General features: G+C 56.6%; 159 protein-coding genes and 2 tRNA genes (2 of these 161 cut by a window edge). 73 read left to right on the forward strand and 88 right to left on the reverse strand.

Features of this window, described 5'->3' with window-relative positions:
• From THTE_RS14130 to THTE_RS14155, 6 genes are all read right to left on the reverse strand, one after another.
• Positions 1–312 carry the 5' portion of a hypothetical protein gene (locus THTE_RS14130; protein ID WP_095416033.1) on the reverse strand. Its footprint begins 117 nt before the window's first position, so the window shows 312 of its 429 coding nt (coding positions 1–312); it begins with the start codon at positions 310–312; the stop codon falls past the left edge of the window.
• Entirely contained in the window at positions 309–791 is a 483-nt protein-coding gene (locus THTE_RS14135; RefSeq protein WP_095416034.1) for a hypothetical protein, read from the reverse strand. The genes THTE_RS14130 and THTE_RS14135 overlap by 4 nt, the downstream gene beginning before the upstream one ends.
• Before the next feature lie 12 nt (positions 792–803).
• Positions 804–2,786, reverse strand: coding sequence for a YfjI family protein (locus tag THTE_RS14140; protein ID WP_095416035.1), 1,983 nt, complete (start codon positions 2,784–2,786; stop codon positions 804–806).
• Positions 2,779–3,141, reverse strand: a complete 363-nt coding sequence (locus THTE_RS14145) for a hypothetical protein (protein WP_095416036.1) — start codon at positions 3,139–3,141, stop codon at positions 2,779–2,781. Before THTE_RS14145 ends, THTE_RS14140 begins: the two co-directional genes overlap by 8 nt.
• Positions 3,134–3,346 (reverse strand): helix-turn-helix transcriptional regulator, encoded by a 213-nt coding sequence (locus tag THTE_RS14150; protein ID WP_095416037.1) that lies wholly within the window; start codon positions 3,344–3,346, stop codon positions 3,134–3,136. Before THTE_RS14150 ends, THTE_RS14145 begins: the two co-directional genes overlap by 8 nt.
• Positions 3,347–3,553: 207 nt before the next feature.
• A complete protein-coding gene (locus THTE_RS14155; RefSeq protein ID WP_157732119.1) occupies positions 3,554–4,297 on the reverse strand; it encodes a hypothetical protein in 744 nt (247 codons plus the stop codon).
• Positions 4,298–4,729: 432 nt separating this feature from the next.
• Here THTE_RS14155 and THTE_RS18060 point away from each other — a divergent pair.
• Positions 4,730–4,827: transfer RNA gene (locus THTE_RS18060), tRNA-Cys, on the forward strand.
• A gap of 75 nt (positions 4,828–4,902) precedes the next feature.
• Here the strand turns inward: THTE_RS18060 and THTE_RS14160 are convergent.
• Positions 4,903–4,975, reverse strand: a tRNA-Arg gene (locus THTE_RS14160).
• A 569-nt stretch (positions 4,976–5,544) separates the two neighbouring features.
• On the opposite strand from THTE_RS14160, the gene THTE_RS14170 reads away from it, so the two are divergent.
• A complete protein-coding gene (locus tag THTE_RS14170; protein ID WP_095416040.1) occupies positions 5,545–6,459 on the forward strand; it encodes a DUF1559 domain-containing protein in 915 nt (304 codons plus the stop codon).
• 178 nt (positions 6,460–6,637) lie between these two features.
• Here the strand turns inward: THTE_RS14170 and THTE_RS14175 are convergent, their stop codons facing one another.
• Positions 6,638–8,026: a Gfo/Idh/MocA family protein gene (locus THTE_RS14175; protein WP_095416041.1), complete on the reverse strand. Its 1,389-nt coding sequence runs from the start codon at positions 8,024–8,026 to the stop codon at positions 6,638–6,640.
• 324 nt (positions 8,027–8,350) lie between these two features.
• Positions 8,351–8,869, reverse strand: coding sequence for a pantetheine-phosphate adenylyltransferase (gene coaD / locus THTE_RS14180; protein ID WP_095416042.1), 519 nt, complete (start codon positions 8,867–8,869; stop codon positions 8,351–8,353).
• A gap of 129 nt (positions 8,870–8,998) precedes the next feature.
• Between coaD and THTE_RS14185 the strand changes: the two genes are divergently transcribed.
• From THTE_RS14185 to THTE_RS14195, 3 genes are all read left to right on the forward strand, one after another.
• Positions 8,999–10,765 (forward strand): rhamnogalacturonan lyase family protein, encoded by a 1,767-nt coding sequence (locus tag THTE_RS14185; protein WP_095416043.1) that lies wholly within the window; start codon positions 8,999–9,001, stop codon positions 10,763–10,765.
• Between the two features lie 247 nt (positions 10,766–11,012).
• On the forward strand, positions 11,013–11,813 hold the full coding sequence (gene larB / locus THTE_RS14190) for a nickel pincer cofactor biosynthesis protein LarB (protein ID WP_237260153.1): 801 nt from the start codon (positions 11,013–11,015) through the stop codon (positions 11,811–11,813).
• Positions 11,810–12,721, forward strand: a complete 912-nt coding sequence (locus tag THTE_RS14195) for an NAD(P)H-hydrate dehydratase (protein WP_095416044.1) — start codon at positions 11,810–11,812, stop codon at positions 12,719–12,721. Before larB ends, THTE_RS14195 begins: the two co-directional genes overlap by 4 nt.
• Here THTE_RS14195 and THTE_RS14200 read toward each other — a convergent pair.
• The 5 genes from THTE_RS14200 to def form a co-directional block, all read right to left on the reverse strand.
• A complete protein-coding gene (locus THTE_RS14200; RefSeq protein ID WP_095416045.1) occupies positions 12,703–13,521 on the reverse strand; it encodes a type III pantothenate kinase in 819 nt (272 codons plus the stop codon). The two genes, THTE_RS14195 and THTE_RS14200, sit on opposite strands and share 19 nt — an antisense overlap.
• 92 nt (positions 13,522–13,613) lie before the next feature.
• Positions 13,614–14,645: a GTPase ObgE gene (obgE, locus tag THTE_RS14205; protein ID WP_095416046.1), complete on the reverse strand. Its 1,032-nt coding sequence runs from the start codon at positions 14,643–14,645 to the stop codon at positions 13,614–13,616.
• Positions 14,646–14,868: 223 nt separating this feature from the next.
• Entirely contained in the window at positions 14,869–15,120 is a 252-nt protein-coding gene (gene rpmA / locus THTE_RS14210; protein ID WP_095416047.1) for a 50S ribosomal protein L27, read from the reverse strand.
• Between the two features lie 77 nt (positions 15,121–15,197).
• On the reverse strand, positions 15,198–16,190 hold the full coding sequence (locus tag THTE_RS14215) for a hypothetical protein (protein ID WP_095416048.1): 993 nt from the start codon (positions 16,188–16,190) through the stop codon (positions 15,198–15,200).
• A 259-nt stretch (positions 16,191–16,449) separates the two neighbouring features.
• Entirely contained in the window at positions 16,450–17,052 is a 603-nt protein-coding gene (gene def / locus THTE_RS14220) for a peptide deformylase (RefSeq protein ID WP_095416911.1), read from the reverse strand.
• Positions 17,053–17,283: 231 nt separating this feature from the next.
• On the opposite strand from def, the gene THTE_RS14225 reads away from it, so the two are divergent.
• The 4 genes from THTE_RS14225 (at position 17,284) to THTE_RS14240 (ending at position 21,345) form a co-directional block, all read left to right on the forward strand.
• Entirely contained in the window at positions 17,284–18,315 is a 1,032-nt protein-coding gene (locus tag THTE_RS14225) for a vWA domain-containing protein (RefSeq protein ID WP_095416049.1), read from the forward strand.
• A 279-nt stretch (positions 18,316–18,594) separates the two neighbouring features.
• The gene (locus tag THTE_RS14230) at positions 18,595–19,641 is read left to right on the forward strand and encodes a hypothetical protein (protein WP_157732120.1); all 1,047 of its coding nucleotides are present in this window, start codon (positions 18,595–18,597) and stop codon (positions 19,639–19,641) included.
• Positions 19,642–20,200: 559 nt separating this feature from the next.
• The gene (locus THTE_RS14235) at positions 20,201–20,695 is read left to right on the forward strand and encodes a hypothetical protein (protein ID WP_095416051.1); all 495 of its coding nucleotides are present in this window, start codon (positions 20,201–20,203) and stop codon (positions 20,693–20,695) included.
• An 83-nt stretch (positions 20,696–20,778) separates the two neighbouring features.
• Positions 20,779–21,345, forward strand: coding sequence for an elongation factor P (locus THTE_RS14240; RefSeq protein WP_095416052.1), 567 nt, complete (start codon positions 20,779–20,781; stop codon positions 21,343–21,345).
• 139 nt (positions 21,346–21,484) lie between these two features.
• Here the strand turns inward: THTE_RS14240 and THTE_RS14245 are convergent, their stop codons facing one another.
• The 4 genes from THTE_RS14245 to THTE_RS14260 form a co-directional block, all read right to left on the reverse strand.
• On the reverse strand, positions 21,485–25,972 hold the full coding sequence (locus THTE_RS14245; protein ID WP_095416053.1) for a secretin N-terminal domain-containing protein: 4,488 nt from the start codon (positions 25,970–25,972) through the stop codon (positions 21,485–21,487).
• A 326-nt stretch (positions 25,973–26,298) separates the two neighbouring features.
• Positions 26,299–28,122, reverse strand: coding sequence for a putative ABC transporter permease subunit (locus THTE_RS14250; protein WP_095416054.1), 1,824 nt, complete (start codon positions 28,120–28,122; stop codon positions 26,299–26,301).
• 12 nt (positions 28,123–28,134) lie between these two features.
• A complete protein-coding gene (locus THTE_RS14255; protein WP_095416055.1) occupies positions 28,135–29,067 on the reverse strand; it encodes an ABC transporter ATP-binding protein in 933 nt (310 codons plus the stop codon).
• Positions 29,060–29,998: a hypothetical protein gene (locus tag THTE_RS14260; protein ID WP_095416056.1), complete on the reverse strand. Its 939-nt coding sequence runs from the start codon at positions 29,996–29,998 to the stop codon at positions 29,060–29,062. Before THTE_RS14260 ends, THTE_RS14255 begins: the two co-directional genes overlap by 8 nt.
• A 702-nt stretch (positions 29,999–30,700) precedes the next feature.
• Between THTE_RS14260 and THTE_RS14265 the strand changes: the two genes are divergently transcribed.
• Together THTE_RS14265 and THTE_RS14270 are read left to right on the forward strand one after the other, a co-directional pair.
• Positions 30,701–31,435: an SDR family oxidoreductase gene (locus THTE_RS14265; protein WP_095416057.1), complete on the forward strand. Its 735-nt coding sequence runs from the start codon at positions 30,701–30,703 to the stop codon at positions 31,433–31,435.
• Positions 31,436–31,501: 66 nt separating this feature from the next.
• Complete coding sequence (locus THTE_RS14270; protein WP_095416058.1) at positions 31,502–31,696, forward strand: DNA gyrase inhibitor YacG; 195 nt, start codon at positions 31,502–31,504, stop codon at positions 31,694–31,696.
• Positions 31,697–31,749: 53 nt separating this feature from the next.
• Here the strand turns inward: THTE_RS14270 and THTE_RS14275 are convergent, their stop codons facing one another.
• The 3 genes from THTE_RS14275 to nth all read right to left on the reverse strand — a co-directional run bounded on the left by THTE_RS14275 (position 31,750) and on the right by nth (position 34,893).
• Positions 31,750–33,423, reverse strand: a complete 1,674-nt coding sequence (locus THTE_RS14275; RefSeq protein ID WP_095416059.1) for an ArnT family glycosyltransferase — start codon at positions 33,421–33,423, stop codon at positions 31,750–31,752.
• 43 nt (positions 33,424–33,466) lie between these two features.
• The gene (dcd, locus tag THTE_RS14280; protein ID WP_095416060.1) at positions 33,467–34,045 is read right to left on the reverse strand and encodes a dCTP deaminase; all 579 of its coding nucleotides are present in this window, start codon (positions 34,043–34,045) and stop codon (positions 33,467–33,469) included.
• A gap of 119 nt (positions 34,046–34,164) precedes the next feature.
• Complete coding sequence (nth, locus tag THTE_RS14285) at positions 34,165–34,893, reverse strand: endonuclease III (protein ID WP_095416061.1); 729 nt, start codon at positions 34,891–34,893, stop codon at positions 34,165–34,167.
• 288 nt (positions 34,894–35,181) lie between these two features.
• Here nth and THTE_RS14290 point away from each other — a divergent pair, with 288 nt between their 5' ends.
• Together THTE_RS14290 and THTE_RS14295 are read left to right on the forward strand one after the other, a co-directional pair.
• Positions 35,182–35,631, forward strand: a complete 450-nt coding sequence (locus tag THTE_RS14290) for a DUF309 domain-containing protein (RefSeq protein WP_095416062.1) — start codon at positions 35,182–35,184, stop codon at positions 35,629–35,631.
• Positions 35,632–36,401: 770 nt separating this feature from the next.
• On the forward strand, positions 36,402–36,617 hold the full coding sequence (locus THTE_RS14295; RefSeq protein ID WP_095416063.1) for a hypothetical protein: 216 nt from the start codon (positions 36,402–36,404) through the stop codon (positions 36,615–36,617).
• A gap of 171 nt (positions 36,618–36,788) precedes the next feature.
• Here the strand turns inward: THTE_RS14295 and THTE_RS14300 are convergent, their stop codons facing one another.
• The 5 genes from THTE_RS14300 to THTE_RS14320 all read right to left on the reverse strand — a co-directional run bounded on the left by THTE_RS14300 (position 36,789) and on the right by THTE_RS14320 (position 45,461).
• A complete protein-coding gene (locus THTE_RS14300; protein WP_095416064.1) occupies positions 36,789–37,088 on the reverse strand; it encodes a hypothetical protein in 300 nt (99 codons plus the stop codon).
• Between the two features lie 246 nt (positions 37,089–37,334).
• The gene (locus THTE_RS14305; protein WP_095416065.1) at positions 37,335–41,705 is read right to left on the reverse strand and encodes a tetratricopeptide repeat protein; all 4,371 of its coding nucleotides are present in this window, start codon (positions 41,703–41,705) and stop codon (positions 37,335–37,337) included.
• Positions 41,706–41,958: 253 nt separating this feature from the next.
• The gene (gene dnaB, locus THTE_RS14310; RefSeq protein ID WP_095416066.1) at positions 41,959–43,389 is read right to left on the reverse strand and encodes a replicative DNA helicase; all 1,431 of its coding nucleotides are present in this window, start codon (positions 43,387–43,389) and stop codon (positions 41,959–41,961) included.
• A gap of 305 nt (positions 43,390–43,694) precedes the next feature.
• Positions 43,695–44,606 carry an SAM-dependent methyltransferase gene (locus tag THTE_RS14315; RefSeq protein ID WP_095416067.1) on the reverse strand — a complete coding sequence of 304 codons (912 nt, stop codon included), beginning with the start codon at positions 44,604–44,606 and terminating at the stop codon, positions 43,695–43,697.
• 249 nt (positions 44,607–44,855) lie between these two features.
• Positions 44,856–45,461 (reverse strand): hydrolase, encoded by a 606-nt coding sequence (locus THTE_RS14320; protein WP_095416068.1) that lies wholly within the window; start codon positions 45,459–45,461, stop codon positions 44,856–44,858.
• Between the two features lie 282 nt (positions 45,462–45,743).
• Between THTE_RS14320 and THTE_RS14325 the strand changes: the two genes are divergently transcribed.
• A complete protein-coding gene (locus THTE_RS14325; protein ID WP_168175865.1) occupies positions 45,744–48,470 on the forward strand; it encodes a M16 family metallopeptidase in 2,727 nt (908 codons plus the stop codon).
• A gap of 150 nt (positions 48,471–48,620) precedes the next feature.
• Here the strand turns inward: THTE_RS14325 and THTE_RS14330 are convergent, their stop codons facing one another.
• From THTE_RS14330 to waaF, 3 genes are all read right to left on the reverse strand, one after another.
• On the reverse strand, positions 48,621–50,000 hold the full coding sequence (locus THTE_RS14330; protein ID WP_095416070.1) for a hypothetical protein: 1,380 nt from the start codon (positions 49,998–50,000) through the stop codon (positions 48,621–48,623).
• Positions 50,001–50,451: 451 nt separating this feature from the next.
• Positions 50,452–51,360: a glycosyltransferase family 2 protein gene (locus THTE_RS14335; protein WP_095416071.1), complete on the reverse strand. Its 909-nt coding sequence runs from the start codon at positions 51,358–51,360 to the stop codon at positions 50,452–50,454.
• Positions 51,361–51,378: 18 nt separating this feature from the next.
• On the reverse strand, positions 51,379–52,434 hold the full coding sequence (waaF, locus tag THTE_RS14340) for a lipopolysaccharide heptosyltransferase II (RefSeq protein WP_095416072.1): 1,056 nt from the start codon (positions 52,432–52,434) through the stop codon (positions 51,379–51,381).
• Between the two features lie 291 nt (positions 52,435–52,725).
• Between waaF and THTE_RS14345 the strand changes: the two genes are divergently transcribed.
• Entirely contained in the window at positions 52,726–53,694 is a 969-nt protein-coding gene (locus tag THTE_RS14345; protein ID WP_095416073.1) for a lysophospholipid acyltransferase family protein, read from the forward strand.
• A 225-nt stretch (positions 53,695–53,919) separates the two neighbouring features.
• Complete coding sequence (locus THTE_RS14355) at positions 53,920–55,200, forward strand: uroporphyrinogen decarboxylase family protein (RefSeq protein ID WP_095416075.1); 1,281 nt, start codon at positions 53,920–53,922, stop codon at positions 55,198–55,200.
• Positions 55,201–55,476: 276 nt separating this feature from the next.
• On the opposite strand, the gene THTE_RS14360 is transcribed toward THTE_RS14355, so the two are convergent.
• The 3 genes from THTE_RS14360 to THTE_RS14370 form a co-directional block, all read right to left on the reverse strand.
• Positions 55,477–57,759 (reverse strand): nitric-oxide reductase large subunit, encoded by a 2,283-nt coding sequence (locus THTE_RS14360; RefSeq protein ID WP_095416076.1) that lies wholly within the window; start codon positions 57,757–57,759, stop codon positions 55,477–55,479.
• Between the two features lie 93 nt (positions 57,760–57,852).
• Positions 57,853–58,467 (reverse strand): hemerythrin domain-containing protein, encoded by a 615-nt coding sequence (locus THTE_RS14365; protein ID WP_095416077.1) that lies wholly within the window; start codon positions 58,465–58,467, stop codon positions 57,853–57,855.
• Between the two features lie 110 nt (positions 58,468–58,577).
• The gene (locus THTE_RS14370; RefSeq protein WP_095416078.1) at positions 58,578–59,003 is read right to left on the reverse strand and encodes an RrF2 family transcriptional regulator; all 426 of its coding nucleotides are present in this window, start codon (positions 59,001–59,003) and stop codon (positions 58,578–58,580) included.
• A 276-nt stretch (positions 59,004–59,279) separates the two neighbouring features.
• Between THTE_RS14370 and THTE_RS14375 the strand changes: the two genes are divergently transcribed.
• A complete protein-coding gene (locus THTE_RS14375; RefSeq protein ID WP_095416079.1) occupies positions 59,280–59,852 on the forward strand; it encodes a hypothetical protein in 573 nt (190 codons plus the stop codon).
• Positions 59,853–59,926: 74 nt separating this feature from the next.
• Here THTE_RS14375 and THTE_RS14380 read toward each other — a convergent pair whose 3' ends face one another.
• Positions 59,927–61,489 carry a glycoside hydrolase family 172 protein gene (locus THTE_RS14380; protein WP_157732121.1) on the reverse strand — a complete coding sequence of 521 codons (1,563 nt, stop codon included), beginning with the start codon at positions 61,487–61,489 and terminating at the stop codon, positions 59,927–59,929.
• 297 nt (positions 61,490–61,786) lie between these two features.
• Between THTE_RS14380 and THTE_RS14385 the strand changes: the two genes are divergently transcribed.
• Positions 61,787–63,346 (forward strand): divalent metal cation transporter, encoded by a 1,560-nt coding sequence (locus tag THTE_RS14385; protein ID WP_157732122.1) that lies wholly within the window; start codon positions 61,787–61,789, stop codon positions 63,344–63,346.
• Positions 63,347–63,403: 57 nt separating this feature from the next.
• Here THTE_RS14385 and THTE_RS14390 read toward each other — a convergent pair whose 3' ends face one another.
• Entirely contained in the window at positions 63,404–64,606 is a 1,203-nt protein-coding gene (locus THTE_RS14390) for a pyridoxal phosphate-dependent aminotransferase (RefSeq protein WP_095416082.1), read from the reverse strand.
• 745 nt (positions 64,607–65,351) lie between these two features.
• Here THTE_RS14390 and THTE_RS14395 point away from each other — a divergent pair.
• Complete coding sequence (locus THTE_RS14395; protein WP_237260154.1) at positions 65,352–66,578, forward strand: inositol-3-phosphate synthase; 1,227 nt, start codon at positions 65,352–65,354, stop codon at positions 66,576–66,578.
• Between the two features lie 206 nt (positions 66,579–66,784).
• Complete coding sequence (locus tag THTE_RS14400; protein ID WP_095415223.1) at positions 66,785–67,885, forward strand: IS630 family transposase; 1,101 nt, start codon at positions 66,785–66,787, stop codon at positions 67,883–67,885.
• 39 nt (positions 67,886–67,924) lie between these two features.
• On the opposite strand, the gene lptB is transcribed toward THTE_RS14400, so the two are convergent.
• From lptB to THTE_RS14415, 3 genes are all read right to left on the reverse strand, one after another.
• Positions 67,925–68,722 (reverse strand): LPS export ABC transporter ATP-binding protein, encoded by a 798-nt coding sequence (lptB, locus tag THTE_RS14405; protein WP_095416083.1) that lies wholly within the window; start codon positions 68,720–68,722, stop codon positions 67,925–67,927.
• 254 nt (positions 68,723–68,976) lie between these two features.
• Positions 68,977–70,776, reverse strand: coding sequence for a signal peptidase I (gene lepB / locus THTE_RS14410; RefSeq protein ID WP_095416084.1), 1,800 nt, complete (start codon positions 70,774–70,776; stop codon positions 68,977–68,979).
• A gap of 389 nt (positions 70,777–71,165) precedes the next feature.
• On the reverse strand, positions 71,166–72,737 hold the full coding sequence (locus tag THTE_RS14415; RefSeq protein WP_157732123.1) for a twin-arginine translocation signal domain-containing protein: 1,572 nt from the start codon (positions 72,735–72,737) through the stop codon (positions 71,166–71,168).
• A gap of 190 nt (positions 72,738–72,927) precedes the next feature.
• Between THTE_RS14415 and THTE_RS14420 the strand changes: the two genes are divergently transcribed.
• On the forward strand, positions 72,928–75,846 hold the full coding sequence (locus THTE_RS14420) for an outer membrane protein assembly factor BamB family protein (RefSeq protein ID WP_095416086.1): 2,919 nt from the start codon (positions 72,928–72,930) through the stop codon (positions 75,844–75,846).
• Between the two features lie 94 nt (positions 75,847–75,940).
• Here the strand turns inward: THTE_RS14420 and THTE_RS14425 are convergent, their stop codons facing one another.
• Both THTE_RS14425 and THTE_RS14430 read right to left on the reverse strand, forming a co-directional pair.
• Positions 75,941–76,525, reverse strand: a complete 585-nt coding sequence (locus THTE_RS14425; protein WP_095416087.1) for a thermonuclease family protein — start codon at positions 76,523–76,525, stop codon at positions 75,941–75,943.
• 186 nt (positions 76,526–76,711) lie between these two features.
• Entirely contained in the window at positions 76,712–77,014 is a 303-nt protein-coding gene (locus tag THTE_RS14430; RefSeq protein WP_095416088.1) for a hypothetical protein, read from the reverse strand.
• Positions 77,015–77,337: 323 nt separating this feature from the next.
• Between THTE_RS14430 and THTE_RS14435 the strand changes: the two genes are divergently transcribed.
• Both THTE_RS14435 and THTE_RS14440 read left to right on the forward strand, forming a co-directional pair.
• Positions 77,338–78,159 (forward strand): ParA family protein, encoded by an 822-nt coding sequence (locus THTE_RS14435; protein ID WP_095416089.1) that lies wholly within the window; start codon positions 77,338–77,340, stop codon positions 78,157–78,159.
• Between the two features lie 565 nt (positions 78,160–78,724).
• On the forward strand, positions 78,725–80,266 hold the full coding sequence (locus THTE_RS14440) for a BBP7 family outer membrane beta-barrel protein (protein ID WP_157732124.1): 1,542 nt from the start codon (positions 78,725–78,727) through the stop codon (positions 80,264–80,266).
• 306 nt (positions 80,267–80,572) lie between these two features.
• Here THTE_RS14440 and THTE_RS18065 read toward each other — a convergent pair whose 3' ends face one another.
• On the reverse strand, positions 80,573–81,025 hold the full coding sequence (locus tag THTE_RS18065) for a cupin domain-containing protein (protein WP_157732125.1): 453 nt from the start codon (positions 81,023–81,025) through the stop codon (positions 80,573–80,575).
• A 636-nt stretch (positions 81,026–81,661) separates the two neighbouring features.
• Between THTE_RS18065 and THTE_RS14455 the strand changes: the two genes are divergently transcribed.
• Entirely contained in the window at positions 81,662–82,795 is a 1,134-nt protein-coding gene (locus THTE_RS14455) for a sugar-binding transcriptional regulator (RefSeq protein ID WP_095416093.1), read from the forward strand.
• A gap of 101 nt (positions 82,796–82,896) precedes the next feature.
• Here the strand turns inward: THTE_RS14455 and THTE_RS14460 are convergent, their stop codons facing one another.
• The 5 genes from THTE_RS14460 to pilM all read right to left on the reverse strand — a co-directional run bounded on the left by THTE_RS14460 (position 82,897) and on the right by pilM (position 95,449).
• Positions 82,897–86,325: an efflux RND transporter permease subunit gene (locus THTE_RS14460; protein WP_237260155.1), complete on the reverse strand. Its 3,429-nt coding sequence runs from the start codon at positions 86,323–86,325 to the stop codon at positions 82,897–82,899.
• A 150-nt stretch (positions 86,326–86,475) separates the two neighbouring features.
• Complete coding sequence (locus THTE_RS14465; RefSeq protein ID WP_207651725.1) at positions 86,476–87,660, reverse strand: efflux RND transporter periplasmic adaptor subunit; 1,185 nt, start codon at positions 87,658–87,660, stop codon at positions 86,476–86,478.
• A 409-nt stretch (positions 87,661–88,069) separates the two neighbouring features.
• A complete protein-coding gene (locus THTE_RS14470) occupies positions 88,070–90,616 on the reverse strand; it encodes a hypothetical protein (RefSeq protein WP_095416094.1) in 2,547 nt (848 codons plus the stop codon).
• Positions 90,617–90,714: 98 nt separating this feature from the next.
• Positions 90,715–92,625, reverse strand: a complete 1,911-nt coding sequence (locus tag THTE_RS14475; protein WP_095416095.1) for a hypothetical protein — start codon at positions 92,623–92,625, stop codon at positions 90,715–90,717.
• A gap of 52 nt (positions 92,626–92,677) precedes the next feature.
• Positions 92,678–95,449, reverse strand: coding sequence for a type IV pilus assembly protein PilM (pilM, locus tag THTE_RS14480; protein WP_095416096.1), 2,772 nt, complete (start codon positions 95,447–95,449; stop codon positions 92,678–92,680).
• 386 nt (positions 95,450–95,835) lie between these two features.
• On the opposite strand from pilM, the gene THTE_RS14485 reads away from it, so the two are divergent.
• On the forward strand, positions 95,836–97,515 hold the full coding sequence (locus THTE_RS14485; RefSeq protein ID WP_095416097.1) for an FAD-binding oxidoreductase: 1,680 nt from the start codon (positions 95,836–95,838) through the stop codon (positions 97,513–97,515).
• 118 nt (positions 97,516–97,633) lie between these two features.
• Here THTE_RS14485 and THTE_RS14490 read toward each other — a convergent pair whose 3' ends face one another.
• Positions 97,634–98,347 (reverse strand): zinc ribbon domain-containing protein, encoded by a 714-nt coding sequence (locus tag THTE_RS14490; RefSeq protein WP_095416098.1) that lies wholly within the window; start codon positions 98,345–98,347, stop codon positions 97,634–97,636.
• A gap of 667 nt (positions 98,348–99,014) precedes the next feature.
• Here THTE_RS14490 and THTE_RS14495 point away from each other — a divergent pair.
• The gene (locus THTE_RS14495) at positions 99,015–99,218 is read left to right on the forward strand and encodes a Sec-independent protein translocase subunit TatA/TatB (RefSeq protein ID WP_095416099.1); all 204 of its coding nucleotides are present in this window, start codon (positions 99,015–99,017) and stop codon (positions 99,216–99,218) included.
• Between the two features lie 78 nt (positions 99,219–99,296).
• Positions 99,297–99,623 carry a Sec-independent protein translocase subunit TatA/TatB gene (locus THTE_RS14500; protein WP_095416100.1) on the forward strand — a complete coding sequence of 109 codons (327 nt, stop codon included), beginning with the start codon at positions 99,297–99,299 and terminating at the stop codon, positions 99,621–99,623.
• A 49-nt stretch (positions 99,624–99,672) separates the two neighbouring features.
• On the opposite strand, the gene THTE_RS14505 is transcribed toward THTE_RS14500, so the two are convergent.
• From THTE_RS14505 to THTE_RS14520, 3 genes are all read right to left on the reverse strand, one after another.
• A complete protein-coding gene (locus THTE_RS14505; protein WP_095416101.1) occupies positions 99,673–101,412 on the reverse strand; it encodes an ATP-binding protein in 1,740 nt (579 codons plus the stop codon).
• Positions 101,413–102,070: 658 nt separating this feature from the next.
• Complete coding sequence (locus tag THTE_RS14515; protein ID WP_095416103.1) at positions 102,071–104,431, reverse strand: dienelactone hydrolase family protein; 2,361 nt, start codon at positions 104,429–104,431, stop codon at positions 102,071–102,073.
• Positions 104,432–104,722: 291 nt separating this feature from the next.
• Positions 104,723–105,394, reverse strand: a complete 672-nt coding sequence (locus THTE_RS14520) for a CPBP family intramembrane glutamic endopeptidase (RefSeq protein WP_095416104.1) — start codon at positions 105,392–105,394, stop codon at positions 104,723–104,725.
• A gap of 302 nt (positions 105,395–105,696) precedes the next feature.
• Between THTE_RS14520 and THTE_RS14525 the strand changes: the two genes are divergently transcribed.
• Complete coding sequence (locus tag THTE_RS14525; protein ID WP_095416105.1) at positions 105,697–107,805, forward strand: serine hydrolase; 2,109 nt, start codon at positions 105,697–105,699, stop codon at positions 107,803–107,805.
• A gap of 287 nt (positions 107,806–108,092) precedes the next feature.
• Positions 108,093–110,828 (forward strand): pyruvate, phosphate dikinase, encoded by a 2,736-nt coding sequence (gene ppdK / locus THTE_RS14530; protein ID WP_095416106.1) that lies wholly within the window; start codon positions 108,093–108,095, stop codon positions 110,826–110,828.
• 153 nt (positions 110,829–110,981) lie between these two features.
• On the opposite strand, the gene THTE_RS14535 is transcribed toward ppdK, so the two are convergent.
• Positions 110,982–115,391: a tetratricopeptide repeat protein gene (locus tag THTE_RS14535; protein WP_095416107.1), complete on the reverse strand. Its 4,410-nt coding sequence runs from the start codon at positions 115,389–115,391 to the stop codon at positions 110,982–110,984.
• Between the two features lie 331 nt (positions 115,392–115,722).
• On the opposite strand from THTE_RS14535, the gene THTE_RS14540 reads away from it, so the two are divergent.
• Positions 115,723–116,757 carry a hypothetical protein gene (locus tag THTE_RS14540; RefSeq protein WP_095416108.1) on the forward strand — a complete coding sequence of 345 codons (1,035 nt, stop codon included), beginning with the start codon at positions 115,723–115,725 and terminating at the stop codon, positions 116,755–116,757.
• A gap of 96 nt (positions 116,758–116,853) precedes the next feature.
• Here the strand turns inward: THTE_RS14540 and THTE_RS14545 are convergent, their stop codons facing one another.
• Complete coding sequence (locus THTE_RS14545) at positions 116,854–117,237, reverse strand: hypothetical protein (protein ID WP_095416109.1); 384 nt, start codon at positions 117,235–117,237, stop codon at positions 116,854–116,856.
• 417 nt (positions 117,238–117,654) lie between these two features.
• Here THTE_RS14545 and THTE_RS14555 point away from each other — a divergent pair, with 417 nt between their 5' ends.
• The 11 genes from THTE_RS14555 (at position 117,655) to THTE_RS14605 (ending at position 133,976) form a co-directional block, all read left to right on the forward strand.
• Positions 117,655–118,452, forward strand: coding sequence for a hypothetical protein (locus THTE_RS14555; RefSeq protein WP_095416111.1), 798 nt, complete (start codon positions 117,655–117,657; stop codon positions 118,450–118,452).
• A gap of 107 nt (positions 118,453–118,559) precedes the next feature.
• A complete protein-coding gene (locus tag THTE_RS14560) occupies positions 118,560–122,138 on the forward strand; it encodes a right-handed parallel beta-helix repeat-containing protein (protein ID WP_095416112.1) in 3,579 nt (1,192 codons plus the stop codon).
• Between the two features lie 64 nt (positions 122,139–122,202).
• Positions 122,203–123,372, forward strand: a complete 1,170-nt coding sequence (locus tag THTE_RS14565) for a cellulase family glycosylhydrolase (protein ID WP_168175907.1) — start codon at positions 122,203–122,205, stop codon at positions 123,370–123,372.
• 301 nt (positions 123,373–123,673) lie between these two features.
• Positions 123,674–124,201: a chemotaxis protein CheX gene (locus THTE_RS14570; RefSeq protein ID WP_095416114.1), complete on the forward strand. Its 528-nt coding sequence runs from the start codon at positions 123,674–123,676 to the stop codon at positions 124,199–124,201.
• 631 nt (positions 124,202–124,832) lie between these two features.
• Positions 124,833–125,048 (forward strand): hypothetical protein, encoded by a 216-nt coding sequence (locus THTE_RS14575; RefSeq protein WP_095416115.1) that lies wholly within the window; start codon positions 124,833–124,835, stop codon positions 125,046–125,048.
• A 181-nt stretch (positions 125,049–125,229) separates the two neighbouring features.
• Positions 125,230–126,675, forward strand: coding sequence for a tRNA (N6-isopentenyl adenosine(37)-C2)-methylthiotransferase MiaB (miaB, locus tag THTE_RS14580; RefSeq protein WP_095416116.1), 1,446 nt, complete (start codon positions 125,230–125,232; stop codon positions 126,673–126,675).
• 23 nt (positions 126,676–126,698) lie between these two features.
• Complete coding sequence (gene glnE, locus THTE_RS14585) at positions 126,699–129,833, forward strand: bifunctional [glutamate--ammonia ligase]-adenylyl-L-tyrosine phosphorylase/[glutamate--ammonia-ligase] adenylyltransferase (protein WP_095416117.1); 3,135 nt, start codon at positions 126,699–126,701, stop codon at positions 129,831–129,833.
• A gap of 182 nt (positions 129,834–130,015) precedes the next feature.
• A complete protein-coding gene (gene ybeY / locus THTE_RS14590; RefSeq protein WP_095416118.1) occupies positions 130,016–130,534 on the forward strand; it encodes an rRNA maturation RNase YbeY in 519 nt (172 codons plus the stop codon).
• 39 nt (positions 130,535–130,573) lie between these two features.
• Positions 130,574–131,914 (forward strand): hemolysin family protein, encoded by a 1,341-nt coding sequence (locus THTE_RS14595; protein WP_095416119.1) that lies wholly within the window; start codon positions 130,574–130,576, stop codon positions 131,912–131,914.
• A 188-nt stretch (positions 131,915–132,102) separates the two neighbouring features.
• A complete protein-coding gene (locus THTE_RS14600; RefSeq protein ID WP_157732128.1) occupies positions 132,103–133,161 on the forward strand; it encodes a nitrilase-related carbon-nitrogen hydrolase in 1,059 nt (352 codons plus the stop codon).
• Between the two features lie 107 nt (positions 133,162–133,268).
• Positions 133,269–133,976 carry a TlpA family protein disulfide reductase gene (locus THTE_RS14605; RefSeq protein WP_157732129.1) on the forward strand — a complete coding sequence of 236 codons (708 nt, stop codon included), beginning with the start codon at positions 133,269–133,271 and terminating at the stop codon, positions 133,974–133,976.
• On the opposite strand, the gene THTE_RS14610 is transcribed toward THTE_RS14605, so the two are convergent.
• Positions 133,968–134,759, reverse strand: coding sequence for an SOS response-associated peptidase (locus THTE_RS14610; RefSeq protein ID WP_095416121.1), 792 nt, complete (start codon positions 134,757–134,759; stop codon positions 133,968–133,970). The genes THTE_RS14605 and THTE_RS14610 overlap by 9 nt on opposite strands.
• 183 nt (positions 134,760–134,942) lie before the next feature.
• On the opposite strand from THTE_RS14610, the gene THTE_RS14615 reads away from it, so the two are divergent.
• The 6 genes from THTE_RS14615 to THTE_RS14640 all read left to right on the forward strand — a co-directional run bounded on the left by THTE_RS14615 (position 134,943) and on the right by THTE_RS14640 (position 141,650).
• The gene (locus THTE_RS14615; RefSeq protein WP_095416122.1) at positions 134,943–135,815 is read left to right on the forward strand and encodes a dihydropteroate synthase; all 873 of its coding nucleotides are present in this window, start codon (positions 134,943–134,945) and stop codon (positions 135,813–135,815) included.
• A 97-nt stretch (positions 135,816–135,912) separates the two neighbouring features.
• Positions 135,913–136,794 (forward strand): homocysteine S-methyltransferase family protein, encoded by an 882-nt coding sequence (locus THTE_RS14620; RefSeq protein WP_095416123.1) that lies wholly within the window; start codon positions 135,913–135,915, stop codon positions 136,792–136,794.
• 54 nt (positions 136,795–136,848) lie between these two features.
• Entirely contained in the window at positions 136,849–138,060 is a 1,212-nt protein-coding gene (locus THTE_RS14625; RefSeq protein ID WP_095416124.1) for a uroporphyrinogen decarboxylase family protein, read from the forward strand.
• A 55-nt stretch (positions 138,061–138,115) separates the two neighbouring features.
• Entirely contained in the window at positions 138,116–138,880 is a 765-nt protein-coding gene (locus tag THTE_RS14630) for a DUF1638 domain-containing protein (RefSeq protein WP_095416125.1), read from the forward strand.
• 446 nt (positions 138,881–139,326) lie between these two features.
• Positions 139,327–140,352 carry a uroporphyrinogen decarboxylase family protein gene (locus THTE_RS14635; protein ID WP_157732130.1) on the forward strand — a complete coding sequence of 342 codons (1,026 nt, stop codon included), beginning with the start codon at positions 139,327–139,329 and terminating at the stop codon, positions 140,350–140,352.
• Between the two features lie 104 nt (positions 140,353–140,456).
• A complete protein-coding gene (locus THTE_RS14640; RefSeq protein WP_095416127.1) occupies positions 140,457–141,650 on the forward strand; it encodes an iron-containing alcohol dehydrogenase family protein in 1,194 nt (397 codons plus the stop codon).
• Positions 141,651–141,714: 64 nt separating this feature from the next.
• Here the strand turns inward: THTE_RS14640 and THTE_RS14645 are convergent, their stop codons facing one another.
• Entirely contained in the window at positions 141,715–142,347 is a 633-nt protein-coding gene (locus THTE_RS14645; RefSeq protein WP_157732131.1) for an NUDIX hydrolase, read from the reverse strand.
• Between the two features lie 205 nt (positions 142,348–142,552).
• Positions 142,553–143,488 (reverse strand): sugar phosphate isomerase family, encoded by a 936-nt coding sequence (locus THTE_RS14650; protein WP_095416005.1) that lies wholly within the window; start codon positions 143,486–143,488, stop codon positions 142,553–142,555.
• Between the two features lie 552 nt (positions 143,489–144,040).
• Here THTE_RS14650 and truB point away from each other — a divergent pair.
• The 4 genes from truB (at position 144,041) to THTE_RS14675 (ending at position 148,967) form a co-directional block, all read left to right on the forward strand.
• Positions 144,041–144,928 (forward strand): tRNA pseudouridine(55) synthase TruB, encoded by an 888-nt coding sequence (truB, locus tag THTE_RS14655; RefSeq protein WP_168175866.1) that lies wholly within the window; start codon positions 144,041–144,043, stop codon positions 144,926–144,928.
• 607 nt (positions 144,929–145,535) lie between these two features.
• On the forward strand, positions 145,536–147,077 hold the full coding sequence (locus THTE_RS14665; protein WP_095416131.1) for a trypsin-like peptidase domain-containing protein: 1,542 nt from the start codon (positions 145,536–145,538) through the stop codon (positions 147,075–147,077).
• Positions 147,078–147,151: 74 nt separating this feature from the next.
• Positions 147,152–148,111, forward strand: a complete 960-nt coding sequence (locus THTE_RS14670) for a phosphatidate cytidylyltransferase (RefSeq protein WP_095416132.1) — start codon at positions 147,152–147,154, stop codon at positions 148,109–148,111.
• Positions 148,112–148,286: 175 nt separating this feature from the next.
• Positions 148,287–148,967 (forward strand): metallophosphoesterase family protein, encoded by a 681-nt coding sequence (locus THTE_RS14675; RefSeq protein WP_095416133.1) that lies wholly within the window; start codon positions 148,287–148,289, stop codon positions 148,965–148,967.
• 78 nt (positions 148,968–149,045) lie between these two features.
• On the opposite strand, the gene THTE_RS14680 is transcribed toward THTE_RS14675, so the two are convergent.
• The 7 genes from THTE_RS14680 to THTE_RS14710 all read right to left on the reverse strand — a co-directional run bounded on the left by THTE_RS14680 (position 149,046) and on the right by THTE_RS14710 (position 155,623).
• A complete protein-coding gene (locus THTE_RS14680) occupies positions 149,046–150,164 on the reverse strand; it encodes a tRNA dihydrouridine synthase (protein WP_237260156.1) in 1,119 nt (372 codons plus the stop codon).
• Between the two features lie 68 nt (positions 150,165–150,232).
• Positions 150,233–152,176 carry a hypothetical protein gene (locus THTE_RS14685; RefSeq protein WP_095416134.1) on the reverse strand — a complete coding sequence of 648 codons (1,944 nt, stop codon included), beginning with the start codon at positions 152,174–152,176 and terminating at the stop codon, positions 150,233–150,235.
• A gap of 723 nt (positions 152,177–152,899) precedes the next feature.
• Positions 152,900–153,223 (reverse strand): DUF6793 family protein, encoded by a 324-nt coding sequence (locus THTE_RS14690; RefSeq protein WP_095416135.1) that lies wholly within the window; start codon positions 153,221–153,223, stop codon positions 152,900–152,902.
• Between the two features lie 64 nt (positions 153,224–153,287).
• On the reverse strand, positions 153,288–154,175 hold the full coding sequence (locus tag THTE_RS14695; RefSeq protein ID WP_095416136.1) for a phosphoribosylaminoimidazolesuccinocarboxamide synthase: 888 nt from the start codon (positions 154,173–154,175) through the stop codon (positions 153,288–153,290).
• Between the two features lie 245 nt (positions 154,176–154,420).
• Positions 154,421–154,642 carry a carbon storage regulator CsrA gene (gene csrA / locus THTE_RS14700; protein WP_095416137.1) on the reverse strand — a complete coding sequence of 74 codons (222 nt, stop codon included), beginning with the start codon at positions 154,640–154,642 and terminating at the stop codon, positions 154,421–154,423.
• A gap of 158 nt (positions 154,643–154,800) precedes the next feature.
• The gene (locus tag THTE_RS14705) at positions 154,801–155,220 is read right to left on the reverse strand and encodes a secondary thiamine-phosphate synthase enzyme YjbQ (protein ID WP_095416138.1); all 420 of its coding nucleotides are present in this window, start codon (positions 155,218–155,220) and stop codon (positions 154,801–154,803) included.
• A gap of 157 nt (positions 155,221–155,377) precedes the next feature.
• The gene (locus THTE_RS14710; RefSeq protein WP_095416139.1) at positions 155,378–155,623 is read right to left on the reverse strand and encodes a hypothetical protein; all 246 of its coding nucleotides are present in this window, start codon (positions 155,621–155,623) and stop codon (positions 155,378–155,380) included.
• Between the two features lie 600 nt (positions 155,624–156,223).
• On the opposite strand from THTE_RS14710, the gene THTE_RS14715 reads away from it, so the two are divergent.
• From THTE_RS14715 to THTE_RS14725, 3 genes are all read left to right on the forward strand, one after another.
• Complete coding sequence (locus THTE_RS14715) at positions 156,224–157,810, forward strand: hybrid sensor histidine kinase/response regulator (RefSeq protein ID WP_168175867.1); 1,587 nt, start codon at positions 156,224–156,226, stop codon at positions 157,808–157,810.
• Positions 157,811–157,961: 151 nt separating this feature from the next.
• Positions 157,962–160,088: a U32 family peptidase gene (locus tag THTE_RS14720; RefSeq protein WP_095416141.1), complete on the forward strand. Its 2,127-nt coding sequence runs from the start codon at positions 157,962–157,964 to the stop codon at positions 160,086–160,088.
• Positions 160,089–160,248: 160 nt separating this feature from the next.
• Entirely contained in the window at positions 160,249–162,057 is a 1,809-nt protein-coding gene (locus THTE_RS14725; RefSeq protein ID WP_095416142.1) for an arylsulfatase, read from the forward strand.
• Positions 162,058–162,441: 384 nt separating this feature from the next.
• Here the strand turns inward: THTE_RS14725 and THTE_RS14730 are convergent, their stop codons facing one another.
• Positions 162,442–163,833 (reverse strand): hypothetical protein, encoded by a 1,392-nt coding sequence (locus THTE_RS14730; RefSeq protein ID WP_095416143.1) that lies wholly within the window; start codon positions 163,831–163,833, stop codon positions 162,442–162,444.
• A 580-nt stretch (positions 163,834–164,413) separates the two neighbouring features.
• Between THTE_RS14730 and THTE_RS14735 the strand changes: the two genes are divergently transcribed.
• The 4 genes from THTE_RS14735 (at position 164,414) to THTE_RS14750 (ending at position 171,201) form a co-directional block, all read left to right on the forward strand.
• Positions 164,414–164,770, forward strand: a complete 357-nt coding sequence (locus THTE_RS14735) for a hypothetical protein (RefSeq protein ID WP_095416144.1) — start codon at positions 164,414–164,416, stop codon at positions 164,768–164,770.
• Between the two features lie 206 nt (positions 164,771–164,976).
• Positions 164,977–165,825: a purine-nucleoside phosphorylase gene (locus THTE_RS14740; protein ID WP_095416145.1), complete on the forward strand. Its 849-nt coding sequence runs from the start codon at positions 164,977–164,979 to the stop codon at positions 165,823–165,825.
• Positions 165,826–166,005: 180 nt separating this feature from the next.
• Positions 166,006–169,434, forward strand: a complete 3,429-nt coding sequence (gene ileS, locus THTE_RS14745; RefSeq protein ID WP_095416146.1) for an isoleucine--tRNA ligase — start codon at positions 166,006–166,008, stop codon at positions 169,432–169,434.
• A 231-nt stretch (positions 169,435–169,665) separates the two neighbouring features.
• The gene (locus tag THTE_RS14750; RefSeq protein WP_095416147.1) at positions 169,666–171,201 is read left to right on the forward strand and encodes a LysM peptidoglycan-binding domain-containing protein; all 1,536 of its coding nucleotides are present in this window, start codon (positions 169,666–169,668) and stop codon (positions 171,199–171,201) included.
• A 9-nt stretch (positions 171,202–171,210) separates the two neighbouring features.
• Here THTE_RS14750 and THTE_RS14755 read toward each other — a convergent pair whose 3' ends face one another.
• Together THTE_RS14755 and THTE_RS18075 are read right to left on the reverse strand one after the other, a co-directional pair.
• Positions 171,211–172,608 (reverse strand): glycerate kinase type-2 family protein, encoded by a 1,398-nt coding sequence (locus tag THTE_RS14755; RefSeq protein WP_095416148.1) that lies wholly within the window; start codon positions 172,606–172,608, stop codon positions 171,211–171,213.
• A 72-nt stretch (positions 172,609–172,680) separates the two neighbouring features.
• Complete coding sequence (locus THTE_RS18075) at positions 172,681–172,824, reverse strand: hypothetical protein (protein ID WP_157732132.1); 144 nt, start codon at positions 172,822–172,824, stop codon at positions 172,681–172,683.
• Positions 172,825–172,955: 131 nt separating this feature from the next.
• On the opposite strand from THTE_RS18075, the gene THTE_RS14760 reads away from it, so the two are divergent.
• On the forward strand, positions 172,956–174,404 hold the full coding sequence (locus tag THTE_RS14760; RefSeq protein ID WP_095416149.1) for a DUF4832 domain-containing protein: 1,449 nt from the start codon (positions 172,956–172,958) through the stop codon (positions 174,402–174,404).
• A gap of 14 nt (positions 174,405–174,418) precedes the next feature.
• Here THTE_RS14760 and THTE_RS14765 read toward each other — a convergent pair whose 3' ends face one another.
• From THTE_RS14765 to THTE_RS14780, 4 genes are all read right to left on the reverse strand, one after another.
• Positions 174,419–175,582: a cysteine desulfurase family protein gene (locus THTE_RS14765; protein WP_095416150.1), complete on the reverse strand. Its 1,164-nt coding sequence runs from the start codon at positions 175,580–175,582 to the stop codon at positions 174,419–174,421.
• A gap of 148 nt (positions 175,583–175,730) precedes the next feature.
• On the reverse strand, positions 175,731–177,326 hold the full coding sequence (locus tag THTE_RS14770) for a sulfatase-like hydrolase/transferase (RefSeq protein WP_095416151.1): 1,596 nt from the start codon (positions 177,324–177,326) through the stop codon (positions 175,731–175,733).
• Positions 177,327–177,367: 41 nt separating this feature from the next.
• Positions 177,368–178,810: a class I SAM-dependent methyltransferase gene (locus tag THTE_RS14775; protein WP_095416152.1), complete on the reverse strand. Its 1,443-nt coding sequence runs from the start codon at positions 178,808–178,810 to the stop codon at positions 177,368–177,370.
• Positions 178,811–178,875: 65 nt separating this feature from the next.
• Entirely contained in the window at positions 178,876–179,097 is a 222-nt protein-coding gene (locus THTE_RS14780) for a hypothetical protein (protein WP_095416153.1), read from the reverse strand.
• Between the two features lie 393 nt (positions 179,098–179,490).
• Between THTE_RS14780 and THTE_RS14785 the strand changes: the two genes are divergently transcribed.
• Positions 179,491–180,039: an EF-hand domain-containing protein gene (locus THTE_RS14785; protein ID WP_095416154.1), complete on the forward strand. Its 549-nt coding sequence runs from the start codon at positions 179,491–179,493 to the stop codon at positions 180,037–180,039.
• A gap of 268 nt (positions 180,040–180,307) precedes the next feature.
• On the opposite strand, the gene THTE_RS14790 is transcribed toward THTE_RS14785, so the two are convergent.
• The gene (locus tag THTE_RS14790; RefSeq protein WP_095416155.1) at positions 180,308–180,901 is read right to left on the reverse strand and encodes a hypothetical protein; all 594 of its coding nucleotides are present in this window, start codon (positions 180,899–180,901) and stop codon (positions 180,308–180,310) included.
• A 206-nt stretch (positions 180,902–181,107) separates the two neighbouring features.
• The gene (locus THTE_RS14795) at positions 181,108–181,461 is read right to left on the reverse strand and encodes a Flp family type IVb pilin (RefSeq protein ID WP_157732133.1); all 354 of its coding nucleotides are present in this window, start codon (positions 181,459–181,461) and stop codon (positions 181,108–181,110) included.
• A gap of 839 nt (positions 181,462–182,300) precedes the next feature.
• On the opposite strand from THTE_RS14795, the gene THTE_RS14800 reads away from it, so the two are divergent.
• The gene (locus tag THTE_RS14800; protein WP_095416157.1) at positions 182,301–184,085 is read left to right on the forward strand and encodes a chemotaxis protein; all 1,785 of its coding nucleotides are present in this window, start codon (positions 182,301–182,303) and stop codon (positions 184,083–184,085) included.
• Here the strand turns inward: THTE_RS14800 and THTE_RS14805 are convergent.
• Positions 184,076–185,029 carry a serine/threonine protein kinase gene (locus tag THTE_RS14805; RefSeq protein WP_157732134.1) on the reverse strand — a complete coding sequence of 318 codons (954 nt, stop codon included), beginning with the start codon at positions 185,027–185,029 and terminating at the stop codon, positions 184,076–184,078. The two genes, THTE_RS14800 and THTE_RS14805, sit on opposite strands and share 10 nt — an antisense overlap.
• A gap of 306 nt (positions 185,030–185,335) precedes the next feature.
• Between THTE_RS14805 and THTE_RS14810 the strand changes: the two genes are divergently transcribed.
• The 4 genes from THTE_RS14810 to tatC all read left to right on the forward strand — a co-directional run bounded on the left by THTE_RS14810 (position 185,336) and on the right by tatC (position 191,749).
• Positions 185,336–186,103, forward strand: coding sequence for an ABC transporter ATP-binding protein (locus tag THTE_RS14810; protein ID WP_237260157.1), 768 nt, complete (start codon positions 185,336–185,338; stop codon positions 186,101–186,103).
• A 52-nt stretch (positions 186,104–186,155) separates the two neighbouring features.
• Entirely contained in the window at positions 186,156–188,537 is a 2,382-nt protein-coding gene (locus THTE_RS14815) for an ABC transporter permease (RefSeq protein WP_095416159.1), read from the forward strand.
• A gap of 12 nt (positions 188,538–188,549) precedes the next feature.
• Positions 188,550–189,902: an efflux RND transporter periplasmic adaptor subunit gene (locus THTE_RS14820; RefSeq protein WP_095416160.1), complete on the forward strand. Its 1,353-nt coding sequence runs from the start codon at positions 188,550–188,552 to the stop codon at positions 189,900–189,902.
• Between the two features lie 491 nt (positions 189,903–190,393).
• A complete protein-coding gene (gene tatC, locus THTE_RS14825; protein WP_168175868.1) occupies positions 190,394–191,749 on the forward strand; it encodes a twin-arginine translocase subunit TatC in 1,356 nt (451 codons plus the stop codon).
• Positions 191,750–192,171: 422 nt separating this feature from the next.
• On the opposite strand, the gene THTE_RS14830 is transcribed toward tatC, so the two are convergent.
• The 7 genes from THTE_RS14830 to THTE_RS14860 form a co-directional block, all read right to left on the reverse strand.
• Positions 192,172–193,563 carry a phospholipase C/P1 nuclease family protein gene (locus THTE_RS14830; protein WP_095416162.1) on the reverse strand — a complete coding sequence of 464 codons (1,392 nt, stop codon included), beginning with the start codon at positions 193,561–193,563 and terminating at the stop codon, positions 192,172–192,174.
• A gap of 77 nt (positions 193,564–193,640) precedes the next feature.
• Positions 193,641–194,597 (reverse strand): NAD(P)-dependent oxidoreductase, encoded by a 957-nt coding sequence (locus tag THTE_RS14835; RefSeq protein WP_420823850.1) that lies wholly within the window; start codon positions 194,595–194,597, stop codon positions 193,641–193,643.
• A gap of 153 nt (positions 194,598–194,750) precedes the next feature.
• Positions 194,751–195,434, reverse strand: a complete 684-nt coding sequence (locus THTE_RS14840) for a hypothetical protein (RefSeq protein ID WP_095416164.1) — start codon at positions 195,432–195,434, stop codon at positions 194,751–194,753.
• Positions 195,435–195,482: 48 nt separating this feature from the next.
• Positions 195,483–196,553: a flotillin-like protein FloA gene (floA, locus tag THTE_RS14845; RefSeq protein ID WP_095416165.1), complete on the reverse strand. Its 1,071-nt coding sequence runs from the start codon at positions 196,551–196,553 to the stop codon at positions 195,483–195,485.
• Positions 196,554–196,738: 185 nt separating this feature from the next.
• Positions 196,739–197,329 (reverse strand): NfeD family protein, encoded by a 591-nt coding sequence (locus THTE_RS14850; RefSeq protein WP_095416166.1) that lies wholly within the window; start codon positions 197,327–197,329, stop codon positions 196,739–196,741.
• Between the two features lie 259 nt (positions 197,330–197,588).
• Positions 197,589–199,865: an NfeD family protein gene (locus THTE_RS14855; protein ID WP_157732135.1), complete on the reverse strand. Its 2,277-nt coding sequence runs from the start codon at positions 199,863–199,865 to the stop codon at positions 197,589–197,591.
• A 290-nt stretch (positions 199,866–200,155) separates the two neighbouring features.
• Positions 200,156–201,832 carry a right-handed parallel beta-helix repeat-containing protein gene (locus THTE_RS14860; protein ID WP_157732136.1) on the reverse strand — a complete coding sequence of 559 codons (1,677 nt, stop codon included), beginning with the start codon at positions 201,830–201,832 and terminating at the stop codon, positions 200,156–200,158.
• A gap of 262 nt (positions 201,833–202,094) precedes the next feature.
• Between THTE_RS14860 and THTE_RS14865 the strand changes: the two genes are divergently transcribed.
• Positions 202,095–203,123: a zinc-dependent alcohol dehydrogenase family protein gene (locus THTE_RS14865; RefSeq protein ID WP_095416169.1), complete on the forward strand. Its 1,029-nt coding sequence runs from the start codon at positions 202,095–202,097 to the stop codon at positions 203,121–203,123.
• Between the two features lie 21 nt (positions 203,124–203,144).
• Here THTE_RS14865 and THTE_RS14870 read toward each other — a convergent pair whose 3' ends face one another.
• On the reverse strand, positions 203,145–204,749 hold the full coding sequence (locus THTE_RS14870; RefSeq protein WP_095416170.1) for a cation:proton antiporter domain-containing protein: 1,605 nt from the start codon (positions 204,747–204,749) through the stop codon (positions 203,145–203,147).
• 324 nt (positions 204,750–205,073) lie between these two features.
• Here THTE_RS14870 and THTE_RS14880 point away from each other — a divergent pair, with 324 nt between their 5' ends.
• The 3 genes from THTE_RS14880 to THTE_RS14890 all read left to right on the forward strand — a co-directional run bounded on the left by THTE_RS14880 (position 205,074) and on the right by THTE_RS14890 (position 212,096).
• On the forward strand, positions 205,074–205,550 hold the full coding sequence (locus tag THTE_RS14880) for a hypothetical protein (protein ID WP_095416172.1): 477 nt from the start codon (positions 205,074–205,076) through the stop codon (positions 205,548–205,550).
• Between the two features lie 432 nt (positions 205,551–205,982).
• Positions 205,983–208,106, forward strand: a complete 2,124-nt coding sequence (locus THTE_RS14885) for a heavy metal-binding domain-containing protein (RefSeq protein WP_095416173.1) — start codon at positions 205,983–205,985, stop codon at positions 208,104–208,106.
• Positions 208,107–208,199: 93 nt separating this feature from the next.
• Positions 208,200–212,096 carry an efflux RND transporter permease subunit gene (locus THTE_RS14890; RefSeq protein ID WP_095416174.1) on the forward strand — a complete coding sequence of 1,299 codons (3,897 nt, stop codon included), beginning with the start codon at positions 208,200–208,202 and terminating at the stop codon, positions 212,094–212,096.
• A gap of 11 nt (positions 212,097–212,107) precedes the next feature.
• Here the strand turns inward: THTE_RS14890 and THTE_RS14895 are convergent, their stop codons facing one another.
• The 3 genes from THTE_RS14895 to THTE_RS14905 all read right to left on the reverse strand — a co-directional run bounded on the left by THTE_RS14895 (position 212,108) and on the right by THTE_RS14905 (position 214,936).
• On the reverse strand, positions 212,108–213,253 hold the full coding sequence (locus THTE_RS14895; RefSeq protein ID WP_095416175.1) for a rhomboid family intramembrane serine protease: 1,146 nt from the start codon (positions 213,251–213,253) through the stop codon (positions 212,108–212,110).
• Between the two features lie 89 nt (positions 213,254–213,342).
• Positions 213,343–214,197: a sugar phosphate isomerase/epimerase family protein gene (locus tag THTE_RS14900; RefSeq protein WP_095416176.1), complete on the reverse strand. Its 855-nt coding sequence runs from the start codon at positions 214,195–214,197 to the stop codon at positions 213,343–213,345.
• Between the two features lie 82 nt (positions 214,198–214,279).
• Positions 214,280–214,936: a hypothetical protein gene (locus THTE_RS14905; protein WP_095416177.1), complete on the reverse strand. Its 657-nt coding sequence runs from the start codon at positions 214,934–214,936 to the stop codon at positions 214,280–214,282.
• Positions 214,937–215,111: 175 nt separating this feature from the next.
• On the opposite strand from THTE_RS14905, the gene THTE_RS14910 reads away from it, so the two are divergent.
• Positions 215,112–216,650: a sulfatase family protein gene (locus THTE_RS14910; protein WP_157732137.1), complete on the forward strand. Its 1,539-nt coding sequence runs from the start codon at positions 215,112–215,114 to the stop codon at positions 216,648–216,650.
• Positions 216,651–216,717: 67 nt separating this feature from the next.
• On the opposite strand, the gene THTE_RS14915 is transcribed toward THTE_RS14910, so the two are convergent.
• Positions 216,718–217,977, reverse strand: coding sequence for a S1C family serine protease (locus THTE_RS14915; RefSeq protein ID WP_095416179.1), 1,260 nt, complete (start codon positions 217,975–217,977; stop codon positions 216,718–216,720).
• A gap of 820 nt (positions 217,978–218,797) precedes the next feature.
• On the opposite strand from THTE_RS14915, the gene THTE_RS14920 reads away from it, so the two are divergent.
• Positions 218,798–219,550: a gamma-glutamyl-gamma-aminobutyrate hydrolase family protein gene (locus tag THTE_RS14920; protein ID WP_095416180.1), complete on the forward strand. Its 753-nt coding sequence runs from the start codon at positions 218,798–218,800 to the stop codon at positions 219,548–219,550.
• A 73-nt stretch (positions 219,551–219,623) separates the two neighbouring features.
• Here the strand turns inward: THTE_RS14920 and THTE_RS14925 are convergent, their stop codons facing one another.
• Together THTE_RS14925 and THTE_RS14930 are read right to left on the reverse strand one after the other, a co-directional pair.
• Positions 219,624–221,816, reverse strand: coding sequence for an alpha-amylase/4-alpha-glucanotransferase domain-containing protein (locus THTE_RS14925; RefSeq protein WP_095416181.1), 2,193 nt, complete (start codon positions 221,814–221,816; stop codon positions 219,624–219,626).
• 231 nt (positions 221,817–222,047) lie between these two features.
• On the reverse strand, positions 222,048–223,058 hold the full coding sequence (locus tag THTE_RS14930) for a galactose-1-phosphate uridylyltransferase (protein ID WP_095416182.1): 1,011 nt from the start codon (positions 223,056–223,058) through the stop codon (positions 222,048–222,050).
• Between the two features lie 225 nt (positions 223,059–223,283).
• Here THTE_RS14930 and THTE_RS14935 point away from each other — a divergent pair, with 225 nt between their 5' ends.
• Both THTE_RS14935 and THTE_RS14940 read left to right on the forward strand, forming a co-directional pair.
• Positions 223,284–224,396 carry a DUF6807 domain-containing protein gene (locus THTE_RS14935; protein WP_095416183.1) on the forward strand — a complete coding sequence of 371 codons (1,113 nt, stop codon included), beginning with the start codon at positions 223,284–223,286 and terminating at the stop codon, positions 224,394–224,396.
• A gap of 235 nt (positions 224,397–224,631) precedes the next feature.
• Positions 224,632–225,996 (forward strand): dicarboxylate/amino acid:cation symporter, encoded by a 1,365-nt coding sequence (locus THTE_RS14940; RefSeq protein WP_157732138.1) that lies wholly within the window; start codon positions 224,632–224,634, stop codon positions 225,994–225,996.
• A 67-nt stretch (positions 225,997–226,063) separates the two neighbouring features.
• On the opposite strand, the gene THTE_RS14945 is transcribed toward THTE_RS14940, so the two are convergent.
• From THTE_RS14945 to THTE_RS14955, 3 genes are all read right to left on the reverse strand, one after another.
• Positions 226,064–227,509 carry a DUF6298 domain-containing protein gene (locus tag THTE_RS14945; RefSeq protein WP_095416185.1) on the reverse strand — a complete coding sequence of 482 codons (1,446 nt, stop codon included), beginning with the start codon at positions 227,507–227,509 and terminating at the stop codon, positions 226,064–226,066.
• A 169-nt stretch (positions 227,510–227,678) separates the two neighbouring features.
• Positions 227,679–229,019, reverse strand: a complete 1,341-nt coding sequence (locus THTE_RS14950; protein WP_157732139.1) for a Gfo/Idh/MocA family protein — start codon at positions 229,017–229,019, stop codon at positions 227,679–227,681.
• A gap of 264 nt (positions 229,020–229,283) precedes the next feature.
• Positions 229,284–230,686, reverse strand: partial view of a GEVED domain-containing protein gene (locus THTE_RS14955; protein WP_095416187.1) — the final stretch only. 18,874 nt of this gene lie beyond the right edge of the window; 1,403 of the gene's 20,277 nt are visible here — the last part of the coding sequence; its start codon lies off the right edge, out of view; the stop codon is at positions 229,284–229,286.

Genomic DNA, 230,686 nt, shown 5'->3' on the forward strand with positions numbered 1-230,686 from the left:
CGGGCACTCTGACGCTCTTGCCCGGGTGATCTTGAAACCGAGGGCCATATCTGCCCACCAGGGCGGCAATTCAACGCCTTTCGGCCAACCGCGGGGCTTCGTCAGCCGGCGCTTGAATTCCCGGTAGAAGGGCGTTAGGGCGTCCAGAACCTCTTGAGTGACCGGCCTTTCACCGGGGAGTGAATGCCACACTTCCACCACGCCATCCGGGCGGAGCCGGAGCCGGTAGCCGCCCCGGAGTAGCCAGCTCACCGCTTCCTGGAAATCTTTGAACGTGAGCGGGGAAGTCTCTGTCCGTGCGGATATTCTCATGGCGTCAACTCTCCGTCATGAGCGTACTGGATCGCTTCCCTAACGAATCGCTCCGCGGCCTTGGGCCAATCCACGGGATCGATCTTGAGCAACCGGCAGGCGTCCAGTAGCAGGGCAACCGCGGAGTCGTGGAAAGTGTCGTAGAGTTCGAAGAGAGCCGGGAAGTCCACGGGCTGCGCCGGCGTCCCCGTTGGCATGAGAACGTATCCCGGGCCGTATTCGCTTGGTTGCAACCGGATGGAATATCCCGCGTCCCAGAGTTTGTGAAGTAACAGCCAACCGCCCACTTCCTCTTTGTGGCCCAGCAGGATGGCCACTTCCTCCGCCGTTAACGCCCCGGGCTTCACGCCAAGCCGAAGTTTGCCGTTTTCCCATACCACCTTAACACCAGGACGATTCAGCCAGTGAAGGAAGTACGGGGGGCTTTCCGTTTTGATCACCGGGACAGGGTCCAGGGCTTGATGTCGTCTAACACTCATGCGCCCTCCCAATCAATAATCCAGCCAAACTTCAGCGTCCTCTTCAGCCGCTTCCGCCAGTCGGCGATTCAGTTCGTCGATATCCACCACGGGATGTTGGGGCTGTCCAGAGTGCCCGGAATTCGTCCCGCCACTTTCGGGGGGTATAGGATTCAAAGCGTCCTGCTGATCAACCCCGTTTTTCGGCGCATCACCAACATCACCATCACCACAACCTCGTAAAAGCCGGGTTTTGGAAGGTTTTGGTGATGTGGTGATGTGGTGATGGAGTATAAACACGCTTTTAGGCCTACCCCCCCTTTGGCCAGCGGGTGGCTCTTCCCAGTGACCTAAGCCGGCCTTGACCAGTTCATTGAGTGCCTCTTCAGCTTCCAGTCGCTTTCCGCGGAATCGCCAAAGCCCATGCGTTAGGTCCCGCACCGTCACTTTGCCGCCATGCCTGGCAATCCACTCGACCAGCTCTTCCTGCTGGTTCCCCTCAGCTCCACGCGCCAGGATGTCATAAATCCGGGCAGTCTCGGCCTTGTGCCATTCGGTCAGCGTGATCGCCCGGGCCATGGATTCCGCATCAATGACGTTGGGATTCACGCTCTCACCCGCCGCCCAGCGCACAAGATGAAGAATCAATCCCAGCCGGAGCGGAATTTCTTCCAGTTTTGAGAATGCCGCGGCCAAATCACCGGTTAAGTCGATCAACTCTTGGTTGTGTTGGTTGTAAAAGCACTCATAAGCGGCTTTCGCTTGTGGGCCAAGCCTCACAATCTTCGGGCATGGTTCGCCGTCGGGGTCATAGTCAAAGTCGAGGTTAAGTAACCGGTCGAATACACGACCGACGTCCGCTCGTACACTTTCTGGCACTGTTTGTTCGTTCCATATCCTCAGCCGTTGCGGGGGCCACGTTAAAAGGAAACGGGCCAAAAGTCCGTTCTCACGTAAGGCCAACGTAAACACGCGTTGCAATGTGCCGGGCTGAATACCGCCGGTAATCGACACCGCCGAGTAAGGGACGTAGATTGTTTCCCTTGTTCGGCGGTCTACGATGTGGGGTGTTGCGTTGTAACACGACAGCCAAAAGGGGGCATCCCCGCCTCGGGTGTTAGTGTACCGATCGAAACTGGCGATCCATCCGGCCAACTCGTCACGGGCCAGCAGAAGGCCACGTGGGTTGGCTTGTAAGATCGGCGCGATCGCCTCCACGGTGGTATCTTTGACGAGAATGCGCCGCGCCATCGGTTCCTTGGGTTCCTCTGGTGGTTCGCCGGAATCTTTCGCTCTCTTCCACTCGGCCAGTGCCTTTTCATAGGCCAACAGGTTCACCTTGTACTGTTGCCGTTGTGCCTTGTATTCCTTTGACCAGGTCTTTTCTCGGGCGTGCAACCACTGGAGGGCGAAATTTAAGGACGGGCTCTTCAGTGAACCGGATTTGCACATGAAGGCCGTCCAAAGAATGGGCGGAACGCGCCAGTTTTCAGCGTCGCCACCTTTGGCTTCAAGCATCCGCGTCAGGCCAATGGCAGCTCCGCAAGCGGTCAAGAGGGGTAGGGCCACGAAGGATGGATCAGCGCACATGCTTTCCGCTGCCAGCTTCACGAAGTCGGACAGCGGGCGGGGTAGGGTATCGACGGGGTAGGGTTGCCACGTGGGGGCTGGCGGTAATGCGTCGCCGTCCAATTCTGATTGTGTAGCGGTGGGTAACCGTTCCGGTGGTGTTTCCACCGGCGCACTTGCGGGCTTGGTTACCGGGGCCTCCGCTGGCCGGGAGTCTCGCTCTTTGGTCTTCGCTTCATTAACCGCTTCCTGGATCACGTTCAACGTGTCCCCCCGAGCGATGCCAAATTCCTGGTAGAAACGCTCGGCCAGCTCCCGCCAAGCTTTGCGATCCTTTGCTGGAACAGAATGGGTGATCGGTTTGGGAAGAGGACCGCCTTTGAGTGTTACCACAATTTCGCCGTTGCTTGCTGTGGCACTTAGTGTTGCTGAATCGTGATCAGGCATTTACTAGGCTCCGTATTAAGGTTGCGTAGTCCTCAGCGTCTATAAACTCACTCGGTCTAACCGGGCGGAGGTTTTCTGATGCGAGAACCGCCCCGGGAAGCAATAAATCGCGCATGGTCTTGGGAATCTGCTGCGCGATGAAATCCTCCCCTAGTAGCTCCGCTTGCGGATCGTCAAGGAATGCGATGGGCGGAACGACAATCCGGGCGGTGACGACCTCCCGGGGTGCCCGCACCTCCAGAGTCCAAGGGCCGTTCTCGCGAACCGGCGGCCACGCTACCACTAACACCGGGATGCGTTGATTACCCCGCGGTTTTGGCGGTGTACGGCGAAGCGTAACCTGTCGCTCAGCCATTGCCCCCTCCCTGCCGTTTTCGGCGATTGTCTTTGGCGGAAAGCCACTGCTGGACGGCTGCCCATTCCCATCGGACGGTGCGTTTCGTCAACCGCACTGGCTCCGGCAACCGGCCGGCGCTGACCAGCCGGAACAGCGTCCGCCGGGAGATGCCAAGACATCGTGCCAGCTCTGTGGGGGACATAAACGCGCTGTGTTCATTCATGGACTAACTCCCTTTGAACAAGTGATGTTGCACACCTCTATAAGAAAGTCCCCCGGCGCGCACCAAAAGCGCGCACCAGATCGAAAATGAAAACGCGTAAGTTGCGGTGGGATAAGAAGATACGATTTCGGTTATTTCAGAATGTGCGCACCGCGCGCGCACCGCGCACTCGGTAACAGTTGGGAGAGAAGGTGCTTCGTGAAGAGGTTAGTCGTCGCGGTCGTAATGTTCGCCCCGTGCTACCAGCCGGCAGCGACGCTCTTCAATTTCCACTTCCTTCTGGTGGGTGCGATGTTCTTTCCACCATCGTGTCTTGCGAATCGCCGACGCCGAGACCCCCAACGCCTGTGCTAACGAGCGTAAGGAAGCGCTTATCGGAATTGGTAAGATAGCGTTAAGCTTCCGCAGCTTGTCATCTACGTTTAAGGTTGAGTCGTTGATGATGTCCGCCAACTGCCGCATGCACTCTTTGCCTTTATCGGGGGCGTAAATGCGCATGAGTCGCATAGCGTCGGGTTCCGCCGTCGCGTCGCCCGTGACCGCGGCCAGATTTCCGGGTCGTGATCCAACTTTCTTACCAGCGTCGGCTTCAAGTTGAGTGACGATCCCCAGAATCCGCGCGGCATAGCCGTCAAATTCCTGTGCAACCGCGATTTCCCCGTTGGCTTTTAACCATGCCTGCCAGTCCAACAGCGTGCATTTGATGGCGTCCAACACGGGTGGCGACACTTGCGTGTACAAGCCAACGTAACCGCCGATAGGACTCCACTCAGCATCCTCAGCTCTGGATACAAGACCTGTCAGAGGGCCCGGCGGTTGCAACGAGAGCGACCAGGTCTTGCCCATCCGCCGGATCGTCCAGGGCGTGATGCCATAAGCCCGTAGCGTCTCAGCGGCATCTTCCAGAAGCCCGACGAGATAACAAACAGCCTCGGACACCACTTCGGACACGTGCGCCACCCCACGTGACATGAGACACCACAACGCAACAAAGTGGGCGGGCAGCCCGTGTGGCGGCGGGGGTTCGGGCCATGGTTCCCTAGCCCGCCCATATCCCTTCTGTATTTTCCGCGCCGTTTTCGGGACGTCAACATACTGGAGATATTCCATTAACCCACACATCATATTGGGGACCCCCCTATAGGCTGAATTTGCGTGCGCGCGGCTGCCGCTGCGGTTTGGCGGCACGTCGCTAGATTTTTCACCCCCTACCCCCCGCCATCGCCAAAGGGTTAGCCAGTCGGCTTACGTTAGGTGGTTAGTGGGAACCAGGGCAAGTGTGTCGGTAGGTCTTGGATGCGAAACCTAACATGCAAACACGTTAGGTGAGAGTCACCATCCCCGCTGAAAAAGCGGTGCAACCATAAGTGCAACCACGCCGATGGGGCATCGTACATTGCGTTCCTAACGTCACTTACGTAATCGTACAGCGGATTGCAAATCCGCCATTCGCCGGTTCGAATCCGGCCGGCGCCTCTCCACAGTGGAAAACGAAAACCCCGTGATTTCCCACGTAAGTGATGGATTTCACGGGGTTTTCTGGCTTACTGTGTCAGCACGCCCGGAGGGATTCGAACCCCCAACCGGCGGATTAGAAATCCGCTGCTCTATCCCTTGAGCTACGGGCGCTTTGCCTCTCGAATCCTGGAGCCTTCAGTAATTCTACGCGATAACGCTCCGACACTACGTTTGAGGCTGTGCGAAACGCGATTTGCGCTGTGTTTTCTCGGGCGAATTGGTGCTTCCGTCTCTTCCTTTTCCTTGATGGCCAACGGGTGTGTGCCGGGTAAACAACGCGTTCCCAGACGCCACACCGAGCGGTTTTTTGGAAATCCCATGCTGACGCCCCCGCCTGATAACCGCCGCTGCCAGGCCGCCGTGCTCGAAATGGCCCATCCCGTCCGTCCCGCCACAAATCGTGCGCGATGGTGATTGCTTTCCCGACTGAGCATCGCGGCTGGCCGAAGACTCGCCGCAATCACGCCACTCATTGCACGGTAGGTCCCTGTTGTTGCTGTGTGGCGGTAGGAAAGCCGTCGGCAAGGACGTGGTCAACACTGTGTTTCAAATTATCGAGCGCCGCCATGCTTGACAAGGGTGGTGCGTGCTTGTTCGACCGGTATTCGTAAGGTATTATGCACCGACAAAACTCGACATTGACGAGCTATGCGGCGAAACAAGTTTCCAGGACTGAAAGCATGAAAGTGGGCTTCACGCTGGTGGAACTTCTTGTTGTGCTGACGATTGTGGCGCTCCTCACGGCACTGCTTCTGCCAGCAGTTCAAAGTGCCCGAGAGGCGGCCAGGCGGGCCCAGTGTGGCAATAATCTCAAACAATTGACGCTGGGCATGCACCACTATCACGATCAGATCGGGGCATTTCCTTTTGGATTCAGCACCCTGGAGCAATCCTGGCACGCGATGTTGTTGCCCTACATTGAGCAGGAGGCACTGTATCGCACGCTCATTTTTCAGGAGTCGGGTCCAGGGAACTGGGACTCAGGATCGGCCAACACGAAAGCGTGTCAGACAGTGATTCCAGTTTTTCGATGTCCCAGCTTGCCGCTCCCGGAGCATGTGGATCACGATATCCCCCAGCGGGTGCCCAATAGCTACAACGGAATTGCTTCGTCCTCGGCGGCATCGGATGATCTGAGCACCGTACCTGCTGGCTATCCGCGAGTCGCGTTGGAGCAAATCGATCTAGATGGCATGCTGTATGGAAACAGTGCAATTCGGATGGCAGACGTGACGGATGGAACCAGCCACACCGTGCTTTTCGGCGAAATGCACACCAATCCGGATTTCCAGAAAGACGGGCAGTCAATGGATTACTGGCAGATTGGCTTGCCTCACACCGCGACGTGGTTGCCCGGTGGAATCGGTGGGACAGAATACTCCGAAGCGCTCGCTTCTACCTTGGTGCCTGTCAATGGCTGGAAAGACTCGACGCTACCGGGCATGGTGATGGAACTGGGATGTGGAAGCTACCATCCTGGCGGAGCGATGTTCGGCTTCGTCGACGGCTCTGTAAGATTCTTGAGCGAAACAGTGGATCATCAACTTTATCGCAGTCTGGGCTCTCGTAACGGGCAAGAGACAACCTGGCCGTGACAGCGACCGGACCTCGACCGGGTACCGCGTTAGGCTTGCAGACACGAGAGTTAACCAGCAGCAAGGGTGACGGTGTACAGAAAAAGTCACCGTCACCCTTGTTCGATGGTGAATGAATCTGACTTGTCCCGGGGCTTTGGGATACTAGCCGCTTGGTAAGTTCGGTCGTATCACGGGATCAATATTCGCGATCTGTTTTGAGTCCCGGCATCGGGACTGGATAGCGTCCGTCGGGACCCAATTGGAGGGGGGCCGGCGAATCCATCGTCAATTGGTCAAGGCCCGGCGCCATCTCATGCGGACAGTTGAGCATTTCTTCGTAGGTAATTTCGCGACCGGTGTGGGCAGACATTCGACCCATCGACGTGACAAGACTCGCTTTCACGCCGCGTTCGGCTTCGTTATGGGGCTTGTCATCGAGGATGGCGTCGATGAGGGCGTTCCATTCGTTCTGATAGGGGTCGCGTTCTTCTGGTGGAACTTTGGATTCCCACTCCAAAACGGACATATCGGGCGACTGTCCCTTAAAGATGCGGGAGGGCAGGCCGCAGTCTCCGTTGGCGGACACGAGCGCCGAGCCTTTGGACCCGTGGATATAGCTGTAGTAGACGTTGTCCGCTCCCGCCATGCAGCGGCCATCGAAGCAGAATTTTGTTCCATCCGCGTAGGTGTACTCCACAGCGTAGACGTCAAAGTTCTGATCGATGTAGGGTACACCCTCAGGGCTCGTCTTGTAATGTCGGCCACCCAGCCCCATGGCTTTGACGGGCCAATCGTTTTTCATCCAGGCAAGGTGATCGATAATGTGGATGTAGAAATCACTGTAGCAACCACCGCTGGCCCAGAGGAAACTGTGGAATCGTCTCACCTGGTAAAGCAATTCGCTGATGCCCTCGGGCTTGGGCGTGGAGGCGAAATATCCGATCGGGCCGTGCATGCGGTAGCCCCGCTCGAAGATAATGTCGCCGATGGCACCATCCTGAAGACGTTTGTATAGTTCTTGCAGAGCGCGACTGTGGCGGGACATCAATCCCACGCCGACTTTGAGGTTTTTCTCCACGGACTTCTTAGCCAGCTCTAACATGCGCTTGCTGGTTGGACCGTCGACAGTCACCGGCTTTTCCATGAAAACATGGAGGTTCTTCTCGATCGCGTAGGTAAAGTGCACCCAGCGGAATGCAGGGGGCGTGGCGAAGATGGCCACATCGCCGGGGCGCAGGCAATCCATGGCCTTTCGGTAGGCGTCAAATCCGATGAATTTGCGATCATCCGGAACGTCCACCTGGTCCCCGAATTGCTTCTTGAGGTTTTCGTAACTTGAATTGAGACGGTCCTGGAAAACATCCGCCATGGCGACGAGCTTAATCGGGACTCGCTTGACCGACATGGCATTCGCCGCTGCACCAGTACCACGGCCGCCACACCCGATGAGTGCGATCCGAATGGTGTTATCCTCCGCAGCATGGACGTGGGGCACAATTGCGGCACTGACGGCCGTGGCCGCAGCCAGTTGGCCTGTGGTTTTGAGAAATTCACGCCGTGACGACTTTGAGACGTGGTCTGACATTGCGAGCAACCTCCACATGTGAGTTAGACGAACATTTAGTGAAAGAAAAACTTTAAGCCTTCCCAAAAGGGGTGCTACAGCTGTTCTGCCTTCTCGTATTTTGGGGCCGACGTTATAGCAGCACAGAAACCTGCCTGCCGCCTTGTATTGTCGTCGGCCGATCGTGGCTGTCAACCTGGTGATTTGTATCCTTCGGCAAAGATTTTCACCATTTCGGCTGGTCTATCGAAACCCACATCAAACGTGGCCCACCAAGAAAAGATTCCTTGGGCCGGGATGAGCACGAGCCGCGAAGCCAAGCGCGGTGGGGACTGGCGAATTTCCTCACCGCGGCGTGCGGGCAGAGGCTGCCAATTTGGCCCGCAGGGCCGTGACAACCGGCGGCGGCAGAAAACGGGAAAGTTCCTCATCGGAGGCAATCGGGGCAATTTCCTTGATAAGAGAGCTGGAAACATGGGCGAGTTCGCCGTCGGCAATCATGAAAAGTGTTTCCACATCCGGGGCGAGGCGGCGGTTGGCCATCATCATGGTGATTTCTGCGGCTATATCGGTGATGGGACGGACTCCCCGGATCATGATTTTCGCGCCACACTCGCGAACAAAATTGACAGCCAAACCGCGGAACGTGCGAATCTCGATGTTGGTCAAATGGGGCGTGGATTGCCGTATAAGCTCTTCGCGTTCTCTAGCATCAAACATGGGAAATTTATGGATATTCACCCCGATACCCACGATGAGCCGGTCGAACAACCGGCTGGCTCGTTCCATCACATTGAGGTGTCCAAGAGTGATGGGGTCGAAAGACCCGGGGTAGACCGCGATCCGAGGATCGAGTTGCGACATGGCTGGGACTCCGATCAGACGATGGCGAGTTGACTTCCAACCGATTATATTACGAAAAAACTTGCGTCCACGCACCCACGGTGCGGAGACTGAAGGTCCGAATTGGTCACTTTCTGCGGAGGACTAACCATGGCAGCTTCGCGATGCTCAGGTGGCCGTCGCCAGGTCATTGTGCGCTGGTGGAATATCGCGTTAGGCGCTTTTGTTCTTGTCACAGGTGCTGGACCCGCCCATGGCGAGCGCCAAATGGAGAAGCTGGACCGAGGATTTGTCGCCGTGCAGGCCGGGCCCCGTGCTGTTTATCTTACCTGGCGTTTGCTCCGCGAGGACCCGCACGACATCGCTTTCAATCTCTATCGTCAGAATCAGGAGGGTGCAGCGGTCGTTCGGCTCAATAAGGAACCCATCATCCGGACGTGTGACTTTGTGGATGACGGCGTCGCAGCGGGGACTTATCGCTATATTTTGCGGGCTGTAAAACAGGGGCAGGAGAGGCGGGAAGAAAGTTCCTCGTCCTTGACGGTTGGGGAAAAAGCCCGGCCTTACTTGTCCATCAAGCTCGACGGCAATTACACGTTCCAAAAGGTTGGAATCGCTGATTTGGATGGAGACGGCAGTCTGGATGTTGTCATCAAACAACCAAATCAGAACATCGATCCCTACGAAGCTTACTGGAAGCCAAGTCCCGGCACTTACAAACTGGAGGCCTACACTTTGGCTGGCAAGATGTTGTGGCGATATGATCTTGGCTGGGCCATTGAACAGGGGATCTGGTACTCGCCCTATATCGTGTACGACCTGGATGGCGATGGAAAGGCCGAAGTGGCCGTGAAAACAGGCGAGGGAGACCCACGGGGTCCCGATGGCCGCGTGCAGGGTGGGCCGGAGTATCTGACCATTCTCGACGGAGCGACAGGAAAACCCGTCACCCGTGTTGCCTGGCCGCCCCGGGAGATGTTCCCCAGCTACAACTATGCTTCGCGCAATCAACTGGCGGTGGCGTACCTCGATGGCAAAAGACCAGCGCTTATTGTCCTGCGCGGTACATACAACGTCATGGTGGCGATCGCATATCGGTATGAAAAGGGGCAACTTTCGGAAATCTGGCGATGGGATAATCGAGGACTGGAAAGAAAGTTCCAAGGACAGGGAGCCCACTGCACGCAAGCCGCCGATGTCGATGGGGATGGCAGGGACGAAATCATCTTGGGATCACTCGTGCTGGATGACGACGGAAAACCGTTATGGAGCACAGGGCTTGGCCATCCTGACCACGCGTACGTCGGCGATCTGAATCCCGAACGCCCCGGAATGGAAATTTACTATGGAATAGAAACCCGCCAGCAGAAAAATGGCATGTGCATGGTGGATGCAAAGACGGGCGAGATTCTATGGGGATACGATGGTCCGACACGCCACGTTCACAGTCACGGGATGTGCAGCGACATTGATCCCCGCTATCCGGGGGCGGAGTGCTACAGTGCCGACACCGACCCGAACAAGGACTTCGCCTGGGCGAAGCTGTGGAGTGCTCAGGGCAAGGTGATCAGCGAGGAAAACCTGGCTGGATTCGGCCCCTGGGTGGCATATTGGGACGCCGACCCCTATCGAGAACTCATCATTGGGTCTCGCATCCGGAAGTACTATCCGTCTCAGGAACTTGAGCCGCGACTGGAAGGAAGTTACGTCGCCACAGTGGATCTGGTGGGCGACTGGCGAGAAGAGATTATCACAACAATACCGGGCGAAATCAGAATCTATGTGACGACTATTCCGGCTGTGGACAGACGCCCAAGTCTGTTCCAGGATCCACTCTACCGATTGGATGTGGCAATGGCGGCGATGGGCTACTATCAACCACCGTTGACCAGTTACGACCTTGCGTCCCAGAAGTGATCACTGCCCGCATGTCCTCACCGGCCGATCCTCCGGCGCACCTGTTACCCACAAAGATTCGTCGTCCTGGGGTGACGCACCTGATACAATTCACCAGGCTCCGAGCAGCGGGAGTATCCAGGGTGATCAGGCTTTCTTCCGGGGCCTGTTGAGGTAGTACCGTTCGGGCGAAGACGAGCCGAGGCGAACAGATGAAGTCGGGACCAGGGTCGGGTCCTTCCGTTTGATGCGTCAGGAGTGAGTGCAGATGATGCTTCCTGTTAACGAGCTGCGTCACCTCGCCGAGCAATTGAAGAGCGGTCAGCTCGATGTCGATCGTTTCGTCGAGGCATGCCAAAAGTGGGGAATTGCCGATGTTGGTGAGGCCCAGGTTGATTTGGATCGGCAGCGTAGATGCGGTTTCCCCGAAGTGGTATACGGACAGGGCAAAACAGTGGAGGCGTTGCGAAAGATTTTTCACGCCCTTCTCGAAAACGGCGTGGATGTTTTCGCAACGCGGATTTCGCCAGAAAAGGCCGAGGTCCTGCTTCGGGAATTTCCTGCTGGCCGGTATAACGCGGTGGCAGGTACTTTCCGCATTCCGAAACAGGAGCCGCCAACCGACGCCGAGCCCCGAGGAATTGTAACCGTGGTTACTGCCGGAACCAGCGATCTACCCGTGGCCGAGGAAGCGCGGGAAACAGCTCTCTGGACAGGTGCCGAAGTTCGTCTGGTCCAGGACGTGGGAGTCGCAGGGCCTCACCGGCTGCGGGCCAATCTTCATCTCCTTGAGGATGCTGACGCCGTGGTGGTTGTGGCGGGAATGGAGGGAGCACTTCCCAGTGTGGTTGGGGGCTTCGTGTCCTGTCCGGTGATTGGCGTACCCACCAGCGTTGGATATGGCGCCAGCTTTGGAGGCGTCTCGGCCTTGTTGAGTATGCTCAATAGTTGTGCCGCAAATGTGGTGGTGGTGAACATCGACGCGGGTTTCAAAGGTGGCTATGTGGCAGGGTTGATCGCTAAGAACAGTGCGCGGCGGCGCGCTTTGTTGAAGTCTGCGGAAAAATGAACGAAAAAGGCTTTGGCGAGAATCTCCCCTTACCCGTGCTCCCGGTGCGACCTCGGGATGCCCATAAAGGCCGGTTTGGGACGGTCCTTATTGTAGGTGGCAGTTTGGGAATGTCGGGGGCGGCAGGGCTTGCTGGTTTGGCGGCTCTACGCGGAGGCGCGGGCCTCGTAAGAGTTGCAACGCCGGCACCGGTGCTCGCGATTGTTGCCTCCTACGAGCGCTCATACACCACAATACCGCTTGAAGCAGACAAGCACGGGCGGATCTCGCTGCGGGCTTGCGAGGGGGTTATGGAGGCTGCCGCTGAGGCGGACTGGATTGCGTTGGGACCGGGACTGGGACGGTCCCTCGGACTTTCCCGGCTTGTGACCCGCGTGTATTCGGAACTGAGCAAACCGCTTGTGCTGGATGCGGATGGTCTGAATGCCCTTGCCCGGGAAAACGGCCAACTACCACGGCCGGGCGGTCCGCGGGTGTTGACGCCCCATCCGGGAGAATTCCGTCGGCTGGTCGGACCCTCCGGAGATACGCGCCGACCTATTGAGGAACGCTGGCAGCTCGCCCGACAACAAGCGGCCAACTGGGGGGTGGTTCTGGTTTACAAGGGGCACCCCACGCTGGTTACGGATGGAACGCGCTGCTACGTCAACACAACCGGCAACCCGGGCATGGCCACCGGCGGTTCAGGAGATGTTCTCACGGGGTTAATTGCGGCCTTGGGGGCGCAGGGGCTGGAGCCGTTCGCGGCTGCCCAACTTGCTGTGTACCTTCACGGTCTGGCGGGGGATCTGGCGGCAGCGGAGCTCTCGGAAGAGGCTATGATCGCTTCGGATTTGATCGATTACCTGCCCCGGGCTTTTCAGGAATATCGCAAAGTGCTCTCCGGCGGTCAGGAGTCGTCGCGTTGAGTGTGGTGTGCCAGGTAGTGGTAGACTGTCAGCGCGATCCCTGAAAGGGTCAGGTGCTCCACGTATTGGGCCGAACCGCCCAGCAGGCTGGCCAGGAGTGCCCCGCCCCCGCCGGTCACGAACACATCCGGCTGATCAGAAAAGTTACTGGCTTGCCGGGAAATCAGCTCGCGAACGGTGCCCACCATACCCCAGAACACTCCCGCAGCCATGGCCTCTTGGGTGTTTCGGCCAATCGGCGGCGGAGGTGAGGTCCAGAGGGTATCGATCTGCGGAAGCAGGTCTGTAAATTCATAGAGGGCTCGCGCGGCAATGCCCGGTCCGCAGGCGATGGCGCCGCCCTCGAAACTGCCTTGCGGGCTGAGCACGTCCACCGTAATCGCCGTGCCCACGTCCACAACAATCGCGGGATACCCAGGTCGGCGCAAAGCCTCTGCCGCCACCGCCGCCGCGAGTCGGTCGATTCCCACCCGATCGGGATGGGGAAGCGACACAGGGATCGGAATCTCCTGAGAGGTGAGGAGAAATACCTTTTCGGACGCGCGACGGAGACGCAAAAATTCTACGAGCTCGGTGGTCGCTGAGCGGTTAACGCTGGCAATCCACCAGGTGATCGTACCTGGTTGCTCGGGGACCGACTTCAGGCCCTCTTCGAGAGCGCTCCACTGCCCCGTTGCTGGTAGGATGGAAATAACCTGCTCAGGAACGGGCAACCGGGCAGATGATGGCTGCCACGGAAAGCGACCACACTTGATTCGGGTATTGCCGATATCCACGGCAAAGAAGTAGTGTCGATCCATCGATGGTGCAATCCCCACTCAGGTGCCACAACAACTCGGTGTAAACTTATGAGAATTATGATTGATGCTGAGATGCTTGTGCAAGCGCCTGCCTAACCGATGGGGATCTTGGGAAAAGTGGCGGACTGTGCGGACCGCTGATCCGTTAAAGTTTGCCAAATCGTTTCCGCCAAAACGTTGAGGTTTTCGCCGGTCACCGCTGAGATTTTGAGCACGGGTTTTTGCAGGATGTTCTGGAGCTCCTGCCGCACACGCTCCGCGCTTGGCAGATCGGCCTTCGTCACAACGACGATTTCCGGTCTGGTAATGAGCCCAGGGTCGAATTTTTCCAGTTCAAACCGAATATTGCGGTAAGTTGTGATAGGGTCGGTGCCGTCATAGGGTTCCGGCTCCACCAAGTGAACAAGAATTCCTGAGCGCTGAATGTGGCGAAGAAACTCGTGGCCCAACCCGGCACCCCGATGGGCTCCCTCGATCAGCCCGGGGATATCCGCCATGACGAAGCTCCGCTCCATGTCGAGCACGACGCGTCCCAAGTGCGGATGCTTGGTGGTGAACGGATAATTGGCGACTTTGGGCCTGGCCCGCGTCATCCGGCTCAGCAAAGTGCTTTTGCCGGCATTTGGCTTGCCGACCAATCCCACGTCAGCAATCAGACGCAGCTCCAGTCGCAAATGGCGGGCTTCGCCTTCAGTTCCCGGGGTAGCCTCGCGCGGTGCACGGTTGGTGGGGGATTTGAAAGCCGCGTTTCCTTTGCCGCCTTTTCCGCCCCGGGCCACCACCACGCGATCTCCCGGCCGAGAAAGGTCTTTCAAAAGCAGATTGTGGGTCTTGTCAAAAACCAGTGTGCCGGGCGGAACAGTGAGGATCAGGTCGTTACCCGAGCGCCCGTGGCACAGAGCCGGTCCCCCGCGCTCGCCGTCTTCGGCGATCCAATGTTTCCGATGAGCCAGCGCTGCCAGACTATCGACGCCCTCCTGGGCAACCAGAATGACGCTTCCCCCGTCCCCGCCGTCACCTCCATCGGGCCCCCCTTTCGGGACATATTTTTCCCGGCGGAAGCTGACGCAGCCGTCTCCTCCGCGACCTCCTTTTACGAAAATTTCCACTTCATCCACAAACATTGTTCCGGCTTGTCATTCTTCGAGAAGAGAGCAACGCCCAAGTGGAGATTCCGACCAGACTGATCTGTATCTTCAAACGTGGGCGCACAAAAAAGGGACCACAATGCGGTCCCGGGGGTACACTTGGGAATCTGAATGACAGGTGGGCACAGCGCAATAAGGCCGCCTTTTACCTGGCTTGCTTATTTTTGCCTCAAACCCGAGGCCAAGGCCAATCGACCGGTCAGTTCAACGCGGTCACGACGTTGACCCGGCGGCCGCCACGGTCAAACTTGACGTACCCATCTACTAGGGCGTAGAGCGTATAGTCGCGCCCAACCCCCACATTATTGCCGGGATGAAACTTGGTACCAAGTTGTCGCACCAGGATCGTCCCGGCTTTGACGAACTGTCCCCCGAAAAATTTCACCCCGCGGTATTGGGGGTTTGAATCCCGCCCGTTACGGCTTGATCCTTGGCCTTTCTTGTGCGCCATGTCGTGCCTGCTTCCTTGATACGCATCACCCGTGAAAATATGTTAGAAAACCCTCAAGACCCATCGTTCCTTCATTGTTAACGATAGATCCACGCGTAGTCAACCGTCCCGGGCTGACCAAATCTGATCGCGTCTTCCCGAAGGATGAACTCGTCCCCGGGGCGCCAAAAGTTGAGCTGGAGGATCTTCCGCTCAAACCGGCGGCCTTGGCCGATTGGGTCTCCCGCTTTGTAAGCACCCGGTGGGTCTTGCCAACGGTAGGCGTTCGACAGTCCGACTACTAATATCGAAAACTTGTCGATGGACGGATCCACGTCCTCCCAGGTGGCCACCCCCCAAATTGACTGGCCTACCGCCAGCTCTCGCGTGGATACCTGGGTCGAATCGTAGAAGTTGATGTTGGAGTCTTCCCGCATCTGGATAGGTTGCTTGGCAAGCGGAATGACTCGGTCGGGATACCTCTTGATGCCAGAGGGCGTCTCTGCTTCCAAATAAAAAGTGGGCACGAATCTGACCGGGATGTCCACTGAATCAACGCGGTAGGTGCCGTCGTCTTCAGGCACCGGGCGGAGAGCTCCCCCGCGATTCGTCACCTTATAGATCAAATACCAGATTGTCTTTCGCTGAAGCTTGCCACTGGGCTGCGGAAGATCGACCTGAATCAGACGCGGGAGCTTGAACTGAAATTCCAGACAGTACACCTCGCGTCGAAAGTCCACCCCTTTGGCCCACTCCAATTGTGGATCGGCGGTGACCAACTCAACGATATCCTGGCGGTTGTGGGTCTCATCCACTTGAACATCGGGCGGGATTGTGATCAACACGCCAGGCGCCAGGCGACGCGGCGGACCGAGGATCTGCTCCGGAATCGGCATGGCTTCAGGCTGCTTCTCGGCCGGGGAGGGTGTCACGGGTTGCGCGGGCTGATTCTCGGCAGCCTGTGCACCGTTTTGCGGATTGGCGTTGTCCTCAGCCAGGGCAACCACGCCCAGTACGGCAATTAAGAGCGCGCTCAAGAGGAGACCAAACAAACGCCCAATACGCCAACGCTGTCGATCATGCCAGCACATGCCAGACGCCTCGTCAGACATACCAGCGGGTGGAGCCACCCGCCATTCCGGAAAATAACCACACTCCCACAACTCACCAACCAGCAAGAATCCGCCGCGGACCTCAGCCGCCGGCCTGGGTAAATTCCGTAGAGCTTTCTTTTACCTAGTGTAATCAACACTGAAGACGGTGCCAAATTGCGGCCCGAAATGGATTCCTAAGCCATTAACAACGGCGGTGCAAGGAGGGCGACGAACTTCTCAGAACTCCTTTTTAGCTTCAGGTCCGGAGGGCTTCCAGTTCCCGGAGACGACTGAGCACCTTGTCTTCCGGTTCCTCGGTCCCTTGCGAGACTGCCGACATGTACTCATCTTCCCATTTTTCCACATAACCTCGCAGATCGAGTAATTCCGAGGGTTCGAGATGATCAATGAAGAGAATTCCATCAAGGTGGTCGAGCTCGTGCTGGAACGCCCGTGCGAGAAGGCCGGTGACTCGCCAGCAGATTTCCTCCCCCTGCAGGTTGTACGCGAGAATATCGATTTCTTTCGATCGTCGCACGGTCCCCCTCAAATCAGGGAGACTGAGGCACCCCTCCTCGCCTTGCTCGAATCCTTTTCGACGAAGGATGACTGGATTTAAGAATACAAGCTCTTCCTTCTTTTCGTTCGGGTCCGCCGTCAAATTGATGACAAAAAGACGGTAAGGAAGGTTAACCTGGTTGGCAGCTAGTCCAATTCCGTTCGCCTCGTACATAAGGTCGAACATTCTTCGGACAATATCGCCCAGTTCTCGATCCACCCGCTTGACTGGTTTTGACTTGTACCGCAGGGCAGGGTGGGGATATTTCACGATTTTGAGTTGATTGACGAGTTCGCTCATCTTGACCATTCACCTGGACTTGTAAGGCTTGCGATCCCGGCTTCGTTTTTTCGCAACCGTCTTTTACAAGAATCGCCACGGGGCTTTGGCAAAATCACGTTCAATGCCGTTGGCGTTTCGCGTCAGATTTTGCAATTATATCTTTTCGCCGTTACGTCTGGGCAGATTTTTCCAGTGGGAGGCCGAATCGCGTTATAATAGCAGGGAAAACCTTAACAACGTTTCGCGGACATGTTCACGCACAGTCCAGGCGCAGCAGAGGAGTCTGAAACCCTGAAATTCCGGGAGGGGAAGCAGGGTAATCCGCGATTCTGGTATTCGTTCGCAATTTCCACGGCCTTCCACGCGATCCTTTTCGCTCTACTTTTCCTCTGGTTCCGGCCTTCCGCGACCCATGGTTTGACAGAGGAAAGCGTCCGCGAGGTTGGTATAGCGCTCAAATACCAGGACGGACCACGGGATTATTACGTTGACGAGTCTGGACAGATCGGCCAGGACCAGGCAGCAGAGGGGGGTTCGGAAGCCGGTTCCGGGCGTCCGACCCTGGAGGAAATTTTGCCATCGGTTCAGGAGGTCGCCACCGCGGAGGTCCTACCGCGAAAGGGTTTTCAGATTTTGGGACCATCGAGCCTTCCAGAGACAGGGGCCGGGCAGGCAGGGGGCGAAGGAGGCCTCTTTGCCGGAGGCGGCGGCTTCGGTCGGCAACCGGGGCCTCCGGGAACAGCTTCGTTATTTGGAATTCGCTCACCGGGTTACAAATTCGTGTACGTGTTTGACCGCTCAGGCAGCATGGGAGGGTCGGGAAGAACAGCCCTTAGCTTCGCCAAACGCGAGCTCGTCGCCAGCATTCAGTCACTCGACAAGACGCAACAGTTCGAGATCATTTTTTACAACGAGCGGCCCACGCTGTTCAACCCTTCTGGCCAGCCTGGGCGGCTCGCCTTCGCCACAGATGAAAACAAAGCCCGAGCGATTCGTTTCATTCAGTCCATCACGGCGGGTGGGGGGACGCAGCACGACGCGGCTCTCCTGGCCGCCATTCAGCTCCGACCGGACGTGATCTTCTTTCTGACAGATGCCGACGAGCCGCGGCTATCCGAAGCGAAGCTGGCACAGATTCATCGATGGGCAAATGGAATTGTCATTCACGCCGTTGAATTCGGGACCGGTCCGGAGAGCACGTCCGACAACTTTCTTAAGCGGATCGCCAGACAGAATGGTGGCCAGTACGTGTACATCGACATTACTCAGGCGATCCGCTGAGCACTGCGTTTTCTGGGACGTGAGGAAAGTTTTTAGGAATCTGCCCCGCGTGCAAAAACGTTCTCTGGTGCGCAAATAAATTGTGTTCGATTTCTCGATTTGTGTGAATGGTTTGTAAGGACCACCATGCAACGTCGGATATGTAAAAGAAACGCTTTTCTTGGGTGTGTGATCCTTGTCTTGTTGTGCGAACCGGGAGCCGGGGCGGACGGAACGGGTTCACTTTCGGGCTTGCAGAGTTTATCTGCGGTTTCGGCACGGGACCGTCGTGTTTCGCCCGTGAAAATTGAGACAGATCAAAGTGCGGTGGAAAAAGCGGTTGAGGAATTCGTCGAGATCAGAGCTGGAGAGGGGCGAGTTCAACGCTGGCGTGGGGAGATTGTCAATTTCTCGGGAACGGGGTTGATTCTCAGGCTCAGTGATGGAACGGAAAAGCACTTTCCGGTGGAGAGAGTGGTGTCTTATTCGCCTAACAGCTCGTCGCTGTACCGTGAGGCGAACAAGCGATTAGCGGAAGGTGCTGTCACAGAAGCGCTGGGCCTGTTTGTGCGTGCACGGACAGCGGAATCCCGAGAGTGGCGGCGGCGTGAAATCACCGCGGATATCGTACGATGTTACCACGCGCTGGGAGACTACGTCCGTGCGGGTGAAGAGTTTGTGGATCGATTGGTCGTGCTTGATCCCCAGTCGCCGTTTGTCTGGTGTGTGCCGCTGGCATGGTTTCCCGAGGAGACTTTGGCCTTGGCGGAACCGCGGGCCAGAAACTGGTTGAACTCGGATCTGGCATGGGTTCAGCTCCTCGCAGCGAGTTACCTTCTCGATTCGCCGGCGGCCTCTCAAGCGGTGACAGTTCTTGACAGACTGCGATCTTCGACCGATGAAACTATGGCGATCCTTGCTTCAGCTCAGTTGTGGCGAAGGGGGTGGCAATCGGTTCAGCCCAATCAATTATCCCAATGGGAGAATGTAATCGAGAGGCTCCCCGGCCGGTTGAAGTCGGGCCCCTGCTATCTTCTGGGATTGGCTTGGAAGCAGCAGGGAGCTTTTGATAGGGCAATGGTGTGGTTGCTGAGACCGCCGTTTTTGTGGCCGGAGAACCGTCGCGTGGCGGCACGATCTCTGTGGGAAGCAGCCGAACTTGCCGGTAAGTCACCACCGTCCAGTAGCCCCGATTCGGCTGCTGGGTCTGACCATCAGCACGAATATCAGGCGATCGTAAAGGAACTTGTTGAGAGATTTCCGGAATCACCGTGGGCTGCGCAAGTGCGTGCGGCAATCAGGTCAAACTCTTTGGAAAGTGGGTCTCCGGTACGTGACGGCCCATGAGAGCTCGCGGGCCGATTCAAAACCTCGAACGGTTCGCACCTGGAAACTTTGTAGCAGGGGCATTTTTCCCGTGCCGCTGGGACAAAAGCATTTGCGGTTCGAGACGCCGTGTCTCCTCCACTGTGGTCATTCAAATTCCGTGAGCGCATGATATGTTATGGCCAACATTTGGAAGTTATAACCGCACGCCTGGTCTATTTCCTCTTTCTTTACCGAATCCGTAAGAGTCTGAAGGCCTAATCTGGGGTAGGGGCGATTCATGAATGGCCCTTACAACACGTCGTGCCCATGCCATCGCGGCGGTTTTTGGAAAAGTGGGGATGAACCAAGACCGCACCCGATTTGGCAAGATCCGAAATATTTCCTAAAATGGAAACCTCGGAGAGAGGAACGCTTTCTGACGCTTGTTGTGAAAGACAGGTTCCGCGCGGGGATGGCAATTTGCTGTGGCATCTCAGCGCGAGCAAACGCGCGGCGAACCTCTTCACGGGAAATGTGATGGGCGGAAAGGTCGGGGGAATGGTAGGGATTGCAGTGCATAGGCAGCGGGGGTGGTGCCATGTCCATGTTTGAGGATAGTCGCTATCAATGGCGGGAGACATGCTTTGTGTACTTTGCCCGACAGCGTCGGCCAACACTGCAAAGCGTGGTCAAAGCCCTTCAAGAGGTGGGCCCGCAATATCAAATTCTCAATCCCCAGGCGGATGAGAAGGGGAGGTTTGAGTCAATTACCGTGGTGGCCCCGGATGCTTATTCTGCCATGGATATCTGCTACGTGGAGGGCCCAGAGGTTCAGGAAGACGTTGAAAAGCAGATCAAGGAATTGAATTCTCCTGATCTGACGCCGGAAGAAAAACAGCGGCTGGGAGCGCTGCGACATTGTGACGCCCGCTTCGATATCCTCCATTTCGAACAGTTGGATGAAGAGTGGGGAGAAGATGAGGACGAGCCGGGCGACCTCTTCGATCCGAGTGCCCTCATCGTCGTCCTGGAGTTGCTCACCCGCATGACCTCCGGGGTTGCTATCGACCCACAATCGGGGATGGTCATTTAATGGATTTTGATGGGGCAAATTGAGACAAAAACGGTACAGGATTGGTGGTCGAACCTCAAAACGCAAGGAAATCAGTGCTGCCTATGCCACTGGCCAAAGACATTAAACGCGGGATGATTGTTACTTATCAGGATGCCCCGTGCTTAATTGAATCGGTGCAGGTTCAAACGCCCAGTGCACGGGGAGCGGCCACGCTCTACAAGTTTCGGGCGCGGAATTTGATCACCAAGCAAAAGGTGGATATTTCGCTGAAGGGCACGGAAGGGCTGGAAGAAGCGAATTTCGAGCGACGACCGGTCACCTACATGTATGCGGACGCTCAGGAGGTGCACTTTCTCGATTCGCAAGATTTCAACGAGTACGTGCTCCCACGCGAGGCCCTGGAAGAGGAATTAAAGTATCTCAAGGAAGGGCTGGAAGGGCTTTTTGTTTTGATTTACGAAGGACAGTGGGTGGGAATCCAGTTGCCTGTAGCGGTTGAACTAAAGGTGGTCCAATGCGATCCTTACGTCCGGGGGGCATCGGCCACGGGGCGCACCAAACCGGCGGTTTTGGAAACCGGTTTGGTCATTCAAGTGCCCGAGTACATTTCGGAAGGAGAGACCGTGAAGGTAGACACGCGAAGCGGCGAATTCCTCTCTCGCGTGTAAGACTTCGCAGAATGTTACAGATTTGCTGCGAGAAGTCCGTTTTTTTGTGATGAATACGGTTTCCCTGTGAGGCCCTCATTGATCCCACCGAATTACACCACACCTACCAAAAGGGGCCTGTCAAGTTATAAATATCGCACTACCGGCCCCGACTACTTCCGGTCCTTGGAGTGAATCCACGATTGCCCGACGACGGCGACGATGAGAATCCACGGCTGCCAAATGGTGAGAAACCACCAAAGGAGGTGCCTCCAAATCCTCGAAATCCCCCAAAGCCGCCCTGGAACGGGAATCCACCTTGGGGCCCACGATTGGAAGAGGAGGAACTCGATGTGCTTGTCGTAGTCGTTGTTCCGCGACTGGAGCTTGCTCCCCTGATTTGGACGCCGCTCCCGAGCAAAGCGGAAAGGGCAGCACTGACCGATTCCGCACTCGCTTTGTGAAGGGTCACCACCTCGGTGGTTTCCTCCGAGTCGGTTATCGCCTTTTGATCGAGTTGTTCGACGAGTTGGCGGACTTCGTTGAGAAGTCTCTCAGGTGCGGACACAATGAGCGAGTTGGTTCGCGTATCCACTCCGATCGACATTTTTTCCTGCTCTTGCTGCGGCTGACTCCGTCCCCCCGGTCCACCTCGACCGCCACGGAGGAGTTGGATGATTTCCTGGGGGCTGGGTGGACGATTGGCGCCTCCCGCCGTCACCAGTCGGTCCTGGTATACAGTCCGTAAGATTTGTGCGATCTCTTCCGCCTGAGTATTCTTGACCGGGATGATAACCGTTTTGGGTTGGACGGCGACATCCTGCGGACTGTCAGGTTGATCCAGGACACGCAGAATCTCTTCGATGAGTTGCAGGTCCTGCGGGTAGGCCTGCACAATCAGGGCGTTGAGTCTGGAATCTGGGGTGATTTGAACCCGAGTGGTGGTCCGCGAGCTGGTTGTTGAGGAACTGCTGGAACCACCGGTATCCGCCCCGAGAAGGCTCCCCACCAAACCACCGCCTACTTCTCCAAATGCAGCCCGGGCAATTTCACTGATGAGTGAGCCACCGGTGGAACCACTCGTGGTGAGCGTTCCTCCACCGAGGATCTGATCAAGGGTGGAAGCCACCACTTCCGCCTTCGAATGTTTGAGATAGTAAACCACGAGTTCAGGGGTCGTCTGTTGCGCGGCGGCTGTCTGGTTACTTACCATCCTCCGGACCAAGTCTTCGAACTGATTCAGAGCTTCGGGATCCTGACTCGCGATCACCAGTCCTTCAGGCGTCACCGCCACGATGATCGGCGGTGCACCGCCGGTCGGTTGCGAACCGGGCGCCGTAGCACCGGAAGGCCCGACTGGTGTTGTGGAGGAGGCTTGCGGCGGGGAACCCGCCGGCGGGTTGCTGGCCGGGACTGGGGCTTGATCCCCAGTCGAAACGGGTGACTGGCCTCCTCCGCTGGCCGGCTGTTCCGCGGAGGGAGGAGAGGCCGGTGTTGCCGATTGTTGTGAGGCCTGAGAGGTCGGCTCTGGCTGGCTGGCGGGTTCTGTGGAAGGGGCGTTCCCCGTTTCTTCAACAAGGGCCACTAATTGCGTTTTGACCCACGGCGTTGACCGATACGACCCGGTAACGGTCAGATCCTCCGTCATATCGATTTCATCCTGATCTTGTTCCGGACCTTCCCAGAAAGTGGAACGAGACCACTCCCGTCCTCTGTCCCGTTCGCCTCCATGATCGTGCCGTTCGCTGCCCTCACGATTCCAATCACCTCGTCGGTCGAAGAAGCCACCTGGCGGACCCCAGCCCCAGGGACGGAAGAAGGGCGGTTGACCACTAGGTTGGCCCGGAGGCGCACTCCCCGGTTGGGGCTGAGATGATGGTGTGCTGCTTCCGGAGGGACTGGATGCAGAGGACGTTGTAGAACTGCTCGAGCCGGAGCTCTTGCCGCTACTCAATCCGAGCACGAGCCGCCTGGCCGGTACCGCCGCGAGGGGGAGCGGTATCCGCGTCGACTCGATACCGTTAGAAGATTGGTTTCCCTCGCCACCAGCGTTCGCACCCGGCGATGAACCCTGAGACGGGTTGCTGTTCGATTCCGAAGGAACCACCGACCGAATGATCTGAAGCCGATTTCCGCGAAATTGCGGCCAAACATTTTGCAACTGCTCCAGGACGGCCTGAGCTGTGGCAGCGTCCATCGGAATTGTCCGCATCAGATTCACCGTGCCCGGCGGACCATCCGCGCTCGGTTCGCCCATCTTGACCAACAGTTGCTTAATCTGCTCAATTTGAGTCTTTGTACCCCTCACCAGGAGCATTCTTGTGGTAATGTCGGCGTCCACAGTCGGCGCGTTCGAGGCGGGAGAGTCGCCACTGCCCCCGAAAAGCTTATTAATCGCCAGAACGGCCAGTTGCGGATCGACGACGCGCAGCGGTATCACCTCCACCTGGCCCACTTCGCCCTGCATTTGCTGAAGCGTTGCCCGAATTGTCGCGTGTTGCGCCGGTCGCGCCCAGGCTACGAGCGCTCCCGTTTTTGGGTCGATGGCAATTCGCACATCCGGCATCCCGGCGAGAAGGGTTTGCAGCACCTGGAGAACCATTTGCGGATCGGCGGAGGTGATCGGGTAAACTTCCAACTGTGGCGTGCTTTCCAGCCGACTTGCCGGACTTTCGGAGCTCGGATCCAGCGCTTTGAGCACCTCTGCGAACCGATCCAGCATTTCGGGAGTACCTGTCACCAGAATCCTGCTGCCACTGGGATCAAGGGCAAATCGGAGAGAACCGTCGGGCGCAGCGGTCTGATCGGGGGGAATCTGAAACATCTGGCGGATGATGCTCAACACCTGATCAACCGTATACGGGTTGATCTTGAAGGTTCGTACCGTTCCGGTGGCTGCGTCCGGGTTCTCAATGGCCTCGATCATCCGCCGGATCGTTTTCAGTCGGCCGGCAGTCTCCGTAACGAGAATTTGCCGGGCTTTTGCCAGAACAACGACCGACCCCTGTGGTCCAAGCAGTTTCTTGACCTCTTGCTCGGCTTCTTCGGGCGTCATCTTGCGAAGCTGGAACAGGCAGCTTACCATCTCGTAATCGCCGCGGGAGTCCAGGTCTTCCGGCATCACGCGATCAACAAGATTGGAGGGAACGCCGTCTTCGATATTGAGGAGCATGAGCATCCGCTCGCGCCGGATGAGAACGTAGCCTTTCGTCAAAAGCACACTATTCAGCAAATCGATGGCCTCCGCCGGGGTGAATTCGTGATCGTCCACATAGTTGAAAGTTCCCGGCGGCGGAGCATCCATGACGAGGGACAGGCCAGCCTGCTGGGCAAGCCACTCCAGGACATCTTTCCATGGCTGGTAACGGAAATTGAATCGCAACTTCACGTCCCGCGGGGGCAGCTGCGGAAATTGAGTCTGCGAGGCGGTCGGGGTCGGCTGACTTGGTGGAGTGGCCAACCCTGTCTGAGCACCCATCTGTGGTGAGCTTGCCACCCCGGGCGACGGTGCGGACGAGGCCGGCACCGGGGAAGATAACGCTCCAGTTGTCTCCGCGCCGGGCGAAGCAGGACTCGGGGAATGCCCATCAGCTTGGGGCGTTATTTCACTCGATTGTGGGGGAGCAGGTTGACCGGATGGTGTCGCACCCACAGCCGATGGAGGTAGACTGGGGGAGCCGCCCTGGGACGGAGCAACCGGAGTCGCCGAAGAGGCTCCTGCTTTTTCTGGAGTCGGAGGGCTCGGAGGCATCTCGGGTGCGACGGGTGGGGTCACTCCACCTTCCGCGGGAACCACTGCCGCTGTGCCAGTTGTTGGAGCTGGCCCACTTTGCGGTGGAGCAATGGGGGCCTCGGGGTGGGGTTCCTTACCGGCTGGCCGCACTTCCGAAGCGGGACTTTCAGCGGGCGTATGGCTCCGGTGTTCCCCTGGGCTTGACGCTGGTGGTGGACCCTCTGCCGGGGACGCAACCGGGGGCTGTTCTGGGGATTGGCTACCGGGTTGACCTTCTGTCGGTCTGGGCGCGGCTTCCGAGGCTCCCGGTTCGGACTTCACAAGTTCTCCCATCAAAATCGCGCGAAGCGTTTTACGCTGGTTCTCGTTTAGCACCCCGACGGCCGAACTTTCCGAGGTTTCTCCCGACGCTGGACTGGCCGATCGTTCCGCCAGGGCCTTTGTCAGGGCTGCCCTTTGCTCTTCGGTCAGGCCAAGTCTGTCTGCGATAACGGGGTCCGCAAAGAATTTCTCGCCCAATCGCTTCAGACGGATCTGCTCCAGCTTTGCCCGCTGTTGTGTGCTCAGCACAGCGAGTCCCTCATTCTCGATTTTGCGACGGAACTGGGCAAGCTTAGCGCTTCGTTCCTGTGGAGGTAGATCTTTCAAATCAGAAAGCGTGGTTAGGATTTCGGCTTCTGCATTGTTGATGAGTTCGTTCAATTGCTTGAGCTGATTTTCGGTGAGCCCGATTTCCTTACCCACCTCGGGCTCCACCGCATAAGCAAGTACCCCCACCACCTCGTATTCCGCCGCTGAGGTAGCAGAAAACTGGTTGCCCACAAGCGCGAGGAGGAAACCGATGGCCAGCGCCATTCGCTTTGCGGCGACCCCACCGCACACCAGCCGTAACATGTCAGCGATCTGCATCGCCATTTTCCCCGATCCTACCGAAAATGCCAGCCGAAAGTCCGGCCAATTTCCGACGTGGGCAGCTTACCGTTTGCTCGCTGCCTCCCTTTCCATGATACACAGCTTGTCGCGAATATTTGCCACGAAAAACTCTTGATAGGCGCGCAGTAACCCTTGTCATGACATCCCAAAACTGTAAACATCTTCGCGCCGGGAAAGTTCCGAAAATGTGGTCAGGCCGCGAGGGCACCCCCAAGCTTGTACCCCTCAGCACCCAATTTATGCCCCAAAGTATGGGGGTATCGGGTTTCGGGGCCTCGCGACCTTTTTGGGTGGCCCGTGTGATGGAATCAGAATTCGAGGCGTTCGAAATGCCGCATGCCCACGTAAAGCGAGACAACCATCGTTAGCAACGTCGTCAACCCCGCCAGCACCGGGCCATAAGTGAGCCATGCCACTACGAGCGGGCTGAGTGAAATTCTAGCGGTTACCGTGGGCAGGAGGAATGAACTTTCGGCAATCATGCGGATATGCACCGGCAGGGCCGCCAGCACAAGGATCACGAGGATAAAGAACGTACTGAGCACGAGATTCACCGTCCCACCAAAGCCAGAGGCAATGCGGGCGGCGGAAAATGCACGAAAATTGGGGAACCGGGCCCCCAGCCCCACGGCAATGCCCGTCAGGCCAAGACAGCACAAAAACATGGCCCACTGGTGAGCGAGGAACACGTACGGTTCCACGTTGAGCATGGCATCGCTGAGAAAGACCAGCACCGCGCAGGGCAGAGGACAGAGCACAAGCGCGAATCCAAGTTTGCTCCACAGGATAGCCCGCCGCGAAATGGGCATCAGGCCCAGCACCCAAAAACGCGGCCCTTCGAGACTGATCAGGGGGAAAACAAATCGCGTAGTGAACGTGGTCAGAAGTAGGGCCACTACTGCCACATTGAGAAAGCTCACAAGATTGACCCATGCAAAGTAAAACTGCTCGTAGTAAAAACGGCGTAAGTTCAGGAAGTAAAACACCAGAAGCCCCACGAACACGAGCAATTGGGACCATTGCACTGGATCACGGCGGAAAAGCCGGATGTCCTTCAGGATGAGCTGCCGGGCGAACAAGGGAATGCCTCGGAATTCCTCAAGGACCAATCGGTCGAACAAATTTTGTCGCCGGATGGCACGCTTTTCCAACCGAGATGCCAGAGCCAGGTAGGCAGGCTGATAGATCTTCCCCGCCAACTGGACACAACACCACTGAAGAAAAAGCGCATTGGCCAGGATCAGGAGGAAAAACATCACGCCATCTTTATAATTACCGGCCGCCATGGCCAGCAGACCGGACGCCAACCACCAACTGGGGAGCAGTCGAAATTGCGTGATGCTCAGCCGGTCAAGAGTTCTTTCGAGCCACTGAACATTCAAAAACTGGTTGCGGGGAAGCCGACTGATCCACTGAAAGAGGACGAAAAGCCCAACAACCGCAACCACAATGGTCACGACAATCAGCATCCTTCGCAACTTGGGGATAAACCGAGCAAGCAGCAAACAGACGAAGGCTCCCCCGGCTGCCGGAATATAGACAAAGCTCACAAGATAAGGAACCATCGCCACATAGAAGGGCCAGTCTGCCTTCACAACCTGGGCATATCCTAAAAGGAGGGGAGTGGACAGAATGATGAACGCCCAACTGCTAAGCAGTACAGTCTCCGCATATTTGGTGAGGAAAATTCGTTCAAAGCGCACAGGCTGCGTCATGAGGAAGGCGGTGTCCGGAGCACGAAATAATCCGCTGTGCAACAGGATTGCCCCGGAAATCATGAGCATGATCGTGAGGGCCATGAAAAAGGTGCCGAACACATAGCGGACTGTCTGTTCGACCAGATCCGCGTAAGGGATCGTGGTTTCCAGGAATTGAAACCCCTCCGCGAAAAGTGCCAACAACCCCAGCCACAGTCCACCGCCCAAAATGACAACCAGCCATACTCGAAACCACGCCTGACTTAACGTCTGTCTGACCAGCGTGCGTGCTGTCAGTAGCAGCACCTTGCGGAACAAGGCCGCTTCCAATCGCGGCGAGATAAGGGCTATCGCGTTTTCCCGGGTAGGTTCCGTGAAGCGGCTTCTCTCGGCCATCGCTGCGAATTGATTCTCGGACATACTCACGTCATTCATCGGGAGTAAGCCTCACTGCTGGTTCGGACGTGTTTCGGTCGCGAGAACGCCGTTCTGACTTGATGATTCAAGAAACTCCCGAGTCACTTCGCATGCGGAATAGTCGCTCTCCTTTTGCGAGGACGTGCCCCGCTCGCGGTTGCCGATCAACGAGGATGTCATACCGACATCACCCACAGACGTTCCGATCGCCGGCGAGGAAAAAGAATTGGTTTCCTGCCGCTCCTCGGCCGTGAGCTGGAGAAATATCTCTTCCAGCGAAGCGTGATCGCTAGCCCGGGCTGATCGCAACTCCTCCACGGTTCCCACAAAAATCAGTTTGCCGTGATGTATGATTCCGATGCGATCGGCAATTTCTTCGGCGATGCTCAATGTGTGGGTGGACATGAACACAGCCGTGCCCGCCGCCGCTCGTTCGCGGAGCAGATCTTTCACCAGTTTGGTACTTCGCGGATCGAGCCCCACTGTGGGTTCGTCCAGAACGATCACTTTGGGATCATGGAGGACGGCGGCCGCAAACACGACTCTTTGCCGCATACCATGGGAATAAGTCTCGGTAAGTTCGTCGAGAAAATCACCAATTTCAAAACGCGCCACTTCGCGCTCAATTCGGGCGGCTAGTTCGCGACGGGATAATCCGCGGAGCTGCCCTACAAACTCAAGGAATTCTCGGCCGGTCAGTTTGTCGTACAGGTAGGGCTGGTCCGGCACGTAACCGATGCATTGGGCCGCCAGTCGATCGCGCCCGGTTGCGTCGTATCCGCATACCGAGACCCGTCCCTCGGTGGGCCGGAGAAGTCCCACCAGCATGCGGATGGTCGTGGTTTTGCCCGCGCCATTCGGCCCTAGAAAGGCAAACACTTCGCCCGGGGGAATATGGAGATCAAGTTGAGAGACAGCGAGTTTTTCGCCGTACCGCTTACTGACATTCCAGAAGTCAATCATGTGATCTGCCTTCCTCCGCAGGTTGTGCTTTCTCCAGTCGCTGGGCCAGAGTTTTGGCCTGAGCGTCACTCAGTCGGACGAGAACGAGGTAACCATCGCCCACCTTCGCTTCTTGTCGAAGGACCCTTCCGGAGGGCTCCACCCACAACCGGCCCCGCGGTGAAGAATGAGCACTCACAGTCTGGGCAGGGTCATTACGATAAACCACCACCCAGCAGGGACGGCGGCTGCCTTCCCACAAGATCATGTCGCGCCCCTCCACCTTGGCGTGGATGACATCGATGGGGTTTCCCGAAACAGCCTGATGAGGCAACGGAACGGGGCTGTAAATCTCAACCGTCCACTGCTGCCCTTCCCGTAAACCCGGTAGGCTTGCCTGGGGTGAGAACGAATCGGTGAGGATCGCGTCATTCCGAAAGGGGAGTTCTGTGGAATACATGAAGCTGCCACTTTGCAGCACCAGTTGAATCTGGCCTTTATCCACCGTACCACGAACAATCGCCAGCGATTCGGATACCCCCGGAGTTCGCAAGCGTGTCTGGAACGAGGAGAGTCTTTTGAGGGGGTCGAAGAAAAGGGTGGTCTCTACCTCTAAGCGCATCTTGAGGCCGGTGTCCGGCCCCCCCAATGCCTGCCACACGACCGGGAAAATCTCATGAACGGGTAATTCCCGGAATCGCACGAGATGACGCAGTTCGGTCACCTGTTCGTCAGAAACGGTCGTCTTGCTGACGGCCCAGCCGATTTCCCGCTCTCTCCAGAGAATCTTCCATCCCACCAGGCGATCCTGCTGATAGGCGTCGACGATCTCCTGCGACTTGGGTGGCGACCCCAGGAGAAAAGTCGGGAGGATCTTATCACGGATAAGCCAGCCCATGGTGGCCAGCCAGAAGCCGACCACCATGACTGCGTACCACCGACTGAAAATCATAAGCGCCAACGCTCCCGCAGAATAAGTTTTACCGGCTTACCATCCCTCTATGATTTTACCAGTGCAGAATGGCAAAGCATACGCGAGAACCCCGTCAACCCCCCGGAGTATACGGCGCGTCACTCAGGCAAGATGCTGAGCCATCCCCATTTTGGCAAGGAACCATGCTATGCCCCGGGCAAACTGTTGTAGGGGCAATTCATGAATTGCCCGCACCAGTGGCGTGGCTCGGGTGGAACCGGCCTTCCACTCCCTCGCATGATTCACGTGCAACCGGGACGCTCAATCCGCGTGGAACCCGGGTCTATTGGAAGGACACCTTCCACGCCGTGCGGTAAACCTCGGAGGGGCACGCCTGTCGTGCCCGATGAGGAGGGATGGGCATTCGATCGGTGGTGATCGGACCTGACAAGCAGGTCCCTCCGGACCGTCGAATTGGCGCGAACCGGCGTGGACGTCCGCGCCCTCATCGCCAAAGGAAAAGGTGGAATGTCTTACGGGAACATGGTGAAGCCACCGAAAACTGCCAGGCATGCTCCGGTAGTCCTTGGAGCAAGAAACTGCCCGTACTGTTCAGAATTCAGACGGCTCCGAATTGGCGCGGGGGTTGATCTCGGCGTAAATGGGAAATAGGAAAGCTGACGCGACGGCAGCAGGGCATGACAGCGACGTTGGTGAGTTCTATTGACGAAGAGCGATCTCATGGCAAACAACATCGATCCGGTGGCCGTGGTAACAGGTGGTGGAAGCGGAATTGGGCTGGCGGTGGCGGAATCGCTCGCCGGGGAGGGCTTTCGAGTAGCGATCTTGGGCCGTAATCCTGCTCGGTTGGAAAGTGCCGTCAAGAATTCCCGGTACGCGGATCGCCTTCGGGCATTTCCGTGCGACGTGGTGGATCGACAAAGGGTCAACACGACGTTTTCCGCCATCCGCGAGCAACTGGGCGTTCCCAAGGTTTTGGTCAATTCAGCGGGGATCAACGTCGCCAATCGCAGTATGGCGGTCCTTTCCCCGGACGATTGGGATCGCATTCTCGCCGTTCATGCAACCGGGACATTTAACTGCATGCAGGCCGTTCTGCCGATGATGCGCGAGCAGCGCGACGGCCTGATCATCAATATTTCGTCTATCGCCGGAAAGCGGGCCCTGGAACTGGCTGGCCCGGCGTATTGTGCGGGAAAATTTGCGATGACGGCCCTGGGCATGGCCGCGGGACTGGAGGAACGCCACAACGGCATTCGGATCACGAATATCTATCCGGGCGAAGTGAACACGCCCATTTTGGAGCAGCGCCCAACCCCTGTTCCCGAGGAGCAGCGCCGTCGCATGTTGCAGCCTGAAGATGTGGCCCAGGTGGTTCTCACCATTGTTCGTCTTCCGCCGCGTGCCCATGTTTGGGAGGTGGTCCTGACCCCGCTGTACCAGGCCTATGCCTAGTTGGGGCTGTTTCGTGAAACAAAACAAAGCGGATGGACTTTCTGAACCGGTTCGCACTGAAACACGATGGCTAAGTTAAGGTGCCCCATTTGCGGCAAACAATTCGATCCGGAGACCACGGACGCGATGCCGTTTTGCAGCCGCCGCTGCAAACTCATCGACCTTCGCCGCTGGCTCGATGAGGAGTACGGATTGCCGATGCCACGCGATGCTGACGAAGACGAGGAAGATGAGTGGAAGGTGCCGGAGGACGAGGAATAGGTCAAGCGTTGAGGTCTCTGGTCGTCCGTTTCCGACATCCGCGCCGCCATGGTTTAAGGCGAGTTCTCGCTGGCGGACGCCGGAAGTTGAATGAGTCTGGCCAGCCAAACGCCCTGGCAAGAAAACTCGCTGACGACCGGCTGTTGCCGAATTTCCTCGGGAATTTGATCAAGGTCTGCTCGGCGATGGTACATAACCATCCACCTGGCGTTTTTGGGAGGTGTTTTTGCGCCCGCTGGCCATCCTACTACCACCATTTCTTTCTCCGCCAGGGCAGGCGAGCCAAGCAAGATGCCGGCCGCCTGATAGGGGGCCAAACTCGGCCCAAAGACCAGCGTCTCTCCTTTATTGGCACGTTGAGCGGCAGCTGCCAATAGGGGTTCTGTGAGCGCATCGCCCCAGTAATTCACTTCGAATCCCAGCCGCTCGGCGCCGGCCAGTCCACCCACCAGCAGATTGTAGTAGCTCAACCAAGCTGGTCTGAACGCCACCACACCGACCGCCTGGAGCGCAAACAAACTGCCCAGCACGAAGTGCGGGCCGTAACGGAAACAGTGCCATGTCATCCGCGATATCCATTCCCAGATCAATTGGGTGCCCCTCCCCACAAGCAATGACCACATGGAATACACCGGAAGAAACAGTCGAACGCCATCGTACACGGGCACCCTGGGTGCTGTGAAAATCGCCAGGAAGAACACGATCGTGCCCAAAAAAAGGAAATCCGCGGCATCCATCTGGGGAACAAATGTTGAAACCCTGCCTTGAGGCGAGCGAGGCAACCAGTTTGAGAAGATGGCGATGCTACCCGCGATGAGCAAACCAACCGGCACTGTGACGAGAAACATGACCCAGGCGTAATGTCTGGGAACAAGGGTATCGTCCCATACGCGGCCGAGGTAGAAAACGTGGATGGGGGTTCGCTGCGTGCTTGTTGAGAGGTACAGCCTGAGGTGCTCGAATGTGTCAAACCAAAGCCACGGCCAGCCGATGTAGAAGATCAAAAGCCCGCTGGCCAGCCAGCAAAAGGCGGGAACAACCCCTTTTGAACGTCGTTGCCAGACAATCCAGACCAGAATGGGTAGTCCGCACAGCAATCCGTGAAAACGTGTCAGCAGGGCCAGTCCCCACACGGAACCCGCCAGCGCGAATGCCCACCACCGCCCGCTTCGCTCTGCCACAACCACAGCCAGGACCGCAGCCGTGCACATCAGTACCGTGATGGCGTCAAGCGCGGCGAGATGGGAGTGTCCAAACAATCGAGGCATGAAAACGAGAGAACAACCCGCCGCAAGCCCCCCAATAAGCCCATACCGATGGACGCCCGCCCAACATATGAGAAACACCAACACTCCGAAACACACAGCGGTGCCGAACCGGGCCGGGGTGATGGCCAGTTGGGAGAGCTCCTGGGGGGCTGGATCAAACAGCCAGTGGAACCATCCAAGGATCCAGTTTCCCAGAGGTGGATGGACCGGTGGGCCCTCCGGCGACCAGGCGAAGGTTTCTTTGACACACTCCCGGGTAAAAAACCGTGATCCATGACGCAGCAGCGAGGCCACCAGCCGCTTGCCGTAACCCACGTGATAAAGTTCATCGCAGGTGACGCCTGGTCCTCCTCGTTCTATCGCCACATCATGGATCGTCAGTGCGGTGATGCCGATAGCCACCGCCAGTGCGGCAGCCAGCCTGGCGTACGGCGGAACAGGAGAAGAGGGCTCAGACATAAACGACCTGCGCCTGCGAAAAATTCAATTGCCCAGGAGCCCGTCAACCGTGAATCTCTTCGATGCCAAACGGCAAATTGGATCGCGGCTTGTTGCACAAATCGGGATTTAATTCTTTGAACAGGAGGCTCGGCTGAATGTCTTGATTGTCCTGGTACTTGTCGCTCTTGTACTCCTCGTACTCGCCCTTAATCTCATGATAAAAGATTTGACAGATCGGAACGCCGGGATATATGCGAACCGGCTGAATCGCGAACATTTCAAGGGTCCAGTAACCACGAAAACCCACGTCCCCAAAACCAGCAGTCACGTGGACGAAAAGCCCCAGACGGCCGACTGAGGAGCGGCCTTCAATCATCGGCACGTAGCCATATGTTTCGGTTCGCTCCACCGTCCGACCGAGATAAAGCTGGTGGGGGGTCAACACGAGACCTTCTTCCGGGATGATAAGCCGTCGCACGCGATTGGGTTTTCGCATGTCGAGGACCACTTCCTCGTAGATCATCAGCTCGTTGTGGAGGGTCAAATCGTAACTGTTGGAGTTCAACCTCGCGGGATTAAACGGTTCGATGATGATCTTCTTACCCAGTTGTGCCAGAATCTCTTTTCCAGAAAGGATCATGGTCTCTCCTCAGTCAGTCTGCGCTCCACAATAAACTGCCTTGTTTTGTTCAGCAACCTGGGCAGCGAATCAAACAGGTCCGCACAGCCCATGCAAACGCAAACGCAGAACACTGATTTTCAGCTCTCGCGACGACTTCGGGAAGTAGCCCGCTTCCCTCTCTTGGACTCAGACGAGCTGTCGGTCTTCCCCGGACTCTTCGTGTTTCCTTCCACCCCGATTTTTGGGCAAAAACTGTTCATGGGACATTCGCTGCAGCGGGGCTTTTTCGCGGTGCAATATTTCCGACCATGCTTGATCATCCGATGACCGAAAGGGATCCACTGATCCTGGGGAACGAGCCGCATGAGGTCCTGTTCAATCTTCTCCGGGTCTTTCTCAGTGGTGAGGCCCAACCGCTGACTGATGCGTGCGACGTGGGTGTCCACAACCACTCCCGAAGGGATTCCATAAGCGGTTCCCAGGACGACGTTGGCTGTTTTTCTTCCCACGCCGGGGAGCGTGACCAGATCGTCCATCGAGGGAGGAACCTTCCCGCCATATTTTTCATCCAGAATTCGGCAGCATTCCTGAATATTTCGGGCCTTGTTCCGATAAAAACCGGTACTCTGAATGTCCTTTTCCAATTCAGTCAATGGCACGGTCGCGTAGTCCCGGGCGGTGCGATACTTTCTGAAGAGGTCTTTTGTCACCTGATTGACGCGTTCATCCGTGCACTGGGCGGAAAGTATTGTCGCCACCAAAAGCTCCAAGGGATTGGTAAAATTGAGCGAGCAGGATGCGTCAGGAAACTCTTTCTCGAGTACTTCCAGGACTCGCCGAATGCGTTGCGTGGGACCAGCAGCCATTGCTATCCAGGATCTCCTTGGTGTGGACACCGTAATTCTGGGAGCACTCCCGACCCAGTGCCTTGGGTGTGCAAGAAAGCCCTCGCTGAATTTTGACATTGTCCCCTGGAGTTTACCGTTGTCAAGCGAGTTTGGGCGCGAAATTCGCTTCTCGTGCTGCCTGAGAGCAGTCAGACGGTAACCAGGACGCCTGTTATTCTCGGGCAGCGGCAAGACGCGGTCAGGAGTCGACAAAACGGTCAGGTGGTGGTTGGGACCCCTGTGGACCAGTCTGAAGGGCAATGACACATGGATCATCAAGCCCTCTTCTTGATGGGAGTGAAGCTTTTCAACGCAGGAGAGTTTTTCGAGGCCCACGAAGTTTGGGAGGAAGTTTGGAGGGAAAGCGAGGAGCCGGATCGGTCTTTTTATCAGGGATTGATTCAGTTTGCGGTGGCCCTCGCGCACCTGGAACGGGGGAACCAGGTGGGATTTGAGCGCCTGGTTCAGCGGGCAGAAGAGCACTTGGCGGGATTTCCAGCCTCATTTGGGGGCATTCGCCTGGGCGAGCTGCGACGGCAGGTTGCGGAGCTGGTTCAATGGGTGGCAGACCTAAAACCCGGCCATCAGCCATATCCGAGGGGGGATTCTTGCCATACGCTTAGGGAAAACGAAACTTCCCTTGCTAACATGTCGATTCTCGCGTTGATTTCCGGGGTGAAAATAACGCTTGACGGTGAGGCCACACCTCAAAGCTGATCGGGTCGGCATTTCTAAGCTTGATCGTCTTATAACACGTAATAAGCATAATGTGTGAATCTTTGGTTGGAATTGTGCTCATCCGTGGTATGTCTTCTTGTGTGCAGTAAGACCCCGCATCACATACGGCCGGGAGCTGCTTGAGGTGCGTCCGCGGCACTCGGAAAGGATCACTGGGATTGCCTTGGTTACCGACGGGCTTTCCGGGAATTCTCAGATCGGCCGTTCCCTGAACCGGGGCTTGCAAAGGTTATCGGTTTTGGAGATACTGAAAAGCGTGAGGTCGAAAAGACCGGCGCTCAGGTTATTGACAAATCCCGCCGATACTTCATACAATGAGGCTTAGACTGGGCGGGGAGGGAGTACGGTCTACGCCCTAGTTGGGCCCGCTTTGCCTGTGATCGGCTGGGGTCGCTCAATCGGGCTTGCCAAGGCGGCACGTTTCGAAATTGTCCTACCGTAGTTATCCGCCTTGTCTGTAGTTCCGTCGGTGCAAGTCAACTCCGCACAGGCGAACATTGCTTGCGTTCAGAGACTCGGCAGGCAGACCGTTTTGTCCAGCTAAGGTCTGCTCTACCGATGTCGATCACACGGTAGTAAAGCCTGCTGAGAAAGTCCCCACTGGGGGACCACTGCCAAAAGTTGGCAGGGCAACTGTGTTTTGGGGCGATGGCGAACCATTTCGTCGCCAAGAATATTGTGGTCGGTAGTGTTGGTGTCAGGTGTCTGTTTGTGGTTCTTGCGAGTGAACCTAGAAAGAGAGGTGTCCCATGCGAAACGTCTTCGATGCCATTAGCGAATTCGGTCACGATGAGGATTTCGATCCTGTTCCCACTGAAGAGTTTGTTCCCACCGATGCTCCTGCGGGTTCTCGGGCTAAATTGGAAGTGCTGGCGGAGCGTGTCCGGAAAGGCCTTCCGCTTTGGCATCCATTGGATCGAAGTGACTACAGCGGCCTGACCGGCGCTGTCGAGCCGCGCGACTGAGGCTTGTTTTTCGCGAACCGCCCGAGAGCCCGCCGAGTTCTCCTCTGTCCCTGGTGTCGTTCTTCGAACCGACCGGACAGACGTTGCTCGGCGGGTTTGTCTTTTCTTGGCAGGTTAAACAGGTCGGAAAGGTTAGATTGGAAATGGCGAAGACGCCGCTCCCGCGGAAAGCTAGGGGAGAGATGGCGGTTCCACCGGTGCGCGGGCTACGAGATACCGCTCTCCTGCCGCGTTGTAAAAAAGTACATCCTGCCTCTCCAGGTCCCAAATGGCCATAACTTTCATGAGCCGGGGACCCTGCACACAAAAAAGGGCTGCACAAGGAGCCCCCTTGCGAAAGAAGTAGCTCTCCTGCATCGGAAAAATCCCCGGCTCCAGTTGATTGGTTTCACAGAGGGTCTGATACACAAATTGCCGAACTTGTTCAGGAATGTCCGGCACATGCTGGAGAGGTTGACGCGGTGCAATCATGGGATGCTCATCTGGATGCTGCTGGGCAGGCTTGTGCAGGAAGCTCGGCTCCGGTGCCAAAAGGTTGGAAGCCAGGATATGTCACTTATCGACCATCCTGCCGAACCATCTTTCGCCCAACCGGGATGAGACGCTCTGCGGGAGTTACGGGAAATAAATGAACAATTCCCGTCGCGCAAATTCGACCAACCAGGAAAAACCAGGTTGGTCAGCGGGTAGGCGGTTATGTCCTGACGGGGCGATTCCTCACGAGGCGGCCACCAGCGGTCCGAGCTTTCGGGCCAGTTCGTCAAAATGGGATCGTTCCAGGGGATGGAGAGATTCTTTTTTCAGTCCCAATTTGACACCTGCCTGAAAAGCCTCAGCCGCCTCTTTGTTTTTCCCAAGTTGGGCCAGTGCTTGGGCGGCGTGGAAATAAAGAATTCCTGAAGGCTGGTCGTCCAGCGCTTCCTGAAGGATGGCGGTTGCCTGTTGCGGTTTGCCCTGCGCCATCAAAACCATGGCATAAGTATCGAGAAGATTGGCACCTGGGCCCGCTATGTTGATGGCTGTTTTGATGAGCTTTTCAGCCTCGTCGACGCTTGCCTTGCGAAGCGCCAAAATGGCGGCAAGGTTATTGAGGGCGATGATGTTTTTGGGATCTCGTTTGAGGACTTCGCGATATGCTTGTTCGCTTTCCGGAATGCGCTCCTGCAATCCATAAAAGTCGCCGAGAAGCAAAAGAAGAGATAGCGGTCGGTCGTGTTTTTGAAGGGCAGCGAGAACAATCCTTTCCACGCGGTCAGCAGCCGTCCGGTCTTGGTACACACGCCCCATGATGACCGTGGTGGCCACCCGCACGAGCGCCAAGTCGGCACTCTCCCAATTTTTTTCCAGCAGATCGAGCGACTCAGCCAGGCGGTCATGGCGGGCGAGGAAGGCAGCCAAAAGTACCGCTGCCTCGGGGTTCTTGTCCACGAACCGACGATAGATCGCTTCTGCAGTGGCGACGAAGCGCTTGGCCTCGTCGGGCTTGCCGATACGGGCGAGATAACCTGCGAGATATTCTGCCGTATCTCCTGCCAAAGCCCAACGAATCTGCTGGAGCCGTTCTTCCTCAGAAAGGGTTTGGGAATTGGCTTCCCCGGACGGCGTGCCGGTTGCAACCGTTTTTTCGCTATGCTGTTGGGAAGATGACGCATCAGACAGTTGTCCCGGCGACTTTTCGTCTGTCTGGTTGGCAAAGTCTTCGAGTAACTTGAGTGCCTCGTCGGAGCGGCCCTGCATCGTCCATAATCGAGCGCGGAGCGCCACCACGTTCATGTCGTCCGGGACCAGTTTTTCGAGCTGGCCAAGCCAGATCTCGGCCTCCGATGTTTGCGACTGATCAAGGAGGAATGTAACGTAGCGACGGACATACCGGGGTTCGTTGCCGTGTGACGCCAGGAGTGTCCGCATATGTCGGGCAGCGTTGGAGATGTCTCCGTCGGCCATGTAGAGCTGGGCCAAAATAAATCGATCTTCGGGCGTCGCGGCACTGTACTCGTTGACGACTTTTTCCAGAAGTTGGCGACCCTCGATTCGCTTTTTACGCTGTGGGTGAGCACTTAACAGAAGGGCCTCCGCACGAAGGTCCTGAATCGAGGGCTGCTGACCAGCCGTCCGGTTCTGCCGAATAAGTTCCAGTCCTTTTTGAAGGTTCTCGTATCCTCCCTGCGCTGCAAGCAGGAGAGCCATGCTCCGCCGTCCCCAGACGACGTCCGTTTCGGGAGCCTGAACCTGTCCACTTGTGATTCTTTCCAACTGGGCGCGGGCCGAGTCAGCACGGCCGGTCCGCAGGTAGAATTCCGCCACCTGCCGAATGATTGCGGGGTTGTCGGGTGCGATGGCGAGCGCCTCCTGGTACTGCTTTTCCGCCTCGTCGATCTGGCCGAGCACTTCGAAGACCTGGGCCATCACAAGCGGCGCGATCCCGCCTTCAATTCTCTGCCGTGCTTCATCGACAGTCTGCTTGGCTTTGATTTGATCGCCGATCCTTGCGTAGAACTGTACCAGTGCCACCCATGCATCAGTGGATTGGGGTGCCAGCTCGACCCCTTTGCGAAATTCTTTTTCAGCTTCCGCAAGAGCCGCGTCTGCCTCAGCGGTGCGCCCTTCTGCTCGATAACGCAGCCCCAGGACAGCCTGTACTGTGGCGTACCAGACGTGATCACGGTAATCCTGGGAGGTTGACGCTGCCCGTCTTGCCAGCTCGAGCGCCCGCTCGTAATCTTCCAATCGCAGAGAGACCGTGGAGGCCAGGCGTTCCAGATCCGACGAGAAGGGTGCCTGCTGCTCTTCCAGGGTGCGGATGATCTTATCGGCCTCCAGGAAACGCTGCTCCCCATAAAGTAACTGCACAAGTCGCCGCGCCGTCACAATGCTGCGATCCCCCAAGCTGATGGCTCGGCTGTAGGCATTGATGGCAGCGGTGGTATCTCCGAGCAGATCGTAGATTTGTCCCTGAAGGGCGGGTACCCGCATCCAGTTCGGCCGGAGCACGCTCGCCCTTGCCAGATGGTCCAGGGCCTGTCGGAGTTGATCGCGGTTTTCACCTTTGGACTCGAGAAACAGCCGAACGGCTTCACCGTAATGCCAGATAGGCCCGCGTCCTTCGATCCGCGCGATCTCGTCGAGAACGGGCTTCAAACTGGCCACATCCTGGGCCCGAATGGCCAAGTCGAAAAGGAGCAACCGCACTTTCAGATTGTTCGGCGCCAGACGGCTCAGTTCATCGCACCACTGTCGGGCGGCATCAAAATCAGAGAACTGGATTGAATAGCCCACCAGAACGCTCAAGACTCGCTGGCGATCTTGGTCGGGGAGCTTCTCGGCAGCCCTGGCGATGTCGCGAAATACTTTTTTGGCTTGTTCTTCGCCGGCGCGGGCAGCAAGCCGAGCCCGGGTGACCAGAATGTCGGCCGATTCTCCGAACTTTGCGGTTAGCTCCTGAAGCAGTTTTTCGGCTTCTGTGAACTGCCCTCGATGCTGGTCCAGTGCCACTCTGGCTAGCCCAACTTCCACGCGGTCCGGATTATCTTTTTGAGCCTGTTGAAGAATTTTTTCGGCTTCCTGGGGTTGATTGTCGGCAACAGCGATTTCCGCTCGCAGCACAGCAGCCTGGGCCCGAACTTGCGGATCTTTTTCCAGCACGCTTAGAAGTTGGGTGACCTCTTGCCAGTTTCGCTGAGTCCGGGGTTGGCCCAAATTCTTCAGGATAAGCAGCCGGCAAAGGTCAAGTACAACAGCCGACGTCGCTTTCCCCATCGTCACCAGAGCGCGATAATCTTCAATCGCGTCGTCCACGCGCCCCAATTCGAGAAACGCCGCCGCCCGCCCCAGCCGGGCCTGTGGCCAAAGGGGGTCTTGGGTGGCAGCTTTTGAGTACGACGCCAGACTCTGGTCCATGTTGCCCATCTGGGCATAACACAGCCCCAGGTAAAAATCCACTTGTTTAAGCAGGTCGGGCACATTGGTCAGGTCCGGCCGGATGACTTCCAATTTGCGCGCGGCCTCAAACCATTGACCGCGGGCCAGAAGCAATCGGGCTCTCAACCATTCCAGCCGCGAGAGCGGGTACCGAGTTTGACTCAGCTCTTCGATGGCTTTTTCGGCGTTTTTTTCATCTCCCTGATTGAGACTCATCTCGGCCAGGTTGGCCAAGACCGCTGCCTTGTCGCTCACTTTGGTCAATGCATTCTGAAGAGTGGCCAGGCCCTCATTCGGCTGTCCCTGCGCTGCCTGAATTGCGGCGAGCAACGTGTAACCGTCCGCTCGCTGGGGATCCAACGCGATGGCTTTCTCCGCCCAAGCGCGAGCAAGATCGAGCTGCTCGAGCCGCCGAGCGCAGTCCGCGCCAAGAATAAGAAAATCCACATCATCGCTCTTCTTGGCCAAAATTTCCTTGGTATATTGCAGAGCCTGATCGTATCGATCGGACTGGTAGTAGTAAACGGCCGCTGTTCGCAGCGCTTCCTCATTCTTTACCGCGGCCAGCATCTTGCTGATCCACTCGTCGGCCTTCTGCGGATCCTTGAGCTCGGGATCATAACGATAGATTCCCGCGAGTTGGGCATAAGCCTCCGCCAGCTCCGGTCGTAAACTGATGGCTTTGTCAAGAGTTCGCACCGCTTCTCTCGATTGGCCGAGGCCACGCTGGCACCGGGCGAGCTTCGTTAATAACTCGGCATCATCGGGATTCACTTTAAGCAGATATTGGTTGAGATGTTCCTCCGCATCGCGAAAACGTCCTATGTTGAGAAGCACATCCACGAGCATCCTGCGGGCTTCGGTACGCTCCGGGTCCTGCCGCAAAACCGTTTCCAACCGAAAATAGGCAGGCCCGTATGCGCGAAGCTCAATAAGCAGTTCCGCGAATTGCTGCTGAGCATCCAGGTCCTGTGGCACGAGTTCCGTGTACCACTGGAAGTTTTTCGCCGCGACGTCACGGCGACCCTCTTTCAAGGCGGCTTGTGCCCGTTCAAGAAAGACCCGGGCATTTCTTCGCAGTTGGTAACCGTGCAGGAAATACGTGCCCGTTCCCAGCAGAATGACCACTGCAACGAGAATGACGACGAAGCGCTTGTTGATCTTTCTCATGCGATGGAGGCCCCATCAAACCTTCGCAGCTTTACCTACCTGGCATATGACGATCGATTGCACCACCGCACCCAATCCGCCCGGCTTATTTTGACCCGATCTGTGGCATGGCAGGCGCCATACGTGTATTCCCGGCGGCAATGCAGTCTTCGTCCATTATAGCTTGCCGGGACATCGCAAGCATCTTGTAACCGTCCGCTGCGTTCCTGAGCGCCGCGGCTTACCAGGTGGGTCTCGCACCCTTCAAAATCCCCTAAAATGGGGCATCCTCCGCAAAGTCGCCGTAGGCAACTTCGCTATACTCAGCAGGGGCTGCATTTTCGAATCGCGTGAATTCCTCACGCCAGACAAGTTTCACATCCCCGACCGGACCATTACGCTGCTTGGCCACAATCACCTCAGCCAACCCGCACAATCCCCGAGCTTGGGCTTCCTCTCGGGTGTGGTAATACTCTTCGCGATGGACAAACATCACCACGTCGGCGTCCTGCTCGATGGCGCCCGACTCGCGAAGATGACTCAATCGGGGCCGGTTGTCTTTGACAACTTCCGTCTGACGATTGAGCTGGGCGAGGCACAAAATAGGAATTTTCAGTTCCCGGGCGAGAGTTTTGAGACGCCGCGTGATTTTTGCCACCTGTTCCTGACGGGGATCCTTGGGGTTATCTGGCTCGATCAATTGCAAATAGTCGATGACAATGAGTCGCAAGCCCTCGCGTCGTTTGAGGCGTCTGGCTACCGCAGCGATTTCGGTTACCGTACGGCTTGGCGAGTCATCGATGAGCAACTTTCCGCGGCTCAGTTCACCGGCGGCTCGGACAAGTTTTTCCCTGTCTTCCGCGGAAAGAAAACCACTGCGAAACTTATGCCCGTTTATTTTTCCCCGCGAGCAAAGCATTCGCTGAATCAATTCCAAGCGAGACATTTCCAGGCTGACGAAAAGCGTTGTCAAGCCCGCGTCCACCGACACATGCTCCGCAATATTCGTGGCGAGGGCTGTTTTCCCCATACTTGGCCGGGCAGCCAGAATGATGAGCTCGGAATCGTGCAGGCCCCCGGTCAGTTTGTCGAGATCGGTGAAGCCCGTCGGCACCCCGGTAGCCTCACCCTGCATGCGCCGGTCGATCATTTGAAACGCCTCAAAGAGCACGTCGCTCACCGGCACGACATCCCCTGTGGATCGGCGGTCACGAACTGCCAGGATCCGCTCTTCGGCACGATTGAGGATTTCCCGCGGCTCGAGACTCAAATCGAATGCGTCACGCACGATGTCCGTACCGGCTTGAATCAATGCTCGCAGAAACGCGTGGTTGCGCACTATTTCTGCGTAGTAGACAGCATGGCTAGCCACCGCTACGGACTGGGCAATTTCTGCGAGATATGGGGCCCCGCCAACTGTTTCGAATTCCCCGTGCCGCCGCAACTCTTCGACCAGGAGCATCAGGTCGATTGTGCGGTTCGCCGCGTGCATCTCGAGGAGCCGAGCATAAATCCGCCGATGGGCGTCCACATAAAAGTCTTCTGGCACGAGCACTGTGGCCACATCGTCCAGCGTCCGCGGGTCAAGCAAGACGCTCCCCAGCACAGCCCTTTCCGCCTCAACACTATGAGGGGGAACACGCCCCGCCAGCTCCCCCAGCGGGCCTTGTGTGCCTCGTTCCTGCCGTGAAGCCTCAGTCGCCACGGTTCCCTCCGTTATGGTGTGCCATTATTTTCAAGGAAAATAAAGAATAGGTTTATGCGGTTCGAATTGTCGTTTACCGGATCATCTCCTTCCGTCACTCTATTCGTCCCCGGGCGAATCGACAAGCAGGCAACCGGAGACACGCGAGGCTTGTCGTCTCATTGACCACATTTCCAAAAAGAACGGGCAGGACCGCTGGGGGGAAACGGCCTGCCCAATGGGAGCACGCAGCGTCGCGCCACATGCTCACGTCAATTGTTCTAACGCGTCGCTTTCTCCAAGCCGATGCTCAAAAACTGCATCCATCAGTGCGTTGATACACTCGCCCCACTGCTCACCGATTGCATTGCCGGTGCATTTGACACCGACGTGGTGGCAGGAGACTTCTGCCGATAGGTGAGAAAATCACCAACGTAGATTAAATACTCAAAGGGCAGAGATTTCGGATCCACTTTGTCCCGGATCGTGGCGAGTGTGCCCTCGATCACGTCCTCCTTCTCCTGATAGCCAGCGTATTTGACGATAGCCACAGGCGTGTCCGGCGGATAATGGGTTTTGAGCTTCTCAATGAAGTAGTCGAACTCCGCACGCATCGTGAAAATGACCATGGTGGCTCGATGGACGGAGAGACTTTCCACCGTATCTGTTTTTCCTGGCCAATCGTTAGCGGTGAGGATCACCGATTTGGTTTTCGGGGCGTTCGTGACGCCTCGGCGAAGCGCGGCATTACCAGCGTTGAAACAACTCACTCCCGGTACAACCACCGGGTTTAGATCGGTAAACTCTTCCAGACACCAGGCCCATGGCCCGTAAATGAGAGGGTCCCCACTATCGAGAATGGCCACCACTTTTCCCTGGCCGACGGCCTGCCGCACCTGCGAGATGAACGCGTTCCTTTTCTCCGCCAGAGCCCGGGCGCGCGGTTGCTCCGCCTCGGGAAGTGAGTTGATGTCCTGCCCATAGTACTCAAAAAGTCGCCAGTAACCCGTGATAACCTGCTTTCCGGTCAAATAATCGGAGAATTTCTTTTCCAATCCGTCGGTGCAGTAGATTACGTCGGCATGGCGGATGGCTTCCACTGCCCGCAGCGTGATGAGATCCGGATCACCAGGCCCAACTCCGACCAGGTAAAGGGAACTTCGGGGAAGCTCGGCGAAAACGCTCCAGCTCCAACCGATCCAGCACACCCACAACAAAATTGTCAGCGGTCTTTTCATAACTCACCCTCGCACTTTCTCAGGAGATTTCAGGAAGCGTCGTGTGCATCAAACTGGTGCGGCTGCTGTTCCACCTTTTGCACGCGACACTTCCTCACTTCGGGAAGAAACACTTTAGCCAACTGTCCAATGGTGCTCGCTTGCTCTGGGTCAGGATCCTGCCAGTGTTACTTCTTGTGAAAAGATAACACCAATGCGCAAGAGCGACAAGGGGGCAATCTCACTAACAGAAATGTATCGCGGCAAAGCTCAGGATACTGCGGCAGATTCGCCTGGCGGAAATTCGCGCGCCAGCTGGCTGATCTGTTTGAATTCGGCAGTCCCCGCGCGAATGCACCATTCAAACAGCGCGGCCTCCGTAGTTGTGATGACGGCGCCCGCCAACTCCATCCGGCGCAGAGCGATCTCGTAATCTATTCGGTGCCGCGATCCCACCGCATCTGCCGCGACGTACACCCGCCAGCCTGACGCAAGAAAGTCCAGCACCGTTTGCTGAACGCACACATGCGTCTCGATGCCGCAGACGAGGAGACGGCTCAGCCCCGCTTGTTCTGCTTCTTCGAAGAGTGACCAGCATTCCCGGCAACTGAACATGAGTTTTTCCGGAATTGGCCCGAGTCGTTCCCGCAGCGGCGATACCGTTGGCCCCAGGCCCTTGGGGTACTGTTCCGTTGCCAGGATGCGAATACCAAGAATCCTCGCGGCATCGAGAAGCCGCCTGATGTTCCAGACCACCTTTTGATGATCGTGGATATGGGGGACGAGCTTTTCCTGGACATCAATGACCAGGAGACCAGTGTCCTGGGGAGACATCAACTCCGGGCTTCGAGGAGGAATTCTCGTCGGTTCTGACATGCGGCACTCGGTGTCATGCTCATTGGTAGCACTGACAAATCAGCAGGAAATTATGGCTTATAATATCAAACACACCGGCCTGCGGACAAGAAGTGGGGCCGAACGACACCCCAAACCGCAAAAATCCCGGTTCGCGGGCCCTTGTTTGAGGTGGCGGCGATTCACGACCATGATCACAGCCCGCCGTGGGTGGACGTTGAAACCCCGAGCGTAATAATGAACAGGTTAAACTCGAACGGGCTCAGGCCCACCGGAAGAGCTTGTAACGAGGGAGATCACCCGATGACGATGAAAACACTGGGTCAATTGAACGTGGTGCGGCACGGACGGTTTTGGTTGTTTCTCGGTCTCAGCGTGATCGCAATGGTGAGTATGAACACTCTTGGAATGTCCCAATCTCCATCGGAAACTGACGACGGTGTCCCCACAATCACAAAGCGTCAGGTTTACCCGCAGGGTGTGACAGTGGCGGAACTCTCTAATGGGCTGACCATCATCGTCCAGGAGAACCACACGGTACAGGCAGCGACCGTGCGGTGTTATGTCAGGTACACCGGAAGCGTTTACGAAGCCGAACATATGGGGGCGGGACTCAGCCACGTTCTGGAACATGTTGTGGCCGGTGGAACCACAACTAAGCGGACGGAGAAGGAGATCGCCGCGATCATCGACCGATTTGGGGGCAAGACCAACGCGTATACCACCACGAATTTCACCTGCTATTACATCGATTGTCCAGCACGCCACGTCAAGGAAGTCATCGAATTGCTGGCTGATTCCATGCAGCGGGTGGCATTCGAACCCAAGGAATTTGAGCGAGAACTGAAGGTCGTCAAGCAAGAGCTGGCCGACGGGGAAGTCAGCCGCTCCCGCGTGCTCTGGAAATTGCTCAATCAAACACTCTATTTGGTGCACCCAGCCCGACATCCGGTTATCGGATATCTGGACGTTCTCAATCACACGAGCAACGAGGCCATCATCCAGTTCTATCGGGCCCGTTACACCCCCAATAATCAGGTCTTTGTCGTGGTGGGCGATGTTCAGACGGATGCCGTCATTCAGCAGATCGCAGAACAGTATCGCGGAATTCCCCGTGCCGCGGAGACATACATCCCGTTGGAAGAGGAACCGGCGCAACTGAGTCCGCGGCGAGCTGTTCGGGAGATGGAAGGAGACGCCACGGACATTGCCATCGCCTGGCCCACTGTGAAGTTGACCGATCCCGACCTTTATCCCCTCGATGTTCTGGCGGATATCCTGGCCCGCGGCGAATCGTCACGCCTGGTTCGGCGGTTGCAACGAGAGAAGCCCCTCGCTCTCCGCGTCGATGCAGCCAGTGCGACGCCGGAGTATGTCCGAGGATGGTTTGGAATCCTGGCGACCTGTCCGCCAGAAAATTATGAGGAAGTCCGACGCATCATTCTCGAAGAAGTGTATCGTCTTCGCGATGAACTGGTTCCCGAGAATGAACTTGCCCGGGCCAAAAAGAAAAAAGTTTCCGATTGGATCTTCGAAAGAGAGAGTCTGCAGGCCACCGCGGAAAGTCTTGCACGAAGCTATCTCGCCACCGGCGATCCGCTCTTCGACAAGCTCTATACAGAACGCATTCAATCGGTCACCAGTGAGCAACTTCGGGAAGTGGCACGCAAGTATTTCGTTCCGGATCGGCTCAACGAAGTCGTCATTGCGCCATTGGGACGCGCACCCAAAACCGCATCCGAGGGCATGCAAAGCGAAGAATCAGACATACGACTCGTTCGTTTGCCGAATGGATTGCGCGTGCTGGTCAAGCGGCAGGCCCGATTGCCGATCGTCACCATGCAGGTGGCCATTCTTGGCGGCAATCTCCTGGATACGCCCGAAACGGCAGGCAGAACGGCACTGCTTGCGGGAATGCTCGACAAGGGGACTCGCCACTACACGGCGGACCAGATTGCCGAACTGTTCGACGACCTGGATGCCCGCGTGGGCTTTCTCCCTAGTCGCAACACGGTTGTCGCCAGTCTGAACATTTTGAAAGAGAATTTCGCGAAGGCGGGAGACCTGGTGACGGAATGTTTGCTGGAACCCCGATTTGATGAGGGTGAATTTGCCAAAGTCAAGAAACTGGTCTTGGATGCGATCGCTCAGCGAAGTGCGATTCCACAGGCGGAAGCGCAGGAGCTTTTCGCGGACTTACTTCCAGCAGATTCACCTTATCACATTCTGATCGGTGGAAAGCGGGAAACTGTGGAGCGACTCTCGCTGGATGACATCAAGCAGTACCATCGAGTGCTGCTCAATCCAGCGAACATGGTCGTCGCGGTGTTCGGTGATATCAATCCCGACGAAGCGGTGCGCCTGGTAGAGAAGTGGTACGGTCAGCTCTCACCGCCCGCAGATGCCCCCAAGATCAGTTTCGATCGCAATAACGCCATACCCCAGGTTGTTACCGGACACAAGCAAGTCCAGAAACCGACGGCCGTGCTGGTGATGGGGTATCCCGGGCCGAGCATTCGCGATGAGGCAGACTACACCGCGATGATGGTCCTCGACACGATCATGTCGGGATATGATTACCCGGGCGGCTGGTTGCATGAGGAACTTCGCGGGGCAGGGCTGGTTTACGGAGTCCATGCCCTTCAATTGACCGGGCCGGCACCGGGTTACTTCGTGATCATGGCTCAAACGAGACCGGAGACACTGGCTGAGGTGGTTCAGCGGGTGCTGAAGAATGTGGAGAAGGCCAAACAGGGCGAGATCACTGAGGAGGAGTTCGAGCGGGCGAAAGAATTGCTCATCTCCTACCATGCTCAGCAGAACATCACCATCGCAGCGCGGGCCACCCAGGCTGCGCTCGATGAACTGTACGGGCTTGGATATGACTACGACAAGAAATTTGATGAGCGGGTCAAGGCGGTGACGCTGGAGGATGTCAAACGAGTCGCCAGGAAATACTTTGGCCCATTCGTGCTGGCAACCGTTTCACCCGCACAGTCATTTGAGCTTCCCACCTCGCAAAACCGGTAGCAGTTTCTTCTCCGGCGTGCTGGAGAAGCGGACTTTCAGGACCGAGCCGCTCCGGAGACGTGAAGTCAACAATTTCCACCATGTAAAAAAACGCCGGCCAACCGAGGCCCTCGGTTGGCCGGTGGAAACCGTCTGAGGAGTACTCGGGAATCAGAACCCGTAGCGGACCATCACCTCAAATCGAGTGCTGTCGGCAGGGTCCTTGGCTACCCAGTTTGTTTTCCATTGCTGCACCTCGAAACCCAGGATGAATTGCTTCGTCACATCATAGGTGACATTCGCAAAATAGAATTGGTTGTAACTCCGCTGTCCGGGGCTGAGGTCCTGATTGAACGGATCGTCGATCGAATAACCCGCATGGCTGTGAAGTCGCTCTGTCCAGTCGTACCACACGTCCACCCAACCGCCAGTGGCCCGGATGGTATTTCCCCGTGCGAGATTGACACCCTGAACAATTCCACCTAAGTAAGCACCGAGGTTTTCCCCGGTAAAGAACTCGCCCTGGACCCCAAATCGCGGTGTGATGGGATATTTCACATCCACATTGAAGGACCAAGTTCGGAAGTCTTCCTCGGTGACTGGTGGGCCGGGAAGGTAGAACATCTGCTCACCGATGTGACCCGAAATGCCAAACTCCAGGGGGCGGTAGCCGGGGCCCCGTGGCCCGACGGTAAAACCTAATCGACCTTCAACGACGGGCCACTCGGCGTGCTCGGCCACCACATTACCGCCAATCTCGGATGCGATGTCGGCATTGATGGATGCCTGTGCTGTGACGAGCAGTACGTCAGAGAAATGGTAGTAGCGCTCAGCGCGAAACTGGGCGCGCCGATATCCGATGTTTCCAGCCCCCCAGCCTACTGAATACATGATCGTGCCCGGAAGCAGAGGTGAAATGACGTCCCAGGTCTGACCCGCCAACAGGCGGAAGTACTCGTTTTTCACCTCGACATAGGCGTGACGAAGCAGAACGCTCCCACGGTTTTCCGTCTGAAACGCTCCTTGAAAGTCGAATTCCACTTTTCCGCCGGTCTGGGCACATCCAAACCGCGGCAGCATCGGTCCAACAAAGTCAATACCCAGCCGGGTTGACTTGCCGTCCACGTGCCAGGCTCCTTCCGGACGATCGTCTGGCGAAAATACATAGAGCGTATAATCCCCCATATTGGAGTGAAGTGTCTCATAGGAAGTACTCGCCCAAAGGTACCCATACGGAATGATCTGGATGTCCCCTTTGGTCCAGGCGAGCTTTTTCATTTCCGCCCGAATCTCATCCATCGAGGGAGCCGCGGGCTGAGCTGCTTCCGTTTCAAATGCCACCGGATCACCGGTCACCCGCGGCAGGGCTACTGGTTGAGTCGCCTGAAGCGCTTCCAATTCCGCACGCAGACGCTGGGTTTCTTCTTCGAGCTGGCGAAGACGGGCCTCTGTCAGATCGTCAAACTCGCCAGCCAACGCTGCTGGAGGAGAAGCCAGCCCTCCTGCAATAAGCAGCAGAAGTAAAAGCTTAATCCCGGAAGCTCGACACATGGGGAACTCCTTTTCCCAAAAACTGGTGAGGTGTTAACCATCCCTGAACACCGCTGAGAGCCGCGGATCTGCTCGACGAAGACGGGACTGGGCCAATTCCCTGAAACCCTTTCCCGGTGCGCAAAACCAAACCCGCTGCAAAGGCCGCCGCGGAGCGTCGTCGCCCGCAATCGCGACAGAACCGTTAACTCATCCAATTCCGTCGCGTTTCGCATTGTTCTTACAGGAGTAATCGTCAGTAAAAAGCGCGCCTTGGATTCAGGCGGGAGAAGTTCTGTCAGAATCGAATCGCGAAAAGGCAGCATCGGGGTAAATTTTGTCGAAAAATGCGAAAACTTACGCCGGCGGGTTTAAAGTTTCGCTGGAACTCTCTAATGCCGGTTACAATGCGCCGCCTATGACTAGGAAAACTGCGCAGAGCGGGCAACTTGGTGGGAATGAAAGACCCAACTCAAGAATGGGCCAATTCAACACGCGAGGATGAATCCGCACCGATTCCTGTATCGAAAGTGACGTCAGACCGTTTCGGAAGGTGTGCGAAGGCATCGTTCTCGGCTGCCGAACTTCCGCGTGTTAGTTCTGCTGTACGCGGATGTGCGATCGCCCAAAGTTTCAGGTAAGTTTGAAAAGTGGTGACGGCATTATCAACAGCGACAAGAAAACCGCCCATCCCATCCAGAAACCCCATTTTGACTATGAACGACTTGACAAAGGCCGTGATCGGACGCAACGTCAAGTCCCACAATCGCGCACGTTTGCCCCGCTTCCACTTTTCCAAAGCCCCTACAGTGGAGTATCGGTTCTTCTTTTGATACCACCTGTCCAAACAGGTGCATGTCCAGTGCTCAAGGCGCCCTTGCAAGATGCCAACTCTGCCTGTCGAAACCACAACTTTTTCGTGGATGGCCCCTGCGTCGTAATTGGCGACGGATTTTCGAAACAGGCGGACAACCTTGTGATTCCAAGCTCCGTGCCTGATGCGATAGCCGAGGTAATAGTGGTCAAATCCTACGAGAAATGCGTCTGGACAATCGCTTTTTGAAAGCACTTTGTCAATTTCCCGACGCAACGCCGGTGTCATCCGTTCATCGGCGTCCAGGACAAGAACCCAATCGTGCCGACACTGGTTGACCGCCCAGCCTTTGAACGAGCCAAAGCTGATGAATTCGCGCTGGATTAACCGACACAATCGGGGATGCGCAGTGCAGAAATCGTGAGCGATGGCCAGTGTTTTGTCAGTCGAACCGCTGTCCGCGATCAGGATTTCATCTGCCCAGCCGAGTACAGATTGGACGCACGCCGCTAAGTGGTGCTCCTCGTCTTTACAGGGGATGACCACGCTGATCGGTGGCCGATGCATTCTCCTCTCCCGACGGTATCACGCCACGCTTCGAAATTGTGTCCGGCTGATGTATGGCAAAACAGCCTGGAACACCATATCCGGTGATAACTCCTCCATACAACGGTGATGGCCTAACGGGCAACGCGGCTGCCCGCAGGGGACGCAGTCCAGCGAGACTTGGAGGTCGATCGATTCCACGGTCGGATTTGCCGTTACCACCGGCCAGGTCGGACCAAAGAGGGTGACGACCGGCTTGCCCAACGCAGCCGCCATATGGCGGGGACCGCTATCGGTAGAAACCATTGCCGTACAACGGTGAAGACACGATTTGAGCGTCTGCAAATCCAGAGGTTGATCTGCCATTGAAACGACTTTGGGGTGGGACACTTCCCTGGCGATGCGGCGAACGACTTCGCGTTCGCGGTGACCACAAACAAAGAGCACCCACGCGGGCGTACTGGTCACGATGCGGCGGGCAAGCTCGACGAAATGAGCGGGCGGCCAGCATTTGGATGCTCCAAACGCGCCCCCCACGTGCATGGCGATCACAGGCCCGTGAGTGGGCAGGTTCAGGTCTTTCCAAACTCGATCGGCGCACACTTCCCCCCAGAGGCTCAATGGAAGTTCCAGGCGCCGATCGTCGCTGTCCGCGCCAATTGCCCGGGCCAGTCCGAGATAATAGTCCACCATCGGTACCCGCCGGATTTGTCCCCCATCCCGCGGCACCGGCAACGCGTGCGTCAAAAGTGCAGCGCGACCATCCCGAGCATAACCGATTCGTTCTGGAATTCCTCCAGCCACGGCCAGCAGAGCCGTTCTCAGGCTGTTCGTGAATAGGATCGCTTGGTCCCAACGAACAGTTCGCAGTCTTTGGATGGTGGCGAAGGTATCAAAACGAGGATCATCTGTTCGTGGATCGTAATACCAGAATTCGTTGATCCAGTTAGATCCCGAGAGTAGCCCAGCCAGATTGGGACGCGTAATACCGACGATTCTTGCCCCGGGGCCAAATCTGGCGCGAATGGCCCGAATGGCGGGCACAGCCATGACCAAATCACCCAGCCAATTGGGAAGAAACAGGCAAATGTTCATGGGGACCTCCCTGTCCTCGGCTGCCGGCCGACACAGCAGCGCCGTGTTAGACCATGCAGCCGTCCATTTTTGCAATTCCCTCCCTTTTTCGGAAGGCTAATTTTTCAGATTCCTTGCGGGCATACCCAGAACCAGTCAATTTCTCTTGCCTGGTTTCCATTCGGAGTGGTATCTTTCAGGCCAATGCGCAGCAGGTGGGAAGATGGACAATTTGACCGGTCTTCCCACCGCTCCCGAATTGTTTTTTTGCAACACACATCGCAGAGAGCCTCTTGCCTGATTGCCGCCCCGATGAGTCATTTGACACGTTTTGGTCATTATCTTGTGTGTGTGATTGTGCGATGGCTGATCATTCTGGCCCAGGCTGTGCCGCTGCAGGTGGGAAACGCTCTTGCCCGTGCACTCGCCTGGCTGTTTACGCGGGTGCTTCGCGTGCGCTACCAGGTGGCCGATGATAACCTCCGCCACGCGTTTCCATCGCTTTCGCCCGAAGCGAGAAGAGACTTAATCGAGCGAATGTGGCACCATCTTTTTTTGATGGTGATGGAAGTGGCTCATACTCCGCGTGTGCTTCACGAGGAGAACTGGCGCCGGTTTGTGGATCTCAAGAACGTCCGGGAATTGGTGAAAAGACTTCTCGAGGATCGGCCTGTCATTCTCGTCACCGGTCATTTTGGCAATTTTGAATTCGGCGGGTATATGCTGGGTTTGCTCGGCTTTCCCACGCACACGGTGGCAAGAACCCTCGACAACCCTTTCTTGGACCGATTCGTTAACGCCTTCCGTTCGGCCAGGGGACAGCACATCATTCCGCGAGTCGGTGGGGCAGAGCAAATCGAGGCTGTTCTGCAGGCCGGCGGCACAATGGCCTTTTTGGCCGACCAGAGCGCTGGGCGAAAAGGATGCTTCGTCCAATTCTTCGGTCGGCCCGCGTCTACTTATAAGGCTATCGGGCTGCTCTCCCTACAGTACGACGCACCCATTGCGGTCGTGTACGTGAAAAGGCTGGGTCAGCCGATGCGTTTTGAGATGGGAGTCAAAGCGATTCTGGATCCGCGGGAGGTCACAGTCCGGGACCCTGTCACTTTCATCACCCAGTGGTACACGACGCAGCTCGAAGAGATTATTCGGGAATCTCCCGAGCAATACTGGTGGATTCACCGACGGTGGAAGGAACAGCCTCGGGTTAAGAGATGCGCTGCTCCCGAGGACGTCACTGAAAACGAAGTTGATGGTGAATTGGCCCGCAACGTGGCCTGACTCGTGCCGCGTTTTCCTGATGGATCTGCTTTGGGGCCGCCGCGTCAGCGATGCCCCGTCCTGTGTTTCTCGTCTCGCAATAATCATTTCAAAGGGTCTCCTGGAGGGGGCTTTTTTTGAGGGAACTGGACTGACTAAAATGGCACCAGTTTTCCTGGTCGCTGGTATGCCCCGAAATTCCCATCTGCTAGAAGAGCCGGAAGTGGACTAAGGGAGGCTCTATTCATGACACCTCGACAACGCGTGCTCACGGCCCTGGAACATAAGGAACCGGATCGGGTACCGATTGACTTTGGGGGACATCGTTCTTCGGGCATTGCCGCGATTGCCTATGCCCGCCTGCGAAAATTCCTGGGACTTCCGGATCGCCCCATCCGGGTCTATGACCCTATTCAGCAACTTGCGGTTATCGATGAGGATATTCTCGACCTCTTTCACGTGGACACCATCGAGCTGGGGCGAGCCTTTGCGCAGGAACCCGAGTACTGGGTGGACTGGGTGTTGCCCGATGGAACCCCCTGTCAGATGCCCAGTTGGGCAGTGCCCGAACGGCGTGACAACGAGTGGGTCCTGCGTGGGCCGAGGGGACGTATTCTCGGCCGAATGCCCGATGGGGCCCTTTACTTCGAGCAGTGTTACTGGCCGTTTGCCGAGAAAGACAATCCTGATATGGCGGCAGAGGCCCTGAAAGACACAATCTGGTGTGGAATCCCTTCGCCTCCCGGTCCCATTGTGGAAGGACCGGGCGGGCTGGAGCGCCTGCAAAAAGGGGCGAGAAGCCTTCGGCAGAAAACGGATCGGGCGATCCTCTATCTGTTCGGCGGAAACCTCCTGGAATGTGGGCAATTTCTGTATCGAAACGACAATTTTTACATGCTCCTGGCGGGAGACCGATCCCGGGCAGAACGGGTTCTGGATCGGCTCACCGAGGCACATCTGGCCAATCTGGAACGGGTTCTGCCCGTGCTCGACGGCTTGATCGACATTATTGTTTTCGGAGACGATCTCGGGATGCAGACGGGACCGCAGATCTCCCCGAAAATGTATCGGGAACTGTTCAAACCCCGTCACGCCGCGATGTGGAAGCGTGCCGAAGAACTGGCCGACGTTAAGGTGATGCTGCACTGTTGTGGAGGGGTTCGCGAACTCCTCGATGATCTGATCGACGCCGGTCTGGATGCCATCAACCCGGTCCAGATTTCATGCAAGGGTATGGATCCGGAAGGATTAAAACGCGATTTCGGGCGAAGAATCACATTCTGGGGGGGAGGATGCGACACGCATCAAACACTGGCGTTTGGCACACCGGCGCAGATCAAAGAACATGTAAGGCAACTCATTCAGATTCTTGCGCCCGGTGGTGGTTTCGTTTTTCAACAGGTCCACAATATTCTGGCAGACGTTCCACCCGAGAACATCGTGGCCATGTTTGAAGCTGCCTACGAGTTCGGGGCCTACGAATCGTTAAAGAATGCTCAATCGAAAGTCGTCTCGCGGTCGGCATAGGTAGATGGGCGAACTTGGCAGGCTTTTGTAATAAATGATTCGCGGTTTCGGGGTTCGCCTCTGGTTCGGCGCGGGACCACTTGCCCAGTCCGCGCTCGCAACGATTTCGCATCGGGAGCAACTGCATCGCCTGGCCTGAGCAAAAACCCGCTGCAACAGGGTACGTCTTGCACAAGCGTGCCCCTGCAAAACGACCGCCGAGCAGACTGGTGCCCGCCCGGCGGCCATCGCCAAGTCTTACCCCTGGTCGGTCAGGGTTCGTTCTGCCGCTATATGTCAGCCCTCGACTTTCCGCAAGCGTGGGTAGGTGGTGATCAGGAAATACAGAAGCGGCAGCGCCCCCACCACGATGATGATCGTGTCCGGAATGATGCGCAGGTTGCCCAGCGTCTGAATGATGGGGAGTTCATAGAAGGCGGCGCTGCGTCCCCACCAGAAACCGTTATCATAGGCATGCCACACCTGCATGACGCCGATGGGCAACAATCCCGTGAGGAACATCAGGAACAATCCGCCGTTCAGGCCCCAGAAGCTTATTTGCAGGATGCGGTCGTTCCACGCCTTGTTTTCCGTCAGACCTCTCCACGAGAAGAGAATGACAGCGATGGCCAGCATTCCATAAACCCCAAATAGGGCGGTGTGGCCGTGATTGCTCGTGAGATAAGTGGCGTGCTCATAGTAGTTAATAATGGGGAGGTTGATGATGAAACCGAACACGCCCGCACCGAGGAAATTCCAAAAGCTGGACGCGGTCAGGAAATACAGCGGCCACCGATAGGGGAATTCCTGTCCCGCTTCGCGAATGGACTTGTATTCCATCCACGCTCGAACGACGAGCAGAATGAGCGGCACGGGCTCCAGGGAGCTGAACACTCCCCCAATGGCCAGCCAGAAGCTCGGCCCACCATACCAGAAATAGTGATGGGCGGTGCCCGGGATGCCACTCAGAAAGACCAGGATGGCCGTCAGATAGGCAACTCGCAAAGCTGAACTGGCTGTCACCAGTCCGAGCGTCACCAGGAACAAGGAAATGACGCCCACACCGAAGAATTCAAAGATACTTTCCACCCAGATGTGCACAACAAACCATCGCCAGTAGTCGGCGATCGTGATGTGGGTACCGCGTCCGTAGGCCAGTCCAAAGCCGAAAAAGAGCACCACGAAGACCGCGCTGAGGACGTAAAACGTAATCAGGGCGCGGCGATCTTTCTCTTCAGGGTCGGAAGAAGTGCCATTGGACCTGGGCAGAAGCCCTGGGGCGATGCCCCGATACACGACGATAAGCCAGAAAATCAGTCCCGCAAACAGCAAGATCTGCCAGAGTCGGCCTAACTCAAGGTACTCCCAGCCCTGGTGACCCAGCCAAAACCAAAGATTTCCGCCCAGCCGGGAAAGGTATCCCTTGATGCCCAGCACCTCCCCCACCAGGCTTCCTACCGCGACGACAAGTGCCGCCACGAAGAGAACATTGACCAGGGCTCGCTGTCCCGGAGGTTCTCGCCCGCCCACCAAGGGCGCCAGGTAAATGGCGGTTCCCATCCAGGACAGAGCAATCCAAAGGATCGCCAGTTGCAGGTGCCAGGTTTTGGCCCAGCTATAAGGATACATCTGCCCGACAAGCTCGATATAAAATCTGCCGGGATGAACAGTGTAGTGCGCAAGCAGGCCTCCGTTGAGAATTTGCACAATGAAGAGTAGTCCCGCCACCAAGAAAAACTTGGCGGCCGCCCGCTGACTCGGTGTTACGGGTTGCTCGAGCAATCGGTAAGCGGCCTGGACAGCCTGCGATTCACCATAGAAAAACTGATAGCGGTGCACAATGTAGACTACCAGGCCGAGAACAACGAAGAGCGCGAGAACAGAGAAGATCGAGTAAACCAGGGCTTCTGTCGAAGCCCGGTTGCCAACGGTGATATCCGAAGGCCAGTTGTTCGTGTAACTGTAGTTCAAACCAGGCCGATTGGTAACGGCCGCCCAGGCGGTCCAGAAGAAAAACGTTGCCAGGTCCTTGCGCTCTTCGGCCGTAGGAATCGCATTGGGCAGAAAACCGTAGTGAGGATCCCCTTCGGCAAACGTCCGATCCCAGAAGTGAAGTAACTGTTCAAACGCGTATGCTTGAGCCGGCGTGAGGACCAGCGTTCCGGTGTCTGGCTGGTAGCGATTTTCTTTCAGCTCCCGGATGACTGTCATGTCCACCTCGTCGAGTTCCTTCCGTGGCGATGGTGGGAGCTGTTTCCAAAGGTCCTGGGAAGGCTCTCCCTTGGCAAGGTGGTAATTGCGGACCAGGTACCCCATCAGGTGCAGGGTATAGGCTGAGAAATCCATCCCGCGAAGCGAGCCGTGTCCCCAGATACTTCCGTGATCCATCAACCCATACCGCTGGTAAACGTCTTGACCGCGAAGGATCGCGTCTTTGTCCGCAAGAATCTTTTCGCCGACCACGACTTTCGTTGGGATGGGCGGAACATGGTCTTTGGCGAAGTATCCCCCTACAAAGAGGATCGCCATGCTCACAACGAAGCTCACGATCGCCGCGTTGCGCAACCCTTTCGTGCTCATGGTGGCACTCCTTTTTAGCTGCGACTATTGAAATCTCGACCCCGCAATGCGTTTCCCCACAAATCTTCGCTGAGTCCTCCAAGCCTTGCGCATTTAATGGCAGCAGAAAAAGCCGCTCGCTTTCGGCACAGATTCTTTCGCGATGCCCATTTTGGCGAGCAGTTCGTCAGCCAGGGCCGCGTACTTTTCGTGGACGCCTTCGCCCACGTGCTCTTTTTCCGTGGTCTCAAATTTGGCAAGCATTTCAGCCTGTTCGCTGGCATTCAGCGTTCGCTCGGCAAGAACGAAAAGGATGTTGTCCTCTTTGGAAATGTGCTGGCGGAGGAGGGTGACATATTGCCGGGCAGCCTCGGCGAATTTTCGAGCGGCCGCCCGCGAATCGGTTTCGGCTGCTTGGATTGCTTCAACCATTTGCCGAATGAGGGCCCGACCTTGTTCGTGCTCGTAGAGCATGACGCCGGTCGGACCGCCTTCCCGGGGAAATCCCTTGGCCTCAAGGGCGGGAAAGAGGAGGTCTTCCTCCTTGGCGTGGTGGCAATGGTCGGCGAAATGCCTGAAGAAATCCAGCGCCTGGGATGCGAGTTCCGCATCGATTTTTCCGTTATTCGCCGCATGATCGGCGAGCTTCTCCAGAACAGCGAGCACCTGCTCAATGACGCGGTGCTCATGGCGGAGAATTTCGGTTGGTGATTGACCGTGGGACGTCATATTCGCGCCTCCTATCAAAAAGTGGAACCTAAACCAAGCGTCAGAGGGTCCAAGAGTAACGCGTTAATCACATATGCATATCGTATTTTCAACCAAAAAATTTTGGATTGCTATCCGCCCATGCAGCACAACGCGCGCTGGTTTTTTACCAACTCGGAAAGTTTCGTTTCCCGCAGAAACCTGAGATACACTTCCCTCACCGTTGCCCAGCGTGCATGGACCGGGCAAGGAGCCGAATCCGTGCATCGTTCCTGCCCCAGTAGGCACCCCTCCCACCGACTGATTTTGTCGATCGGCTCGACAATGTCGTACAGGGAAATGTCGCTCGCCGGTCTGGCCAGCCTGAACCCGCCCCCCTTTCCCTTTTGGGACTCAAGGAGCCCCTCCTCCGCAAGCTTCTGGAGAATCTTTCCCAGATAGTTGCGGGGGGCCTTGACCCGGCGCGCAATCTCGTCCGCCCCGAGAAAACTCCCGGGAGGCAGTTCGGCGAGAATCATCAGGGCTGTCGTTGCGTGAACCGCGGTTTTTGACATCATAGGCAAAGCTCGATTTTAGATATCCACATGTGATTATAGCCGTTGAAAACGTCCTGTCAAGGCTCGCGCTCAGGCGAACCAGGAAAATTCTTGATCAAACCGCTTCCCGTCCCCCGGTGCCACGCCATCTGCCGATCCTACCCACGGTGCTTTCAAAGGCATTTGAATTTCCATTATTTCCGGCGTACATTGGCTTACGGATGGTGTGGTTCTCATTAACATGGGGCGTCCGTTCAAGGTCTTCTTTGGCCCGAACTGAAAACAGGAGGAACGGCGATGTTCACGCGAGCTCTTTGTCAGTGGAGCGTCACGGTTGTCGGACTGCTTATGCTGCTATCGTCCGGCGGCTGCAAGGTGGCTTTTTCGACGGGACCGATGGGGCTGGAGCCGGTTTCACTCAAAGCCGAGGAATGGAACGGAGTATGGACAGTGCCCGGCACAGCGGGCCACGCCGTTGCACGGGTGGTGGATGCGGAAAAAGGAATCCTTGAAGTGGGCTTCATTCAATCCAACGACCAGGGATTGAGCCTGAAAACGATGAAGCTGTACCTCCGCCAGGCCGGCGATTGGACGTTTCTCTCCACGGAAGCGGAAGACAGGCCCGGAAAGTTCATCTGGTGGAAGGTGAAACGTTCGCAAAACACGTTGGTGATGTGGCCGCCACGATGGGACAAGCTGGCTGCGCTGGTCAAGGCAGGTAAGCTGCCCGGCAAACAGGAAAGTGACACTGTTTTGGTTCTTGACCCGTTGGATAAGGCCCATTACGAGCTTTTCACGTCCGAAAAAGAAGGTGTACTCGTGGACTGGGAAAATCCTGTGGTCACTGTTTTTGCCCCCTCGCCACAGTGAAACAGAGGCGATCTCTGGTCACCCAGCACAGCCCAGTCTGACAAAGCATTATCGTTGTTGATGGGATGGTGGGCTTACTCCTTTGGCTCAGCCCATTCGACAATCGACACAACGGCATTGGATTGCGGATTAAGATTCTTGATCCGCAGGGTGATCTCGCCAGATTGGGTGAAAGATTCATCCAGAGGCAAATCGAGCCATTTCCCGTTATCAAATCCCTGCACTTCCCCAAATGATTTGTTATTGATGAGGATCTCCTGGTGACGACCTCCCTGGAAGTGATCGGGGTCGATGACGTACAGGCGGAGGATTCCTCGTCGTTTGGGTGGAACCGTCAGAGCAATCTGCACTTCCTGTTCGTCGGCTCGGGTGTGAAAGATCGGAAACGGCCAGCCGGTGTAAGCGAATCCACGTACGACCTTTGCGGAGTAGCCCTCTTGGGCGAAGATAAGTTCTTTTTCCGGTCGGCCACATCGGAGGTGGAGTTTCACCCCTCGTTGTTCCAGGTCTTGGGGGTCTGGAAGTTCTTCTCGGTCTTTCCAGTTGACCTCTGTCGGAGAGCGTTTCTCCACCGGTGGGAGTGGGGGGAACGCTTCATGAGGCTCGGTCTGGTACCAATAGACTGTGGAAGATATTTCCAGTTCATTTCCCGGCCTGCTGAATTGCTCGCGAAACATGGGGTGCTCGTTCTTTCCAAAGCCTATGGATACCACGAGCGACTTTTGAAATACGATTGCGTCCTGAAGGAAGAAACGATAGGCGGCCGCTCCCTCTTTGTGGAAGGGAAACCACCCTGTCAGAAGAAAGGTGTTCTCCTCGGGAGGGAAACCCCAACTGAACCCGAATGAGTCTTCGATTCCCTGGAACTCGATTGAGGGCTCAGACTCGCCGTCGATGTAGAATTTCTCGTTTTCATCCACAGGATAACCTGGTCGTCCCGGTGACCTGACGGTCACGTTCCAACCCATGAACTTGCCCTGACCCTTTGCCACCAGGGCGATATAGTCCTGCTTTCCCAGATTGATCAATTCTTGCCGCCAAAAGGCATGGAAGTAACCGAAGTCGTTCGGCAGGGACTCGAGCTTCTGGGCCAGAACATAACTGTAGCAGGGCATCAAGGACCAGAGTTCCTTTCCCGGTTCGACTGGACCGTCATAACGTAGCTCGATGCGTGCCGACTTCCGAAACGGCATCGTGAAATAAGCGTTCCACCCTCGCTTCTTGTTCACAAGGGCCGTTTCTAATCGCTCACGCTCGCCGGCTGGGTCGCAGAAAAAGTCCACCAACGGACACTGCACACTGGGGGATTTTTCGTCATCCCAAAACATTTGCAGGATTAGCTCCCGACCCAGATGATACTTGTTGGGTTGGGCGGCCATGCGCTCCGGCAATGCAAAATGGATCATCGTGATGATTCCGGGACCCTTCAAATCCGCCACCACGACTCGCTTGCTTTGCATGAACTGCCTGTCGAGAGGGGTCTCGATCCAGAGGGCATTCTCGCAGACGGTGCTGCCCGAGGAAATCCGCGGTAGATCGGCAAACGTTCCCTGGGAGTGCGCTTCTGGCATGAACAACAGCGACATCAGCAAACTGGAGAGCGGGACCCAAATTCGCAACAGAGCTTTTTTCTTCATAGTGCATTCTCCTCCCGGTAAGTGCCACGCACGCTTTCTGACCCTCAAAACGTCCCATTTTGAGGCTGCCGTGAAAACGCATCCATCATAGGAAGGACGCGTTCCAGCGACAACCAACTCGGAATTCACAGCCCACCATTGACGACGGGCTTTGATCCCAGCCGGACCTTGCATGGGTACAAACGGCTGGTTAAACTCGGCCTAACGTCCAGCGTGGTCACCCGTTCAACGTTCATCTGCGGCTGGTTGTATCACGGGAAGGTTACCACTGAAGCCACTTGCTGCCGGGAGATGCCCATGACTGCTCGGACACCCACGATCCCCGAGGAATCCAAAGGCCTTCCGATGACGGCCAAATGGGATCCAGAAAAGCTTGCGCAGGAGGAAAGATTCCTGCAAGAACTGGAGAAAAAAAGCCTCTGGGAACGGATCCGCGGATACGCCAAACTCACAGGCCCGGCGTGGCTTCAGAGCGCGATGACGCTGGGGGCCGGTAGTGCGACGGCCTCGGTAATGGCGGGAGCCTCTTTCGGATACAAGCTTCTCTGGGTTCAGCCGCTGGCGATGTTTCTGGGCGTGATGATCTTCGCCGCTCTGGCGAAGGTGGTTCTCACTACAGGGGAACGGCCGTACCGAGCCTTTGGCCGGGAACTCCACCCGATTATTCCGCTCTTCTGGGCGGTCGGCACGATCGTGGCGTCAATTATCTGGCACTTTCCGCAGTATACTCTGGCCGGGGCGGCAGCCTGGGACCTGGCTCAGGTGGCCCAATCGGCGATTGTTGGAAAACCCGACCCCGGAAAAACCGCGCCCGTCGAAAACAATCAGGCGAAGCAACCTCTTCCCAGCGTTTCAAGCACGGGCAACGCTCCGAAATGGCTGGAATATGTGGTCAAATACGGGATCGCCCTGTGTATTCTGGCCATCAACATTTTCACCGTGTGGAACTACGGTAGTCATACCAGGGGCATCAAACTCTACGAAGGGTTTCTCCGCTGGGTGATCCGCATTGTGATTCTGGCCTTCCTGGCTGTGGTCATTTGGACGGGCATTCGCTGGGGAGAGCTGGTGCGAGGTTTCTTCGGATTCTACGTGCCCGACACTCCGGACGGAGTAACCGTGGTCCTTGGTGCTTTGGGGGCCGCTGTGGGGATCAATATGACGTTTCTTTATCCCTATTCCATCCTGGCCAAAGGGTGGGGTAAGTACCACAAGGGACTTGCCAAATGGGACCTGTTCAGCTCAATGTTTTTGCCCTATACGATCGTCACGTCGCTGATCATCATTGCCATGGCCAACACGATTTACGACGGCAAGGACGTGGTTCGCACGGGGCTTCAGCCCGTTCAGGCGGCGGCAGCGTTCAGCACGCTCCTTCACTCGGACCTTGGCCGCGTGATTCTGGACCTGGGTTTCCTGGCCATGACGTGTGGTGCAATCAGCACTCACATGGTGGTGTGCGGGTTTACGTGGTGTGAGATGCTGGGGCTGGAATACACCCGGCAGAGATTCCGCCTTTTCTCTCTGACACCTGCAATTGGCATCCTGGGCGCGGGCATGGGTTATCCGTTCTGGATGCCAATTCTGGCCTCCGCCATTTGTCTGACCATGCTGCCGCTAGTGTATTTGGCGATCTTTTTAATGGCGAACAAGAAAAGTTACCTCGGTGACGCCGTCGGATCAGGACCGGCTCGGTGGATTTTCAACCTGCTCCTGCTAGCCGCAATCACCGTCACGACAATCGGAACCGCCGTTCAAATTAAAGTTCGCGTGGTGGATCCCGTTCGGAAGTTGTTGAATCCACCGGCCGCGGCGAATCAGGCAGCCCCGTCTCAGGAAAAACCGAAGTCGCCGTAGTGTGAGAGGATGATTTGACGTTCCGCTCGGACCTGCGGCAACCAGTTCAAGAAGGACTCACTTTGCCTCACGGATGAATTCTTCCATCAGATCGAGGGCCCGTGCGAGCTCTTCCGTGGCTGCGGCAAAGGAGAGTCTCACATAACCTTCTGCGCCGAAGGCGGAGCCCATCACGGTGGCAACACCTTTCTGAGAGAGAAGTTCCAGACACCACTGGCTGGAATTGTCCACAACTGTGCCGTTGTACCTTTTGCCCAGGTGTCGCGAAATGTTGACGAATGCGTAAAATGCGCCTTCCATTGGTGCGCAGGAAACCCCGGGGATTTTAGCCAGGCGCTCGGCCACGAAATTTTTTCGCCGCTCGAATTCGCGCCGCATCGTCTCCACGCAATCCTGGGGACCGGTGATCGCGGCCAAAGCGGCATACTGGCTGATGCTGCACGGGTTGGAAGTTTCCTGGCTCTGTAACGAAGCCATAGCTTCCGCGATGTCTTTGTTTGGGGCGATGGCCCATCCGATTCGCCACCCCGTCATGGCATACGTCTTGCTAACCCCATTAATCAGGATTGTTCGCTCCTGGAGCCCAGGACAGACTGTGGGGAAGCTGGCGAAAGGTTCCGATGTGTACGTCAAACGGTCGTAGATCTCGTCGGCCAGGACGACAAGATCGGTGTCCAGAACGACCCGCGCGAGCCCTTCCAGCTCTTGCCGACTGTACATTGTTCCCGTCGGATTGGAAGGGGTGCATAGAAGGAGCATCCGCGTTTTGGGAGTGATGGCCGCCCGCAGGGCCTCCGGCGTCAGTTTGAAGCCATTCGATTCTTCCGTGGGCACGATGACCGGTACCGCCCCCGTCAGTTTGACGAGTTCTGAATAACTCACCCAGTAAGGGGCGGGAATAATCACTTCGTCTCCCGGATTGAGCACCGCTACCAGGGCATTGTGAATCGCGTGTTTTGCCCCGTTGGAGATGACGACATACTGGGGCGGGTAGGATAATCCGTATCGGCCCCTGTACTGCTCCACCACCGCCCGTTTCAGTTCTGGAATACCGCTGGCCACCGTATAGTGAGTGTGGCCGGCCTTCATAGCCTCGATGGCCGCCTGACAAATGTGCTCAGGGGTGGGAAAGTCGGGTTCGCCCAGGCTGAGGTCATAGACCGTTCGCCCGCTCGCCTTCAGTTCCTTGGCCTTCGCGGCCATCGCCATTGTGGCCGAGGGTTCCAGTGCCTGAATGAGTTTTGAAACGGACAGGGCCATAGCTGAGGATACTTCTCTACCGAGGGTTTTCGACTGAATAAGACCGCGTTCTCCGACCAGAGCGGGGCACTTGCCCACTGTACTAGAGCGGCGAGGGAAAAGTTTCCGCCTGCCACACGCCGGACCGGGAACGCATTCCCATACATTTGGAAACTCTACATTATCATCAGATTGCGGTTCCCCCGCAACGGGACCGTTCGCTGAATCGTTCCCGGTTTTACACTGGTGCTGAAGAGGCATGTGGACCCGGAGACGCCTGTGCGCAGGAATCCAACTCGACACGTTAGGGAACGCTTGGAGTGGCGGGTAACATAAAGAATTTCGAATCGGGGCTGCGAGTTGGGGTTTTGGGCAACCGATCATCGCGCACTGGAGTTTTGTGACGGGATGTCGGAAAGCCAGCAGTTGCCGTGTCGAATGGCGCGACATTCCCGTCGCGCGGCGCGACGCGCGTTGATCCATCCGGCGAGTCTCTGTTCATTTGTTTGGCCCGTTAAGCCTTTTTCCATAATGGCGAGGTGGTATCCGGTTTGCTTAAAGAGTTGCGCACGCCATTCAGTCAGCACGCGAAATGAAAGGTGACACTCCAGGCGGACGCCCGTGTTTTTCTTGGAGGAGGAAGGCGGGTTGCCAGCTCTTGCTGGCCGTGAAGTACAAGAGTGGAAAGAATGTTAGAATCACAGTTGATAGGCAGGAAACTGGAAACCGAAAAGAAGTACGGATCATCTCGGAGTAAAAACCGCGCATGAACAATATGGTGACTGGCCGGCGAAAAGTTGGTCTGTGGCTGATTGGGGCCAGAGGGGGAATTGCCACGTGCGTGGCCCTGGGGTTGTCGGCGTTACGCAGAGGTCTAATCGACTCTACAGGCCTGGTTACCGCTCTCCCGGAGTTTCAGAAGCTGGGGCTTGTGCCGTGGGGCGACTGGGTGCTCGGTGGGCACGAAATCCGCTCGACTCATCTTCTGGACGAAGCCCAGGATTTTGCCCGAACAAACCGCACCTTCGATAGCGAGTTTGTAGAATCACTGCGATCAGAGCTTGAGGATGTGGAAACGCGGATCAGGCCGGGGACCGTTTCCGGTGCCTCGCCCATAATCACCGGGCTCACTGGACCCGAGGTACCAAAAAACGAATCTCCGGGGGAAGCTGTTACCCGCATACGCGATGATCTCGAGTCATTTCGCCGCAAGAACGAGTTGGACCACGTCGTGGTCGTCAATGTGGCCTCGACAGAACCGCCTGTGGATGCGGAGAAGTTTCCGACAAGGTATGACGAATTTGAGGCCCAATTGCAGCGTAGCCCGGAGGGCTGGCTTCCTCCCAGCGCCCTCTACGCCATCGCAGCGATGCAGGCAGGATGTTCATACGTGAATTTCACGCCCTCACTCGGTTGTAACCTGCCGGCGCTGGACGAACTGGCCAGGCTACAGAAAGTGGCCTACATGGGCTGCGACGGAAAAACCGGTGAAACCCTGCTCAAAACGGTGCTTGCACCGATGTTCCGGGCGAGAAATCTCCGCGTGCTGAGCTGGGTGGGGCACAATATTTTCGGGAATCTGGATGGAAAGATTTTGGACACACCCAGTCACAAGCAAAGCAAAGTCGCTACCAAAGATCGGGTTCTAGCGGAAATTCTCGGCTACAAACCAGCCACGGTCGTGACGATCGAGTATCTGGAAGACCTGGGTGACTGGAAAACAGCCTGGGATCATGTTCACTTTTCCGGTTTTCTGGGCGTGCCGATGGTCCTCCAGGTGATTTGGCAGGGCTGCGATTCGATTCTCGCCGCACCTCTTGTTCTCGACCTCGCCCGCCTGACCGAAAGAGCTGTCCGCAGCGGCCATGTAGGGCTCATGCCGTTCCTTGCGTGTTTCTTCAAGAGCCCTCACGGTACGAAGGAACACGACTTCGGCAAGCAATTTGCTCAACTTATGTCGTGGGTGGATGGACTGATAGCGGGCGGGGGTTAGGCTTTCCTTGCCCGGAAAAGGGATTATCCAACGAACGATCTGGCTCGCGGCCCACCTTGCGGGAGTGCTAGTGCCCCTTCCGGTTCGGGAGTTTCGCGTTTTTGGTAGGGGCAAGAATTGGTCTTGGAGAATTCGGGGAGTTTAGACAAAAAGGGTCTCCACGTCGCGTGGTTCAAAAAGACTCTCAATGACGTGGAGACCGGAAAATGGACAAGGTTCATGTTCGCCCGATCACCTGCTACGAGCGACAAGAGCTCCATAGAATGAAACGACAATTGTCTAATCATGTCAATAGCCGTCATGCGCGGATTGTGCTGCTCTCCGCCGGCGGGGTTCGCAACCGCGAAATTGCCCAGCGGGTCGACTGCACGCCGCAGTGGGTGCGACGGATCATTCACCGCTTTAACCAAGGCGGGCTGGAGGCGATCAGTTGGCATCCGTACTACCAGGCTGGTGGCAGCCCACGCAAATTCCTCGCCGAGGTGGTCGAGCAGATCGTCGAGGTGGCCCTTTCCTCGCCGAAGGCCTTGATCGGGATGACACAATGGTCGCTGAGCAAGTTGCGGGAGTATCTGGTGAGCCAGAAGATCGTTGCGTACATCAGCTTGGAGTGGCTGCGCACGTTGCTGAAGCGTTGTGGCATTCGCTGGCGGCGGACCAAGACGTGGAAGGAGTCAACGGACCCGGAGTTTTGGCCTAAATACCGGCGAATTCGCCGACTTTACCAGCGTCGGCCGGCGGTGGGTCGGCGGATTTGCGTCGATGAGTTTGGCCCCCTGAATCTCCAGCCACGCCATGGCCGTTGCCTGGCCAAAGCGGGGACCAAGCGGGTCGAGCGTTTGCGAGCCACCTACCGCCGCACCAGTGGAGTTCGCCATTTCCTGGCGGCCTACGACCTGGAAACGGGCACGTTGTTGGGCCGGTTCTACAGCCGGAAAACCTGGATCGAGTTCTTGCGATTTCTCCGGTGGCTCCGGCGGCGTTACCCGCAGAGCGAAACGTTACACATCGTGATGGACAACTACAGTCCCCATCTGAAGGAAGAGGTCTGGGCATGGGCCCGGGCGAACAATGTGAAGTTTTACCTTACCCCGTCCAATGCGTCATGGCTGAATCGGATCGAGTGCCAGTTCACGGGACTGAAGAAGTTTGCCCTGGACAATAGCGACTATCGGAGTCATGAAGAACAGGAGCAAGCTATCCGGAGGTATTTGGCTTGGCGCAACGGCCGCCGTGCGATAGCCGTCGAGCCTTGGCGATCCTCCCTCCGAAGAAACGCCCCATCCACCTGCCGCGCAGCAGCCTAACACGCGCGAAACTGTTCGACCGGAAAGGGCACTAGCCAGTTACGTCAGGTGCATGTCGTCGCCGAAGTAGTGTTTGCGGGCTTCGGGATTGGCTAGGACCTCCTGCGGTGTTCCATGACACAGGACCTTCCCCGCCCGGATGACATAGCTTCGATCTGTCACCTGGAGCGTTTCCCGCACCTGATGATCTGTGATAAGAATGGAGATGCCCTGCGCGCGGAGCGAACGGATAATCTCCTGGATTGCGTCCACTGTTACCGGGTCGATACCCGTGAACGGCTCATCCAGAAGAATTATCCGTGGGTTGGCGATGAGCGCCCTTGCAATCTCCAGGCGTCGGCGTTCACCGCCTGACAATCCAGCGGCTTTGGCCTTTGCCAGGTGAGTGATGCCGAACTGCTCGAGCAATTCGGCACAGCGGCGGGTTCGGGTTCGGCGATCGAAACCCAGAAGCTCCATCACCCCCAAGAGATTCTCCTCCACCGTGAGCTTGCGGAAGACGCTGGATTCCTGGGCGAGGTAGCTCATGCCACCCTCGCGTGCTCGGCGGTGCATGGGCCAGTGAGTGACGTCCTTGCCTTGCAGGAAAACCTGGCCGGCATCGGGCCGGATGAGTCCACACGTCATCCGGAAGCTGGTCGTTTTTCCCGCCCCATTTGGTCCGAGCAAGCCAACAATCTCGCCCGGCCAGACCTCGAAACTCACCCCGTCCACCACGCGGCGCTTACCAAAATTTTTCACCAGACCACATGCGGCAAGGATGGCACCCGGCGTGGCCCGAATGTGCGGGCCAACTTCCGTTTCCGATCGGTTGGACTTACCGATCAACAAGCGCATGAGGGGCTCCTTCTCGCACGATAGTTATGCAACGCACACGATATCCCATCAAAGCCCAATTTTGTCAAAAAAACTCTTTCCAGAGAATAGCAACTTCTGGCGGATATGGGGGCGTGATGCGCCGGGGATGGTGTGAACGCCGGGACACCCTTTTACAGACACCAGTACGACACAGTGCGTTGATGCGAGCAGGGGCGCATTCGGGCCTGATGCCCATCGTATTCAGAGCAGGAAATCGTGCTCAACAATCGTTTCTAGCGGACGATTTTCATCCGCCAGAAATTCGGGAAAAATCGGATAGGAATATTCGTCCCCGGTATGCGATCCAGGGAGTGCGGCCAAATGACGGCCAGGGCCTTGCCCACCAAAAGCTCCTCCCGCACGTAATGTTCCTTGGTCCAGAATCGTCCGTCTTCGCTCTGGGGGCTGTTGTCACCCAGCACGAAGTACTGTTTTGCACCCAGGTTGAATTCCAGGGCGTGAGCCGTGCTAAAGAAGTCCCACTGCGTGGGATCAGACATCACTTCAGCGACTTTTTTGCGAAACTCATCGGGCGAGAAGAAGCCCCGACCCAAATAACGATAGGGAGATCGATCCCAATCAAAATCATGCATGACGAAGCCCGAACCGCGCTCGTGAGCGATGTAATACACATCACGGAAAACCTTCAAATGCCGCAGCGTGACTGTTCCCTGGCGAACGCCAATTCGAACTGGACGTTCCAGGTCGTTGAGTGTCGGACCGTGCCAGTCGGTTTCATATTCCACAGTTACCGGGCGTTCATTCACCCACAAAACAAGCTGCTGATCGACGTTGGCGAACCGAATTCTGTAACGTCCTGGTCCTTGTCGGCCGAGGGATGCGGTCTCCACAAAGCGCGGATGGCCCAGCCCTTCAAATGTTGCCCGGCCGCCCGCGAAATCCACCAGCACTCGAAAAACCTGGCCGCCTCGAGTGAGCTCAAGGATAATCTCCGCCCCCGGTGCGGCAACTTCTGCCTCACATTCGACGGCGAGGTCGTTCACCCAGTGCAACCCCAACTGATCACCACGGAGAGGAACGACGCCTTGTCCCCAGGCATTCGCCAATTCTTCGGCGTCTTCCCCCTGATTGGTGTTGTAGGCCATGAAGTCACTGATGAGTTGCGGACGAACCTGACGCGGATCTACCTGCAGCCCCTCACTCACCGCTTCCCAGACTTCCCACGAAGGAACATAATGCCGGTAACGCAACCAGGCTTCGTGGCCTGGAGCCGCCGTGACCGTGTACTCCCGAGTTTGCCGGGATATTCCCCACATGTCCTTCTGCTCTTCTTCAGGCTGCCATCTTTCAGGCCATCCTGCTTCGAGGAGCTTTCTGGCGGGATGGTCATCGTCGTAAACTGGTTGCAGCATGGCCAGAATCTTTGCCGGTGGTTTTCTCGCGATGGAAAACTTCGTTTCGTTTTCCCGACGGATGAAAATATCTCCGTGGTAAATCCTCACCGTTTCGTGCGGAAGACCGACCAGCCGTTTGATGAAGTTTGTCGAGGCATCACCCGGGTACTTGAAGACGATGACATCCCACCGCCGGGGTTGCGACAGATGATATTCGTATTTGGACACAAGGATGCGGTCGCCTTTGTATGAGGGCGTTTGACGGCCATTTTTCTTGTTGGGACCGACGTACATCGTGTAACGGCAATTGGGGCAAGTAGCGCTGATGACGTACTTGCCCGTGGGACGGTTGGTCAGTTTGTCCACTTCTTCGCTGGCGCCAGTCTGAAAAGCAAAGCCGCATTGCTCGCACACAAGGTCCTTGTGCCGCCCCATCAAAGTGGGGGCCATAGAGCCTGTGGGAATGACGAATGCTTCCGCTTCAAATGCGCGAAACAAGAAGGCCAGGATGAGGGCGATGGAAATAGCCTCTGCCACTTCCCGCAACCAGTTAGAGCGAGGGTAGTCTGCCTTTTCAGATGGCCGTTGGGTGGGAGAAGTGCCGCGAGAAACGGCCTTGTCTCCGGAACTGGCCTGTTTTCCACTCTTGCCAGATATCGATGTGTGCGACGCTCCCATTGTCGGTCCGCATCTCTTTTCGGATTGATCAATCAACTGCCTGAACGCGTTCCTCGAACCTGATCCAACTCAGCCACCTGTCCTGCCAATTGGCATGTCCCAGCGGGGCCCTTCAGGCGGCCGGGATGAGTTGGCGGCAAAGGAATTATTTTACCCTAATCTTACGCAAACCGGCGAGCCCAAGTCGTACCGAAGATCGACGCCTGGACGCGCACAGATTCTCTTGCGGCCACTCGCAAAACAAACAATTAAACAACGGGTGCCCCTCAGCACTACCTCAAACTGGCAGGATCATGCGGCCCACGGTCAAGGCGCTACCATCCACGCACCTACGTGGCAGCGAAGGCCACCTCGCAGATGGCACCAATAAATTGAAACGCCTGGTGGGGTCAGGCCTCTTCCACCAGCTCAAAGCCGAGTGCCTGAGCCAGATCGCGGACCGGTTCCGCCAGATCGCCATAAAAGGTAACGCGATGCCATCCTCCGCTCCAACCCAGGAAGAGTTTTTCGAAGTCGCCCGGGACTTCGCAGGCCAGCTTTGTGCGACATGCGCGGTCGATGACCACGTTTTCTGCCGCCACTGCTCGATGGAAGAGAATCTGTTTTCGATCGGCAAAAATCTCCAGGGTGGACGTCATATATCCAACGGGCAGGAACGATCGGACAGATGCGCCCCGGCGATCCTCGGAGTGGGTGAGGATTTCGTAAGGGTTGGCTGGCCCCTGCGGACCGAAAGGCTTCGTGGTGGCCACACAATGCGCGTAGATGATTTGGCGCTTCGAGGAATCGATGACAGGATCCGAGATGTACCCCGGTCGCCGCGCCAAATGATTCATGACCACCATGGTCACCGTGGAATTGAGATCGGCTTCGCAGGCGCCAATCATGCCGGAGTTCAGAAGTTCCACAAATCCCAGGCACGGATAGGCCTTCAGCTTTCCGCTGTAGAAGCCCCCGAGACAGTTGATCGTGATGGCCTCGGCCTGATATTTGTCCAAAAGCGCTTTCTGAGCCAAATAATTGATAGCGGAAAGACGCAGCGTCTCCTCCGGACTGTCGATGATGACTTTCTGCGCCCCTGACTTCCACCGGGCGGCTAGCTCTTCAGCAGCGTTGAGATCGACTTTCTCGGCCGCCTCTGCCATTTCCTCAAAGCTCACCTGATGAACGGTGATTCCCAATCGTTCCCCAATGCTTTTGGCGAGCGCCTCACCGCCACCGCCGACGGCGACGATCCTGGCCTTTTTAATGCTCTCCAAGCAGTCGCCAATAGAGGCCAGCTCCAGCTTATCCTCGACCACCTGGGTCAGTCGCGGTGCAGGAGTCCGTTCCTGCCGAACCCGGTCACATGCCGCGACAAATGCATCCACCCCCTGCGTCTTCAAAATGGGAAAGCACCGGGCGGCAGCGATCAGGTCCTCCGTGTTTGATGAACCGATGAGAGAAAAATTCCTGTACTTTCGTCGCAACTGTGAGCCGTAGACCAAGAAGCCTCCGCTTCCAGCGTAAATATAGTCGGCCAGCAGCATGGGGTGGCCGGACGCGGCAATCCGGTGAAAGACCTGTATCCAGTTGTTCATGTTGTAAACCAGATAGCCGTCGATTTTGTCGGCTTCATGCTGGGCGAGGATTTTGTCAGCGTCCTCGACGCTGTGGGCCACTGTGGGCAGGAACTCCACCTCTGGACACCCATCGCGCAGTGCATTGGTAACACGTTCGATTTCCGGTCGCATATCGTGACCAATGTGCGGCCAGGTGGGGCGGTCCTGCACCAGGGCCCAGCAGGCGAACACCAGTCTTACCCGAACTTTCGGCTGAGAAGCTGTCGCTGTCTCGCTGCTCCAACTCGCTCCGGGTAGCCCGGCGGCCAGTGAGACAGCACCACATCCGGCGCATCCGCGGAGGAATTGCCGCCGATTTAAGCAGCAGTGGCACGCTGTCAAAGACTGTGTACGGTTCATGACTGTTCTCCCTTCGTCCCCGAGTGAGTTTCGCAAATTCCGGCGTGAGACCGGCCCGCAGAATCCTGCTGTTGTGCCCGCGCCGTTCCGCGTCCACTATTGTGCGACGCCCGGCCCGCTGTTTCAATGGTGATGGAATTGTCGGGAATGCAATTTCTCTAACCTGATTAGTGAAGTGAGGTTACGTTCCATGATGCGCGTTCCATTTGTCCTTAAATTTGCGAGGCCCGAGCTGGCAGACGTGCGAGTTGGGGTGCGGTGGCTCGGGCGGCGCAAGGCAAGGTCAAGAGACGGTTGTTGGAGTCACCTGCTGACGGCAGGACTGTTGTTTGGGGTGAGCCTTTCCCTAACTCCGCATCTGGAAGCCAGCGACTGGCCCGTGGCTGGCCATGATGTCCGCCGATCCGGCAGTGCCGAGACGACACTTCGACCACCGTTTACACGGCTGTGGTATCGGCTGTTTACGGACGAAGGGCTCATGTCCGGGGTGCAACCCGTGGTCTACCGAGACAGGCTTTTCGTCGGTACGCTTCGCGGAACAGTTTACGCCTTAGACCGATTGAAGGGCACCGTCGCATGGAAGGTGCATTTGCCTGGGGCGATTCTCCATAGTTGCGCGGCGGACGGCAAGAAGGTATTTGTGCCATGTGCCGACGGTGCTCTGTACGCCCTTGCGGTTCGCGACGGTACCCAGCTGTGGCGATTTCAAACAGGTGCCGCTGTGTGGAATAGTCCCGTGGTCTTTGATGGAAAAGTGTTCTTTGGGGGAAGAGATGGAAAGCTGTACGCCCTGCGATCGGAGGACGGCAAATTAGCCTGGCAGTACACTGTTCACGCGCCGGTATTGGCCAGTCCGGCGATCGATCCAGAACGCCGCCGGGCGTTCTTTGCGGTGGAAGACATGCGTGTGTACGCCTTGCAAGTGGATGACGGCGGGCTTCTGTGGCAGAGCGAGCGTTTACCGGGGGTTACTTTCCGCGGATACTATCCCGTCGTCGCGCCGGACGGATCGGTGATGGTGACCACGGCTCCGCTTTACAGTCAGGAAGAGTTGCAAACGGTGGTCGAGGAAGCTGTTCGGGAAATCTTCGGCGACTACGCAAGCTGGCGGCATTCCGCGGGGGAAAACGCCCGTCTCCGAGATGAGAATTTTCGGCTTCTGGCGCAGCCGGAGACCTACCAGCGTCAGATGGAGTTGATTCGCCGAAAGCTGGAGGACAAGCCTTACTTTCAGACGTTTTTCCTCCTGGACGGTGACACGGGGGCACGTCGTGGCGTGGTCCCCATCGTTTATGCAGAAAGCATGAACGGCACGGGAATGCCCCCGGTCGTTGCTCCAGATAACCGCGTTATTGTCAAGTTTCAGGCTCTGCTTCGCAGCCGCTATCAGCATTATTCCCCATTTTTGAACGTTGGTTACCTGGACACGCGGACCGGGAATATCGAGCCACTTCTGGATGAAAGCCGCACGTATGGCTGGCACGACAGTTTGCTCCTGGTTCACGATGAGCAGTGTTGTTTGGGTGTCGCCGGGACGACGCTGATCAACACCCATCAGGATAACGTCAATGCGTTAGACCTGATCAGTCGCCGGGGCTTTCCCGAACCTTTCTGTTGGAATGTCCACGAGCCCGAAAAAGGCGAGGCCCTGAGTATTTGGACCATGCTGATTCGCGGTGAGCCACTTCCCGTCGGGAAAGAGTGGATCCTGCGCGGAACGGGAGTTTACGGGGGTGGGTCAGTCATCGATGTGGGGATCACGATGGTAGACGACACGTTCTACTATGTACCTACCCATGAAATCAGCGCGGGCTGCGCGATCATTGCGTATCAGATGAAGGAACACGGCGAGGCAAGTCGGAAAACGACGGTTCCGACGGCGAATTTGAGCAGCGAGGAACGCGATAAACTCGCGTCTTTCGACTCTGATTGGGATTTGCTGAGTACGCCCCGGATTGCTCGTCTGGCTCCTGAATTCCTTGAGCTTCGGGAGCAAGCCCGTCGAGAGACACTTTCACAGATTGGACCACCCCCGTTTGTTGATGAGAAACTTATTGAGCAGACGATTTGGGAAGTTCCGGCGGACGCTGGGCAAAGTCCAGAAAAGTATGCCGAGCTGGAGGCTGATATTCGCGGAAAATTGAACCTGGCGGTAAAAGAACTTGTATCCCGTCGCTGGGCCCCATTCGTTTTTCCGGCCGGCAAGCATCCAGTGGAAAGCTACCGCTTTTTCGCTGACCCGTGCGAAACGTTGCTCGCCCTCGCCTACAGTTACCCCTACCTCGACGCAGAAATCCAGCGTTCCGTGAAGGATTGGGTGGTGCATGAACTCCAGCCTGGTGGATGCCTGAATGATCTCTGGAATGATGAACTGAAACTCGATGGCTCGGTATCACGGACCCGTTATGACGTTCCCCGACCACCGCGTCTTGTGCTGGACGACCGCCACTTCGACAGATTGGCGCGCCTCTATCCGTTCTGGCTCTGGACGTATCACACCGGCGATCCGCACCTGGCCGAAAGAGTAAAAGCCAGCCTGGCAGAAATTGTTTCCCAGGGCAGCAAGCCTGCAGATATTGATCTCGGAAACAGCGCCATCGCGGGATGGATTGCGGCGGCACGTTTCGCTCGGCATTTCGGGCTTCCCGAAATTGAAGAGAGGGCAGTTTCCCAGGCCAAGACCGCCATCCGAACGAGGCTTGACTACGAATGGCAACACCCGATTGACGGCCTGTTTGCGGAAGCTCGAACGAGCCGGTGGGTGTGCGCGCGATGGAGAAATCTCACTCCCGAGCTTGCCCGTTTACTCGCCCATTATGCGCGACCGATTCAGGAACGGCTCGTGGATCGCTATGTCGACCATCATCGCCCGACCTGGTGGTTGGCCTGGAATGTCGAGTTGGCGTGGCGGAACGAATCTCCGTTCTCACTGCCCAGCATGGCTCAGGAGATATTCTCGGCCAAGGCGCTTATTTTGCAGACCCCTCCCGACGTGCTTGCAACGTGGGTCGATATACCTTGGTGCTCGGCCGACCTTTATTACATTGAGAAGCTGGCATGGACCATCCGGGCCTGCCGTGGGATAGTCTGGCATCCGCTCACGAATTGATTGTGAACAACCAGTACAAGCTCGCGGGGGATGGGCGATCGTGGATAACGCCGCCGATGCTACCCAATTGTGCGTGGTAGCATGCACCTTTTCATCAATTCCGATGGGATGAATTCTCGGGAAGTGACCAGATTCCCCTCCGGGCAAGTTTTGCTTCTGTTTCCGCAAGGCGGAAGCGTTCCTTCATGATGTGCGAATAGGAATACTGGGTTTCAGCCCGGCTGAAACCGGCGCGGATGATCTCTTCGTTGAGAAGTTTATCGCCAGCCCATACGTATGCCAGAAGCCGACCGTACTTGTCCCGCCGGGGTCCGTCGAATTCCAGCCGCACTTGATTGCCGGCCTGCCGCACCAGCGCAGCCAGATATTCAGCGGCCTCGGGACCATATGGTTCGACCTGAGAGTCCGGTTTCACCGATTCCGGAGCGTCCACGCCGATGAGACGCACTGTTTCGCCGTTGGTGAGGCGAAGGGTGTCTCCATCCACGACGCGTTCCACCGTCAGTACACCTTCTCCGGTTGAAAGGCCGCGATCGGCATTTTGATTGGCGGAGCGCAGACCACGGTAAACAACCAGGATGAGGATGATCAGCAGGAAGATGAGCGAGCGAGAGTCGGGAAAGTTGCGCCGGCGTCGAACAGTCCGCGGAATGGGAAACCTCGGCAGTCGCCGGTTCATAAAAATCCGCCCGAGTGTGTGAATAGATCAAGCTCAAATTACAAGTTCATTCGTGCCTCGAGTTGCTTAAGTTTCGACCGCCGAGCAAGAGGCACAATTCGCCCGTTCGCTTCGATGTGTTCATCCTGATTTGAGCTTACAGGATATCAATGCATCTTATGGGTCTGCAAACGCGGGAGAACCGCATCAGTTTTTGCTGAAGCCGAGGATCTTGCTTGTTTCCCGGCCCAGTGGATCCCGAAGGAATTTTTTCCGGCACTCCGCACAGAGATCAAAGCGAAGGACCTTCTCAGCCGTCTCGAAAGCCTCCTCGCCCAGTTGGTTGAGAGATTCCAGAATCTCCTGAATCTCTTCCAGGTGATCCCGATCGTCGGGCTCGTCGTCGTTCACGGGTTCAAAAGCCGCCCTCACTTCGATTTTCACCTGATACCGAATGTCGCGGTCCGGATCAATCTCCCGCCGACACAGGTCACACACGTAGCGAATCATCGCTGCTCTCCCGACTACGAGGCTCTCAGCGTGGTCAATGGTCGAGCCCTATCCCCAACACTTTCATCCTAATAAGGTGATTGCACGCCAAACAAGTCTCCCGCACGCGTTTTGTCGCGGCAGACCAATGCATGGCTTATACGAAAGCATCGCCCATCTTGACAAGACACAAAACATTTGCTTCTTGTCGCGGCTGATAGCACGACATGAGACGCCCCAATTTGATCTAGGAAGCCGGGCCGCTTCTTCGGTATAATCGGGCTTATTCACGCAGCAGCACAGGGAGCAGTATGCGTCCATCGCCAACCACGGAAGGAGTTACGATGCGGTCCATAGCGATCATGAATCAAAAAGGAGGCGTGGGAAAAACCACCACCGCTGTGAATCTGGCAGCGGCCTTTGCTACCGAAGGTTTTCGCACCTGTCTCATCGATATGGATCCGCAGGCACATGCGTCATTGCATTTCGGCATTGAACCCCAGATTGACATGCTCTCCGTCTATGACGTGCTGGTGCGCGATCGTCCGCTGGCTGACGTCCGACGTAAGATCACTGAAAACTTATGGGTTGTTCCCTCTCATCTGGATTTGGCGGCCGCCGAAGTTGAGCTGGCGGGCGTGGTGGGTCGGGAGGTCATTCTGCGCGATAAGCTTTCCGAGGATCCAGAAAAATTCGATTTTCTGCTGGTGGATTGCCCGCCCAGCCTGGGGATTCTCACGATCAACGCGCTTGCCGCGGTCAACGAGGTGTTTATCCCGCTCCAGCCGCATTTCCTTGCCCTTCATGGGTTGAGTAAGCTTCTTCAAACAATTGAACTAGTAGCTAAACGGCTCAACAGCCGGTTGCGACTGACGGGGATTATCCTTTGCATGTTCGACTCCCACACCCGGCTGGCGCTCGAGGTTTCCGAAGACGTGGGGGCCTTCTTCGGCAATCGCCGCGATGGACGGACTCCCTGGGCGGGCGCCCAGCTCTTTCAGACGAGAATTCGCCGGAACGTCCGGCTCGCGGAAGCTCCCAGTTTCGGGCAGTCAATCTTCCAGTACGCACCGGATTCCAACGGCGCAGAAGACTATCGCAATCTTGCGCGAGAAATCATTGCCCAAACCATCCAGGAAAGGCACCATCTGAAACAGGCCGGATAGCGGCGCCCGGCGGCTGTCGTAAAGCCTCCGTTATTGATCTTGGTGCCCGAGCAGGCAAGACGGAGCGATCTACCGCTCGAGGTGCTTGAACGGCCATCCAAAACCCGCACAACTGGCCTTGTTTTCACGCGGAAAGGGCTGTCCGGTGGCAGGCGGGTGGGTGGCGGATCCTTAAGCCTTCCCTCGCTTTCAGCGCTGAGAAAAACTATAACGACAATACCAAAAACAGCGGTTGTGCCGACGAGGTCGGCTTCGCTTGTCCGAAGTACGTACCAATAATTCCTGCTTTTCCGAACATATGAACGAACCCCCACGTTGATTTCACTCCGCAGGACCTGTTTTTGCGCTGAGTCAGCTATTCCCTGACCGATTCTCATAAATGGAGCGGAAGGCACGTTCAGTTTTCCCATGCGTGCCGCGCTTTCCTGAAGAACCGTTACGTACGCCAATTTGAATCGGGCGCAACACCGGAGACATGAAATCATCGTTCTGCCGAACACACCAAGTGATTGTCGTTTTCGAACACGAGGTGGCAAGAAATACGCATTGCATAAGGATATCTCGGATGAAACGAAATCGCGGTCGGTGTAACGTCCGTTTTGCGGGGTGTTTACTGGCAGGTACAGTGGTGTGGTTCATGCTCTGGGCCGGCTCCCAATGCTCGGCGCAATACGGGCTGACCGCCAGTCCTGATCTGCTCCCCATTTTGGCAGCCCCGGAGAGTGACCCAATCTCGCCGACAACTCCTGGAAGCGGTTCCGCGGAAATGGGTTCCGCAGGGACACCGAATCTTCTACGGCTACCCCCCGTCGCGTCCAGTACCTCCGCGCCAGTCCCATCTGGCCAATTCAATTTAATCCCATCATCATCGGCCGGAGTCTCTCAACCGAACGGTCAGCCGATGCCCCCTTTGCCGCTGCCGACGCCGGAGGATACACAAACAAGCAAGAAGGAAAACCCTTACAAAACGATCGAGCCTTCCAATGGGACGTTGATCGACCGGATGTTGCACGAGGAACAGGCCACGTGCGACCAAAATGGACGAAACGCGCGTCCACGACACATGTGGCCACATCGGAGATGGCTCCTCGAAGAGTGTGATCCACAGCCTCGTGGAGAGTGGTATTGGGAGGGGGCAGGCCTGATTATGGGCCGCAATGATCCCAACCGGGTATGGTTCAGTTACCAGTCGAATAACAACGCCAATGAAATCATGAGCAGCGAACAGGCTCGCACCGCCTGGCGGGGCGGTTGGCTGGCCACAGTGGGGCGTTCCTTCGCATGTGACAACTGGCGGCTGGAGGGCACATACTGGGGCCTGGCCGTTATGAAAGGCGATGCCACGGCCACACATCCGGAATTTGTCAGCAGCACACTGGATTTCACCGACGTCGTTTATGCGGATCCCACGATTCCGGGACTGCCCGTGGATCTTTTTACCGGAGCATACGAACAGGCCCTCTGGAGATCCAATGAAATCCACAATGCCGAGATCAACCTCATTCGGCACCGAATACCCTGGGAAGGTTACCGTGTGGGTGTGGACTGGTTGGTGGGCGTTCGCTATTTCCGGTTCGATGAACGGCTGACCTACGGCTCAAAACGCCACCCAAATGCTTGGGGAAGCCAGCCGGAGTTGGAGGGTTATCTCTCCGATCGGGTTGAAAACAACCTCGTGGGTGTACAACTGGGATTTGATGTGCGCTGGCCTATTTCCGATTGCCTCGTTTTGTCCTGCCGGCCGAAAGTCGGCCTGTACAACAACCACATTCACAACCGGTTTGATGCCTACCGGGGAGATGGCGAACTCTTTGCTCCCAATCCCGATCCACCTGTAGGGACGCCTGTTCCCGGACAGTATCCCGTCGTGTCCTCAGACGATCGATTTTCCGTGCTCAGCGAAATTGAGGCATGCCTCACATGGCAGATCAATCCTCGCTGGAGTGCCTTCGTGGGCTACCGGCTTGTTGCCGTTTCGGAAATCGCGCTGGCCGACGAGCAGTATCCCTTCTATGTGGTTGATATTGTGGACGCCATCGAGCATATCGACTCAAATGGGGATCTCCTGCTCCACGGTGGTGTCGCGGGCGTGTCATTTAACTTTTGAGCTTGACAATTGCCAAACCAGGAGACCCGAGGGGATAGCTAACCCATGCCCAGTTTTTGCAAAAAGCTACATCACGCCACGGGCAAATGTCACGTCGGGGCCATTCATGAAGTCCCCTACCGTTTAACCCGCGACGGAGGCAAGCAGTTGGAATTCAGGAAAGCGGAACTGACAAGCAGATCCCCTGGGTTGAATCTCGCTCCCATGCGAGGGCCTATCGAGCTCCGCCTCCCCATCGCCGGCCGAAAAGTGGGGATGAGTGAATAGGGAATCCTTGTTTCTCGCGTATGATCACTGCGCTTTTCATTATTCGTCGCTAGCTCCGTCGGTTGCGTTCGAGGGTGGCGAGAAACCAGGCGGCGGTTCATCAATGAAGTAAACATCTCGATCAGGCCGTGAGCCCGGGCAGTGGATATTGAGCATTTCCAGGGTCTCGTCGGCAGTGATGAACCGATGAGTTGTGCCAGGCGGGAGGCGGAGAAAATCACCCGGCTCCAGCCGGTAGAACTGGCCGTTGAGAACGGCTTCCCCACGACCTGATAGAACGTAATAGAACTCCTCTGCTACCCGATGGTAGCTGGTGGCCGTCGTTTGATGGGGACCGATCCATACTCGGTAGAACGTCGCGTTCAGCTCTTCCTCTGGTTCAATGAGCGACTGCAATCGGTACGGTCCCAGCAATTGCACCCCTTGCGCCGGGGAGCCCTTTCGATGGATGATTTTGTGACGCGGCAAAGATGATGGAACCTCGTCCGGCATGTTCGCTTCCTTCTTTCTGGTGATTGAATGGCCACCAATCGTGCCGCCGCCACGACAATCATCTTCCGCATGCAGGATCCCCGATCGAGTGGAAGCAAGCGGAGCCCGCGCGTTGTCTGCGTCAGCATCGGCGGCTGCGAAATCGTCTGTCCCGAACCCTCTTATTATGGGCACGCTGAACCGAACGCTGTTATGGTCTCTGCTGCATTCCCGCGTCACATTCGCCATGGAAGGGAAGCCGTTGCGGGAGATGCCCCTCATTGGCGTTGACGCTGCGTCAATAGAGCGCGGGAGCTCCATTGGCTTGATCCAACCGAGATGATTTCGGTTGCTTGGGGTCGGCCCGATGAGTGGATCAAAGAGCCGCCGAATTCGGGGATGTCAAGACGCCGATCAAACGTTAGATGACAGCAAAACATTCGTGAAATGAACTGGGCGGTTGAAGGAACACCTCGTCACGGTTAAAGTGGGTTATCATTGATGTTCATCCCGCGGGCCACCATACCTGCGGTGGGTCCACTTGACTTGTTAACGTTTCATGATCGTTATCCACCTGTAATCGTTCTGTTCCGCACGGTAGTCAGGGATTTTGTCTCGTAAAATTCCGTCTTGTAACCGAGTGAAGGAGACAAGATCTTGAGCCCACGACGTGGAAGTTGGCATCCAGCGCAGGAAAGTGACGAAATAGTCTACGCCATCTGCAACCGGTTTCTGGAGCAGCTTGGTCAGCACTGCAGCGGCAACGCCAAGGATCAGAATGACCGCCGTCGTGGTGCGGCTGCGGCGGTTGCAGCATGGGCGCGCAAGCATCTGGGTCGAGAAGATCTGACAAGGGAACGCATTTACCCGCTGTTCTGGGAAGCGGTGCGACGCCAGTATCTGCTTCTCTGTCCGCCCCGCGAATCGCATCTGGCATCGGAAATTCGCAAAACATTTGGTCTGGAGTCGCTTCCTGAGGACGCCATTCAGGTGGTGAATGTCCGTGGACCGGAAGCTGCCCGAAATGTGAGCGCCGTCGCAGCGGATTTGACGTTTCAGCTCATTCATCGGCTTCGCGGCAAGAAAGAGAAGGTCCACGTGGGATTGGGGGCGGGGTATTCATCGATGATGGTAGCCCGGCGACTTGCCCAGCGGGTTTATTCTGATCTTCAGTGCCCGCCGCTCGTGCTTCATGCGATCTCGGCAGGCGGCTTTTTCATCGATCAGCCGTACAAGGCCCCTGTGACCTATTTCGGGTATTTTTCCGAAGTGATCACTCCTGTGGAGTATGTGGGGTTGTTCTCCGAGCCCCTCGTTTCCCGCGAGGAGTATGACCGGGTGCGGCAAAACCCCAGCGTGCGTCACTCGTTTGAACGGGCCAAGGAGATCGACATTGTCATCACATCCTTCGCTGCAGCTCAGGATGAGCATGGGATGCTGGGGCAGTTTTTGAAAGCACTCCAGCAAGAGGGAACCATCACACAGGCGCAAATCGACACAATGGTGCGGGCGGGCTGGGTGGGCGATGTGCAGTTTCGCCCTTATTCAGCGACTGGTCCCATCGTGGAAGAGTGCCCTGTTCAGGTCGTGACCCTATTTGAAATTGAGGAATTAGTCGCACTGGCCCAGCAGCCGAACAAATATGTCGTGCTCATCGCGGGGCCATGCAGTGAATGCCAGCGGCTGAAAACAGACGCGTTACGTCCCCTTTTGACAAATCCACGTCTCAGGCTGTGGACCCACCTGGTGATGGACCTGGCCACGGCTTATGACTTGCTGCGAAGTTCATAAGCAGCTTCGCGGCGGCATATTATTTCTCGTGCGCGGCGTGAGGCTTTCCCCGGGGCCCAGAATTCGAGCGGCAGAATGCTCATCAGCCGCATCCTATTTCGTCACTCTTCCCTGTTCTCCGACCTACCCTGGTCGCCAGCCTTGGGCGGTAGCGTGATGGCCCCTCCGCGTCGGCGATACAGGAGCCAGTACACAGTGGGAATGACGACGAGTGTGAAGGTTGTCGAGGCGAAGATACCAAAGATGATCGACCAGGCAAGGCCGGAGAAAATCGGGTCAAGCGTGATGACCCAGTTTCCCAGCAGTGTGGTGGCCGATGTCAGGAAAATTGGGCGTAGCCGAACAGCGACGCTTCGGACGATGGCCTCTTTGAGGTCATACCCATCCATCAAACTATGATGGATGAAGTCAATCAGGACCACGGAGTTTCGCACGACAATGCCGGCAAGTCCAATCATTCCAATCATGGCCGTGGCAGTGAAGAAAACGGGATTGGCAAAACCTCCCACCGGTCTATTGGTGAGGATATTGAGGAGCCAAAAGCCAGGCATGATCCCAATCATGGTCAGCGGGATTGCCAGCATGATGATGAGCGGCAGAACCCGAGATTTTGTCTCGAACATCAGGAGAATGAAGATGACCACGAGGGCCACGCCAAATGCGATGCCTAAGTCCCGGAAGACGTCGAGAGTGATTTTCCACTCGCCTTCCCCGGCCCAAACGACGCGATAGCCGTCCGGAACGGCCCAGTAATCTCCGCCACCGGGATGGAACCAGGTGCGTTCCTGCCAGAGCCGCGGGTTGGGTTTCAAATGGGCGAGTGCCGATTGCGTCACACGATCCACTTCCATATCGATGATCGCATCGGCCGGCGGACGACCAGCGATCTCTCCATACACATACACCACCCGTTGCAGGTTCTTATGATAGATCGTCTTGTCTTCGAGCAGGGGGCTTCCGTCCGGATGGGTGGACACAAAGCCGCCCAGCGAGCCAAGTTGCACCAACTGGCCATTCTGGCCGTGGACATAAATTTCCGCGAGATCGTCCTCCGCGGAACGTTCTGAGCGTTTCAGCCGAACAATGACAGGCAATGGATTGACCTCGGAGGGAATATGGAGTTCCGTGGCGGGATAGCCGCTCAACGCCGCTTGGATCGTCTGCGCAATAACCTCTTTGGAGACTCCCGATAACGCTGCCTTCGGCTGGTCGGTTATGAACACGCGCTTGGGCTGATCGGCTTCGGCCGAAATATCCACGTCCACCACGCCGGGCTCGCGCAACATTCGCTCTTCAACTTTCTTGGCCGCTGCAATGAGCTGGAGGTAGTCGGCGTCCGGTGGACCGTATACCTCGGCCGTGATCGTTGCGATGACGGGCGGGCCGGGCGGGACTTCCACCAGTTTGATGTTGGCGTTGGTTTCCTTCGCGATTTTTTCGATATCATGGCGAATTCGCAGGACGATCTCATGTGACTGATGGGCGCGATGATCCTTGTGGAGAAGATTGATTCGGATATCAGCCACGTTACTCCCTTGACGCAGGAAGTAGTGCCGCACGAGTCCGTTGAAATCCATGGGAGAGGAAAGTCCCGCGTAGATCTGGAAATCTTTGACCTCGGGCAGGCCGGCCAGGTATGCGGCGACCCGCCGGGCCACGGCATCCGTTTCTTCCAGCGTTGTCCCCTCCGGCATATCAATCACCACCTGAAATTCATTCTTGTTGTCATAGGGAAGCATCTTGAGAGGGACCACCCGCAATCCCGGGAGCAGCAAGGACGCGAAAAAGAGCACGGCAACCGTGCCGACCACTCCCCAGGCCACCCACGACCGGTTCAGGATTGGACGAAACACCACACTCACAAGTCGGTACACAGGCCGTTTCGTCAAGTCATAGGAAGACTCTTCTTGGGTCTCGTGGTGCTTGGCGCCTTGGAGGGCAAACATGGCCATCCACGGCGTGATGAGAAGCGAAACAGCGAGCGACACCAGGAGAGTCACCGGCACGTTGAGCGCCATGGGCGCCATGTACGGTCCCATCATCCCTGTGATGAAAGCCATCGGTGCAAAGCTGGCCACGATGGCGAGTGTGGACATGACCAGGGCAGGCCGCACCTCCTGGACCGCCCGGAGAACGGCCGGACGGGGCGGTAATATCCGCATCGAAAAGTACCGCGCTATGTTCTCCACGTCCGTGATAGGATCATCCACGAGAAGCCCCAGAGCCAGAATGAGGGCGAAGAGCGTGACGCGGTTGATGGTGTAACCGGCAAGGTAGTTGATGAACAGCGTGACGCTGTAACAAACCGGTACCGCCAGCGCGATGACCACAGCGGCACGCCAGCCGATTGTCAGCCAGATCAAACCAATGACGGTGAGAACAGCCACAACCAGTGCCTCAACCAGTTCGTTGACTTTTTCATTGGCCGTTTCACCATAGTCTCGCGTAATCCTGTAAAACACCCCCGCCGGGAGATGGGTCTTGGCCAGTTCGGCCATGCGCTCTTCGACAGCCCGGGCCACCCAGACGGCATTGGATCCCTTTTGTTTGGCAACTGCGATGGTCACGGCGGGATAGAAATCGACGCCGATCTTTTCCCGGGGAGTGCGGAAATCGGCCGGTGTAATGTGCTCGATGGGAACCTCCGGGTGACGCGATGCCGGTCCGAAACCGATCCAGGTATACGATGTTGGTTCAGCAGGACCGTCGATCACCTCTGCCACGTCCTTCAGATAGACGGGCCGGTTTCCCACAACATTCACAACGAGATTCTGCAGTTCAATGGCATCCTCGACAAAGGTACCCGCCTCCACGATGAACTCTTGTCCCTGTTGATTGAAACTGCCGGCCTGAACGTTGACGTTGCTGGCACGCAGGGCCTGGGCGACCTGGAGGATGGAGGTGCTGCGGGCAGCAAGTTTAATCGGGTTGACCTCCACCCGAATTTGCCGCGGACGTCCACCCACCACGGTCACGCGGTTAGTTTGGGGAACGGCTTTCAATTCGTTCTGAAGTTGCTCCGCGAGACGCCGCAACTCGTAATCGCTGACTTTTTCTGGGTCGCGCGACCACAGCGTGATGTTGACGATCGGAACATCGTCAATTTCCACCGGCTTGATGACCCACGCCTGGACGCTACGCGGCGCCTCATCGATGTAGGACTGGATCTTGCTGTGGAGCTTTACGAGGGAGTCTTCTCGATCCTGACCCACATAGAACCGAACAATGAGAATCGCTTGCCCGGGACGGGACATCGAATAGACGTACTCCACGCCGTCGATTTGATAAACAATTCGTTCCAGGCGATTGGTGATTTGCTGTTCCACTTCCTGCGCGGAGAGTCCCGGTGCCGAAATGAACACGTCCATCATCGGCACCACAATCTGTGGTTCTTCCTCGCGTGGCGTAATCCACAGCGAACCCATACCGATGATGATGGAGATAACCGTTAGCATGATCGCGGAGTCTCCTCGCAGGAAGACATCCACGATACGCGTAAAGAACGGGACCTTTTCCTGAGGACTTGTCACGGTCGAGCCTCCCTTTTTATGTCTGTGTAGTTTCTGGTGGCTTAAGAACTCGCCGCTTGACCCCGATGATAAGTCCCCCGCCCACCCAGTGTGTCTCGATTTTTCTGGCTGGACACGTGATCCCCTTCCTGTGGGCAGAGTCAAGCAAAGTCAATGCTCCTCCGGGACAGTGCCTTTGGAAGTTGGCTGCGATGTCCCTTCTTCGTTGCTTTGAGAGACGCCAAGATAAGGACAGACACTTGGGTCTGCATTTTTGGGGACGGCTACCATCTCGCCGGCCTTGAGGCCACTCAGAACTTCCAAGTGTCCTGGGCGTCCAAAGCGGCCGACCTGGATGAGTCGCCGCTCCTTTGTGCCATCGGGGTGAACCACCTCGACGAAATCGAGTTGTCCAATTCGCTTGATGGCGGCTGCATTAAGACAGAGATGTTTGCGTCGTCCCGCTTCGATCTGCACGCGGCCAAACATACCCTCGACCAATCCTGGAGTTTCCGGCAGGGCAATTTTTACGAGCACACTTCGAGTAGCGACATCTGCCTGTGGCACCTTTTCATCCACGGTGCCTTCAATCGTCTGTTGAAGAGCGTCAATATAAACTTTGACCTTGTCGCCTATCTTCAGACGATTGGCCAGGTGTTCTGCGACGGGCACCTCTAATCGAAGCGAAGAGGGATCATACATCGTCAAAAGGGGAACCCCAGGGGAGGCTGTGTCCCCTTCCTCTGCAAGACGATCGACAATCTGGCCGTTACGAGGAGCAAGGATGGTGCAATAGGACAGGTTCACTTCGATTTCGGCCAACGCCTGCTTGGCTTTCTCGTAATTGGCCTGTGCCTGGTCCCGCCGTGTGCGGAACTCGTTGAACTGTTGCTCGCTGATGGCCCCGGGCTGTTGCTTGCGCAAACGCTCGGCGCGTTCGAAATCATCCTGGGCCTGCTTGAAGGCCGCCTCGGCCGCCTGAAGCGCCGCCTGAGCCTGGCTTCGCTGCCGCTCGAGAGCTGCCCGGTCCAATTCGATCAGCACATCCCCCTGCTTGACCCGGTCCCCTGCTCGCACGTGGATTTTGGTAATCGTGGACATGATCCGTGCGGAGATGGTTGTCCGCTCGCGGGCCTTCACCGTGCCGACGGCCTCCTCGATGTACGGCTTTTCGACGACTTCCACTGGCTCTTTGGTTTCCACGTTGGGGTCAAACCGGGGAAGTTCCGTCGTGACCTCGCCGGGGGCGATCTTCTCGTTAAAGAACCCAGATAGCCAGAAAATGACAAGCGTCAGGACCACAAGGCCCACTAAAAAAGGGACGATGCGAATAGCACTCCGGACAATCCCTTTCATCGTTCGGTTCTCCTAACGAATCGTTTGCCGTCGCAAGACACGATTTGGTGAGTACTTTCAATTCTGCTTATTGAGGGTAACTGCACTCCGGAATTGCCTCCCAATCACCCCTGGTCAATTTGGTGACCGCCTTATCAAAACCGATGACTGAATCGGTTCCTGGGTTACACAAGGCACGGCCTTTGCTTTTAGGCTGGAAACTCCACTTCTTTGCTGATATTTGCGTGTAGTGTGCCACAAAAAGGTGCCGCGATGCAAGTCGGGTGCTTTCTTTTTTTAATGGATGGTATCAAGCGATTGACTCATGATAACGAAGGGTTCCAAACAAAAAAGCCCCGAAAATGCTTTCGGGGCTGAAGCTACAAGTTTGGAACAGTGATCAACCCGACACGATAGGAATCGGCCAGAATCACGGGCCAGGGGCATATCCTGGCGGCCCCGACGGGCTGCCCCGCGGCCCACCCCGGCTCCCTGCCGGACTACCTGCCGGAGGTCGGGATGTGCTTCCCCTGGTTCCGCGCGTCGCGGTACCGGTTCTCGACGTTCGTCCTCTCGCAGGCCCATACTCCTGCTCGTAATATTCGGAGTACTCTGCCGGATACATTGATTCTTCCCCGGGGCCTGTGGCGTATGGACCGTACGGGCTGGGTTGGGCGGCTTGAGTGAATCGCGTGTACTGGGCTTCATCTTCCAGCTCGTCCCGGAGCATTAGATTGCCCTCGGGATCCATCACGACCAACCTGGAAGGAGCCAAGTCTTTATTGGGAAGCGTTTCACCCCCCGCCAGATCCACGATCATAAGCCGTGTGAAGTAATCGATCGGAGTTTCTTCCTGCTGCGTGCCCGAAGTTGTTCCGGGATAACCGGGATAGCCTGGCGAACCGCTCGTGGCATAGGCGGGCGGACCGCTTGTGGTCGAACCCACCATGCCGGGCAGCCCCTCCAATCCAGGTGGGCCGGAGCTACTGCCATATTCACCGTATTCGCCGTACTGCGTGCTGGGTTTCTTTTCTTTTTTTGGCGGATTCATTTTCTTCACATCGTCAGCACTGAAGTCCACGATGGTGCCTCGGACTAGATCCGGAAACTCAAAGAATTTTGTAAGTCCGCGTGTGGGTTGAAAGACCGTCACACCCACGGTAATCCGCGGTTCGATGAATGGCGCCCGGCCGGCTTTGGCTGGACCAGCCAGGACACCGGTATCGGCAGGCACACGGACCACATTTGACGGCTGACTCCATTCGGTAAGCAGCCACGCGTCTTTGGCAAGAGATTCGTCCTCCAGGACTTGCGGAGGTAGTTTGTAATTGGGATTCGCGAGCCACAACTTGACCCGATAACGATACTTTTTGTTTGGTTCCACCTTGTAATCAACGAATCGGAATAGTTTGACGGGAGCCTCTTTGCGCTGCTGAGCGTAACCTGGATAGGGTGAACCCGTGGTCGGATATCCTGGATAAGAAGATTCATATTCCGATCCATAGCCCGGCGGACCACTCGTGGTTGGATACCCGGGATAAGTGCCCCCAGGATAGGGAGTACCAGGATAAGCCCCACCCGGATAAGTGCCATAAGGCGATGCACCCGGCACACCTGGGGCCATCTGTGTGGGATCGAACGGGGCATCAGGAATTTCCGGAGCCGCCGGCTGCGCGGCCGGGGCACCCGCCGCCCCTCCCGGTTGCTGTCTCTGGCCCGGTGCAAGGGACGTCGGAATGGGCCCCGCCGGACCGGTTGGCCCCATCGTGCTGACGGGACCAGTCATTGCCACGGACCCTTCTTCCCCCGGGTAGCCACCCATCGATGCATAAGGCCCATAGCCGTAACCCAACGTCCGTCGTGGGGCTAGGAATGGAATTTCAGGGTCGTGAGCCACTTCCTTGCTCCAGGTATCCCCTGCCGTCAATTGGACGAGCGGCCAGGTGAATGGCACCTGCCCAGGTGGCATGACATATTCAGGCGATACGTACATGAACTGGTCGTGAGGGATGCGCTGTTCTTCGAACCAGCGGGCACGGGCGTTGAGAGGCTCCCATTTTAGACTGTCCGGAGGTGCGGAATCATCCGTCACCTCGGCCCGTTCGATGGAGAAGTAAACGTATTGCGGCAATTCGATGTCCAGGGCCCCTGGCATCCCGGAGCCGGACATGGGATAACCGCTGGAGCCTGGATATCCCGTCTCCTCGCCAGAGCTCCCATACTCTGAATAGCCTGGGTATCCTGGGTAGCCTGTCGAACCTGGATATCCGGTGGCAACAGCCCCCGTAGTTCCTCTATTGACCCGAATTGCGTCTTGAAATGCATCTCGGAAAGCGCGAACCTGCTTTTCCCATTCAATGATCCCCGTCACGACCACCCAGCGCCGCCCATGACTGGGGCCCGTTGGGCCTCCGCCATATCCCGCATAACTGGAGTAGCCCGAGTAACCGGAACCTTCTTCACTGTAAGAAGTTTCGGGCATGGTGGGCATCATCCCGGGTGGCCCGGAACTGCCCGGGTATCCTGTAGACCCAGGGTACCCAGTGCCTGGATATCCCGTGGGTGTTCCCGCGGATCCACCGGCGAGCCCCGCCACAGCTCCGTGGCCAGCGGCGGCACGAAGATCCGCCACCGGGTAGACTGTCGGTTGACCTCGCTTGCGCCTTTGTTCGAAGATGGGGGGATCGAAGGGCACAACGATTTGGTATCCTGTGGAGGACACCGACTCCCGGATTCGCTTGGCAACCTCCGCAAAGCCCGGCACATCACGCGTTGGTTGCGGAGGGGTGCTCTTATAATTCTGCTCTGCTCGACTTGCCAGTTGGGTGAGTTGTTCCGGAGTGACGTCCACCTTGGGCGTGCTCATGAATGACATGATGATCAGCCCGATGGTGATAACCACCGCCACACCAAGGACAATTTTTTCCCAAACCGCTGCCAGCAATTGATCAAACGAACCGGATTTGCTCTTCGCCATGATCGAATCCCCACGTTCAGGGTCGGGACAGATGTTTGTCGTCTAAAATCGATTTCTTTCCCAGTGAGCTGTCAGCCAAATTTCCCAAGAGCGCTTTTTCAGGCTTGTGGTGGCACCGCCGGTGGATTGGCCGGAGCCTGTGGCCCAGCAGGTGGCTGTGTTCCCGGCTGTGGTGCTGGCGGCTGAGCGGGGACATTTCCAACCGGGGGTTGGCCACCTGCAGCAGGCTGACCGGCATTCGGTTGCACTTCCGCGTTGCCAGGAGCCGCTGGCTGGACAGGCGGTGCGCTAACCCCAGGCTGTGGGCCACCTTGCGCCGGGGCTGTCGGCTGGGCGCCACCAGGCGGCGCTGGTGTTGGGCCCTGCGGAACACCAGCGGGAGCCTGCGGTGCCGTCGGCTGCTGGGTAGCGGGTTGCTGCCCAGTCCCCGGTTGAGTCGGCACTCCCGATTCGGGCGCCGGAGCAACGGGTTGTCCTTGTTCAGCCGGGGGCTGCGCCAGCGATTGGCCTGACGGCAACTCCGGAGCGCCTGGTTTGCCGAGTTCCTCGATATTGGGCGGATTGAAAATGTAGATAATTCCTTCGATGATTACCGGGACGTCATAATTGCTGGTCGCTGAGGCCGTTGTCGCACCGGGTCCGCCTGTTCCGTAAGGACTTGTCCCGTAGCCCGGTCCAGCAGTCTCTTCGCCGTAGCTTTCCGACATCGGGTTGACCATCCCAGTGCTCCCCATTCCGCCGTAACCCATAGCACCCGGCTGTCCCATTGACGCCTGGCTTGGTCGCACCAGGACGCGGGTGATACGGACGGGCATATCCGAGTTGACGCAGTTTACGAGGAGCTGATCGAGTTTACGCTGATCGACAACCAGATCCATCCGGATGGGCATCATTTTGAATTCAGCAAAAGGTTGAGGGGAGCCCGGCGGAAGCGGCTTGCCGTCAGCATCGACGTAACGTCCGTAAAGTGTTGTTCCCGGCATCCCGTAGCCCGACCCATATTCGCTTCCCCCGGCTTCCGGAGAGACCGGGCCAGAACTCATCGGTGCTGATCCGGGCGAACCCATGCTGCCGGGGGAGCCGATGCTTCCGGATCCGGTCGGCATTACTCCCGCCATGCTCGTAGCCAGGTATCGTGCCGCATCCGGGCCAATCTCGATGGCGTTAATTCGTTTGACGGCCGCATTGTGAGGACCCGTAGCGCCTTCGTTTGTCTTGGCGATAATCCGCAACAGGGCCTCGTAAACCCAGAGGTCTTCTTGGGCATTCCAAATTTCTTCGGAGGTCGGAACCTTAACCCACGCAAAACGCTGCTTAATGGCGGCGATGTTTTGTGGGTTCCACTCCACTATCCCTTCCATCTCGATTGTTGCAGGGCCGCCGGTACCGGTTGTTCCCGGATATGCAGCCCCCGGGTACCCTGTACCAGGGTAGCCCGTGCCATATCCCTCCTCACCCACTGTGCTTACGGCCCCAGGATAGCCGGATGCGCCACCATAGCCAGCCGGCCCAGCCATTCCGCGGATACTTCCCAGTCGCTTCAAATCTGTTCCCTTTGGCCGGCGAAGATTGACGATCTCGAACAGCGTAGGGAAATGCTGGTCGATGAAATTGAGATAGATTTCGCGAAAACGTTCCGGAATCGGATCTCCGAACTTGCGGCCCGGCTGATTCACCCAGTTAAGAAATTCGTCTCCGAGAGCGGCCGGCCATTTATTCTTCTCTTTTTGAGCGGCGTACATGGACACCCACGCCTGGTAAACATCGGCCTTCAACTCCTCGATCTTTTTCTTGGTCGCTTCAATCACCTGGGAGTTAGGCGACCCGGGCTTCACGCCGCTCACCTGGGACTTGAGCCCTTCGAGCTGATCCTTCCGCGCCTTGATGCTCGCCTGGACCGACTGCTGAGCGACAAACCAGACCCCCAGGCCAATTAACACGGCCAACCCGCAGATTGCCCAAAAACCCCACTTTTTGATCGCTGCAAGGATCGGTTGCAACTGGTTCATATTGAGGTTCCCTCACGTATGTTATTTCGCCGCGAGTCTTTACTGTCAGCCGTCATGGAGTGCCCGCACCCGGCCCCGGCGTTTGCCCGGCCGGTCCAGTCGGAGGTTGCTGGCCAGGGGGAACGCCAGTCTGTCCTCCGGCCGGCGGCGCTGGAGCTGTTTGATCTTCGCTTGGCATAATCGGAGCATCAGGCAAGGAAGCGGCATCGGGTGGCGGCTGCTGTCCTGCTGCACCTGGAACTGTTGCTGAATTAGGCGGCGCGACTGGTCCCGGCCCACCAACCGCCGGGGGAGCACCAGGGACGTTGCCGGGTACCGGTTGCGGCGGCGCTCCCGCCTGGGGAACACCAGGTCCTGGAGCAGTTGCCGGCATTGCTCCCTGCGGCGGCAAAGCACCGGGTTGCGGGCTTGTGGGCGTTGCGTTCGCCGGAGCCGCCGCACCTGGAGCCGGAGCTGCACCTGGCCCGGCGGGAACAGTGCCCGCTGCCGGTTGCGCAGTATCCGCCGGTGCCGTTTGCCCTTCGGGTGTTCCACCAGCCTGCTGGGCGGCTTCTTCGGCAGCTTTCTTCCGGGCCTCTTCTCGCTCGGATTCCGTCTTGGGTTGCCATGCAAACTGAATGGTGAACTGAAATCTCCGCAAAGTGATAAAGCCAGGCATGGTGTCCCCGGTGGTTGTCGACGTTGCGCCGGTGCCGATTGCCCCCGGAGACCCAGGAATCCCGGTCAAGGTCGGCGCCGTGCCGAGTGGTGGCACCGGAGCCCCCGGCGTGCCTGTTGGCGTGGTGGGTGGCGTGTAGAACGGGTCGCGGATACGCACTACCTGAATACGCCCTGGATTGATGAGCATGGGATACATAATCCCCAACTCTTTCGCCGTCACCCACTTTCCATTGATCAAAAACTGGCCTTCTTCCAGTTTCTTGATCAGGGTGTTACGGACATACTGCGCCCCCTGATTCGTCCCGGCCACCTCGCTATTGTGGAAATGATACCCGGTGAGACGGATGACGTATCCCGGCCCACTGGGCCCCTTAATATCCGCGGGCGGCGGATTGGGGGGATCACCCAGGACTGCACCGGCAAACCCACCGTACATCGACTCCGGCCCGGAACTCATTCCGTAACTTGCGCCGTAAGGCGACGTCGCCGATCCCGCTGTGCTTCCCATGGCGCTTCCTGTCGTAGCACCGGTGGTAGCCTGAGGCTCGGGCTCCTTTTCCCCGGGCGGACGGTACCAACCGCCCATCTGCTGCCACCACGTTTCCAGTTGCTCCATCCGAACTGCCTCGAGACTGGTGATATGGATTTCATCCCGGCGCTCTAGAATTTCCTGTTGCTTTTTGGCGTCTCCGGCACTTGAGACATCCAACACCTCTGCAGCCTTCCGCTCATACTGCGGAAGCGCCTGGTTGATCGCGGTGAGCAGCTCCAACCATAATAGACGTCCCTCAACGCTGCCGGTAATATTGCTTCCGATTGTTTTGATCTTGTCGAATTCCGCTTCCACAGAGGCGAGTTCAGACTGATACTGCTTAACAGTATTAAGCACCTGCGTCGCAGCGCGTTCTGCATCGCCGAAACGTTCCGGAGAAACAGTGCTCAAAGCCATCGACTGAGCAGCAAAACTCACCGCACACCCAAACAGCAGAGTGGTCGCGGCTGCTAGCGCCCACGGTTTTTTCGCCCGGATGAACCGGTCCTTCACGATTTCATCCGGCAGCATGTTGATCTCCATATAGGCCCGTCCGATGCCCTGCAGCGCCAGTCCATACACAACGGCGAAGCAGGAGAGATTCTCTCGAAAAACCGGCGACTGGACGACGTCAGGGCCCATCAATCGTTCAAAATGTTCGACCGATTCAAGTGGAAACCCCAGGCCTTTCTCCAAGTAGGCGCGCAGCCCCTGCAATTTCATCGGATTTCCAAGCGCGAGCCCCCGCGTAATCTCGATCGATCGCTCAATCGAGTTGTAATAACTGATCGAGCGCTGGATCTCTGAGAGAAGCTCGGTAAAGACCGGCCGCATGGCCTGGAAGACAGCCTTCGGGTCGGAGTAGGTCGTGGGATTCTTCTTAATGTGCTCTGCTTTGGAAAACGTCAATTTGAGCTCTTTGCTCAGGGCCTTTGTGAAGTGGCTTCCGCCAATAGGGATATTTCTTTGCCAAACACGGTAACCATTGGTGATGACGAGATCTGTGCTGTCGGTTCCCATCGAAATCACGGCCACCGCCGGGGGCGGATTGTCCGGATCATATTCGTCAGGCGGTGGCAGGTCCGGCATCGCATCGAACCGAACGTAGTTGAAAATCGCCAGTGGGCTCAATTGGATGATGTCCACCTCGATGCCGAGATTCTGAAAAGGTTGAAGGGCGGCTTCGACCTGCTCCCGTTTGAGCGCAAATAGTCCAATCGTGGTTCCCAGAGTGAATCCACTCTCTCCGCCACCAGCGTCCAGTCTCTGATAACGCCAGACCACGCTGTTGAGATCGTACGGGATCTGCTGCTTGGCCTCGTACCGCACCACGTCGGGCAACTTGCTCAATTCCACAGGCGGCAATTTGATGAAACGGGCAAGCCCCGTAGCGCCCGAGACTGAGATGGCGATCCTATGCCCCCGGACTTCGTTGCGCGAAAGAAATTGTCGAAGAGCAGTCTCCACGAGGCTGGCTGGATCCGCTGAGGGCTGCGTCAACAGCATCGGATACTCAATATAGTCAAAGGCCTCGGCAACCACGAGTTGCGGGCTTTCGCCCGGTCGCAAGCGAAGAGCCTTCAGAGACGCGTTTCCGACGTCGATTCCCCAACAAGTCTCGACCTTGGGCATATTTCTTTACCTCGGTCCGAAAAGCTGCAAACGATGGGCCAGTAAACTGAACCCCAGACACTGTCATTCTTATTCTGGCACAGCCTCAGCCGATCACGATGGTCGGGGAGTGCCTCGTCAACGTTCCAGCTCGGCTGGCCAAGTTTCCCGCTTTCCCACCACCCCCTAATGTATCGCCCGCTACCCCTGCATGTCAACTTGCAGACCCCCATTTTTCGGGGGCTTAATTCGCGAAATTAATTAACGATTGCTTCAGGGATTGTTCTCACGAAAAGACTACCGACCACCGCACGCCCACTAAAAAAGCTAAGCTTTTCCAGGAGTTAATCGCGCTCTTGGCGAAGCGACCTTTACCGCTATCGGTGCCAACAGATGTTTGAAAAGCCATGACAATTCCAATTATGCCCTCCCCGTCCGAGCAAAGCGCTCACACTGACATTATAGGCAAGCCGAGCCAAACTTTCCCTCTGCACTGTGTCCAGGGTGCCTCTTTACAGCCGGATCGTCTGTGGACTGCCCTTCGGAAATGGGGTGAACTGCTGGGACCGGAAAACGTTGATGGACCGGATACAGTTGTGGAACGTTACAATCCCGGTGCTTTACCGAAAAAATACGTGACCTGTCCTGTGGCTGCGGTCCGCCCGGCCAACCGTGATCAGGTCGTTGGCGTGGTGAAGATCGCCCGAGCCAGCGGAATTCCCCTCCACGCAATCAGCCGCGGACAGAACTGGGGTTACGGGGGCCCGCTGCCACCGCGCGACGGGATGGCCATCGTGGACCTCAGTCGGATGAACCGTATTATCGAGGTGAACACCGAATTGGCCTACGCGGTGATCGAACCAGGGGTTACTCAGCGCCAACTCTTTGATTATCTGAAGTCTCACCAAATCCCTCTGGTGCCTGACGCCACAGGCGCGGGACCGGAAGCCTCTCTGGTGGGAAACATCCTGCAACGTGGTTTCGGACACACCCCTTATGGCAATCGGGTCCTCCATGCGGGCAATTACGAGGTCGTTTTGCCAGACGGACGCGTGATTGAAACGGGATTTGGCAGGTATGAGAACGCCAGGGCTAAGCACGTGTTTCCTTATGGAAGGGGAGCCTGGGTGGATGGACTTTTCACTCAGTCCGGTTTGGGAATTGTGACCCGGATGACGGTCTGGTTGCTACCCGCCCCGGAGTCTCTGATCGGATTTGCACTCAAGGTCCCGGACGAACACCAGATTGCCCAGATCGTGGAGCGGCTGCGTCCCCTCTGTCTGGACGGTACCGTGCGGAGCACGGTACACATTGCCAACGATCTTCGCGTGATCTCGGCCAAGACGTCGTATCCGTATTGGCTTACAGGCGGACGGACACCATTACCGGACCCCGTTCGTCAGCATCTTCGCCGTAAATTTGGCGTTGGTGCGTGGAATCTGATGGGCGGGCTGTACGGTTCGCGCGGAATGACACGCCAGGCAGCCAAGGAAATTCGAAGGGCGTTTCGCGGTTTGGCCCCGGTTTTCTGTTTTGGAAAAAGACTCTTGTCAGCAGGGCGATGGCTGGCGGAGATGACCGAACGTTTGGGTGTACGAACCCCGCTGACAGAGGCGGTACGCAGCGCCGACTCAGTCTATCGGCTTCTGGAGGGTGAGCCCTCTGATGAGCATTTACGAGGGGTGTTCTGGCGACACCGGGCTATCCCACCGGATGTTCATCCAAAGGCTGCAGGTGCGCTGTGGTGCTCGCCCGTGTTACCGATGCGAGGCGAAGACGTTCTTGCGCTTCTCCGCACAGTCACCCCAATTTATGAGCGTTACCGGCTTGAGCCTTTAATCACGTTTTCGGCCGTGACAAGCAGGGCCCTCGTGGGTGTTTTCAGTATTTGTTACGATCCGGAAGATTCTGTTCAGGTCAACCAGGCGGAAGCCTGTTATGAAGAGCTTTCTTCGGCCATTTGCCGCGCAGGATATTATCCGTATCGGGGAATGATTCCCCATTGTTCGGATCCCTGCTTCTGGGACGTTTCCCCAGAAGTCTTAAACACGCTGTTCCCAGAGTCTGCCTTTTGCGATTCCACATGAACGCAAGCATGGCGTCAGTCGTTTAATTTGGATCGCGTGGGCTTGTGATGAGGGTGCCGTGCGCCAAGTTGCAAGTGCGCGACACTGTCCGCGGTGAGTTGCTGAAGCTGGCATGCGGCTATCCGACCGGATAAGGCGTAGCGGGAGTCGGGAGCGTCCAGATCCATCCCAGTCCAGCCGCCCATCGCAGGATCACCGCGATGAGAGAGAAGAAAGCGAAATGGAGAAGCCCCGCCGAGAATTCAATTTCAAATGCCAGGTATCCCACGAACGCCCCTGCCGCGAATACAGGAGGGATCACAAGGGCCCAGGTCCACAATTCTTCCGTCACAAAGTTCGCCACAAGCCAGTTGAATCCCCACCAGAGCAGAAGATAACCACCCGCGCAGATTGCCGCACGTATCCAGAGATCGCGTCCCCGTAACGGCTGAAGATCCTCCTGATTGCGGAGGAACTCGTAAGCGCCAGCGCTGGCGGGTACGGTGACCACCGCCAAACCGATCGCCTGAAGCCAGAAATTATCGCGAAAAACTCCCACGTGGCCCAGGACGAGGGTAGCCACGAACACCACCAACACGCCGCCCACTATGGAGAGAATCATGACGGGTGTGAAGCGGCGTTCCATCCGCGCGATGGGTTTGAGTGTGAGTTGCCCGGAGATACCCCGCCCGCCGCTGCTGAACATCTCCGGCTCGTGGATGACAACCTGCTCCTCGAGCTTGGGAATCTGAATGATCGTTTTACATTTGGGACACGGGCCGCTCTTCCCAGCAAATTTGTCACTGACCGTGAATCGTGTTCGGCAACCCGGGCAGACGACGAAAATTGCCATGATCTTTCTCCGAATTCCATTTCGTTCTCATTTTCACCTTTTAGTTTGGCAAAGCCGCTGAACCTGTCAACAGGAAGCAAGACCAGGTAAAGTCGATACAGGAAAAGCAAATCGCAAAGCCGAGAAGACGAAAAAGCAAGCTTTTCCGCAAGGGAGTCCTGAAAAGGCAACTCGTCGTAATCCTGTGGGCCGCGCGTCGCTCCAGCCACGGTCAGCACCGGAGAACCGCCTCGGACATTAGTTTCTGCTTGTCCACTCCAGTCGACGGTCGGGGCAATTCATGAATTGCCCCTACAACGGATTGTGCCTGTGGCATGCCGTAGGTTCCTGGAAAAGTGGGATGGGTCGGACAGCGGCCTGCGGTGGCAGGTGCCCGCGCGGATTTCATATTAGAACTCTTGCCGGGCATTTCCCGCTGATTTCGCGCGGACTAGAATGAATTTACGGAGAGTGCGAGGCCAATACGGGGTTTGGGTCTGCGCGCGGTTCGCGCAAGCGGATCCTCCAGAACGGCTTCGTGTGACGAATCCGCCTCAACGAATCTCCAGGGAGGGTAGTAACAGAAAAAGGCAAGGCAGCAAAAACCTTTCTCCCGGTTTCGTAGGCTGCCACGGGAAACAGCTCGGGTGAGAGGAGACGCTGCCCATCGAAACAAAGGAGACTTCACATGTTCGGGTTGCCTGGCTGGATGGAAATGATGATCATCGGCTTAGTTATCTTACTCTTGTTCGGCAATCGTTTGCCGAGCGTGATGCGATCTTTGGGACGGGGGGTGGTGGAATTCAAAAAAGGGCTCCAGGACGAAGGTGGGGATGAAGAGGAGGAAAAGAAGGCAGTGGAACAGGAACAGCCCTCCCAGTCGGCCAAGTGACTTGAGCGATTTCGGCCGGGAAGCTCGGCGCTGCGAATACGGAGCCCTCGCGCTGAGGTGAAACGGAGGTTGTCAACTATGATCTCAGTATTGACCGTTGCTCAGTTCTCCCTCCCCGGTGGCACGGAGATGCTGATTGTCCTCATTGTGGCGCTACTTCTCTTTGGTAACCGACTGCCGCAAGTGGCACGCTCGCTGGGCAAGAGTTTGAACGAGTTTCGAAAGGGCATGCAGGGGCTTGAACAGGAGTTGCGATCGGCGATCAACGAGACCCCTCCGCCTTCTCCGCCCCGGACCCAGCGCCCGGAAAACGAAGAAGATCGTCAACCCCCTGTAGCCCCCAAGTTCATTCCCCCCGCTACCCCTCCCGAAGAGACGCCGCCACCGAGCAAAGTGGCTGGCTGAGCGCCTCCGACAAGTCATCCTTTTTGCCATTTGAGCGGGAAACTGTCAGCTAGGCTGGCTTCTCGCCCGGTGGGAAGGGCCCGAGAACAGAGCGCTCCTGTGTCGCCGTGACTGACGACGTCGCTTCACTGGGGAGCATAGCGGGAAGCTCTATCGTAAAGCGCGTGCCCTGGCCGGGGGCGGACTCCACAGTGATCCGGCCGCCGTGCTCCTGGACAATCTTCTGGCTCACCGGCAATCCCAATCCGGTGCCTCTTGATCCTTTCTTGAATGACACAAAGGGACTGAAAATCTTGTCCAGCATCTCCGGAGGGATTCCCGGGCCGTTATCTTCCACACCAATCCATACCTTACCCTGGTCGGCATCGTAGCGAGTGAAAACACGGACCCTACGTGGTTCCGGCGAGTCGGCGACGGCGTCAAATGCGTTTGTCACGAGGTTCAAGACAGCCCGGTGGATTCCCTCCGGATCGAACACCAGCGTGGGAATCTCGGACTGTCGTTCCCAGGTGAAGTCGATCTGGCTTTCCTCTGCCCGGGCTTGCATCAGTTCCACAATGTCCTGGATCAACTGATTCAAATCACTGGGCTGCAGATCAGGCTCCCGTTCCTTGCTGAAGGTCAGCATATCCATGACCAGCCCCGAGATCTTGGCCTGATTTTTCTCGACGATCGCCCAGCCTTTACGGATGAGTTCCTCGTCGTGCTGCTTCAACCCCAGCTCGATCAGATAGCCGCCTCCACGAATTCCCTGCAGGATATTCTTGATGTGATGCGAGAGCGTGGCGATCGTTTGCCCGATGGCCGCCAGCCTTTCCGCCTGCACCATGGCCAGGTAGTAGTGCGTGTCCTCCACGGCGAGCGCAGCCTGATGGCCTATGGCGATCATGAGCATGAGATGATCCTGGGTGAATTTGTTGACCTGCCCGCGGCGAATCATCTCCTGCGGAGAGGTGGACGTGTCGATATAAATCACGCCCACAACACCATATCGGCCTTGCATGGGAACGCAGATCGCCTCGCGGATACCCGCTTGCACGATGCTTGCCCCCGAGTCCCATCGTTCATCGTGCCGCGCATCGCTGGTGAGAACCCCCTCGTTGCGCTCCCGAACATAATCCAGAATTGTCTGGCTGATAATCAGCTTTTCCGGGGCCACCACACCTTTCCGTACCCGCCTCACTTTGGGCACGAGTTTTCCTGTATCGGGATCGACGAGCATGATGCACCCTCGGTCGGCCTCCACCCACTCGAAGATGAGGTCCATGATCCGATTGAGGAGTTGCTCGATATCGAGGGTGTGGCTTGCCGCCAGGGCCGTGTGATAGACGATTTCCAGATTTCGCCGAGCCTGTGCCAACCAGGAATCCGGCGCAACCCCTTGGCCTCTCAGAAGGCGATTTCCCTCTTCCGAACTGACCACGCTGACAATCTGGGATCGCTCGGCCTCCGGCTCCGCCGCGATGGAAACATTCCACGTCGCCTCGCGTTCCGATTCCTCCGCCGGAGAGGTGAATAGCATGAGGGTCCGCCCCATCTGGATCTGGTCGCCACTATTGAGCCAGTGTTCCTGGATCCTTTTGCCGTTGACGATCGTCCCGTTAGAGCTGTTTAAGTCGATCAGCCGATAGCGATTCTCTACCCGCCGTATCTCGGCATGATGTCGTGAGACCCCCGCATCATGCAATTGCACTTTGTTGGAAGAGTCCCTCCCAATGGTGATCACCGACCCTTCCAACTCAAAGCGAGTCCCCTGATCGTTTCCCCGAATAACAAACAGTGAGGGCACCTTCCCGCGCTCCTTCCGCCCAACCGACACGTTTACTAGAAAGCCAGACCGTTCCAAGTCGTCTCGGCATCCTTTTCGACACGAACTGCCGAGTGTCGTATCTGAGCTCGCCGCTTATCCTGATGTCGCCCCTCCGATTTTGGGTTAAGCTCAAGCGGATCACAGACAATACAGCTCTACCAAGTTATTTTACGGCAGATCTGTCGATTACCGAAACGCCTGAAGCCTTTCCGTACAGGAAAATTTCTGAAAAGGAAAGCGATTCCCACCAGATTTTCCCGCGCGACTGTCCGGAATGGCGTCAGGGCGTTGGCGGAGTCTCAGCAGCCCTGTCGGGCTCGCTTCGTCCTTACTTTTTTCTGCAATCGGGAACGAACTCGAACCTCGCCCAGACCTTCCGCGGGAGTGAAAGTCAGCCCCGAGGGACCTGCCTGCGAGGTCCACGGTGCGACCTTGAACAATCCAATTCATGGACCGATCTTTGTCTGCCAAGCTCAATTCCTTCAATAGCGTAGGGACAACTCATGATTTGCCGCTATCCCACGGCTATGCCTTTAGGTTCCAAGGGATTCTTCCAAAAAGTGGGGATGAATCAGTTACCGGGCGTTGCGACTACTTGGCGACGCCGATGGTGAGCGCGGCCGCTTATCCGGATCTTTCAAAAGCCCAGGTGGCGATGCAAAAACTTGAAAGTCCCCACTCCATGGATGGTGTGTGGGCCGACAAACCACTCGATTTCTGTTTTGTCCGTTAACCCCAAGAGTGCCTCGTACAGGAAACGCACCTTAGCATATTCGTAGGCCACCCGCTCATCCGGGGCTACGCCGTCGAAATGACCCCGCTCCACCATGAAGGGTCTCGGAGCAATGAGCGTCGCCATCTCGGCATAGTTGAAGGTCTCACCCAAGTCGAATTCGAAAATCTCGTATTCTCCAGTGAAAACATAACTGTATTGGCTGCGGGTCGAGGCGTTCTTCCACACCCAATCGTTAAAATCGGCGGAACAGATGGACAGGCAGTACTGGGGCACCAGGGGCGGCACGCGCATCGCCGTCTTGCCACCGTAGGAAAGCCCGTAAAACGCGATCCGCGCCGGGTCAACAAACTCCAAAGTACTCAGCCAGTTCACGATTTGTTGATGCTGGGGCACGATGATAGAAAAGAGCGTCTTTCCGAGAGGATTTGCTTTCCGTTGAAGGGTGCGGAACCGGTCGCCAAAGATGTAGGGATTTTGGGGAGCAAATACAACAAATCCTTGTTCGGCAAGTCGCGCGGCGAAATTATGATAGGCCCGGTGATCTCCCTCGATCGTATCTTGGGGACGCCCTTCTAGCCCGTGCTGGCAGACCACCACGGGGCGCCGTTCTCCCGGCCTGATGTCCTTTGGCACAAGGAGAATCCCATACGCGAATACGCCGTCGAACACGTCAAGGACAACTTCGTACCCAGTCCATTTCTGTTCGTCATACACGCGGCGCGACCGTGGATTAGGAGCTGAGAGCGGAAGGTCGATCCGACCGATAACCTCCTCGTAAAAGTATTTGCGGTACCACTCCACTGTTTCCATGAATTTGGCAAGAGAACTCGTGTCCAGACGGGACCAAAATTGCCGACGAACGTCGGAGCTTTGCTCCAAAAATGTTTGGATATGCCGGTCAAGCTCGTCGATCTGACGCCCCACACGATCGCTTTGCCAGGGATTTTCCCGCCGCCATTGGGGCTCCTGGGCGACCGCGTTGAGCTCGCTCTTGGGATCCAGAGTTTGCAGGAAGGCTTTCAAGAACGTTTCCGAACCGTAGGGACCTCGGCCATCTCCACTCGTTATCAAAGTGAGGTGGCTGGGGAGACGGGCAAGTGAGAGCAATTCGTTAGCCCGGGCAGCTTCGGACTGAACGGCCTCCAGTTGGGGAGTGAACAAGTTTCCCGGCGCTCCACCCAACCCTTTTGGAATCGTCACTTCGGGGCCGCGTGCAGCCTCTACGATGACGGGCCGCGGGTGAACCAGCAGGCTGATCTCGGCACATCCGAAGTCCTTAAGCAACGAGAAGATATTGCGGTCCACAGGCTCTGACCACGTGCCTTCGCGCGGTCCGAAGAACCCGCTGACGGCTGCTGTCGCGATTCGATCGTCCAGGGCCGCGGCGTAAAGCGCCAGCATGCCGCCTTCCCCCCAACCGATGACTGCGATGGTTGGTTTGCCCGCGGGGTCACCCTGCGCCGAAAAGTAATCTACCGCAGCGAGAATTTTTTGCACCTCGTACCCGATGATATGCCGCCCGAGTTCATAAGCAGGACGATACAGGTATTCACGATGGGTCAGCGAGACATTTCTCCGCTTGGCGATTTCCCGAGGAATCAATTGTGGTATCAACACAGTGCAACCACTTTCGGCAAGCCGCCGTGCAAACTGGGATTCCGAAGCCACGCCTGGTGAGAGGCCCGCAAGCGCCTCGGGGGAAACATCGGCGTCCGGAATTGCAATGACCGCGGCGTGTAAGCCGTTGCTCCGGGGTACTAAAAGGAGTCCCTCTCCTGTGACGTCAGAGAAAACATCCCAGCGCACCGCGAAGACATCGTATGTCGGGCCACTGGCCAAAACGGGATCTTGCCCCGGCGGGGCAAGAATGGACAGCCGCGGCGATGCCACTCGGGGATCCGTTACGCCAAGGATCTTGGCCAGTCGGGTCTTTCGGGACGCGATCCACTCTTCGGGCCACTGGCCGGACTTGAACTGTTCTTTCCAAACCTGGTTTCGATGGGCCACCGTCCGGGCAGTTTCCCTGTCGAGAAATTGATCGATCGCATCAATCATTTGCGAGGCCAGGTCGCCCTCCACGGTGAGCGCGGCCGTCCCCGGCAACGAGCCCGCAACGGTTTCTGTCTCACGGGCCGGCTCTGCCAGGGCGAATCTCGCTCCGACTACACTCCCCAGCATCACAAAGCTCCCGAAGATGGCACTGACAAAGGCCACTTTTCCAGCCCGAAGAGCACATTTCAGTTCAATTCTCCTGCATCTCATGGGCAACCTCCCAGGGATGTCTCATTTCTTAACGCACATTCGGAAACCTGCGGCCACATTGGCGCGTTATATCCCTTTTGAGCGACCACCGGCCGGCTTTGGGAATTCGGGTCAGCCACACCCCGGTGCCCTGATTATCTTTTCCACACAGAGTTGAGCAAGAGACCAGCACGCCTTTGCAAATGGCATTTTAGACGGTAATCCTATGAAGGCCTGCTTTGGGCGAACAGGTTTCCGTGATAAGGGATAAACTTTCACGGAACTTTGTGAGAGGAGGGGCAGTTTCGAAGACTACTCGGCCTGGTCTTGCTGTTCTTGCACAGCCCGATCGCTGGGCCAGAAGCGTGCGAGGTACACGACGGCCACAAAATCGTAGAGGCCGTGGGCCACCATCGGGACAACGAGGTTGCCGGTCAGGGCAAAAAGAATCCCCAGATAAACGCCGAGAATAGCTGTTAAGATGACATAAATTCTTGATAATGGGTGAGCGAGTCCGAACAAAACTGCGGCTGCGAAAATTGCCAGAATCGTTGCAAGATCACCGCGAGCTAAATCGTCAGGTGTTCCCAGGAGAGTCGCCAGTCCCCGTTGCACGATTCCCCGGAAAAAAGCCTCCTCTCCGATGCCTGCGACGCACGAAATCATGGCCATCTCGCCGATCGTCGCCGGTCGAAAAAGAGGGGCGATCATTTGGGTCATCAAGTGGCGGAGCTCTCTGAACACGCGGCCCGGCATGTAACGCACGATGGGCAAGAGGAGCAACATCGGCACAGTGGCCAGTGCACCTGCTCCGAGCGCCGAAAGATCCCACTCCACAACTTCCCACAGCGGCAAACGCAGGAGCCAGCCCGCCACGACCGCTATCAGTCCGATAGCGCACTCCAGGAGCGTGCCGTAAACAATAAGTTGGGCTGTCACAGCGCGAGAAGCGGCCACCGGTTGATCTGTGTCGCGAATATCCATGGTTGTTCCTTTGAAGAAACTCTCGGCGTGATACGAACCAGTTCCATTGGTGAGGCGTGGCCGGTAGCACGCCGAAATAGGGACCTCACTACGATCGGCGGCAGACTGTCAATGGTAGAACCAAATCGAGTCGCTCGCTAGATTCGAGGGGGACACTATAATCGTCGTTTGCCTGGGACGGTACACGCCGGTCTGCATTGAGTCGCGCGCGTGGTGCCCGGGCAGTCTAAAATTCCGAATACTTGCCATGCACATTCATTTTTCGCCAACTGGATGTCACCGTTGCTGGAGGAGTTCGCCTCATGTCGAAGGGTCCTTTTCTGTTGTGGATAGGCGCGCTGACGCTGATAATGGCGACGCCGTGGCAGGGCTGGGCCGAAAAACCGTTCGAGTGGGTACCAGCGCAGCCCGAGGCTGTCGGTATCTCGTCTGAAAAACTTCGGGCGCTCAGCGCGGAATTGGCAAAACGGCAAACAAAGGCTTTCTTGGTGGTGCGGCACGACAAACTCATCTGGGAGTGGTATTCCCCCGACCACGGACCCGACAAAAAACACTACACGGCCTCCCTGGCCAAAGCCATTGTTGGCGGAATGGCGTTGGCCATCGCCCTGGATGATGGTTATCTCCGACTTGACGATCCGGTTTCGCGGTATGTTCCGCAGTGGCGAACAGATCCCCGAAAATCAAAGATTACGATTCGCCATCTGGGTTCGCATACTTCCGGGCTGGATGACTCGCGCCCCAACGAAGAGGCCCCCTGGAAGGACGCTTTCTGGCGTCGAGAGCTCCCGCCTCGCGACCCGTTCACGATCGCTCGGGATGTGACGCCCCTGCTCTTCGATCCCGGTGAGCGGTTCCAGTACAGCAACCCGGGTATTGCGATGTTGACCTACGCGGTCGCCGCTGCCATGCGCAACGCCCCCAACAATAACATCCGTGATCTTCTGCGCGACAGAATCTACAGGCCCATTGGATTGAAGGATGACGAATGGTCCATCGGTTATGGGCAGACATTTCATGTGGACGGCCTCCCGCTGATTGCAGCCTGGGGCGGGGCAAATTTCACTGCCCGGGCGACGGCAAGGATCGGAAGGCTGGTCCTCCATCGCGGTCGCTGGGAAGGGCGGCAGATAATCAGCGAAAATTCTATCGCCGCGGTTTGCCAGAGTGCGGGTCTCCCCGGGGACTGTGGAATGGGCTGGTGGACAAATGCCGGAAAACGGTTCTCGTTTTTGCCTGTCGATGCGGTTTGGGGTGCCGGTGCTGGGGATCAAATCCTTCTTGTCATTCCCAGCCTTGATCTTGTGGTTGTGCGCTATGGTGGTGACTTGGGGCCCCAGGCACCTTCTCAGGAGAATGTGGGCCGATACCTGTTTCAGCCATTAATGCAGGTCATCACACCAGAGGATCCCGCTCAATCGGGCACGGCTGGTCCCTATCCTCCGAGCCCCGTCATCAAATCGCTGAGCTGGGCCGCTGCAAACGAGGTCGTTCGCCTTGCACGTGGAAGTGACAACTGGCCAATAACTTGGGGCGATGACGATCGCCTTTACACAGCCTATGGGGACGGATGGGGTTTTGAGCCTGGCGTTGCGCGAAAATTGAGCCTCGGTTTGGCTGTAGTCACCGGTTTTCCACCCCGAATCACAGGGCAGAATATTCGGGCTCCCACGCTTGAGCAGTACGGAGACGGAGCAAAAGGGAAAAAAGCGAGTGGGCTGCTCATGGTAGATGGCACACTGTACGCGCTTGTCCGAAATGCCGGAAATTCTCAACTGGCCTATTCTCGGGACCACGGCGCAACGTGGACATGGGCACCGTGGAAGTTCACTACCAGCTTCGGATGCCCGACTTTTTTGAACTTCGGACCGAACTATGCGGGAGCACGGGACGGGTATGTTTACATCTACTCTCCGGACGCCGATGATGCCTACTCCGCAGCGGATCAAATGGTTCTTGCCCGAGTTCCCAAAGGCTCTATTCTCGAGCCGAGTGCCTACGAGTATTTCGTGCGATTGGATTCCGACCAGAAGCCTGTTTGGAGCAGGAATGTTGCTGATCGCGGTCCGGTTTTTCGGCATCCGGGTCATTGCTGGCGTTCAGGAATCACCTACAACCCCGCATTGAAGCGATACATGTGGTTTCATGTGTATCCCAAACAAACGAGGGGAGACGGTGCCCCGGGGGCAAGAGGCTGTGGTGTTTATGATGCCCCAGAGCCCTGGGGCCCGTGGACCACCGCGTTCCATACCGAGGAGTGGGACATGGATCCCGGCGAAAGCGGCTGCTTTCCTGCCAAATGGATGGACCAAACGGGAAAGAACATGTGGCTGGTCTTCTCGGGCGAAGACTCATTCAGTGTGCGTCGCGTGGATATCACAGTCCACAAGTCAGGCGACGGTCCCAAATGAGACGTGCTGGTCCCTGGGATGAAGTGTCGAGCTGACAAAGCTCTCGGGATCCACCGAAAGAAGCGTTACTGCCTTAGGCGGCGGATACTTGCTAACGGGTAGTGCGCGGAATCGCGGTTCGTTGACGGATGATCAGATAAGGGGTAAACTACGTAATTCTTTTAGATCGCGTGAAAAGTCGCTCTTTGTGGAGCCCAGCTTTGTCGGAAGGCGGGCGGAGCGTTTTAATCACCAATCGCCCGATAAACCAAGTTTTTGTCAGCGGAAATTGTCAAGGAGTGTGCACAATGACGCAAGCACCCAAGTACGTGTACTATTTTGGACCGGAAGGGACCGAGGGCAATGCATCGATGGTGAATTTGCTCGGTGGCAAAGGCGCCAACCTCGCCGAAATGGCGGGCCATCCCGACCTGCGGCTTCCGGTGCCGGCCGGGTTCACCATCACCACAGAAGTCTGCACCTATTTCATGCAACACGGCGGCCAGTATCCCCCGGGCTTGAAGGAGCAAGTGGAGGAGGCTCTCCAGAAAGTCGAAAAAGCGATGGGAATGAAGTTCGGAGATCCAGAGAATCCTCTCTTGGTCTCCTGTCGCTCGGGTGCCCGTCGGTCTATGCCGGGAATGATGGAAACGGTGCTCAATGTCGGTTTGTGCAGCAAAACCATTCCCGGACTCATCAAAAAGACGAACAACCCACGATTTGTGTACGACGCCTATCGTCGGCTCATTATGATGTATTCTGACGTGGTCATGGAAAAGGCCGAGGGCATTGAACCGCCCGACGGAATGGGAATCCGCGTGCAGCTTGAACGGATGATGGAAGAGCTCAAGCACAAGAAGGGCTATGAGAAGGACACAGATCTGACGGCCGAAGATCTCCAGCAGCTTTGTGAGGCTTTCAAGGCCAAGGTCAAGGAAGTCCTCCGCAAGCCGTTCCCGGATGATCCCTTCGAACAACTGTGGGGCGGAATTGCCGCTGTGTTCAAGAGCTGGAACGGCAAGCGCGCGGTAGCCTATCGCCGCATCGAGGGAATTCCCGATGACTGGGGAACAGCCTGCAACGTCCAAAGCATGGTCTTCGGAAATATGGGAGACACATCAGCAACGGGTGTGGCCTTTACCCGGAACCCAGCCACGGGTGAAAACCAATTTTACGGCGAATGGCTGCCCAACGCGCAGGGCGAAGACGTGGTGGCCGGTATCCGTACCCCGAACCCACTCAATAAGGCCACCAAGACGGAGCAGAACAAGCATCTGCCGTCTCTTGAAGAGGCCATGCCGGAAATCTATCAGCAGCTTCTCGATATCCGCAATCGCCTGGAGCGGCACTATAAGGACATGCAGGACATCGAGTTTACCATCCAGGAGGGCAAGCTCTACATGCTGCAGTGCCGCGTGGGCAAGCGGACGGGAACCGCCGCTCTCAACATCGCCATGGATATGCTCAAGGAGGGTCTGATCGACGAGGAGACGGCCGTTCTCCGTGTGGCTCCCAAGCAGCTTGATGAGCTGCTCCATCCGATTGTCGATCCGAACGCCGAGAAGAAGGCCACGGCCATCGCTTCGGGATTGCCAGCGGGCCCCGGCGGAGCGTGCGGACAAATCGTCTTCACCAGTGAAGACGCGGTCGAATGGACCAAGAAGGGCAAGAAAGTGATCCTGGTTCGCGAAGAGACCAACCCCGAGGATGTGGAAGGCATGCGGGCAGCCGTGGGTATCCTCACCGCCCGGGGCGGAATGACCAGTCACGCAGCGCTGGTTGCCCGTGGGTGGGGCAAGTGCTGCATTGTGGGCGCAGGGAAGATTAAAGTCGACCCTGAAAAGAAATGCATGACCGTGGATGGCAAGACGTATAAAGAGGGCGACTGGGTCACCCTCAATGGTACGCGAGGGATCGTGTACGAGGGACAACTCCCGCTCATTGATGCCACCGAAAACCCGCGGCTCAAAGAGTTCATGGCACTCGTTGAGAAATACCGCAAGCTGGGAGTGCGAACAAACGCCGACACCCCGGCGGATGCTAAAATCGCTCGCGAATTTGGGGCAGAAGGCATTGGTTTGTTCCGCACGGAGCACATGTTTTACGGCGAAGGTTCTGACGAACCCCTGTTCATCCTGCGGAAGATGATCCTCTCCCGTACCGCGGAGGAACGGCGGAAGGCCCTGGATGAATTGTTCCCGTTCATGAAGCGGGATATCAAAGGCACGCTGGAAGCGATGAACGGCTTGCCGGTTACCATCCGGTTGCTGGATCCTCCGCTTCACGAGTTCGTTCCGCAGGATGAGGACAAGCAGGCCGAGCTGGCCAAAGCGATGGGCATTTCCGTCGAGGACGTCAAGCGCCGTGGCGAAGAGCTCCACGAAACGAACCCGATGATGGGCCATCGTGGTGTCCGGCTCGGCATCACCTATCCGGAAATCACCGAGACACAGGTGCGGGCCATTTTCGAGGCCACTGCTGAGCTGATCAAAGAAGGCAAAGATCCTCACCCGGAAATCATGGTCCCGGTCACCTGCGACGTGAAGGAACTCGACCTCACGAAGCAGATTGTGGACCGGGTCCATGCCGAGGTGGAAAAGAAGTTTGGCGTTAAGATCTCGTACCTGTATGGTACGATGATCGAAATTCCGCGGGCCTGCCTTGTGGCCGACAAGATGGCGCGAACCGCCCAATTCTTCTCGTTCGGTACCAACGACCTGACGCAAATGGGATTTGGTTTCAGCCGGGACGATATCGGCGGTTTCCTGCCGGACTATCTCGAGAAGCGGATTTTGATGGCCGACCCCTTCCAAACGATTGATCAGGAGGGCATCGGGCAACTCATCGAGATGGCGGTGCAAAAAGGGCGTGCCACGCGGCCCGACCTGAAAATTGGTATCTGCGGTGAACAGGGTGGCGATCCCGACTCCGTGGAGTTCTGCTTCAAAGTCGGGATGAACTACGTGAGCTGCTCGCCGTATCGCGTGCCCATCGCTCGGTTGGCCGCGGCGCAGGCCTCCATCAAGGCCAGCCGCAAGAAGTAAGCTCCGCGGGTGCGAACCTGAGGGCGGCGGCTAAACGCGCCGGGCCCTGTTCGAGACAGCGCATCAGGCAGGGGGATTGCTCGCAATCCCCCTTTTTTGTGCGCGCCCGAGGTCAGCCGAGTGGCCGAGCCACGGGAGTCCAGGTGCGAGTGCTCAGTTGAGGGAAAGCCCCAGGTTTTTGAGTTCGGCTGTTAAACGACGCAGACGAGGACGCTCGATCGGGGGGAGAGCTTCCTCGGAGAGGCGATAGTTATCCCGAGCTCGTTGAAATTCTCGCACTGCGGTCGCCTTGTCCCCCGCCAGCCAGAGGGCCTCCACAAGGTGAAAATACGTCAGCGCGGACGGTTCCTCGAGAACAGCTTGTCGCGCGTCGGATATGGCCTCGGCAAGACGTTCCTGCCGCATTCGGACCACTGCACGTGTGTCGAGAAAGCTCCCAATGGGGCCCAGCACGGTGATGGCATGTTCGACGAGCTGCTCAGCCTCGCGAAGGATTGCTGCGTTTTCAGATTGAGCAGATCCCTCTCTCGATGGTAGATCACATTGCGCGCCTAAAACATACGCCAAATTGTTTTCCAGAAGGGCCTTTTCCAGATCGGACAATCGGCTGTCAGACAGAAGTCGGCGATAGAGCGGAACAAGCTCCTCGTAGCGCCCGGCTAAATTGAGAAAGCTCATGTAAGCGAGAAGCACCCCTTTATCGCCCGCGGAGTTCACATTCGCTCGTTGAAACCAGGCGTCCACTCGTGCCAGATGATCTGGCTTGACTTGTTCGCGGGCAGCACGCAGACAGTTCACCGCGCACACAACAACACGTTCCACGGGGACATGGGCGAGTGCCTGCTCGCAGCAATCAAGGGCCGCCTCCAACTTTTGCTGGCGCGAGAGGAAGAGAGCCTTTGCCATGAGGGCTACAGGATAATGACTTGTCACCTGCTCCAAAACTTCGCCAGCAAGCGAGGTCATTCCGGCCTTTTCGGCCAGCTCGGCGAACTGCATGGCCTGATCGTACTTCCGCTCGTCGATGGCCTTTGAGACCATGTCTCGCCAGCGGCTTTCTAGCTCTTTCGTATTCCCAGACTGGACCGCCAGACGCGTTTTCAATTCCAGGACAGCCGGTGAATCATCTCCCAATCGAGCCACAAGTTTTTCAAGGTACGGCTGAATTTCCTCACCGGGCGACCCGTGAGTCAGCATCTCGCGAATAAAGAAAGCGAGTTGAGCGGGAGTCGGATCCGGTGTTTGCTGGAACAGCGCCGCCATTTGCAGCCGCGCGTCCGGCCAGCGTCCTAGAACCGCAAGGATCTGAGCATAAACGAACCGATCTTCCGCGGAGAGGATGACCCCTTCTCGAAGCAATTTCTGATAGATATCCGCGACTTCCTGTTTTGCCGCCCGCTCGGGCCGGTTCGCCAGAACTCTGGCCAACAGACAGCGATCGGTGATCTGCGCAGCCTGCTTCAGGTTTTCTTCCAGCAACGACCGGGCACGCTGGAAGTCTCGGTAATCCGCGGATTTGGCCAGGAGTTGCGCGAGATTCCGCCGCGCGTTGCGGAGAGTCTCCTCGCTGACCACGAGATTATTTCCCGATGCCGCCACAATACGTTCGAGAGCAGCCTGGCACTCGCGGAGCCTACCTTGGCGCAGAGAGAATCCTGCCCAATCGAGAAGCAGATCGGCATCTTGCGGTGCCTCGTCCATTGCCCGGCGAAAGCATTGTTCTGCCTGTTGGATGTCACCCACCGCTTCGTATCCCAGGGCGAGGACGCGCAGCGACGGAACGTCTTTTTTCAGCACGGCTCCCAGTTCTTCCAGTTGCTTTCGGGCTTCTGAATTCCGGTTCGTCCTTACCAGGTAAATAATTTGGGCCAGAGTAATCTGGGGCACGTGCGGAGCAAGCTGTTTGGCCCTCTCGAATGCTCGGTCCGCCTCATCGGTGTTTCCGCTGCGGCTCAGCAGTTGTGCCCACCAAAGCCAATCGAGGGGATCGCTCGATTCTTCTATTCGTGGTCCAAGTACCTGTTTCACCCTATCGAACTGGCCCTGCTGAGCCCAAATCTCTGCCTGTAGCTTCAGACGCTGCAAGTCGTTATTGCCGGCCTGTTCGGCAGTGCTTTGCAGGAGCTGCTCGGCCTCGGAGGTTTGGCCCACTAGAAGCAACAATCGAGCCAGTTCTTCCCGCCCCTGGGGTCCTAAAAGTCCTCGCTGCTCCAGTGATCGCAGGCTTTCAATCGCCGCCTCCCAGCGGCCTTCCAATTGAGCGATTCGGGCCTCCAGGCGAATCAGGTCCGGCCAGAAGGGCAGGTATCGGCGAGCCATGGTGATTTGCGACCGTGCATCGGCCAGCAGCCGTTCCCGCTCGGCCACGGACAGGCTGGGCTGGGAAGCTCGCCCCACGTCGATCACGGCCCGGCCGTAAGCGGTGACACGTCCTGGCCCACCTTCCGCACGCCGGATCTGTTCCAGAATCCTGTCGGCATCCTCCCAATCCGCCCGAGCGACTGCGAACTCCAGCAGCAAGCGGTGAATCTCAGTGTCATTTGGGTCGATCACTGCAAGCTGCCGGGCTATTTCCGCGGACCGATCCAGATCTCCCGATTGAAGCGCAAGCCGCAGCACCGCGCGAAGGACCGTTTGCCGCTCGGAAGGTCTCAGCCCTTTCGCCTTCGAGACAACATCCGTCAGGATTTCGTTTCGTTGATCCTTTTCCGCATACTGGCTCAACTGGACCTTGGCGAGCAAAATCTCCGGGCGCGGTCCAAACTGCTTTTCGGCGACCGAAAGCCGATCAATCGCCTCGGAAATCCGCCCAGATCGGCCCAACAGTTCGCATAGTGCGGTCCAAAGAGTCAAGGAAGCTCTTTCTTGTATCGCTTCCTCCAGCAACTTTACAGCCTGGTCCACCTCGCCCTGAGCCTGCAACCATCGGGCGTTGAGCAAGGTCTTTTGTTCTGGCGAGAGAGCCGGGGAACTCTCCAGCGACCGACGCAGGTCGTCAAGTTGCTTCCAAAGAGGGTCCTGTGGCTTTAAACCTGTTCGGGTGTTCAATGTCGCCAGGAAGTACGCCATCTGGAGCTCGGGGAACGCAGTCCACGGTGATGTGGCGCCACTTTGCATCAACCTGGTGATCGCTTCCTGCGCTGCTTCTGTCATTCCCTGGGAAAGGAGCCAGTTAATCCAGGCAAGCTGAACCCGGGACGATTCCGGGAATCTTTCTCGCAGCTCGCCGAGAACTGCCCCGGCTGCATCCGACGCCCCACTCTGCGTGTAAGCAAGGACCAGTGTAAGTCCTGCAATTTCCGCCCGCGAATCATTCTTGTCCAAGAATTTGCGGAAAAGCTCATCGAGCGGCCGAGTGCTTTCCCGTGCCCGTCCTTCAAAAACCGCAACCCGAAGTTGCCACAATTCGAGGGCTTCCGCGTCAAACTGAGCTTTCTGCATCTGCTGAATGACGGAACGAGCCCCCAGAATATCGGGAGGGTTTTTACCAAGACAGACTTCCACAAGCTCCGGCAGGAAGGTGGCGTTTCGCTCCGCCAGCCGTTGCAGGTACTTCTCCTGTGTGGCTAGATCACCGGCCAATCTTGCCCATTTCACCAAGCCAGACCAGACTCTTTCGTCGTCCGGCGCAATGGCTGCGGCTTTTTGCAATAGCTCGTGGGCTTGCGCAAGCCGATTCTCACGGAGTTCCAGCTCACTTTCGATCAGCAGTGCCTCAACATTCTGGGAGTCTTTGCGCATCGCGACATGGGCATCATGTTTGGCCATACTCAGCGCATCGCTGGCCTCCTGCGGATTGGCTGTCGTCTGGGCCACCCAGAGCCAAAAAGCGGCCCGGCGAGCGTAGGCCGCCGCAGAGTCCGGATTCTTTGCCACCAATTCATCCATCACCTGCCGGGCGGACTCGTAGTCTCGGACCATCTCGTCGCGATAGCACCGAGCCAAAAGGGTGTATGCCTCCAGCGCATCGGGATGACGCGTCAGACAGTCCCGCAGCGTCTTAATGGCTTCTAAGGGCTGAGCCCGCGCGACTTGACACCTCGCAACGTTGAGTAACGCCTCTGCACTGTCTGGCTCGATCTGTCGTAACTGGGACCAAGCAGAAAGCGCCTCGCTCCACCGTCCCAGTCGCATTGCTACCTTCCCAAAGGCGCGAAGGAGCTCCCGATTCTCGGGAAACCGCGCCAGCGTCCGGCTCAACACCCGATACGCGTTAAGCTGGAGCTGTGCGTGGCTGGGGGAATTCTCTGCCTGCTCGCTGACTGCCAGCGCCAATCGAATGGCCACTTCACCATCTGTGGGCCGGTAACGCAGATACAGATCGTAATTCCTCACAACGCCTGCTAACGCCTGCGTCAGCGCCGTCCTGTCCTTTCGATCGTGGGCAGACGCGGCCTCTTGTTCGCATCGCTCTGCGCGCTGGCGGATTCGGTCGGCAATTCGCTCCAGTTGCCGGTCATGCAACCACGAAAGTCCGACCCCTCCGATTACTGGAACGACAACGAGAAGCAACCATGCAGGCCAATTGAAACGCCATCGGATGGGTGACTTGTTGGACACCATGCCAAACGCTCTTAAGAAGCGATCACTCTCGTGTGTTCCAGGGCGGCGAGTGTTCTGATTGGCCACCGCGAGGCCGGCCGAACAGTGTCGGGAGCCCTTCGAAGACCGACTTCTCCGCTCATTTCCTGTTTTACGATAAAGCTTGCCGTCCTCGTGGTTAAGAAATGCTTAGGCAATCTATGCATTTTACTCATTTTAATCCGTCACAAAACTGCCCTTGCACACGATGTGAGATATGGGTATGGAAGGGCTACCGCAGAACCACGGTCGCCGCCCTTGTTTTACTTGTTTTAAAGGGCGGTCGACCTTGCCCTGGTTTGTACCTTGCCCCATGACATTCCCCCGGCGCCCATTCATATTCCTGAGCCTTGGCATACTTTTCTGGTCAGGCTGTCGGACGCCCCAGGTCGTCACACAGCTTGAACGCGAAAACTACGCGCTCGAAAACAAGATCTGGGAACTTGTTGATTTGCTCGAGCAGAAGCAGGCCGAGCTGGACGCGTGTCGATCCGAACTCGAGCGGCTGAAGACGCAGACCGGCCAGGAAACTCGTCCTGCGAAGCAAACCAGAAGCGTTCCGGATGTGACTGCACCCCTTTGGACACACTCTTCCGGGCGAACTATCGAGGCGGCGCCACATGTTGCAGATTCCGATGTGCCACGTCACATCGTAACGCCGCCTAAAATCGAGATCACTCCTCCCCAGGTGGAAACGACGCCTGAAGCGGCTTTTCCATCGCGACCACCGTCTGATTCATTACCCAGGGTCTCATCTTGTCCGATCGAACCACCCCTTTGGCTCAGCCCGCAGGATACATCTCAACCATCTCCGCCCCAGGTTCTGCCGCCCAGTTCAGAGAATCACGCCGCGCCACTGGTTAATTCTCCCCATGAGACCGCTGAGGACCTTTCCCCCGCCCCGAGAGTCGGTGCCCCGTCCCCATCCCCGTCCCTCCCGCGGCCTGAGATCGCCGGTCACGAGCCAGACAGGCTGGTTTTGCCAGAGGATCACGCCACTGGTCGGGACTACGATGGCCTCCCCGGTGATGACGGAATAGCCCTTCTATTGCAACCGGTTGACGCACGGGGTACGGTCGTGTTTCAGCCTGCCACAGTCACTGTAGTGGCCATCGACCCGCAGGTGCGGGGTCCTGCCGGAAGAATAGCCCGATGGGAACTCCAGCCCGAGGAACTTCGCAGTTACCTAGTCAACCGACCGGAAGTTCAGGGATTTCTCCTGGAGCTTCCCTGGCCAGATGCGCCCCCTCAACATGACCATTTAAAAGTCTTTGTCCGCTACGAAACCGCCTCCGGGAAGCGGCTGGAAAGCCAGGCGGACGTGACCGTGCGGCTTGCTCATCAGTGACAACTCGAACCGGCATGCCTTGTCAATTGGGTAGCCCGGCGGGATGTTTTGCGGGGAGCCGGAATGGAAAACTCAATTCCCAATGCTCTTGACATCTCAATGCACGTTTACCCCCTGCTGCCCAGGCGATGGGATTTCGCGGGCGGCTTCTGGCGTCTTTGAATACCGGTCCTGTCTGCACGGGGAAGAATTCTGCCAATTTTGCCCCTGCCATGCTCGGTGCACATAGTACGCACCCACGATGCCCGTCATCTGTGCCAGCAGCAGCCATCCGGGATGAATAACCGGCGAATAAAACTGGGGTCGCGCGGCCAGCCACCACGCGATCTCCCAGCCGTCCTTAGTTTTCCGCCATAGATCGGACGCATCCCCTGATGTGTCTTTCTGTGCCACACTGGAATTCGTCAAACAGGAAAGAAGGCCCCCGCCGAGCACAAGCACAGCCACACAGAGCAACGCCAGCACAGCGACATGACGCACAGTGGGTCAGACCTTTCCTGGAAAACAAGCCCAATGCGAGAAGTTTGCGTTCAGTGACGGCGTGAAAGGCACGCACATGACGGTTCAATGCTGTCACCATCTGAAGACGAAAGGCAACTGCCATACCGGAGTGGGCCGTGAGTCCTCTTATGCGCGATGAGGTGGAAAATTCCTGCGAACCAGGCAGGAGCACGAAAAATTCACGCTATGAATGTTGCCTGGAATCAACACGCAAGCATTCACGCTTGCCAAATGTTGCCGGGAGCCATCGCTGAGGCATCGGGGCGACCGTACCAAAACCCCAGGCTGATTGTGGGAACGGCTCCACCGCGATAAAATGGCCAGCCGCAAGTGAGTGACTCGGCCCGCCGTCCTTTCGGCTTTGGCCCAGCTTTTCTCATCACCTGGAGAACTGGCATGAAACCTATTTGTCCCTCCTGCCATCAAGAGATTCCGGTGGAAGATGTGAATTTACATACTGGGTTGGGCCGGTGCCGCTACTGCAATGAGATCTTCGAAATACCCGAGCTCGTGGAACATATCAAAAAGATTCAGGTGGCTCCGGCAAGCGAGGTCCCGAAAGCTCCGCCCGTCAAGCCTGCAGACAGCCGAATACGTCTGATCCGAAAGAATGACAAGATGCTGATCGACGTTCCTCCGTGGGGGTTGAACGGGCCGGCGGTGGGCATCCTTTTGTTCAGTCTATTCTGGCTGGGTTTTGTGGCTTTTTGGACTGCCGGCGCCCTGGGGCTTTTCTTTCATCCGGGTCAATTTCCCAAATGGGAGAATATCGCGTTCGCCCTTTTTTCGATCCCCTTCTGGCTGGTCGGCTTGGCACTTTTCGGAGGCGCGCTGGCAGGCATGTTCTCCCGGCGAATTGTGTATCTTGACAGTTCCTGGCTGGAAAGTCGCTGGAAATGCCTCTTCGTTTCTTTCCGAAAACGTATCAGCCGCGAAAATGTGCAAATGGCACGGGCGGCATCAGAGCCGTTTTTTAAAACTGACAGCGGAGGGCAATCCCGCCCGTGGTTCGGCGTTGAAATCGTTTACACAAAAGGTAAGATCAAAATCCCATGTGAAAGCGAGGCGGAACAGAATTGGTTGCTGGCGGAAATCAACCAGTTCCTCGAAACCGTTCCCTTCCGACCAGATTACCTGAGCGAAGGCTTCACGCAGGCCCGCGAGTTACTTGAGGAGACACGCTCAGAACCGTAGGCAGGTCCCCAACTTACCGCTGACCAACCATCGTGACCAACCATCGTTTGCACATCGTCGCCCCGTAACGCAGTCCGTCCCAGGCAGTGAAGAAAGAGGAAAGCCCGATGCGCGATCCATTCACAGCGGCACGAAACTTGACACAGATTCTCACGCTATGGGGAATTGCCCTTGCCGGCACGCTGTGCTCGGCGACTCCACCTTTGCGGAATTACGTATTCGACGGAAGCCCCTCGGCCCCGCGGGAACTGGCAAGCACCGGCACCGAGAACGCGCCTTTGCGGCTTTCTGCTACCGCGCCCCTGTCCACCCAACCAGGAAGAGCTTCTCGAGGCCAAACATATCTTCTGGACAATGCAGCCTACGAGGGACAACCATTCGATGCCAGCCAGGGATTCACCATCGAGGTTATCTTCCGCTACTTCGGCCAGGGAAGCCAGCTAGGCAACGGTAGGCCGAACGGGATGATCTTTGCTCAGGGCGATGGCTACTGGCGTGGCCTGCGGTTGTATTGTGACACTCCAACCGGACAGCTGCGTTTTGAGATGGGGCGGCCGCAGCCCCGCAATGCGTTCGGCCTCAGCTCGTCGCTTGGCATCCCGCGAGGGGTGTGGCAGCATGTCGCGGTCACTTGGGATCGACAGGAACTTCGGCTCTTCTGGAATGGGGTGCTTGTGGCCGCCAGTCCCTACAACGAACCTTACACACCACCAAACGGGCCCCTGCGAATTGGTTATGCCGATGCGGGTGTCGGTTCCTTGCGGTTACAGGTCGCTCAATGGGTGGCGTATCCCGAGGCGCTTTCCCCGGCCGTGGTTGCGGAGCACGCCCTCTCTGCAATCCCCGGCCCAGTGAGGGTCGCAAGCAACCTCTCGTACTTCAATCCCACCACATCCGCGGAGTGGCAAAGGGCTACTGACTTGGCCGCCAGAGGTCAATGGCGTGAAGCCGGGCAGACGTGGTCAGCGCTGGCCCTTCATCCACAAAGCAGTTCCGAAGTCCGCGCACTGGCCAAATTTGCCGGGGCAATCGCCAAGCGCCTTCACGGTGCCACGGGGCAGGCCATTCTCGACTGGGCCAACCTTTTTCAGGGCGAAAATGTCGCCGAGATCATTCGACTCAACGCGGCGGCATCGTGCCTCTTTGCGGCAAAGGGTACGATTGGGGCGGTGCCGATCCCGGAACTTTACGAGAGCCTCTTGCAGCGGGCAGAATGGTCTCCGGAGGAACGAACGACGCTTTTACTCCTCGCCGGCGAGGCCGCCCTCCAAGCGGGAATGAGCACCACGGCCCAGAAACGGTTTGCGGAAGCACTTGGTTCACCATCTCTCACTCAATCTCAGCGATGGGACGTTGAACTCCGAATTGCACACGCGCTTCGGGGCGCTCAAAAGTGGGAAGAGGCTCGCCGGGCCTATCAGCAAATCGCAGAAAATTTTCAAGCGCCGCCCCCACTCCGCAGCCTGGCATGGTTGGGATGGGCCTCCACGTATGAGCGGGCGGGACAATGGCGGGAAGCCGCACAGGCTTATCGGAGAGTGACCACCATGCAAGAGGTCCACCCGGTCCATCGTTGGGAAGCGGAGGAGCTGGCTCGCGAGATGGAGCGGCTGGCCGAGGGACTACCCCGTCGAGACCCGGAGTGGCATCGGACGCCGGTCCCGGTATTTCCCACGCCAGGTCTGGTGCTTCACGTGGCCCCCCATGGCAACGACGCCCAACCGGGCACTGCCGACGCCCCACTTGGATCACTGGCTGGGGCACGGGATCGCATTCGGCAAATCAAAAAAGAGAAAGGCCTGCCGCATGGGGGAATCACCGTGCTGATTCATGGGGGAGTCTATCGCATGTCGGGAACGTTGGAACTGACGGAAGAGGACTCTGGCACGGCGGACAGCCCCATTGTGTATCGGGCGGCCGACAACGAAACACCCATCTTTACCGGAGGGATTATTCTCGCGGGGGCTGTGCCTGTGCGAGACCCCGCAATCCGAAACCGATTGCCCCAATTGGTCCGCGATAAGGTCCTGCAAATCGATCTCCGGGCCAATGGAATCAACGACTACGGTAGTCTTGGTCCTCGGGGGTTTGGCCTCGCCGGCTATCCCACTCATCCATGGGTGGATGTTTATTTCAATGAGCGCCCCGGCACCCTGGCCCGGTGGCCAAATGAAGGCTTCGTGACGATCCAGGGGCTCGCCACTCCGGCAGGCGATGCCGGAGCAGGGAAGCCAGCCACCTGGAAGGTTGAGGGACGGCCCCTCGAATGGGCCACCAGCGACGACATTTGGATGTACGGCTATTGGCGATACCTTTGGGCTGGGACCACCATTCGCGTGGCCAAAATTGATCCCCAGTCCCACCAATTAACCACTGCCGGAAGCTCCGGCTACGGTTTTGCCGAAGGGATGCCCTACTACTTCTTCAATGTACTGGAAGAGCTCGACCAGCCGGGCGAGTGGTATCTCGATCGCGCCAGAGGGATTCTCTATTTCTATCCACCGGATGAGATCGATCACTTGCGCATCACATTTCCGACCCTCGCCACCCCGTTCGTACGGATGAGAAATTGCGCTCATGTGCGGCTGGTCAAGCTCACCTTTGAATGTGGGCGTGCCGAGGGGGTTGTCATCGAGGGCGGGCAACAAGTTGCACTCCTGGGATGCCGCATGATGCGGCTGGGAACCAACGGTGTCATCATCCGCGGTGGTGAAAAACATCTCGTGATGGGCTGTGATATAGGGACAGTGGGAGCCGGGGGTATCCGATTGGCGGGCGGCGATGAGAAAACGCTCAGTCCCTCCGGTCATGTCGTGGAAAACTGCCACATCTGGGAATTCACCCGCGTCGACCGTAATTACGCCCCCGCCGTGCATGTGGATGGCGTGGGGAGCACAATCCGGCACAATCTATTCCACGATTCCCCCCACCACGGCATGCGATTAGAGGGATTCGATCATCTGGTGGAACTCAATGAGGTCCACAGCGTTGTCTACGAAGCCGATGACCAATCGGGGATCGACATGTTCGGCAATCCTGCAAGTCGCGGCAACGTGCTGCGATGGAATTTCTGGCATCACATTGGCAGCGGTCACAACGTCGCCGGGCAGGCGGGCATCCGGCTTGATGATATGATCAGTGGAGTGGTCGTTTACGGGAATGTCTTCTATCGTTCGGCAGGCGGCCGTTTTGGCGGCCTGCAGATCCATGGCGGAAAAGATAATTGGGTCGATAACAACCTTTTCATCGACTGCAAAGCGGCGATCAGCTTCTCCCCATGGACCGAGTCCCGCTGGGTCGAAAGCGTTCAAGGATGGTTGGAAAACGCACGGCGGCGGGGACTCGATGTCACCAGGCCACCCCTTTCAACCCGGTACCCGGAGCTACTCAATCTGGAGTCCAATCCCAATCGCAATTTCATACTGAGATCGCTGGTCGTCAATTGCGGTGAATTCGCCATTCGTGACCCCGGAGTCAATGTTTTCTTCGACAACCATATGGCCGAGGGCGACGTCGGTTTTGAAGACCCATCCCAGCACCGCTTTGGGCTGAAACCCGATGCCAAACCTTTCCAGTGGTTTCACTTCCGGGCCATTCCCTTCGACGAAATCGGATTGTATCCCAGCCCGGTCCGCGCGACGTGGCCGGTGGAACACAGTGTTTCGCCCAAATACGTGGCTGAGTGAACTTGGAGCCAGTACCGTCACCTGGCAACGCAAGACACCACGACTCAAGGAAAGGAGTGCACCTATGTCCACATCCACCACTCGACGGGATTTTCTTACGCAGACTGCCGCCGCTACTGTGGGTGGCTTACTCGGCGCTTCCCGCGTAGCCCGCGCTTTGGGGGAGGAATCCGCCGTGGGAACCCCACCTGCCGTGCCGCGGTGGCGGGGATTCAATCTGCTTGATTTCTTCCAAGCCATGTGGCGCCCGGTGGAAGGCGATTTTGTCAAGGTTGAGCCCGTACCTGAGGAAGATTGCCGACTGATTGCGGAGCTCGGTTTCGACTTCGTGCGGCTGCCGATGGACTACTGGCTGTGGATCGATTCGGATTGGCCAAAGACGAAAAAACTTCGCCCGGACGACCTTTTCAAGATCCGTGAAGCAACGCTGGAAAAGATCGATCAGTCCATCGAAACCTGCCGCAAGTATGGCCTGCATGTTAACCTGAATTTTCATCGTGCCCCCGGTTACTGCATCAACGACCCCGAGCGAGAACCGCTCAGTCTGTGGAAGGACAAAGCCGCTCAGGAGGCATTTGTCCACCACTGGACCGTGTTTGCCAAACGGTATCGTGGGATCTCCGCGAAGGAGCTGAGCTTCAACCTGGTGAATGAGGCTCCCACTCCACGCCCTGGCTATATGACCGCGGAAGACTACTGCCGAATCATGGGTCAGGCCATCGAGGCGATCCGCAAAATCTCGCCCGACCGATTGATCTTTGTGGACGGCCTCAATGTGGGGACGAAAGTGGTTGAATGTCTCATCTCGACCGGCGTGCCGCAGAGCGTGCACGCGTATTATCCGGCCCAGATCAGCCATTACCGGGCCTCGTGGGTCGATCGAGATTCCAAATTCCCGGAACCCACCTGGCCTATCAAAAATCCGGATGGGTCGGTCCGAATTGGTCGGCAACAATTGGAAGAGCATTTCGCTCCCTGGGGTGAACTGCGACGAAAGGGCATCGGGGTTCACTGCGGCGAAACCGGCTGTTTCAACCGTACACCCCATAACGTCTTTCTCGCCTGGATGGAGGATGTGCTGGACATCCTCAAAGGCCACAACATCGGGTGGGCACTATGGAACTTCCGTGGCTCATTCGGGGTCCTGGATTCCGGCCGGAAAGACGTGGATTATGAAGATTTTCACGGTCACAAACTGGACCGGAAATTGCTAACCCTGTTGCAAAAGTATTGATCCAATTAAAACATGGGGCACAAACGTACCTTGATCTGACGGGCGTTCTAAAAAAATCGGGCGAAATGACTTTACCCGAAGTTTCGCGCCGACTGGTTGATCTGAAAACGTCAAATATCGCAAGTGAAACAGTCAGGAAGCCGCTGGTTCCGGCGGCTTCTTTTGTTTCTCGCTGTCTCAACCTCCAACCGTGACCCATGATTTACTGAAATTCCGAGATTTAGACCTGCCAACGGCTCAGCGCCATCGGTCGGCGGGCAGACCGACCGGTGGATACCGCTGGACACGGAGGAACGTCCTGATGAGCACCATGACGATTCCTGATCATGTCATTCCGTTACCGGGAGATCCACGGCTGGCCCATGCGCTGGTGGCTGCCGTGGAAGATGCACTGAGCATGTGTGGGGCCAGAGCCCGACTGGTCGGAATCACAGCAGTTCCGACCCACGAGCCCGGCACGATCACGGGCGTGTTAGGTGTTCATGGGAAGGCCACGGGGTTTCTCATTTTCAATGTCTGCGAACCGGTCGCCAAAGCTCTGACGTCCGGGTTCCTCCAGGAAAAAGTGGATACTCTCAACAGCCACGTCGTGGATACAGTGGGAGAACTTACGAATCTCGTGGCTGGCGGGCTGAAAAAGCGGGTGGCCGACACCCCCTGGGCGTTTCAATCGGTGACCGTTCCCTCAGTCATCATCGGCCACAACTACCAGATCGCCTACGCTAAAGGCATAACTTATCTGGCGGCTACATTCGAGCAAGAGAACGCGGAGGCCCTCTTTCTGGACCAACGGCTATTTCAGGCGGCGGTGTCGCTTATCCGCGTGTAGACTGTCCCTCCTAACCCATGGATCTGTTCGCTTTTTTACTGGCCCAAAGGGCGCAGCATTCCCCTCGGAGCGCACGCGCAGCCAAAGTTGCCGGGGATCTGCGGAACGAACCGTAATTACCGGAAACCGCAAAGGCTTTCCTATCGTTTGGCACGGCGATTGCTCTAAGACAGGCTGCGCATGCGTGAGTTGGCCTCGCCGCATGAGCCGGGACAGAGAAGAGGACCCTTTCAACCCCAACAGGGGCCGGCAGATAGAAGAGGCCAACGAAGCGGACCGGGACCGTCGGGCTCCCCCCCAACACGCGATGCTCTCCTCCGCAACGACGAGGAACCCACCCGACGGGCCGGAACACCGGCTTCTATCCCCAGCAGGCGAGCTGGCAACGGCCACTCGCCTGTATTTTTTTGCTATAGCAAAATGCAACATGTGTTGCAATATTGATCACTCCATCGTGGTATATAAACTACTACCTGTGGTAGCAGACTTCCCCGACCGTACCAATGTGTTTTACCTCACCAGCAAACCGATCAGGAAAAACCTCTGTCTACTCGATCCTTCCGCAAGATAAAATGACACCGATGTGGTAACTCGACCGCCGGTCCCGGAAAGCGCGCCATAGGATGTAACGATGGCAGATGGATGGTTCACCTGGGACATTGTCCTCTGGTTGGTCCTCGCTTTTGTGGGGATTAACCTCCTCTTGCAGGTGATGTTGCGCTTTCGGGCATCGTGGATCAGCCGTTTTCAGGAAGAGATTCAGCAGTCACAAAAACGGGCGGGTCGAAATATGGACTCGAGGGAGGCCGACGGGCCCGCTTCCGCCGGGCGGGGGACAAGTCCCTGACGAGCGCTGCTCAGCCCGTGAAAAACACCGCGTTCGTCGGTCGGAATTCGGTGGAAATTGGAGGCGGCAAGCCGCGCTCAATCCTATGTACGGCAACGCACCCTTGTTGGAAAAAAAGAGTACTCTCGGCAGTCCACGTTGAATTGGCTCAGCCTGTTAATCTCTATCGCCAATAGATCAGGTGAAGTCGATGCGCAAACGGTTCTACATTGAAACCGTCGGTTGCCAGATGAACGAGCTGGACAGCGAACTGGTCGTGGCTGCGCTTCAGGAGGCGGGCTACGAGCAAGTTTTCCAGCGTCAGCAGGCCGATATTATCCTTTTCAACACCTGCAGCGTACGGCAGCACGCAGAGGACAAAATTTACAGCGCTCTGGGAAGGCTCAAGCATCTCAAGGAGCAAAAACCCGGTAAAGTCATCGGAGTGTTGGGTTGCATGGCCCAGAAGGACCAGGAACTCATCCTCAAGCGCGCGCCGCACGTCGACCTGGTTGTTGGTCCCGGACAGGTCGCCCGCCTGCCGGAACTTCTCGAATCGCTCGCGCAGGGGAAAGGTCCGATCATGGAGGTCAGCCTGGATCGCCGGGGCCAACCCCGCCAGAAGGTGCAGGCCAGTTTCCTCAACCCTGATCGGCAGAACCGGCCGATTGTCCGACCGGTGAAGCACCAGGCGTTCGTTCGCGTGATGTTCGGCTGTGACAAGTTCTGCACCTACTGCATCGTGCCGAAAGTAAGAGGCCCGGAGCAGAGCCGTTCCCCGCAGGAGATTCTGGAGGAAGTCCGCCAGCTTGCCGATCAGGGATGCGTGGAGATAACACTCCTGGGCCAAACGGTGAACAGCTATCGGTGGCAAGAACCAGGCCGCACAATCCGATTGGCAGATTTACTCCAAAGAGTCCACGAGGTACCGGGAATCCGGCGAATCCGGTTCGTCACGAATTATCCGCGGGATATGTCCCGAGAACTGCTGCAAGCCGTTCGTGATCTGCCGAAGGTTTGTCCGTACCTCCACGTTCCCGCGCAAAGCGGCTCGAATGCCGTTCTGAAGCGGATGAAGCGGGGTTACACAATAGAAGAATATTACGAGATGCTGGCCAGCATTCGGGAAATTGTTCCGGAGGCAGCCATCACCAGCGACTTCATTGTGGGATTCTGCGGTGAAACAGAGGAGGACTTTGAGCAGACGGTGCGACTCGTGGAAGCCGCTCGATTCAAAAACAGTTTCATTTTCAAGTACAGTCCGCGACCCGGCACCAAAGCCTACGAACTATTCCCCGATGACGTCCCCGATGAGGTGAAACGACGGCGCAACAACGAGTTGCTGGCGATCCAAAACCGTATCAGTCTGGAGGAGAACCAGCGGTTCATCGGTCAAACGGTGGAAGTCCTCGTGGAAGGACCGAGCAAGATGGCGGAGCGGCAGTCCGAAAAAAACTCCTCTTCCATTCAGTTGACCGGTCGCACGGTTTGTGACCGCATCGTCGTCTTTGAAGGCTCAGCCGACTTGGCGGGACAGTTTGTAAAAGTCACAATCAAAGAAGTTAGCCCGGTCACCTTGTTCGGGGAACTGAGTTTGGCCAGACTAGACACGCATGCAGATCGGCTGGGCGCACCCGTATCGGCGTAGCATTCAAAGAACCACCGCCATCGATGGAGATAGCAACCGTTCGGTCTTTCCTGGAACAGCCAGAACTCGCTCGGAGCTGGCTTGGGCGATTGAAAGTCCGCGATGTCGATCGTGGTCTGAGGAATTTTCTGGGAATCGCTCGGCAGGGAATCCCTCCCGACTTACTTGCTCACCTCGCCCATCAGCTTGGGGAGAGATTACCCACCCTGGCTGATCCGGACATGGCGCTCAATAATTTGGAGCGATTTTTTTCGGCCGCCAGAAACCCGCTCTCTTTGGCCGCCCTGTTCGAGCGAGATCCAGAGGCGCTCCCACCACTCCTCCAGATTTTCAGCACCAGTCAGTTTCTCAGTGATATCTTGGTGACCGATCCAGAAGCCTATGACCTGTTGCGACTTACGGAGGGAGAACCGGTTGCCCGACAGGTTCTGGTGGATGAACTGACCGCCGAGGTCCGCGCGCTTCCCCACGAGATGGAGATCCTTGCGGCGTTGCGACGGTTCAAAAGGCGAGAGATGCTCCGCATCGCCTATGGCGATATCGTCGTCGGGCAGAGTGTCTCGACGGTGACTCGCCAGCTTTCTTATCTTGCCGACGCAATCCTGCAGGCTGCATATGAAAGCGCCCAGCGTCGGCTCGCTCCTACCCTTGGGCTTCCGCGGCTTCCGAGCGGTGCAGAAGCCCGATTTGTAATTCTGGCGATGGGAAAACTGGGTGGCGTTGAGCTGAATTACTCCAGTGATATCGACCTGATCTTTCTTTATGAAGGTGAAGGGCAAACCGATGGGCCGCGATCGGTCACCAATGCCGAATACTTTTCCCGCCTGGTCCAGGAGATCATTCGATTACTGACTCAGCGAACGGAACTCGGGGCGGTGTACCGGGTTGATCGGCGGCTGAGCCCGGAAGGTGAGCACGGCCCGGCTGCGATGAGCGTTCCGGCCGCACTCCATTATTACGATGTCCGGGGCAGAACCTGGGAGCGTCAGGCGTTCATCAAGGCCAGGCCTGCCGCCGGATCACTTGATCTGGGCTATAGCTTTTTGCAAGAGCTGGAGCCGTGGATCTACCGGCGCTACCTCAGCCGCGCTGACATCGCGGGCATCAAAACGCTGCGCAGGAAAATCGAGCAGCGGGTGCATCAGCAGGGCGTGGACCAGCGGGACGTCAAGAACGGCTGGGGCGGAATCCGCGATATTGAGTTTGTTATTCAGTTTCTCCAATTACTCCACGGTGCCGACTTACCCAGCGTTCGTACGGGAAACACCTTGGAGGCCATCGCGGGTCTGGAACAGGCGGGATGTCTCACGCATGCAGAAAGCAGCCATCTCCAGGAAAGCTACAGTTTTCTCCGTAAGCTGGAGCACCGCCTGCAGATCATGTTCGACCTGCAAACGCACAGCATCCCCAACGACCCCACGGAAGTTCAGAAGTTGGCTATTCGGATGGGGTATGGCGACGGGGCGAGTGGTTCAGCACGGGACCAATTCGAAAGAGATTATCGACGTTTTACGACGCGCAATCGGCAAATCTTGAACCATTTGCTCCACGATGCATTCACCGATGATTCTGAAACCGCGGCCGAAGTTGAGTTGATCCTGGATCCCGAACCAACCCCGGAGTTTATTCACAACGTCCTCTCGCGACACCGGTTCCGGGATATTCCCCAGGCATACCGGAATCTCATGAATCTTGCCGAAGAGCGGATTCCGTTCCTATCGACCCGTCGCTGCCGCCATTTTCTTGCCTCAATCGCGCCGATGCTGCTGTCTGCCATTGCAGCGACACCGGACCCGGATGCGACCCTCGTCACGCTGAATCAGGTGAGTGACTCTCTGGGTGGAAAAGGCGTCCTCTGGGAACTCTTCAGCTTCAATCCGCCCTCCCTCAAGCTGTACGTCCAGCTATGCGCGTACACGCCGTTTTTGGCAAGCCTCCTGATCAGCAATCCCGGCATGATCGACAGCCTTATGGACAGCCTGGTCCTCGATAAGCTGCCGGACCGGCGGTTCATGGAAATGACGTTGCGCGAACTTTCCCTGGCGGCCGAGGATCTGGATCCGATCCTGCATGCTTTCAAGAACGACCATCTTCTGCAAATCGGTGTCCGCGACCTGCTGGGCAAGGATGATGTGGAGGCGATCACCCAGGCCATCAGCGATCTCGCTGAAACGTGCCTCACCGAAATTGTCGTGCGGGAGTACGAACAACTGGTGCTTCGCTACGGCCAGCCCACTGTGGGCGAGGGCCTCCGCCAAGGACAGCGAGCGGAGATGGTGATCCTCGCCATGGGGAAGTTCGGCGGCCGCGAAATGAATTACCAGAGTGATCTGGACCTCGTTTTCCTCTATGAGGAAGACGGCAATACCGTGCCGGTTGTGGAGTCCGGTTACGTTCGTCCTCGCGATACAACCACCAATCAGCATTTCTTCAGCGAGTTGACACAACGGATCATTCGAAGAATCTCTTACCTGGGGCCGTATGGCCGGCTGTATCAGGTGGATGCCCGCCTTCGCCCCACCGGAAGGAGCGGCACGCTGGTCTTTTCCCTGCGCGAATTTGCCAATTATTTTTATCAGGGAATGGGGCAGCTCTGGGAACGTCAGGCGTTGTGCAAAGCCCGACCGGCCGTCGTTTCCGAGAGAATGAGACCTGTCGTGGAATCACTCATTCAGGACGTGATTTACAGCGAACCGTGGCGTCCGGAGTTCGCCTTGCAGATCGCCGACATGCGCCGACGACTGGAAGAAACCGCCAAGCCACTGGACATCAAACGGGGACGGGGCGGGATCGTCGACGTGGAGTTCCTCGTCCAAATGCTCCAGCTTCGGCACGGTCGGGAATACCCTGAAATTCGCAAGACGTCGACATTTGCGGCCATGCGGGCCCTGCATGAAAAAGGCCTGCTGCGCGAGCAAACCTTCAACGAACTTTACGAAAGTTATCGGTTTCTCCGGGCCCTGGAAAACCGACTCCAGCTTGTTGCACCGACGGCGAAAAGTCGAATTCCGGAAGATCCCACCGAACTTGCCCGGCTGGCCCATCTCATGAGTGCCGAGGATCCAGGAAGTCTCGTACAAACAGTAGAACAGTACCTCGCCCGAAACCGCTACCACTGGGAAACGACGGTAAACAGGCTTGCCGAAGGAAAAGAATAACCGATCGCGAGGCGTTCCTGCCGTGCGAAATCGATGTCGCCGGGAAGGCCAGCCAAAACATCCGCCGATCTGCCCACCGGAAGGTTTGAATTGGTCGAACTCGCGCGAGTGGACAGCCCCCGTTGAAACCATGGGATGATGTTACTGGCGTTAGATAAAGCTACCCGTTGGAGGGATGACCTTTGGTCCGCATAGAAATCGCGAATCAAATAAAACACCTGAAATTGGACCGGCCGCTCATTCGACGTGCCATCCAGCGGATTTTGCGCCAGGCCAACATCAAGACCGGCGTGGTCAGCGTGGCGATCGTGGATGATGCCACCATCGCTAGCCTCCATGGACGTTATCTCAATGACCCTGCTCCGACGGACGTCCTCAGTTTCGTCCTCGAGACAGGCCCCGAACATCTCGAAGGGGAAGTGGTCGTGAGTTACGACACGGCAGTAACCAGAGCAAAGGAACTCCGTGTCCCTGTGACATCCGAGTTGTTACTCTACGTTGTGCACGGTACACTACATTTGGTCGGGTACGATGACGTCACTCCAGCGCTGCGTCACAAAATGCGGATCGCGGAAAAAGAGGTGTTCGAAGCATTGAAAATCCCCTATCCTGGCCCCGAGAAGAACCGCATGAGCAAGCGTGGCAGAACCCGCAGAGTGAAAAAGAGTCGCGGGACTGGCAGCGGATCGGGGAACGGATGAAAAACTCGGGCTTGTTTGGAGTCCGCAAAAACGGAAAAGATGCCAGAATTGTGGTGGTTTGTATCGGCGGTTGGGCTTGTCCTGGCCTGCATGGCGTCCACTGGTACCCGCGCACTCTCCGACTATTCGCGACACGATCTCGAAGAGTTATGCCGCAAGCGAAAACAACCTGAGCGACTGCGGGCGGTTCTCCAAAACTACCGTCAAGCATCCATTGCAGCGGAATTGCTGGAAATTGTGCTCCTAATCCTTGTTATCGCTCTCAACGCCATACGCTGGACCAAACTGTGGAATGACGCCCAGTCTGCGGGACTCCTGCCTCAAATCAAAATTGTGGTCCCCTCTGTGGTGGGCGCATCGATCGCCATCCTTTTTGCAACCGTGTTTGTCCCCAGGGCCATATCCCTGCTCTGGGCGACTCCCGTCGTTTTCTACGGCTGGCCCCTCTGGAAACTCCTGACTCAACTGATGGCTCCCTTCCTGCTGCTCAGCCAGATAACTGAAGTGGCGATCAGCCGCGGTGCGGGGCGGTCGATCCCTAAGGAATCCGAAGAACAGTTTGAAGAAGAAATCCGCACCCTGGTCACCGAGGGCGAGAGGGAGGGTCTTATAGAGGAAGAAGCTCGGGAAATGATCGAGGGAGTCATCAAACTGGCAGACGTCACCGTTTCCGAAATCATGACACCCCGGACAGAAATGGTGTGTCTGCCCAGCGATGTGTCGTGGGAAGAGATGCTTCAAACGATCATCCGCGAAGGACACACGCGCATTCCCGTTTTTGAAGAAACCCGAGATAACATCATCGGCATCCTCTACGTTAAAGACCTTTTGCCGTATCTTGCACAGCCCGCGGCCGAACAGCGGCCGGCCTGGACCACACTGCTGCGCGAGCCGGTCTTCGTCCCGGAAACCAAGTCCGTCCATGCCCTCATGCAGGAATTCCAAAAAACCCACAATCATCTGGCCGTGGTTCTTGATGAATATGGAGGTGTCTCAGGCATCATCACTCTCGAGGATATTCTGGAAGAAATCGTGGGAGAGATTGAGGACGAACTCGATCACGAGACCGTCCAGGAAATTGTCATTCGTGAGGATGGCCGAGCAGAGGTGCGCGGTTCCGCGCGGGTGGAAGAGATTAATCGTCGGCTGAATCTCAATTTGCCCGAAGATGAGGAATACGACACGATTGCCGGATTGATGATGACCCATCTGGGCCGTGTGCCGCGGGTGGGCGAATCTTTGGTTGTTGCGAATGTCCGCCTCACGGTTTTGGAAGGAGATCGCCGTCGCATCAGAAGAATCTTTCTCGAACCATCCGCGGATTCAGAACCAGGCCTGGATCAGCACCGCGATGGGGCGGGAGTTGAAGTCTCCTCGTAACTCCCGACAAGTATGTAGCTTTGATCGCAACGTGCCCCCAGGAGACCGGGGTTGCCCGGAAGATCGCCGCGGAAAGGGGTTTCCTTCTGAGACACTTCACCAGGTTCGGAAACAGCAGTGTGCACATGTCATAAAGCGGAAACATCGTCGGAAAGCCGAATCGTAATCCGAAGGGCAAAGGAAGATCCATGTCTGAGTCATTACAACGCTATTACGCAGCCCTCTGTCAAACAAATCTGCCCAACGCCGTGGACATGGCAGGTATGCACCGAAATGTCGGTCGCATGCTGGAGATGGCCCAGTACGCCGTCAAGGGCTACGAGCCTTTTTTCCCGGTGAAACTGGTGGTATTTCCTGAATTTGCTCAGGTGGCGCCCGTGTTCGAAACCGTGGAGGAACTCCACGATCGACTGGCCGTACCTATCCCTAACGAATTCCTCGATCGATATTGCGACTTAGCCCGTAAACTTGGCGTTTATATCCAGACGAGCAGCTTTCTGGAAAAGGATTCCCGCTATCCCGGTCACGTCTTTAACACGACATGCTTGGTAGGTCCTGATGGAATCCTCTTGAAATACCGCAAGGTCCATCCCTGGATTCCTTGGGAGCTTCACACCAGCCCCCACGATCTCCCCGACTATCAGGAACCGTTGTTCCCGGTGGTTCAGACTGAGATCGGCTGCCTCGGCGTCGCCATCTGCTACGACTGGCTCTTCCCCGAGGCCATCCGCCAGCTCGCCCTCCAGGGGGCCGAAGTGCTTTTGCGTGTCTCCGCCTACATGGACCCCTGGGGCACCGCCTCGCCGATGGAATGGTGGACGCTCGTCAACCGAGTGCGGGCGATTGAGAATTTGGCCTATGTCGTGGCCTGCAATCAGGGGGCTTCCCTGCGAAACTACCCACCTTTTAGCTGGCCGGGAGGCAGCATGATCGTGGACTACGATGGGCGGATCATCGTGCAGGCGGAACCCGGTACAGGCGAAAAGATCGTTGTTGGCCCGGTCGATATCGCCGCTGTTCGGGAGGAGCGTAACCGCCGACTGGGACATCACATGCTGGCACACCTCCGTACCGAGGCTTATTCCGGTTACCGAATTTCCATCTATCCCCAGGCCGCCACCAGTGCTCCGCCCACCGCAGACGATGTGAACAATCGGATCAACATCGGCCGACTTCGCTGGCGTCAAGCATGCCAGCAACTAAAAAAGCAAACAGAAACGGTGAGTGAGAACGAGGCCCACGTGTGAGCAGCACCCCATCGCGAAATTCGGTCAATTTTTGGCGGATACTTGCCAGGAGGCAAAGAATATCGCCTGAATCTTTCGCCGGCCGCGACAGGTCAGCCAGAAAACGGTTGCTTGGTGATCTGCTGCTCGCCGCTGTGTGCTTCGCTCTCGTGTTTGCCATATTCTTTTGGCGTCCGATGGGCCAGCCGGATCCCACCAGGCATCCAGCAGTTGGAAAGCCAGGAGACTTTCTCCATGTCTACTCGTTGGAAGAACTCCTCAAGCCAAGCGGTATCGTTGAATCGACGGCACCCCAGGTGATCGCCCCAGTGACTTTAGACAAGCTCCAAGGACATGTGACCGTGGTTGTGTTTTGGGGCCCCTGGATTCCCACCAGTGAAGAAGCAGTTTCCCGTCTCGCTGGCATGCTCCCGGTGACAACGCGAAAAGATTTTCGTTTTGTGGCGGTTGCTTGCCCACCACCCCCTGATCGCACTCTCCCGGAAGACTTCTTGGTTTGGACACACACGACCTGGCAGGGCCTGCATGTCCCCACGCTATGTTATGTTGATCTGGAACGAACGAGCCAGTACCGGTTCCTGCTCCTTGCCCAGCCCGAGGTGTCTGAAGCGGCTACTCTTCCTCCGCTCCCCATCCCCACGATTGTTCTCCTCGATCGCAACGGACTGATTCGCGCGGTATGGACGGGATGGCTTCCGGGATACGATCGCCAGGTGAGTCAAATGGTGGACCGACTTTTGGGACCATCGGTCAGTGAGACATCGCAATCGCCCGCCGACTCCGGGACATCCGTGCCATCTCCAGAATCACGATGAGTTGTTATCAAATAGTGTGCCTGTCCCGGCGGCAGGCTCAACGCACCGTGGCCCCTCGTGTCGCGTTGAATTCACGTAGGAAGAGACCGCCACGGCCTCCATTTCGTCCTCAGGGTACGGCCGAATCCATTCCCGCAGCCTGTCAAACTGGATGATCGTGGGGTTCAGCCACAAGTCATAGGCCTCAGGCGGCAAGATGAGGGGCATCCGGTTGTGGAATCTCGCCACCAGCGGATTGGGTTCCACCGTGAGGACGGTACATGTCTCCAGGATCTCACCGGTTGGGCTGTGCCACTGATCCCAAAGGCCGGCCAGGGCAAACAGCCTGTCACCCCGCAGGCGAATGAGATAAGGCTGCTTCCCTCTGGAAGACGCCTTCCACTCATAGAAGCCGTCCGCCGGAATGAGACACCGGCGGTACCGGGCGGCAGTCCGAAATGCAGGCTTTGTGCCCACGGTTTCCGCCCGAGCATTGATCAATCGGTTCCCCACAGAAGGGTCTTCCGCCCAGTGCGGCACCAGGCCCCATTTGACCCACGCCCATTCCCGCTTTACAGCAGGCTCCGCGTCGCTGCCGACGGCAGGCGAGGCTGATTTCGGGGAAGCCGCATTGATCTCGGGAGTTCGCTCTTCCGCACCAGGCTCGGCCTGCTGTGCCCGAACTATTCCAACCATTTGCCCCGGCCCGATGTTATAGCGAGGTGAAAAATCGGGAAGGTCCAGCAGGCGAAAATGATTTGCCACCTCTTCAGGTGTCGCACGCAATGTGAATCGGCCACACATCAGGAAGTCCTACCAGCCGTGTTCCTGCTCTTGTCTTCCACCGCGAATACCTATTCTATCGATTGCCCGCGTTAAAAACGTACAGATCCCACCTGGCCGGGTGGCAAAAACGCCCGAAACGTGCTAAAAAATCATCACTTGTTCGCTGTCGTCCAGCACGGACCCTTGACCGAGGAGGGACCCATGGCCATTCCAGGGCTTACGATTATTGGGGAATCAATTAACGACTCTGTGCCTTCGACGAAGGCACTTTTCGACGCTGGAGATCTTGACGGAATTGTGGCGCTCGCAAGAAGTCAGGCGGAGGGTGGAGCCGCCTATATCGATGTCAACATCGGCTCCCGAAGCCCCGAGCTCATGGCTGAAGTGGTCCGCCGCATTCAGGAAGCCATCGACAAGCCACTTTCCATCGACACCCCTGATCCTCAAATCGCCCGGGCGGGATTGGAAGCCTACTCGATCGAACGTGCGAAAGGTGCCAAGCCGATCCTCAATTCAATCACCGTCTCCCGCGAGGAAATGTGGCGCCTTTATGAAATCCGGCCATTCAAGCCCATTCTCTTGGCAACCGAAGTCTTGCTCGATGGCCGCCCGCAACCCGCACGCACTGCGGAGCAAACCTACCAGGCAGCCAAATATCTTGTGGATCTCGCGCGAAAGTATTGCCCGGGAATTGGAAATGACGATTTGATTATCGATCCCGGTATCGTACCCATTGCCAGTGATACTGAAGGAAATCTGAAACGGCTGTTGGGTGCGATGAAGCTCATTCACGAGGATCCCGACCTGGCCGGTGTGCACATGTCGGTAGGCTTGAGCAACTTCACCGTCATGCTTCCGTCCAAGCGGAAGGATGGTTCTCCGGTGAAGAGTGCCCTCGAGTCGGCCTTTCTCACCAAGGCCATGCCGCTTGGTCTGGATATGATCATCGGCTCGGTCAAACGGAAATACGAACTGCTGCCGGAAGACCATCCCGCCATGCGGTGCCTGGAAGCAGTGCTCCAGGCCGATGGCTTTGATGCAATCATGGCAGTACGAAGATTCTATGCGGAATAAGCGATGTGCAGATGCAACTTTGGCAATTTTTTGATGAGGTTTTGTAACTGACAACGTTCTTCCCGAAGCCAAGCTATTGACAGACAGAGGATGCTCGATGTTGCACGTCGTGATTCAGGAACTGCTGCAAAAAGCCCCCGTGATTTTGGATGGAGCATGGGGAACTCAATTGCAAGCCCGCGGGTTACCGGTGGGTGCGTGCCCCGACGAATGGAATCTCTCCCATCCAGCCGACGTGGAGGCAGTTGCCCGCGCCTATGTGGAAGCAGGAAGCCAGATCATCCTCACGAATACCTTTGGCGCCAATCCCATCACACTGGAGCGCCACGGCCTGGCCGACAAAACGGTCACGATCAATCGGGCAGGTGTTGAAATCTCAAAACGGGCAGCAGCGGGCAAAGCACGCGTGTTTGCCTCCATCGGACCGACGGGTGTGATGCTCATGATGGGCACCAAGACGCCCGAAGAAGTGCGGTCAGCGTTCCTCGTTCAAGCCCAGGCACTGGCCGAGGCCGGAGCGGATGGTTTGGTCATTGAAACCATGTCCGATCCTGCCGAGGCTCTCCTGGCCCTAGAAGCGGCCAAAACCACCGGTTTACCCGTCGTGGCCTGCATGACTTTCGACTCGGGAAAAAATCGGGACCGAACCATGATGGGAACCACGCCCGAACAGGCCGCCGAACAACTCTCGGCCGCCGGTGCCGAGGTCATTGGTGCCAACTGTGGCGCGGGTCCGGAGAATTATGTCACTATCTGCCGACGATTGAAAACCGCGACGGACCGCCCCATTTGGATCAAGCCCAATGCGGGTCTACCAGAAATCGTGGATGGTCGAACCGTGTACCGCATCACCCCCCAGGAATTCGCGGAGTACGTGCCCAAGCTGGTCGAAGCAGGGGCGAGTTTTATTGGAGGGTGCTGTGGAACAACGCCGGAGTTTATCAAAGCGGTTTGTCATCTCTTGGCAAACGCCGGCTGAAAACTTACTGCATCAGTTGTCTCAGTAACTTTCCTGCCGATTGCAACTTGAACAATGACTTCACGCGAACGCGTTCTCTGTGCGGTGTCTCACCAGGAGCCGGATCGGGTGCCCATCGACTTTGGGGCCACACGACAAACCGGGATTGCGGCCGCCGCCTACCATCGCCTCAAACAGCGTTTGGGTTTGATCACTCCCACCCGTGTCTATGACGTCTACCAGATGCTTGCCGAAATCGAACGACCGATCCTGGAACGTTTTGGTGCCGATGTTATTGGGCTTCACAGGCGCCGAGTGGCCTTTGGAATCGCCAACGAAAATTGGAAACCCTGGCAACTGTTTGATGGCACGCCGGTCGAAGTGCCGGGCGAGTTTAATCCCGTCACGGAACCCGATGGTTCACTCACACTCTACGATCAGCAGGGGCGCCCTATCGCGAAAATGCCCAAGGACGGTTTCTACTTTGATCGACTTGATAAATATCCGGGCGCTGCCCATGTGGATCCAGAAACGCTGGACATTCCCCTCCTTACCCAGCAGGAGTGTGACGAACTTGGAGCCCAGGCGGAAGCATTGTACCGCAACACGGATTTCGCCATCATCGCAGCGATGGGTCCTCCTTTTGAACTTTTCTTTGGGCTCGGAACTGGCGATTTCGCAGCCTGGATGATCACCTTGGTCAGCGAACCGGACTACGTCCGAGCATTGTACGAACGCATTGTCGAAGCCTGGCTCGAGAATTTGCGGCGCTTCCATCAGGCGGTCGGTGACCACATTCAGATTATTCAATTTAATGATGATCTCGGAACGCAGGATCGCCCGTTTCTATCTCCAAAATTATTCAAAGATCTCATTTTTCCATACTATAAAAGGGGGCTCGATTGGATCCACCAAAACACGAACTACAAAGTGTTCATGCACAATGACGGTGCGATTTATGACTTTATTCCGATCTTGATTGAAATGGGGGTGGACATCCTCAACCCAATTCAGACCACGGCCAAAGGCATGGATCCCGCGCGCCTCAAGGCAGAATTCGGCGATAAACTTACTTTTTGGGGGGCCGCGTGTGACTGTCAAAGAACGCTGCCATTCGGAACGCCCGAGGACGTTGCCCGAGAGGTGGAAGAAAACATCCGCATCTTAGCCCCTGGCGGCGGGTATGTGTTTGCATCGGTCCATAATATTCAAGCTAACTGCCCGCCTGAGAATATCATGGCAATGTTTGACACAGCGCTTGCTAAAGGCCGATATCCCATTCAGTAGTCGAATATATTCCTGTTTATTTTCACATTCCGAGCAATATGTGACCAATTGAATCATGCGACTTATCGTTGTTGCCTGTGAAATCTTTTACCGCGAACTTTGCCTGGCCGTGGCACAGTCTCCCAACACCGTGGACTTGCTCTTTTTGCCCAAGGGGCTTCACGATGTGGGCGCCCAGCGAATGTCGGCGAGACTCGCCGAAGCCGTCCAGAGCGTGGACACGTCGCGTTACGAGGCTATTTGCTTGGGGTATGGGCTTTGCAACAATGGGATTATTGGACTCACAGCCCGCGATATTCCCCTCGTCATCCCCCGCGCCCACGACTGTATAACCCTCTTTCTCGGCAGTCATCAGCGCTACCTGGAGTATTTTCACGCAAATCCTGGAGTTTATTTCCAAACGCCTGGATGGATCGAACGGGGAGAGGACCTCTCACAGCATGGCCCCGATTCAATTGTTCGCAAAATGGGTGTACTGGACAGCTACGAGGAATGGGTGGCCAAGTATGGCGAGGAAAACGCCCGGTATCTCCTGCAGCAATTGGGTAATCTTGCCAAAAACTACGGTAAAATTGCTTATATTCGAACTCATACGGGCTGTGACGCCATTTTTGAGAACATCGCACGCCGCAAAGCAGAGGAGCGGGGCTGGCAATTTGAAGTCCTGGACGGGGATTTGAGGCTCATTCGGGCATTGGTTGATGGTCAGTGGAACGAGCAGGAGTTTCTGATTGTTCCACCGGGGTGCCGTGTTGCTCCCTCGTTCGACGATCAGATCATCCAATTGGAAATGGTCAACACTCCAGCGGTGGACGTCTGATCGCGCCCCATCAAAGGCAGCTTCGCGTAACGCGACCATGCAAGGCACGTGGTCGCGGCTGTCGGCTGGTTAGTCAGGCAGTACCCACAGGAGTTCGACGCACGCCGCAGAAAGCGTCCCTCCAACAGGCTTGGGTTCCGCAGCGATCGAGCGTCCTGGTCGGTGCGAATCATGTGACGGACCGGAGGGCCCGGCTTAACCCGAACCACGGCAATGGTAGAGGCAATTCATGAATGGCCCCTACACTGAATTCGGCCTTTGATGTCTCACGGATCTTTACGACAACCCGGGATGGGTCAGCCTCTACGCCCGTTGCTGAAGCATGGCAGCAGCATTATCATAAACTGCCGGTCAATGATTACCGTAGGGCACATTAGGTCGAGCCAGCGATCCTCTGGGGCGCCGGTCAGTTTTGGCAGACTTTCATCCGGATGGAGGTGGAGTCGATGAACGGCTATGAACGCGTTATGGCGATGATCGAGGGCCGGGAAGTCGATCATTTGCCTCTCATGCCCATCACGATGATGTTTGCCGCGGACCAGATTGGCGTTCCCTACGGTCAGTATGTGCGAGATTATCGCATTCTTGTCGAAGCCCAGTTGCGCACGGCCGAGAAGTATGGCTTTGACTACGTTTCGTGCATTTCCGACCCTGCTCGGGAAGCTGCCGATTGCGGAGCCATCGTCCAGTACTTCGAAGACCAACCTCCCGCTCTTGTGGAAGATAAAGCGCTTCTCGCCGATAAGTCGAAGCTCAAGGACCTCAAGGTGCCCGATCCCTATGGCGGTGGAAGAATGGAAGATCGGGTTCGGGCGGCCGAACTGTTTCGCAAGAAAGTGGGTGGTGAATTGCTTATTGAGGGCTGGATTGAGGGGCCCTGTGCCGAAGCGGCCGATTTACGCGGTATCAACACGCTGATGCTCGACTTCTACGACGATCCGGTTTTTGTGCGGGATCTGTTCGACTTTATCCTCGAAATGGAACTCGCCTTTGCGCGAGCACAAATTGAGGCAGGAGTCGATATTATCGGTATTGGCGATGCAGCAGCTTCCCTCATCGGCCCCCGGTTTTATAACGAGTTCGTCTGGCCATACGAGAAAAAAATGGTAGACGCCATTCACGAGATGGGATGCAAAGTCCGTCTCCATATCTGCGGAAATACCAACAAAATTCTGGAAGGAATGGGACGGCTGGGATGCGACATTGTGGACCTCGACTTTCTTGTGCCCATGCGTACCGGCCGGGAAGCCATGGGTCCCGACCAGGTCTTGCTGGGAAATATCGACCCGGTCAAGGTCCTGCGAAACGGGACGCCAGAGCTCGTACAGGAAAAGCTCGCCGAGTGCCACCAGGCGGCGGGCTCCCGGTATATTGTGGGCGCCGGTTGTGAAGTCCCGCGTGGAACTCCCGATGAAAACCTGTTCGCAATGCGGGATTACGCGTGGGGGCACGTGGCCGTTCCATCTTCATAGGGTTATGAAACTTGACTGCTACTTTGACTAACCCCGGAATTGCCGACCCTCATCAACCTGATTTGGCCATTGTGTCGAGCTGATGGTTTTACAGGAGTATACCCATGCTGAAAACGTGGACCTTCCATTTGCCAACGCTTGTCCGGTTTGGACCCGGGATGATTCGCAAATTGGGAGAATTTGCCCAAGAATTTGGCTGGAACGCCCTGCTGGTGGGGTACAAGGACCAGAAGGGAATGGAAGACGTCTACCAGCGGGCTCAGAGGTCTTTACGCCAGGCCCGGATGCACGTTTTTTCCTTCTTTGAAGTGGGACCCGAGCCGGAGGCAGATCTAGTCCCCCGAGGCGTGGAGCTTTACAAGAAAAACCGCTGCGAGGTGGTCATTGGTCTGGGCGGAGGAAGTGTGCTCGACGTCGCCAAAGCGATTGCCGCACTGATCAAAATGGAGGGCGAACCCTGGGATTTCGCCAACGCGAACGAGGGTCACCGCCGGATTACCGAGTCGGTTCCGATGATTGCTGTGCCCACCACCGCAGGAACCGGAAGTGAAGTGACAGCGATCTCCGTTCTCACTTTCCGTGGAAAGGGTTCCTTCCCTGATTCGCCGCTGAAGGCAGGGCTGGTGGGAGAAGGCCTCCACCCCAAGATCGCGCTCGTGGATCCTGAACTGACTCTGGGCAAACCGGCCAATGTCACAGCGGCATGTGCAGCCGATGCACTTCTTCAAGCGATCGAGGCCTGCTTAAGCCGGATGGCTAACCCATTTTCCACCGTGCTGGCTGGACACACCGCGTGCCTGGTTTTTCGAAGTCTCAAGAAGGCAATTGCCGAACCGCAAGACATCAATGCCCGGGCAGATCTGGCGCTGGCGGCCTGCATGTCCGGAACAGCCTACGATACCACCGGACTGACAATTGGACACGCTCTGGCCCAGGCGCTGGGAGCGGTTTTCAACATTCCCCACGGTCTGGCGGTAGCCATCGCGGGGCCAGTTGCGCTACGCTTTTTGCAGCAGGCCTGTCCGGGCCCCCTCGCTGAGCTGGGACGTCAGTGCCACATTCTGGCGGAGGCTCCTGAACAACAGGCGGCTATGTTCCTCGATGCATTGGAGAACCTGTTTCGCGATGTGGGGTTGCCCGATAAACTGACCGTTCCTCCCAGTGCTCCCGGGAACTACCTGGATCGGCTGGTTCGCCATGCTCTTGAGGCGACCCCCGAAGCCTGCACGCTCACTCCAGTCAAAGTGGATGAAAACGTCCTCCGCGAATTGTTTCAAAAGGTGCTGACCACAGGGTGACACAATCACCCGTTCACAAGCACCTCGTTTCTGAATCCGCCCTTTGCGAAACGGTGCGGGCTTCTTACTCGTCGCCCATTTGGAGAAACTCTTCGATGAGCGTGACAAATTCTCCCAGGATAAGACACGTAGCACCCCAAATTCGATGAGGGCCGAAGGAAAAATGCGGCGCTTCGTAGGGCTGACCGCGATACTCTCGTCGATGAGACCCAAAATGAGCTGGGTCAAGCAGATGCGCAAGGGGCACCTCTAAAAGTTCCTCGACTTCGCTGGAAGAGGGGCACATGGAAGGGCGTGAATTGGTGACGGCCACCCAGGGATCGACCCGAAAGCCGCTACGTTCGATGTAGATCGTGGACAGTTGCCCAAGGATGCGGGGCTGAAAGTTTTCAACGCCCAGCTCTTCGCAAAACTCACGAACGGCGGCCTGACAGGAAGTCTCCCCTGGTTCCAGAGCGCCGCCCGGCAAACTGATTTGGCCCCCATGATCGGGCAGATCGCGTCTCCGCAACGTCAGCGGCAGCCACCACTGCGACTGATGCCAGTACAGCAAGATAAGAACCGCCGCAGGCCGAGCGTCTGCCGGGATTCTTGAATAGTCGCGTCCCAGGGGCGGCCGTGGTGCGAACTTGGTCCCCATCATAGGTCCCGGCAGAGGTTGCCGCAGACGATTCTCGAGCCATGGGATGAGTCTCAAGGAATGAGTCTCTCCGAAGATCGCGGCCATAGGCGGAAACGAATATGGCTTTGGCGTCCTAACATCGGGTAACGGGTGGATCCCGCCCGAGCTGACCAACTCAAACGGGCGGATATTCTTCCTGATGATTTCACCTGACAATTCTTCTCAGTCTGTTGCTGCCAGCCAACCATGTACCCGGATGGTGGGATGGATCGCCGATTCGCTAATGCATTTCCGTTTTCACCTCGGACAAGGCCGGGCGATAGAAGTTGAACTGCACGTTGGGATGCTCCGCCAGAAGCGACATCGGTACCGCTGAATCGGCAATTCCCTTGGAAATCATGAGTGTCGTCAGTCGCATCCCAAACGGATTGTCGTGCATTCCGGCATGCCAGATAGAAACTTTCTCTGCCTTCCAGGTCTCCACGGGACCCACTGTGGCGGCCTTCGTGGGCACAAGGTGGACCTGTCCACCGCCAGAAGTGCGAGCATTCTGCATGATCGTCGCCGGGTGCAGGTCGGTGATCCGCGTCTTGAGTTTGCGGTATTCGGCAGGGGGAGGTGGCTCGTCCTTCCATTTTCCCTGCCGCCTGGGCGGATCATTGAACGCCCAGTGCTTGATGTCGCCCTGACCACCCTGCATGACGACGCAGCGGATCTCGTCGAAACTTCGCGAATAGGCATCGAGGTCACCGATTGGAAAACGAATGTGATCCTTCGGCATCCTCAATTTGGGGTTGATGCGATTAAAACACAGTTCCATATCCGCCCGAGCAAAGCTCAACGGATGATCCATCGGCACCGGCTGGCCAGTCATCTCATCAACCCATTCGTCCATACCCCAGAAGTGGCCCTCGCGGACATCCAGTCCCAACTCATTCACCAGCCGGGCCACCAGCGGCAGTTGCTCCGTGGGGCCTATCGGACCGCAGATCCCACAAGGGTTATCTGCCGTGGATTGCCGCCAGGCATTGATGTACTCGAGAGCTTCCGCCAGATAGAACTCTTCCAACGTGTCGTACATAACGATCTTAAATCCTGGCCGGGCAAGTTTTTCTATCTGGCGTACGGTGAGTTTGGCGGCATCCTGCAGCAATTCCGGGTCCAAAGTCGTGTAGTCCCACCAATCTTTGGCAAGTTTGCTCAACGGCCGGGCCATGGCATGTTCCTTTCACCCAGAGCATCCCCGCTGTTTAGTACCGTCCGGATTTTGGCCTCATTATCAGAAAAAATTCGACGCAGTCAATCTCAACCACGGCTGATCCACACCCCATTTTGCATGGATCTGAGAGAACGGCAACGGCTCGACGCCTCGTTGGGCAATTCATGAGTCCCCCAATGTCTTTACGGGAATTGAACTTGGCAGACAAAGATCGGTCCGCCAATTGGATTGTCCAAGGTCGCAAGATGCACTTGATACGCAGGTCGCTCCGACTTGACTCACACTTCCGCGGAAGGTCTCGGTGAGGCTTGGGTTCGATCCCGACAACAGAGCAGAAGTGGGGACGACTCAGCAACCCGCGGAGTTCGCAGGACGTCGGTGGCAAGTCTTTTCATGTATGTGGCCGGGTGTACGATAGGGTTGTATCCATCGCTTTACAGTTGCAGGAAGTCTCATACCGGAGTAGAGAATGGCTTAGCGACTCCACGTCTGACACCGGCAATCCTGGCGTGACCAAATATATTCATTATGACGATCGATTCGACCGCAATGACCACACAAGAGATTGGCGGAATTCTTTCGCTCAATAAACCGAAAGGGATCACGTCTCGCGACGCCGTTAATATGGTCCAGCGCTGGGCGAGGGGACTTCGCGTTGGTCACGCAGGAACCCTCGATCCCCTGGCGACGGGCGTGCTCGTCGTCTGTGTGGGACGCGCCACCCGGCTTATTTCGCTCATCCAGGAACTACCAAAGGTATACCGAGCCACCTTCTTGCTCGGTAGGAGCAGCCCGACCGACGACGTCGAAGGCGAGGTCACCATCCACGAAGGCGCGGTACAGCCAGCCCTCCAGGAAATTGAAGCCATTTTGCCGAGGTTTACAGGGACAATTCTGCAACGGCCCCCGGTCTATTCTGCCGTGAAAATCCAAGGGCGGCGTGGCTACGAATGGGCCCGGCAAGGCACGCCGCAACTTCCCCCACCTCGTCCGGTGAATGTTCACGAACTGAAGATTCTCCGGTATGAATATCCGGAACTCGAGATGGAAATCCGTTGCGGCTCGGGCACATATGTGCGGTCGCTGGGCCGTGATCTTGCCGAAAGCCTTGGCACGCGGGCTGTCATGTCCGAGTTGACACGCCTGGCCGTCGGCCACTTCACGCTGGAAAATGCTGTGGACCCGAGGACACTGGATGAACGGCGATGGCAGGAATATCTGCTCCCACCGCGTGTGGTGACGCAACATCTTCCGCACGTTCAACTCGATGACAGGTCGCTCCGCAGTCTTTTGCATGGCCAGTGGCCCAGGTGCGAGGCACGGCTTGACCCTGGCCAGAAGGTGGCGGTTGTCGATCAATGCGATAACCTCTTGGCGGTGGTGGAAGTGCAGAAAGGAAGCCGTCTGAAACCACTGGTCAATCTCGCAGCCCGGTAAACTGACGCACAAATTAATCGGCCTGACGCCCCCACTGAGCCATCCCCGCCTTTGCAACAGCCTGTGACATGCCACAAGCGCAAAGCGTTGTAGGGGCAGTTCATGAATTGTCCCGATGACACTTTGCGCCGGCGACATCTCATAGCTCTTATAAAAGTATGGGAATGGTTCAGCCTAATAAGCCCTTGCAAAGGAATCGTACGGAAGTTCCTTCATCCCCCGTTCGCCCTTATGTCAGGCGTAACCCTTGGGACACCCACCAGGTTGCCGGGCGTATCAGCCGTGCGAACACGGCGGAGCCTGGTTGCCATGTGCCCCAGGCTACTACCCAATATGGCATCAAACCTGGCGAGCTTTTCTTGCGTGCCCGGCTCATTTTCAGTCATGCCACGGCCGCAATTCTCGGTCGCTTGGAGGACGCGGCGGGGACTCCAACTGTTCGTAGCGGGCCCGAAGTAGCCCCAATTTGGCACCGCAACACCCTTTCTTTGGTAAAGGCTGTCTCGAAGGTCGGTTGATTCTGCCTGGAAATTTGTCGTAAACTTGCACAATGGAGGTGGTCTCCACGATCAAACGAAAAATCAGCATAGGCTGAGGAGCTCTCATCATGATTAGCGATGGCCGAAACAGTAAACGTGAGTGCGTTGCCAGCGGCAAGCGGTTGTCCCGGAGCGCACTTGGGGTGCGGGTTTTGGTGGTGCTCGTGCTGTGCGCGGCGCTTGGGGGGACAATCACGCGGGCTGAAGACGACGAAGCGGAGGCCATTCAGCAGGCCAGGAAACTGTCTCTTGCCTTTCGTTTGGCGGCAAAGAAAGTTCTGCCGACCGTGGTGACGATTCGCACGGCAACGTCACGGGAGTCGCGGCCCCGACGGCCAATTCCCGGGTTGCCTTGGGGAGATAACGATTCCAACCCTGACGAGCCCGGCTTTCAATTCGACATCCCCCGGAATCCGGATATGGGGCTGGGCGCCGGCGTGATTATCGATCCGCGGGGGGTGATTGTCACAAACCGGCACGTTATCGAAGGTGGAGACGTTGTTACGGTTCGTCTGTTCGACGGGCGGGAGTTGCCGGTGATCGACAAGAAAACAGATGAGCTGAGCGATTTGGCTGTCTTGCGAGTTGAGACGACCGAGCCGCTTCCGGCTGCTCAATTGGGGGATTCAGATCGGCTCGATATCGGAGAATGGGTCCTGGCGGTGGGCAACCCCTTTGAACTGGAAGGGACGGTCAGCGCCGGGATCGTGAGTGCCAAAGGGCGAAGCCTGCGGTCCATCGGTCGTGTGCGGTTCATCCAGACCGACGCCGCCATCAATCCCGGGAACTCCGGCGGCCCCTTGGTTAATCTGGATGGCGAAGTGGTGGGCATCAATACCGCCATTTTTTCCCGGAGTGGTGGTTACCAGGGAGTTGGATTTGCGATCCCAATCAACTTGGTGAAATGGGTCAGTTCGGAACTTTTGGCTCACGGGAGGGTTCGCCGCGCGTACTTGGGCGTAACTCTCGACGAAGTTCTCCTACCCCGGCCTGCTCAGACTGGAAGCAGCGGGAGGAGTGGCACGGGACCCAGCGCTGTCGTTATCCGGCAGGTGCTTCCGGATGCCCCCGCAGACAAAGCGGGACTCAAACGCAACGATATTGTGATGGAATTCGATGGTTATCCCGTGACCGATGTTCCGACGCTTCAGGAACTCGTGGAACGAGCGGCCATCGACCAGAAACACAAGATTCGCGTACTTCGCGATGGCGCACCGATCGAGCTCGAGGTCACTGTGGAGGAATCTCCCTCGGAACAGGAATTGGCCCAGCGCCTTAAACAACGTGCTTCAGGAGATTCTCCTGAAGCGAATCGGCGACGGATGTATGATCGGGACCTTGGGCTTATCCTGATGGATTTTGACCCTGATATCGGCCAGGCCACAGGGGTTCGTGTCACAGAAGGCGTTGTGGTCGTCCATGCGGATCCGGGCAAACCGGGCGAGAAATGCGGCCTGAGGACAGGAATGGTTATTGTGCAGATGGAGGACCAGCCGATCAGCAACCTGGATGACTGGCAGAAGGCACTGAAAAAAGGCAATCTTGAAAAAGGCATTAAATTAGAAGTAGCCAGCCGCATTGGGAGACAAATCATTGTCCTGAAAAAATAACGTTTTCCGGGAAGAGGCGGAGGGATTGAACTCGCGCGGGTGTTCTTTTCAGCCTCGCTGAGGTGTTGCTGTCCATGGATGTCATCACATGGGGTCTTCTGGGCGGGGTTCTGCTCCTGTTGATCGTGGCCACTGTGGTGGTCCATGTCTTGCGTAAACGGCGGAGCGAGGCAATCAATCCGGATATCGTGGACAGTCTCTCCGGTCGCCTGAGAGCCTGGTGGTTGCTGTTTGCAGGATTAGCGGGGGCAATGATCCTGGGCAAGACGGCGACTGTGGTTCTGTTCGGGATGATCTCTTTTTGGAGCCTCCGTGAGTTTATCACGTTGACGCCGACTCGTCCGGGTGATCACCGGGCCCTTTTCTGGGTGTTTGTCCTCTGCACACCAGCACAGTATGTTCTGGTGGGTTTGGCCCGCTATGAACTCTTTGCGATCATCATCCCGGTTTATGCCTTGCTTTTCATCCACACCCGAATCGCGCTTTCCGGCGACCCGAAAAGGTTCCTCGAAAGAACGGCCAAAATTCAGATGGGTTTGCTCATCTGTGTTTATTGTTTGAGCTACGCCCCCGCTATCCTGACGAGCATCGATTTTGGCAACGACGCCTACAACCTGAGGTTGTTGTTCTTCCTGGTATTCATGACCCAGCTCAGCGACGCACTTCACTTTGCCTGGTCGCAGCTTCCCAGTCGTCACGTGATCGTGCCGGAAATCAATCCAACCAAGACGTGGGAGGGGCTTCTCGGGGGAACGGCGAGTGTCACGCTGGTTGGTGCCATGCTCTGGTGGGTGACACCCTTCGATTCAGTGTGGATTGCGGCAGCCCTCTCTCTGGCGATCTCCGTCGCTGCATTTGCGGGAAGCCTCACCATGTCTGCCATTAAGAGAGATCGCGGCGTGAAGGATTACGGAACTCTGGTGGCGGGGCACACCGGAGTTCTCGATCGAATCGACTCGCTCTGTTTTGCGGCTCCCGTGTTCTTTCATCTGACGCAGATTTTCCTGGCGACTCATGGCTCCGTCACAGGATGAAAGCGGTGCGAAACCGTTCAGCAGTGGCCCACGTAAAAAGGGCAAGGGGCAGGCGACGGCGTGAACCGGCCCGCCGAGCGACTCGCACGTGGGATCTCGCTTTCCAAACCGACACCTTTACGTCAGTGGAAACTGGTTATATCTGGCTTCTTAAGAGTACACCTGTGGTTGTTCAGTGAAACGCGTCATTGCTATCGGAGACATCCACGGTTATCAACACGTGCTGGAGCGCCTCCTGGATTGGATCGGTCCGGGAAGTTCCGACATCATCGTCGGTCTGGGTGACTACATAGATCGGGGGCCTGATAGTCGCGGCGTCATTGATCTTTTGATTCGGCTTCAGCAGCATGTCACCCTGGTCCCCGTACTGGGAAATCACGATGAAATGCTGCTCAGCATTGTCGATGGTGCCAAGGAGGCGTTTCAGGACTGGTTGATCTACGGTGGGGCCGCGACCCTGGCCTCCTATGCTTGCGCCAAGGTAGAAGAAATACCGTCGGAGCACATCGCTTTTTTGAGAAATTGTGTTTCCTACTACGAGACGGAAAACCACTTTTTCGTCCACGCCAACTACGATGAGCATCGTCCCCTGAATATGCTGGATGGAACCATACTCCGTTGGCGCTCGCTGCGGGAGTACCTTCCCGGCCCCCATTTCTCGGGGAAAGTGGCCATCACTGGACATACCGCTCAGAAGAACGGGGAGATTCTGAATCTTGGCTATCTCGTCTGCATCGACACCTATTGCTACGGTGGCGGGTGGCTCACTGCGCTCGAGGTCCAGACAGGCCACGTGTGGCAGGTTTCGCCCAGCGGCACCGCACGCGAGGGCTGGCTCGGCGAAATACGGGGCTGAACTGGCCGGAACAGGTGCCGAAAGGAAACGGCGTTAAACGCTAGGTCTGCTAACGAAGCCTGTTTTGAATGCTCCGGATCAATCGGGACGAGTCGAAGCAAACGAATGGGACACGTTTATCGGGGACTTCGTTGCAAGCAAAAAACGGCGAACCGCCTCCAGAATCTCGTGCGGCTCACTCAGATGGAGTATATTCACCCGAAGATGCTTGGAGCCCGGCCGAAAAGCGATAAACCGACACAGAAACTGCTTCATCAAAATAGTGGCTTTCGGGATCCCAAACTGGCCAATAAGTACCTCGTACTGTTCGCGGATGAGATCGAATTGTTCTTCCGGAGTTGGTTCCGGGGGAGGTGTTTTTCCGGCGAGCAGGGCTGACGCCTCCCGGAATATCCATGGACGGGAGAGAGCAGCCCGGCCGATCATGACTCCGTCCAAGCGATAGCGCTGCAGATTATTGACGGCATCGACCGCGGAACGTATATCGCCGTTTCCAATGACGGGAATCCGCTGGACGGCCGCCTTCACCTCCGCAATCCGTTCCCAGTTGGCAGTCCCCCGGTACTTCTGTTGTGCTGTTCGTCCGTGGACGAAAACGGCGCTGCCGCCCGCCTGTTCAACAACCCGGGCCACTTCGCAGGCCGTAAGTTGATGGTCGGTGTAACCCAGCCGCATTTTGGCGGTCACCGGGACAGGCGAGACTGTGCGCACTACCCGGGATACAATCTTGCCCACAAGTTCCGGGTCTTTGAGAAGATACGCGCCGCAGGCCACACCTTTGGTAATCTGCTCCGCGGGACAGCCGAAGTTAATGTCCAGTGCGCTCACGTGGAAATCTTCTACCAGCCTTTCGGCGACCTGGGCCAATTTGTCCGGATCGTTGTCCCAGATCTGAACCGCAACAGGACGCGGTTCTTCACGCACGCCCCACAACCGCTCTGGCAGTTTACCATAGCGGCGGTCGAGTTCGAGAAAGCCTCTGGCGCTGACCATCTCGGTGCATAGCAACCCCACGCCACCCAGTCGTCGCAGAAGCTGCCGGAAGGCGTAGTTGCTATAGCCCGCCATGGGCGCCTGAAATAAGGGTGGCGAGATTTCAAGCGGTCCAATCCGCACGGCCAGAATTGCGGGATTGGTTTCGCAGGTCGGACGTATTGCGGTTCCCTCGGCTGGTTGTGACATCAGCGGAGTGGGCATGTTACTTTCGAAACGATTCGCATGATGATGAAACAACCGGGAGCGCGATCCGGGCGGCTTCCCTGGGACTACTGAATACCGATCGCCTTGAGGTAGTCGTTCAACGCCGCAGACGGCAAACAACCCGCTGCGTACTCCGCAATAGCCCTGTTGTATCGGCTGACTCCTTCAATGAATTGTAGCCAGAGGTCAAATTCGAGCCGGACGGACGCGAGAAGAGTCGTCAACGGGGTTTGTCCCCGCAAATATGCCTCGGCGTCGCGCTGCCGGGCAAGATCGGCAGAAAGAAGCGCCGATGCGGTTTGTGCTGTCGCCGAGTAGATGGCGGGCAATTGATACGCGAGTTTTCCCAAATTAACACGCCGGGCTGGGGTGACGTAAGGGGCAAGCTCGTTCCATCGCGTTTCGTAAGGGCCGCCAAACGGCGGTGTAACTACCGTCAAATCGGTATCGGTCGCCAAGCTGTTGCTCTTTTTTAGGACAAACTGCTTGTCCAACAGGTCGGCGTGGGCGTCCTGCAGTGCTGCGTCGGCTGCGTTTCTCTCCGCATGAATCTGGAGCACCAGTTCCGCTCCTCCCGGACGCCCGGCTTCTCGCAAAGCCAACTGAAAAAGCTGCGAGAATACCGCCGACTGTTTAACGAGCACGTAAAGCCTCGTCTGGGCTTCGATTACGTTCCAATACTGAATCGTCTGGACGCCCCGATCTTCATCTCTGGCCGAGCTCCTCGTCAAATACTCGGGCAGCGTCAGGAGTTTGCCTGCTCGCGTTTGGGCGGACTCTGCAACACACAAGCGTGACAGCTCCTTGACGAAATCCTCAAGCCGCGTGGCGGTGATGGAGCTGAAAAAGCCGCTCGTTAACTCTGATGTTCCGGTGTCGCCGGACTCGCGAAGAGCGATTAGACGGCAGGTGGGGGCCTGTAGGCAAACCGGCGAGGCAACCTGCCCGCGATTCTTGAGTGCGAACGGTAAGTTGTTTGCAATAACGCCGACCTGTTGCGCGAAGTTGACCTCGCTTCGGCTATCGCGGCTGGCTGGACTAGTTCCACCAGCCGCACTGGACACCACACGGCGGCTACCCTCCTCGAGGAGCATGGGCAGGATGTTGCTCGGCGCTTGACCGTAGCTTCGCAGCTCAAGGGTGTATTCGAGAATCAATTCGTTGTAGCGCTGAATGGCCTCAAGGCACCGGAGGTTTTCATTAATGGCCAGATGCCACATTTCCATCGCCGGTTCAATGTTGACCGCACCCGCGTTGGCTGCATCGCGGTAGGCCAGCCATGCATCGCGGGCACTTCGAGCAGCTATGAAGTGAAGGTAGATGGACTGCCGTACAAGGGGAAGAAGTTCGTCTATTTTGCGGATTTCCAGCGGGGCCTGGCCGTGGAAGAGCGACTCGATATACGTGTTGTATCCTCCGGTATGAGGGATGTCATCTGGAAATGCACGCCCCTTAGCGTCCGTTGTGCCTGCCCAGGAGGTCAGTTCAAATTGTGCCGCAGCCAGTTGTCCACGCATATCGATGAGTTGGCCAGTGATGCCGCCCTTGAGGCCTTCGAAGTATGGACGGCGCTCTGGAGGACAGGGGAACGTTTCAAGCTCCGAAAGCGACTCAGAAAGCAGATCAACGGCAACGACAAGCCTCACAACAGTCCAGTAAGCCTTGACGGCACGTGTAAGATCTTCTCGTCGCGAGTGGCGATCCAAAAGCGATTGCAGAGAAATGATCCGATCATTTTGTTGAAAATTTCTGCGAAGCGCGGTTTTTAATCGGTTGTCCAGTTCGGGGCGAAGTTGTGCCGCGGAAGGCCGGGATTGCGACAATCCACCTGCCGTTCCCGTGCCCGGCGGCGATTGCTCTGCAAAGACTACTGCCGACCAGGAGCGAGCAACATTGGCGTTCAACTGCGGGCGTGGATGGTTTTCGGCCGGGCCCACGGCGGCTCCGATGACCACCATCACGACGCCGATCAACGGTAGCAGGTGCTGGGGTAAAATGTTGAATCTCATTTCCGCATTACCTGTCGTCCGATAGCCAGCGGATCAACGCCCTCATACCTGCCGGTTACGAAAAGAGTTCATGGAGCGAGAACCGGTCGGTGAGTTGGCGATCTGTCACGGAATTAAATTGTGGGCCATCCTGTTTCCTGTGAAAAGCATCCCGTTCGAAAAAGAACAGTCGTGACTTCAAGCCTTCCTGAGTTGCAGGTAGCTTGTCACGTGCTTCTACCGCGTTTGGACGGGAACAACGCTGAGCCGTCCATCAACACAGCCCAAGACGATGGCTTATCCTTGCCGATTTTCTGACCGGGGCTGTTGTAATCTACCATCTCGCGATAATTGTGCCCTCCATTTTCGGCGACATTGGTTCAACCGTCGCCCGTTCTGGTGAGATGCTTGGCCGCGGTCGCGCATGCCATAAGCAAGTCAGGAAAAGATTGAACAATTTATCGATCTACCGAGGAATAACACACCGCCGAGGATTTTCCTGCCGATGACGGGGGTAGGATGAATTCGTCCTGCTGCCGCTGTTTTTCTAAGTCAAACGCGGCACACCGGGAGACTCATCTCGGCGGAGGCAGAGTTACTCCAATCTCGGACTCCGGAAATGACAAACTGTCCAGCGCGATAGAATCGAGGCCAACGCCTCACTCTAAACAGGCAGGGAAAATACGCAGGTTCGCGATCGGAATCGAAGTTTAGCCCCAAGGGAGCGCACACAGCTCCCCGCTACTACCAGCCCATGATCATGTTCGACTCGATCACTTTCCTGGCTCGTTCCAGGTCGGCGCCGGTCTCCTGCATATAAAGACGGATTGCGTGGATTTTGTCACCGGCCGCTCGGGCAAGGCATTCCCGAGCGATATGGCACGGGTCGGTCTTGCCGACAATCCCCAGCCCGGCCTTGGAGATGACCCAACTGTTTCTGGGACGTTTTGCGATTCTAATAATCGCCTCGCGGGGATAGTTTTCCCGCACCACATTCTTGGCCGATTCTTCGTCGTCCGCCCAGGTGATGATGATGTGATACTCGGTTTCAATCTCGTAAAGCGGCATAGGCTTTCTTCAGTCCTTCTCGTGGTGCGCTCATTGGCACTCGGCGTGCGATCACCCGAACCCATCAGGAAAACGGGAATTTTTGTCCGGTCAAACGCTCGAACGCCTCTATATACTTCTCCCGTGTTTTTTGGACAACGTCATCGGGGAGTTCCGGCGGCGGACTGTTCTTGTCCCATCCAGTACTTTCCAGCCAATCGCGCACGAATTGCTTATCGAACGAGGGCTGACCTCGCCCTGGGGTATACGAGTCCGCCGGCCAGAATCTCGAGCTGTCCGGGGTAAAGACCTCGTCTATGAGCAAAATCTGCCCGTTTTCCTGTCCGAACTCAAATTTGGTATCCGCGATGATGATCCCCCGTTCCTTAGCGTACGCGGCTCCTCGCTTATAGATACGAAGGCTTCTTTCCCGCAGCTCAACTGCGATCTGCTCGCCTACGATCTCGATCATCTGCTCAAAGGTGATGTTTTCATCATGACCCGTCTCGGCCTTCGTGGCTGGGGTAAAGATCGGCTCGGGAAGCTCGTCACTTTCCTTCAAGCCGGGCGGAAGTTGAATACCGCACACTGTCCCGCGTTGCTGATACTCCTTCCAGGCGGAACCGGATATATATCCCCTGACGACGCACTCAATGGGAATGACTTTCGTTTTTCGCACGTAACAGGTCCGACCTACCAGCATTTCACGGTCGGTGTATTCGGGAAGTGGCATCTCATCCAAATTGATCGTAACGAGATGGTTGGGCTCACCCAACAACTTGAACCAGAACGCCGACAGTTGATTGAGAACCTGTCCTTTCGAAGGGATCGGCGTGGGGAGAACCCAATCGAATGCGGAGATTCGATCTGTACTGACGAGCAAAAGATGGTCGCCCAGATCGTAAATGTCGCGAACTTTTCCTTTCCGCTTCTTGAGCCCGGGGATAGACGTTTCCAAAACAGCTTTCGCCATCAATGACTCCCTTTGACAAATCTCGCAATGCGTAACTTATCAAGATTGTACTCGGCTTGCCGCTGGTTTCTGAGGACTCCATTCCACAGATGTTCCCAAAATTGTAGCGGGGCGTCAATAATCCAACTAGTTGAGGACTACCCAAAGGGGCATGAGCCGGGAGCCCGCGCCGACTTGAACAAAAAAGCAGAATGTAGGGCGACGTGGAGAGAAATGCACGAGACGTTGGCCAGGCCACGTGGCCATCATCCGCCATCACTCGTGGGCGCCTGGCTGTTTTCACCCATTGGGTTGCGATTCTCCATCGCCTGGCGGATGGCCCGAAGTACTTCTTCGCGATGAACCGAGACATGAGGCGGCGCTTCTATCCCTAAGCGCACAGTTCCACCCTTGATGGCCACCACTGTGATGATAATGTCGTCGCCAATCACGATCTGTTCATTGCATTTGCGTGAAAGCACAAGCATTGTTGCCGACCCGGCCCCTCTGGAACGTTCTGGCGTGCATGCACCGCTGTCATATTGTACGCCACCGGTCGAGCGCGGAAAACAGTCTGATCGCGATTTGAGTCAATCCTCATTCATTATCTTTTTGGTCTATTTTGTAATGATCTGGCTTGAAAGATTTACTCGCCAAAAATCGTGACGACGACCCTTCGCTGGCGTGGCCTGATATCACACTCCATAAGGAAGACCTGTTGCCATGTCCCAAGAATTGGCTGACCACCCTCCAGGGGGAGAGTCAAAGATGCACCCAACAGTGTGGCCTGAAGATGAGAGTGCCCGTTGCCGTCGTGCCAGGTAGCGTCATGGTGGTATCTGCGGTCGGGCGGCGCCAGCTCGTCCATCAACGTGGGCAGGTCTTTGAGGAGCCCTGGTTCAAACTCAATCGTCCCCAGCGCTACCGTACTTCCGACTGCAAACAGATGGATCAGTCCCCGCTGGATGCCGGATCGTTTACTTTCTTCTGTGATTCGGGCTGTGAGATCGACCATCTGCCCGTGGCCGGAAGTGGAGAGTTCGATGCACGACCGATGAATTCGCATGGCAGGTGGTTTCAATGGGGGCCGTTAAATGACGTTAAAGGCTTTTCCAGGCAAGTGGCGTTCCCGGTTGGAAGGTATACGCCCGACCATTTGGGACCTTTAAAAGCACAGAAGCGTTGCTCGGGCCAACCGTTCTGAGGACGCCCGAGTAGGCAGTTCATTTCCGATTGATGGGGAGTGTTACCGCATAGAGCGACACAACAGCACCGGTGGCCATCAGACTCCACGGCGCCCAGGGAGGTGGTTCGAGAACCTTGTTGGGACCGGCGGCCGCCGCTCCTGATCCACTGGCCCGGGCGGCCGGAGGGTCGTGGGCTTTCAGCACGAATCGCTGGACACCCAGGGTCTGTACCCCCAGGAACATGACAAACAGGCCGACGGCGAGAAAGAATGCACGGCTCATGGCTGGCTCATTAAGCAAACATTTAACGATCCGTGGTGGGGTACTCGATATTGTTTTTCGTCGCACGACGGAAGGAAGTGCAACCTTCCGCGGCGAAGTCAACTTAAAGCGACTGTGCGGAGGAGTTAACCGGCGGAGAACTTTAGGGACCGGAACTCGGAGAACATTGCCACAGTTTTTGGTCCTCTATGCCACAATTGCGCTTGCATTAGGAGAGTTGTGGCCTAACGAACAATCGGTGACAATTACCACGCTCACAGGGTTGCCCGCCCGAGTTTGCAAATCATTTCGTAAGTAATTGGAAAGTCGAAGGTTGCGATTACGGTCTCGATGTAAAGACCGGTCACGGAGCAAAACAAGGGCAGCCCAGACGTCGCGCAAGAGTTTTTCCTGCCTGCGCCACAGTTGTTGACTGCCCTATTGATGTATCGTAGAATAACCCAGCAAGGCAGGCGATGCGACAAGGGTGCCACTTTACCACGGGTGTGAAATTCCCATAATAGTTGCAACCACGACAAGGTCGCGACGATGCAATCCCTACTCGAACAGCGCGCGCATCCGATGCTGGAAACGTCGTCTGTCCTGAATCCGCCGGACAACATGAGCGCCGAATCTTTCCCCTGGGCCCCAGCGATTGTTGAGCACCTGCCTGACGCGATCTTTGTCGTGGACGAAAAGTTCCGTATCGAATGGGCCAACAAAGCAGCCCGGCAATTCGCCCCCAATGATGATAGTCTAACGGGCAAACGTTTTTACCGGGACATCTTCCGCGATGTGACTCTGCTCAAGCCGGACTATTTCCCCCTCACGATTGCGCGGGATCAGGGACGACCAGCCCGCACAATTCTGCGGACGGCCGATACGCGGGTTTTTGATCTGTATGCGGTTCGCATGAAAGAGGAAGGTGAGGGGAGAAAGCAGATCCTCGTCGTCCTCAAGGAGATTACTTCCAATTACCGTCCCCTGGAACGATTACGAGCGATTCATGAAGCTGGTCGGCGATTGGTGGATATTGCTCCCGGAGAACTGATCAAGCTGACGGCCGAGGAGCGCAAACAGTTACTGAAAAATCGTGTCCTTGCCTATCTGGAGGGTGTCCTCCAGTTCAACGTCTTCGAAATACGACTGATCGATTTTCAGACCAACAAACTCGTGCCTTTTATTTCGGAAGGTATGAGTCCGGAGGCCGCTGCCCGGGAGCTTACTCCAGCGTTTGAGGGGCAGGGGATCACCGGGTACGTGGCAAAAACGGGAGTGAGTTATCTCTGCGAAGATACCCGAAACGACAGTCTGTATCTGCAGGGCACAGCAAATTCGCGGAGCTCTCTCACCGTTCCATTGATACGTTATTCCTCGAATTTGGAGCCCGTCGTAATCGGAACGGTCAATATCGAAAGTCCGGTGCCCCGGGCGTTTACCCACGATGACCGGCTCTTCCTGGAAATTTTTTGTCGGGATCTGGTTACAGCTCTCAACATGCTCGAACTCATCGAGGTTGAGCAGACCGAAGCGACGCTGGGAGTCATTGAAAAACTGCATCGGGCGTTGGCCATTCCAGTCAATGAACTGGTCAGTAAGATCGTTGCTACCGAGGCTTCCTTGGATCCCGAAGCGGAAGGCTTGCGGCAGTCGTTACGGGAGATCGGCAAGATAGCCCTGGAATTGAAGGATATTGTCCATTCCATCGGGCGCCAGCTTCCCCCAACGGAATCTTCCCCCCTGTTTGCAAACAAGCGGGTCCTGGTGGTCGATGGCGACGAGTCAGTCCTTCAGGACGCGCATGAGCATCTCCCACGCTGGGGCTGCGTGGTGGAGACGGCGACCACAGGCAAAGCCGGGCTGCAAATGGCCGTAATGGCCGAGAGCGAAGGCGGATACAATGCCATCCTGGGTGCGTACCAATTGCCGGACATGAGAGGGCTGGAATTCTTTCAGGAACTCAAAGCACGCCTTAAAAGCCACGATATTCCGTTTGTCATGTTGGTCCCCATCGGTCGGTACCTCTCGGATCATCAGCAGGTGAAAGCGCGTCAACTGGGGGCGAAATGCCTGGTGGGCAAATACCCACCTCCTGAAGGTGCGGAAAAGGGCGGTCATCTGGCCCTGGAGCCATTGAAATCCAGCCTCGCCAAGCTCTTCGCGGAGCAAACTCAGGCAACGATGACTTCCTCTCCATCGGGCTGTTGATTCGCCTTCCAACTTCCAGGCCCGTGCCGATCTTATCAATTTGCTCTTTCAGTTTGAGTATCAGTAAAATACCAGTGGAATACTCCTTCGGCGGCCTTTCTTTCAAGCGACGGCCAATAACGGAAGCCAGTTCGTCAGCGCGAGGTGACGCTTGTCGAAAGAGAGATTGCATTTGGATTCTGGACGGAGTCTGGAGATTCTCGCCCCTGCCGGAGATTGGAACGCCCTCCGCGCGGCGGTTGCTGCGGGGGCCGATGCCGTATATTTCGGCTTGCAGGATTTGAATGCCCGGCGTCGCGCCCGAAACTTTACTCTGGAGGAAGCACGACGGGCAGTGGATTTTCTCCATTCCCACGGACGTCGGGCCTATCTGACGGTCAACACCGATATTTCGTACAGGGAGCTGGGCTTGGCGATCGCGGTGCTTCGTCAGGCGGCCGAGATAGGCGTGGACGCCATCCTTGTACGAGATCCAGCGCTGCTCGCCTTTCGCAAGGCCTTCCCGCAGTTGGAATTCCATTTCAGCACTCAGACCTGCATGGCGAACTCGGCCGACGTGGCGGCCGCCGCCGAGCTGGGCGCCACCAGGGTCGTTCTTGCTCGGGAATTGTCGCTTGAAGAAATTCGCAGGATTGCCCAGCATTCGCCTATTGACCTGGAAGTGTTTGGACAGGGAGCGCTGTGCTTTTCCGTCTCCGGGCGGTGCCTGATGTCAAGCTGGGTGGGCGGCCGAAGCGGCAATCGCGGCTTATGTGCCAGTCCATGCCGGGTTCCCTGGTCAGTGGACGGCCAGGAGGTGGGCCACCCGCTTTCGATGCACGACTTGTGCGCGCTCGAACATATCGTCCAGCTTCACGAATCGGGCGTTCGGGCCGTGAAGATCGAGGGCCGACTGAAGACGGCGGATTGGGTGGCTCGCGCGGTGGGAATCTATCGGCGGGCACTGGCGGGCGATAGCATCGATGAGCTTAAATCCGAGGCACGGTCACTGACCAATTACACCGGTCGAGAACTAACTGACGGCTATCTGATAAGCGAGAGAACGAACCTTACCGGTAGTAACCGCGGGCGACTCGGCCGGGATGAGATGTCTGGGGAAGCCGGCGATGCGGTTGCGGATGATGTCGCCGAGGTTTTGCCCGAAGGAGAAGAGACTGCCGCATTTCCCGCTGAAAGGAAGGGGTTCGAGTTTATTCTCGGTACCGCGAATAAGCGTATCGAATGTCAACTCCGCTGGCATGGAACGGATGTCACCTGGGAGTATCCAAAAACGGTGGTCCGCCGAGTTCACAAGGCTGTAACGGCGGGAGAACTCTGCCAGATGGTGCAGGACCGGTATTTCCAGGGATGCGCCGCTGATCACGTGGAGACCGACGATCCGGAGTTTCTCCTGGTGCCCCGGACTGTCAACGCGATTCTCGATCGGATCTCGGCGGAGATTGGTCGGATTCGCCGGGCGGAGAAGAAGCCGATCGAAATCGACTTTCCCGAAGGAGGCTCTCTTACCGCCAGCGATCTCCAACCCGCCACAACTAACGTGCGGGCGCTCGGTGATATGCCAAATCGTGTGCGTATCGGCATAGGACAGTTAGAGGATTTTGTCAGCCGAGTGCAGCCGGTGCATCTAATTGTGGAAGGTGCCGGGCCAGAGGACGTCACGACGATCGTGCAAGTTTGCCGGAAGCACGTGCCGGTAGTTGCTCTCCCGCCGGTGTGTTTCGAGGATGACCTTCCCCAAATGCAGGAGCTTGTGGAACGTTGTCGCAAGGCCCGACTGGCCGTTGAAGTCAATAGCTGGGGAGGGTGGTGGCTGGCCCGTCGAGCAGGGATCGGTTTTGAGGCGGGCCCCGGTTTGGGGGTTCTGAATCCTTTGGCAGCCGCGTTTTTGAGGAAACTTGGGGCGCGGTCCGTCACCATTTCTGTGGAGGCTGATCGACGCCAAATTGAAGATATCTGTGCCTATGCTCCCGTTGCCCTATCTCTTTACGTGATGGGACGTCCCCCGCTTGCCATTTCTCGCGCGGAATTGCCGGAGGAATTTTTGGGTCGCGTGTTTGCTGACCGGCGAGATCTTCGGATGAGGCCCGCTCGGGAATGGGGACTGTGGGTGTTCAGGCCCTTGACGCCATTCGATTGGCGCCGCCTGCGAAATGATCGAATCCGGGTAAAGCACCTGGTGGTGGACCTCGTTGGTTCTCCTGATCCGGTTGGGGAGTGGCTGGGGCTGACAACTCGGTCGCGTCCCTTCACTTTTAACTACTTTCGCACTCTGCAATAATAACGGGCGGCATTGGCAGGTCGGGCTTGAAGCGGCCTTGTAGTCTCGATCAAGGAATCCAAGGCACGCTTCGAAATTGATCCAGCTCGGTGAAGGCCCGGCGTGTGCCCACATTTTCCGGAAATTTCGATGACACGAGCTATCAGCGGGGAGGTATCACATGAAGCGCGGTGCCGTTGTGAGAACCGTTTTTCTGGTATGTGCTACACTGAGTGTCGGCTTTCTGAATGTGGCAACATGCACGGGCGAATCTGCAAATCCGCCAAATATTCTCATCGTCCTGGCGGATGATCAGGGTTGGGGTGATTTGAGCGTGCATGGCAATTACAATCTAAGCACTCCCAACATTGATCGTCTGGCTGCAGAGGGGGCGTTGTTTGAACGTTTCTATGTGAGTCCGCTCTGCGCGCCCACGCGGGCCGAGTTCCTCACCGGTCGGTACCATCCGCGGACGGGTGTGCGTGGAGTGACCACGGGCGCGGAGCGAATGAATCTCAACGAATACACCATTGCTCAGGCGTTTCGCGCTGTTGGCTATGCAACGGCCATTTTTGGAAAGTGGCACAATGGAAGCCAATATCCCTACCATCCGCTGGGACGAGGATTCCAGGAGTTTTACGGCTTCACCTCGGGGCATTGGGGAATTTACTTTGATCCTCCCTTGGAATCTGGAAGTGAGATCGTCCGTGGGCGCGGATACATTACCGATGATTTCACCGATCACGCGATCGACTTCATCAAACGCCATCAAACCGAGCCCTTCTTCTGCTATGTGGCCTATAACACCCCCCACACACCGCTCCAGGTGCCGGACAAGTTCTACGAGAAATTTGCCGGTGCGCAGATTGCCCAGCGATACCACGGGAACGAGCGAGAGGATATTGAGTTCACTCGTGCGGTGCTGGCCATGTGCGAGAACATCGACTGGAACGTCGGCCGGCTGTTGGAAGCTTTGCGTGAGTGTGGCCTGGAGTCAAATACGATCGTGGTTTATTTTTCCGACAACGGACCGAATAGCTGGCGGTGGAACGGCGGAATGCGGGGCCGGAAGGGATCCACGGACGAAGGTGGCGTTCGTGTACCGTGCATCATTCGCTGGCCGGGGCATGTGCCAGCCGGACTGCGAGTGTCGCAAATCGCTGCTGCCATCGACCTCTTTCCCACCCTCGCCTCTCTTGCCGGTGTGTCCTACAAGGCGCCCTTGCCGATGGACGGTATTGATCTTTCGCCCGTGCTTCTCGGAAAACAGAAGTTCGTGGCCCGGCAACGTTTGATTTTCGCCCATCAGGCAGGCCAGATCAGTGTGCGAAACGACCGTTTTATCCTTGACAACCGTGGGCGACTGTATGATCTCCTCGAGGACCCGGGCCAAACGCACGATGTGTCAGCACAATTTCCGGATGTTGCCGAATCGTTGCGGAAAGCAGTGGAACAATTTAAGGCAGAGGTCCTTCCTAAGGAACCCGACACTCGGCCTTTTCCCGTGGGCTATAGGGAGTTTCCGGTGACGTACCTGCCCGCCCGGGACGGAGTTCCCCACGGTAACATCGAACGGAGTGGAAAAGCCCCTAACTGTTCTTTCTTCACCAATTGGATCAACCGTGAAGACAGCATCACCTGGGACATTGAGGTCCACACGGCAGGCAAATATGAACTCGTGGTTTATTACACGTGTCGGCCACAGGACGTCGGTGTGGTCCTCCGAGCCTCTTTTGCTGGTCGTAGTGTGGAAGGCAAGATCACCGAACCCTTTGATCCACCGATTCACGGGCATGAATTCGATCGTGTACCGCGACAGGGGGAGTCGTACGTGAAAGACTTTAAGCCCTTCGTGTTGGGGGTGATCGAGCTTCCCGCACAACGAGGACTATTGGAGCTCCGGGCTATGAATATTCCGGGCGAACGGGCGATAGACCTTCGCTTGGTGAAGCTCACACTCAAATCGGGCGATGACACGTCGCGTCCGTGAACCGTTTTACCCAGCAGAGTTGCTGCCGACCGCTTTTCCGGTTGGTCCGCGCGGTGTCCCTGTGTTTTGGCACCACGTGGTACACGACCGTCATGCGCTGAGTTGAGTCATCCCACTTGCGGAAAAGGTGAGGCGCATTTAGGCGAGGCGTTGGGTAGGCGTGAGGTTATGCCCGGAGGGAGCTGTATGTGCCCTCCACATTCCGACATTGAGAGATTCATACCGACCGGGCTCCGGTCACAAAGTATGGGCAATTCATGAAGCGTATTGAGGCCCGGGCCATTTGTAAAGTCTTGAGAAAGTGGGCCTGGAACAGTCACCGGGTATTGACATTGGAGCAGCAGAATTCCGGTTGCAACGGACTGTTGGGACAGCAGTTGGGGGTTATCCCAGAGTGATCGATGATTTTCCTTTGGGCAGGTCGAAACAGAACACGTACCGATCTTTGTCGCCCTGATTCTTTTGGAAGAACGTGCCAGGGCGGAGGTTTCGCCAGCCCGAGACCTCCTGAAAAACGACTCGCTGCGATTCGTGGCTAAACTCCGGAACTTTCTGGAGCTTCCCGGAGAGCTCGATGGTGAAACCGGGACACGCAAACGGCGCGGTAAAGGCGACTTGCTGCCCGGCGATCGCAATACTTGTCAACTCCTTAGCTGCCCAATATCGGGCAATTTCCGAGAGGTTCATCCAAATCAGATTCTCGAACCGTGCGTGCAACCTCTTGACAACTTCCTGAAGGATTTGGAACCCCAGTTCCCTTCCATTGAAAAACATGCCGGGCCAGTGACATACCATGACGGCGGGCTCCTCCCGGGTGATCACTTCCACCATACGACCTGAGGCCAGGTCTGGGGTGATAAACTTGTCGGGAGAGCCAGGGGTATCGCCATCCCAACCGCCAAACCAGTCCCCCGTGCAGCCGATGATCGAGACAACACATCGGGGTTCCGGGCCCTCCAAACCCGAGGCGTTTTCCACTCGGGGGGCCACGCTTTCCGCTCCGGTAAAAACATCGCGAAAATAATGCGGGATCTCCACCTGAAAAACATCACGACAGGCTTCCAAAGTAGCGATGGAAAGTTGCGGTCTTGCCCGGCTTCCAAAACCGCCTGGTGTGGTAATCCCTTCGCAGCGTAGTCCCGCGTTTTTCAGGATGTTGAGGGCGTACGCGATGTACTCGGTCAGTTCCTCGGCGGAGCGCCCCTCGCTCCAGCCCCAGTTTTCCATGAATCGTTGGGACCGTTCCTCGTACGGCCGGCCGGTCTTCGTGTTTATGACCCAGGTGTGAGTGACCATCTCGGGATGGATGTCCCAATGGGGCATGATTTCTTCGCGAACAATCCGAAGGCTCCTCTCCAATTCCTGATGTGACCAGCCCGGCAAGTCGCAGTCCAGCCAGCCAACACAGGCGGGGTAAGGCACGACGCTGTATTTTCCTTTCACGCCGTTTTCCCCGCACCAGGCCATGAATTTTTGAACAAATGCGTCGGGGATTTCTCGCGGGAATTGACGCCACGGTTTTTGGTACTCCGCTCGGTTTGGCCAGACTTCCGCGAATTGTGGCATCGCAAAATGGGCAAGATTAACAAGGCACGTCGAATCGTCAATGATGAGCGACACCGGCACTCGGCAGCGCGGATTGAGTACCGTGACTTCCGGGGCTCGCGGAGGACGCTCTCCAGGCGGTTGAAACGTCCAGCCAACATTTCGCCCTAAAGTGGTGGAGAGAGCAGCAGCACCAACTTGCAGGAATCGACGCCGGGAAATGCTCGCCATAAAAGCCACCTCCTTCCCAAATTGAGCGACAATGCGCTTGTGGATTGTAGCGACCCGGGCAAAAAGCCGCTGGCGATATCGTTTTCGCCGCCTCACGGAAGGCGGCCCTTTAGTTGCTTTACCATCTGTCTCGAATTATTTGGTCATCTGCCTGGAAAGTCCGGGATTATGGTACCTTTGGGCAGGCCCCATCGCCAGTCGTGGTGTCGGGCACAACCCGGTGCGCCGGCGCTATTTGCCGTGAGGAAAAAGTGGACGCGATAAGCAACTCTTCCCGAAAACGGGTTCAGCAGGCGTCACGTGTCGTTTGAGTTGGTCGGTACGTCAGCTCGGTGCCAGGTGGCATGTAACCTGGCCGTTTCCGCGGCTTGCCGAAATCGAAAGTGTTGTCGTGCTTTCGCGCGAGAGTGATCGCCCGACTACCGCCTGCCTTTCGCGACGGGTAAACTAAAAGGCTTTGAAGCGCTGATTGATCAACTGTATTCTCACGCAAACAGGCCCCACAGAGTGACAACCGGGGACTGTCAGGGGAGCGGAGCGGCAAAACATACCATCTGGAACGGAGAAGGAGATACACGCTATGGTGTTGGACGAGGTGCCTCCCGATTGGAATGACGAGGCCACGGACGACAACCTGGATACGGACGGGGACGAATCGTCAGTGGAGTTCACGCCAACGGTCCCGCCGCCTGATGACGACTTCGATGAATTTGACGAAGATGACTTTGATGATGATTTTGATGACGATTTTGAGTTTGAACCGGAGTACGAGGCGGAGATCGAGCGTGAGTTCGGTGACTTAGAAGAGGAAACAGAAGAGGCCGAAGAAGAGGAAGAGGTAACGGAGGAACCGGAGAGGGAACTCGAGGAAGAGGAAGAAGAATTTGAAGAAGAAATCGAGGAAGAAGAGTTTGAAGACGACGAAGAGGAATTCTGAGGTCTGGTGGGCTTTGAATTTGGATCGTCGGGGCAGGCAACAACGTGGTGGACCCGCAATTGCGCCGCACGTTGCGGGCCGATAAACCGTGGGAGCGCAATCGCTGCCGATGGGTGGTAGTCCATCGGAGGGATTCACGGCATCAGGTGTAGCCGCAGTTTCAACATTGTTCGACTTGTCGGATTTGGACTGGCGGTGGTACTGCAATGACATCAGGACTGGTGCAGCAAATTCACGAGGCGGTGGGAGCCGTTCGCACCCGGTGGTCACGACAGGCCCACGCGGGCATCATTCTGGGGACAGGGTTGGGGAGCCTGGCCGCGGAAATTCGACAAGAGGCTGTGATTCCCTACGAGGAAATCCCCCATTTCCCACGTTCCACGACGATTAGTCACACGGGACAGCTTGTTTGCGGTACGCTGGAAGGCGTCCCCGTCGTGGCCATGGAAGGACGGTTCCACGTGTATGAAGGATACACCTATCAGCAGGTAACCTTCCCGGTCCGCGTTATGCGGGCATTGGGTGCTGGGCTGCTCATCGTTTCGAATGCCTGTGGTGGCATGAATCCCCACTACAGGAAGGGTGACATCGTTGTCATCGATGATCATATCAACCTGATGAACGGAAACCCCCTGATCGGGCCAAACGACGACTCGCTGGGGCCACGGTTTCCGGATATGTCGCGGCCGTACGATCCGGTCCTGATTGACCGGGCGCTGGCCATCGCGCGGAAGGAAGATTTTGTGGCCCACCGAGGTGTCTATGTTGCGGTGACCGGACCGAATTTGGAAACGCGGGCGGAGTACCGTTTCCTGCGGGGCATTGGCGCGGACGTCGTGGGAATGTCCACAGTGCCGGAAGTCATCGTGGCGGTTCACGCGGGGATGCGGGTGCTTGGATTGTCGGTTGTAACCGACATGTGTTTGCCTGATGCCCTCGAGCCGGCGGTGGTAGAGGACATTCTCCGCGTGGCAGCGGAGGCCGAGCCCAAGTTGCGAAAAATCGTCTTGGGAATCCTCCGCGAAGAGGCCCGGCAACTCGGAATAGCTCCATGACCTTTTAACAGGGGCAATTTGTGGCGGATAAGTTGAGCTAATGAATGACCGCGTGTTGCCACGTTCCGATCGGTTGATAATCGCCGGGGGCTTAAGACCTTAACTGGGGAGTCCGCGTGACGCCATCCTCGCTAAGTGTATTCCCCAGAGTCTTGTGTGATAGGATCGAGAGTCAATCCTATGTTTGGGCCAGTTGAGCGCAATCCGTCGTTTCCTGCCATCGAAGAGAAAATCATTCGGTTCTGGAAAGAAAACCAGATCTACGAGCAGTCGCTGGAAATGCGGCGTGGCGGCCCGCGATTTGTATTTTATGAAGGTCCCCCAACAGCCAATGGATTGCCCCATCCGGGTCACTGCCTCACTCGTGCGATCAAGGATCTTTTCCCGCGCTACAAGACAATGCGGGGATACTACTGCGAGCGCCGCGCCGGCTGGGATACGCACGGCCTTCCCGTCGAGGTGGAGGTATGCAAAGAGTTAGGCATCCACTCCAAACGCGATATTGAAGCCTTCGGGGTGGAACCCTTTATTCGACGGTGTCTGGAAAGCGTATTTCGCTACACACGCGAATGGGAGCAATTGACGGAACGCCTGGGGTTTTGGATTCATCTCGAAGATGCCTATGTCACCTATCACCAGAGTTACGTGGAAAGTGTCTGGTGGGCACTGAAGAAATTGTTCGAGAAAGGCCTGCTTTATCAGGGCTACAAAATCGTCTGGTGGTGGGCGCAGGGGGGCACGGCTCTTTCTGCGGCCGAGGTCGGACAGGGTTACAGGTCGGTGGCCGACCCGAGTGTGTATGTGCGTTTTCCCCTCCTCGATGAGCCAGACGTGGACCTCCTTGTGTGGACGACCACCCCGTGGACCCTGCCAAGCAACCAGTTCGCCGCTGTTAAACCCGATCTCGAGTATTCTTATGTCCAATTTGAAGGTGAGCCGCGAAAACTCATCATTGCGACTGCGCTGGTGGATATGGTCGCCAAGAAGGTGGGCAAAAAGGCCACAATTGCAAAGACGGTTTTGGGATCTCAGTTGATTGGTCGCCGTTACCGTCCCCCATTCGACTACTACTACAAAAAAGACGGAGAACGTGTGGGACGGCTGAAAGACGGCGGACAGGAGCATGTCGCATGGCGTGTGGTCGGGGCTGACTTCGTGACGATCGACACTGGAACGGGAGTTGTCCATCAGGCTCCGGCATTCGGAGAAGTGGACTACGAAGTGCTTCTTCGGGAACAGGACCGATTCGTGGAGGGCGAAGGACCCCAGCTTATCTGCGCTGTGGCACCAGACGGAACGTTCACCGAGGAAGCGCCGGAATACCAGGGACGCTGGGTCAAGGACTGCGATCGCGACATCATTCGGGATCTGCGCAATAGGGGGCTTCTCTTCCATTTCGAGCAGTATGTCCACGAGTACCCGTTCTGCTGGCGTGCGGAAGAAGATCCCCTTATCCAATATCCTCGCAAGAGTTGGTTCATCCGCACCACCGCGTTCAAGGATAAAATGCTTGAAAACAACCGCCGGATCAGTTGGCACCCCGAGAACATCCGAGAAGGGCGATTCGGCAACTTCTTGGAGAGCAATGTGGATTGGGCGCTTTCTCGGGAGCGGTTCTGGGGTACTCCGCTTCCCATCTGGGTCTGCGAGAAAACCGGCTACATGGAAGCAATCGGTTCCTACGCCGAACTGCTCGCCAAGCCGGGAGTGACCGGAATGGAGGTTTGGGAGGCGGCGAAAAAAGCGGACCCCTCACTGTCGGAGCATCTCAAAGTTCACAAGCCGTACATCGACGCGATCGTCTATGACTCTCCGGTTTGCCCCGGTGCAAAGATGCGGCGTGTACCCGACGTCATTGACTGCTGGTTCGACTCGGGCGCCATGCCATTTGCTCAATGGGGCTATCCGCATCTGCCGGGCTCACGGGAGAAGTTGGCTGAGCAGTTCCCGGCCGATTTCATCAGTGAAGCGATTGATCAAACCCGGGGCTGGTTCTACAGCTTGCTGGCAATCAGCACATTGCTTTTCAGCCCGGAAGAGGGCGCTCCCCCAGATGATCCCCGCCGGTTCCTGGAGGTGGATACGCCCCGCATTCCGTTCCCGCATCCCTATCGGCACTGTGTTGTGCTGGGCCTCATGCTCGGCGAAGACGGGCAGAAGATGTCCAAGAGCAAACGCAATTATCGAGAGCCGCAAGAGATCTTTGATCGGTACGGCGCGGATGCTCTGCGATGGTACTTTTTCGCTAATCAGGCGCCATGGACCTCCATCCGGTACAGCGAGCAGGCCATTCGTGAGAGCATTCCGGAATTTCTGCTCCGTCTCTGGAACGTGTATAGTTTCTTCGTGATTTATGCGCGGATTGACGGGTGGGATCCGGCGGAGCTTCTTAGGGGGGATGCTCGCAACCTCGAACATGAAGTGCTGGCCCAAGGGAAGGGATACCGGCCGATTCAAGAGCGCGCCGAATTGGACCGCTGGGTCCTCAGCGAATTGTATCGCACCGTCCGTCTCGTTTGCCAGTTCATGGATGAATACGACAACTTCGCTGCCTGCCAGCGAATTACCGAGTTTGTGGATGCGCTTTCCAATTGGTATGTGAGGCGAAGTCGGGCACGCTTTTGGTCGGGTAAACAGGATCAGGACAAACTCGATGCTTACTGGACCCTGTATGAGTGTCTGGTCACTCTGGTCCGCTTGGTCGCACCGTTTGTGCCGTTTTTGGCAGAGGAACTGTGGCAGAATCTCGCCGTGGCTGTGTTCGGTGATCGCGTTCGGGGAAGTGTTCATCTGTGCGATTATCCCGGCGAGTATCCGGAGCTTGTTGACGAAGAATTGTGTGCCATGATGGGGGCGGTGCGCGAAATTGTTTCACTGGGTCGCGCTGCCCGCATGAACGCCAAATTAAAGGTGCGTCAGCCTCTCGCCAAAGTGGAAATTGTTGTGGCCGATCGCGAGCAGTTAGCGTGGCTTCAAGCGCACAGCGAACTGATCGCCGAAGAACTTAACGTCAAGAAAGTGGAATGGCGCGATCGGGCGGATGAGTATGTCTCGTACACCGTTCTGCCGGATTTCAAACGCTTGGGGCCTCGTCTGGGTAAGCTGCTGCCTGCGGTCAAGGAGTGGCTCAGCCGAGCCGATGGTGGGGCCCTTCTGCGGCAACTTGAACAGCAGGGCAGGGTCAACGTGCCGCTGCCAGCTGGGGAAATTGTCCTCGACAAGGAGGATATTCAAATTCGCTTGAACGCCAAACCCGGCTGGACGGCCGCACAGGGGAAGGTTGGGGTGGTGGTCATTTCCACGGAATTGACGCCGGAGCTGATCGCCGAAGGTCTGGCACGCGATTTTGTTCATGCCGTTCAGAACCAACGCAAAGAGTTGGACTGTGACTTTACAGACCGGATCGAACTGGGCGTGGAGACGGACGACGAAGAACTTCGGCAGGCGCTGCTAGCCCATAAAGACTGGATCATGAGCGAAACCCTCGCCGTCCGGTTTGATTTCGGGCGAATGGCGGACGCAAATCCCACCGAGATGAAACTCGGGAACTCGTCGCTCACGGTTTACCTGAAAAGGGTGCCCGCAACAACTCCCGGCAGCTCCCAATAGCGGGCTCGCTGACGAACGTAAAAGCCGCTTAAGGAATTGGGCTCTCAACCCACGTTAACAAATGGGTTGCCGAGTCGGTCTGTGATTTCTTCTCTCGACTTCTTTTCAGCATTGCGGACCAAGCGTGCCCGCTTCCCGCAAAAATTGCTCTTGCACCCCTGGGGAAGAGTGAATAAAACCAAGCAACTCCTCTCAATGCCGCCGCGACCTAAAATCGGTGGGAGAAGCAGGATGGGTAAACAAGACAAATCTACTGAACAAGAAACTCAAGAAAATCGGGAACGATCACAGGGTGACGGTCTTTCCAGGGATCAAGCCGACCCCTCCGAAGAGTTCCTGGAAGAACCGATCACGACGCGATTTTCGTTCGAGATTCGCATTGGTTTGGCTGTTCTAGGTGTCCTGGGATTCATTTTGGCCGCCGTGGTGGCCTACCGATTGATGACCCTTCGCCCGAAGGAGACGGCATCGGTGCCCAGTGACCAATCTGCCGCCACGGAGAAAACAGACGCTTCTGGACAGATTGGGGACGGTGCTGGTGAAAAAAAGGAAAAACCGTCTCCGAGTCTTCCTCAGACCGAATCGACCGGTTCCAATCAACGGCCGGTGGCCGGATCGGAGGCACAGTCTCCACCGGGGACGGCCGTGGACGTGGCGCTAACGGTGGGCGGAACGGCGGGAGAAAACGATCGCCATGCCACAGCCGGTTCTAACGCGGCGTCACAGATGGCCTCCCATTCAGAGACGGCCTGGCCGGTCGTTCCACCGCTGAACCTAAACGACGGCCCGACTCCACGGGAGGAGTCGAACTCGCCGCCTGGCGCACCCTTCGGGAGTACATCGCTCAATTCGGGATACCATGCACTGGAGCCGAATCAGCCCGTGGCGACAGAGCAGCCTCAGGCCGTCCCGCCTCTTCCCTTTGGACAGCCGGACAACACCGCCGGGAACGGAACCACCGAGAGTTCCGATTTACCCGATCAAGGATTCACCGCGGGTTGGAGTCTGAGCGGGCCAGGTCAGAATTCGCAGGCCATGGCCAATGATCCGATCGCAACAGCCAATTCTTCGATGTCAAGCGGTATGGCCAGGTCCTCACCAGATGCGGGCGGGCAGTCGACAGGAGGGACAAAATCACTGGATTACAGCGCCACCCGTTTTGGGGGGATACCTTTCGGTCAGCAGTCGGAGACACTACCCGGCGGTGTCCCCGGTGATTTCTTTGCCGGGGCACCTCCACTGAGCTCGGCGGCGGGCATCCCCAACAGCCCGGCGCAAGTGGGTAGTCCTAACCCGCAGCAATCTCAATGGCCCACCAGCCCCAGCCCGCCGTTCGGAGCGCAAAGTGGAGTCGGGTCGATTCCTGCCCAGCCTTCCCAGTTGCCTGTGGCAGAGGCGGGAAACCCGGTTGCACCCTCCGGTACGGGGCCTACCACGGTGCCGCCCGCATGGTCAGGAACTCCAACACCGGCTGGTTCGTCGGCAATCCCGTCGACACCACCGCTTGTCGCCGACCGTGGCGCTATCACGCCGCCTTTCTCTACGAATTCCACCGTGAGTCGGCGAACCTACACGGTGCAGCAAGGGGAAACGCTTTTTGATATCGCCCGACAGCAACTCGGAAAGGCGTCCCGCTGGGTGGAAATCTATCAGTTGAACCGCGACCTTCTCGGCGAGAAGCTTGAGAACTTCCGCCCTGGTATGACGCTCCTGCTTCCTGAGGAGCCGGTTTCAGCCCAGGCGACGGGAAACATTCTCCGGCAGTAGAAGAGAACGTCAGTGGTTGCTCCGGGGATTTCGGCAGGGGCGGGTTAAAACAACTCGAACATCACAGACATTCGTATGCGTGGGGCCTGTCCGCAGTAGCGCTCCGAGGGGCTCAAAAAAATGATATGCGTCGTTGCGGAAGAGAAAATCTGAAGGTGAAAACCCAAGTTTTTTGGCCTGCTCAATCACAGCACGATCGACAAAGGCCCCAGCAGCATCTGTGGGTCCATCTTCACCGTCGGTCCCGGCCGAGAGAATGATCACTTCGGGCGGCATCGTCTCCCACAGGAATTCCGCGGCTGCCAAGACGAGTTGTTGATTACGGCCGCCCAAGCCCCTGATTTCCGGTGGGGCCAGGCGAACGACGGGTTCGCCCCCGCTGATTCGACAGCGAGGACCGGATGCAGCAATCATTTCCAGAGCCGCTTTTGCCAGTTCACGCCCCACCTCCTCCGCTGGGCCTTCCAATTTCGCGGCACTTTCAGCCTCTACTTGGTATCCCAATTCGCGTGCTCGGGCCGCCGCCGCATTAACAGCCGTCCGATTATTGCCAATCACGAAATTGAAAACTTGACTTTGGGGCTCAATGTGTTCTCCACAGGTGGCGGCCTTTCTTTCCAGGATGTGGAAAATCTCCTTGGGCAGCCCAGCCTCGCGGGCATGGTACTTGTTGAGAATCTCCAGCGCGTCTTGCGGCGTCGCGGTGTCTGGCACCGTTGGACCGGAAGCAATGACATCCAGCGGATCACCCAGAACATCCGAGATGATGAGCGAGACCACCCAACCGGCACGGCAATATCGCAAAAGACCACCGCCCTTGATCCGACTGAGTTGTTTCCGCACCGTGTTGAGTTCAGTAATATTGGCACCGGCGGCACTGAGAAATCGTGTCACCGCTTGCTTGTCTTCCAGTGTGATTCCTGCAATAGGGGCGGGCAGTAGTGCCGATCCCCCACCAGAGAGCAGACAGATGCAGAGGTCGCTCGGCTCAAGTTGCTGCACGAGCTCCAGAATTCTTTCGGTGCCGTAAACGGCTTGAGGGGTCGGCTCGTTACAACCGGTGGGGCGAGCCCCGTGGAGGTGAATCCAGCGCGTGGGGCGAACACAGTCATTGGGAACGTTCACCCACCCAGTCAATTGCTTGGCCTGCGCAACTTCCTCAGGAATCGCGTTTTCCAGACCGGCGGCCATTCCAGCCCCCGCCTTTCCTGCTCCTACCACCACGATCCTGCGGACACTTGCCAGGTCCAGCGTCAATTCGGTAGGAACCCCGAACTCGATCTGACGCTGCGTTACCCGCACCCATCGCTGGACAAGAGTGTCGGCTTGGACCGCCTTCAATCCTGCCGTCCAAATTTCGATGGCGTGATCCCGACCGAGTTGAATAACATCACCAGAATCAGGCATGGCGAAAAACCTTCGTTGCCCCCAGATCCACACTAATGTGCGTTTCGATTCCTTGTGGAACCATTGGTGAGTTTATAGCACACCCACGGCCATGCAAAAAAGAGGTGTGGCGAGGATTAGGTCCATGGCTTCGCGATGCCGTGCAAGCGATTCATCAAAAGTCAATGAAAATCTGACCACCTCGGCCGTTTTCGGCGTGTTGTACGGATAATTCATGAATTGCCTCCCGGGCGTCTTCGAGAGTGTACCGTGCCGGCAACCACTTCGGTACAATCAGTGCGTTGACACGCGGGATGCTTGGTCGCTCCTTCTGCGTTCTTGCTTGGTGCGTTGGCGCGAGGTGACACATGAAGAGCACGTGGTGGATTCCAGTCAATGTGTGCGCGTTGACTTTAGTCAGCAGCCTTGTTTCCGGGGAAGAGGCGCGATGGGTGACCGTTCATCCAGTCGAAATTGAGGACATCCTTGCCAACCCTGGAATGGGATGGGAAACTTTTCATCGCACGGCTGCCAATGATCGCAATCTCCCGGAGTGGATTCCCTCTACTGTGCATTACCTTCGATGGGGATGGGGCGAGCTCGAGCCGGCGCCCGGGCGACTCAACGTGGAGCTTCTTGATAAGGTTCTCGCAGAAACGAGATCGGCCGGTCAAAAGCTGGCTTTTCGGGTGATGTGTTGCTCCACAACGCGTGGACGGCCCTATCATCCGCGCTGGCTTCGAGACGTTGGCGGTCGGGTTATCACCACGCGTTACGGAGATATTCAAGGACTCGAGGTTCCCGATCTGGATGACCCCGTCACTCTCAATGCCCATCTGAATTTTATCCGGCGTCTCGGGGCAAAATACGACGGCCATCCGGATCTGGACCATGTCGATTTGGGATCGGTGGGTTGGTGGGGAGAATGGCACATGAGTAATTCCGAACCCGCCCGCATGCCGCTTCCCGAGAATCAGCGAAAAATCATCGATACCTATCTGGAATCATTTCGAAAGACGCCGCTTCTGATGCTCATTGATGGTCCCGAGATGCTACACTATGCGACGAGCCGTGGGACCGGTTGGCGGGCGGATTGCTTGGGAGACATGGGTGGATTTTCCCGAAATTGGTGCCATATGCGCAACGCTTACCCCGACACCTTAAGCAAAGCGCAGGCCATCGATGTTTGGGAGACGGCCCCTGTAGCCTGGGAGACCTGCTGGGATATTCGCAAATGGGTTGAGGAAGGCTGGTCCTTACGGTACATCTTCAACTACGCGCTGGCCCTCCACGGTTCCTATTTCAACAACAAATCGGCTCCCTTACCACCAGGTGACGAAGTGCGTGAGGAGGTGACTCGATTTCTCCGGCGGTTGGGCTACCGGCTGGTCATTCGGGAATTACGACATCCCACAATGGTTCGTGCTGGCGAGAATCTATCTGTGACAATGGTTTGGCAAAACGTTGGCTCAGCCCCATGCTATCGGCCGTATAGGGTGGCTTTTCGACTGACAGGGCCTTCTGGAAAGACGTTCATCCATGTCGGTGAGAAGACTGTGCGGGAAATCTTGCCCGGAGAGGTCGAAGTCTTCACGCAAAGTTTCATGCAAAATCCCCCCGACTTGCCACCAGGAAAGCCGGTCACGTTCGAAGAGATAGTCCCCATTGAGCGCACGCTGGAGCCCGGCGAGTATTCCCTGGCCGTTGGCGTCGTGGACGGTGCGGACAGTCAAAAGCCGGTTGTCCAACTTGCTATTGCTGGAAAGGACGCGGACGGCTGGTATCCTCTATCCAGAGTACTTATTGCCTCGCCGTGAGACCGGGCCGCCGTTCACCGCAACACATGTTTTCGTAACTGCTGGGAGACCCGCGCAATGGTGTGAGCGGCAGTACGGAGCTCTTCCGCCGTGGTCTTGGGGCCGAAGCTGACTCGCAGGGAACTTTTCACAATTTCCCGGGGGATGCCGAGAGCAAGTAGGCTGGGGGAAGGTTCCGGAGATCCGCTCGAGCAGGCTGAGCCAATGGAGCAGCAGACTCTCTCCAGGTCAAGTGCGGTGAAGAGGAACTGATTATCAATCCCAGGGATCGCCAGGTTCACAGTCTGAGGCAACCGCGGCGCTTCCTCCCCGTGGATGATGAGATCGGGAATCAGTGCTTTGAGGGTTTGCTCAAACTCCTGCCGAAGAGCGGTCATTCTTGCCACGTTGTCTTGCAGTTCCGCAACGGCCAGGGCAAGTGCGGTTTCCATTCCCACGGCAAGGGCGACACTTTCCGTGCCGGGACGCAGCCCATCCTGCTGTTCGCCGCCAAACAGGATAGGCCGCAGAGGTGTCCCGCGTTTGACAATAAGGGCGCCGATTCCCAGCGGGCCACCAAACTTGTGCGGGGTCACAGTCATGGCGTCCGCATCAAAATCGCGAAAGGACACGGGCATCTTGCCAACCGCCTGTACGGCGTCAGTGTGAAAAGGCACTCCGTGGCTGTGACAGATTGCCGCGATTTCGGCGATCGGCTGGATAACCCCCGTCTCATGGTTTGCGGTCGTCACACTAACCAGAGCCACCTGAGGATCAATCCATCGCCGAAGCGACTCCACGTTGACAACCCCGTTCGGGTGGACGTCGAGGGTATCCAAACGCCATCCCCAGTCGACGAGTGTCTCGGCAGCCCGCAGCACGCTGGGGTGTTCGATCGACGAGATGATGATTCGACCCGGCATCCCTTCAGTTCGCGCCAGAGCGATGCCCAAGATAGCGAGGTTATTGGCCTCTGTTCCGCCACTTGTGAAAATGAGGCGATCTCCCTCGCGTGTGGGCTTGGCACCTAACAGGTCGAGGATGTGGTCTCGGGCTTCTTCCAGGCGTTTTCTGGCGGCCCGTCCGAACTGATGCTGGCTGGCCGGATTGCCTGGGAAGTTTTTCCACACATGGACCATTGCCTCGACGACCTCCCGGCGAATCGGGGCCGTCGCATTGTAATCTAGGTAGATCGCCATAACCCAATGACCGTGATACTGCTAGGAAACTCGACGGTGCGACTCTATCCATTTCTATCGCATTTTACGGATAATTGAGCGGTTATGAAATGAGATCAGGTGAGAAAAGATGCCCTGACTCGATACCAAACGATTATTCCTTATTAAGTCACTGGGGATTAGAAGCTACCTGGGTGAATACCTCTGACAGGTGAATGAGCGGGAATGGATCAGTGAAATCTTCCCGCACCGTCTGTTGGGGACGCTTGACGAAGAGGGGCACGTGACGGTGATCCGGATTTGCCTCTCGAAATTGAGGGTCTGGATCTCTCCGCCAGCCATGATCGGACGTCATGATGATAAGTGCATCATCGAAGAGTTGCTTACGTCGAAGGTGATCGCAGATCTCTCCGATAACCGTATCCAGACGCAAAAGGTGGCGATGGTACTGCTCGGACGTTCCGAAAGTGCGATCCTGCTGCGGACTATACGGTTCAACAAATTGCCCCTGCGGACCAAGGATGAAGGGGCCGTGGGGGAGTGGCCAGTGAATCAAGAGGCACATTCCCGGACCGAGTTGGTCAATCAGACGAAAGGTTTCCCGGTGAAACTCCTGTGATAGTCGAAACCAGTGTTGACTGAAAAACGCGCTATCCCATCGCCGCCACGTCACACGAGAGAGGGGATCCGTTAGGAATCGTAGATTAGCGAGCAAGAACAACCCCGCTTGAGCAATCACTGAGTCACCCTTGGGATCATTGGGATAGCTACGACATTGTATGCCCCGCCCCTCGAGCAGGATTTCATAGGGATGATAAAACCCCAGGACGCGTACCTGATAACCCGCCTGCAATAGATCGTCGAAAAGAGTCTGTTGCTCGTTGACCAGCGTCCGGTCTTCGGACGTTTTCCAGAAAAGCTGTCCATGATGGGGGAACAGTTCGCCATCGGCTCGCTGATAGAGCAGCCGCGGAAGAGAAAAATAAGTGGCGGAGCCTGGAGATTGAGTTTTGTGATAGACACCTGACTGAGACGCCACGTCTACCAAATGAATGAATTCTGGCCGAACATTTGGGCCATCGAAGGTTCGCTCGTAGGACCATTCGTCAAAAACGAAAATGACGATGGGAGGAAGATGGGACAGGCCGCTCTGTTGCGAACGAACCGAGCGTGTCAATGCTGAACTGGGTCGGTCAGCGGGATTCCAGGGCCTCCAGGAGAGCACCTGGAATAGAAGGATCCACGGGAGGGGACTTAAGACGAGGCAAAGAGCCATGGCAGGTTTCCACAGCCGCTGAAAAAATGGAACCAAGAAAAGCACAATAACCGTCCAGGTGGTCCAGAAGAACCAATCATATTTTGCGGTGAATCCCACGCCGACAAACAACGACGTGAGACCCGATAGAACTGCATCAGTAAAAAAGACAAGAAAGATAAATTGACTTATTCTGCGAATTGTCAGACTGCCAATTATCCGTGTGATAACCCAACCAATAAATATAACGGCCGCAACGATTCCGACGGCGAGAATCAGAGCGTGGCTATCGCGAAAAGACCAAAAATAATGATAGCGATTTTGCTCATTGGTCCACGAGCGAAGCTGACCCAGGAAGAACAGGCAACTGGCGGATATGGAGATGGCCGCCGCACGGATTGCCTGAAAATAACGGGATCGTGGAGAGTACGCTCCATCACGCGGAGTGACCGTTTTTCCAGACACATCCCCGGCTGATGCGTCTTTGAGCAGGACCGCCGTCATATTCATAGGAAAATCAGTTGTTTGGTGCTAATGAATTGAATTCGTTTCTATTCTTTTCGTCGAAGCCAAAACAGTATTCTCTCTGAGTCGGGCACCGGGCATTCCTGAACGATCGAAAAACGCCGGGAGAACGTACGACGGAAGGCTGGGAGCGTTATGTGCTCGAAGGAGTCAGTGCGAAATCGGGTGAGTCGACCGAACATGGGATCGCTGGGGGGCACGAACTCGACGATGACGCCCTGGGAGGAAAGGTCAAAAAGAAGTTCTTCGATCCGGTCGAGAGAAAGGTTCCCTGTAACAATGAGGTGATGGATCAATGCAAGGGCAAGGACATAGTCAGCCCGTGCCCTTTGTAGGAAAGGTTCACGCTCCTTGTTATTGAGCCCGATGCCTGGAGAGGGATTCGTAATATCGAGGACAACCGGCCAGATTGTCGAACCGTTATTTCGCAAACGGCGATAAAGCATCTCAACGGCATCATGGTCCTGGTCAGCCGCTATAACGTGGCTTCCAAGCTCAGCGGCTAACTCGCTATACGTACCGGTGTTGCAACCGAGATCCAGGACCCAGTTGGGTTTCTCGTGAGTCAGTACTGATCGGACGAAACCCTGTTTGGCGTGTTCCGCGCGGTCGGTATAGCTGCACGTGCTTGTATAATTGGCCCAAAGGCCTTTTGGGCGGTATCCATCCGCTAGCCGGAGAACCTTGCGTCGCAATCGCCGCAGATTCCACAGCATGGGCTCCCTATTAATGGAAACACGGGAGCTGGGGGACTGCGGAGCCCGTGTCTTTGATTCTGAAAATTGAGTGAGAAGCCAGGGGAGCGTCACATCCAGGAGTAGAGCGGGACGCCATCGACCCAAACGTCCCATTGCCCGAACCATGAAAAGGGGGTCTCGACCATTTAAATTGGAAAGATAATAAGAACGTAAATCCCAATTTGTATATCGAGCTAATAAAAGAGGATATAGGAAGAGCCGCTGAAACTGTCCCAGCGCGTACCAGACATCAAATCGCGATGGAACGTCAAGGGAACCGAGGTCAATAAAAACTGGTCGCGTGCCCAGGAATTGGACATTGAAAGGGGTCGCGTCCTTAAGTGAGAATCCTGCCTGAACAAGTTCGATTTGCAGATCGAGAGTGAGCACTGCGGCATCGGCCAGCATGGAAACCGACCATTCGTAGGGATAAGTAATCAGTGGCAGAAGGTCGTGTTCCAGAAAGTGGTGCCATCCGGGGTGTTCACGCTCCAAAGTACTGTGGAGGTGTGGTTCCCGGACAAAACGAGTGCCCACTACCCATCCCTGTTCAATCAATTTTGGAAGAACCCCAATTTCCTCCGCCCGCCGCAGGCGCGCTGCGAGCTCCGAGGCCACAGCTCTATAGACGCGACCTTCCCGAAGGAACACGTAGCCTTCAGGGTCGCGGAATGAAGCCTCGACACGTCTGCTCAAAGCGTTGAGGGTCAACGGGCATGTTTGAGCGGTCATAAGGGGCCCCGGGATTACAGCAGAACTCCTGTAAGAACTCGGACGATCAGGTGAAGAACGGCGGGTTAGGCGGCTTTGCGCTGCGGTACGGGAGAATCCGCCTTTGAAGTCTCGGACGGCCTCTCGCCGTGGCCTCGACGGCCCTTGATAACGGTCGTGATGGTGGAAACGAGAAAGTTTCGGATTCGACCGACAAAGGCGATCCCTCCGATAACGGCAGCGATAAGAACCTGTAGCAGAATTGCCCCCGAGCCGGGATCAATGTAAGCCAGAAGCGCACGTGTCATTATCCAATTCCCTCGCTTTCGAAGACGATTTGGTGAACCACCTACGGCACAGACATCACGGAGACGCCGACAAACGCTAACCACCGCTTATGGGGAGAGGGAGTGTACTAAAGAGGCTGCGGTCGCCGGAAGACCAAATTTCGATGGCCGCCATCCGGAGGGATCCAATCTGGGAATGGTATTGGGTGCCACATAAGTGGTATCCGGCGGTCGCTGTCGTGAAGTGGTGAGGGCGATGCATCACTCCATTCGGCCACGTGCGCTAGTGGACTGAGGCGCAATTTTTACCAATGAACCGGCCGCGGAGAACAGGTGTTTCGCAGGGTCGAGGGTCGCCGGGCCCTGACCCGAATTACCAATCCTTCGGTCACTGCGTAGGTTAGGGAGGTTTGTATGAAAGTTGCACGCGTCATGCTGGCTGCGGTGGTGTGCTTGTTGATGGTCTCGGGCGTGGCCTGGGCTGAGGCTGGAAAGAAGGCAGCAAAACCAGGGGCGGAGGGAAAGAAGGCCAAAGGTCCACTCACGGTGGAAGAAATGTGGGCCCAGGTGGACAGCAATAAAGACGGGACGGTGGAGCTCTCTGAACTCCTTGCGTTGAAACCGCTCAAGGGCGACGAAGCGCGGGCGAAAAAACTGTTGGAAGCGTGGGATGCTAACAAGGATGGCAAGGTGACCAAAGACGAATTCAAGGAATTTGTGGCCAAGCAGGAAGAGGCCCGCAAAAAGATGGCTTCTAAACTCGATGCCAACGGTGATGGTGTTCTCAGTGTGGACGAGTTGAAGGGCCTCAAAAACCTTGGTGGTGACGAGGCGAAAGTCAAGGCCATGCTGGAACGGCTGGATGACAACAAGGACGGTAAGGTGACTGTGGAGGAGTTCGCACGATTCCGCAATCTCCTTCAGGCACCGGCGCCGACCAAGGCTGCCCGGAAGCAGAAGTAGTTACCAGATCATCGCACTGAGTTACTACCGCCCTTTCCGCGGTCAGGATAGACGATATATATCCGCGACATGGCCCTCCCCAAATCGGGGAGGGTTTTTTATGAGTCCTTCTGCCAGCAGATGACATTGAACTCGCCGATTTTTGATCGGCGCGTCCGACAGGGAACGTGCGTGGTGTTTTACCACCTGCGGCGGGGCGGCCATTGGTCAGGGAAAGGTAGTGAGGAGAAAGGCGTCCTCGTCAGAGGAATAGGGCGGGATGGCGAGATCAGTTCCCCGCTACAAAGGGGTTTATGATGCGCCGGGGCTGGGGACCGCTGGAGCCAGGACGTATTGTCACCTTGGAATCGCCACCGAGTTCCGAGGACACCGCGGGTGGAGTGCGGTCTGGCCCGCTGTTCGAATCGTTCCCGGCAAATGGATTGATCACAAGAATAGGCCGTAAGGCCTGCCGGAGACGATCGGACTTTTTCATATTCGGCCATGGCACCGACGAGTAATTCGTTGGCAGAATCTCCCCTTTGGCCAAAGCCTGCGCGATCCACCTGTAATTCCACCAGGTTTGTCGGGTCCACTGGTCGCCGTAGCGCGCTATATCTGAGCGATAGACCAAGCGGCCCCACCGCTGCACGGTATCAGGCGTGACTGTGATGACAGGAAACTGAGCGAAGTACGGCGCCATGTTCGTTTCGTAAGGAAGGAGACCCCGATCGAGGATGCAGGCGGGAAGGGGATATTGCGCCCACCTGAAGCCGGGCATTATATGCCAAGCGGGGACACACGCATCAGCCGCCGAAAGACCAGAGTATGCTGTTGTCGTCACAAGAAGGCATGCCCACGTGATACCGCAGCGAAACGACATGGTTGCGACTCCTGTGTAGTGCCTTCCAATCGCCCACCGGGCTTCGTCTTTTTCTTTAGCTTAATAAGCGGGGTCCGCGCAATCAAAAAGTCGGCTCTAACTGCCGACTTGGAGTTCCGCGGAGCATCTCCGCCGCCGGTATGCAAGGAACTGTCTGTGCCCTTGGCGGCGACACCGCGGCCGGTGTGCTTATCGCCACCCGAACTTCAGAAAGGTCGCTCCACAAGCGGACTGCAATCGCCGATCGGATCTTGATCCTGATCCAAGTCACCGTTAGCAAGCCGACGTTGGGCCATACCGGCGGAGTCCTGATAGGAGGAGCCGGAGGCACCGTCGGTCTCGCAATTGGGGATTTTGATTTCCCACGGGTGAGCGATCAGGTAAGACTGGTCGAGAGAGATGACGGCCTCCACGACATCGCCCAATTCGGTGATCACTCCATCCCGCACAGCGCTCAGGCCACCAACGATCCCAATGACGAGAATGGTGATCAGAAGGATCCATTCAAACGTCAAAACACCCTCTTCCTGCTTCAGATGTGCCAGCCAACGTGCCATCACGGTTGACCCTCCATTTTTGAACGTAAAACAGGGGACCCCAGTGGTTCCCAACCCGGTCGGCGCCGCCACGGCATTCGCGCGACCGTCCGCGCTCTGAGCTCCAGCGATCTGTACAGGCAGCACGATCACACGGCGTAGCGATTGTACGAGCAAACTCTGTGCCATGGCTTGCCCGTTGGCGCGATTTCACGGGCAAGTGCGTTGTTTCTTGGCCTGTTGCGGAACACTTTTCCTCAGAAACGGGGCGAAATCGGCACGCCCGAGAGAAGTCGTTATCAACCACCCTGACGCACGGTTGTGCGGTTTTCTATGTCTGGCGTTTAGAAAATGCAACATTGGTGGCCGGCGGAAGTAGATTTGGCGTTAACCGCACTGAACATCTTCGACATGGCCATCCGGCGTTGCAACCGAGTTCCAAATGCGCTCACCATGCTGAATATGCGGGTAGTCCCCGGCTGGGACTGAGTGTGGATATCCTGGCTCCGAATCCAGCGGACGGCGAATGTGACGTAGGTTATTGTGAAGCATGCCTCGGTGTTTCCCGCCTGTGAAAGCCAGCATCCTGAAAAAGGGGCACCAAATAATTATGGCTGTGGATTCTCTGAGGCTAAAAGTCTCGCCAGGAGAGAGTTTGACGAAACCTGATTATTGGCTGACTTTCTCGCAGGTGCCACCCTTCCGGCGTTAATGGTCCATCCAATGGGAACGGTCAAACGGGAAATCCGTGGGACCTGCAAATGGTAAGACGTTCTCCGCTGATAATTCGCCTTAGCAAGTGACAGACCGGCACGCAGAAATCTGTGCGCAAATCCTTCCGATTGGCTTGACGAGGTAAGTCCATGAGCAAGATCAGCCGTCTACTGTTGGAGAAAGAGATTTTGCTTGAAAGCGGAACCAACGAGTTGGAAATCCTCGTCTTCGATGTGGGAGACTACGTGTTTGGGGTGAACGTCGCGAAGGTCCGGGAGGTGTTGCCGGCGCCGGCGATTACTTATTTGCCAAATGCCCATCCAAGCATTCGGGGCGTTTTCAAACTGCGAAACCAGGTTGTTCCCTGCGTCTCGCTGGCAGATTTTCTCGGTGTGCTTCGATACGAGGGAGAAGGAGAGACAACCGCAATTCTCACGGATCTCAATCAGCAGGAGACGGCTTTTTTGGTGGATCGTGTGGAAAAGATTCATCGCCTGAGCTGGGAAGATGTTCTGGCCGTGCCAGGGTGGCGAGATCTCTCCCAAACACCGGTCACGGCTTTAGCTCGCTGTGAAGATCGGCTCATCCTCATGCTCGATTTTGAGATGATTCTCGATGAGGTGACCAGTCAATACTTTCGCACGGCCGCTGTGGACAATCCGGAGCAACTCCCGCGTCAGGAAGCGACCATCGTATTGGTGGAAGACTCGCCCACGGTTCGAGAGGCGATCCAGCAGACACTTCTGGGCAGCGGCTACTGTCAGCTGGTTGTGTTTGAGAATGGCAAACAGGCCTGGGAGTGGTTGGAACAACGAATCCGCGAACGACAAACCGATGCTTGTCCCGCGAGGCAAAACCTGCCGTGTGACCTTGTCATCGCCGATATTGAGATGCCTCAGGTGGACGGCCTTCATCTCACGAAGCGGATCAAAACGCATCCTCAATTGCACGACATTCCGGTCCTTCTCTACTCGAGCATCATCACTCCCGAGAATAGGCGGAAAGGGGAGGCCGTGGGAGCGGATGCCCAGGTGGCCAAGCCTGACCTCTGCCATGTCGTCGAATACGCCGACCAACTGATCTTTAAGTCAGGAAGTACAGAGACTCAGGATGTGAGCGATTCGTTTCCCTCGGATTCGACCCCGTCATGCTTTCCCGCAGCCGGGCACAACGAAAGGGAATGGGGTAAGCTAAAGCAGGCTGAGATGCCGTTCGATGAGTCCGCGCCAAACATGGCTCACATGGTCTGGCAGGAAAAGGAACCCCAAACCGAAACAGAGGAGATTCCCGAGGAAGGTCAGTCCAGTGTTGTGCGAGATGTCGTCAACAACACACCAGCAGACGCATCCAGGGAGACAACCCCCTCTGACCAATCAGCCTCGTCCCCTAACGAGACTGTAGCCGGCGAAAACCCGTCAGAGATCGCAGGCGGAGCGGGACAGTCTGGCACGCAGCAGGATCAACCAACTCCCGACGATGATGACTTCGAGATAACCAACTGTGTCGAGCCGCCAGAAGAGGTGGATCCTCACTTGTGGCAGACGTTCCTCCATGAATTGCGTCATCGTTCCCAGTTCTTGCGAAAATTGGTTGCTGAGCTTCAGAGACACGGAAAACCTGATCTGTCGTGCAATTTTGACATCGTGGTGGACTTGGCCCGGACTCTTCACACCATCAAGTCGGCCGCTATGGTGGTTCCGGTAGATGCGGTCGTTCGGGTGACACATTCCCTGGAGAGCCTTCTCGAAACGGCCACGCGTTCTGAGATGGCTTGGGACGTCACGGTGCTTGTCCGGTACTGCGACTGGCTGAATCTGTTTCTGAACTCCGCGGGATTGAGCTGGCAAGATTTAAACGAAATCGGCGAAAATCTCCTGCACGACCTGCGACGGATGATTCCGGCTGAACTACTGGGAGCGAACGTTCAGCAGTGACGGGAGAAGACGGTATTTGTGCCAGCGTGCTCTAAGGCTGCCGAATAGTCGCGATCGGTGAAAAATTCGATTTCCAGCGGATAGAGTGCCTCAATCAAAGCGGTCGCGGAGTGCGGTCGTCGTTCGGGAATCCGAGCGAGGAGGCTCCGCAGCAGCCGAACGAGTTCGCGAGGTAGTGTGCCACGCACAGTCTGTGCGGCCGGAAGACGCCAGGTACGGTGCAGTGCCACCAGTTCATCTAAAGTCTTCGCATTGGTGGGTCGTCGACCACAGAGCATTTCGTAAAGGATTACTCCCAAACTGAAAAGGTCGGACCGCGCGTCCGGCCTCCCGTCCATGGTCCACCACTCGGGTGCGATGTAATTAAGTGTCCCGGCAATGAGGCGCCGGCGACCTTGGATCTCGCTCTGGCGAACACAGAAGCCAAGGTCGATGAGCGTCACATGATAATCGGAATTGACGATAATGTTCTCCGGTTTAAGGTCGGCGTGAATCCATCCCGCTGCATGGAGAGCTGCCAGCCCCTCGGCAATCTGGCGTGTCAGCCAAAGGGCCTCAGCCGTTGGAAGAGGAGAACGCTGGCGGAGCAAGTCTCTCAAAGAGACGCCTTCCAGCCAGGGCATCACAACGTACTGAGGCGGGTGACGCAACTGCCATGCAAGTACCGGCACAATATGGGGATGAGTCACCATCCGTGCAACTTCGACCTCCCGGGCGAGAATTCGCTGGGCAATCGAAGAATCGAAACACTCGGGACGGATTGTTTTGACGGCGTATTGGGGTGGTGACCCCGGTGAAGCTGACGCTGCCTGGGCCTGATAAAGTTGCGTCCAGTTGCCTTCTGCCACCGGGCGGATGAGCACCCATTCGCCAAGCCGGCGCGCACTAACCGGCAATTCGTGGTGAAAGGATCGCTCGATGGATCCGGCACGCAGGACTGTCATGACTGACTCGCGGCGTTGGGAAGCACACACCAGGCTGGAACGACCTAGCTCAAACATCGGCCGGAGTGGCTTTGATGTGGAGAAACGGATCGGCGATGCGATCGTTTTGTTACGACCGTCGGGAACGGTACGGGCGAGACAATCATTTTTGCAAACAACTTCGGTTTACCGGTTCCTCCCAGTTCTTGTGGTATATTCCGTACAATAGCAAATTGTGGTGCTGCTCTTAACTGATGAGAAACACCGGGGGAACGGGAACAGGACGTTTCTTCCTCTTTTTCAAATGAGTTACCGGGAAGACCACTGATGCTGGGCCGATTTCTTGGTTGGACGCACCATGCAGCATCAAAACAGGCGATGACTGATTCGTCAGGCGACCTGTTACGGGTTGTGCAGGTCACGAAAGTCTTTCAAATGGGGGAAGTCATATTAGAAGCCTTAAAAGACGTCAGTCTGGACATTTATGAGGGGGAGTTCCTGGTCGTTCTGGGGCCGAGTGGCTCGGGTAAGTCCACGTTGCTCAATCTGATCGGGGGACTAGACAGGCCGACTGTCGGTCACGTGTTGTATAGAGGGATGGATCTTTCCACGTTTTCGCACGGAAAACTTACTTGGTATCGAAGGGAAGTGATCGGCTTTGTCTTCCAGTTTTACAATCTGATCAGCAATCTGACAGCGATTGAAAACGTCATGTTGGCGGCCAACCTGGTCACCTCACCGCTGGATCCCTATGAGGTGCTGGAAAAGGTGGGGCTTCGCGGACGGGCGAACAGTTTTCCCGCCCAACTATCAGGGGGCGAGCAGCAGCGGGTGGCCATTGCCCGGGCCTTGGTCAAGAATCCGCCCCTTCTTCTCTGCGACGAGCCGACCGGTGCACTCGACGATGTAACTGGAAGGCAGATTTTACGGTTGCTGCTGGACTTGTGCCGCGAAATGAAAAAGACGGTAGTGCTGATAACGCACAATACAGCGATTTCGCAGATGGCCGACCGGGTTGTGCGGCTTCGAAGTGGACGAATTGTCGAGGTTTTCCACCAACCCCACCCTTTGCCGCCGGAAAGCATTCAGTGGTAGGACGGCACAAACTGCTGGCCGGGTTTTTGCCCAAATTGCTTGAAACGAGCCTATGTTCGGTTTGCTCCATCGAAAACTGTTGAGAGAGCTGCTCGCTTCCGGGATGACGGTTCTGGCCATCGTCCTGGTGACGATGGTGGGCATCGCCTGCTTTGTTGCCATGCGGTCAGCGCATCGTAACCTGAGCTGGGCACGCGATTATTACTACTCCCGGGGACGCATGGCAGACTTTTGGATTTCGGTCAAGAAACTCCCGCGGGGAGAACTTGCCCGTCTGAAAGACGTTCCCGGAATTGTGGAGATCGAACCGCGCATCCGGTTCCCGGTGACCGTTGACCTGCCCGACCAGAACAAACCACTGGCGGGAGTCGCCATCAGTTTACCGGATAGCTTTCGTCCCACGCTCAATCAAATTGAGATCCTGCGTGGGGGCTATTTTACGGGCACCCAACCGAAGGAAGTGATCGTCAACGATGTCTTTGCGGAGGCGCATGGACTGCGGGTGGGAGACAAGATCACGCTCAACCTAGGACGGCGTCGAGAGGATCTGACCATAGTTGGCACGGCGTTCAGTTGCGAGTTTGTCTATCCGCTGGGGCCGGCAGCCATCGTTCCTGACCGGGAGGGATTCGGCATTTTTTATCTGAAGGACAGTTTTGCCCAGGACGTTTATGACATGGCGGGAGCAGCGAATGAACTCGTCGGACGGCTGACGCCCGCAGCTCGGGAGGCCGCGAGGACGATTCTTGCAGAACTTGAGCGCAGGATAGACGAATACGGAGTGATTTCCAATGTGCCTCTTGATGAATATCCATCGAACACTTTCTTGAGTCAGGAAATTGAAGGACTGCGAGCATTCGCGTTTATTATTCCGGCTGTATTTCTGATTGTTGCGGGAATTATCGTGAATATTGTCATGATTCGGCGGATAGAACAACAAAGAATTATTATCGGAACACTAAAAGCTCTTGGAATGGACGATCGCCTCATCGGCTGGCATGTCCTGGAATATGCTTTGGCGGTGGGAGCGTTGGGAGGAATTCTAGGATGTGGCCTGGGGCAGTGGCTGGCGAATTCGATGACCTACCTCTATGGCCGGTTTTATGAATTTCCGAGGCTACCAAGTCGGTGCTATCCTGACCTGCACATCGAGGCAGTGGCTCTGGCGATCTTGGCGGCTGCGGCGGGAGGATGGCAGGGAATGCGACGGTCTCTCACGCTGGAACCGGCCACGGCCATGAGACCCGCCGCGCCCCCTGTGGGAGGCAGTGTGTTTTTGGAAAGGTTGCGATTTTTTTGGCAGACGCTCACGCCGCCGTGGCGGATGGTGTTTCGGTATCTGCTCCGTCATCCTTTTCGCACCGTTGCGGGTCTCGTGACGGGACTCCTGGCGACGGCGGTGATGTCGATGATCCTATCACTGACGATCGGGATTGATTACTTGATGACGTTTCACTTCCAGTGGGTGTACCGCAGCGACGCGACACTGGTTCTGAAAAACGAGCAAAACGATACCGTCATGGACGAGGTGCGGCAGCTTCCGGGAGTTCGATGGGTCGAGCCAGTGCTGGCTGTCCCCGTGACTTTACGATATCAGGGACGCGAAAAGCTGACGGCGGTTACCGGCCTGCGGCAGGACCGCCGGCTCACCGTGCCACGCGATCGATTAGGTCATGCCATTGCGATTCCCCCGGTTGGATTCGTGATCAGTCGGCAACTGGCCCAGGAATTTGGACTTGCGGCGGGAGACGAGGTCGAGTGGCGTCCGGTCAAGGGCCGCCGGGAGTGGTATCGCTCTCCCATTACGTCGATCGCTGATGACTATGTGGGGACGGCAGTCTACGCGAATATCGCCTACCTAACACAGGTTCTGGGAGAGGAGTATCCGGTTAATCGTATCCAGATCAGCTTGGATCGAAACCCCCAGCAACGCCTGCGTTTTTTTCAATCGCTCAAGAAACTGGCAGAAGTAGAAGAGGTGCTCAACCATGCCGATATGAAGGCTAACCTGGAAAACACGTTGCTCCGCAACATTTGGGTGATTCTTTCTTTCGAAATTGGATTTGCCGGCTCTCTGTTCTTTGGTGCTTTGCTCAGCGCGGGAGTGATTGCCGTAGAAGAAAGACGGCGGGAATTTGGCGCTCTTTACGTGACCGGCTATACGCCGCTTCAAATTGGCGGATTGCTCGCTCGGGAACACTTGGTGATTCTGACCCTGGGGCTGATCATGGGATTGCCCTTGGGCTACGTTCTTGCGGACTACGTCGTCGCAACTTACCAGAGCGACGTGCTTCGCATGCCGCTTTTGTTTCCGCCTCGGGTGTGGTTGCTCACGGCATTCTGGGGAACGGTGTTTGCGGCGGCCTCTCACCTGGTCGTGGAAATAATGATCTGGCGAACCGCTTGGCTGGAAACCGTCAAGGCTAATGAGTGAGGGACAACGAGGATGGCAACGAGGAGAGCTTTTGCGGGAAGGGCGGTGCGGGTTCTGGGAACATCGTTCATTCTGTGTGCGCTGGGGCTGGTTCTGTACGTTCTTCTTCGAGGTGCGAACGAAAACAATCAGACCGAGGTAATTCCCTGCCGTCGTGGCACGATCAGGGAGTTTATCAGTGAACGGGGAATGACCCGATTGCCTGAAACCATCCTGATCAGCATGCCGTTTAACGGTCGGATTGAGGCCATCCCCTGGCGGGAAGGAACGAAGGTAAAAAAGGGGCAGGTTCTGGCACGAATCGTACCGGCGGATGTCGAGAACATGCTGGCCGAGGCAAGGGCAGTAGTGGCGCGTGTCGAGGCAGCCATTCGCACCAATCGAGACAATCGCGTGGAGGAGACGGCCCTTCAACAAGCACAGCAGTATGTGGAGTCAATGAAATCCACGGTGGAGGCAGCGGCAGCTCGGGCCAATGCCAGCGAGGCCCGATACAACTATGCGGAAACGCGTCTCAAACGGGTGACGGCCCTGGTGGGGTCGGGGGCCGCATCCCAGGACGATGTGGATCGTGCCCAATTAGCAAGCATCGAAGCCTCGCTCGGTTACCGTCAGGATCGCCTCGTCCATGCGGCGCTGTCTTCCCTTCAGGCTGCCACGAACCTTTTGCCCACTCTCATTCAGAGGTATATCGAACGCAAGTCCCTGGTTGAAGGCGAGCTTCAACAGCAACTGGCGGAAGCCCAGGCACGATTGAAAATGGCGGAGGAAAATGCACGACGGGCAGTCATGACAAGCCCCTATGACGGAGTCGTCCTTCACCGGTTTGTGAGCCATGAACAGTTTTTGACAGCGGGAACCCCACTTCTGGAAATAGGACGGTGGGAGGACCTGGAAGTGGAAGCCGACATCCTTACGGAGCAGGCCGTTCGCATCCGACCGGGCATGCCGGTAGATATTTTCCTGGGGTCGAGTGAGGACGTGCCGGTCTGCCAGGGGCAGGTCAGCGGTATTTATCCCGCGGCATTTACCAAATTGAGTTCACTCGGGGTGGAGGAACAGCGTGTCAAGGTGATTGTAACTCTAGCCCCGGAGACTATTGCAAAACTACGGGAGCAGTACAACGTGGGGGTTGGCTACCGGGTACGTGTCCATATCATCACGCAGGAGCGGGCCAATGTGCTGATTGTGCCCCGCATTGCCGTGGTGCAGCTTGATCAGCAGCGGTGGGCCGTGTGGATCCGAGAAAAGGGTGCCATTCGCCGACGGCTAGTCCAGGTCGGACTGATGAACGACCGTGAAGCAGAAATTCGAGAAGGGCTGAACGAGGGGGATGAAGTTGTTCTGACGCCAATAACGGAATAGGGGGCTTACCTGTCTGTCCTTTGCAAAATGGGAGGTCTCGGTGGCAGAACGGAAAACCGCTTTGCAAACCGGCTCATCGTCAATTCTTTTACGGTGCCAAAAAGGAGTGCGGAGCTTGACATCTGCTCGCGCGAGCCAACGCGGAGCGACCAGCGTGTCACGTCCACATCGTGCCCTCACGCAGTCCACTTCACCGAGTGTGTCCGTGTGATGAGTTCAGTTCCTGTTGAACTGTAGGGACAATTCATGAATTGCCCCTTCAGCACAATTATGCCTTTGCCATATTACTGCTTCCGGATAAAGGGTGGGGACGTGTTGGCCAGGTGGAGCGTTGCCGGGTGAGTGAGTCCGTGATACTATGGCGATATGGGAAGTTTGTCGTCGAATGTCGCACTGGACGGCAATAAGAAGAGGAGATTACCCCCATTACGTCTATGATCCGCCTCCTGCCCCCTCCGAAGTCCGACGAGGATCTCTTCCGAGAATCCACGATGACCTTCGGCGAGCATCTGGAAGAGTTGCGGCAGTCCTTATTCCGCGCTCTCTTGGGCCTCGCTGTTGGCGTGGTGATCGGCCTCATTTTTGGTAACTGGGTGGTCATGCTGATCCAGCGACCGCTGGAAAAAGCCCTCACCGAGCACTACATTCGGCTATCCCAGAGGGAAGTGGCACAACAAATTAAGACGTTACGTGCGGCTGGGGTGGAAACACCATTCACGGAAGAAGCCGCATCGCAGTTTGTGGTTTCGAAGCAGGTGCTCGCGGAGGAATACCTGGTTTCTCCCCGGGAGTTAGTTGTGCAGTTTGCATCGGCTCTCCAGGCGATGCGGAAGCGGTGGGAAGAGGATCAAAACGCCGTGGTCAGCCTCAAGAAGTTTTTGGAATCCCGGGAACCTCTTCCGCACGACACAAATCGTCTCGCGCAGCTTCTCCGTGGGTTTGACGTCCTCGAGTCTCGCTGGCCTGCCGTACTGGGCGAGATGGCGATAAACACGTCCTCTGGCCAGCCTACAGGTTTGCTTTCCACGAAAGAGATTGCAAAGCTGAAAGAGATGGTCGTAGCGGGGGGGGCCATCAGCGATGAGGCCCGGGAAAAGTTGGTTGACGCGCTGGGGCGAGTTTCCAGCCAGATTGAGAAGGGAATCGCTACGTTTCACCGGGAACATGGGAATCTGACGAGCCTGGCCAGTGTGGCTCTTTTGGAACCCGGTCGGGTCGACGATTCCGAACTGATGCACGTGTTTCTGTGGCGACCAGCGAAAGAAGACCCGAGGGTGAGAGCAAGGAGTTTGAGTGCCCACGAGGCGTTCGCCATCTACATGAAAGCGTCGTTCCTTTTTGGCGCGATCATCTCCAGTCCATGGGTGTTTTACCAGATATGGTCGTTTGTGGCGGCTGGATTGTATCGCCATGAACGGCGATTTGTCTACATCTTTTTGCCATTTAGTCTGGCCTTATTTCTTGCCGGGGCGGCGCTCGCGTTTGTGTACGTGTTCGAGCCGGTTCTCACCTTCCTGTTTCAGTTCAACGACTGGCTTGGAATTCAACTCGAGCCGCGAATCAGTGAGTGGTTGTCTTTTGTGCTCATCCTCCCGCTGGGATTCGGTATTGGCTTTCAATTGCCGCTGGTGATGCTTTTCCTGGAGCGGATTGGCATTTTCACACTGCAGGATTACTGGTCGCAATGGCGTATTGCAGTGGTGGTCATATTCATTATTGCGGCGATTTTGACGCCTCCGGATCCGTCGAGCCAACTTTTGATGGCCATTCCCCTCTGCCTCCTTTATTTTGGTGGAATGGCTTTGTGCAAATTCTTTCCCCGGAACATCAGCGCACCGTCGCGATAATTCAGCGCACAAGATTGGCCGTACCGTGGGATCAAGTTTATGAAGCCCATGGTTCAGGTCGCTCCGTTAATTGAGCCGGACGTCCAGCAAATACACCCGCCGACGGAATTGTCAGAGGTTGACGCAGGCAGGCTCGTCACGCTGGGCCACAAGACCTGCACGATCTCGTGAACCGTCTCACCCACTTTTTTGAAGTGTGTGCCAGACTCGATGCCCTATCGGGCCAGTTCGTGGATTGGCTCCACCATTCTAAAAAGTAGATGACGGAAACCGGTGGGTGAAATGGTTTATCCAATATGGCGATGTGCGCGTGACCGTCCGGACTCCCTCGGGGCAAAATTCCACCCCTGCGCACCGCCTTTTGGAGATGCGCGTCCCTTCCTAGCAGCAGACAACAGGTTACGATCAGCCAGCGCAGGGAATTATCGTGCCGGGATCACCCAGACTTTCTCGATCAGATTGGGAGCGTCATCCGTCCCAGAAATCTGGACGACCAACGTGGAGTGATCCTCATCGGCGGTCAATTCGACTTCGTAGTGTTTTTGGTCTGTTTGTGCGCCGTTTATCGACACCCGCACTGGTGCCACAGTTTTTCCGGGTTTTTGGGCGGGTTGGGCGATAAACGTGACTGTGGCGTTGGAAGATTTTAGCGCGGCGCCGCAACGATAGGTCGTGCCTGGCTTGATGACCATAGTCGCGCTTGTCCACACTTTGTTGGGGCCATTGGTTGTGACCGTCCATCGATCTGGGGTCTCGATGGGGAGGGTGCGGAGAGTGAAGTCGGGATTATAAACGAGGTTCTGGGGTGGATCGCTGGGGAGAAGCGGAATTTCGATCTGTTTGGCTTCCCCGTCAGCAAGAGTAACAGAAGCTTTGCCCGGTAATGCGCCGGGACGATACACCGCAAGCTCGTATGCTCCGGCTGGCAGATTATGGAACTCGGCTTTGCCCAGCCATTGGTCCGTGGTATTCGTGCTTTGGACCTGGGTGAGAGTGGAATAGGGCGAGCCGAGCAGGACGACACGGGCTTCCTGGTCATTGTTTTCCATGAGCTTGGGGGCTGAAACCAAGACAGTGAGATGAGCACTACCAGGCCCGGGGCCTGGTTTCAATCCAAGCGTGAAAACGGTATAGAGGACATCGGCGGTCACTCGAGCGGTTTCCAAGGCACTTTCCAAGATGATGGGTTCAACCTGGGAACGGTCCGGATTGGGCTGCGACACGAGCGGCAGTGCTCTTTCCGCGCGTTCTTTGGAGAATTCCACAAGCCGTTCAATTCGCTTCAGCAATCCGGCCAGGGCCTCCTCATCGGTGTGGCCGAGGAGTTTGGGCTGGTATCCTTTGATCGAGATGAGTTCTGCCTTAACCCAGTTTTCCAATTCCCCGTGGTGAGGGCAGTTCTCTTTCGCGTGCGGTGGAGCCCCCACGTCTTCCACAAAATGGACAAGCGGCCCCAGTTGACGGCAGGCGTTGGTGGGTGTCTCCGTGCGGAGCGCCAGGAGGGCATGGCGGAAATAAGGTTCAAAGGTTACCTTGACTGACGGCATGACGTGGCCCACATGCCTCGGAAGGTCGGGAATGAGAAGGAAATCATCGGCGTAGAAACTTCCCAGATCGCGTCCCCGATGATCGGGAAGCCAGCAGTACTCCTGGAGTGCCGCCAGGTTCGACTCGCCAAGCTTTTCTTTGACCTCCTCAAGATTGGGAAGAACTTCCAAAGCCGCGCGAGTGATCTGCGGATGCGGACCCCAGGCGTGGGCCGTTCCCACGACAAGACCAAGAATTCCCACAGCCAGACATGCATACCGGAGCATACCTCACCTCCAAGTCCTTGCGAATGACAACATGGTGCAGACTGCTGTAAGGCCGGAGCAAAACGACGTTCTTCTGGCTACCCCGTGGAGGAACCGGCCCAGGTGGGTGGGCGGTTGAGCCAATCAATATTGGAAATTCGTGCCAGGGCAATTTGAAGTGCGTGTGTCCCACTTCGCGCATGGCCGCATGCCGCGACCGCAAGATAGAGCTGTTCGGCGAGTGCCAGACCGGGCAGGACAAGCCCCATGCGCTTGGCCTCTTGGATGGCGATGCCAAGGTCCTTGATGAGATGTTCCACGTAGAAACCCGGTTCGAACCGATTTTGGATAATTCGGGGCCCCAGGTTAGAGATGGACCAACTTCCGGCTGCACCGGAGGCAACGGACTCGATCACTTTATTGAGATCGAGCCCCGCCCGATACGCATAGAGAAGTCCCTCGCACACGCCGACCATTGTCGAGGCGATGAGAATCTGGTTGGTCATTTTGGCATGCTGTCCTGCACCTGGGCCTCCATGATGGACGATGGTCTTGCCCATCAACCGAAAGCACGGCATGACCGCCTCAACAACATCTGGATGGCCGCCGATCATAATGGAAAGGCGCCCCTCACGGGCACCGACATCTCCGCCCGACACGGGAGCGTCCAGGGCGTGGCAACCTCTGGCCTGGGCAGCCTCGTGGATCTCGATGGCCAGTTTGGGTTCATTCGTGGTCATATCGACGACGATTCCCCCGGGCGCCAGGCCTTGAAGGACTCCCTGTGGGCCCAGGATCACCTCCCGGACGTCATGTGGGTACCCGACGATGGTGAAGACTATATCAGATCTTTCAGCAACCTGCTTGGGGCTGTCGGCCCAGCGTGCCCCGGCCACGAGCAGCCCCTCAGCTTTCTGACGAGTGCGGTTGAATACCGTGCAGGGATAACCTGCCTTCAGCAAATGACTGCACATCGCCGCCCCCATCACCCCGGTGCCAATCCAACCAATTCGGGTTCGGGAGGGATCTGCGGTTGGAACAGTCATCTGGGACATCCTCCTTTCTGGTGCTCTTTGTCCGAATTGTCAAACCACTCAGGTCCAACCAGATGATGAAACAGTGGCCCTTGACTCGTGTTTTGGTACCGGTCCTCGGGGCGATTGACGGACGTCATCATTCTCGCCGGGATTCAGAGTTCCCGACAGGACTCACTGTCGCCGCCATCGCCATTCGGGGCGCTCCAAAACATCCCGCAGGATGACGGCGGTGGCCATCCCCTCCGGAGTGCTGAATGTATTCAGGAGAATCTGAGACAGCGGGTGAAACGGAGCCTCCGTGGGCACGGCAGAGGGGGGTGTGGAGACGCCCTCAGCGATCGTGGGTACTGCTTCCGGCGGCTGCGGCGGCTGAGCCTCGTAAGCCACAGGCATTTCACGCGCTGGTGTTGTCGGTTTGCCTGCAGGCTTGTGTGCGAATCCTTCCTCTGAGACTCCTTTCTGAAAGGTGTGCGCCACATGCTCCGCAATGGTTTCCTCGCCCCGGTTATCGGCAAGTGAGGCCGTCACGACATCCCCAGGCGATGGTTCTGGCAGTCGTGTGGATGGGGCTGTTCGGCTGGAACCCACAGATTGGGTACGAGGTTTTCCCGGCGGCTTGGGACGAACCTGCGGACGTTCGATCGTGGTACGCGGCGGCTTCTGTTCGGCTTCTTTAAGAAGGACATCGATATTATCGTCCGGAGGCCGGGGACGGCGAGCTCGTTTTTGCTGCTCGCGCTTGAGCGCTTCCTGCCGGTTTTGGATGATGGACCCAACTATCGAGAGAATAATAATGATCAGTGCTACAATGAGCTGCGTGAAATCGGCCAGAATGAAAATATGACTCGGTGCCATGAATTTTCAGCTCCTGTAGGACAAAGGATCACTGAACAAGCCATGCAGTTAACCGGCCTGCTGCGGCCGAACCTGCTGGGTAACCGGGACACCCATCCGGGCGATTGCCGACCGCATCTCGGTATCCGCCTGGATATTCTTCAACCGGTAATAATCCATGATTCCCAGTTTGCCTGACTCGAACGCTTCCGCGATGGCTCGCGGAACTTCGGCCTCGGCCTCCACGAGTCTTGCCCGGGCTTCTTCGATCAGGGCCAAATTCTCCTGCTCGGCGGCGACGGCCATGGCCCGACGACCTTCGGCCTTGGCCTGTGCCACCCGCATATCAGCTTCTGCCTGATCGGCCTGAATCCTCGCGCCAATATTCTGGCCTACGTCGATGTCGGCAATGTCGATGGAGACAATCTCGAAGGCCGTCTGGCGGTCCAGGCGTCGCGCCAGCACGGCCTTGGAAATCCTGTCGGGATTTTCTAGAACCTCGTAGTGGCTTTCAGCGGAGCCGATGGCGCTGACGATGCCTTCACCTACCCGGGCGATGATGGTTTCTTCCGTGGCCCCGCCGATCAACTGCAGAATGTTTGCCCGGACAGTCACACGTGCCTGCACTTTGAGCTGGATGCCGTTGCGGGCGACGGCTTCCAGGGCTTCCTTGCCGGAGCCCTTCTTGGGGCAGTCGATCACTTTGGGATATACGCTGGTCTGTACGGCCTCAAGAACGTCTCGACCTGCCAGATCGATTGCCGTGGCCAGCCGAAAATCAAGCTCCGTCATTTTGGCGTTCCGTGCCGCGATCATAGCACGAATCACTTTGTTGACGTCGCCTCCGGCCAGATAATGGGCCTCCAGCGCTCGCGTGGTGACGCCGTCTTTCTCTGTGATGCCGGCCTGCACCGCCATAATTTTTGCACGAACAATCACCTCGGGCCGGACTTTTCTAAACGTCATACCCAGCAGGTCGAGGATTCCGATGCGGGCCCCGGTCGTTTTCGATTGAATCCATAGACGAAAGAACTTGAAGAAAACCGCCAGAAACACCAGTGCCACGATAATCGCGGCAAGGATGAGCACGAAGCCGATAATCTGGAAGATATCTTGGTTTTGCTGGGCAATCGGGAGCATCTCGCAACCCTTTCCTTGTGTTCTCGGCAGACAAAAGCTGAACATGCAGTGCTACATTGCGGTCATCAACAGCTTTCGCGACAGCTTTTCAATTCTAGCCACATTCCGTTGTCATTGAGCCCCACCAAAGTCAATTCCACCCGTCCTGAAGCACGTTTCGTGTTTGATGGGTATTCGACTCGTTCTCACGCAGTAGCAAATGGATCCAGACCAATTTCGTCGATCGGCTTTTCACGCCAGTTTTCGCCGGGCTGTTGCTCCGGCTTCTGGTCAACAGGCTGTTCCCCCTCTTCGAGTTTGCGGACCGTAATCCAGGAACCAAAAACGTTCACCACACGCACCCATTGATCCGCTTCGATCGGAAAACCATCGCTGACAGCATCATAGGACCGGCCATCGATGACGACCACCCCCGCGGGCAACATCGGACTTTTGGTTTTGCCCACCCGTCCCACAAGGCTCCGCAACTCGCGAAGCTTGGGATTATCCGGGAGACACGCCTCCACCTGGGGCGGCGGAAGCATCACCCGCTTTCCTACCGGTGTTTTGGGCCAGAGATAAACCGCCAGAATGACAAACGCAGGGATACCGAAGACGCTAACAAGAAGCAAAGCGACGCCCAAACCGGTGCTGTACATGAAACCGGTGGCAATTGCCCCCACGACAGCACACAAGGAGAGGAAAGTCAGAATGCCGTGAGAAACAAAAAACAGCTCAAGAATAGCCAGGAACAAGCCTGTCAGCATCAGCAGAACCGGCCAAAGCCACGTGTTCATCCATCACTCCCTCTTACCACCCACCGGCCCGACAGGCAGTATCAAACGGGCATTGTTTCCGCACTTTTTCCATGCCAGTCGAAGGCCAGTGTATCACAGTGATGCACGTCGAGCAAGTACGCAATGCGGTGCGTTGACCTATGAGGTGGCATTTCCCCGGAAAGTGTCGGCAGAATGTGGAGGCAAACCTGCCCTGCCGCAGTCGCCTGCCGCTGTACGCGCCAGACGGAGAAAACAACGTGAAGAAACAGTGAGCACTTTACGGCACTTGGGGACGAACATAGACACGGTTGCCACGCACCTCGGTGACCACGACCGGAGTGCCCGGATCGATCGGATCTCCATCCTGCGAGATAACGTCGAGAATTCGCTGGCCGAAACGGGCCTTACCGCTGGGTAACAACTTTGTGACCGCGACGCCTCGTTGCCCCACAAATGATTCGTCAATGTCCAGAAGGCTTCGCCGTCGAAGCATATCTTCCGCCTCATTTTCGGACGGAGGAGCAAGCATGAGGTGCTTAAGACCAGGAGTTTTAGGCAGCCACCGATTGATGAACGCCAGGACCACGCCGATTCCGATCGCTGCGAAGAGAAGAATCAAAAGGGACTTTTGGAGCTGAAGCCATTGGTAACTATTTTGCGGAACGATGAACGTTTGACTGGCCAGCACCAAAGAGGCCACAATCAGCAGTCCGCCCCCCAGCCCGAAGATGCCGAAGCCGGGTAGCACAAAGATTTCCAGAAGCAGGCAGCTAGCCCCCAGCAAAAAGAGAAGGACCTCCAGCCACCCGGCCGTCCCTCCGAGAAACCGGCTCCAGAAGAACAGCACGAAACACACCGCCGCCAGGAATCCCCCGATTCCGATTCCCGGTGTCTGTACTTCCACGAGTAAGGCCACCCCGCCTATGATCAGGAGAAGCACGGCAATATACGGCGAAGAAAGCGCCCGCAAGAGAGTATCCACCCAGGTGGGTTCCAGAAGAGCAGGATCGTTTTCCAGCCCGTACAGTCCCTTGAACTCAGCGAAGCTTTCGACGAGGTCCCGTGACAGACCGTATTCTACTGCTTTCGCGCCGTCCACCTGCAAAGGTTTACCTTTTTCTTTGACCAGGTCTTTTTTCTCCCACTCGTTTTTGTCGGGTAACTGCGCCCATTCCTCCTCCGACATGTAGTCAGCAAAATCGGGCATCCCCTTGCGCACGTATCGGAACAATTCGACATTGGGGTCTACCAGCGAAAGGGGGAGCGACCAGGTGCGACCAGTGCGTTTGGCGATCACTTCCCGCACGACGCGCCTGATTTGGAGAAGGTCATCCTCGGTAGGCACCGCGTTTCCTTCTCCCCCCAGCAAGGCTCCGGGAGCCATAATGATCTGGTCGCAGGCGACGGCGATCAATGCGGCGTCCGCCAGCGCGCGGGAGGGAATATAGGCAACCGTTCGAACTTTTTGCGAATCCAAATCGGCAGCTAAATACGAAGCGAGTTTGAGTGACTCACGTGGCGAACCTCCCTCACTGTTGATTCGAACACAGACGAAGTTGGCCTCTTTTCGCTGCCTTGCTTCTTCGATGAGTCGTTGAGCACGCTCGACCAATGCTGGAGTGATGGGGCCCTCGATGAGGACCTGAACAGCCCGCCAGTGATCCGCGACGAATCGCTCTTCCTGGACGAGATTGGCGCGAAGTCCCAGGGCGGCATAGAGTTCTCGCGCATCGGCAACGGTGCTGCTGATCAAATCCAGCGCCCGCGATTCACGACCCGTCAGCCGCCCGAGCTGTCCCGCTGGAAACACTACACTTGGAGCGCCGCGTAAAGTCCGCGTTTTTCGTATTTGCTCCAGCTCATCCGGTGTGACGAAGAGCCGTTCGGTATCGGTCTCGACCTGGAGAACGGTTCGGGACGGATCCAGCATTCCCAGTGCCACCGCGACGGGGATACTGCGGCGGCGTTCGGCGATGTGCCGATAGGCGCTTTGCATCGGGGGCGTGATCCGCCGCTCGGCAATCCCCGCAGCACCCCATTCTGCCTCCGGGGCCATGTAAATCTCGTCACACGCAATGATGACGAGCACGGCGTGGCCCTCCGCTCGATAAGGAATGTAGGCCACGGTTTTAATGCCGGAAAGGCTCTCGCTCGTGAGAAAATCTGCAAGATCATAGCAGGCTCCAAATTCACTTCGTGCCGCGTAGGCCTCTTCACCCTTGTTGGTATCGAATCGCAGAATGAAAACGAGTTTGTCTTTTTGACCTTTGAAATTATCGATCAGCCGGAGGATGAGCTGCTTCACCCGGGCACCACTTGGACCGGTGATAGGCAATTGAATGGGGATCAGCCGGCCAATCATCCCGGGACCGACGTTGTCCCCCTCTTCCCCTGGGTCGGAAGGGGGCCCGTCACCGGATGGGGCTTCCGCGAAGAGGACTGCTGGAAACGTGGCCGTGATGGAGGCACGAATCTGAGCGAAACCGGCCTGCTGAAACGCGCCGATTCCCACAAGCGCCGTGACAGGGATTAATAACGCCAAAAGATGGCGCACGATCCATCCTCCTCCGAAAAATCGTCGCTCGTTTGTCCGTAACCCCTGCAAACTCATGCGTGGTCCGGAGGCAGGTTAGCCTTCTGGCGACCTTGCTTAAGCTCCTGCTGCGCGTCCTGGGTTCGGCCCCCTACCGCCTACCATTGTAGAGGGTGACAGGTTGTTTGAGCAGCCGTCATGCTGCTGGGTGTGGGACAGAAAGGTTCCAGACAACGCCTCACGCGGCGTATGCAAGAGATGGTTGTCACAGATTCTCGGCCGGAAATTCCGAGAGCACACCGGAGAATGGGTTAGGGATTCCATTCTGCGGATACGCCAAACCGCATGGGTTTCGCCCCGCTTTGGTGTGCCCCCATATCAGGAGCCTTCCCCGTAAAAGGTGGAGAAAAGTTGGGGATAAACTCCCCGGCGCCGCGGCCGGGTGAATCCGGGGCAAGCCGAAAACTCCCCATTTTGGTATCAAGGTTCAAACCCGCCCCTTTTTCATAGACTGGCACGCCGCGGATTCCGTGGGCCTCATGGCCTTCTGGGACTCGACCGTTATAAAGGTCGTAGTCGAAGTCATTGTCCACGTTTTCCCGAGCAGCACTGATGCTTCTCTGCTCAGGGGACATCACCTGAAGAATATTGTTCCGGGAGACACAGTGCTTCACGATTCGGTTGCCTCCTAAGCCGCCGGTTGGTATGAATGGCTCGCCAGAGAATATGGTGTTATGGAATATGTACATGTGACCTGTCATCCAGTCTTCGCTCCCGGCATAACCCATTTTCAAAAAGTAGCCGCCAGTGTGGTCCGGTCGCCATTGACTGCGGGCGACAACGTTCTGCCAGACATAAAGGGGCCCAATCGAGGTTGGGGCGTTACCGATCATCATCATGCACTGCGTGATGTAATTGCCCCATACCCGAACGTTCCGGTTGCCGCCTTCAACTTCCAGGCCATCGTCCCAGCAATGGCTCACAAAATTGCCGTAGATATCGGAATCCGGGCCGGGCGCACCACGGAAACTACCGTTGCTTCCGCCCCCGATCACATCGTTGAACATGTGATCCAGATCGGAGTAGCACTCGTTGTAACGGATCACGTGATTGCCCGCAGTATCAAAGAACGAAATGCACTGCGGGCCTTGCGGATGCGTGGGGTATTTTGGTTCGTACCATGTGTTTGTATCGGCAAAGGGATGGTGCAGTTTGCACCTTTGAATGATCACCCGTTTCACATTGCGGTTCCGACAGAGAATGGCGGCATCGTAATCAAAGCCAAAACCAGTTTCCGGATTGATGCGCCCCCAGTCAGAAATGTCACAATTTTCGATGACGATGTCGTGACCGTCGTCGATGCGAATCGCACCGATGGGCGACCGCCTCAAATTCTCGCGGGAACCGGCCCCGCGCAGGACGAGGTTTCTCACAATGATATACGACCCGGAGATCGTAATGCATGCGTCATGGCGATGTCCCACGTCGATCACGGCCCCTTTACCATCATAAACGCGGTAGGCATCTGGTCGTCCGGACTGGGTGATGTTGACCGGGCTTGTACCACCAGTCAAGACAACGGTTTCGCCCTCAGGAAACTTTTCATCCCACGTGCGTGCCACCAATCGGGTTGACGTGTCGGTGCCTTCCAACCGGAGCTCGATTTCGTAAGCGGTATTTGGCCGAAGGTTCACGATGCTCCCACGATAGTCAGCCAAGTCTTCATCTGTGTTCGCGATGGGGTTGTATTTCATGGGGAGTCCGTCTTGCCACGCGTTTGTGCCTGCCTCGCGGAAGCGTATGAAGACCCGCCGGTCGGCAGCACCACCGGGAGGTGACCAGTAAACTCCTACGCAATGAAACGTCGGAATGGCAACGGGATTAGCGCGGGCCGGTGATGACTCTTCAGCCGACACCGGCACACCCACAATAATCGTTATGATCAGGGCCAGTTGCCAAGAAATGAACCGCACCGTCGAAGAACACATAACCCGGCTCCTGAAAAACCTCTGGCTGGCTGGTATGAAGTTGGTAGGACCTAAACTGCCAATCGCCACAACCTGGTGATCATTGTCTCGAACATCATTTCTTGTGGCAAGAGTACAGGCGTCCTTTCGCCGTTGATTCCACTCCCTTAGACTGACTGACAGTGGACCCGGAGACGTGGCGGTTAATTCAGAACTTTCGGCAGAATATAACAAGGACCCAGAGAAAAAGAACCTGATAAACTGCCAGGGAGAGATAGAAACCATGCACGCGATGATTCTCAGGGAAATAGCGCAGGTCAACGAGGATTCCCAACCTTTGACGCTTGCGGAGTGGCCAGATCCAGTGCCAGGCCCCAAAGAGATTCTCCTCGCCGTGACGGCCTGCGGGGTGTGTCACACCGAGCTGGACGAAATTGAAGGTCGCGCTACACCGGCGTTTTTACCGATCATCCTGGGACATCAGGTGGTAGGTCGGGTGATCGCGATCGGGCCTGAGGTTGAAACATTCTCGATAGGAGACCGGGTGGGCGTAGCCTGGATCTTTTCGGCCTGTGGACAATGTACCCAGTGCACGTCGGGCGAAGAAAACCTATGCCGACAATTCCGCGGGACCGGGAGGGACGCGCATGGCGGATACGCGGAAAAGATGATCGCCCACGCCGAATTTGCCTACCGTTTGCCCGACTCATTGGCTGATCATGAAGTAGCCCCCCTTCTGTGCGCCGGTTCAATCGGATATCGCGCATTTCGCTTGACGAAATTAAAAGATGCAGGCCGGTTGGGGTTAATGGGGTTTGGGGCCTCCGGGCACCTCGTGCTCAAAATGGTGCGCGCCCATTGGCCGAAAATCGATGTGTATGTTTTTTCCCGCAATCCAGCGGAAAGGGCCCTCGCCCACGAACTGGGCGCCGTGTGGGTCGGAGATATCGCCGACAGGCCACCAGAGCTTTTGGACGCCATCATCGATACCACACCTGTATGGCGGCCTATTGTCGAGTCGCTTGGTTCCTTACGTCCCGGTGGCCGGCTCGTGATTAACGCGATTCGCAAAGAAGAGGCAGACAAGGAGGCACTTTTGCGCCTTTCCTACCCGGAGCACATCTGGATGGAAAAAGAAATTAAGAGTGTGGCCAATGTCACCAGGCGCGACGTGATCGACTTCCTTAAATTGGCCGAGGCTGCAGCAATCCGACCCGTGGTGCGCGAATACAGACTGGAAGAGGCTAATCGGGCACTGCAGGATTTGAAATTTGGAAAGACACCAGGAGCAAAGGTTCTCCGCATTAGCTGAATGAATGAGGAGCGGTATCGTTCACCGCTTAATTTCCTGCAGGAAACGCTGCACCGCCCAGGCTGCCTCGATTTCCTCGACGATTATGCAGTTGGCGCCGGCCCGTTCCAGTGCACTTCGGTGGCTTTGATATCGGCAACGGGCGATGATGGTGGCTCGGGGGTTGAGCTGCCGGGCCGCTTTTACAATCGCGATGGCGACTCCGTCATCTGGCACACACACGACGACCATTGCTGAATCCAGGATTTCTGCTCGCTGAAGGACGTCCGCTTCCCGCCCGTCGCCACAGATGGTGCGAAAACCCTGCTGAGCGAACGGTTGCAGGTTGAGTGGGCTTTGATCGACGAGGCACACGTCCATTCCCAGCGTCTCCAGATAAGCGGCGATATGCCCTCCCATAGGACCAGCCCCAATGAGGACCACTTTGGGCAGTTCGGAATCGCCGCTGGCTGTACGATCCGGCTGCCTCTCTGCCACCGAACCGCGTATGATGCGAAATCCCCAGTAAACCAAAACAGGCGTGGCCATTAAATTGGCGACAGCTATCAGCATGAGCGCATTGTAGAGGTCGCCGGAAACAATTCCTGTTTGTCGCCCATTCCACAGCAGGAGGAACGACAACTCACCCATCTGGAAGAGCGTCGCACCCAGTCCCACCGCTGATCGCCAGGGAAGTCCACTCCATCGCAGGGCGAGGACCAGTGATGCAGCTTTGGCAACAAGACAGAGAGGACAAAAAATCAACGTTCCCATCGTTATTTCATGCAATTCCTGGAGATTAAGGTATGCGCCGAGACTGATAAAAAAGATAGCCCCGAAGGTTTCGCGAAACGGCTGGGCAAGGGCGTCGAGCTGTTTCGTCATGCGATTCCCATTAAGGACAAGTCCAGCCGCCAGGGCCCCCAATGCTACGGGAAGATTCATCACATAGCTCAAGTAACCGAACGGGGTGAGAACAAGCAGGGCGAAAAGGACCGCAATCTCCGTGCTCCTCAGCCGCCCAAGCCCGGGGACAATCCACCGGGCAACAACCAGACGGAGAATCGGGATTGCCAAGATCAGTGGTATTGCTAACAGAATTGAGCTTATTGCAAATGAAACAGCCCCACTGCCGTGCCTTTCACTTGCGGCCATCCACATCACGACCGGAAGGATGGCTGCATCCTGAAAGAGCAGGATGCCAATCGCGCGGCGGCCTGCGGGGTGTGTTGTATAACCCCATTCTGTGAAAGCCCGGAACACGATAACTGTGGAACTCACGGCAACGCTCATGGCCACCACAATGGCCGTTGCCGTTTCGATTCCAAACAGCCGGCACAAAATCACTATCACAAGACAGCACAATCCCACTTGGATTGTGCCGTTGGTCAGGAACTCTCTCCAGGAATGACGCAATTCTTCCAGGGACAGCTCAATGCCGATCCCGAACAGTAAAAAAAAAAACCCAATCTCGGCAAGTGACTCAATCTGATTACCGGGACCAATCAAATGGAATGCGCTGGGACTGATAATGGCACCTGCCAGCACATAGCCGGGTAGTATGGGAATTCTGCACAGGCGACATGTCGCACCGGCCAGAATCCCCACGAGCAGAATAACGATAAGTTGCGGAATGAACGACTCCACGCTGGAAACCGCTCCTTTTAGTGTTTGTAGAGATGGTCCGAATCATTTCTCAAAACGCCATCACGTCCATGATACACCGGGTTTGCAAAAATGAGTGGCGCGGTGTGGTCAATTTTGTCGAATCTGGAGGCAGAGGACAGCCGGGCAAACCGGAAATAGATGCGTTCCTTGGGAGGTATTCGACGAAAAATGACTGGCCGGTTGCGACCTGCTTTCAGCTTTATTTCGGAACGTACCGCAACTTCTGGATTCTTGGACTTTTGGATTGTTGAGGATTGACGCATCGGGAGTACCGGCCTAGACTATTCATAGTTGGAGAGTCGCATGGTGCGCCTGGCGCGACTGTTTATCGCCGCTTGGATTCTCATCGGCTGGGCACCGCATGGTGTGTGCGGTGTCGAAGCCTATCTCTTGCCACAGGCCGCCCCTCCGGTCACAACGATGCCGACATCCCAAGGTTCCGGCTGCCCCTATTGCGGCCGAAACCAGGTATTAGGGGGAGCTCCTGATGGAGGAGGGAACATTGCGGACTCTTCTTCGCGGCAATCCTCTTCCGAATGTCCCACTGAACCTCACAATCCGCATCCGTGCTGTCACCCGCATCCCGGAATTTTGAGCCCCGACTCATCGCTTCAGACTGTGGCTGATTGGCAGGCGAACACCGTGGCATGGTTCGCGTGGGACGAGACTCAATGTGTGGCGGGCATGCTTCATGAACAGCTCACGTTGGCCGAGAATCATCTTACGCCAACCTGGCAAAATGTGCCCCTCTATGTAGCGTGCTGTTCTTTTCTCATCTAATGCGATAATTCGGCTGGCTTTTCTCGGTTCCGTGTTGGCCACATCGCGCTAAATCCTGTTCCGCAGGTTAACATTCCTCGCTCTCCGGACAGCCGTGCTCGGCGCAATCGCTCTGGAACGTGAGTGTTACGACACTCACTATTTCCAAATGGTCAAGGAGAGTCTCGTGTATTCTAGTTGGTTGCAGAATCGAAATTCCACAAGAATACACGTCGCCGGTAGATCGGAAAAAATCGCCAAGGAACTGACATAGGTGACCATAAAAATCGATTTGACGCCGTCAAAAAACATACGGATATTCTGAAGGAAAAATGGTGCCTTTGATCACTTCGGAAACTCGTGAGTAAAAGGGAGATTTTACCGAGTCCGAAGTCATGGTCCGCCAGCTCGACCTGGGCTGTGAAATACTGCAAGACTGTAAAGGAGACGAAAATGAGCGAGCATAATCGTTCCGCTTATCCAGAAGAACAGAGTATATCGGCTGAGGTGAGACCGTCTCGCGAGGAGAGCGACGCCTTGCCCCAGAAATTGGAAAGATCGTCCCCACGTCGAATACGCCGGTGGTTGCTCGTGATTGCAATTATTGCGGCGTTCGGGGTTGGTTGGGGCGTTGCTCGGCTGATGCTGCATCAACCCGCCGGCCGCACGGCGTCCCAGATTAACCAGGTTCAGGGAGAAAAGAAAATCAAATGGTGGACCTGCGCTATGCACCCCCAGGTGCGCCAGCCCGACCCGGGAAAATGCCCGATTTGCTTCATGGATTTGATACCCGTTTATTCAGAGGAAGAAACTCCGTTGACGGTGCGCCAGATCCGTATGACACGGGAAGCCGTTGCACTCGCCGAGGTGGAAACAGCTCCGGTCCGCCGTATGTTTCCTACCCGTGAGATCCGGTTATGGGGAAGGATTGATTTTGATGAAACGCGTCTGGCGACTATTTCGGCACGATTTCCCGGGCGTCTGGATCGCCTTTATGTCGACTACACGGGTGTACCCGTCCGATTGGGTGACCACCTGGTGGATATTTACAGTCCTGATCTGGTGGTGGCCCAACAGGAACTGTTGCAGGCACAGATGTCGCTGAAATCAGCCGCACCCGGCAGTGCCCAGTACACCGTCGCATCTTCTCTGTTGAAGAGTTCGGAAGAAAAACTGCGGTTGTGGGGTATCCTTCCGGATCAGATTGAAGAAATTAAACAACGTGGATTCGCGACCGATCACGTGACGCTCTATGCGCCGATAGCGGGTATTGTGATCAATAAACACGCCAAAGAAGGGGATTATGTCAAAACAGGAGACCCCATTTATTCCATTGCCGACCTGTCACAGGTTTGGGCCGTGTTCGACGGTTATGAGGCGGACATCCCGTGGTTGCGGTATGGGCAGACCGTCGTCTTTGAAACAGACGCCTTTCCGGGCGAAAAATTTTCCGGACAGATTGCGTTCATCGATCCAACACTCCGAGAAGCGACACGCACGATCAGAGTCCGAGTTAACGTGGCAAATCCTGGGGTGCGTTTGAAGCCCGGGATGCTGGCACGGGGTTTGGTGGAGGCGCACCTGGCGGCTGGAGACACGGTTTTTGAACCCTCTTTGGCTGGAAAGTGGATCTGCCCCATGCATCCCGAGGTGATTTCGGACTCTCCAGGGAAATGCACGCGGTGCGGCATGGATCTGGTCCGCGTCGAATCGCTGGGATACGTGGCGATGGATGAAAAACTCACTCCCCCGCTCGTTATCCCTGCCTCTGCACCGTTGATCACGGGTAAACGCGCGCTTGTCTACGTGCGGCTTCCGGACAGTCAAGAACCCATCTTCGAAAGTCGCGAGATTGTGCTCGGTCCACGAGTAAAAGAGGGATATATTGTCCACAGTGGTCTGAAGGAAGGAGAGTTGGTGGTCGTCAAAGGCAACTTCAAAGTGGACAGCGCCGTGCAACTTGCCGGAAAAGCCAGCATGATGCATTCCGTCGATCAGCCGTCAGAGCCCCCTGCCTCGGAAGGACGCGTCGTTAACTCGGCTGGCGATCCTGTGCTCGCCCGGGCACTCCAAGGTCTTTGGGCCCCCTACCTCAGCATCCAGCAGGCGCTTTCGCGCGATGATCCGGCCGCGGCGGCCGCGGGATTCGCCAGAATCGGCGCGCTACTTCCCAAGCTTCTCCGCGCCGACCTTCCGGCGCAGGAGCGGCAACTCCTGACCGATATTCTGACGCATCTGCAAGCAGCTTGTGAAAAGGCCCGGAATGTTCAGGACATAGAGATTTTGCGATCTGCGTTCGGACAACTTTCCCAATCCCTGATCGAGGCAGTGGAAAAATTCGGCCATGCACATGAGAGGCCGCTCGTCATTGTTTTTTGTCCAATGGCGTTCTCCAACCGGGGGGCGGAATGGTTGCAGGAGGGGGAGGAAGTGGCCAATCCTTACTTTGGAGACCGAATGCTTCGCTGTGGAGAGGTCAAGAAGCGAGTAGCGCCACTCGCCAGCAGCGAGGAAGCACTTCCTGGGAATGGCGATTCCCGGTCTCAGACGCGATCGTCTCCAATCCATCAACACTAAAGCGGAGACAATGCTTTACCACGTTTTCATTAAAGTTGATAACATTGACAATACTCGACTTTCGTTGTATGTGGTTATACGGAGAGGAATACAATGAATGACAACAATATTCCCTTCACATCAAAATTCATCGATACAATTATTCGATTTACCCTGGACAATAAACTTGTGGTATTTCTCATCATCACGGCGATTGTCGTCTGGGGACTGGCCGTGATGCCGTTCGACATCAACCTCCCCTGGTTGCCGCGCTCGCCAATTCCCGTGGATGCGTTTCCCGATATTGGCGAAAACCAGCAAATTGTGATCGCGGAATGGCCGGGGCGAACTCCCCAGGATGTCGAGGACCAGGTCACATATCCACTCACCGTCTCTCTGCTGGGAGTTCCCGGTGTTAAAACAATTCGCAGTTCTTCCTATTTCGGATTTTCGATGGTGTATGTCATCTTTCGGGATGACGTGGACTTCTACTGGGCCAGGTCACGAATCCTGGAACGCCTTCCCGTCGCGCAGAAATCACTTCCGCCCGGGGTCAATGCAACGCTAGGACCGGACGCCACAGCGCTGGGGCAGGTCTTTTGGTACACGCTGGAAGGCCGCGATCCCAAAACGGGCCAACCGGTTCCCGGATGGGATCCCGAAGAGCTGCGGTCGATCCAGGACTGGCAGGTCCGGTATGCCCTTCAGTCGGTAGAGGGGGTGGCCGAGGTCGCTTCAGTAGGCGGGTTTGTTCGCGAATACCAGGTGGATGTGGATCCTGAACAGCTTGCGCATTATGGTGTCACACTGGAACAAGTATTGGATACGGTGCGCCGTTCAAACCTCGATGTGGGAGCACGAACGATAGAAATTAATGGTGTTGACTATATGATCCGCAGCCGAGGCTTTATTCGCAGTGTAGAAGACCTGGAAAATGCAGTCATTAAGACCTATCGAGAGGTTCCTATTCTTGTCAAAAACGTCGCTCGAGTCACCCTGGGACCGGCCATGCGCCGGGGCGTTCTCAACAAAGGCGGCGCGGAGGCCGTGGGGGGCGTGGTGGTGGTTCGTTACGGCGAAAACCCGATGGAGGTCATTAAACGGGTCAAACAGAAAATCGCCGAAATTGCTCCCGGCCTGCCTCGGAAGAAGCTGTCCGACGGACGGATTTCGCAGGTCACGATTGTGCCGTTCTATGACCGCACGCAGCTTATTCAGGAAACTCTGGGGACGCTGAGCGACGCGCTGAGGCAGCAGGTGATTGTGACGATCATTGTCGTGCTTATCATGGTTAATCACTTTCGGTCTTCTTTTCTCATTTCAAGCTTACTACCAATGGCTGTTTTAATGTCATTTATTGGTATGAAACTGTTCCATGTTGATTCCAATTTAATGTCACTTGCCGGGATTGCTATCGCCATTGGCACGATGGTCGATATGGGGATCATCCTCACGGAAAACATGCTCAAACATCTGGACGAAGCGCCGCCTGACGAGCCGCGCAAGGAAGTGATCTTTCGGGCGGCATCCGAAGTGGGGCGGCCGGTGCTGACCGCGATAAGCACAACGGTGCTGGGGTTTCTGCCGGTGTTTGTCATGACCGGACCGGAAGGAAAGATGTTTCGGCCACTTGCTTATACCAAGACATTTGCGTTGATAGCGTCGGTCATCATTGCCCTTACGCTTCTGCCGCCACTGGCACATATTTTGTTCAGTGTGAGAAAACCGACACGTTGGCTGCGTCTGGCGGCTGCCGGAATTGTGCTTGTGGGAAGTGTGATCGCCGGAGCAAACCTGGGATGGTGGCTCGTCGTGGTGGGGATGGCGTGGGCCGGTGGGTTCCTGGTTGCAGAGTTCGCCCCGCCGTGGGAGTTCCGCTACCGGCAGTTTTTGACCCTGCTCGCCGCTGCCGTGGCCATTAGTATTTTGGCGGCGGACTGGTTACCACTTGGGCCAGGAAAAGGACTAACACGAAATATCATTCTTGCGGGTGGAGTCATTACAGGCTTGTTGGCTGTGTTTCTTGTATTTCAGAAGTGTTACTCTGTTTTCCTGAGGTTTTTCCTTAGACACAAGCTTATTTTTTATCTCTTTCCAGTTAGCAGTTTGCTCCTGGGGGCGTGCATCTGGCTTGGGTTCGAACGCGTGTTTGCCTTCGTACCGAATATTCTCGGGCGGATGGGCATTGCTAGGGAGAGGGTGCTGGAAGATCCTATTTGGGTTTGGGCACGGCATGAGTTTCCCGGATTGGGTCGGGAATTTATGCCTCCGCTTGACGAAGGTTCGTTCCTGCTGATGCCCACGGCCATGCCCCACGCAGCCCTGGCCCAAGCGCAAGATTATTTGGAAAAACAGGTCAAACTTGTGTCCTCCATCCCCGAAGTTGACGTGGTTGTGGGAAAAATTGGCCGAGTGGATAGCGCTCTGGACCCGGCGCCCATAAGCATGATCGAGACGGTGATCACCTATAAGCCGGAATATATCGTTGACACAAATGGCCGCCGATTAACATTTAAAGCGATTGAAAAAAACGGTCGTCTGGAATTTATTCGGGATTCCCAGGGAAACCTCATTCCGGATCCGCGAGGCTGGCCGTATCGCCAGTGGCGGCCGGAAATTCGCTCGGCAGACGATTTGTGGCGCGAGATCGAAAGAACGGCACGCCTGCCAGGTCTTACCGCTGCTCCGAAACTCCAGCCCATCGCTGCGCGCATTGTGATGTTGCAAACCGGCATCCGGGCGGCAATGGCGGCGCGGATTCGCGGAAACAATTTGGACGACATCTACAAGGTGGCCCTTCAGGTAGAAAACATTCTCAAAGAGGCACCGGGGGTCGATCCCAAGACCGTGTTCGCCGACCGCATGATCGCATCTCCTTACCTGGAGATTGTCCCCCGACGGGAAGACCTGGCGCGATACGGCGTGAAAATGGAAGAGTTCCAGTACCTGATAGAGACTGCGGTGGGCGGTGAACCGCTGACCACAACTGTGGAGGGCCGGGAACGGTATCCGGTCCGCGTACGCTATTTGCGGGAACGTCGCGATTCTATTGAGGAACTGAAACGCATTCTCGTGACCACGGCGACCGGGGCCCAGGTTCCGCTGGAACTGCTGGCCGATATTCATTACGTGCAGGGACCGATGGAAATTCGTTCCGAGGATACAAAGCTCGTGGGCTACGTGATCTTTGACAAGCAACCAGGTTATGCAGAAGTGGACGTGGTGGAAGCCTGCCAGCGTTTATTGCGCCAGAAACTGGAAAGTGGTGAACTGGTCCTGCCCCCGGGGACAGAAATGCCGACATTCATCGGCTCGTACCAAAACCAGGTTCGTTCCGCGCGTACTCTAGCGGTGGTGATTCCGCTGACCTTCTTTATCATTTTTTTAATTCTCTATTTTCAGTTCAGAAACGTCCTGACCACATTTATTGTGTTTTCTGGGGTACTGGTCGCAGCATCGGGCGGTTTTCTGCTGCTCTACCTCTACGCACAACCGTGGTTTGCTGATTTTTCAGTATTCGGTGTCAATCTGCGAGATCTTTTCCAGATGCGGACGCTCAATCTCAGCGTGGCCGTATGGGTCGGGTTTATCGCGCTGTGGGGAATTGCCACCGACGACGGTGTGGTCATCGCCAGTTATTTGGATCAGTCGTTTGCGGTCCGGAAGCCGCGCACCGTAGAAGAAATTCGCGAGGCGACAGTAGCCGCCGGGTTGCGCAGGATCCGGCCGTGCCTGATGACCACAGCCACCACCGTTCTGGCACTTCTTCCTGTTCTCACGAGTGTCGGCCGGGGCAGCGACGTGATGGTTCCCATCGCGATTCCTTCATTTGGTGGCATGCTCATCGAGCTCATGACGCTGTTCGTCGTGCCGGTTTCATACTGCTTAATGAAAGAGATCAGTCTAAAAATGGCCCATATGATCCGATTCGAGAAAGAATCAGCCGAACAGGAGAATGTAAACGGCGAAAATAATTCTACAGTTGGTAATCAGCAGGAAGTTGGCCCCTGATTAACCGGCCTTTAACCGTCTAATTGTTGGGGCCGCTGAGGGAACCCAAACCAGGTGGCCAGAAGAACCTGATTTTTCCATAGAATCCAGGCTGCCACTCCCACCGTGGCTCCACCAAGATGGGCCAGAGCGGATACATCGCTGAGCCCGGACAATTGTGAGTACGCCATGATGATCTGGAGGAGAATCCATGCCACGAGTCCCCAGATAGCGGAAAATGGAAGCCAGTACAAGTAAAAGAAGTATCTCAGGAAAATACCGAGCTTCGCTTTGGGGAACTGAAGCCCATAGAACACGATGACTCCGGATATTCCCGCGCTGGCTCCCACGCAGGGAATATCGGCACGCGGATCGCCCAGGGCATGGAAAAGGCTGCCTGTCACATGGGCCAGAATAAGCAAGGCGAGATAAAACCATCGGCCGACGTGATCTTCAACATTGTCCCCAAAAACCAGAAGAAAATACATATTCCCGATAAGATGAAATAGCCCGCCGTGTAAGAAGAACGATGTAAGGAGCGTCAGGCCTCCCAAACGAAACGGCTGTGCCGGAATAAATCCGAGTTCCTCGACAAAAACATTCAAGTTTTGGAGAGAAAAGAGAAAGACAAGCACACACGCCGCCACCGTTCCCCATGTGAGCCAGGGAATGCTTCTCAGCGTTGGGCCCTCAACTTCCACGGGAAGACCGAAAAGCGCGGGAATCCATTGCCAGGGTTCCGAGGGCAAATCCTCGCTTGTTGCCTCGCGCCGGGCAATTTGCTCGATTTTGGCGCGGGCAATGGCTTCGCGTGCTGCTGGAGAGAGTTCCTTCTCAGGGGGACTGACGGAGGGAGGAGCTTGCGGCAGCGCCTCCCACTCTGTGCGGTCGAACCATGCAAGATAACAGTTTGGACAGATATCGATAGGGATGGTGTGCTCATTGTGAACGATGGGGACAACGGCCATGGGGCGGTGGCATAAGGGGCACGCACCGCCGTGACGGTCTTTCTGCTCCTTGGCTTGTTTCCAAAGCTGGATGGCGATGCTTTTGGGAGCCCGACCGCGTACCACTGCCCAGCTCGTTGCCCGACCCTTGCACTGGGGACAGAAGTAAGCCGTCCCTTGCGGAGTGCGGCCGCCTTTCAGCGGAATGTTACAACGCGGGCACAGGAGCATGGTTGCGCTCCTTGTTCCGATCTCTGGCCGCGCGATGATGAAAATAGGCTCATCGCCCTGCCAGAGCTCTTCCCGTCAAGGTGCTGGATTCATTTCCAACGTTTGGCAACTTCTTCCTTCATGAACCGCAGGCCATCCGCGGCGAGCTGGCGTTCCGACTCGTACATCCGGCGCCAGATCTTAGTGGCAGGAATGAGCTTGTCCAACGCCAGCCCAAACGCCTCGATGACCATCGTGTTGTTGTAGCCAATTTCGTGCAAAGTGTCGAAAGTTTCCTGCCATCGGACGTTTCCTGTCCCGGGGGTACTGCGATCGTTTTCCGAGATGTGAACGTGGACGAGGTAGTCCTTCAGGGCGCGAATGGCTGCCGGAATGTTTTTTTCCTCAATGTGGGAGTGAAACGTGTCATACATCATTTTGCATCGCGGATGGTTGACATCCCGGCAAAAACGGGCTCCATCGGCAGCGGTGTTCAAAAAGTAACATTCAAAACGATTAAGATATTCGATGGCGAGAGTGACCCCGACTTTCTCGGCATGTTCCGCGACCTCGCGCATCGCTTCCACACCCCATTTCCATTCATCTTCCGTGGGACCCCGGCCGGTGAATTCGCCGAGAGCCGAGTGAAATGGTCCAGCCATAATCTCAGCCCCGAGCATGGCGCAGCAGTCAAGATTCCGTTTGTTGGCCTCGATGCCCCGGCGACGGATTTCCGGATCAGAACTGATCGGGTTTGCGTCGGCTGTACGGATTGCCGTGGCTGTCCGGGCAAGCCCAAGCTCATCGAGACGTTTGGCCCACTTCTTGTAATTTGCATCATTGTCGAGATCAAAGACGGGAAGCTCAACGAGGTCGAAACCTAATTCTTTGACATCGTCGAGCAGCGGCAGGTACTCGTCGCATAAAGTGTCGGTCCACAGGAGTAGGTTGATTCCAAATCGCATGACTGTCCTCCCATTGTTTGTTGCACGACACGGCAGCGCCATCTCCAACCGCGTTCCGAAGTGTGTTCTTATTCTGCCATGGCTATGCCCATCCGTCCAGGGCCCGAAGGAGTTCTTCCGTATGGGCTGTAACAATCGGTCGCGATGCTTCGACGGCCTCCTGAAAGGAATCGGAAAGATTTGGCAGCCGCAACCGCCGCATGACCTGGTTGAGCCTTCGCAGCAGGCTCATATTGTCCGCATAATCGAAGAGGATTCTCTCCCTGCAAAACAGGCGGATAAAGTGCGCGAGTCCACTAACCGATTGACCAAGAATTTCGCCTGTTGCCCACTCAGTCCAGTCCGGATCCACGCTTTCTAAATCGGCGTAGTACCGGGAAACGTCCGCCTGCCGGGTCCGAACGAGTTGGGCGTCGAGCAGGACCTCCACCAGAAGATGGGAAAGAAAAACTGGAGGAATCCCCACACCATTGAGAAACGGGCGGACCTCCTGAAGCACCGCAACAAGACAGCGGGAAAAGGCCTCGCAATTATGAAAGCGGCTGTCATCCTCAAGGTGTTGCTTGATTCCTGCCATCAGTTCTGAAATATTCTGGTCCGCATGAAGAGCTGCTGGATCGAGTCGTTGGGGCCGAAAACGGAGACGTCGATTGACCACGGAAAGCCAGTCCGGAAGCGCTGTGCCCGTGACAAATCGCGGTCGACCGATGAATCTAAAAGCGTGAGCAAAATAGTTCATGGTGTTTTAGTGTTCAGTATGCCCTGGGCTGGGCCTCAGGTGATGGGATACACTGGGAAAAAGCCAAACAAAAATGTTTTGGGCTTTGCCGTGCCGTTGCGACTGACTTCGAACATGTTATCATATGCCGCAGAGTAGCTGTTCACCACAGTGCGCCAGTGGGAGGTTTCACGCCATGTTCCGAGCAAGCTTGCGATTTACCGGCTTTTTGGCTTGCTTTATTGCGGTCGGTTTTACCGGCGGTCTTTTGACTGGAGGAGAGGTCGGACAAACTGTTCGGCGGCCGAATATCCTGTGGATTTGCTCGGACGATCACGCCGCGTACGTCACCGGCTGCTACGGCAATCGAATCGTTCGCACACCGCACATTGACCGCCTCGCCGCTGAAGGTATTCGATTTGACCATGCGTACTGCAATTCTCCCATTTGCACAGCCTCTCGCCAGTCCTTCATCACGGGACGTTATCCGCGGAGTGTGGGTGTGACTTTGCTGAAAACACCGCTGCCGCAAAGCGAGGTCACACTGGCGGAAATGCTCAAGGAAGTCGGTTATGAGACGGCCGCGTTCGGCAAGATGCATTTCAACAGCTCGCTGAAACATGGATTCGATTTACGCCTGGACTTACCGGACTGGCAGAAGTGGCGTAGAGAACAGCCGCCCCGCCCGCTGCCTGCCGGACTGAACGTTCTACCCCCATGGCGGCCGTTCAAGGATCCCGCACGCATTTGGCTTAACAGCATGTGCTGGCCCTACGGAGCGTGGGACAGCGAGATGTCAGGAACGTTTTTCGCCCAGAAGGCCGCGGAGTTTCTCGCCAGTCCGCACGAAAAACCATTTTTCCTGATGGTCAGTTTCTACGAACCACATTCTCCGTTTCATTTTCCCGTGGAATACCGAGGGCGCCATCGGCCGGAGGAGTTCACCGTTCCGGAAATGGGGCCCGAGGATGACGACCAAATCCCCGCCATTTTTCGCGATTTGACGGATGATGAGAAACGTGGAATCAATGCGGCTTATTACACCTCGGTGGAGTTCATGGACAAAAACGTGGGAATTGTGCTCAAGGCGCTGGAAGAAAGTGGTCTGAAAGACAATACGATTGTCGTGTACATCGGAGACCATGGCTACATGCTCGGTCATCACGGGCGATTTGAAAAACACTGCAGTTATGATCCGGCGATTTCCGCGCCGCTCATCATGCGGTATCCACCTGTCATCAAACCGGGAAGTTCTACCAAGGCGTTTGTGGAGTTTATCGATATCGTGCCTACCATTCTCGACTTGTGCGGAGTGCCCATTCCCGAGCGGGTTCAGGGAAAGTCGTTGCGACCGTTGTTGACGGGAGAAACCAGCACCCATCGGCCCTACGTCATTGTGGAATATGCGCACAACGATGAGATTTGCCTGCGTGACGAGCGCTACAAACTTGTATATATCCGGGGTAAAAGAGTGCGGGACGACGGTTACGACCCGGGGCGTCCGTTACCAGGCGTCACGATAAAACTCTTTGACCTCGCGAGTGATCCAGGCGAGTTTTACAATCTGGCCAACCGGCCAGAACATCAAGAGCGGATCAAGCGGTATCTCGACATTCTCGCCGAACACATCAAAAAGACAGAGCGTCATCCGGAGCAGCTTCCGCAGACCAACGATCCACTCGAGATCATCGAATATGGGGTGCAACCGCATGATGTGACCAGTGCTGAGGAATAACCGTCGGGATGGGCATTGGTGACGAATAATCGGAAGTTTCAGGCAACGCGACAGGGTGTAAGCCGAATCACTCCTCCGCATCCAGTTGGACCGGAACGTCCAGCGTGCGCCCCTGCCGTATTATGCGAAAGATCGCGGTTTCTCCTGGCCGTTTCGTGTCGAGAATACTCAACATATCGTCTACAGTTTTTATCGGTTTCCCATCGATGGCGATAACCAGGTCGGCTGTCGAACGGTCGATGCTGGTGGATTCAAAAACCAGGGGCCCCTGGCGGCGAGTTCGCTTGACTATGCGAAATCCCTGAAGCCCGGCTCTGTCAGCCGCACCACCCGGTTTCAGAACAGCCAGCAGCACCCCTTGATCCGTTTCCAGGACCTGAAGTATCCCGGCGTCGGCGCGAATCACTCTACCGGTGCGAATGAGCTGAGGAACCACCCGAGCAATTGTGTTGACGGGAATCGCAAATCCCACTCCGGCACTCTCTCCTGTTCGGCTGGCGATAGCCGTATTCATGCCGATCATGAGTCCATGACTGTCAAGAAGTGGCCCACCCGAATTTCCCGGGTTAATGGCCGCATCAATTTGGATCATCTGTTTGAGAGTTCGCTTTGTTCGCGGGTTGGGCAGGGAACGGTTGAGGCTTGAGATAATGCCTGTTGTGAGGGTTCGCTCCAGTCCAAAAGGATTGCCGATCGCGAAGACGCGCTGACCCACCTTCAGATCTGTGGAATCCCCGAACACGACCGGAAAGAGCTTTTCCGAGGGGGCGTTGATCTTGAGTACGGCGATGTCACTGGGGGGATCGGCGCCAACAAGCTGGGCGTCATAGGCCATCCCATCGAACAATGTGACCGAGATGGCCTGGGCGTTCTCCACGACGTGGTAGTTGGTCAGGATGTGTCCCTGACGGTCGATGACGGAACCGCTGCCTTCTCCCTCGGCAATGATATCCATGAAGAAAAAGGCACTGCCCTGGATGCTCTTCGTACGAATATTGACGACGCCTTTATTTGCCCGTTCGTAGACGCCGATATTGATCAACTCCTCTGGGGAATACTGTCCAACCGGGGGCAAAAACTGTTCCCAGGGGCTGACGGTCTGTTCGAGCGCAATGGTTGCTGTTCCGCTGGGAAGGTTACTCTGGGAGTACGTGCTGGACTGAAGCAGTTGTCCAACGAGGCCCGAGCGAGCGCCTGGTACGCCCTGATTTTGCGCCAGATGAACAGGCAGGGCGTGAGGTTGGCTTTGGCCTCGCGCCGACAGAGTCCATGCGAGAAGACCTCCTGCCAAAGCACTCACAAGACAAGCAATCGCTGTCCGGTGCATGTTATCCTCCTCTCCGGTCGCTTACATGCCAAGGACTATTGCGGGGGACTCCTCAGACTTCTCCGGTACTGGGAGCAAACGATGGCTGTTTCCGCACATAAACAGTTTGTTTCACTTTAGCGGAGAGCATTTCTCCAGAAAAGGGTCACACTGCTGTTGCAGCCTCGGAAAGTTTGGCTAAGTTCCGAAACGATCGGAAGAGAGCTTAAAAAGCGGTCGCCCATGCGTTGCGAGAGTTCGGTGCTACCGCTCGGTGTGCTCCACAGCTTGTGGGCGATGGTGGCGATAAGCGACGGCGCTCACCCGGAGAAGCAGGCCGAATGCCGGGTTTGAGCGAGCAAAACCGGTATTCGGCAATCATTGAGAGAGCTGAGCTGCCGTTATGCTGGCCTTATGCTTTGCTTTCATATCGCGCAGAGATGACCTAGGCGATAGCAGTGCATGCGCCACAATTTGTTGTGGAAGGTTATTACTTTCGCCAAGATGTTGAGTGAGCATTGACACCAGCCGTACATTCGGTAGATTTTGCTTAGTTCACTCAAACAATTTCTACGGGTTGGAATTCCACGGAGGAAATTCCCCTCGCCATGACAGGGATGTCTTCCACATCTATTCCGAGCGTTCAGTGCTCGTCGGTTCCCGCCTCACGGCAACTCGATGCTCTTCGCGTTGATAGACTCCGTGGGCAAGTGTGCCCAACGTGTTTCCACCCGGGCGCGGCACAGGAAGTCGGCAGATTCTTCTTCGAGTGGCAACACAACGGCTCCAAGGTATCGGTTCCGGTCCACTGTTTTGTTGTTGACCAACAGGGAGGTGTTTTATGCGACGGAAGCCACTGATCGGCCTGAACATGGACTACCGGCCTGCGGACAAGGTCAATCCCGCAAAGGGAGAGATCTCCGCGGGCTATTTCGATTGCCTCATCCGGGCACAGGCGGTGCCTGTGGTGGTGCCTCCGTTAACTTCTCGGTCTGACATTGAGCGCGTTCTGGATACACTGGACGGGTTCGTTCTGATCGGCGGTGCCGATCTCGATCCCATTCGAGACGGTTGTTACCGCCACGCGCATACCCAGGTCATGCATCCGCGGCGGGAGGACTTCGACCGCATGCTGGCGAAGTTGATTGGGCAGCGTCGGATGCCTGTCCTGGGAATCGGGGCGGGAATGCAGCTCCTCAATGTATCCCAGGGGGGCACGCTTTCCCTCCACATTCCCGATGACTTTCCCGCGGCTATCCCCCACTGGGATCCCCAGGACCCCTATCACCGACACGGCCTTGTGGTGACCAAGGGCTCCCTCATCGATCGTGTCTACGGCGAGGGAGAAATCCGCGTGGCGAGTCGACACCACATGGCCATACTGGATCTGGCGCCTGTGTTCGAGGTCACGGCCCGAGCACCGGACGGGATTATCGAGGCCATTGAAAGTCGGGATCCCGACTGGTTTGCCGTTGGCGTTCAGTTCCATCCGGAGTGCGAAGCCGCGTCGGCGCTCGATATGCGCGTGTTTGAGGAATTCGTGGAGGGCTTGTTGAAGCGGTCGGGGAGACACGCCGCGACCGTTCACGCCTGACAAACGGTGGGCCGATTTCCCGCCTCTTGAGCGGTGTTGTGATTGCACCGCTGTGAGGCTACCGCACCTGGTTTCACACAGTGGCGGATAAAATTGGCTCCGGCGTATCGGGTTGGGGTGCCGATTCCGCCACGAGCAGGAATCGCATGCTTACCGTCCACCGCCCCTCGGCATCCGGCTGGACCAGCCAGTGGGGCTGAACCGCCACTGACTGATGTACTAACTCGAATCCGCCTTCCGACTGGCTTACGGAAGCCACCGGGAAGGTCCAGACGTCGGTGGGACGGGAGAACCCAACCTGAACGCGCAGCCCAAGCCATTGGTCCACTAAAGCCAGGCCCGACACCTGGCCGAGGTCCAATCGGGTGCCCAGATGACCGAGTTTCTCCTCGGCGAGGCTGAGGAAGAATCGGTCCTCGGCTTCGGCGGGCAACCCGGCAAAATTGAATTCCACGGCGAAAAGGAAAGGCCGATCCGGGGCAAGGTTTTCCAGCCGGTAGGCCACTTCGAGGATGGATGAACCGGCACTTAACAGGACGGCTTTCGTCACGCGGATTTTCTGGTCGAGGACGTCCGCTTCCGTGGCCAGTGTGGCCCGCACACGGTCGGGATTCGTGTGGATGGTGCCCTGGTAGGGTAGCTCCCAAAGCTTCGCCCAGGGAACCATTTGCCCACTGGCAATCTGTTCAAGCGTGGTCTCGGGGCTCAGGACAAGATCCACAAGACTTTTTCTCGGATAGATGTCGTACTGGAGGCGGGACTCCAGTCCGGCTTGTTTGAAAACAACCCGATCGTGAATGCTTGCACAGCCGTGGTGTTCCGGCGAGGCACCCGCTCGAACTTTCTCATGATAAAGCTCAGGGCGGCGGGTCATGGTGGCCAGCAGATTCCGACGGACGGGTCGGCAATCCCATTCATAGAGTATTCCCCCCTGGTGGGGTGCCAGGTATGCGACCATCCGATCATTGGCCAGGCGGATTTCTGGCCTCCCGTCAAAGTTGAAGTCGTCCGCGTTTGCCTGGACCCAGTGTTCCGGACGCCCCTGGGCTTTTTCGAGAAGTCCGTCGGCGGTGATAAGCTGCTCGTAAATGGCATTGCGTAAATGGGGGAGGTAAATACCGCCGAAGGCGCCATGCCAGTACGGGCAATTGCACTGTCCGCGATAGAGTGACAATTGGGCAGCTCGCAATTGCTCGTTGGCTGGGTCGTTGTGGATCGCCTCCTGAATCCGGCGACTAATCTCCATCATCCTTGCGTACATTTCATTGGCTTCGGGATATTTGACTCGAAAATTCCGCCAGAAGCCGCCGCGGATGAAGGATCGCACCTGGGGCCAGCGGTGGTCGCCGTGAAATTGGTGGGTCAGTTCTTGCAGGGCCTGCTGTCGGCGGAACGGCAGCGCCCACTCCGTCATCTCGCGGTAACTGCAATCGGGGAGATAAATCTTCCCGATGGGCGCCACGGAGTCGTAGGCTTCAGCGAGTGTGCAGACTTCCAGCCAGTCGCGGTTCGCGGTCAGAGCGGTGAAAAATCGCTCCAACCAACCATCGGAATAGACGTGCTTTTTGGTCTCCGGCCAGGTTCCGAATTTCTCGCCATCATCGCCAAATACGACAACAGAGCCGGGATGCTGTCGGCCGATCTCGGCGAGATAATCGATCGTGACCTGCGGATCCGCGAAGGGAATCGTGTACCGTAAACGCTCGCTTCCCGGGAAAATGGCCAGCAGGCGACCTTCATCTTCCGTGAGGTAGTAGCCCGCCAACTCGTCCTCAAAGAGTCCGGCAGCCTTGAAATGAAAATCATCGAGAACCGTGTATTCGATACCGGCAGCCACGATGTCGCGGGTCAGCGACTGTTCCCAGACGCGTTCGGGAACCCACATTCCGCGGACCCTCGCTCCCAGCCGGTTTTCCAGAAAACGGGAGTAGCGTCTGATTTGACCGATTCGGTCGGCACTCGGGATCATGGGGAGAATGGGCTCATAAAATGGCCCACCGATCATCTCCACGCGGCCAGCAGCCACAAGCTCTCGAAGTTGATCGAGATAGCCCGGCCGATGGCTGGCGAGCCATTCCATAAGCGGCCCGCTGATGTGGAGTGAGATTTTGAGAGGGTCCCACCGGGAAAACACTTCCAGGAAAGGCCGATAACTATCCTCATAGGCCTGGTGAAAAACGTGGTCGAAATTACCGATGGGTTGGTGATTGTGGAGCAACAAAACGAGTCGCACAAGGGGGGATCGATTTGCGGGGGAGTGACTCATGGGTGTGTCCAATCGATGCTCGCAAAACCAACAAAGTTGAGGAAACCATCCATCAAGCCGAGTTGGGAAGGAACACGTCGGACCGGGTGGGCAGCCAAAAGGAACGGACGCACAAGAGGCCCGACACTTCCTTTTCTTTTAGCCAAACCGTTCTAGTTTCTGTATCGGCAATCTTAAAGTAGTCACTCCAGATTACCTATCCCAATCTGTTTTCCTGAGCCATACGGATTCTCAACTGCCCCGGAGTGTTTGTGCCGCCTCTTCCGGAAAAACGGGGTTGATGTGGATGCCTGTGCCCCATTCAAATCCGGCTGCCCGACTGACACTGGGCAGGATTTCGATTCGCCAATGAAAATAGGGGGTCTTCTTGCGAAACGGCGCTGTGTGGAGAAGCACGTTGTAGCCGGGTTTGCCTAGCCGAGTCTCGATTGCCTTCAGCACGCTTTGAATAGTTTCTGCAAGGCTGGAAAGCGAACCCGGTGTCATCGCTTCAAAGCGTTCTGCGTGAGTGTCGGGAAAAATCCATATTTCGTACGCAAACCGGCTGACGAAGGGACAAAAGGCCGTGAAGCCGCTGTGCCGCAGAACGATCCGGTCGCCTCCAGCCTGTTCCTGGGATAAAAGCTGACAGTAATAACATTGGCCTTCGCGCTCGGACCAGCGTCGGGCCGCTTCCAGCTCGCTGCCGAATAACGGGGGAACCATCGGAATGGCCAGGAGTTGCGAATGGCTGTGTTCCAAGGAAGCGCCGGCGGTTGGGCCGACGTTCTTGAAGATGAGCGCGTATTCCAGATAAGGCTCGTTCGAAAGTTGCGCGAGGCGCTCTCGAAAGACGTCGAGCAGCTCTGTCACCTCGCTGATTGCCATGTCGGTCAGACTGGCCACGTGCCGCGGCGTGTCCACGATGACGTCGTGGATGCCCAGCCCTGGGAAACATGACGCTGCGAATGTGGAATCCGCTGCTGGCATTCCGCTGCACACCGCGGGATATTTGTTAGACACGACACGAACTCGCCAGCCCGGACCGTTCGGTTCGCTGTTGGGATGGCGGCGGGCAAGCACTTCGGGGGTCGTTTCGCTTTCGTTCCCCTCACAGAAGGGGCATGGACCTGACCGCACGCGGCGGACGGCCGTGTCATAGTCCTGGGGGCGTTGAGACCGGCCCGGGGCGATAATGACCCACCGACCCGTGAGGGGATCTTTCCGAAATTCCGGTTTTTTATCTGTTGAAATCGCGCCCATTGGGAGTAACCTGCAACTCACTGAACGAAGCGCCCTACGCGGCAGTCTGACCGTTGGATTCGCCTTTGTAAGTTGGAAAACCCTCCATTATGCCAGTTTTGAGCAAATCCTGCACCATTGGAGATTGCGGCAGGTTGCCGCCGCTGATAGATTCGCGGCTATGACTTAAGAGATGTATGATAGCGCGGCAGAGGTCACGGTTACCGGGTGGACGGAGTATTGAGAATGCGTCCCTTTGCAAAAGGGTGTACTGATATGGCCTACGTCGTCTTTGCGAAGCAGTTAGCGGGGCGAGCTTTGCCACTTGGGAGGAAAAGGATCATTCCGGCCTGGATGGTTGCAGGACCGGCGTTGGTTCTCGGCGGTGTTCTCACAGGCTTCTGTTGGGGCCAGGTGAAAGAACCGCCCTCGCCGGAAAATTTTCCCGCATTACAGGTTGTTCCGGAACCTTATGGACAAGCGAGTTTCATGTTCGTCCCACTTCGCCAGGAACTCTGCCGATTCCATTTCGGTCCCGGGCTTCAGCGGCCTTTTCTCTATCCGGTAAACTCCCCGGAGGGTTGGCCTTTGACCAGGATGGGACATCCTCATGACCCGGTGACTCACAGTCACCACAATTCGGTATGGATATCGCATGCCGACGTGAATGGCTTTGACTTTTGGGCAGACCGTCCTCAGACTCAGATCGTTTGCAGCCGGGTTAGCGAGTACAACGAAAGCGCCGGTGATTCCCTCAGAGCGTGGCTCATCGCAGAGCTTGAATGGCGGGCGGAGGGGCAGCCAATCCTCAAAGAACGCCGTCTTATTGAGGTCAAGGTACCTGTGGACAGCAGCTTGGCCTGGCGCTCACCCAAGGAGGCTCTTGCCGGGGGCTATTTCATCCTCATTGAATCTCGTTTCACCCCGGTTGAAAAGGCGGTGACGTTCGGCGACACGCCGTTTGGACTGATTGGCGTGCGGATGACCAAAACGATTGGAGTGCGCGATGGCGGTGGGCGCATTCTCAACAGTGACGGGCTCGTCAATGAGAAAGAGGTCTTCCGCAAGCCGGCGAAGTGGGTGGACTACAGCGGTTACATCACGCCAGACGTCGCAGGGGGGATCACCTTGTTTGACCATCCGCAAAACGAGGGTTTTCCGCACCCATTCCATGTCCGCGACGACGGTTGGATGGGAATCTGTTTGAGCTTTCAACGGCCGGTGGTGATCCCTCCCGACGGAAATTTTACCGTGAAGTACGGTTTGTGGTGTCACAGGGGTGTTCCTGACCGGCAAATAATCGAGCGGCAGTGGGAGTCCTTCACGACGTGGGTGGGGCTCGAAGCTAGCAAACCGTAGAATTCGGAAAACGGGGGTAAAGCCGGTCAGTCTTATGGCAGGGCGGATTTTCGCAATTCTGCAGCACAAACCGCAACGTGGCGCCCCGCGGTGCGCACTCAATATGATGTGACGGTTTAGCCACCATTTTGATGATGGCTGGCTACCACGGAAAGGAGGCCCGTTCAATGGCGTAGATGGAGAGATGAGTAGTTTCGGTATGACGATTCGCACTCTCATCAAATAGGAGGGCAAATTGAGCGAAGTTCGCAATGACGGGATGTCCACGAGTGAGGTCCGGCGACCATCTCATCATCCGGCCGGGATGGCAATCGGGCTTGCGGTTGGTCTGGTCCTTGGCCTGCTGGTGAATCTTTTGAGCAAGAACCGAGATACTTTCTGGCTGGCGCCATTTTTTGGGTGGTTGACGCCCGGGCGGATCGAATGGGTGACCGGACATGTGGTGGAACCGATCGGGAAGGTATTTTTGCGACTCATTTTGTGTGTCGTTTTGCCCCTGGTTTTTTCAGCGTTGGTGCTCGCCGTCGTTGAGCTTAAAGACATTCGTAAACTGGGTGCACTGGGACTGCGGGCCATAGGTTTCACGCTCTTATTCTCAGCATGTTCGGTGATGATTGGTCTTGGGCTGGTTCACGTGTTTGGACCGGGCTACGCGATCTCGGAACAAACGCGTGCAGAAATTCAGTCGCATTATCGGATCTCAGAGCGAGACGGTCGGCCATCGTCGAAGTCACTCTCGCAGGTTCTTCTCGATCTCATACCTGAAAATCCGCTTCAAGAGGCCGTGGGGGCATTGGACGGCTCCGCTAAAGGTAACGGAATGCTTGCCCTGATGGTGTTCGCGTTGCTTGTCGGCTGTGCCACCGTGAATGTGGGCAGCAGGACGGACGGGTTTGTCGGCGTTCTGGAGGGCCTTTTTGCCATCTCGATGAAAATTGTGGATTGGGCCATGCGGATCGCCCCGTTGGGCGTCGGGTGTCTCATGTTTGCAGCGATGGCGCGGTTGGGAATGGATTTGGTTGTTCCCCTTTTCGGATTTTTGGCTGTCGCCCTGGCGGGATTGGCGGTGCAGACCTTAGGTGTGTATCCCGCGGCTTTGCGTTTGTGCGGGATACGACCCGGGCGATTCTTCGGTGCGATCCGTCACGTGATGTTAACGGCCTTCGGAACGTCTTCTTCCAATGCGACGCTTCCGACCGCGCTGCGTGCTGCCGAAGAAGACCTTGGACTTTCCCCTCAAATTGCTCGATTTGTGCTGACAGTCGGCGCCACAGGCAATCAGAATGGAACGGCCTTGTACGAGGGGGTTGTGATCCTCTTTTTGTGCCAGGTCTTTGGAGTTCACCTCACCTTGCTCCAACAGGCAAGCGTTATGGTGTTCGCCATCCTGGCGGGGGTGGGGACGGCTGGCGTTCCTGCCGGATCTATCCCGATGATCATGGCCATTTTGGCAGGAATCGGAGTGCCGCCCGAGGGGATCGGTCTCATTCTGGGTTTTGATCGCTTCCTCGACATGTGCCGGACCGTCGTCAATGTGACCGGCGATCTTACGATCGCGCAGTGTTTAGACGCGTGGCATAAGAAGCAGCAGACCCGATGATACAGGCCCCCACGAGGTTCCTCGCGTCACCAAGGAATCAGATCGAGGAGGAAACCAGGGTCACTGACTATTCCGTCAGGCGATCAATGCGGAGCGCGACGTCGTTATCAAAGGCTGGCGATTGGAGGGTGTGAGAGCCTCCGGCCGTCGAGAATGTCTCCACTTTGGCCGTTACGCCGGTTTTGGTGTCAAGCCACGTCGCCTGATATTTTCCAGCGGGTAAGCGGACCGCAAGTTCCGCAGTGACATTGTGTTTTTCCAGTTCTCGAAGGTTCTTGGGTTTGTTGGGAAGCGGCACGTGGAGATAGATGGCATACACCTTCCCCGGTTGAGATAAGCAGGTGGCGGTCAACGCGGGAGATACACGTTCAACGGACTCCGTATCCGGCCGCATGTTAACGGAAGGAAGGGACTCCATAAACCGCTTGAGGATAGCAAGTTGTGGCCGCAGCGCCGGGCTGCCACCTCCCGGAGATTTGTAGTCCAGGAAGTCGCCCTCCGGATGAGCGGGGGTAAAGGAGTAATCGAGATTGCTATAAAGTGCCCCGCCGGCCAGGATGAAATCCCAGCCCTCGGTCCGATACAGGAGATCGTCTTTTCCGCGGAAGCCTGTCTCATTTTCGCCGATGGCAACGTTCCAGTGGTAATTCAGTGCGACGGTATCTGGCGGCACACAGTAATGGAAGTTAAGTATTTTGACCGCGGGATGGAGTTTTTCCACTTTTGCCCGGCCATTAGCAATATTCATCGATATAAGATGGTGCACACCAAGGCTTTTCTCAGTCTCCGCAATGACGTCGGCGATCCTCCATTGCCACTCCATCGTGACTCCGCCGAAATAGGGCTCGTTGCAGACTTCGTAATAAAGGTTATCGAAGTCTTTTAGTTCTGTGATCACCTTTCGCACAAACGCGATTTGAATTTCTGTAAGATCTTTATGTTTAAGCGTGTACACCTCCTCGCGGGGACAATTGCCTATCCCATTGATGTTATTTCGATGGTTCATCGGATTCGCGGCCCAAAGTTCATCGTTGTAGAACGGGCAGAACAGGTTGAATTCAACAACCACGCCGCACTTTTGGGCCATTGTCATAAAATCTTTGAGACGCTGGAAATAAGCGTCGTCCCAGCGTCGCAGATCGAATTTGTTACCCCCGTCGAAGTAACCCGGTTGGTCGCTCCGTGCCCAGGGACAGATGTAGCGCAGCGGTTTGGGCGCGAGGGGATTGTCAGTAATCCCGAAAGAACTGGGAATCTCACGGTAGGTTCCGGAAAAGGTCCGTGTGTGATTAAGCCCGTCGCGGGCAAGCGTTTTCAGATAACGGACATAGTCAAAATCAAGATTGAGCACCGCACCGTAGTGTTCACCGGAACCGATAAGCACGGTCGGCCGACCCCGCCACAGAAAGTAGTGGGGATTCTCCGGATGCAGGCTGATGGGGGGCTGCGCATACACCCACCCTGGCACGAAGAACCAGATGACTGTGATGGTTTGCCAAATGCAGTTTTTCATGGCAGAATCTCCCCGCAGACAAAATGTGGGCAAAACCACAACGACGTCAGTCCTCTTGATTGAAGACTGACCGACGTCCTCTAATTCCGATGGAACCGGGAGGAACTACTGCCCGGTAATATTTTGGCTAGGTGGCCTCGTGCTTCGGCGTGGAACTGGTTTTTTTTCGTCAGACTTCCCAACCTTGTCGGTATTCAGGCTTGAGCCATTGGTTTGCTTCCGCTGGACTGGTTATTCGCTGATTTTTGGCATCCCATTCGATACGGCTGCCGACCTTGAGGGCAATATTCCCGAGCAAATACGCCATGGTCAGCGGACCGGCGTAACTGAACGGACAGCTTGGACGTTCCGGATCACCGGTTTTGATACCCGCGATCCACTCGCTGTACATGTCGCCATAGCGTCGTAATGTTTGCGGAACATCAGGAAAATCTTGCTCGGACTTATGTCCCACACCGATCATTCCCTTGGTGCCCACGATCAGTGAGCCACCTTCAGGTACCTCTTTGACGCCGAGAAGGTCGGCGGGAGGCGTTTTACCGCCATCGTACCAGTACAACTTGACTGCCGGTCGGTTGCCCTTCGCCGGAAAGTTGAATCGCAGGATCGTCGCCAGAGGGAACATCTCCGTCATCGGGCCCGAGGTCTCCACGATCTCGACACTCTCTGGCGCGTCAAGTTCCAGTCCCCAATACGCGGAGTGCCACATGTGTGGGGCGATATCACCCAGGGCACCCGTTCCAAAATCCCACCAGCCACGCCACACGAATGGATGGTACACCCAGCCAGAGTGCAGTCGTTGCGGTGGGAGTTTGTAGACAGGATGGCCCTCGGGCCATTTTTCTTTGTACGGGCGCGCCGGGGCAACCCCAAGCCAGCTGTTCCAATCCAGATAGTTCGGGACGGGATCCTCGCCCTGCGGACGATCGAAGCCCTGTGGCCAGATTGGGCGGTTCGTCCAGTAGTGCACCTCCGTCACATCACCGATGGCACCACTGCGAATGATTTCCACGAGCCGAACGGTACCCGCACTGCCCCGGCCAGGAGTTCCCATGTGGGTCACGAGCTTTTTCTCGGCTGCCACTCGGGCCATCTCGTAGGCTTCAAAGACTGTTCGCGTGAGGGGTTTTTCGCAGTAGCAGTGAAGCCCCTGCTTCATCGCTCGCAAACAAATGGGAGCGTGCATGTGGTCTGGCGTGCTGACAACCACGGCGTCCAGCGTTTTCTCCTTATCCAGGAGTTCGCGGTAATCGGTGTAGATGTGAGCCTGGGGGAACCGTCGCGCCGCGGCTTCCAAAGGCCGCCGGTCCACGTCACAAAGGGCGACCACGTTTTCACCGGCGACACCCTGTAGATTCGCACCACCACGACCGCCTACCGCGATAACGGCGACGTTGACTTTCTCGTTGGCTTCATAACCGAACGCTAAGCGAGAAGGAAGGATGAGAGTCCCCGTGGAAATGGTTGCGGTGAGCTTGAGACAATCTCGGCGTGAGAGGGTGCGCTTCATGGGTGGGCCTCCTTGTGGCAGGAACATGACTCGAGTCGTACTTCAAAGCCGGAGCGACCTTCGGAGGGTCGCCTTGGACCGCCCGCGATTATAACCCCGCAGCGCCCGGTTAATCAATGAGGAGAAGCCCAGCGATTCCTCTAATTGTAAAAGTCCGGAATGAACAAAAAACGGCGTAGCCCATGCTACGCCGCTCACGCGTTTTTCGTCCACCCAGGTCTATGGGTCAAGCCTCAAGACTGACTTGGTGAGGCTGGGTCTTAATCACACGTCCGTCCAGAATCCCTTGGCGATCAGCCAGTCCACGACACCCTCAATATGCTTGGTGTTGGACGGGCTGGTTGCTCTCACTTTGACCTTCTCCATCTGCGTCAGGTACACGTAGTAGGGCAGATCGGGATTCTGGAGGAGAGCCTCCAGGCTGTTTGCCTGCAGGTGGTCCACGCCTGGGGAGTCCCACACATCTCCGGTGTCGTAGCCACCGCCACCGTAAACCTCCACTCGTTCGAAGAACTTCGCACGGTTGTAGAAGCCGGGGCCTTTGAGTCGGCTGAATTCCGGAGTCGCCGTGAGCACGTCATTTCCGGCCGAACCGTACAGCTTCGCCGTGTCGAAACCGCCGTTGGCCGAGTAGGCATGGACAAAGTCGAAGAACTTCGCTCGAGCGACGTAATTGTTGCCGGTGATTCGCGTGTAATCGGGTGTCATCACCACGAGATCGTCACCGGCGGTATCGTACAGTTGGGCGGTGTCCAGGCCACCGGCCTGAGCATAAGCATGGACGGTGGGCACGTCCTGCACCGTGATTGAATAGCCGGGACCAGAGAGCGTGCTCAAACCGGGCTTCGCCACAAACAAATCATTGCCCGGCGAGTCATACAGTTGAGCCACGTCATCGCCGCCACCGCCAAGAATGGTGACGTTCTCGAAGTCAGAGACGCTGATTTCCACAGATGCGTTGGACACGGTGGCCCCGGTTGGGCTGGCCTGGATCGCGTCGGCCCCGCTAGAGCCTGTGATCGTGGCCGCATCCGTACCGCCGCTGGCGAATACTCTGACACGGTCAAAGAACTTTGCCCGAGCCACGTAGTTTGTGCTGTTCAGGCGTGCCTCCGTTTGAGTGGCCGTCAGAGTATCGTCACCCGATGTGCCGTATAGATTAACACTGTCGTTACCCGTGCTGGCATAGCCGTGTACGAATGCGACGTTAGTCAGTTCGTACGAGTAGCCAGGACCACTCATCGTGGCATGGCCGGGCCGAATCTCCAGCACCTCATCGCCCGCACTGTCGTAAAGCTGCGCGCCATCCAGGCCACCGTTGCCGTCGGCAATGATGCGCTCAACATTGACGGCGGAGACCGTGAAACCTGTGCGCGTCATGCGAGCTGTGCTGGGTGTGAAGAGGAACGTCTCCACTGCCGATGTACCGATGAGCGTGATTGTGTCCTCTCCGCCCGCACCGTCGAACTGAACTTCGTCGATGTCGCTGACGTTGTAACTGTAATTCGTGCCATTGACCACAATGAGGTGGACGTTTCCGACGGTGCTGACCGAAATGTTATCATTGAGAGCACTGCCAGTGATGATCACGCGACGTCCCTGTTTCGATACCTGCGTGGTGGACGTCGTGATATTCACCGCATAATCTTCGACCTCACCATCCGGGG

Source organism: Thermogutta terrifontis (assembly GCF_002277955.1).
Classification (GTDB): Bacteria; Planctomycetota; Planctomycetia; order Pirellulales; family Thermoguttaceae; genus Thermogutta; species Thermogutta terrifontis.

Coding starts and splice junctions, on each gene's coding strand:
- THTE_RS14135 (WP_095416034.1), bottom strand. CDS start 791: ATGAGTGTTAGACGACATCAAGCCCTGGACCCTGTCCCGGTGATCAAA.
- THTE_RS14140 (WP_095416035.1), bottom strand. CDS start 2,786: ATGCCTGATCACGATTCAGCAACACTAAGTGCCACAGCAAGCAACGGC.
- THTE_RS14145 (WP_095416036.1), bottom strand. CDS start 3,141: ATGGCTGAGCGACAGGTTACGCTTCGCCGTACACCGCCAAAACCGCGG.
- THTE_RS14150 (WP_095416037.1), bottom strand. CDS start 3,346: ATGAATGAACACAGCGCGTTTATGTCCCCCACAGAGCTGGCACGATGT.
- THTE_RS14170 (WP_095416040.1), top strand. CDS start 5,545: ATGAAAGTGGGCTTCACGCTGGTGGAACTTCTTGTTGTGCTGACGATT.
- THTE_RS14175 (WP_095416041.1), bottom strand. CDS start 8,026: ATGTCAGACCACGTCTCAAAGTCGTCACGGCGTGAATTTCTCAAAACC.
- coaD (WP_095416042.1), bottom strand. CDS start 8,869: ATGTCGCAACTCGATCCTCGGATCGCGGTCTACCCCGGGTCTTTCGAC.
- THTE_RS14185 (WP_095416043.1), top strand. CDS start 8,999: ATGGCAGCTTCGCGATGCTCAGGTGGCCGTCGCCAGGTCATTGTGCGC.
- larB (WP_237260153.1), top strand. CDS start 11,013: ATGATGCTTCCTGTTAACGAGCTGCGTCACCTCGCCGAGCAATTGAAG.
- THTE_RS14195 (WP_095416044.1), top strand. CDS start 11,810: ATGAACGAAAAAGGCTTTGGCGAGAATCTCCCCTTACCCGTGCTCCCG.
- THTE_RS14200 (WP_095416045.1), bottom strand. CDS start 13,521: ATGGATCGACACTACTTCTTTGCCGTGGATATCGGCAATACCCGAATC.
- obgE (WP_095416046.1), bottom strand. CDS start 14,645: ATGTTTGTGGATGAAGTGGAAATTTTCGTAAAAGGAGGTCGCGGAGGA.
- rpmA (WP_095416047.1), bottom strand. CDS start 15,120: ATGGCGCACAAGAAAGGCCAAGGATCAAGCCGTAACGGGCGGGATTCA.
- THTE_RS14215 (WP_095416048.1), bottom strand. CDS start 16,190: ATGTGCTGGCATGATCGACAGCGTTGGCGTATTGGGCGTTTGTTTGGT.
- def (WP_095416911.1), bottom strand. CDS start 17,052: ATGAGCGAACTCGTCAATCAACTCAAAATCGTGAAATATCCCCACCCT.
- THTE_RS14225 (WP_095416049.1), top strand. CDS start 17,284: ATGTTCACGCACAGTCCAGGCGCAGCAGAGGAGTCTGAAACCCTGAAA.
- THTE_RS14235 (WP_095416051.1), top strand. CDS start 20,201: ATGTCCATGTTTGAGGATAGTCGCTATCAATGGCGGGAGACATGCTTT.
- THTE_RS14240 (WP_095416052.1), top strand. CDS start 20,779: ATGCCACTGGCCAAAGACATTAAACGCGGGATGATTGTTACTTATCAG.
- THTE_RS14245 (WP_095416053.1), bottom strand. CDS start 25,972: ATGGCGATGCAGATCGCTGACATGTTACGGCTGGTGTGCGGTGGGGTC.
- THTE_RS14250 (WP_095416054.1), bottom strand. CDS start 28,122: ATGAATGACGTGAGTATGTCCGAGAATCAATTCGCAGCGATGGCCGAG.
- THTE_RS14255 (WP_095416055.1), bottom strand. CDS start 29,067: ATGATTGACTTCTGGAATGTCAGTAAGCGGTACGGCGAAAAACTCGCT.
- THTE_RS14260 (WP_095416056.1), bottom strand. CDS start 29,998: ATGATTTTCAGTCGGTGGTACGCAGTCATGGTGGTCGGCTTCTGGCTG.
- THTE_RS14265 (WP_095416057.1), top strand. CDS start 30,701: ATGGCAAACAACATCGATCCGGTGGCCGTGGTAACAGGTGGTGGAAGC.
- THTE_RS14270 (WP_095416058.1), top strand. CDS start 31,502: ATGGCTAAGTTAAGGTGCCCCATTTGCGGCAAACAATTCGATCCGGAG.
- THTE_RS14275 (WP_095416059.1), bottom strand. CDS start 33,423: ATGTCTGAGCCCTCTTCTCCTGTTCCGCCGTACGCCAGGCTGGCTGCC.
- dcd (WP_095416060.1), bottom strand. CDS start 34,045: ATGATCCTTTCTGGAAAAGAGATTCTGGCACAACTGGGTAAGAAGATC.
- nth (WP_095416061.1), bottom strand. CDS start 34,893: ATGGCTGCTGGTCCCACGCAACGCATTCGGCGAGTCCTGGAAGTACTC.
- THTE_RS14290 (WP_095416062.1), top strand. CDS start 35,182: ATGGATCATCAAGCCCTCTTCTTGATGGGAGTGAAGCTTTTCAACGCA.
- THTE_RS14295 (WP_095416063.1), top strand. CDS start 36,402: ATGCGAAACGTCTTCGATGCCATTAGCGAATTCGGTCACGATGAGGAT.
- THTE_RS14300 (WP_095416064.1), bottom strand. CDS start 37,088: ATGATTGCACCGCGTCAACCTCTCCAGCATGTGCCGGACATTCCTGAA.
- THTE_RS14305 (WP_095416065.1), bottom strand. CDS start 41,705: ATGAGAAAGATCAACAAGCGCTTCGTCGTCATTCTCGTTGCAGTGGTC.
- THTE_RS14315 (WP_095416067.1), bottom strand. CDS start 44,606: ATGAAAAGACCGCTGACAATTTTGTTGTGGGTGTGCTGGATCGGTTGG.
- THTE_RS14320 (WP_095416068.1), bottom strand. CDS start 45,461: ATGTCAGAACCGACGAGAATTCCTCCTCGAAGCCCGGAGTTGATGTCT.
- THTE_RS14325 (WP_168175865.1), top strand. CDS start 45,744: ATGACGATGAAAACACTGGGTCAATTGAACGTGGTGCGGCACGGACGG.
- THTE_RS14330 (WP_095416070.1), bottom strand. CDS start 50,000: ATGTGTCGAGCTTCCGGGATTAAGCTTTTACTTCTGCTGCTTATTGCA.
- THTE_RS14335 (WP_095416071.1), bottom strand. CDS start 51,360: ATGCATCGGCCACCGATCAGCGTGGTCATCCCCTGTAAAGACGAGGAG.
- waaF (WP_095416072.1), bottom strand. CDS start 52,434: ATGAACATTTGCCTGTTTCTTCCCAATTGGCTGGGTGATTTGGTCATG.
- THTE_RS14345 (WP_095416073.1), top strand. CDS start 52,726: ATGAGTCATTTGACACGTTTTGGTCATTATCTTGTGTGTGTGATTGTG.
- THTE_RS14355 (WP_095416075.1), top strand. CDS start 53,920: ATGACACCTCGACAACGCGTGCTCACGGCCCTGGAACATAAGGAACCG.
- THTE_RS14360 (WP_095416076.1), bottom strand. CDS start 57,759: ATGAGCACGAAAGGGTTGCGCAACGCGGCGATCGTGAGCTTCGTTGTG.
- THTE_RS14365 (WP_095416077.1), bottom strand. CDS start 58,467: ATGACGTCCCACGGTCAATCACCAACCGAAATTCTCCGCCATGAGCAC.
- THTE_RS14370 (WP_095416078.1), bottom strand. CDS start 59,003: ATGATGTCAAAAACCGCGGTTCACGCAACGACAGCCCTGATGATTCTC.
- THTE_RS14375 (WP_095416079.1), top strand. CDS start 59,280: ATGTTCACGCGAGCTCTTTGTCAGTGGAGCGTCACGGTTGTCGGACTG.
- THTE_RS14380 (WP_157732121.1), bottom strand. CDS start 61,489: ATGAAGAAAAAAGCTCTGTTGCGAATTTGGGTCCCGCTCTCCAGTTTG.
- THTE_RS14385 (WP_157732122.1), top strand. CDS start 61,787: ATGACTGCTCGGACACCCACGATCCCCGAGGAATCCAAAGGCCTTCCG.
- THTE_RS14390 (WP_095416082.1), bottom strand. CDS start 64,606: ATGGCCCTGTCCGTTTCAAAACTCATTCAGGCACTGGAACCCTCGGCC.
- THTE_RS14395 (WP_237260154.1), top strand. CDS start 65,352: ATGAACAATATGGTGACTGGCCGGCGAAAAGTTGGTCTGTGGCTGATT.
- THTE_RS14400 (WP_095415223.1), top strand. CDS start 66,785: ATGGACAAGGTTCATGTTCGCCCGATCACCTGCTACGAGCGACAAGAG.
- lptB (WP_095416083.1), bottom strand. CDS start 68,722: ATGCGCTTGTTGATCGGTAAGTCCAACCGATCGGAAACGGAAGTTGGC.
- lepB (WP_095416084.1), bottom strand. CDS start 70,776: ATGGGAGCGTCGCACACATCGATATCTGGCAAGAGTGGAAAACAGGCC.
- THTE_RS14415 (WP_157732123.1), bottom strand. CDS start 72,737: ATGAACCGTACACAGTCTTTGACAGCGTGCCACTGCTGCTTAAATCGG.
- THTE_RS14420 (WP_095416086.1), top strand. CDS start 72,928: ATGATGCGCGTTCCATTTGTCCTTAAATTTGCGAGGCCCGAGCTGGCA.
- THTE_RS14425 (WP_095416087.1), bottom strand. CDS start 76,525: ATGAACCGGCGACTGCCGAGGTTTCCCATTCCGCGGACTGTTCGACGC.
- THTE_RS14430 (WP_095416088.1), bottom strand. CDS start 77,014: ATGATTCGCTACGTGTGTGACCTGTGTCGGCGGGAGATTGATCCGGAC.
- THTE_RS14435 (WP_095416089.1), top strand. CDS start 77,338: ATGCGGTCCATAGCGATCATGAATCAAAAAGGAGGCGTGGGAAAAACC.
- THTE_RS14440 (WP_157732124.1), top strand. CDS start 78,725: ATGAAACGAAATCGCGGTCGGTGTAACGTCCGTTTTGCGGGGTGTTTA.
- THTE_RS18065 (WP_157732125.1), bottom strand. CDS start 81,025: ATGCCGGACGAGGTTCCATCATCTTTGCCGCGTCACAAAATCATCCAT.
- THTE_RS14465 (WP_207651725.1), bottom strand. CDS start 87,660: ATGAAAGGGATTGTCCGGAGTGCTATTCGCATCGTCCCTTTTTTAGTG.
- THTE_RS14470 (WP_095416094.1), bottom strand. CDS start 90,616: ATGGCGAAGAGCAAATCCGGTTCGTTTGATCAATTGCTGGCAGCGGTT.
- THTE_RS14475 (WP_095416095.1), bottom strand. CDS start 92,625: ATGAACCAGTTGCAACCGATCCTTGCAGCGATCAAAAAGTGGGGTTTT.
- pilM (WP_095416096.1), bottom strand. CDS start 95,449: ATGCCCAAGGTCGAGACTTGTTGGGGAATCGACGTCGGAAACGCGTCT.
- THTE_RS14485 (WP_095416097.1), top strand. CDS start 95,836: ATGACAATTCCAATTATGCCCTCCCCGTCCGAGCAAAGCGCTCACACT.
- THTE_RS14490 (WP_095416098.1), bottom strand. CDS start 98,347: ATGGCAATTTTCGTCGTCTGCCCGGGTTGCCGAACACGATTCACGGTC.
- THTE_RS14495 (WP_095416099.1), top strand. CDS start 99,015: ATGTTCGGGTTGCCTGGCTGGATGGAAATGATGATCATCGGCTTAGTT.
- THTE_RS14500 (WP_095416100.1), top strand. CDS start 99,297: ATGATCTCAGTATTGACCGTTGCTCAGTTCTCCCTCCCCGGTGGCACG.
- THTE_RS14515 (WP_095416103.1), bottom strand. CDS start 104,431: ATGAGATGCAGGAGAATTGAACTGAAATGTGCTCTTCGGGCTGGAAAA.
- THTE_RS14520 (WP_095416104.1), bottom strand. CDS start 105,394: ATGGATATTCGCGACACAGATCAACCGGTGGCCGCTTCTCGCGCTGTG.
- THTE_RS14525 (WP_095416105.1), top strand. CDS start 105,697: ATGTCGAAGGGTCCTTTTCTGTTGTGGATAGGCGCGCTGACGCTGATA.
- ppdK (WP_095416106.1), top strand. CDS start 108,093: ATGACGCAAGCACCCAAGTACGTGTACTATTTTGGACCGGAAGGGACC.
- THTE_RS14535 (WP_095416107.1), bottom strand. CDS start 115,391: ATGGTGTCCAACAAGTCACCCATCCGATGGCGTTTCAATTGGCCTGCA.
- THTE_RS14540 (WP_095416108.1), top strand. CDS start 115,723: ATGACATTCCCCCGGCGCCCATTCATATTCCTGAGCCTTGGCATACTT.
- THTE_RS14555 (WP_095416111.1), top strand. CDS start 117,655: ATGAAACCTATTTGTCCCTCCTGCCATCAAGAGATTCCGGTGGAAGAT.
- THTE_RS14560 (WP_095416112.1), top strand. CDS start 118,560: ATGCGCGATCCATTCACAGCGGCACGAAACTTGACACAGATTCTCACG.
- THTE_RS14565 (WP_168175907.1), top strand. CDS start 122,203: ATGTCCACATCCACCACTCGACGGGATTTTCTTACGCAGACTGCCGCC.
- THTE_RS14570 (WP_095416114.1), top strand. CDS start 123,674: ATGAGCACCATGACGATTCCTGATCATGTCATTCCGTTACCGGGAGAT.
- THTE_RS14575 (WP_095416115.1), top strand. CDS start 124,833: ATGGCAGATGGATGGTTCACCTGGGACATTGTCCTCTGGTTGGTCCTC.
- glnE (WP_095416117.1), top strand. CDS start 126,699: ATGGAGATAGCAACCGTTCGGTCTTTCCTGGAACAGCCAGAACTCGCT.
- THTE_RS14595 (WP_095416119.1), top strand. CDS start 130,574: ATGCCAGAATTGTGGTGGTTTGTATCGGCGGTTGGGCTTGTCCTGGCC.
- THTE_RS14600 (WP_157732128.1), top strand. CDS start 132,103: ATGTCTGAGTCATTACAACGCTATTACGCAGCCCTCTGTCAAACAAAT.
- THTE_RS14610 (WP_095416121.1), bottom strand. CDS start 134,759: ATGTGTGGCCGATTCACATTGCGTGCGACACCTGAAGAGGTGGCAAAT.
- THTE_RS14615 (WP_095416122.1), top strand. CDS start 134,943: ATGGCCATTCCAGGGCTTACGATTATTGGGGAATCAATTAACGACTCT.
- THTE_RS14620 (WP_095416123.1), top strand. CDS start 135,913: ATGTTGCACGTCGTGATTCAGGAACTGCTGCAAAAAGCCCCCGTGATT.
- THTE_RS14625 (WP_095416124.1), top strand. CDS start 136,849: ATGACTTCACGCGAACGCGTTCTCTGTGCGGTGTCTCACCAGGAGCCG.
- THTE_RS14630 (WP_095416125.1), top strand. CDS start 138,116: ATGCGACTTATCGTTGTTGCCTGTGAAATCTTTTACCGCGAACTTTGC.
- THTE_RS14635 (WP_157732130.1), top strand. CDS start 139,327: ATGAACGGCTATGAACGCGTTATGGCGATGATCGAGGGCCGGGAAGTC.
- THTE_RS14640 (WP_095416127.1), top strand. CDS start 140,457: ATGCTGAAAACGTGGACCTTCCATTTGCCAACGCTTGTCCGGTTTGGA.
- THTE_RS14650 (WP_095416005.1), bottom strand. CDS start 143,488: ATGGCCCGGCCGTTGAGCAAACTTGCCAAAGATTGGTGGGACTACACG.
- truB (WP_168175866.1), top strand. CDS start 144,041: ATGACCACACAAGAGATTGGCGGAATTCTTTCGCTCAATAAACCGAAA.
- THTE_RS14665 (WP_095416131.1), top strand. CDS start 145,536: ATGATTAGCGATGGCCGAAACAGTAAACGTGAGTGCGTTGCCAGCGGC.
- THTE_RS14670 (WP_095416132.1), top strand. CDS start 147,152: ATGGATGTCATCACATGGGGTCTTCTGGGCGGGGTTCTGCTCCTGTTG.
- THTE_RS14680 (WP_237260156.1), bottom strand. CDS start 150,164: ATGCCCACTCCGCTGATGTCACAACCAGCCGAGGGAACCGCAATACGT.
- THTE_RS14685 (WP_095416134.1), bottom strand. CDS start 152,176: ATGAGATTCAACATTTTACCCCAGCACCTGCTACCGTTGATCGGCGTC.
- THTE_RS14690 (WP_095416135.1), bottom strand. CDS start 153,223: ATGCCGCTTTACGAGATTGAAACCGAGTATCACATCATCATCACCTGG.
- THTE_RS14695 (WP_095416136.1), bottom strand. CDS start 154,175: ATGGCGAAAGCTGTTTTGGAAACGTCTATCCCCGGGCTCAAGAAGCGG.
- csrA (WP_095416137.1), bottom strand. CDS start 154,642: ATGCTTGTGCTTTCACGCAAATGCAATGAACAGATCGTGATTGGCGAC.
- THTE_RS14705 (WP_095416138.1), bottom strand. CDS start 155,220: ATGCGAATTCATCGGTCGTGCATCGAACTCTCCACTTCCGGCCACGGG.
- THTE_RS14710 (WP_095416139.1), bottom strand. CDS start 155,623: ATGAGCCGTGCATTCTTTCTCGCCGTCGGCCTGTTTGTCATGTTCCTG.
- THTE_RS14715 (WP_168175867.1), top strand. CDS start 156,224: ATGAGCGCCGAATCTTTCCCCTGGGCCCCAGCGATTGTTGAGCACCTG.
- THTE_RS14725 (WP_095416142.1), top strand. CDS start 160,249: ATGAAGCGCGGTGCCGTTGTGAGAACCGTTTTTCTGGTATGTGCTACA.
- THTE_RS14730 (WP_095416143.1), bottom strand. CDS start 163,833: ATGGCGAGCATTTCCCGGCGTCGATTCCTGCAAGTTGGTGCTGCTGCT.
- THTE_RS14735 (WP_095416144.1), top strand. CDS start 164,414: ATGGTGTTGGACGAGGTGCCTCCCGATTGGAATGACGAGGCCACGGAC.
- THTE_RS14740 (WP_095416145.1), top strand. CDS start 164,977: ATGACATCAGGACTGGTGCAGCAAATTCACGAGGCGGTGGGAGCCGTT.
- ileS (WP_095416146.1), top strand. CDS start 166,006: ATGTTTGGGCCAGTTGAGCGCAATCCGTCGTTTCCTGCCATCGAAGAG.
- THTE_RS14750 (WP_095416147.1), top strand. CDS start 169,666: ATGGGTAAACAAGACAAATCTACTGAACAAGAAACTCAAGAAAATCGG.
- THTE_RS14755 (WP_095416148.1), bottom strand. CDS start 172,608: ATGCCTGATTCTGGTGATGTTATTCAACTCGGTCGGGATCACGCCATC.
- THTE_RS18075 (WP_157732132.1), bottom strand. CDS start 172,824: ATGAATTATCCGTACAACACGCCGAAAACGGCCGAGGTGGTCAGATTT.
- THTE_RS14760 (WP_095416149.1), top strand. CDS start 172,956: ATGAAGAGCACGTGGTGGATTCCAGTCAATGTGTGCGCGTTGACTTTA.
- THTE_RS14765 (WP_095416150.1), bottom strand. CDS start 175,582: ATGGCGATCTACCTAGATTACAATGCGACGGCCCCGATTCGCCGGGAG.
- THTE_RS14770 (WP_095416151.1), bottom strand. CDS start 177,326: ATGAATATGACGGCGGTCCTGCTCAAAGACGCATCAGCCGGGGATGTG.
- THTE_RS14775 (WP_095416152.1), bottom strand. CDS start 178,810: ATGACCGCTCAAACATGCCCGTTGACCCTCAACGCTTTGAGCAGACGT.
- THTE_RS14780 (WP_095416153.1), bottom strand. CDS start 179,097: ATGACACGTGCGCTTCTGGCTTACATTGATCCCGGCTCGGGGGCAATT.
- THTE_RS14785 (WP_095416154.1), top strand. CDS start 179,491: ATGAAAGTTGCACGCGTCATGCTGGCTGCGGTGGTGTGCTTGTTGATG.
- THTE_RS14790 (WP_095416155.1), bottom strand. CDS start 180,901: ATGTCGTTTCGCTGCGGTATCACGTGGGCATGCCTTCTTGTGACGACA.
- THTE_RS14800 (WP_095416157.1), top strand. CDS start 182,301: ATGAGCAAGATCAGCCGTCTACTGTTGGAGAAAGAGATTTTGCTTGAA.
- THTE_RS14805 (WP_157732134.1), bottom strand. CDS start 185,029: ATGACAGTCCTGCGTGCCGGATCCATCGAGCGATCCTTTCACCACGAA.
- THTE_RS14810 (WP_237260157.1), top strand. CDS start 185,336: ATGCTGGGCCGATTTCTTGGTTGGACGCACCATGCAGCATCAAAACAG.
- THTE_RS14815 (WP_095416159.1), top strand. CDS start 186,156: ATGTTCGGTTTGCTCCATCGAAAACTGTTGAGAGAGCTGCTCGCTTCC.
- THTE_RS14820 (WP_095416160.1), top strand. CDS start 188,550: ATGGCAACGAGGAGAGCTTTTGCGGGAAGGGCGGTGCGGGTTCTGGGA.
- tatC (WP_168175868.1), top strand. CDS start 190,394: ATGACCTTCGGCGAGCATCTGGAAGAGTTGCGGCAGTCCTTATTCCGC.
- THTE_RS14830 (WP_095416162.1), bottom strand. CDS start 193,563: ATGCTCCGGTATGCATGTCTGGCTGTGGGAATTCTTGGTCTTGTCGTG.
- THTE_RS14835 (WP_420823850.1), bottom strand. CDS start 194,597: ATGTCCCAGATGACTGTTCCAACCGCAGATCCCTCCCGAACCCGAATT.
- THTE_RS14840 (WP_095416164.1), bottom strand. CDS start 195,434: ATGGCACCGAGTCATATTTTCATTCTGGCCGATTTCACGCAGCTCATT.
- floA (WP_095416165.1), bottom strand. CDS start 196,553: ATGCTCCCGATTGCCCAGCAAAACCAAGATATCTTCCAGATTATCGGC.
- THTE_RS14850 (WP_095416166.1), bottom strand. CDS start 197,329: ATGAACACGTGGCTTTGGCCGGTTCTGCTGATGCTGACAGGCTTGTTC.
- THTE_RS14860 (WP_157732136.1), bottom strand. CDS start 201,832: ATGTGTTCTTCGACGGTGCGGTTCATTTCTTGGCAACTGGCCCTGATC.
- THTE_RS14865 (WP_095416169.1), top strand. CDS start 202,095: ATGCACGCGATGATTCTCAGGGAAATAGCGCAGGTCAACGAGGATTCC.
- THTE_RS14880 (WP_095416172.1), top strand. CDS start 205,074: ATGGTGCGCCTGGCGCGACTGTTTATCGCCGCTTGGATTCTCATCGGC.
- THTE_RS14885 (WP_095416173.1), top strand. CDS start 205,983: ATGAGCGAGCATAATCGTTCCGCTTATCCAGAAGAACAGAGTATATCG.
- THTE_RS14890 (WP_095416174.1), top strand. CDS start 208,200: ATGAATGACAACAATATTCCCTTCACATCAAAATTCATCGATACAATT.
- THTE_RS14895 (WP_095416175.1), bottom strand. CDS start 213,253: ATGCTCCTGTGCCCGCGTTGTAACATTCCGCTGAAAGGCGGCCGCACT.
- THTE_RS14900 (WP_095416176.1), bottom strand. CDS start 214,197: ATGCGATTTGGAATCAACCTACTCCTGTGGACCGACACTTTATGCGAC.
- THTE_RS14905 (WP_095416177.1), bottom strand. CDS start 214,936: ATGAACTATTTTGCTCACGCTTTTAGATTCATCGGTCGACCGCGATTT.
- THTE_RS14910 (WP_157732137.1), top strand. CDS start 215,112: ATGTTCCGAGCAAGCTTGCGATTTACCGGCTTTTTGGCTTGCTTTATT.
- THTE_RS14915 (WP_095416179.1), bottom strand. CDS start 217,977: ATGCACCGGACAGCGATTGCTTGTCTTGTGAGTGCTTTGGCAGGAGGT.
- THTE_RS14920 (WP_095416180.1), top strand. CDS start 218,798: ATGCGACGGAAGCCACTGATCGGCCTGAACATGGACTACCGGCCTGCG.
- THTE_RS14925 (WP_095416181.1), bottom strand. CDS start 221,816: ATGAGTCACTCCCCCGCAAATCGATCCCCCCTTGTGCGACTCGTTTTG.
- THTE_RS14930 (WP_095416182.1), bottom strand. CDS start 223,058: ATGGGCGCGATTTCAACAGATAAAAAACCGGAATTTCGGAAAGATCCC.
- THTE_RS14935 (WP_095416183.1), top strand. CDS start 223,284: ATGCGTCCCTTTGCAAAAGGGTGTACTGATATGGCCTACGTCGTCTTT.
- THTE_RS14945 (WP_095416185.1), bottom strand. CDS start 227,509: ATGAAAAACTGCATTTGGCAAACCATCACAGTCATCTGGTTCTTCGTG.
- THTE_RS14950 (WP_157732139.1), bottom strand. CDS start 229,019: ATGAAGCGCACCCTCTCACGCCGAGATTGTCTCAAGCTCACCGCAACC.